This is a genomic window from Paenibacillus piri (genome assembly GCF_004354045.1).
Classification (GTDB): domain Bacteria; phylum Bacillota; class Bacilli; order Paenibacillales; family NBRC-103111; genus Paenibacillus_S; species Paenibacillus_S piri.
On sequence record NZ_SMRT01000016.1, the window covers coordinates 1 to 193,257 of the forward strand.

175 protein-coding genes, 2 tRNA genes, 3 rRNA genes, 1 pseudogene and 2 riboswitches are annotated in these 193,257 nt (G+C 50.4%); of the genes and pseudogenes, 19 read left to right on the forward strand and 162 right to left on the reverse strand.

What is annotated here, in order from left to right:
• The 6 genes from E1757_RS26195 to E1757_RS26220 form a co-directional block, all read right to left on the reverse strand.
• Window positions 1-383, reverse strand: a 16S ribosomal RNA gene (locus E1757_RS26195); the annotation flags it as partial.
• Window positions 384-845: 462 nt separating this feature from the next.
• On the reverse strand, window positions 846-2,864 hold the full coding sequence (gene ligA, locus E1757_RS26200) for an NAD-dependent DNA ligase LigA (RefSeq protein WP_133233783.1): 2,019 nt from the start codon (window positions 2,862-2,864) through the stop codon (window positions 846-848).
• Between the two features lie 90 nt (window positions 2,865-2,954).
• Window positions 2,955-5,300 carry a DNA helicase PcrA gene (pcrA, locus tag E1757_RS26205; RefSeq protein ID WP_133233785.1) on the reverse strand — a complete coding sequence of 782 codons (2,346 nt, stop codon included), beginning with the start codon at window positions 5,298-5,300 and terminating at the stop codon, window positions 2,955-2,957.
• A 108-nt stretch (window positions 5,301-5,408) separates the two neighbouring features.
• On the reverse strand, window positions 5,409-6,101 hold the full coding sequence (gene pcrB, locus E1757_RS26210; RefSeq protein ID WP_133233787.1) for a heptaprenylglyceryl phosphate synthase: 693 nt from the start codon (window positions 6,099-6,101) through the stop codon (window positions 5,409-5,411).
• 242 nt (window positions 6,102-6,343) lie between these two features.
• Window positions 6,344-7,552: a spore coat protein gene (locus E1757_RS26215; RefSeq protein WP_133233789.1), complete on the reverse strand. Its 1,209-nt coding sequence runs from the start codon at window positions 7,550-7,552 to the stop codon at window positions 6,344-6,346.
• Window positions 7,553-7,571: 19 nt separating this feature from the next.
• The gene (locus E1757_RS26220) at window positions 7,572-7,805 is read right to left on the reverse strand and encodes a hypothetical protein (RefSeq protein WP_133233791.1); all 234 of its coding nucleotides are present in this window, start codon (window positions 7,803-7,805) and stop codon (window positions 7,572-7,574) included.
• A gap of 305 nt (window positions 7,806-8,110) precedes the next feature.
• On the opposite strand from E1757_RS26220, the gene E1757_RS26225 reads away from it, so the two are divergent.
• A complete protein-coding gene (locus E1757_RS26225) occupies window positions 8,111-9,622 on the forward strand; it encodes an extracellular solute-binding protein (protein WP_133233793.1) in 1,512 nt (503 codons plus the stop codon).
• Between the two features lie 110 nt (window positions 9,623-9,732).
• Here E1757_RS26225 and E1757_RS26230 read toward each other — a convergent pair whose 3' ends face one another.
• From E1757_RS26230 to E1757_RS26255, 6 genes are read right to left on the reverse strand one after another with little or no spacing between them, the layout of a single operon-like run.
• Complete coding sequence (locus E1757_RS26230) at window positions 9,733-10,500, reverse strand: creatininase family protein (protein WP_246079532.1); 768 nt, start codon at window positions 10,498-10,500, stop codon at window positions 9,733-9,735.
• Window positions 10,501-10,519: 19 nt separating this feature from the next.
• Window positions 10,520-11,629 carry a hypothetical protein gene (locus tag E1757_RS26235; RefSeq protein ID WP_133233795.1) on the reverse strand — a complete coding sequence of 370 codons (1,110 nt, stop codon included), beginning with the start codon at window positions 11,627-11,629 and terminating at the stop codon, window positions 10,520-10,522.
• 54 nt (window positions 11,630-11,683) lie between these two features.
• The gene (locus E1757_RS26240) at window positions 11,684-12,682 is read right to left on the reverse strand and encodes a Gfo/Idh/MocA family protein (RefSeq protein ID WP_133233797.1); all 999 of its coding nucleotides are present in this window, start codon (window positions 12,680-12,682) and stop codon (window positions 11,684-11,686) included.
• Window positions 12,683-12,723: 41 nt separating this feature from the next.
• Entirely contained in the window at window positions 12,724-13,563 is an 840-nt protein-coding gene (locus E1757_RS26245; RefSeq protein ID WP_133233799.1) for a carbohydrate ABC transporter permease, read from the reverse strand.
• The gene (locus E1757_RS26250) at window positions 13,550-14,428 is read right to left on the reverse strand and encodes a carbohydrate ABC transporter permease (protein WP_220446535.1); all 879 of its coding nucleotides are present in this window, start codon (window positions 14,426-14,428) and stop codon (window positions 13,550-13,552) included. Before E1757_RS26250 ends, E1757_RS26245 begins: the two co-directional genes overlap by 14 nt.
• A gap of 17 nt (window positions 14,429-14,445) precedes the next feature.
• On the reverse strand, window positions 14,446-15,765 hold the full coding sequence (locus tag E1757_RS26255) for an ABC transporter substrate-binding protein (protein ID WP_133233801.1): 1,320 nt from the start codon (window positions 15,763-15,765) through the stop codon (window positions 14,446-14,448).
• A gap of 218 nt (window positions 15,766-15,983) precedes the next feature.
• Between E1757_RS26255 and E1757_RS26260 the strand changes: the two genes are divergently transcribed.
• Window positions 15,984-16,856 carry an AraC family transcriptional regulator gene (locus E1757_RS26260; protein ID WP_133233803.1) on the forward strand — a complete coding sequence of 291 codons (873 nt, stop codon included), beginning with the start codon at window positions 15,984-15,986 and terminating at the stop codon, window positions 16,854-16,856.
• Window positions 16,857-17,169: 313 nt separating this feature from the next.
• Window positions 17,170-17,631 carry a RidA family protein gene (locus tag E1757_RS26265; RefSeq protein ID WP_133233805.1) on the forward strand — a complete coding sequence of 154 codons (462 nt, stop codon included), beginning with the start codon at window positions 17,170-17,172 and terminating at the stop codon, window positions 17,629-17,631.
• 177 nt (window positions 17,632-17,808) lie between these two features.
• Here E1757_RS26265 and E1757_RS26270 read toward each other — a convergent pair whose 3' ends face one another.
• The 9 genes from E1757_RS26270 to E1757_RS26310 all read right to left on the reverse strand — a co-directional run bounded on the left by E1757_RS26270 (window position 17,809) and on the right by E1757_RS26310 (window position 31,202).
• The gene (locus tag E1757_RS26270; RefSeq protein ID WP_133233807.1) at window positions 17,809-18,837 is read right to left on the reverse strand and encodes a DUF4340 domain-containing protein; all 1,029 of its coding nucleotides are present in this window, start codon (window positions 18,835-18,837) and stop codon (window positions 17,809-17,811) included.
• Window positions 18,834-20,222 carry a GldG family protein gene (locus tag E1757_RS26275; RefSeq protein WP_133233809.1) on the reverse strand — a complete coding sequence of 463 codons (1,389 nt, stop codon included), beginning with the start codon at window positions 20,220-20,222 and terminating at the stop codon, window positions 18,834-18,836. Before E1757_RS26275 ends, E1757_RS26270 begins: the two co-directional genes overlap by 4 nt.
• A gap of 96 nt (window positions 20,223-20,318) precedes the next feature.
• Window positions 20,319-21,032 carry an ABC transporter permease subunit gene (locus E1757_RS26280; protein WP_133233811.1) on the reverse strand — a complete coding sequence of 238 codons (714 nt, stop codon included), beginning with the start codon at window positions 21,030-21,032 and terminating at the stop codon, window positions 20,319-20,321.
• A complete protein-coding gene (locus E1757_RS26285) occupies window positions 21,025-22,188 on the reverse strand; it encodes an ABC transporter ATP-binding protein (protein WP_133233813.1) in 1,164 nt (387 codons plus the stop codon). Before E1757_RS26285 ends, E1757_RS26280 begins: the two co-directional genes overlap by 8 nt.
• A 321-nt stretch (window positions 22,189-22,509) precedes the next feature.
• Window positions 22,510-22,866, reverse strand: a complete 357-nt coding sequence (locus E1757_RS26290) for an STAS domain-containing protein (RefSeq protein ID WP_133233815.1) — start codon at window positions 22,864-22,866, stop codon at window positions 22,510-22,512.
• A gap of 35 nt (window positions 22,867-22,901) precedes the next feature.
• Window positions 22,902-24,590 (reverse strand): bacterial transcriptional activator domain-containing protein, encoded by a 1,689-nt coding sequence (locus tag E1757_RS26295; protein WP_165972303.1) that lies wholly within the window; start codon window positions 24,588-24,590, stop codon window positions 22,902-22,904.
• 204 nt (window positions 24,591-24,794) lie between these two features.
• The gene (locus E1757_RS26300) at window positions 24,795-25,481 is read right to left on the reverse strand and encodes a tetratricopeptide repeat protein (RefSeq protein WP_133233819.1); all 687 of its coding nucleotides are present in this window, start codon (window positions 25,479-25,481) and stop codon (window positions 24,795-24,797) included.
• Window positions 25,482-25,553: 72 nt separating this feature from the next.
• Window positions 25,554-28,202, reverse strand: coding sequence for an S-layer homology domain-containing protein (locus E1757_RS26305; RefSeq protein ID WP_133233821.1), 2,649 nt, complete (start codon window positions 28,200-28,202; stop codon window positions 25,554-25,556).
• A gap of 483 nt (window positions 28,203-28,685) precedes the next feature.
• Window positions 28,686-31,202, reverse strand: a complete 2,517-nt coding sequence (locus tag E1757_RS26310) for a U32 family peptidase (RefSeq protein ID WP_133233823.1) — start codon at window positions 31,200-31,202, stop codon at window positions 28,686-28,688.
• Between the two features lie 232 nt (window positions 31,203-31,434).
• Between E1757_RS26310 and E1757_RS26315 the strand changes: the two genes are divergently transcribed.
• From E1757_RS26315 to E1757_RS26335, 5 genes are all read left to right on the forward strand, one after another.
• Entirely contained in the window at window positions 31,435-34,785 is a 3,351-nt protein-coding gene (locus E1757_RS26315) for an FG-GAP repeat domain-containing protein (RefSeq protein WP_246079534.1), read from the forward strand.
• Between the two features lie 214 nt (window positions 34,786-34,999).
• Entirely contained in the window at window positions 35,000-35,251 is a 252-nt protein-coding gene (locus E1757_RS26320; RefSeq protein ID WP_133233825.1) for an acyl carrier protein, read from the forward strand.
• Between the two features lie 6 nt (window positions 35,252-35,257).
• Window positions 35,258-36,454, forward strand: coding sequence for a class-II aminoacyl-tRNA synthetase family protein (locus E1757_RS26325; protein WP_133233827.1), 1,197 nt, complete (start codon window positions 35,258-35,260; stop codon window positions 36,452-36,454).
• Window positions 36,455-36,616: 162 nt separating this feature from the next.
• Window positions 36,617-37,537: a hypothetical protein gene (locus E1757_RS26330; protein ID WP_133234096.1), complete on the forward strand. Its 921-nt coding sequence runs from the start codon at window positions 36,617-36,619 to the stop codon at window positions 37,535-37,537.
• Window positions 37,538-37,638: 101 nt separating this feature from the next.
• A complete protein-coding gene (locus E1757_RS26335) occupies window positions 37,639-38,790 on the forward strand; it encodes an MBOAT family O-acyltransferase (RefSeq protein WP_133233829.1) in 1,152 nt (383 codons plus the stop codon).
• Between the two features lie 268 nt (window positions 38,791-39,058).
• Here the strand turns inward: E1757_RS26335 and E1757_RS26340 are convergent, their stop codons facing one another.
• Window positions 39,059-39,289, reverse strand: coding sequence for a hypothetical protein (locus E1757_RS26340; RefSeq protein ID WP_133233831.1), 231 nt, complete (start codon window positions 39,287-39,289; stop codon window positions 39,059-39,061).
• Complete coding sequence (locus E1757_RS36125) at window positions 39,286-39,474, reverse strand: hypothetical protein (RefSeq protein ID WP_181956694.1); 189 nt, start codon at window positions 39,472-39,474, stop codon at window positions 39,286-39,288. The genes E1757_RS26340 and E1757_RS36125 overlap by 4 nt, the downstream gene beginning before the upstream one ends.
• Before the next feature lie 535 nt (window positions 39,475-40,009).
• Between E1757_RS36125 and E1757_RS26350 the strand changes: the two genes are divergently transcribed.
• Window positions 40,010-40,978 (forward strand): sugar phosphate isomerase/epimerase family protein, encoded by a 969-nt coding sequence (locus tag E1757_RS26350; RefSeq protein ID WP_133233833.1) that lies wholly within the window; start codon window positions 40,010-40,012, stop codon window positions 40,976-40,978.
• A 190-nt stretch (window positions 40,979-41,168) separates the two neighbouring features.
• Here the strand turns inward: E1757_RS26350 and E1757_RS26355 are convergent, their stop codons facing one another.
• The 3 genes from E1757_RS26355 to uvrB all read right to left on the reverse strand — a co-directional run bounded on the left by E1757_RS26355 (window position 41,169) and on the right by uvrB (window position 46,894).
• Entirely contained in the window at window positions 41,169-41,384 is a 216-nt protein-coding gene (locus tag E1757_RS26355; protein WP_133233835.1) for a hypothetical protein, read from the reverse strand.
• A 542-nt stretch (window positions 41,385-41,926) separates the two neighbouring features.
• Window positions 41,927-44,809, reverse strand: coding sequence for an excinuclease ABC subunit UvrA (uvrA, locus tag E1757_RS26360; RefSeq protein ID WP_133233837.1), 2,883 nt, complete (start codon window positions 44,807-44,809; stop codon window positions 41,927-41,929).
• Between the two features lie 87 nt (window positions 44,810-44,896).
• Window positions 44,897-46,894: an excinuclease ABC subunit UvrB gene (gene uvrB / locus E1757_RS26365; protein ID WP_133233839.1), complete on the reverse strand. Its 1,998-nt coding sequence runs from the start codon at window positions 46,892-46,894 to the stop codon at window positions 44,897-44,899.
• Between the two features lie 264 nt (window positions 46,895-47,158).
• On the opposite strand from uvrB, the gene E1757_RS26370 reads away from it, so the two are divergent.
• Complete coding sequence (locus E1757_RS26370) at window positions 47,159-47,944, forward strand: flagellar motor protein (protein WP_133233841.1); 786 nt, start codon at window positions 47,159-47,161, stop codon at window positions 47,942-47,944.
• Complete coding sequence (locus E1757_RS26375; protein WP_133233843.1) at window positions 47,922-48,701, forward strand: flagellar motor protein MotB; 780 nt, start codon at window positions 47,922-47,924, stop codon at window positions 48,699-48,701. The genes E1757_RS26370 and E1757_RS26375 overlap by 23 nt, the downstream gene beginning before the upstream one ends.
• A gap of 237 nt (window positions 48,702-48,938) precedes the next feature.
• Here the strand turns inward: E1757_RS26375 and E1757_RS26380 are convergent, their stop codons facing one another.
• The 5 genes from E1757_RS26380 to ftsE form a co-directional block, all read right to left on the reverse strand.
• Window positions 48,939-50,234, reverse strand: a complete 1,296-nt coding sequence (locus tag E1757_RS26380; RefSeq protein WP_133233845.1) for a zinc metalloprotease — start codon at window positions 50,232-50,234, stop codon at window positions 48,939-48,941.
• Between the two features lie 260 nt (window positions 50,235-50,494).
• On the reverse strand, window positions 50,495-51,940 hold the full coding sequence (locus E1757_RS26385) for a S41 family peptidase (RefSeq protein WP_133233847.1): 1,446 nt from the start codon (window positions 51,938-51,940) through the stop codon (window positions 50,495-50,497).
• A gap of 88 nt (window positions 51,941-52,028) precedes the next feature.
• Window positions 52,029-53,276, reverse strand: a complete 1,248-nt coding sequence (locus E1757_RS26390) for a murein hydrolase activator EnvC family protein (protein ID WP_133233849.1) — start codon at window positions 53,274-53,276, stop codon at window positions 52,029-52,031.
• A gap of 56 nt (window positions 53,277-53,332) precedes the next feature.
• Window positions 53,333-54,247 carry a permease-like cell division protein FtsX gene (gene ftsX / locus E1757_RS26395; protein WP_133233852.1) on the reverse strand — a complete coding sequence of 305 codons (915 nt, stop codon included), beginning with the start codon at window positions 54,245-54,247 and terminating at the stop codon, window positions 53,333-53,335.
• Window positions 54,237-54,923 (reverse strand): cell division ATP-binding protein FtsE, encoded by a 687-nt coding sequence (gene ftsE, locus E1757_RS26400; protein WP_133233854.1) that lies wholly within the window; start codon window positions 54,921-54,923, stop codon window positions 54,237-54,239. The genes ftsX and ftsE overlap by 11 nt, the downstream gene beginning before the upstream one ends.
• A 230-nt stretch (window positions 54,924-55,153) precedes the next feature.
• Between ftsE and E1757_RS26405 the strand changes: the two genes are divergently transcribed.
• Entirely contained in the window at window positions 55,154-56,737 is a 1,584-nt protein-coding gene (locus tag E1757_RS26405) for a VanW family protein (protein WP_246079538.1), read from the forward strand.
• Between the two features lie 43 nt (window positions 56,738-56,780).
• A complete protein-coding gene (locus tag E1757_RS36010) occupies window positions 56,781-56,933 on the forward strand; it encodes a hypothetical protein (RefSeq protein WP_165972305.1) in 153 nt (50 codons plus the stop codon).
• A 32-nt stretch (window positions 56,934-56,965) separates the two neighbouring features.
• On the opposite strand, the gene argH is transcribed toward E1757_RS36010, so the two are convergent.
• The 109 genes and pseudogenes from argH to E1757_RS26950 form a co-directional block, all read right to left on the reverse strand.
• Window positions 56,966-58,381, reverse strand: coding sequence for an argininosuccinate lyase (gene argH / locus E1757_RS26410; RefSeq protein WP_133233856.1), 1,416 nt, complete (start codon window positions 58,379-58,381; stop codon window positions 56,966-56,968).
• 247 nt (window positions 58,382-58,628) lie between these two features.
• Complete coding sequence (locus E1757_RS26415) at window positions 58,629-59,867, reverse strand: argininosuccinate synthase (RefSeq protein ID WP_133233858.1); 1,239 nt, start codon at window positions 59,865-59,867, stop codon at window positions 58,629-58,631.
• A gap of 37 nt (window positions 59,868-59,904) precedes the next feature.
• The gene (argF, locus tag E1757_RS26420) at window positions 59,905-60,864 is read right to left on the reverse strand and encodes an ornithine carbamoyltransferase (protein ID WP_133233860.1); all 960 of its coding nucleotides are present in this window, start codon (window positions 60,862-60,864) and stop codon (window positions 59,905-59,907) included.
• Window positions 60,865-61,013: 149 nt separating this feature from the next.
• Window positions 61,014-62,204, reverse strand: a complete 1,191-nt coding sequence (locus E1757_RS26425; protein WP_133233862.1) for an acetylornithine transaminase — start codon at window positions 62,202-62,204, stop codon at window positions 61,014-61,016.
• A 19-nt stretch (window positions 62,205-62,223) separates the two neighbouring features.
• Window positions 62,224-63,012 (reverse strand): acetylglutamate kinase, encoded by a 789-nt coding sequence (gene argB / locus E1757_RS26430; protein ID WP_133233865.1) that lies wholly within the window; start codon window positions 63,010-63,012, stop codon window positions 62,224-62,226.
• Between the two features lie 395 nt (window positions 63,013-63,407).
• A complete protein-coding gene (argJ, locus tag E1757_RS26435) occupies window positions 63,408-64,634 on the reverse strand; it encodes a bifunctional glutamate N-acetyltransferase/amino-acid acetyltransferase ArgJ (RefSeq protein ID WP_133233867.1) in 1,227 nt (408 codons plus the stop codon).
• Between the two features lie 31 nt (window positions 64,635-64,665).
• Entirely contained in the window at window positions 64,666-65,715 is a 1,050-nt protein-coding gene (gene argC, locus E1757_RS26440; protein ID WP_133233869.1) for an N-acetyl-gamma-glutamyl-phosphate reductase, read from the reverse strand.
• A gap of 239 nt (window positions 65,716-65,954) precedes the next feature.
• Complete coding sequence (locus tag E1757_RS26445) at window positions 65,955-67,076, reverse strand: RNA-guided endonuclease TnpB family protein (RefSeq protein ID WP_133233871.1); 1,122 nt, start codon at window positions 67,074-67,076, stop codon at window positions 65,955-65,957.
• 131 nt (window positions 67,077-67,207) lie between these two features.
• Window positions 67,208-68,089, reverse strand: coding sequence for a YitT family protein (locus E1757_RS26450; RefSeq protein WP_133233873.1), 882 nt, complete (start codon window positions 68,087-68,089; stop codon window positions 67,208-67,210).
• A 209-nt stretch (window positions 68,090-68,298) separates the two neighbouring features.
• Window positions 68,299-69,418 (reverse strand): peptide chain release factor 2 gene (prfB, locus tag E1757_RS26455; RefSeq protein ID WP_133233875.1). Its coding sequence is split into 2 segments (ribosomal slippage): window positions 68,299-69,345 and window positions 69,347-69,418, totalling 1,119 coding nucleotides; the frame shifts between segments, so codons are not numbered across the junction.
• Window positions 69,419-69,520: 102 nt separating this feature from the next.
• On the reverse strand, window positions 69,521-72,028 hold the full coding sequence (gene secA, locus E1757_RS26460) for a preprotein translocase subunit SecA (protein WP_133233877.1): 2,508 nt from the start codon (window positions 72,026-72,028) through the stop codon (window positions 69,521-69,523).
• Window positions 72,029-72,188: 160 nt separating this feature from the next.
• Complete coding sequence (gene hpf / locus E1757_RS26465) at window positions 72,189-72,731, reverse strand: ribosome hibernation-promoting factor, HPF/YfiA family (protein WP_133233878.1); 543 nt, start codon at window positions 72,729-72,731, stop codon at window positions 72,189-72,191.
• A gap of 205 nt (window positions 72,732-72,936) precedes the next feature.
• Window positions 72,937-73,134 (reverse strand): cold shock domain-containing protein, encoded by a 198-nt coding sequence (locus E1757_RS26470; RefSeq protein ID WP_133233880.1) that lies wholly within the window; start codon window positions 73,132-73,134, stop codon window positions 72,937-72,939.
• A 370-nt stretch (window positions 73,135-73,504) separates the two neighbouring features.
• Window positions 73,505-73,690: a hypothetical protein gene (locus E1757_RS26475; RefSeq protein ID WP_133233881.1), complete on the reverse strand. Its 186-nt coding sequence runs from the start codon at window positions 73,688-73,690 to the stop codon at window positions 73,505-73,507.
• A gap of 32 nt (window positions 73,691-73,722) precedes the next feature.
• Complete coding sequence (fliT, locus tag E1757_RS26480; RefSeq protein WP_133233883.1) at window positions 73,723-74,064, reverse strand: flagellar protein FliT; 342 nt, start codon at window positions 74,062-74,064, stop codon at window positions 73,723-73,725.
• Entirely contained in the window at window positions 74,057-74,473 is a 417-nt protein-coding gene (fliS, locus tag E1757_RS26485) for a flagellar export chaperone FliS (RefSeq protein WP_133233885.1), read from the reverse strand. Before fliS ends, fliT begins: the two co-directional genes overlap by 8 nt.
• Before the next feature lie 16 nt (window positions 74,474-74,489).
• Window positions 74,490-76,355, reverse strand: coding sequence for a flagellar filament capping protein FliD (gene fliD, locus E1757_RS26490; RefSeq protein ID WP_133233887.1), 1,866 nt, complete (start codon window positions 76,353-76,355; stop codon window positions 74,490-74,492).
• A gap of 24 nt (window positions 76,356-76,379) precedes the next feature.
• The gene (locus tag E1757_RS26495; RefSeq protein WP_246079540.1) at window positions 76,380-76,784 is read right to left on the reverse strand and encodes a flagellar protein FlaG; all 405 of its coding nucleotides are present in this window, start codon (window positions 76,782-76,784) and stop codon (window positions 76,380-76,382) included.
• Between the two features lie 162 nt (window positions 76,785-76,946).
• Complete coding sequence (locus tag E1757_RS26500) at window positions 76,947-77,633, reverse strand: acylneuraminate cytidylyltransferase family protein (protein ID WP_133233889.1); 687 nt, start codon at window positions 77,631-77,633, stop codon at window positions 76,947-76,949.
• Complete coding sequence (locus E1757_RS26505) at window positions 77,630-78,679, reverse strand: nucleotidyltransferase family protein (protein ID WP_133233891.1); 1,050 nt, start codon at window positions 78,677-78,679, stop codon at window positions 77,630-77,632. Before E1757_RS26505 ends, E1757_RS26500 begins: the two co-directional genes overlap by 4 nt.
• The gene (locus E1757_RS26510; RefSeq protein ID WP_133233893.1) at window positions 78,676-79,314 is read right to left on the reverse strand and encodes an acetyltransferase; all 639 of its coding nucleotides are present in this window, start codon (window positions 79,312-79,314) and stop codon (window positions 78,676-78,678) included. Before E1757_RS26510 ends, E1757_RS26505 begins: the two co-directional genes overlap by 4 nt.
• The gene (gene neuB / locus E1757_RS26515; RefSeq protein ID WP_133233895.1) at window positions 79,314-80,390 is read right to left on the reverse strand and encodes an N-acetylneuraminate synthase; all 1,077 of its coding nucleotides are present in this window, start codon (window positions 80,388-80,390) and stop codon (window positions 79,314-79,316) included. The genes E1757_RS26510 and neuB overlap by 1 nt, the downstream gene beginning before the upstream one ends.
• Before the next feature lie 42 nt (window positions 80,391-80,432).
• Window positions 80,433-81,593, reverse strand: a complete 1,161-nt coding sequence (gene neuC / locus E1757_RS26520; RefSeq protein WP_133233897.1) for a UDP-N-acetylglucosamine 2-epimerase — start codon at window positions 81,591-81,593, stop codon at window positions 80,433-80,435.
• On the reverse strand, window positions 81,586-82,767 hold the full coding sequence (locus tag E1757_RS26525; RefSeq protein ID WP_133233899.1) for a LegC family aminotransferase: 1,182 nt from the start codon (window positions 82,765-82,767) through the stop codon (window positions 81,586-81,588). Before E1757_RS26525 ends, neuC begins: the two co-directional genes overlap by 8 nt.
• Window positions 82,764-83,765 carry an NAD-dependent 4,6-dehydratase LegB gene (locus tag E1757_RS26530; protein WP_133233901.1) on the reverse strand — a complete coding sequence of 334 codons (1,002 nt, stop codon included), beginning with the start codon at window positions 83,763-83,765 and terminating at the stop codon, window positions 82,764-82,766. Before E1757_RS26530 ends, E1757_RS26525 begins: the two co-directional genes overlap by 4 nt.
• A 6-nt stretch (window positions 83,766-83,771) precedes the next feature.
• Window positions 83,772-85,640 carry a motility associated factor glycosyltransferase family protein gene (locus E1757_RS26535; RefSeq protein WP_133233903.1) on the reverse strand — a complete coding sequence of 623 codons (1,869 nt, stop codon included), beginning with the start codon at window positions 85,638-85,640 and terminating at the stop codon, window positions 83,772-83,774.
• A complete protein-coding gene (locus tag E1757_RS26540) occupies window positions 85,627-86,232 on the reverse strand; it encodes a hypothetical protein (protein WP_165972306.1) in 606 nt (201 codons plus the stop codon). The genes E1757_RS26535 and E1757_RS26540 overlap by 14 nt, the downstream gene beginning before the upstream one ends.
• A 91-nt stretch (window positions 86,233-86,323) precedes the next feature.
• Window positions 86,324-86,515, reverse strand: a pseudogene (locus E1757_RS37310) (transposase zinc-binding domain-containing protein); the annotation flags it as partial.
• A 157-nt stretch (window positions 86,516-86,672) separates the two neighbouring features.
• Window positions 86,673-87,899 (reverse strand): acyl-CoA reductase, encoded by a 1,227-nt coding sequence (locus E1757_RS26550; RefSeq protein ID WP_133233909.1) that lies wholly within the window; start codon window positions 87,897-87,899, stop codon window positions 86,673-86,675.
• A gap of 18 nt (window positions 87,900-87,917) precedes the next feature.
• Window positions 87,918-88,988 carry a LuxE/PaaK family acyltransferase gene (locus tag E1757_RS26555; protein WP_133233911.1) on the reverse strand — a complete coding sequence of 357 codons (1,071 nt, stop codon included), beginning with the start codon at window positions 88,986-88,988 and terminating at the stop codon, window positions 87,918-87,920.
• Complete coding sequence (locus E1757_RS26560) at window positions 88,985-90,334, reverse strand: AMP-binding protein (protein WP_133233913.1); 1,350 nt, start codon at window positions 90,332-90,334, stop codon at window positions 88,985-88,987. The genes E1757_RS26555 and E1757_RS26560 overlap by 4 nt, the downstream gene beginning before the upstream one ends.
• Window positions 90,331-91,077, reverse strand: a complete 747-nt coding sequence (locus E1757_RS26565) for an SDR family NAD(P)-dependent oxidoreductase (RefSeq protein WP_133233915.1) — start codon at window positions 91,075-91,077, stop codon at window positions 90,331-90,333. The genes E1757_RS26560 and E1757_RS26565 overlap by 4 nt, the downstream gene beginning before the upstream one ends.
• Entirely contained in the window at window positions 91,074-91,316 is a 243-nt protein-coding gene (locus E1757_RS26570) for an acyl carrier protein (protein WP_133233917.1), read from the reverse strand. The genes E1757_RS26565 and E1757_RS26570 overlap by 4 nt, the downstream gene beginning before the upstream one ends.
• A 12-nt stretch (window positions 91,317-91,328) precedes the next feature.
• Window positions 91,329-92,339, reverse strand: coding sequence for a GNAT family N-acetyltransferase (locus E1757_RS26575; RefSeq protein WP_165972308.1), 1,011 nt, complete (start codon window positions 92,337-92,339; stop codon window positions 91,329-91,331).
• A 110-nt stretch (window positions 92,340-92,449) separates the two neighbouring features.
• Window positions 92,450-93,343: a polysaccharide deacetylase family protein gene (locus E1757_RS26580; RefSeq protein ID WP_133233921.1), complete on the reverse strand. Its 894-nt coding sequence runs from the start codon at window positions 93,341-93,343 to the stop codon at window positions 92,450-92,452.
• 20 nt (window positions 93,344-93,363) lie between these two features.
• Complete coding sequence (locus E1757_RS26585; protein WP_133233923.1) at window positions 93,364-94,212, reverse strand: TylF/MycF/NovP-related O-methyltransferase; 849 nt, start codon at window positions 94,210-94,212, stop codon at window positions 93,364-93,366.
• A 208-nt stretch (window positions 94,213-94,420) separates the two neighbouring features.
• Window positions 94,421-96,025: a flagellin N-terminal helical domain-containing protein gene (locus E1757_RS26590; protein ID WP_133234102.1), complete on the reverse strand. Its 1,605-nt coding sequence runs from the start codon at window positions 96,023-96,025 to the stop codon at window positions 94,421-94,423.
• 173 nt (window positions 96,026-96,198) lie between these two features.
• On the reverse strand, window positions 96,199-96,435 hold the full coding sequence (gene csrA / locus E1757_RS26595; protein WP_133233925.1) for a carbon storage regulator CsrA: 237 nt from the start codon (window positions 96,433-96,435) through the stop codon (window positions 96,199-96,201).
• Window positions 96,436-96,446: 11 nt separating this feature from the next.
• Window positions 96,447-96,893 carry a flagellar assembly protein FliW gene (gene fliW / locus E1757_RS26600; RefSeq protein WP_165972309.1) on the reverse strand — a complete coding sequence of 149 codons (447 nt, stop codon included), beginning with the start codon at window positions 96,891-96,893 and terminating at the stop codon, window positions 96,447-96,449.
• An 81-nt stretch (window positions 96,894-96,974) separates the two neighbouring features.
• Complete coding sequence (locus E1757_RS26605; protein WP_133233929.1) at window positions 96,975-97,544, reverse strand: DUF6470 family protein; 570 nt, start codon at window positions 97,542-97,544, stop codon at window positions 96,975-96,977.
• A 14-nt stretch (window positions 97,545-97,558) separates the two neighbouring features.
• Complete coding sequence (gene flgL / locus E1757_RS26610) at window positions 97,559-98,467, reverse strand: flagellar hook-associated protein FlgL (protein WP_342774600.1); 909 nt, start codon at window positions 98,465-98,467, stop codon at window positions 97,559-97,561.
• Between the two features lie 20 nt (window positions 98,468-98,487).
• A complete protein-coding gene (flgK, locus tag E1757_RS26615; protein ID WP_133233933.1) occupies window positions 98,488-99,924 on the reverse strand; it encodes a flagellar hook-associated protein FlgK in 1,437 nt (478 codons plus the stop codon).
• A 38-nt stretch (window positions 99,925-99,962) separates the two neighbouring features.
• Window positions 99,963-100,463, reverse strand: coding sequence for a flagellar protein FlgN (locus tag E1757_RS26620; protein WP_133233935.1), 501 nt, complete (start codon window positions 100,461-100,463; stop codon window positions 99,963-99,965).
• Between the two features lie 29 nt (window positions 100,464-100,492).
• Window positions 100,493-100,765, reverse strand: coding sequence for a flagellar biosynthesis anti-sigma factor FlgM (flgM, locus tag E1757_RS26625; RefSeq protein WP_133233937.1), 273 nt, complete (start codon window positions 100,763-100,765; stop codon window positions 100,493-100,495).
• Between the two features lie 107 nt (window positions 100,766-100,872).
• On the reverse strand, window positions 100,873-101,295 hold the full coding sequence (locus E1757_RS26630; protein WP_133233939.1) for a flagellar protein: 423 nt from the start codon (window positions 101,293-101,295) through the stop codon (window positions 100,873-100,875).
• A gap of 122 nt (window positions 101,296-101,417) precedes the next feature.
• Window positions 101,418-101,960 carry a ComF family protein gene (locus tag E1757_RS26635; RefSeq protein WP_246079542.1) on the reverse strand — a complete coding sequence of 181 codons (543 nt, stop codon included), beginning with the start codon at window positions 101,958-101,960 and terminating at the stop codon, window positions 101,418-101,420.
• Window positions 101,961-102,214: 254 nt separating this feature from the next.
• Entirely contained in the window at window positions 102,215-104,149 is a 1,935-nt protein-coding gene (locus tag E1757_RS26640) for an ATP-dependent helicase ComFA (RefSeq protein WP_133233943.1), read from the reverse strand.
• 21 nt (window positions 104,150-104,170) lie between these two features.
• The gene (locus E1757_RS26645; protein ID WP_133233945.1) at window positions 104,171-104,569 is read right to left on the reverse strand and encodes a hypothetical protein; all 399 of its coding nucleotides are present in this window, start codon (window positions 104,567-104,569) and stop codon (window positions 104,171-104,173) included.
• Window positions 104,570-104,681: 112 nt separating this feature from the next.
• On the reverse strand, window positions 104,682-105,407 hold the full coding sequence (locus E1757_RS26650) for a response regulator (RefSeq protein ID WP_133233947.1): 726 nt from the start codon (window positions 105,405-105,407) through the stop codon (window positions 104,682-104,684).
• Window positions 105,408-105,410: 3 nt separating this feature from the next.
• Window positions 105,411-106,565 (reverse strand): sensor histidine kinase, encoded by a 1,155-nt coding sequence (locus tag E1757_RS26655; RefSeq protein ID WP_133234104.1) that lies wholly within the window; start codon window positions 106,563-106,565, stop codon window positions 105,411-105,413.
• A 128-nt stretch (window positions 106,566-106,693) separates the two neighbouring features.
• Entirely contained in the window at window positions 106,694-109,321 is a 2,628-nt protein-coding gene (locus E1757_RS26660; protein WP_246079544.1) for a stalk domain-containing protein, read from the reverse strand.
• A 313-nt stretch (window positions 109,322-109,634) separates the two neighbouring features.
• A complete protein-coding gene (metK, locus tag E1757_RS26665) occupies window positions 109,635-110,840 on the reverse strand; it encodes a methionine adenosyltransferase (protein WP_133233949.1) in 1,206 nt (401 codons plus the stop codon).
• 265 nt (window positions 110,841-111,105) lie between these two features.
• Window positions 111,106-111,375, reverse strand: a complete 270-nt coding sequence (locus tag E1757_RS26670) for an alpha/beta-type small acid-soluble spore protein (RefSeq protein ID WP_133233951.1) — start codon at window positions 111,373-111,375, stop codon at window positions 111,106-111,108.
• Window positions 111,376-111,462: 87 nt separating this feature from the next.
• Window positions 111,463-112,059, reverse strand: coding sequence for a hypothetical protein (locus E1757_RS26675; RefSeq protein WP_133233953.1), 597 nt, complete (start codon window positions 112,057-112,059; stop codon window positions 111,463-111,465).
• A 118-nt stretch (window positions 112,060-112,177) separates the two neighbouring features.
• The gene (locus tag E1757_RS26680; RefSeq protein WP_133233955.1) at window positions 112,178-115,570 is read right to left on the reverse strand and encodes an S-layer homology domain-containing protein; all 3,393 of its coding nucleotides are present in this window, start codon (window positions 115,568-115,570) and stop codon (window positions 112,178-112,180) included.
• A 524-nt stretch (window positions 115,571-116,094) separates the two neighbouring features.
• Window positions 116,095-117,204, reverse strand: a complete 1,110-nt coding sequence (locus E1757_RS26685; protein ID WP_133233957.1) for an MraY family glycosyltransferase — start codon at window positions 117,202-117,204, stop codon at window positions 116,095-116,097.
• A gap of 195 nt (window positions 117,205-117,399) precedes the next feature.
• Window positions 117,400-118,521: a polysaccharide pyruvyl transferase CsaB gene (gene csaB, locus E1757_RS26690; protein ID WP_133233959.1), complete on the reverse strand. Its 1,122-nt coding sequence runs from the start codon at window positions 118,519-118,521 to the stop codon at window positions 117,400-117,402.
• Window positions 118,491-120,551: a DUF5693 family protein gene (locus tag E1757_RS26695; RefSeq protein ID WP_133233961.1), complete on the reverse strand. Its 2,061-nt coding sequence runs from the start codon at window positions 120,549-120,551 to the stop codon at window positions 118,491-118,493. The genes csaB and E1757_RS26695 overlap by 31 nt, the downstream gene beginning before the upstream one ends.
• A gap of 18 nt (window positions 120,552-120,569) precedes the next feature.
• On the reverse strand, window positions 120,570-122,273 hold the full coding sequence (locus E1757_RS26700) for a phospho-sugar mutase (protein ID WP_133233963.1): 1,704 nt from the start codon (window positions 122,271-122,273) through the stop codon (window positions 120,570-120,572).
• Window positions 122,274-122,310: 37 nt separating this feature from the next.
• Window positions 122,311-122,742 carry a 3-hydroxyacyl-ACP dehydratase FabZ gene (gene fabZ, locus E1757_RS26705; protein WP_133233965.1) on the reverse strand — a complete coding sequence of 144 codons (432 nt, stop codon included), beginning with the start codon at window positions 122,740-122,742 and terminating at the stop codon, window positions 122,311-122,313.
• A gap of 242 nt (window positions 122,743-122,984) precedes the next feature.
• Window positions 122,985-123,509 (reverse strand): CDP-alcohol phosphatidyltransferase family protein, encoded by a 525-nt coding sequence (locus E1757_RS26710; protein ID WP_133233967.1) that lies wholly within the window; start codon window positions 123,507-123,509, stop codon window positions 122,985-122,987.
• Between the two features lie 105 nt (window positions 123,510-123,614).
• On the reverse strand, window positions 123,615-123,854 hold the full coding sequence (locus E1757_RS26715; RefSeq protein WP_133233969.1) for a DNA-directed RNA polymerase subunit beta: 240 nt from the start codon (window positions 123,852-123,854) through the stop codon (window positions 123,615-123,617).
• Window positions 123,855-123,882: 28 nt separating this feature from the next.
• Entirely contained in the window at window positions 123,883-124,749 is an 867-nt protein-coding gene (locus E1757_RS26720; protein WP_133233971.1) for a flagellar hook-basal body protein, read from the reverse strand.
• A 143-nt stretch (window positions 124,750-124,892) separates the two neighbouring features.
• Window positions 124,893-125,792 (reverse strand): flagellar hook-basal body protein, encoded by a 900-nt coding sequence (locus E1757_RS26725; RefSeq protein ID WP_133233973.1) that lies wholly within the window; start codon window positions 125,790-125,792, stop codon window positions 124,893-124,895.
• A gap of 42 nt (window positions 125,793-125,834) precedes the next feature.
• A complete protein-coding gene (mreB, locus tag E1757_RS26730) occupies window positions 125,835-126,833 on the reverse strand; it encodes a rod shape-determining protein (RefSeq protein ID WP_133233975.1) in 999 nt (332 codons plus the stop codon).
• Window positions 126,834-127,022: 189 nt separating this feature from the next.
• Window positions 127,023-127,310: a sporulation transcriptional regulator SpoIIID gene (spoIIID, locus tag E1757_RS26735; RefSeq protein ID WP_133233977.1), complete on the reverse strand. Its 288-nt coding sequence runs from the start codon at window positions 127,308-127,310 to the stop codon at window positions 127,023-127,025.
• Between the two features lie 275 nt (window positions 127,311-127,585).
• Window positions 127,586-128,311 carry a M23 family metallopeptidase gene (locus E1757_RS26740; protein ID WP_133233979.1) on the reverse strand — a complete coding sequence of 242 codons (726 nt, stop codon included), beginning with the start codon at window positions 128,309-128,311 and terminating at the stop codon, window positions 127,586-127,588.
• 67 nt (window positions 128,312-128,378) lie between these two features.
• The gene (spoIID, locus tag E1757_RS26745; RefSeq protein WP_133233981.1) at window positions 128,379-129,416 is read right to left on the reverse strand and encodes a stage II sporulation protein D; all 1,038 of its coding nucleotides are present in this window, start codon (window positions 129,414-129,416) and stop codon (window positions 128,379-128,381) included.
• A gap of 172 nt (window positions 129,417-129,588) precedes the next feature.
• Window positions 129,589-130,914, reverse strand: a complete 1,326-nt coding sequence (gene murA, locus E1757_RS26750; RefSeq protein WP_133234108.1) for a UDP-N-acetylglucosamine 1-carboxyvinyltransferase — start codon at window positions 130,912-130,914, stop codon at window positions 129,589-129,591.
• A 350-nt stretch (window positions 130,915-131,264) separates the two neighbouring features.
• Window positions 131,265-131,516 carry a DUF1146 family protein gene (locus tag E1757_RS26755; RefSeq protein ID WP_133233983.1) on the reverse strand — a complete coding sequence of 84 codons (252 nt, stop codon included), beginning with the start codon at window positions 131,514-131,516 and terminating at the stop codon, window positions 131,265-131,267.
• A gap of 73 nt (window positions 131,517-131,589) precedes the next feature.
• On the reverse strand, window positions 131,590-134,124 hold the full coding sequence (locus tag E1757_RS26760; RefSeq protein WP_246079546.1) for a S8 family serine peptidase: 2,535 nt from the start codon (window positions 134,122-134,124) through the stop codon (window positions 131,590-131,592).
• A 340-nt stretch (window positions 134,125-134,464) separates the two neighbouring features.
• Entirely contained in the window at window positions 134,465-135,940 is a 1,476-nt protein-coding gene (locus E1757_RS26765; RefSeq protein ID WP_133234112.1) for an NADH-quinone oxidoreductase subunit N, read from the reverse strand.
• A gap of 43 nt (window positions 135,941-135,983) precedes the next feature.
• Window positions 135,984-137,618 carry a complex I subunit 4 family protein gene (locus E1757_RS26770; protein WP_133233985.1) on the reverse strand — a complete coding sequence of 545 codons (1,635 nt, stop codon included), beginning with the start codon at window positions 137,616-137,618 and terminating at the stop codon, window positions 135,984-135,986.
• Window positions 137,608-139,491 carry an NADH-quinone oxidoreductase subunit L gene (gene nuoL / locus E1757_RS26775; protein WP_133233987.1) on the reverse strand — a complete coding sequence of 628 codons (1,884 nt, stop codon included), beginning with the start codon at window positions 139,489-139,491 and terminating at the stop codon, window positions 137,608-137,610. Before nuoL ends, E1757_RS26770 begins: the two co-directional genes overlap by 11 nt.
• A gap of 145 nt (window positions 139,492-139,636) precedes the next feature.
• A complete protein-coding gene (gene nuoK / locus E1757_RS26780; RefSeq protein WP_133233989.1) occupies window positions 139,637-139,954 on the reverse strand; it encodes an NADH-quinone oxidoreductase subunit NuoK in 318 nt (105 codons plus the stop codon).
• Window positions 139,951-140,475, reverse strand: coding sequence for an NADH-quinone oxidoreductase subunit J (locus E1757_RS26785; protein WP_133233991.1), 525 nt, complete (start codon window positions 140,473-140,475; stop codon window positions 139,951-139,953). The genes nuoK and E1757_RS26785 overlap by 4 nt, the downstream gene beginning before the upstream one ends.
• 1 nt (window position 140,476) lies before the next feature.
• Complete coding sequence (gene nuoI, locus E1757_RS26790) at window positions 140,477-140,920, reverse strand: NADH-quinone oxidoreductase subunit NuoI (RefSeq protein WP_133233993.1); 444 nt, start codon at window positions 140,918-140,920, stop codon at window positions 140,477-140,479.
• 40 nt (window positions 140,921-140,960) lie between these two features.
• Window positions 140,961-141,992: an NADH-quinone oxidoreductase subunit NuoH gene (gene nuoH / locus E1757_RS26795; RefSeq protein ID WP_133233995.1), complete on the reverse strand. Its 1,032-nt coding sequence runs from the start codon at window positions 141,990-141,992 to the stop codon at window positions 140,961-140,963.
• Window positions 141,992-143,092, reverse strand: coding sequence for an NADH-quinone oxidoreductase subunit D (locus E1757_RS26800; protein ID WP_133233997.1), 1,101 nt, complete (start codon window positions 143,090-143,092; stop codon window positions 141,992-141,994). Before E1757_RS26800 ends, nuoH begins: the two co-directional genes overlap by 1 nt.
• A 6-nt stretch (window positions 143,093-143,098) precedes the next feature.
• On the reverse strand, window positions 143,099-143,992 hold the full coding sequence (locus E1757_RS36955) for an NADH-quinone oxidoreductase subunit C (protein ID WP_133233999.1): 894 nt from the start codon (window positions 143,990-143,992) through the stop codon (window positions 143,099-143,101).
• Entirely contained in the window at window positions 143,989-144,507 is a 519-nt protein-coding gene (locus tag E1757_RS26810) for a NuoB/complex I 20 kDa subunit family protein (protein WP_028550962.1), read from the reverse strand. Before E1757_RS26810 ends, E1757_RS36955 begins: the two co-directional genes overlap by 4 nt.
• Window positions 144,492-144,857: an NADH-quinone oxidoreductase subunit A gene (locus tag E1757_RS26815; protein ID WP_133234001.1), complete on the reverse strand. Its 366-nt coding sequence runs from the start codon at window positions 144,855-144,857 to the stop codon at window positions 144,492-144,494. The genes E1757_RS26810 and E1757_RS26815 overlap by 16 nt, the downstream gene beginning before the upstream one ends.
• 275 nt (window positions 144,858-145,132) lie before the next feature.
• The gene (locus E1757_RS26820) at window positions 145,133-145,534 is read right to left on the reverse strand and encodes a F0F1 ATP synthase subunit epsilon (protein WP_133234003.1); all 402 of its coding nucleotides are present in this window, start codon (window positions 145,532-145,534) and stop codon (window positions 145,133-145,135) included.
• Between the two features lie 132 nt (window positions 145,535-145,666).
• Window positions 145,667-147,076: a F0F1 ATP synthase subunit beta gene (gene atpD / locus E1757_RS26825; protein ID WP_246079547.1), complete on the reverse strand. Its 1,410-nt coding sequence runs from the start codon at window positions 147,074-147,076 to the stop codon at window positions 145,667-145,669.
• A 61-nt stretch (window positions 147,077-147,137) separates the two neighbouring features.
• A complete protein-coding gene (atpG, locus tag E1757_RS26830) occupies window positions 147,138-147,995 on the reverse strand; it encodes an ATP synthase F1 subunit gamma (RefSeq protein ID WP_133234007.1) in 858 nt (285 codons plus the stop codon).
• A gap of 153 nt (window positions 147,996-148,148) precedes the next feature.
• Window positions 148,149-149,663, reverse strand: coding sequence for a F0F1 ATP synthase subunit alpha (gene atpA, locus E1757_RS26835; RefSeq protein ID WP_133234009.1), 1,515 nt, complete (start codon window positions 149,661-149,663; stop codon window positions 148,149-148,151).
• Between the two features lie 17 nt (window positions 149,664-149,680).
• On the reverse strand, window positions 149,681-150,232 hold the full coding sequence (locus E1757_RS26840) for a F0F1 ATP synthase subunit delta (RefSeq protein WP_133234011.1): 552 nt from the start codon (window positions 150,230-150,232) through the stop codon (window positions 149,681-149,683).
• Complete coding sequence (atpF, locus tag E1757_RS26845) at window positions 150,229-150,714, reverse strand: F0F1 ATP synthase subunit B (RefSeq protein ID WP_133234013.1); 486 nt, start codon at window positions 150,712-150,714, stop codon at window positions 150,229-150,231. Before atpF ends, E1757_RS26840 begins: the two co-directional genes overlap by 4 nt.
• A gap of 78 nt (window positions 150,715-150,792) precedes the next feature.
• Complete coding sequence (gene atpE / locus E1757_RS26850) at window positions 150,793-151,017, reverse strand: F0F1 ATP synthase subunit C (RefSeq protein WP_028550954.1); 225 nt, start codon at window positions 151,015-151,017, stop codon at window positions 150,793-150,795.
• Between the two features lie 76 nt (window positions 151,018-151,093).
• Entirely contained in the window at window positions 151,094-151,795 is a 702-nt protein-coding gene (atpB, locus tag E1757_RS26855; protein WP_133234015.1) for a F0F1 ATP synthase subunit A, read from the reverse strand.
• A gap of 33 nt (window positions 151,796-151,828) precedes the next feature.
• Window positions 151,829-152,224 (reverse strand): ATP synthase subunit I, encoded by a 396-nt coding sequence (locus tag E1757_RS26860; RefSeq protein ID WP_133234017.1) that lies wholly within the window; start codon window positions 152,222-152,224, stop codon window positions 151,829-151,831.
• Window positions 152,224-152,445 carry an AtpZ/AtpI family protein gene (locus E1757_RS26865; protein WP_133234019.1) on the reverse strand — a complete coding sequence of 74 codons (222 nt, stop codon included), beginning with the start codon at window positions 152,443-152,445 and terminating at the stop codon, window positions 152,224-152,226. The genes E1757_RS26860 and E1757_RS26865 overlap by 1 nt, the downstream gene beginning before the upstream one ends.
• A 174-nt stretch (window positions 152,446-152,619) precedes the next feature.
• Window positions 152,620-153,768 (reverse strand): non-hydrolyzing UDP-N-acetylglucosamine 2-epimerase, encoded by a 1,149-nt coding sequence (wecB, locus tag E1757_RS26870; protein ID WP_281282538.1) that lies wholly within the window; start codon window positions 153,766-153,768, stop codon window positions 152,620-152,622.
• A gap of 54 nt (window positions 153,769-153,822) precedes the next feature.
• Complete coding sequence (upp, locus tag E1757_RS26875) at window positions 153,823-154,452, reverse strand: uracil phosphoribosyltransferase (protein ID WP_133234021.1); 630 nt, start codon at window positions 154,450-154,452, stop codon at window positions 153,823-153,825.
• 140 nt (window positions 154,453-154,592) lie between these two features.
• A complete protein-coding gene (locus E1757_RS26880; RefSeq protein ID WP_133234023.1) occupies window positions 154,593-155,444 on the reverse strand; it encodes a DUF72 domain-containing protein in 852 nt (283 codons plus the stop codon).
• Window positions 155,445-155,591: 147 nt separating this feature from the next.
• Window positions 155,592-156,839 (reverse strand): serine hydroxymethyltransferase, encoded by a 1,248-nt coding sequence (glyA, locus tag E1757_RS26885; RefSeq protein WP_133234025.1) that lies wholly within the window; start codon window positions 156,837-156,839, stop codon window positions 155,592-155,594.
• 73 nt (window positions 156,840-156,912) lie between these two features.
• Entirely contained in the window at window positions 156,913-157,560 is a 648-nt protein-coding gene (locus tag E1757_RS26890) for a TIGR01440 family protein (protein ID WP_133234027.1), read from the reverse strand.
• Between the two features lie 30 nt (window positions 157,561-157,590).
• Window positions 157,591-158,049: a ribose 5-phosphate isomerase B gene (gene rpiB, locus E1757_RS26895; protein WP_133234029.1), complete on the reverse strand. Its 459-nt coding sequence runs from the start codon at window positions 158,047-158,049 to the stop codon at window positions 157,591-157,593.
• A 100-nt stretch (window positions 158,050-158,149) separates the two neighbouring features.
• Window positions 158,150-158,230, reverse strand: a riboswitch (ZMP/ZTP riboswitch).
• 188 nt (window positions 158,231-158,418) lie between these two features.
• Entirely contained in the window at window positions 158,419-158,994 is a 576-nt protein-coding gene (locus tag E1757_RS26900; protein ID WP_133234031.1) for a low molecular weight protein arginine phosphatase, read from the reverse strand.
• 212 nt (window positions 158,995-159,206) lie between these two features.
• Window positions 159,207-159,770 (reverse strand): manganese efflux pump MntP, encoded by a 564-nt coding sequence (locus tag E1757_RS26905; protein ID WP_133234033.1) that lies wholly within the window; start codon window positions 159,768-159,770, stop codon window positions 159,207-159,209.
• A gap of 70 nt (window positions 159,771-159,840) precedes the next feature.
• Entirely contained in the window at window positions 159,841-160,920 is a 1,080-nt protein-coding gene (locus tag E1757_RS26910; protein ID WP_133234035.1) for an L-threonylcarbamoyladenylate synthase, read from the reverse strand.
• Window positions 160,921-161,050: 130 nt separating this feature from the next.
• Window positions 161,051-161,851, reverse strand: coding sequence for a stage II sporulation protein R (gene spoIIR, locus E1757_RS26915; RefSeq protein ID WP_133234037.1), 801 nt, complete (start codon window positions 161,849-161,851; stop codon window positions 161,051-161,053).
• 294 nt (window positions 161,852-162,145) lie between these two features.
• Window positions 162,146-163,237, reverse strand: a complete 1,092-nt coding sequence (locus E1757_RS26920; RefSeq protein ID WP_133234039.1) for a N5-glutamine methyltransferase family protein — start codon at window positions 163,235-163,237, stop codon at window positions 162,146-162,148.
• A gap of 3 nt (window positions 163,238-163,240) precedes the next feature.
• A complete protein-coding gene (prfA, locus tag E1757_RS26925; protein ID WP_133234041.1) occupies window positions 163,241-164,314 on the reverse strand; it encodes a peptide chain release factor 1 in 1,074 nt (357 codons plus the stop codon).
• A gap of 54 nt (window positions 164,315-164,368) precedes the next feature.
• Window positions 164,369-165,469 (reverse strand): redox-regulated ATPase YchF, encoded by a 1,101-nt coding sequence (gene ychF, locus E1757_RS26930; protein ID WP_133234043.1) that lies wholly within the window; start codon window positions 165,467-165,469, stop codon window positions 164,369-164,371.
• 375 nt (window positions 165,470-165,844) lie between these two features.
• Window positions 165,845-167,275, reverse strand: a complete 1,431-nt coding sequence (locus E1757_RS26935) for a serine hydrolase domain-containing protein (RefSeq protein WP_133234045.1) — start codon at window positions 167,273-167,275, stop codon at window positions 165,845-165,847.
• Between the two features lie 93 nt (window positions 167,276-167,368).
• Entirely contained in the window at window positions 167,369-168,007 is a 639-nt protein-coding gene (locus E1757_RS26940; RefSeq protein WP_133234047.1) for a ThuA domain-containing protein, read from the reverse strand.
• A 26-nt stretch (window positions 168,008-168,033) separates the two neighbouring features.
• Entirely contained in the window at window positions 168,034-168,762 is a 729-nt protein-coding gene (locus tag E1757_RS26945; protein ID WP_133234049.1) for an SDR family NAD(P)-dependent oxidoreductase, read from the reverse strand.
• Between the two features lie 492 nt (window positions 168,763-169,254).
• Window positions 169,255-169,971 carry a PilZ domain-containing protein gene (locus E1757_RS26950; protein WP_133234051.1) on the reverse strand — a complete coding sequence of 239 codons (717 nt, stop codon included), beginning with the start codon at window positions 169,969-169,971 and terminating at the stop codon, window positions 169,255-169,257.
• Window positions 169,972-170,082: 111 nt separating this feature from the next.
• A riboswitch (cyclic di-GMP riboswitch) is annotated at window positions 170,083-170,173 on the reverse strand.
• Window positions 170,174-170,355: 182 nt separating this feature from the next.
• Between E1757_RS26950 and E1757_RS26955 the strand changes: the two genes are divergently transcribed.
• Window positions 170,356-170,796, forward strand: coding sequence for a thiol-disulfide oxidoreductase DCC family protein (locus E1757_RS26955; protein ID WP_133234053.1), 441 nt, complete (start codon window positions 170,356-170,358; stop codon window positions 170,794-170,796).
• Between the two features lie 220 nt (window positions 170,797-171,016).
• On the forward strand, window positions 171,017-171,475 hold the full coding sequence (gene tadA, locus E1757_RS26960) for a tRNA adenosine(34) deaminase TadA (RefSeq protein ID WP_281282539.1): 459 nt from the start codon (window positions 171,017-171,019) through the stop codon (window positions 171,473-171,475).
• A gap of 164 nt (window positions 171,476-171,639) precedes the next feature.
• On the opposite strand, the gene E1757_RS26965 is transcribed toward tadA, so the two are convergent.
• The 6 genes from E1757_RS26965 to E1757_RS26990 form a co-directional block, all read right to left on the reverse strand.
• A complete protein-coding gene (locus tag E1757_RS26965; protein WP_133234056.1) occupies window positions 171,640-172,290 on the reverse strand; it encodes a hypothetical protein in 651 nt (216 codons plus the stop codon).
• Window positions 172,287-173,399, reverse strand: coding sequence for a hypothetical protein (locus E1757_RS26970; RefSeq protein ID WP_133234058.1), 1,113 nt, complete (start codon window positions 173,397-173,399; stop codon window positions 172,287-172,289). Before E1757_RS26970 ends, E1757_RS26965 begins: the two co-directional genes overlap by 4 nt.
• Window positions 173,400-173,948 carry a hypothetical protein gene (locus tag E1757_RS26975; RefSeq protein WP_133234060.1) on the reverse strand — a complete coding sequence of 183 codons (549 nt, stop codon included), beginning with the start codon at window positions 173,946-173,948 and terminating at the stop codon, window positions 173,400-173,402.
• Window positions 173,945-174,553, reverse strand: a complete 609-nt coding sequence (locus E1757_RS26980) for an RNA polymerase sigma factor (protein ID WP_246079548.1) — start codon at window positions 174,551-174,553, stop codon at window positions 173,945-173,947. The genes E1757_RS26975 and E1757_RS26980 overlap by 4 nt, the downstream gene beginning before the upstream one ends.
• Before the next feature lie 120 nt (window positions 174,554-174,673).
• Window positions 174,674-175,594 carry an EamA family transporter RarD gene (gene rarD, locus E1757_RS26985; RefSeq protein WP_133234062.1) on the reverse strand — a complete coding sequence of 307 codons (921 nt, stop codon included), beginning with the start codon at window positions 175,592-175,594 and terminating at the stop codon, window positions 174,674-174,676.
• Window positions 175,595-175,964: 370 nt separating this feature from the next.
• Entirely contained in the window at window positions 175,965-176,189 is a 225-nt protein-coding gene (locus tag E1757_RS26990; RefSeq protein ID WP_133234064.1) for a helix-turn-helix domain-containing protein, read from the reverse strand.
• Window positions 176,190-176,400: 211 nt separating this feature from the next.
• Between E1757_RS26990 and E1757_RS26995 the strand changes: the two genes are divergently transcribed.
• Both E1757_RS26995 and E1757_RS27000 read left to right on the forward strand, forming a co-directional pair.
• A tRNA-Arg gene (locus tag E1757_RS26995) sits at window positions 176,401-176,476 on the forward strand.
• Between the two features lie 145 nt (window positions 176,477-176,621).
• The gene (locus E1757_RS27000; protein WP_165972310.1) at window positions 176,622-178,193 is read left to right on the forward strand and encodes an alpha/beta fold hydrolase; all 1,572 of its coding nucleotides are present in this window, start codon (window positions 176,622-176,624) and stop codon (window positions 178,191-178,193) included.
• Between the two features lie 97 nt (window positions 178,194-178,290).
• Here E1757_RS27000 and E1757_RS27005 read toward each other — a convergent pair whose 3' ends face one another.
• The 3 genes from E1757_RS27005 to map form a co-directional block, all read right to left on the reverse strand.
• Complete coding sequence (locus tag E1757_RS27005) at window positions 178,291-178,953, reverse strand: MgtC/SapB family protein (protein ID WP_133234068.1); 663 nt, start codon at window positions 178,951-178,953, stop codon at window positions 178,291-178,293.
• Between the two features lie 219 nt (window positions 178,954-179,172).
• Window positions 179,173-180,930: a methyl-accepting chemotaxis protein gene (locus tag E1757_RS27010; RefSeq protein ID WP_133234070.1), complete on the reverse strand. Its 1,758-nt coding sequence runs from the start codon at window positions 180,928-180,930 to the stop codon at window positions 179,173-179,175.
• 256 nt (window positions 180,931-181,186) lie between these two features.
• Window positions 181,187-181,933 (reverse strand): type I methionyl aminopeptidase, encoded by a 747-nt coding sequence (map, locus tag E1757_RS27015; RefSeq protein WP_133234072.1) that lies wholly within the window; start codon window positions 181,931-181,933, stop codon window positions 181,187-181,189.
• Between the two features lie 152 nt (window positions 181,934-182,085).
• On the opposite strand from map, the gene helD reads away from it, so the two are divergent.
• Complete coding sequence (helD, locus tag E1757_RS27020) at window positions 182,086-184,479, forward strand: RNA polymerase recycling motor HelD (protein ID WP_246079549.1); 2,394 nt, start codon at window positions 182,086-182,088, stop codon at window positions 184,477-184,479.
• Between the two features lie 86 nt (window positions 184,480-184,565).
• Window positions 184,566-184,748, forward strand: coding sequence for a hypothetical protein (locus E1757_RS27025; protein WP_246079551.1), 183 nt, complete (start codon window positions 184,566-184,568; stop codon window positions 184,746-184,748).
• A 55-nt stretch (window positions 184,749-184,803) separates the two neighbouring features.
• Here the strand turns inward: E1757_RS27025 and E1757_RS27030 are convergent, their stop codons facing one another.
• The 13 genes from E1757_RS27030 to E1757_RS27080 all read right to left on the reverse strand — a co-directional run.
• Window positions 184,804-184,947, reverse strand: coding sequence for a small acid-soluble spore protein P (locus E1757_RS27030; protein ID WP_133234076.1), 144 nt, complete (start codon window positions 184,945-184,947; stop codon window positions 184,804-184,806).
• Between the two features lie 22 nt (window positions 184,948-184,969).
• On the reverse strand, window positions 184,970-185,152 hold the full coding sequence (locus tag E1757_RS27035; protein ID WP_133234078.1) for a hypothetical protein: 183 nt from the start codon (window positions 185,150-185,152) through the stop codon (window positions 184,970-184,972).
• 14 nt (window positions 185,153-185,166) lie between these two features.
• Window positions 185,167-185,514, reverse strand: a complete 348-nt coding sequence (locus tag E1757_RS27040; RefSeq protein WP_133234080.1) for a hypothetical protein — start codon at window positions 185,512-185,514, stop codon at window positions 185,167-185,169.
• A 276-nt stretch (window positions 185,515-185,790) separates the two neighbouring features.
• A complete protein-coding gene (locus tag E1757_RS36960; protein WP_281282540.1) occupies window positions 185,791-185,913 on the reverse strand; it encodes a hypothetical protein in 123 nt (40 codons plus the stop codon).
• 317 nt (window positions 185,914-186,230) lie between these two features.
• A complete protein-coding gene (locus E1757_RS36965; RefSeq protein ID WP_281282541.1) occupies window positions 186,231-186,353 on the reverse strand; it encodes a hypothetical protein in 123 nt (40 codons plus the stop codon).
• A 111-nt stretch (window positions 186,354-186,464) separates the two neighbouring features.
• Window positions 186,465-186,552 (reverse strand) — tRNA-Ser (locus tag E1757_RS27045).
• Window positions 186,553-186,599: 47 nt separating this feature from the next.
• Window positions 186,600-187,880 (reverse strand): serine--tRNA ligase, encoded by a 1,281-nt coding sequence (gene serS / locus E1757_RS27050; protein ID WP_133234082.1) that lies wholly within the window; start codon window positions 187,878-187,880, stop codon window positions 186,600-186,602.
• Window positions 187,881-187,892: 12 nt separating this feature from the next.
• Window positions 187,893-188,465, reverse strand: coding sequence for a pyridoxal 5'-phosphate synthase glutaminase subunit PdxT (pdxT, locus tag E1757_RS27055; protein WP_133234084.1), 573 nt, complete (start codon window positions 188,463-188,465; stop codon window positions 187,893-187,895).
• A 25-nt stretch (window positions 188,466-188,490) separates the two neighbouring features.
• Window positions 188,491-189,372: a pyridoxal 5'-phosphate synthase lyase subunit PdxS gene (gene pdxS, locus E1757_RS27060; protein WP_133234086.1), complete on the reverse strand. Its 882-nt coding sequence runs from the start codon at window positions 189,370-189,372 to the stop codon at window positions 188,491-188,493.
• 120 nt (window positions 189,373-189,492) lie between these two features.
• Window positions 189,493-190,734 carry a D-alanyl-D-alanine carboxypeptidase family protein gene (locus E1757_RS27065; protein ID WP_133234122.1) on the reverse strand — a complete coding sequence of 414 codons (1,242 nt, stop codon included), beginning with the start codon at window positions 190,732-190,734 and terminating at the stop codon, window positions 189,493-189,495.
• Between the two features lie 196 nt (window positions 190,735-190,930).
• On the reverse strand, window positions 190,931-192,388 hold the full coding sequence (gene guaB, locus E1757_RS27070; protein ID WP_133234088.1) for an IMP dehydrogenase: 1,458 nt from the start codon (window positions 192,386-192,388) through the stop codon (window positions 190,931-190,933).
• A 250-nt stretch (window positions 192,389-192,638) separates the two neighbouring features.
• Window positions 192,639-192,755: ribosomal RNA gene (gene rrf / locus E1757_RS27075) — 5S ribosomal RNA — on the reverse strand.
• Window positions 192,756-192,995: 240 nt separating this feature from the next.
• Window positions 192,996-193,257, reverse strand: a 23S ribosomal RNA gene (locus tag E1757_RS27080); the annotation flags it as partial.

A 193,257-nucleotide genomic window follows, 5' to 3' on the forward strand; every position in this document is an offset into this window, starting at 1 on the left:
TTGCGTCCATTGCGGAAGATTCCCTACTGCTGCCTCCCGTAGGAGTCTGGGCCGTGTCTCAGTCCCAGTGTGGCCGATCACCCTCTCAGGTCGGCTACGCATCGTCGCCTTGGTGGGCCGTTACCCCACCAACTAGCTAATGCGCCGCAGGCCCATCTGTAAGCCACAGATTGCTCCGTGTTTCATGAACAGAACATGCGTTCCGTCCAGCTATCCGCTCTTAGCTATCGTTTCCGATAGTTATCCCGGTCTTACAGGCAGGTTGCCTACGTGTTACTCACCCGTCCGCCGCTAACTGTTCCCGAAGGAACAGTCCGCTCGACTTGCATGTATTAGGCACGCCGCCAGCGTTCGTCCTGAGCCAGGATCAAACTCTCCATTAAAGACCCCGTTAACGTCCCGAAAAATGAAGCAGAACCTCCGCAGAGAATTCCGATTCCTTTCCAGGTATCTATACCGAGGTATAAGAAGCTTGTCTTAAGCTCAAAAATAGTTATAAATCATACTGGCATTCAACCATTATTTGTTCAGTTTTCAAAGAGCTTTCGTCGTTCATTTGATGATACTGTTTTTGTCGTGACAAGAATATATCTTATCAGATTCGACAGCATAATGCAACAACTTTTTTATCCGGCATGGTTTGCACTTTCGCCGGCTCAGCGGCGACAAAAAGTAATGTACCACAAAAAGCCTATGGAATGCAACTGATTTATTTTGTATTTTTGCACGATGCTTAATTGGTAATCATCCCATCGCCTAATCTGTTGAAATCTGTGCCGAAACGCCGCTTAATAACTATTTCCAAGTAAACAGACGTGGTTCGTAATAAAATAAAAAGGAGGCTTTTACGCCTCCCCCATAAGCTGCAGCAGCTCCTGCTCGTTATCGATAATACGGATGCCCAGCTCCTGTGCTTTCTTTAATTTGCTGCCGGCGCTTTCCCCGGCGATGACGATGTCGGTTTTTTTCGATACGCTGCCGGTAATTTTCGCGCCCATGGACTCCAGCTTTTTGCCTGCGTCGTCCCGGCTCATCGTGGTTAAAGTACCTGTCAGCACAACCGTTTTGCCGAAAAACGGATTATCCGCGTTCATAATGACCGGAGCATCATCGCTAACCGGATTCACTCCGGCCTGCAGCAGCCGCTCGATGCTGTCCTGCATAACCGGATCGCGGAAAAAGCTGACGATACTGTCCGCCACAATGCCGCCGATATCGTTCAGCGTGACCAGTTCCTCCGGCGTCGCCTCCATCAGCTTTTGCAGGCTGCGGTAATGGTCCGCGAGCACCTTTGTCGTCGTTTTACCGGTATTCGGAATGCCGAGAGCGAACAGGAACGAAGCGAGATCGCAATGCTTGCTCTTCTCAAAAGCGGCCAGCAGGTTGCTTGCTTTTTTATCGCCGAACCTTTCCAGCTTAACCAAATCGTCGAATTGCAGCTGATACAAATCGGCCGGATCCCGAACGCCCAGCTCCTGATACAGCTGCTCTGCGGTCATGATACTGAACGTTTCGATATCCATTGCGTCACGCGATGCAAAATGGGTGATTCTCCCGATCAGCTGCGGGCGGCATTCAAGCCGGTTCAAGCAAAACAAATGCGCGCCTTTCAGCTCAAGCTGCGAACCGCAGGACGGGCAATGCTCGGGATATACGATTTCCTGACCGTCCGCCTCCTCCGTCACTTTGCCCAGCAGCTCGGGGATCACGTCATTGGAGCGGCGAATATATACTTGACTGCCCAACGCATGCTTTAAGTTTTTCCGTTCGATGTCGCCAATGTTGTTCAAGGTGCAGTTTTGCACGGTCACCCCGGCGATATCGACGGGCTCCACCTTCGCTACGGGCGTGATTTTGCCGGTGCGGCCCACTTCCCACGAAACGGACAGCAGCGTCGTTACCGCTTCTTCTGCTTCAAATTTGAAGGCAACCGCCCAGCGCGGAAATTTGTCCGTATAGCCCAGCACCTCGCGGGTGCGCATGTCGTTCACTTTGACCACGAGCCCATCGATTAAAAAATCGAACGTATGGCGCATCGACGTCACCTGATCGAGCTCCCGGGCCACCTCTTCGATCGAATCGTAAAAGTGGACGTACGGACTGACCTTAAACCGGTTATTCCGCAGAAATTCGACCATTTCCCGGTGGTCGCTGAATGCGAGCCCGTCGGTATAGCCGACATTGTAAAAATAAGCGTTCAGCTTGCGCGACGCCGTTATTTTCGGATTAAGATTGCGAAGCGCGCCCGCGGCGGCGTTGCGGGCGTTTTTGAGCGGCTCGGCGGCCGTCTTGTTGTATTGTTCCAGCACGGACAAGTTCATGATACCTTCGCCCTGTATTTCAATGACGCCCTCACGGTAAGGGATTTCCATCGGAATGGACCGGATGGTCCGCACCTGCGCCAAAATGCCTTCCCCTACCGTTCCGTTGCCGCGCGTAGCCGCCTGCACCAGCACGCCCTGATCATAGGTCAGATTCAAGGTCAGCCCGTCAAACTTTAGTTCGATCACAAAAGACGGCTGCGGCAGTTGATCGTCCGGATGCTGGTTATTGTATTCGTTGACCAGCTTTTGGACCCGGTTGTACCAAAGCATCAGATCCTCATGATTTTGCGCCTTGTCCAGACTCCACAGACGCGCACGATGCTTGTGCTCGTCAAAGCCTTTGAGCAGTTGATCCCCTACGCGCTGCGTCGGAGAATTCGGCAGCACAATGCCCGTTTCGCGCTCCATCGCGGCGAGCCGATCGTACAGCTTATCCCATTCGGCATCGGAGATGTCGGGCTTGTCTAATGTATAGTATGCGTAATTGTGACGGTTGATTTGTTCGATGAGGGCTTTCATAGCCTCAAGGGAATCCTTCATAAGGAAACCTTCCTCTCTGATTAAAAAAATAGCAAATCACGGTATAACCATTCGCGATTGTTGGTGCGAGAGACGAACGGCAGAGCCTCTTTAGCCCTGCTTTGTAATTGGCGCGAACTTGGCGAGCAGCCGTTTCACGCCGACCGGCGCAGGAAATGCGATCTGCAGCTCAGTGTCGTCGCCGGAGCCTTTGATGGCGACGACGGTGCCGGTGCCCCACTTGCCATGGGCGACTTTGTCGCCCATTTTGAAATCGGGCACCGCCCCGCCGGCACCGCCGCCAGCCGCCGCGGCCGGCCGGGCCGGGCCGGACGAGGCTGCGCTTCCGGGCGCCGACGGCCGGAAGCTGACCGTTCTGCCGCCGGAGGCGGAACCTGCGGCTGCGCCGCCGCCGAAGCTGCCGATCGAGCCGTAGCGGCCTTCGCGGCTGGCGAAGGAGGCGCCTCCGCCCGATCGGCCGCCAATCGTACGGCCCGGCGAAGCCAGCTCGAGCAGCTCCTCCGGTATTTCCGTCAGGAACCGCGACGGCGCATTCATGTTGGTGCGTCCGAACAACGTGCGCATCCGGGCGCATGTGAGGTACAGCTCCTGCTCGGCGCGCGTAATGCCCACGTAAGCGAGGCGCCGCTCCTCCTCCAGCTCCTCGTTATCGTTCGAGGCCCGGCTGTGAGGGAATACGCCCTCCTCCATGCCGATAATAAACACAACAGGGAACTCCAATCCCTTGGCGCTGTGCATTGTCATCAGCACGACGGCATTGCCGCTGTCCGCCTTGTCGTCCTCCGTGTTGCTCATCGAGTCGATATCGGCGATTAGCGCCAAGTCCGTCAGGAAAGCGACGAGCGTTTTATCGTCGTTGCGCTTTTCAAAATCCATCGTTACCGATAAAAACTCATCGATGTTTTCCAGCCGCGCGGTCGATTCGATCGTTTTCTCGCGCTGCAGTTCGATGCGGTACTGGGTCATTTCCAGCATTTTTTCGGTCAGCTCGGTGACGGACAAGTAATCGACCATCCGGTTCAAATTGTCGATCATCTCGCGAAAATCGGCGAGCGCGTGCTTCGCTTTAGCGCCAAGCTCCATTCCATCGACGTCCTCCAGCACGGCGAACAGGGATACGCCGCGCCGCGCCGCGGCTTCCGTCAACCGTTCAACGGTCGTGTCGCCGATCCCCCGCTTCGGCACGTTGACGACCCGCACAAAGCTGATATCGTCATCCGGATTGGAAATAAGCCTCAGGTAAGCCAAAATATCTTTGATCTCTTTACGATCATAGAACTTGATGCCGCCGACAATTTGGTACGGAATATCCGATTTGATCAAAATTTCCTCGATGACCCGCGATTGGGCGTTCGTGCGGTACAGGATCGCATGGTCCTGGAATCTTTTTCCGCTGCTTACATGCTTATTGATCTCGCTGGTGACAAAGTACCCTTCCTCATGCTCGGAATCGGCCTGGTACATCCGGATCTTGCTGCCTCCGTCCTTGCTCGTCCACAAGTTTTTCGCTTTGCGCCCGGCATTGTTCGCTATTACTTTGTTCGCCGCATCCAAAATGTTCGAGGTCGACCGGTAATTTTGCTCCAGCAAAATCGTCGTCGCCGTCGGATAATCCTTCTCGAAATTCAGAATGTTGCTGATATCCGCACCGCGCCAACGGTAAATCGACTGATCGCTGTCGCCGACGACGCAAATGCGCTTGTGCTTATCGGCCAGCATCAGGCAGAGCATATATTGGGCACGGTTCGTATCCTGGTATTCGTCGACGTGAATGTACTGGAACTTATTTTGATAAAACTCCAGCACGTCCGGCTCTTCTTTAAACAGCTTGATCGTGGACATAATCAGATCGTCAAAATCGAGCGAGTTGTTATGCTTCAGTTTTTTTTGATACAAGGTGTATACCTTTGCAACGATGCCGTCGAAGTAATCGCCAATTCTGTTCTCTACCATCTCCGGAGTTTTCAGCTCGTTCTTGGCAGTGCCGATAGCCGCCTGGACCGCTTTAGGCTCGAACTTCTTAGTATCGATATTCAATTCCTTCATACAGTTTTTGATGACGGACAATTGGTCCCCCGAATCGAGAATCGTAAAATTGGACGTAAACCCGATGCGGGAAATGTCCTTGCGCAAAATGCGCACGCACATCGAATGGAAGGTCGATACCCAAATATCGCGTCCGTTCGGACCGACCAGCTTGCCGACACGCTCCTGCATTTCACGCGCCGCTTTATTGGTAAACGTAATCGCCAGGATGCTCCAAGGCGCGGCTTTCCGCGTTGCGATCAAATAAGCGATGCGGTGCGTCAGCACGCGGGTTTTGCCGCTGCCAGCCCCTGCCATAATCAACAGCGGTCCGTCGACGGCTTCAACGGCTTTCTTTTGCTGCGGATTCAATGTATTGATGGATGCAAATAAATCGATTGTTTCATTCATTGTATCAATCCCCTTACTGCTAAGTTCCATTGGTTAACCAAGCTATATAATATTATAGAAGAAAAAAATAATGCCTTCCCTTCTTTCAGTCCCGAAGGGGCTGCGCGGCTAATTCGATTGTACGGCCTGAACCGTCGCCAACGCCTGCTCAAATCGCTCGTATACCGCGTTGCCTACTACAATCGTATGCGCGCTTTGCGCCGCTTTACGCGCTTTGTCGGGGCTATCGATCCCGCCCCCGTAAAAAAGCCTTGCTTCGCGCACCAGCTCTTTGCATCGAGCCACCAGCTCCATATCGCCGAAGGTTCCGCTGTATTCGATGTAAACAACCGGGCAATGAAACAGCCGGTCCGCCAACCGTACGTACGCCTCCACATCTTTTGCGTCCAGCGCCGTATCGGCCTCGGTAATTCGGGCGGCAGTCGATTGTCCGTTCATCATGATGTAGCCCTCCGTCCGTACCAGCTGCCAGTCGAGAATCGCCCCGTATTCGCGAAGCGCCTGATGGTGATGCCCGACGATCCATTGCGGATCCCGGGCATTTAATACAATAGGTATAAAAAACAGATCGAAGCCCGGCACGATCGCTTCCAAATTGGAAACCTCCAACACGCAGGGCACTTCATATCTGCGAATCCGCGCCAGCAAATCGACTGTATTCTCGAAGGTGACGCCCGAGGAGCCGCCGACCATAATGGCATCCGTTCCCGATACGCAGAGACGATCCAACTGCTCGTCCGACAGCTCCCGGTCAGGATCCAGCTTAAACACATGCTTCCAGTGCTTCATATCCAATAACAAAAGGCTGTGCCTCCCAGCAAAATGGTGTCGTTTCGCATTCATGCTGTCTTCATTATTTTTTATCTTTAAAAATAGTCTAAGCTACCCCCGAACCTGTGTCAAATACGAATTGGCGAACATTCTTTCGTATTTTGTTTACAAAAATTCCCTGCAGGCTAACCTGCAGGGAATCGGGTACAGATCCGTACTTTTCCAGGAGGAGCGAGGAGCTTGCCCTGCCGAAACAAGCCGTACGGATGCTGCTACATAAAATTTTTACCGTTCGAATCCGTATCGCGGCTTGAAGCGAAGGTGCTCGAAGTCGCGCTCTCCGTCTCGTCGTCGGCGTTCCAGTTATAGCTGTTGCCTCCCCGCTGCCCCGATGAGCCCGTGCTGTTGTCATATGCTTGTCCGGACAAGGAAGAAGCGCTCGAGCCGCCGGTGTATTTCGCGGTACCGTAGTCGCGATTCGCCGATTTGGCGGACATCGCGGACGATCCTGTTTGTGAATACGATGAGCTGCCCACCGAATCTTGGCTGTCGGCATAGGAAGATTTCGTACCCGCGTAATCGTTCATGCCGGATTGTACCGACGAGCTGCTGGTCGGACTGTAGCCGAGCCCGCTGCTTGCGTGCTGCGTATTTTGCGTAAACCCGAATGCGGTATTCGCATACGACGGGTTGGTGCCCGTATTGAAGCCCGAGCCGGCAGCAGAGCCCTGACCTGGGGCCGAGCCTGCAGTCGTGCTTTGGCCGGTGCCGGCGTTCATGCTGCTGCCCGTGCTCCAGCCGAATGCATTCCCTTTTGCCGAACCGTAGTTTTGCGCCTGAGACGAACCGTAGCCTTGGCCTTGAGCCTGCCCGTAGCTTGGATTTTGATTATAGCCTTGGTTTTGGGCTTGTCCGTAGCCTTGGTTCGGATTATAGCCCTGGTAGCCCTGGCTTAAACCTTGAGCAATATAACCTTGCGCCGAAGGCGATTGGTGTAATCCCGCATTAGAGTGCGATAGACCGGCTTCCGAACCTGACGAAGCGAACGTTCCGGCGCCGTAACCGCTCTGCTGAAAGGACGGATCGTTGGCATATGCGGATTGCCCTGATTGCTGATAAGCGCCCGCACCTGAATAAACGTTTTGCAGCGATTGTTGAACGAACGTTTGAAGCTGTTCCGCTTTTTGAAATTGCTGTTGAAGCTCCTGCTGAATTTCCTGCTGGGTTGCCGATTTAATCGAATCGTAGCCGCCCGATTGAGACACGATCGTAAACAGCTCCGCCTGATCCTGCATCGTATGCTGTGCAAGCATTTGGAACGTTTGGCGAACAGCCGGATGCGTCGCTTCCAAAGCGGCGGTCGTATATTCGCGTGCCGTGCGCTTCATCTCGGACAGGACGAGATTACCCCAATCCTGCTCTTGAAGCTGTCCAGGCTGCATGGATGACTGTTGTTGGTTTGTACTCGTTTGCTGATACATAGCTGCACCTCCCGGGTAATTAATGAGTCATTTGCGTTTGCTGCTGCAAGGTTCTTAAGATTTGATCCGTATGCCGCAGACGGTCTTGTGCGATTTGAGCGAACTTTTGCTTAAGCTGGGGAGAATGGCTATCCTCCATCGACTGGATCGCCAGCTTCGTTAACATTTCCTCATTTTTTAAACTATCCGTTATGTACGACAGCTCTTTGGAGCTTACCGTATTGATGCCTTGCTGCTGTTGTTGTGCATACATTTGATGTGTCCTCCTTTCCAATTTTGACAAAAGATAGGTTGTCCCGCTTGTGGAAATAGTATGCATTTTTTCGCCGCCGTTCCTTCCGGTTATGACCTCACCTTTAAGAAAAGATGGTTAAGATCAGTGCATGGCGTGTTAAATTAAGCATATCCTGAACCCTTTCTACGGAATAAGCGAGGCGCCGGCTTAAAGAAGTTAAATCCGGTGTCTGGCATGAATCTCGGCTAAGTCTGATAATAGGGCAAGTGGAACCATATAAAATGTGTGATATTATCTAAACTAGAGAAAAGGGTGGAGTAACGATGAACAAGCAAAAAGCATTGGCATCTCTAGGTGTCCTTGTAGTAGCCGGATCCGTGGCGGCTGGCTGCGGCGGCGTCAAACAATCGGCGGCAGGGGACGCCATTTCCGAGACAACCCCGTTCCCGATTTCTATCGCATTGCAGCAGGTCGGCGACATTCCGGCCGATGGAAACGAAATCAGCCAGACTATAGAAAAGTACACGAATACGAAGCTGAACATTCAATGGATCCCCGGGTCCGCCTATGATGATAAAGTCAATGTCATGATCGCGTCGAACGAAATTCCGAAGCTGCTCAAGGTGCAGTACGTACCCAACATCGTTAACAGCATGCAGTCCGGACTGTTCTGGGAAGTCGGCCCTTATTTGAAAGAATTCAAAAACTTGTCGGCTCAAAACCCGCAGTTTTACGATAATATTCAAGTCGACGGAAAAGTGTACGGGGTGCCGATTTTTTCGGAGATTGCCCGCGCAGCGATCGTTTACCGCAAAGACTGGCTGGACAATCTCGGATTGCAGGTGCCCAAGTCGCTCGATGAATGGTACAACGTAATCAAAGCGATGACGCTGAACGACCCGGATAAGAACGGCAAAAACGATACGTACGGCACGCTGCTGTTCAAAAAATACAATGAAGGTCAAACGTCTCTGACAACCCGCTTCGCAGTAGGGATGGGGGCCCCCAATAAGTGGGAAATTACGAAGGACGGGAACGTAATCCCCGAATTTATGACGCAGGAATATAACGACGTATTGAAGTTTTACCGTAAGCTGTACGAAGAAAAGCTGATCAACCAGGATTTTGCCGTGCTGGATTCGACAGAAGCGGATAAAATGTTCGACTCCGGCCGCGCAGGCATCAAAATAGCCGTAGCCAATACGGCGAAGAGCCAGCAGGATCGTCTGTCCAAGGTCGACCCGAAGGCCATTGTCGACGTTGCTCCGCTCGAAGGTCCGAAAGGGATCCGGGTAGCGGGTCAAACCGGCAATTCCGGAATTTACGTTATTCCGAAGTCGTCCGTGAAGACAGAGGCGGAAGTGAAACGGGTGCTTAAATTTTTGGATCAGCTGATGGATCCGGAAATGGCGACCCTGCTGATGCGCGGTATTGAAAACAAGCATTATGTCAAAACCGACGACAACCGTACCGAATTTAAAGATTTTACATTATTCCAGCGCGAAGTTAAGCCTTACCGCGACAACCTCCCTTATATCGAGGGCTACAATGTGGCGCCGCTGAAAGATGTGCCGATTGGGGAAAAAGGCAATAAAGTGACGCAGGAAAATATGAAGTTCGCCATTCCGAACCCGGCTTTGACGTTTATATCCGCCACTTACAGCGAGCGCGGAAAAGAGCTGGAGCAAATGATCTACGACGCGCAGACAAAGTACATTATGGGTAAACTTGACGATGCCGGTTATCAGGCCGAGATCGAAAAGTGGAAAAAGGCCGGGGGCCAAAAGCTGATGGATGAGTATAAGGCAGAACACGATAAACGTGTAAAAAAATAATAGCGATCGCGAACCTTCTGCCGGTGCAGACGAGCGGTTATGCGAAAAGGCGAAGAGCCATCCTTCATGCGGAGGATGGCTTTTTGCCGCTTCTGACTTATTTGCAGGCATTAACCTGCCGTCATTGTTTTCTGCAGCTCCAGCATCCAGGCGGAAACTGCGTTCACAATAACGTCCAAATATTGCCGGCCTTTTTCGGCGCTCGCTTTGTCGGGAGAGTCTGTAAAACCGTCAATGCCGGTCAATTCGCCATGCTTTCCAATAAATGAGCCTTCCGCGCGCATCCAATCGTTCACCGGATGATCGTGTTTGATGGCGGACCCTTTAATAAGCTCGGGATCAAGCGCCATAATCAAAGACGTCTCAAAGCCGCCGGCATGTCCGGGAACCAAGCCGACTTCTTCTGCCCCAAGATCGTCCAGGGCTGGTTTAGCCAAGTTCCAATACGAAGCCGCCGCCGTCCAGACGGGATGACGGACTGCCGCATCCTGCGCGGCTTGCACCATGATCTGGGCGTTGCCGCCATGGCCGTTCAAAAAGATGATTTTGCGGAATCCGCACTTTACGAGGCTCTCCGTAATGTCATACAGCATATGCTGGTATGTAGCCGTGGAGTAAGAAAGCGTACCGCCATAATTCAAATGATGCTGAGAGCAACCGATCGTTAAAACGGGAGTCATGAGCGCTGACATGATACCCGACAGCTTCTGTATCGAATGACTGACCACATACTCGCAAATCATACTATCCGTATAGACCGGCAGATGAGGCCCATGCTGCTCGGTTGCCGCCAGCGGAACAACGGCAAAGCTGCCGTTCTTCGCCAAGTGCATTAAGTCGTCACGCGTATACGTATGAAACCAATTGCGTTTATCCAACCTTGTAACCTCCGGTCTATTAATAATTGACGCGCAGATGCGGCGTTTCGACTTCTTTGCCGACGTGCAGCGATCTCATCATGGCATCCAGCGCACCAGTTGTAAGAAGCGAACGTTCCACCGGATAAGGAGCATTGCGAGTATGCATAAACCGTTCAATCGCCAGCACCAAGTAACTGAAGTGGCTGTGCGGCTTTTGATTTTGCAGCCTGAACTCTACGCAAACCGGCTGTTCGCCCTCCGCGACCTGGTAAGCCGATACGAACATTCTGCCTTCCGGTTCGGCATAAATGATGCCGGCTTGCAACCCGTCCACATATTCCAGTTCAACGAAAACAGGGAGCTTCAATTGATAAGGAAACATGTCGATATCGCGCAGATTGACAAAGCCCCCAAGCGCTTCATAAATCGGCTTCCAGTCATCCGATAAAATCCGTTCGACCGCCGCCTCGTCCTTGTACGTTCTTACCGCTTTGATCCCGGTTTCGCCAAAAGCCCGGTTCTCGGCGATGCTTTCCATCATCTCCATCGTATGGTAGCAGTACCGTTCCACGTCGTCATAGGCAAAACCCAGCATCCTGTGCATAGGCGCCCCGTAAGGAATGCCCGTCGTTACCGGAATGCGAGGTGCATACGGCAGCACCGAGCTCGACATGAACGGAACGTTATGCTTTTTAATTTGAGCATACATCCATTCGATATCTTCTTTAACGACCGCAAAGCCTTTGTCCGTAAAGACGGGAACGATATGGTCAAACTCCAGCATCACGTTAAGACATTGTTCGAAAAACTTCCTTCTTGGATACAAAATCTGCCCAAACTCATTGGTGGGGTATTCGCCCAGCTCGCCAATGATAATGATCCCGTCCAAGTCAAAGGATGTCCCGCCATTCAACAGAGCCTCGCGAATCGATCCGTGCAGCGCCACTCCATGCTTGGCCGCCATATCCCGTCCCATATCGTTGGCCGGGTACTGGTCGATATACATCGAGACGATCTCGACTGTCGGTTTGTACCTTCTGCCATTCAGTACATAACCGTCCAAAAATTTGGTAATAATGACATCAGCATGGTTAATATCCCAATATTCCGTAATGATGGCGGCAACTTTTTTCGTTTGTTTTGACATGATGATCCTCCTAAAAGTAATTGCACCCGTTCGACGCGAGACGAATCTTCCTATTTAAAATGAAACGGCATAATGAAAATCGATCGACCGGGTCATCGCATCGACAATATCAATAATGTGGCTGGATTGTTTCAGGGATGAATAATCGGGCGCCGATTGTTCGGCGATAAGATGGCAGTATGCGCTCAGCTGCTCGTAAAGCGCGGCGGATACATGCCTTTGAAGCTGATCATTCGCCGCAACCGTAGCGGATTGCCTGGCCCAAGGGTCCCCGACCAAATAAGAGATGTCCCCGGTATCGATGGTCAGACTTCCCTTATCGCCAATAATCTCCAGGGAGCCGCGGGTCAGCGGGCTGCTTTCATCCGCGCTTGTCCAAACGTTGGACATGGTACCGGCCACTCCGTTACCGAATGCAAAGTCGAAACGTTCGATATTGCGCACGCCATCCGCGAACGGCTTGGACCCGAATGCCTGCATGCTCTTCAACCGGTTCGCCCCAGCCAACCAGAAGGCCAAATCCAGATCGTGCACAAGCATTTCATAATAAGTGGGGAGACGGTGATACAGCTTCAGCAGCGCTTCGCTGCGCGATCGCGTAAATACAAGCTGCTCCAGCCGCCCGATTCGCTCCTCGCGTATCGCTTTAGACAGCTTGGCGTATGGCTCCAAAAAGCGGTTTAACCGTACGATCAGAAGCTGCCGGCGGTTTTGCACCGCCATCTTCCACATTTCATGCGCAGCGGCTGGATTCGTCGCTATCGGCTGATCGAGCACAACATGTTTGCCGCTCTTCAGCGCGGTAACGACGGGTATAAAATGCGCGCGCTCATGCGTCGTTATACTGAGCAGATCCAAGTCGCACCCGTTCAGCATGTCGTTGATGCCCGTATACTTGCGGTTAAGGCCATAACGGCCGGCTGCTTCATCCAGCCTGTCGCGATTCGAATCGCATACAGCGACTACCTCCGCATGCGGGATCGAAAGATATGCCTTAAGATGGCATTCTCCCCAGCTGCCGGCACCAACGATACCTACTTTTACTTTTTTCATGTGATGGTCTCTTCTCCTCTAGGTTGTTTGGACGCTTCGCCTTACTTGATTGCCCCGGCTGTAAGACTGTTGATCATAAATTTTTGAAGAAAAATAAAAATGACGGAAACCGGCAGCGTTGCAATCAGAGAAGCCGCCATCAAGTCGTTCCACTCGATTTTGTTCAGCGATACCAGCTGTCCGACACCTACCGGAATGGTCTTCATGTTCTCGGATGACATTAAAATAACGGCAAACAAATATTCGTTCCAGCCGACAATGAAGCTATATATGGCGGTTGCCACTACCCCTGGCAGCGCCAGCGGTAGGATGATCTGCCAAAAGGTGCGGAATTTGCTGCAGCCGTCAATGGACGCGGCCTGATCCAGCTCTTTGGAGATCGTGTCGAAATACCCGAGCATCATCCATGAGCAGATCGGGATGGTGAACGTAATGTACGTCACGATCAAGCCAAGAAGCGTATTGATAAGTCCAAGCTGGGTCATAATCTTGTACATCGGGATCAGCAGCATAATTGAAGGAAACATTTGCGTCACCAGCAAAAAGGTTAAATACGTCCCTTTTCCGCGAAAATGAAATCTCGAGGTGCCGAACCCCGCCAAGGTCGAAAATAGAAGTGACACAACGGTCGCCCCAATAACGACAATCAAACTGTTTGCAAAATAGGTGCCGAACGGATAATCCGACCAAATCCGCTTAAATGCATCGACAGTAGGATGTCCAGGCAGCCATTGCGGAGGCGTCGAAAACGTGTCCTCAGGCGATTTCAGCGAAGTCGAAATCATCCATAATACGGGAACCAGCACCGCTAACGATGCGATCAGCAGCACCAGGTATGTGACGATGTCCCCCATGCTCCCCCGAAGCTTATTTCGTTTCATCCGACAACAACCTCCTGTACACAAAACTGATCAGAAAACAGATCAGAAACACGATAAAAGCCAATGCCGAAGCCTGACCGAAACGGAAATCGGTAAACGCCAGCTTGAATATATCGATGCTTACGACGCTTGTCGCATTGACCGGACCTCCCTGCGTCAGCAATTCAATAATCGTAAAATGCTTAAACCACCAGATCGTCTCCAATACGAGGGTTGTACCAAGTACCGTCTTCAAGCTCGGAAGCGTAATATGCAAAAACGACTGCCATTTGGTAGCCCCGTCCATTTCGGCCGCTTCGTACAGGTCTTCGGAAATCGATTGGAGTCCCGCCAAGACGAAGATCAGCACAAGCGGGTACCCTTTCCAGACGGCGACAAAAACTACGGCTAACAGCGCATAGGATGCAGTACTCAGCCATGCTATCGGTTCGGATATAAGATGGGCGGACACAAGCACGTGATTGACCAATCCGTAAATAGGGTCGAACATCCATTTCCAGAGCAAGGCCACGACAACCTCGGGAAACAGCCAAGGGAGAATGAGAATGAGACGAAATATAGCTCTCCCTTTAATCTTTCTGTTCAACAGCACGGCGAGCAGCGTTCCAACAATAAAATTGCCCGCCACAACCATGATCGTGAATTTAAACGTGAGAAGCACTTTATCCAAAAAGTCACGTTCCGTGACAGCCTGCCAGTAGTACTTAAAGCCGACAAAATTCCAACGATTCATCAGATTCGTATCAAACATACTTACAAAAAAACCGTAGGCAATCGGGTAGGCTATTACCAGCAGCATCATAATGGCAGAGGGCAGAATAAACCCGTATCCGGCCCTCTGATTGCGTGAAAAGTAATTATTCACCGACACTTCCCCTTCCCTTACTTCTGGTTCTGCTTAATCTCCCCGCGAATGATTTCAGCCGCCTTCTTACCCGCTTCGTCCGCACCCGTTTTACTGGTCAGTACGGATTGATAGGCTACGCCGACCGCGGTCTGTACCTTGGAAAAGAACGGAACGACAGGCTGCTGGAAAGCATATTTCTGCGCTTCGATAAACCCTTTGTATTCAGGGGAGTTCAGAAGCGGTGAATCGTTTGTTTCCGTACGGGTAGGCATACGCCCCGTTCCTTCAAAAAACTTCAACGCATTTTCCTTGTTCAGCAAAAACTTCAAATATTGAACTGCGGCTTCTTTATGCTTGCTTTGCTCCGAAATGGAAAAGCCGAAGGAGCTTAGCGCCGATGCATGTGTCACCTTCATGGGAACGGGAACGGCACCGATTTTGCCTTTCAGGTTCGGATTTTTCTCAATCACGCCGCCGATTCCGTGTGAGCCGGTAATCATCATGCCGATCTTCTCGTTGCCCATCAGCGTGACAACGTCCGCATAGGCGCTCTGAACCGCGCCGGGCTGCACCACCTGATATTTGTTCACCAGGTCGCCGAAAAATTGCAGCGCCTCCGCGGCTTGCGGCGTATCCATCTCCGTGACCCATTTGCCGCTGGCGTCCTGCTTCAGCTCGCTGGCGCCAAAGCTGTGCAAAATCGGCATAAACCGGTACGTGCCGGAACTGTTGTTCGTACCTACCATGCCGAATCCCCACTGGTCGGCTTTTCCGTCACCGTCTTTATCCTTCGTCAGCTTCTGGGCGACATGGATGAACTCGTCCCATGTCGTCGGCGGCTTCAGTCCTTCGGCTTCAAGCCAATCCATCCGGTACAGCAATGCAAGCGGTGTCGTAAACCATGGCGCAAACTGCAGCTTGCCGTCAATCGTCGCTTCCTCCAGCACTTTGGGGTTAAACCCTTGGACATAATCTTTGCCGAGCAGCTCCGTTAAATTCGCTGTAATTCCCATATCATTGGCTGTCGAGTAAAAATCCGGCGTATTGACGAAAATATCCGGGAGCTGGTTGCCGGTGGCCAATGTCGTTATTTTGGTAAATGCGTCATTCGTTGAAGTGCCCATAAATTCAATCTTAATATTCGGGTTTTGCTTCATAAACTCGTCTGCAAGCTGCTGTTCAATAACGCCCGCAGGTTTTTCGACAATCGTTGACGACAAAACTTTCAAGGTGACAGGTCCCTCCGATTGGCCGCCGTTCGCCGTGGAAGAGGAGCTGCCGCATGCGGATAGGAACAAAGTAAGGCAAGATAGTGTGCTGAGCATCGTTACTGTTGTTTTTTTGTTTTTTATCATGATTTGAACCCTCCCGTTTGTACGTGTTTATATCATTTGCCCTAGTGACTGCGTCTCCTTGCATAAGTCGAGGTTGGAGCCAGTCCGGCTTTCAGGGTATAATGGCTTATATGAAGGATAGCTTAAGTCATTCTCCGAAAACCATCCCATTTTGTCATAACAATTTATACTTTTTTAGTTAAGAGCCTGGAAAAGCCGGTCAAAAGGAGACTTACACCATGCAATATTTATTTCAGCTCTCAAGGGTTTACAATGCCGTACATCTAATCTCCATCCAGCATTCCAGCGCGGAACAAGGATGGGAATTTCCGAATCACCGCCATACGATCCTCGAGTTTAAATATTGCATCAAGGGCCGAATCGAGCACAAAATAAACGGAAAAACCTATATCACCAATCAAGGCGACTCGGTCATCATGAAAGCCGGCGTTTATCACCAAATGAAGGTGCTGGAGGATTGCGAATTTTTCGGGTTTCATTTTGACATGGAAATGCCGACGGTTTATTCGATTTTTCAATCCATTCCCGATCCGTTCATTCCCGCGAATCTTGGAGGTTTCATCAAGCAGTGGGTCAATCAGTTTATGTCCGATTTTGGTAGCGATTTCTCACAGCTGCATCACCTGCCGCAAACAACGGTCCACTACTCGGTTGAAAACAATTTGAAAATTCTTAAAATGCATTCCAGCTTTGTCGAATTTATCTCCTCGCTTGCCAAATTTTATTACGAACCGTCACAAGTGCTCGATGATGTCGTTCACTCATCCCATTTATACATTGCCCATCAAACTGCGTTTGAATTAAACAACACGGAGCAATACGATCTGCAGATCGGCGAAATCGCTCTCAAGCTGAACGTGCATCGCAGTCATATTACCAATTGCTTTAAAGAAGTGTATGGCGTCACGCCCAAGCAATATTTGCTGCAGCTGCGCACGCAAAAAGCAAAGCAGTATTTGCTGGAAACCAACCTGACAGTAGAGGATATCGCGGATAAACTATCGTTTTCATCAACCGCCCATTTTACCAAGTTTTTCGCCAAACAAACGGGAAGCTCTCCGTCCCACTACCGTGCAAAAAGGGAAATGTAAGCTCGGGATTTACTCCTAAGTCTGTAGCCGCGGCAGTCATTTCCTCGACTGGACGGTGTTGACAAGCGGCGGCAAAATATTTTATTGTTAGAACCACTGCAGGGGAGCGTCACACGAAAACCCGGAAAAAAACCAATTTGGCAACGACGGGTTAAAAGGTAAACAAATGCTGCCCCGGCTCCGCCGCTCAAGGATAAACGGCTTCGCCGTCCTTCAGGAACGAGCGCGTTTGTCAAGGTTGTGTGAAGCAAAGTATAAAATCTTATACTTTCTATTCAACCGGAAAAATCAACGAACTTGGGAGGATGTTTACATGGGAGTTATTTCGGATCGTTTGAAACAATTGGGGATTGTTCTGCCTGAACCGCTGCCGCCGGTAGCCATTTATGTTCCGGCCGTCACGGTGAACAACCTGGTCTACACATCGGGAAATGACTGCCGCATTGACGGCCGTCTCATGTACGAGGGAAAGGTCGGAATCGATCTGACGATCGAACAGGGCCAGCAAGCTTCACGGCAAACGATGATCAACCTGCTGGCAGTGCTGCAGGCTCATCTGGGTGATTTGGACCGCGTGGAAAGAATCATCAAACTGCTTGCATTCGTAAACAGCGCGCCGGGCTTTGCCGAACAGCCTTATGTAATCAACGGGGCTTCCGGATTGCTGGAAGAAGTGTTCGGAGAAGCCGGCAAGCACGCCCGTTCCGCTATCGGCACATCGGACTTGCCGTTCCATACGCCTGTCGAAATTGAGATGATCGTGCAAATCAAATAACCCCCGAAGACATGAATTTGCATATGAAAAGACGCTCCCATCCCCACTTCAATCGTGGTTTTGGGAGCGTCTTTGCACATAGCCCAGGACGAATTCACTAGCCTGCATTCCTCTTTTAGACAAGCCCTGTTGTCGTGAACTCTAAAACCGTGAGGATGCGCTGCCAAGGTATGGAAGCTACTTCGTCTGCGGCTGAGCCGGGGCAGCCGGTGCCGGATTGGCAGGCGCCTCACCCGTAGGCGGTTGTGCCGGAGCTCCCGGAGCCGGATTCGCCGCCGCGTCGGGCGTCGGCGTTTCCTTTCCCTTGTCGGCCAGCTCTTGAATCGCCGTAACCGGCAGAGCGTAGGCCCATGGCGAGCCTTCCTTCACCACCCATACAAAATCTTGCTGAACCTTGCCCTGATAGACGGCGGTCTGCTCCTTTTTGGAGGCGTCGACCGTCTTCAGCTCGATCCGCAGCTCCGGCGCGTCCAGCTTGATTTCGCCGGCCGGCTTGGCCGCCTGATCGGTGGCCAGAAATTGCAGCGTGTCGAGATAAGAGCCCGCGTCCGCTCCCTTCACGACCTGCTCGCCTAATTTCCAATCCGATTCGTACGATTTTTTGTCCGCATCCGATTTGGTCAGCATCCATTTCTGCCCTTTCCAATCCACGCTCAAGCTGCGTACGTCGTCATAATCGAACTTGATCGGGCTTTTTTCCATAAATTCGATCTGCTTTTTGGCCAGCAGCTGCAGTTGGGAATCGCTCAGCTGGAATACTTCCTTCGAACCGTTCGTCATTGCATAGCTGAAGCCTTGAATCGCTGTCGCATTGCCGAGACTGACCGTATGGGACTCGCCGTTTTTCAGATTTACCGTGAGCTGCAGGCCCGGCTTATCCAGTCCGAATTGAGCCAGATCGGACGGATTCGCGTCAACCGTCTGCTCCTTGCTTAACGAATTGAACGATTCCACCCAGTTGTCGGCGCTGTAACCGTCAAGCGGAATGGCGGACGGCTTGGTCATGGCCCATTGGCCATCCTTATGCTGCAGCTCGATTTCCATATCGGTCGATTTGATCGTAAAACTTGCCACCTCATCCTTGTTCACTTTTACAAGCGCTGCGGCAGGAGGCTTCGTTTCCTTAAAGAAGTCTTTGCTGGACGCGTACCAGAAGCCGCCGATACATATGATGACAAGCAAAAGTGTCGGAATCAGCCGTTTCATCCTTTTCTCCTCCTCCACCAAATCGTTCCGCCGACGATGAGGAAGAGCAGCGGGAACAGCAGAACCGTGCCGTAAAAGATCGAATTGGCCTGGCTGTTCGTAATCATGGCTTGCTTGATCGCATCGCCTTCGCGCGGACGGATCGTCACTTGATCTTTTTGCTCCTGCAGCCAGCCGACGCTGTTCAGCGCAAAATCGCGGTTGCCCTGCTGCTGGATCACATTGTCGACGAGGAAGGAGGAACCGCCCAATACAACCGCCTTCGGCTTGTTTTCCTTCGTCTCCACAACATATCCCAAGTTCAGCGGGCCTTTGATGTCTTTATCGTCCTTGACCGTACGGCTTTTCATCAGCGTCTCGATGTCGGTTTCCCCGTATGCATTTTCGGTCGTCTTCAAAATGACCGTAGCCGGGAAGTCTTCTACCGGCTTATCCGAGCTCAGTGTAACCGCCAGATTCATCATCGTCAGCAGGTTGTAGTCCTGCAGCTTTTTCGTAATGTCGTGGTATCCGTATTCCGGGATGATCGTCAGCGGATCGAACAGCTGGCTTTGCTTTGGCTCGATCGCAACCGCATGCTGATCTTGAATGCCGTACTGGGACAAGAGACTGTCGATATTTTTCCATTGGGTCGCCATATCCTTGTTAAAGCCCAATGCCATATACAGTTTGCCCTTGCCCTTCAAGTATTCCTTGATCACTTCGGTTTCCTTGTCGCTAATATCGGATTGCGGCCCGATGATGAACAAAACCTCGGCGTCGTCGGGAATTTTACCCTCGCGCAGCAGATTCAGCTCCGTTACCTCATAATTTTCGCCTTCCAGCCCGCTCCGCCACAGGTTCAGCTGGGTCAGCGGGATTTCGCTATGGCCCGACAGGAAATAAATTTTGCTCTTTTCCTTCGCGTTTAAATTGACCAGCGCCTGCGTCAGCTTCTCTTCCCCGCTGAATTTATACTCGCCCTGCTGCTGCCCGGGAATAAACATGTCCGCATAATACAGCGTCTTTTTCACGGCGCCGCTCTCGACCACCAGCGTTCCCGACGGATCGACATCATACTGTTTGGCCAACCCCGGCTGCTTGATAATGTCGAATTGGTCGAAAACGATTTTTCCGTTGCGCTTCTTGTATTCCTGAACCAATTCCTCCACCTGGCGCTTAATATAAGGATCCGTCCGGTCGCTCGTCAAGGAAATCAGATGCACGTCTTTATCAAGCGCCTTCAACGTCTCCGTTGTTTTGTCGGATAGCGTAAACTTTTTATTTTGCGTCAAATCGATCTGCAGACTTTTCGTGGAGTTGAGAAAAATCGTCAGAACGATAAAAATGCCGATCACCGCAAGGGATAACACAACGGCATTCGTACCGCGAATCCACTTATTCAAAGCACTCTTCCCCCTTCGAGTTTTGCTCGTAGCCCGCCTGCCTCGGATGCGTAAACGGCGTTTACACCGAGAACAAGACGGTTACTTCAGCTTTCACTATCTCCAGCGCTTTCTTTCCAGCACTTGTATGCTGAGCACGATAAACACAATGATCAACGTTACATAAAACAGAACGTCCGCAAAATCCAGCACGCCTTTCTGCAAATCACTGCCGCGGCTGACGATCGAAAAGGTTCCGAGATAGTCCTTGATTTTACCGCCGACGCTGTCGCCGAGCCATTCAATCGTCCAGAACATGAGCAATATGGCGAACGCAATGATCCCTGAAACCATCTGATGGGCGGTCAGCGACGAGGCAAACAGTCCGACCGCCATCATTGCCGCACCGATCAAAAACATGCTCAGATAGGACAGCCACAGCTGCGGTTGGTCCAGACTGCCGTAACCGCTCATAATCCAGGGGTACAGCAGGCACCCAGCGACAAGAAGCAGCTGAACGGCAGCCGCCGCCAAATATTTGCCGACAATAATCTCGGTAATGCTCGCAGGCGACGTGAACAGCAGCTCGTCCGTTCCCTGGCGCAGCTCATCCGAAACGAGACGCATGGTCAGCAGCGGGATAATGAACAAAAATACGAAGGTTACCGTGCCGACGACCGGCCTTATATCGATAATATTGGGCGGGTACAGGAAATTCGCACTGAAAAAGTAACCCGATATGAGAAAAAAGAAAGCAAACGCCGCATAGGCCGTTGGCGAGTAAAAATACATTTGCAGCTCTTTTTTGCAAATCGCCCATGTTCTACGCATGCGGGCTCACCTCCTTCTGATTCGCTTCGCTGTCATCCGCATCGGTATCGGCCGAATCGGAGTGGTCCGCCGCCGAGTCGACCGGTTCGTTCGTGGTCAGCTTGAGGAAGATGTCCTCCAGACTCAAGCTTTCCTTCTTCATCGCGAGGATCGGATACCGCAGCTCCGCCATGCGGTAGAAGATCGCTTCGCGAATGTCCGCGCGATCCTGCGCGGACACGAGCACTTTCACGGTCGGCGGCTCCGCGCCGTCCGACTCCGCAGGCCGCGCCTCGGGCTCGGCCTGCGATTCCGCGCCGCCGCCGTTGGTCGGCGCGTCTGCATCCGGCTGCGGCTCGGGCGCAGCCGATGCGCTTGCTGCCGCCGCAGCTGCGGCAGCGGACTCTTCCGCCAGCGGCTTGACGCTGGCGACCTGCGGCAGGCCGCGGAGCTCGGCCAATACGGCCTCACGCGGCCCCTTTACTTCCAGCGAGACCTCGAACGTCTCGCCCATCGAATGCGCCAGCTGGTCGGGATGGCCGTCCATCACGATGCGCCCTTGGTTAATAATGAGCACGCGGTTGCACAGCGTGTTGATCTCGGGCAAAATGTGCGTGCTGAGCAGCACGGTATGATTTTCGCCCAGCTCGCGGATCAGCTGGCGAATTTCGATGATTTGCTTCGGGTCAAGACCCGAGGTCGGTTCGTCGAGCACAAGCAAATCGGGGTTGTGCAGGATCGCCTGGGCGAGGCCCATCCGCTGCTTGTAGCCTTTGGACAAGCCGCGGATCACCTGCCGCTCCCGTCCCTGCAGCCCGAGCCGTTCGATGACTTCGCCGATCCGGTTCTTCTGCTCCTTCCCCGGAATGCCGCGCAAATCGGCGATAAACTGCAAATACGCCCGCACCGACATTTCCGGGTACAGCGGAGGCGTCTCAGGCAAGTAGCCGATCTTTTGCCTTGCTTTTTTCGGATGATCCGCCATCGACAGCCCGTCGATCGTAATCGAGCCGTGAGTCGGGTTCAAATAACCGGTTATCATCCGCATCGTGGTTGTTTTTCCCGCTCCGTTCGGCCCTAAAAAACCGACGATTTCGCCGCGGTTCATGGAGAAGTCGATGCTGTGAACCCCTCTTTGGTTTTCGTACAATTTGCTAACCTGTTTTACCTCAAGCACGCCTTACAACCTCCATTCGAAACGAAATGTTCTACTCTAAGCCATGTCCAATTTGTGTGCAGCTTAACCACCAACAATATACAGGGGAAACAATAAAGCAAGATTAATCCAATCTGAAAATCAGCTTAAAATTTTGTGTCTAAATTGTGAACAAATTTCGATATGGATAAATGTCTCCTCGTTCTTAAGGATAAGCGCGTTAATCAAGGTTGTACGAAGCAACGTATGGACACTAACCCTCTCTGGACAAAAAAAAGACGCGGCCTTATGCTTTAAGCCGGTCTTCATATGCAATGCTTCTATATTTGATCTGACGTTGTCCTAAGCTTCAAGCCGCTGCAGGATTGAATATTCATCCGGATAGATCATCAAATAAGTGGTAAGGCCGAGCATTCGGAAAAGCCTTTGATATTGCTCGGTCAACCCATGAGCGAAGGATTGATAGCCGCCGTCGGCTCCCCATCTGACAATTCGCGTTAGAACGCGAATCCCCGAGCTGCTGAACGACGATACGAGCCGAAAGTCGAAAACGAGCGTCCGGCTGCTCCCGCCAAGCCCGCGTTTCCAATCGCGCAGATTCAATAACGGCTGCTCCGCTTCCATCGTCAAGCTCCCCTGCAGCTCGACGATTAAGGCAGACCCCGCTTCCCTTACGTCTTTAATTGAAAATGGATTCATACCGTGGAATACCTTTCTTTTAGTTTACTCCTGTTTTAAATGGAAAACGGTTGATCCAGCACAAGCGGCGAAGACGCCTCCTGCTCGTCGCCGACCAGCTTTTCCCATTTCCGGCGTACGCGCCGAGCCTCCTGTTTGCGTCCCCTCGCAACCAAATGCTCCATAAACTCCTGATAGCCTACCTCATCCACAGGGCTCAGTTCAATCCATCGGGCGAAAAACGCTTCCGCCTGCACGTACTGGCCCGCATCCCGGTAATAGTGCGCCAGCTTTCGCAAAACTGCCGTTTGCATCTCCAGCAGCGACTCTCTGAATGCGTCTACCCAATCAATATACCGGATTTCGGGCATGAATTCCCCGTACAATTCATAAGCACGCTCATAACAGATTACGGCTAACGCGGGACTTTTGCTCCATAGCTGATCGCCTTCATTGATCAACAGCCTGTATTGCTCCACATCCAGAGATTGAATTAACCCTTTATGGAGGCGGATGATCCCGTCTTTCACAATCACATTGGGTTCGGCCTGCAGCTCCTGTTTTAACGTCTGCTTCAATTGGTGCAGGATAACGTACAGCTGGTTATTCATTTTATCCGCATATCCTTGGCCCAAAAGAATTTCCATGATCTGTTCCTTCGGTGTCGCATAGCCCGGCTGAATGAGCAGGTAAATGAACAGCTCCAACGCTTTTTTCCGTTTCCATTTCAAGTCCTTGATTTCCGTTTCGCCACGCCGGAACGTCATCGTTCCGATACAGCAAATTTCCCATCCGTTTCCATCCTCGCCCTCGGCCGACTGCTTTTCTTTTTTCATTTGCACCCACTGCAACCAATCGGCCTGTCCCGGATGCCGCGTTAATTCCTGCCATGACATCAGTTTGTACAGCAGCGCCTCCGCAAGCTCTGACTCCCCCTGGCGTTCCGCCCGCTTATACTGCAGCTGTGCCAGCTGGAATTGGACAAACAAATCGCCTCCGTACAAAATCCGGATATGCTCCAGTTCGTCCCACTTCCCGGGGTCGGCCGCCAGACCTGCCTTCAAATCGAACTCCAGGCGCCGGACCAAACAAAGGGCCGCGTGATGATACGACATCCCGGAAGTGTCCAGCGCGTCCAGTACAGCTGTCGCCTGCTCCCATTGCTGCCGCGAGCTGCTGATCAAGGCTGAAGCCAGCTGCTGCAAAGGCCGATAGACCGGATTCACCATCGCTTTTTGTTCCGCGAAATAATACAGCCTTTCCCGCTCTCTTGCACTCATCTCCGATCCCCAATACAAGAGAAGATCCAGTCCAGTCTCTACAATCCCTTGATGATCGCCATCCTGCTTGTATTGCTCCCATGCTTGCCTGGTATACGACTCCTCCCAGCCTGTCTCATCGATCAAATAGCAGCCCCAGGCGAGAGACTGCAGCACACGTCCGCTAATTGGCGATTCTCTCCTGATCGATTCTTCTTTCAAAAATTGAAGCACCGTCTTGGCATCCTGCCATTCCGTCAGCCGCAAGTATACGACCGCTAACGGGGCCAGCGTATCCAGCAGCATGGTCTGATACGTCTGACGTGCAAATCCTTGCACAGCGGACAGCAGCACCTCCCTCGCTTCCACCAATGCCCCGCGGCGCAGCAGCTGTTCCCCGCGCAGTTTCAGCAAAAGGGGAGATCGCTGCAAGTGAAGTGCCGGGATTCGGGCAAGCTCTTCTTCACCGACGAAACCGCCAGCCATAATAGCAGATTCTATATGAAAAACGTTATATTCATCGTTAGGTTCACTCTGCGATAGAGTGACATTTGAATCCGGAGGAATCATGCGATCACCCTTTAATTAATGGATAAGTAGCTTGATGTTTACATTCGACAAAAAAGGATGGATTCCTCCAAATTTCCATTTTGGAGGAAAAAATGTTCGTTTTCATGCAGGCATTTTCGTTTATTTGGACGTTTTCAGATGTGTTTCCAATTCGGCTGTCATTTTTTCAATCTCGGTTCGTCCCGGTGCGCTCTCCGGTAGTTGCTGCAAATACAGCTTGAACTGCTGCACCGCCGCTTCGAGCTTCTGTTCTTGAACCAATGATAGCCCGATAAACCGGTACGCTTCCGCATACGCCTTGTCGCTCGTTAACGGCTGCAATATCGATACCGCCTGACCATACTCTTTCTTCACGTACAATAATTGACCCTTTTTGAAAAGGAGGTCTTTAAACGCCGGCTCCTGGCTTAATCCGGCCTCGGCGGTTTTTAAAGCGTCGTCCATTTTGTTCTGAATCATCAGTACGGCCGTCAAATTGTTGTACGCCTCGACAAGCCGCGGAGACTTTTGCACAGCCTGCTCATACTGCTTCAACGCTTCATCCATCTTGTTTTGCTGACGGGCGATATTGCCCAGGGCAAAATGATATTTACCTTCTCCCGGTTCGCTCGCTATCCCCTGCTCCAGAAGAGTCTTTGCCTGATCCGGTTTGCCGTCCTTGAATAGCTGCAGCGCTTGCTCATACTCTTGTGACTTCGCCTGCGTTCCGACGGCTTGTTTGTCCGTAAATAACGATGGATATACATACCATCCTGCGGCAATGAGCATGATTGCTATGAGGGCAAGCACCCATTTATTTTCTTTCATTTCCGGCCTCCAAGTAATACGTTGTAAAAAGAAAAAGGAGTCAACCCGAAGGTTGACTCGAATTGGTGATGATTAATTCTGTCGGACGTAGACAGTGGCTGTAACAGCTACCCCGTCAGATGCCCTTTTCAGTCCGCTAATTTGGATTTCGTAAGTAACGCCGGTAACTCTTGAGTTTGTATACTTGAGAGCCAAGTAAGTATTGTTGGTAACACCGTTGACAAAATCAATGCTTGGTTGTTCAGTCGAACCGTTAGTAGTTACCGTAACTCCACTAAGAGGCGCTTGCAGAGCATCGCTGAATCCGATGATCAGATAATCGGTTTCGTGGCCAACCGGGATAGGGAAAGCCTGCACTGCAACATTATTTGGTCCAGGATTTCCGCCGTATACCAGCCCTGTGACGCTAGCCTGTTTGGCATAAGTAACATAAGTTACAGTTGTCACAGATGGTATAACTGGTCCTTCACCAACAACTCTAACATCGAATAGCTTGTTCGTCGTTCTCTCGTTTTTCGCGATAGTCGCGATCAAATTAACATAGGTAAAGGTTCCTGCTTCCGGACGTGTTACTTCACCATCGTTGCTGATAACATCTGGATTGGAGGATTTCCAAGTAATGGTTGCTCCCGTAATCTTATCCGAAGTCGGCAAAGTCAGGTTTTTTGTAACGGACGACACGGAATCGCCTTCAGCAAAACCGATTTTAAGATTTTGTGCTGTCAAACTCAATGCATAAGTGACGATATTTTCCTTGGCTGCCTTCAGTACACCGTAGTTCGTAATATCATCATATGCTTTTGCTCCCAGCAAAATCGCATTGCTGGTCACGATATCCGCTTTAACGATCAGCGCTTCTTTTTCAGCCGTATACTCTTGGAAGTCACCAATAGCTTCAATGGCTGCAATCGCTGCTTTAACCAAATCCGCTTTTACGGAATCGTCGGCTGTTACTTTAACTCCTTCAGCCAGATCAATCTTGACAGCTCCGATCGCCGCCGCATCGCCTGCCAATTTTACATCGGCATTCAATGTAAGGCCTTGAACGTTCGAACCTTTACCAAGCGTCAATGTCGATCCTGCCGCTTCTTTAGTTACAGTAACGGATTGAATACTTCCTGCTCCACCAAATGCTACATCTGCACCCGGAGCGACAATGCTTACGGTGCCCAATGTCGTTCCTTCATTTGCAGTAACCGTTGCATTCGAACCCAGCTTCAGAGTGGAGATAGAAGTCGGTTGCGCCCCTTCTTCTTTCGGAGCTGCAATTGTAATTTTCGCGCCGGCAGCAGCTACATACACAGAACCGGTAATCGTTCCTCTCAATTCAATGTCTTTACCTGCCGCTCCAGCGCCTACGGTAATATTTCCAAGGCTGCCTGCTACGGATTCGATAATGACTTGAGACTCAACAGCCGTTTCCGTTACACTTGCACCTGTAAGGGACACAATGCGAACTTTGTTCGTTTGATTGTTAGCCGCAACTTTCAGGCTCTTGATTTTGCTTTTTAACAATTTGATCGAGTTTTCGCTACCGGAAGCAACAACAACATTAGCCGCATCAACGTTTTGCAGCGTAATCTCGCCTGTTGCACCTGGATCCAGCGTCAATGTTCCGGTAATCGTTGTTGTTGTACCGTCAGCAGGTCCAATGATACCGCTTGATTTAATTGTCAGATCGGTATAAGTACCGCCGCGGCTAATTTTCTGATCATCGGTAAGTCCGTTCTGCGAACGTTTTGAACCGCCGCCACCGCCGCCACCGCCGCCAACAGCCGTCGACACGCCTGTAACAGTGACGCCTGTGTCTTTGCCTTTGTAGCTCAGCTTGTACACTTTGTCCACCGTTTGCGAGCTCGTAGTCAATACGACTACCGTTTTGCTCTCGGCTTTCAGTTCGGCTTTCGTTACGGTCAAATCGTTGTCGAACGTGAAGTCCGCTTTGTCAACGGAAGAAATTTCTTTGTTGAATGTAACTTCTACACTTGTGTTGCTTACAGCCGATGCGGAGCTGACTGCAAGCTCAGTAACTACATTCGCAAGCTCTTTCGCTTTATCGACGAACTTGGATTTGTTCGTTTTGAATTCGTAGGCAAGGCGAGCCAGAGCTTGTCTTTCCGCACTGTCTTTAGGGCTGAACTTCAAAGAACCATCGGCGTTATCGATCCCGTTAACGAAACCGATTTTAAACGCCAACGATACATGAGCTTGCGCCCAGCTAGAAACCTGCTTCAAATCGGACAATTTCGCATCAACAGCCAGCTTGCCGGCCGCTTCCTCAAGACCCATAGCACGGATAAAGAACACAACCAGTTCTTCTCTCGTTACTTTAGCGTCAGGCGAGAATGTCGTAGCTGAAGTACCTTCGGTAATTTTGGAATCAACCAATGCACCGACATAACCTCTGTACCAGCTGTTTTTGTCTACGTCCGTAAATGCGGACGCTTTGTCTGCATTTTCTTTCAAACCTTGCGATAATACGATAATTTTAGCCAGCTCGGCACGGGTCATCGCTTTACGCGGTTGGAAAGTTCCATCCTCGTATCCGCTAATAATGCCGCTGTCGACCAATGCTTGAATTTCTTTTTGCGCGTAAGAATCGGCGATATCCTTCAATTGAACTGCGGCAGCGCCAAACGCCATAGCGGGCACCAGCATGCTGAACAGCAGCACAAAAACAAGGACCGAGCTGATTTTACTGCGGCCTTTCTTTGACAACATTGCTTCTCCTCCTTGTATTTACTTTTCAATGAACAAACAATTCCTGCGAAACAGTTCTTTCGAACTATTTTTGGTCGCAAGAATTTTTACATGCTCTATCATACAATATCGAACCTTACAAAAACCTTACAAAATACCATAATAATAGGCAAATGAGCCCATATTTTGACACAATATAACAACTTTTATATACAAATTTCAGAATTTGTTCAGATTTGTATAGGGAGAAGAAAAGCTTTTGACCGAAGCCCTTTCGACGAAGTGACATTCGTGTTTAACGAGGAAGCTTTTCTCGCAATAATCGAAAAGGCGAACCTTCGATTCAAAATTTCTTTCCGAGTATCACAAGAAAAAAGGAGTCTCCCATTTGTCATCGCATGCATGACATCCGGGAAGCCCCTTACCTGCTCATCCAACTATTCGAATTTTCAAAAATAAGCGCCGCATTCGAAGACATTCGCATGCAGAGCGTAAAACAAGCAATTATTTAACCAACTGCCCGCGCGTTACGCCGAGCTGATTAGTCGCTTTCAGCTTTTTCCATACTTGCGTCCCGCTGATTTCACCGCGCAGCGCGCGCCGGTACAACGATATAACCTCATGCACCTTGTCGGCCGATTCCTCCAAAAATTCCACCCGGAACGAACCGACGCCCAGGTCGATAAAATGGCTGACATATTCCGCGCCGGACTGATCGATCGCATTGTACACCGTGTTGCGGCAGCCTTCGTCCACCCTGACCGGATGCGACATGCCGACCCGGTCCTGCAGCGAAACGCGGTGCTCCTCACAGGGGCGGCCGCAGTTCGTATAATCGGTGCCCTCGCTCAAAAAGGTGCAGTACACGCAATGCTCCGTATGAAACATCGGCATATGCTGGTGAATGACGACCTCCAGCTTGGAGGTGTCGGTCTTGGACAGCAGATCGACCATTTGCTGAATGTTCAAATCATACGAAGGCGTTACTTGCTGCAAACCGGCATCAAGGAACAACGCCGCCGTTTTATGATTGGCCACATTGAGCGAGAAGTCGCCGATCAGCTCCGGGTGGCGATCCTGCGGATGCTCCTGGCGCTGCTTCATATAATAGTAGACGGCGCCGGTATTGCGGACAAGCACGGCGTCCGGCTGCAGGTTCGTAATGTTTTTGAAATAGCCGGTTTCTCCCGGCATATGAATGCGCGGCGTAGCAAGCGCGATCCGCTTGCCGGCCTGCTTGGCCGCTTCCACCGCGGCAGGAAATTGTTTGATGAACTCGAAGTCGGCGTAGACCATATCGGCGTCCGCCTCCAGCGCAGCGTGCACCTGCTCCAGCGTGCGGCACAGCGCCGTAAGCCGCGGTGCGCCCGCGGAAGCCACAGCTGGCTGCGCTGCAGTCAACTGCGGCGTATCCGCGTATACGTCAATGCTGCGCTTGACGTATGCCCGCGGCCGCTGGCGCTGCGCCTCCAGGAGCTCGACCGCGCGGCGGCGCATTCCGTTCAGCTCGCGCATCGGCACAATCAGCGGGCCGTCCAGCTGCACATCGAGCCGGTTCAGCTCGAAGATGGTGCCGCCCAAACGGCCGAACTGCTCCGCGAACAGCGCCTCGTCCATCGGCCGCTTCTCCGCCTGCACAAGCGGCAGCTCCGACTCGACGAGCACTGCAAAGCCCGTCAGCTCGTCGGTCCACCGGCTCGCAAGCGGCTGCCCGAGCGAGCCCGATACCCGCACGGATACGGGAAACGTACGGTACGGCTTGTCCGTCTCGAACGATTGGCGCAGCCGTTTGTCCAAATGCGGGTCGTTCGTCTTCCAGATCCGGTCCCCTACATGCAGCCGGCCCAAGTCGACATCATTGCGGCCCGGCACAATCTCAATCAAGCCGCCGGCCGCTTCACCCTCCAGCTTGGCGCCTTTGCGGCGGATGTCGTAAACACGGCCGCCTTCTTCTTTTTTCGTCGGGTCGCCCGCATCGAAGCAAATGCCGTCCCCGCGCTTCACCGGCGCCTCAAGCTCGCACACGACGCCGTCGCGCAAAATTTGCTTCACGCGCCCCAAATAGACGCCCCGGCTTTTTGGATAGGTGCCTTCAACCAGCTGCTTGTTGTTCGTCCCTTTTAAAAAGCCGTACGTAAAGCCGCGCGAAAAGCTTTGCTCCAGCTCGCGCAGCTCTTCCTTGGTCGGCTTGGCGTCGCCCTGCCCAAAATACCGGTCGATCGCGCGGCGGTATTTGCTGACCACATTGGCTACGTATTCCGGGCTTTTTAACCGGCCCTCGATTTTAAAGGAAGTCACACCCGCTTCAATCAACTCAGGCACGAGCTCAAGCGCGGCCAAATCTTTCGGAGACAGCAAATAGGCGATATCGCCCATCGGCTTCTGTACGCCGTCGACCATCAGATCATACGGCAGCCGGCAAGCCTGCGCGCATTCGCCGCGGTTCGCGGAACGCCCTCCCCACATTTCCGAGGTCAGACATTGGCCTGAATAGGAGACGCACAACGCCCCGTGCACGAATACTTCCATAGGCAGCTTCGCCTGAACGCCGATCTGCTTGATTTGTTTCAGATTATTTTCCCGGCCCAGCACCACCCGCTCGATATCGAAAGGCTTCGTAAACTCCACCGCCTCCGGCGAGGTAATGGTCATTTGCGTCGAGCCGTGAATCGGAAAATCAGGCGAAATCTCCCGAATCATCCGCACAAGTCCGAGGTCCTGCACGATGACCGCATCCACACCGGCATTGATACAGGCTTCGATCAGCTCCCGCGCTTCCCGCAGCTCTTCTTCAAATACTAATATATTAAACGTTAAAAACCCCTTCACCCCATACAGATGAAGAAAGGACATAATGTCGGGCAGCTCGTCCGTATGAAAATTGTTCGCCCTGGCTCTTGCATTAAATTTCTCCACGCCAAAAAAGACGGCATCCGCCCCGTTAGCTACAGCAGCGCGCAGACAATCCCAATCTCCGGCCGGCGCCAGCAGCTCAATATCCGATCTGTTTAACTTCGTCATGCAAATTCCTCCGAATCGTATTCCGTTAATGGTTCTTCTAGTTTACCAGAAACCCGACCTGTAAAGCCAATGAATCCGGAAAATGGAAGCCGTTCGTTCCGAGGCCTCCGACGCCTCGCGCCGGCACGGTCGCAAACCTGCCGCCAGCCCGACAAAAGTTAACAAAGGCCGACATCCGTGCTATAATGGCAGGGTAGTCCAACCAAGCTATGGTATAGATTGAGGGATTTTATTGAAGGTAACTAAAGCGCGTGTTGCGGGCGGCGTCATCGCCCTTCTGCTGATACTTGCATGTGCGTTAACTTTGTTTGATAAGAAGCTGTCCGTACGCATGCTGTACGTCACCAATGGCGCCAGCTTCGATCCGGCGGCTTACGGCCATTTGCAGCAATCGCTCGTCGCCAATCTGGAGCTGGAACGGCAGACGGCGGCAAGCCTTACGCTTCGCAAGCTGCGCGGCTATCAATCGGTCTATCTTGATCCGTCGCTTCATGGAGCGTTGACGAAAGAACAGTCCGGGCTGTTGCAAAGCTTCGTAGCCGAAGGCGGGCATTTATTTCTTGAGAACGGTCTCGCCACCGATTTCCCGCTCGAATTTATCGGGGCAAAAGCATTGGTCGACTTGACGCCCCCATCCGCGATGGCGATCAGCGGCAGCAGCGTGCCGGCCGGCTCAGCCGTATTCGCCTATCCCGATGTGGAGCTGAATCTGCAGGCATTGCAGAAGTTGTTCCGTCAGTTTACGGACAACTACATACACCATAACGGTTTGGCCGAGCTCCGGCAATATGACTGGGGCAAGGGCATCATCCCTTCGACCGCGGAGCCGATTGTGCGGCTTAACGATGCGGCTCTCGCTGCCTTGAACCGTTACGGCAAAGGCACCGTGCTGCTCGGCAGCGCGCTGCTGCCGAACCGTTATCATATTACAGGTTACGATCTGGGCAGCGGGATCCAGCCGGAGCTTGGCTTCGCCAAAGTCGCGGAAACCGCGAATCGGGCTAAAAAACCGGTTCCCGGCGCCTTGTATTTTGACCGCAGGCAGCTGCCTCTGGAGCCTTATTTCGACTTCACGTTTGCCGCGGGCAGCGCGCTGTTCCGCAGCGAATATGCCGCGTTTGTCTCCAAGGAAACGCTCGGCTACAGCGTGAAGAAGGTGCTCGGTCCTTACGGGCGGCCGGCGATGGCGCATCAGAATCACTTCGAAGCGATTGAAGCGATTCGCGACGGGGAAGGCATTCAATGGGCCGAGCTGCTGAAAAAGTACAACCAGCTTCCTTCCTTCACGCTCGTCCGTTCCTCGTTTCATTGGGGGCGTTGGCAGGAATCTGTGGCCGTCCACCTGAACGTGGGAAGCAACGAAAAACCTGCGTTTCACGGCGAAACGCCGAATTCGTTCTACTCCAGCGGCACCCGCCTCATGAGCGACGGCAAGCCGGTGCTGCTCGCACTGCACCCGGATTACCGCTCGCTCGGCGATCCGATTAACGAGCCGTACCGCGCTTATCCCGCGCTGGCCGACTTGAACGGCGACGGCCGGCCCGCGCTGCTGGTCGGGTCGGCCGACGGTTTCATCTACGCGTATCCGAACGTAGGGGCGCAGCAGGACGCTTATGCCGGGCAGCAGCTGCCCGAAGGCGTCCCCGCGCCCGATGCCTTCGGCAAGCGCGAGCCTTTGCGGCTGCAGAACGGCCAGCCGCTGCAGGTCGGCGGCTTCGCCAACGTCGCCGCCTACGATCTCGACGGCGACGGCAGGCCGGACCTCGTCCTCGGCCTCGCCGACGGCACAATCGCCGTCGCCTACGGCCAAGCCGGCGGCACGTTCACGGCGCCCGCCCCGCTGCTGGCGGGCGGCAAGCCTTTGCACGCCGAAGCGCCTGCGGCTCCGGCGGTAGGCGACGTCACCGGCGACGGCATTCCCGATCTCGTGATCGGGGATGCCGCAGGCGGTGTGACGCTGTACCGCGGCCATCGCACGGTGGGCCGCGGCGGCGCCGCAGGCGCGGGCGCCGATACCGCCGGCGCAGCGGCGGGGCCGCTTGCCTTCGACGCAGGCAGCCTGCTGTTCCGGCTGCCTGCCCCGTTCGCCGCGCCGTCGGTGCGCGACATGAACGGCGACGGCCGACCCGATCTCGTGGTCGGCAACGGCGAGGGCGACCTGCGCGTCTACTTGCAGCAGGCCGACGGTACCTGGACGCCTTACGGCGTGCTGGAAGGCGCCACGACGAACCAGCTCGGCAATAAAGCACTCGTCGGCGGGCACAATTCCGTACCGTTATGGTACGATTTGAACCATGACGGCAAAGACGATCTGATCGTCGGCCAGCTGGAATTCGGCATGCCGACGACCGTAGACGATCCGAAATTTCCATACGCCGAACAGCTCAAGGCGTTTATACAATATAATAAAGACCATCATCTGGAGCTGTTCCCGCATATTTTCGTTCACAACTTTACGAGCGACCAACAGGAAAAGGACGAAATCGAGCTTCAACGGAAAGCGTTCGACACGCTCGGTATTCCGTGGAACATGCCCGGCACCAATCAGCACACGTGGCGGATCAACAATCCGGACCGCACGCAAACGCTGCGCAACGAGCGTGATGCCGGCATTTGGTATAACTTCGGCTTCCGTCCGTCGAGCGCTCCCGACGACCCGCGTCTCGGACTTGCCTACAACTGGGGCGTGCCGTTTCTGATGACGGATCGGACCGGCCAACCGGCCAATCCGCCGATGCTGCTCGGTACGCCGGCGCCGGTATTGCGGCTCGATCCGGCGTACTCGACGGAGGATCTGTTTCAATCGTACGTCGATTTCGATTTGCCGATCGATTATTTCGAACATATCGAGTACCGCTTCCCGACTCGCGTGGGCGAGCTGCTCGAATTCGTCAAATATTTGGATCAGCTCCGCAATCAGCACGGCTACAACTTTATGACCGAGCCGCAGATGGCGCGTTCGATCCTGAATACGTTAACGACCCGGGTCGAAATTACCCGGCCTTGGATGGACGTCGTATTCGACCGTTTGAAGCGGATCGCCGGTATTCGGACCGAGCCTTCCATCCGGCTGAAGCCTGTCACGGATGCGGTGCCGCAGCAGGCGGCCGAATATAAAGGCACGCTCGGCATCTTAGTTGAACGCGGGCAAGCATATGCGAAAAGGACTCTGCTCACGAATGCCGACATTTCCGATTGGCGCAGCGAAAAGCTTTATATGGGTCTGCCGTATACGGCTCAAGTGCGCTTTTCTACGGCGTCGCCGGCCGGCTCTGCCGCCAGCTCAATCAACACGTCCACTCCCGGCAGCGCAAGCGGCGCGCCAGCCCGCATTGCTACAGCTATAGCGCCGCATTCCGGCGAACCGCAGCTGCTTCGCTCCAACGTGCCTTACAAGCTGAGCAAACAAAAAGGCAGTTGGACCCTGGAGCTTAATGCCGGAGGCATGCAGCAGATCCAGCTATGGAGCCCGATACCGCTGACGATTGAAGGCGATCAATTGCAAACCGTGCGGCAGGAGGATGCGCAGACGTATACCGTCACGCACTTCGGCGCCGCAACGAAGATTACGATTCGTTTTTAACAGCTGACGCTTTGCCGCTGGTCATAAATCGCGGAAAGGACGACGGAATCGTTCTGGAGAAGCGTAAGCGGTCGCCTTTGTCTCCGGGTTTCTACCGCTAATGGCGGTATACACTCAAGAAATCCGGGGACAACAGGAACGGAACATTGATCCCCTCGTGAAGCGGCAGCTATTCACGGACTTTTAGTAAGCACCCGATAAGGAGGAACATACTATGCAAGACCTGCTGGAGCAGCTGGAGACTCATATCCGAGCCCGTTACGAGATTGAGCCGGATGACGATGATTTTACCGTTGACGTCCATTTGTTCGATTACGGCTATATTGATTCCATCGGCGCTACCGCGCTGATCGCCCATATCGAGAAAACGTACGGCATTCAAGTGACGAACCAGGATTTGATGCTGTATTCTATGAACACCGTACGAGAAATCGCCGATTTTATCCACAAAAAGACTGTGAGGTAATGACCTATGGAATGCGTCGTATCGTTGGAAGGACTGGCCCCTAGCCAGCATGGTCAGCTTAAATACGCCTCCGCCTTCATTGACGAGCACATCCGGGACATCCGGATCGAGAATAACCATATTTATATCGAACACGAATCCGCCAAAAGCAACGCCGCGATGGAAGCGCAGGTCCGCCGGCTCATCGAGCGTTTCTCCCACGGAGATTTCGGGTTTAAAGAAAACATATTGTTCGAGCATCGGGTGAGCACCCCCTACGAAGGCGATATTATCGCCGAACTGGTTGACCGCAAGATCATTAAAGTGCTGGAGCCGGGTCTGTTTATTTTCCGCGAGCCGTTCTCGAGCCTGATGCGCTTTTTGGATTATTCATTCGTCTCGAAAATCGCCGGCCGCTTTAGCGATGTAAAGGAAGAATCGTATCCGGCCGTCATTCATTGCGACACGCTGAACAAAACGAATCATTTTACATCGTTTCCGGAGCATATTCATTTCCTGACCCATCTGCGCGAGGACCTCGACATTATCGAATCGTTCTCTCAGTCGATCCGCGATGCGGGCGGCTGGCAGCAGGATGCGCCGCTTGATCTGAACGCGAACATGCCGACGCCCAAGTTTACGATGAACCCTTCGACTTGCTATCATTGCTACGAAGGGCTGCAAAACGAGACGCTCGAAGGCGACGGCCTGATCGTTACGGCCATTTCCAAATGCCATCGTTTCGAGTCCCGCAACCATAGCGACTTCGGCCGTTTGCTGGATTTCAGCATGAGGGAAATTATTTTTGTCGGCAAGCCTGAGTTTGTCAAAGAAAACCGTCTGCGTTCGATCGAGTACATTAAAGAGCTGGCCGTGGAATGGAACGTGGACAGCTTGTTCGAAATTGCCAACGACCCGTTCTTTACAAACGATTTCCAGACAAAAGCTTCCTTCCAACGCAATCAGGAAATGAAATATGAACTGCGCTTAAATATTCCGCATATTAATAAATCGATCGCCTGCAGCTCGGTCAATTTTCACAGCAATACGTTCGGCACCGCGTTTAATATTAAAATGGGCAAACGCAACGCGGTAACGGGCTGCGTCGGTTTCGGCATCGAACGGTGGGCGTTCGCATTTCTTGCGCAGTACGGACTGGACGAGACCGTATGGCCGGCCGCTTTCCGCGAGCAGTACCACGCTTGGCAGCAGAAGCCGCTATAACCATCAAACGCAAATTCGAACATCCGAACCCTCACGGAACGGCTCCGGACTGTTGCCTCCATCAAGGGCTCATTAAGATTATCAGTCAATAAGTCCCCTAGCGGGACTTATTTCTCGGTATTCAGGTTTGAAATCTAAAAAAATGTAGGTTCCCTTATGAAACTGATCGCTATCTTACGAAAAAACAGCTTCGTACTGCTGCTGCTTGCAGCTTTTGTCCTGTCGGACCTGCTCATCTCCGCATGGAACCCGATGGTATCTTCGCGCCGCTTTTATAAAAACGACTTCACCAAGACGCTATACCATCACCAGTGGCAGGACCGCGGCCCTGTATTTTTCGGCAATTCCTCGGTTACAGGCGCTTTTATCGAGAAGGACTCCACCTCCGGGCTCGTAGAAATGGGATTGTCTTACGGCAAGCTGACCGACCTTAAAGCTATAATGGAACAACAGCGCTATCAGGTGGAAGGCCCGCTTGTCATCGGGATTGACGTCCATACGATGATCGACAGTCTGGAAACCGACCCGACTTATCCATGGTTCAAGCCTTGGTACCAGCCTTACGTATACACATACCGCGATTATTTTCGCGATTCGGGCACCGAATTGGTGCGCCAGCTGTACAAAGGCACGGTGGAGTTGAACCGCTCGCAGCTGCTCGCTTACGAGCCGCGCTGGATCGATAAGGAGCTGTATTACGGACGCAAGCCCGACGAGGAGCTCCGAAAAAAATGGGATGATTACGACCGCCGCTTCGGCTGGATGACACAATCCGACTATAAGGATAACTTGCGCGCGCTCGAATGGATACTGCAATACGCCAAGGATCGCCAACTGCCGCTCAGGATCGTCTGGATGCCGTGGAACAAAGGATATGCGCTGCCGAACTACATGAACGGCCTGAAGCAGGACGTAAACCGCCGTCTGGCGGCGTATCAGGTGCCGGTGCTGGATTTGCTGCAAACGTATGAGCCGAAATATTTTCACGATCTCGTCCATTTGAGCCGTCAAGAAGGGGCTCCGATATTTACGAAGGAGGTTGACGCATGGCTCCTTTCGCTCGCAAAATCATCGAAGTCGTGATCTATACGGCGATGCTGATCATGGTGTTGATTTATTTTACCGGAAAAGGGCTGTTTATTTACGAGGGGTTTTAGCCGATTTTTCATTAAGGGAGTATCGCTATGTGGTATTTGAATATGAACGCGGTAGTCGCGATGATTGGCATGATCGTCATCCTGGCGCTCACCCGCTGGTGGCCGCATAACAAGCGCGTCCTGCTGCTTGCGTTCAATCTTTGTTTCTTGCTGGTGTTCAGCAAGAAGCTTTTTATCTTCTATGTGATCTATACGCTGTTTAACTATTTGGGTTTTCTATTCCTTTGCCATGCCGCCTCCTGGCGCAAGGGCTGGTTCATCATCCTCATCGCGCTCAACGTCGTCGGTGTCTGCAGCCTGCGGCTGTTCGGGATGAAGGTGTTCGAGCATCCTTTATTTGACGCCGTCATCCTGCTGGGGCTCGTCTACAATGTTCTCAAGGTGATCGACGCTTATTATTTCGCCTACTTTTTCGGAAAGGAAGCGCGAACGCCGGCTCTCGATTACGCCAATTATATATTATTTATCCCGACCTTTACGTCCGGACCGATTTTGAAATTTCGCGATTTTATGGCGGATACCAAGCAGCCGTACCGGCTTAATGCAGGGCAGGTCGAGGATGCGATCAAGCGGATCATATTGGGGATGTTCAAAAAAATCGTGCTCGTTACCTGGATGACGGATCTCTTCAACCAAATGCAGCAGCAGGAGCTGCATACGCATGAGTCGTTATTTTTGATGGTTTGGTTTTATGCTCTCATCTTTTTCGACTTTTCCGGCTACTCGGATATCGCTATCGGCTTCGGCCGCCTAATGGGCTATAACATCCCGGAAAATTTCAAAAAACCGTTTCAATCGCCTACCTTGACCCAGTTTTGGCGCAATTGGCACGCCACGCTCGGCGACTGGTTCCGCGATCATATCTTTATGTTCTTCTCCCGGCAGGCTCCCAGCAAAGCGACGGCAGCCGGTTTATCCATTCTGATCATGGTGCTGATCGGGTTGTGGCATGGGTTCAGCTGGCTTTATTTTTTGTATGGCTTATATCACGGCATCGTCATGGCCCTTGAAAATTTACTCGGCAAATCAACCGTCAATAAGAAAAAGGTATCCCGGGCCTATTTCCTCTCCCGCTGCGCATTGACGCAACTGATTGTAACCGTATCCGTCATCATTTACAGCGGCAGTGAGGAAACGGTGTTTCATATTTACCGCGGACTGTTTAATTGGCCCTTTTAATCATGGGGTCTGACCATACGATGTGCAGCGCCATAGCGCACGTCGGAAAAGGTGTGCATGAATTTCTTCGGCTCGCGTTTAGTGGATAACCAGCTTCGCCGTCCTCAGAGACGAACAGCTTGTTTGCCAAGGTTGTTAAAGCAACGCCATATCATACTTACTGTAAACCAAAAGGAAGCGTTCGTGCCTGCCGGCACTATACGCCTCCTCTTTATGTTTCAGGTATGCTCCGATTCGTAAATGCTTGCTCCCGCGGCGGCTTCCCGGGCTACCCGTGCAGCGATAAATAGACCTTGCTTGAATCGCCTCCCGATTTGGCATATAAATAGACTTCCGTTCCGATGACCTCAATGCGCTCCAATTGCTCCGGATCGTACAATGGGTTGCGCCGCTCCACCCGGTTCCTCGCCTGCAGGGCGTACAGGACCCGCGGTATGATTTTATGATCGCTGGACAAGAACGTAACCGGAATTTCCTTATTTTCAAATTGGATTTTCATGCCGATGCTCCTTTCTCCGTCGACTGGGTATATTCCATATCTTGCTGCTGCTGATGCGTTACCGTGAACAACGATTCCGATCGATCGCTTAAATGGGCTTGAATGGCCGAACAAAGGATCTGATTATCGCTTGCCGAAATCGATACTTCTCCGAGATATTGATACACCTCATTGCGATCCTTCATATGAACGTGCACTTTTCCGGTACGGGTATCAATGTTGAGCGAAAGCTGACTGGATAACTCGATCAAGCAGGAGGACTTTTTAAAACAATTAGGGAAACGAAGCCACTGACCTGTAACTGTCTCAACAATCTGGGTTTCCTTATTGTGCATGCTGAGTCGTCCTCTCTTTCCAGTAATGTATGACCCATTGCAAGTAATGCCCTTCAGCAAAGATAAGATTCGGTTTCGCGGATGCACCTCTTCTCCTTAAAATGTGCTGCTCCACTATTGTAGAGGATCTTGTCTGCAAAGAAATGGGAACGGTGTCGAGACGAACTGTCGAAGACCGTTTTATTTAGTTGAAGTTTAAAATTTCATACTTGCTTCGCACAACCTTGATAAACACACTCGTTTTTAAGGACGGCGAAGTCGTTTATCCTCGGAAAGTGCGCTAAAATCTTGTCCGCATCTTGTACTTTGAGTTAGGCTTAAACAATGCTATAATTTGAGTAGTCGCGTACACGCGTACATTTACATCTTTTATCGGAGGTGTCTTATGAAGTTAGGCGTATTTTCCGTATTATTCGGGCAAAAATCGTTTGAGGAATCGCTGGATTATATTGCTTCTAAAGGCTTGGAGGCGATTGAAATCGGTACAGGCGGCTACCCTGGCAATGCGCACTGCAACCCGGAAGCGCTGCTGGCCGATGAAGGCAAATTAAAAGCTTTCAAGAAAGCCGTCGAGTCCCGCGGTCTTATGATCAGCGCCTTAAGCTGCCACGGCAACCCTCTGCATCCGCAAAAACCGATTGCCCAAGATCATCATAATGTCATTATCAAATCGTTGGAGCTGGCTGAGAAGCTCGAGGTTCCTGTTGTCAATACATTCTCCGGCTGCCCGGGCGACCATGAAGGCGCCAAATATCCGAACTGGCCTGTCGCACCTTGGCCTCCGGATTATCAGGAAATTTTGGATTGGCAGTGGGCGAACAAGGTCATCCCTTACTGGACAGAGACCGGTAAATTCGCTTCGGACCGCAATGTTAAAATTGGTTTGGAGCTGCACGGCGGATTTTCCGTACATACGCCGGCGACGCTGCTTCGTCTTCGCGAAGCGGCAGGTGACGTGATCGGCGCCAACCTGGATCCGAGCCATATGTGGTGGCAGGGAATCGATCCGGTCCAAGCGGTGCAAATTCTTGGCCGCGCCGGCGCGATCCATCATTTCCATGCGAAGGATACGTCTATCGATCCGATCAACATCAATAAACACGGCGTGACAGATATGCAATCGTATACGAATATGCTCGACCGAGCTTGGCAGTTCCGTACGGTAGGCTATGGTCACGACATGAAAATATGGGCCGACATTATTAGCGCGCTTCGTCTTGTCGGATATGACTATGTCGTAAGCATTGAGCACGAAGACGGCCTGATGTCGGTTGACGAAGGCTTCACCAAAGCGGTTGAAAACTTGCAGCAGGTGCTGATCAAGGAGCCGCTTGGCGAAATGTGGTGGGTTTAATCGCAATAGCCGGGGAGTGCATTAATACTCCCCGGCTTTTTTCCTACCTTCCTAAATTCACAGCTCGTACAGTGACTCCCGACCCGAACATCTCCCATGCTAAACAAAAAAGCCCCCGGATTCGCTATCCCGAGAGCTTCACTTCGTCTTTACCGACGGTCTGCTTATGTATGCAAACGTCCGTCTTCTTCTACAGTTTATCCATCCAATTGAGTACCATAACGGCATCCATGATCAAAAATACCAGCAAGCTAACCGCGCTAAAACCGATCGCAAAAGGATTTTTCTTCGGAGCAGCCAACAACCGAACGACGCCCACTGCAATAATAATCGTGAACAAAATCACGAAAGGATCAAATCCTGTAAATTTGCTCGCTGCTTGCGCTGCCTCTTCAGCTAAAAACATCGAGAGACCTCCTCTAGTATACAAAAATGCTTATTTTCATCTTATCTTGACTGACATGGAAGTGCAAGCGATTCGGCAAAGTGTAACAAGTTTGTCAACATTTTTGGCCATGGAACGATCATTATACCTACGGTAAGACCTGTTCCTTATGATCATATATCGCTTCCTGTACACCGCTGTCTATCATTCAACAAATGGAACAAGTCCGCGATTTCTCCAATCTACCTCGTAACTTTAAAATGTCCATTTCTTCTAGCATTTATAACTCATATCACGCTGAAATCCAATGCCTGTTAATTACGCGCTTCCAACATCCATCAGTAGCGCCCGCTGTTCATGCACTTTGCCGTTCGGATCACCATTTCAGCTATAAGACTGCAGCCAAAAATGCCGGCAGCAGCCAACTTCACGTTGAACTGCGCCGGCTTTGTTTCAATCCTGTGTGTTCCGCTTTCGTAACACACAGATGGAGACTGTCGATTAAAGGACAAACGTGCTTTGGAGATGACTTCGAGTCTCTGGATGCTTCGCTGGTTCATCTTTTATACTACAGCGTCCTCCATCTGCTTCAGCCGCTTCGTGTAGTCCTCGGTACGCGCCTTATCCCGCTCCAGAACCGGCTTCAAATACCGCCCGGTATAGGAGGTCTCCACCTTTACAACTTCCTCCGGCGTGCCTGTAGCCACGATGGTGCCACCTTTGTTGCCGCCTTCCGGCCCGAGATCGATCAAATAATCGGCTGTCTTAATGACATCCAGGTTATGCTCGATGACCAGCACGCTGTCGCCGCTCTCAACGAGACGGTGCAGCACCTTCAACAGCCGGTCGATATCGTGAATGTGAAGGCCGGTCGTCGGCTCGTCGAGAATGTAGATCGTCTTGCCCGTGCTTCTCCGGTACAGTTCTGCGGCCAGCTTAACGCGCTGCGCTTCGCCGCCCGACAATGTCGTAGCCGGCTGCCCCAAGTCCATGTAACCCAAGCCAACGTCAAGCAGGGTACTGAGCTTGCGATGAATACGCGGAATATTTTTGAAAAACTCGCACGCATCCTCAATCGTCATGCCGAGCACTTCGGAAATGTTTTTGCCTTTGTAATGAACCTCTAACGTTTCACGGTTATACCGTTTTCCTTTGCAAATTTCGCAAGGTACGTAAACATCGGGCAGAAAGTGCATCTCGATTTTGATAATGCCGTCGCCGCGGCAAGCTTCGCATCGGCCGCCCTTCACGTTGAAGCTGAACCGCCCTTTCTTGTAACCGCGAACCTTCGCTTCATTCGTATTGGCGTACACATCGCGAATGTCGTCGAATACACCCGTGTACGTGGCCGGGTTCGACCGCGGCGTACGTCCGATCGGCGACTGGTCGATATCGATAACCTTGTCGACATGCTCCAGACCGACGAAATCGCGATGCTCCCCGGGGCGGACCTTGGCACCGTTCAGTTCCTTCGCTAACGTCTTATACAAAATCTCATTGATCAATGTGCTTTTGCCGGAACCGGATACGCCCGTCACGCAAGTAAACACGCCCAGCGGAATTTTGATGTTCACATTGCGCAGGTTGTTCTCCTTCGCGCCTTTAATTTCCAGCCATTTTCCATTCGGCTTGCGGCGTTCGGCCGCGACCGGTATAAACTTTTTCCCGCTCAAATATTGGCCGGTCAACGATTGCGGATCGCTCATAATTTCCTGCGGCGTTCCCTGGGAAACAACCTTGCCACCATGTATTCCCGCTCCAGGTCCGATATCAATAATATAATCTGCCGCCATCATCGTATCTTCATCATGCTCAACGACGATCAGCGTATTGCCGAGGTCGCGCATATGCTCCAACGTTTTGATCAGCCGGTCATTATCGCGCTGATGCAGCCCGATGCTCGGCTCATCCAAAATGTAGAGAACGCCCATCAAGCTGGAGCCGATTTGCGTAGCCAGCCGAATCCGTTGGGCTTCGCCCCCCGACAGCGTGCCCGCAGCCCGATGCATCGTCAAATAATCGAGCCCGACATTGACGAGAAAGCCGAGGCGCGCATTAATTTCCTTCAAAATTAAATGAGCGATCTGCGTCTCTCTATCGTTCAATTCCAGCGAATCAAACCATTCATGCGCTTCGCCGATGGCCAGTGACGTCACATGTGCGATGTTTTTCCCGTTGATGGTGACGGCCAGTGATTCCGGCTTCAGCCGTTGACCTTTGCATTTGCCGCATGGCTTGGAGCTCATATACGCTTCGATATGCTCGCGGATGCCATCCGAGAACGTATCCCGATACCGCCGTTCGAGATTGTTGATGATCCCTTCAAAAGGGACGAGCGCTTCCTTCCGGTGACCCATGTCGTTCTCGTAGCGGAAACGGACCTTTTCGCCGCCGGTCCCGTTCAGCAGCTTTTTCATCTGCTCCGGGGTGAGCTCCGCGACAGGTTTATCCATCGGAATTCCGTAATGCTCGCACACCGCTGCTAAAAATTGCGGGTAATAATTGGACGTACTGCCGGCCCAAGCTTCGAAAGCACCCTCTTCGATGGACAGCCGCGGATTTGGAACGAGCAAATCAGGGTCGACGATCATTTTGCTGCCCAACCCGTCGCAGTCCGGACAAGCCCCGAACGGGCTGTTGAAGGAGAACATTCGGGGAGCCAGCTCCTCAATGCTGAAGCCGCATACGGGGCAGGCCAAATTTTGATTGAACAGGAGCTCTTCCTTATCCAGCACGTCGACGATGATCCGGCCGTTCGACAGCTTCAGTCCGGTTTCCAGCGAGTCGGCCAGACGGGTTTGAATGTCATTCTTCACCACGATCCGGTCAACGACCACTTCGATGCTGTGCTTTTTATTTTTGTCCAGCTCGATTTTGTCGGAAATATCCATAATTTCGCCGTTCACGCGCACGCGAACAAAGCCCTGCTTCTGAATATCGGCCAGCAGCTTGGAATGCTCGCCCTTCCGCCCCGAAATAATCGGCGCCAAAATTTGCAGGCGCGTCCGTTCCGGATACTCCATAATCCGATCGACCATCTGCTCAATCGTCTGCGAGGTGATTTCAATCTTATGGTCCGGACAATGCGGCCGGCCGATCCGCGCAAATAACAGACGGAGGTAATCGTAGATTTCCGTCACGGTGCCGACCGTGGAACGCGGGTTGCGGCTCGTCGTCTTCTGGTCGATGGAAATCGCCGGCGACAAGCCTTCGATCGAATCGACATCCGGCTTATCCATCTGCCCTAAAAATTGTCGTGCATAAGCCGACAACGACTCGACATACCTGCGCTGGCCTTCGGCATAAATCGTGTCAAATGCCAATGACGATTTGCCCGAGCCGCTTAAGCCTGTCAATACGACAAAGCGGTCGCGGGGAATAGTTACGTCGATATTTTTCAAATTATGGGCTCTCGCGCCCTTAATAACGATATTGTCTCTGGCCACGTGGCATCACCATCCTTAATAGATCACAAGCAGACCGCTCACCGGCCACTTCCTTATCCATGATTACCCATATTTCAAGTATACCCATTACAGCTCCGCTTTTAACTCCAGCACCGCATCGCGCAGCTCGGCCGCACGTTCAAACTGCAAGTTTTTGGCGGCTTCCTTCATTTCCTGCTCCAAACGTTCGATCAACGACATCCGGTCCTTTTTTGACATTTTCGCCTGCTTCACGTCCGTCAGGTAGTCCGCCTTCTGTTCGGCGACCTTGACGGCTTCGATGACATCCCGCACCTTTTTCTGAATCGTCTGCGGCGTAATGCCGTGCCGTTCATTATAGGCGAGTTGAATTTCGCGGCGGCGGTTCGTTTCGCGAATCGCCTTGTCCATGGAATCCGTCATTTTATCCCCGTACATGATAACCCGGCCGTTCGCATTTCTCGCGGCCCGGCCGATCGTCTGGATCAATGAGCGCTCCGCACGCAAAAAGCCTTCCTTATCGGCGTCCAAAATGGCCACCAGCGATACCTCGGGCAAATCCAGCCCCTCCCTCAGCAGGTTGATCCCTATCAGAACATGGAAAACGCCAAGCCGCAAATCGCGTAAAATCGCCATCCGTTCCAATGTCTTGATATCGGAATGGAGGTAGCGCACCTTGATGCCGATTTCCTTCAAGTAATCCGTCAAATCCTCCGCCATCTTCTTCGTCAGTGTCGTGACGAGCACGCGTTCGTCCTTGCTGATCCGGTCATGAATCTCGGCGATCAGATCGTCGATCTGTCCTTTCGTTTGTCTGATCTCGATAACCGGATCGATCAGACCGGTCGGACGAATAATCTGCTCGACCATCTCCGGACAATGCTCCAGCTCGAAAGGACCCGGCGTGGCCGATATGAATACGGCCTGGTTGACCTTGCTCTCGAACTCCTCGAAGCGGAGCGGCCGGTTATCCAACGCGGACGGCAGCCGGAAGCCGTGATCCACCAATACTTCCTTGCGCGCACGGTCTCCGTTATACATCCCGCGGATTTGCGGCAGCGTCACATGCGACTCGTCGACCATAAGCAGCATGTCGTCCGGGAAATAATCGAACAGCGTATACGGTGTGGCTCCGCGCTCGCGGAAGGTCAAAGGTCCCGAATAGTTCTCGATCCCCGAGCAGAAGCCCATCTCCTGCATCATTTCAATATCGTACCGGGTCCGCTGTTCCAGCCGCTGGGCTTCCAGCAGCTTGCCGTTCCCCCGCAGCTCCTCCAGCCTCTCTTCCAGCTCGCGCTCGATATTGACCAGCGCGCGCTTCATCGTATCCTCATGCGTAACGAAGTGGGATGCCGGGAAAATCGCGATATGATCGCGTTCGCCGAGAATTTCCCCGGTCAGCACGTCGATCTCCGTTATTCGTTCAATCTCGTCGCCGAACAGCTCGACCCTCACCGCATGCTCGCTGTGCGACGCCGGGAAAATTTCGAGCACGTCGCCCCGCACCCGGAACGTGCCGCGCACAAAGTTCATATCGTTGCGCTGATATTGGATATCGATCAACCGATGCAAAATCTCGTTGCGCGACCGCTCCATCCCGACACGCAAAGACAGCACCAGGTTGCGGTATTCGATCGGCGAACCGAGGCCGTAGATGCAGGACACGCTTGCTACGACGATCACGTCGCGCCGTTCGAACAGCGAGCTGGTCGCCGAATGGCGCAGCTTGTCGATCTCGTCGTTTATGCTGGAATCCTTCTCGATGAACGTATCGGAAGAAGGGATATAAGCCTCCGGCTGATAATAATCGTAATAACTGACAAAATATTCAACCGCATTATTCGGAAAAATCTCCTTCAGCTCGCTGCACAGCTGGGCCGCCAACGTCTTGTTGTGGGCAATCAGCAGCGTCGGCCGGTTCAGCTTGGCAATCACATGAGCCGCCGTGAACGTCTTGCCCGTTCCGGTAGCGCCAAGCAGCGTCTGGTACCTTGCACCCGCCTTGACGGCTTCGACCAGCTTCTCGATCGCCTGAGGCTGATCGCCTTGCGGGGAGTAATCCGATACAAGCTCAAACGGTTTATGATTCATCACTACTTCGTTCATTTCATCACCCGTCCATTGAAAAAAGTCATTTTCTATTAACTTTCGACGCCCGGTTTCCGATAAATAATATGATCTTCGACGCAGATTGACTCCGTTCGACTCATTCCGCTATAGGAATATTTGTTCCCATATATTATACCTTTTTTCATCTTTTGTTGCAAACGAATATAACTTCATGAATTGGCGGTTTACAGGAAATTTACATAAAGAGCCGATAACCGGACGCAAAAAATCTAACTTACTTAATCTAGGGGTGGTAGGAACGTGGATTTAACAACGATTATAGGTCTTGTAATAGGATTAGGCGCTCTTATTGGCGGTTACATGTGGGATGGCGGCCACATCAGCGCTTTGATCGTTCCGAGTGCGATGTTGATCATCTTCGGCGGCACGGCAGGGGCGATCGCTATAAGCTTTCCAATGTCCCGTTTGAAGGAAATCGGCAAGGCGCTCGGCATGGCTTTTAAGGAAACGAAGAGAGACCCCGCAGTCATTATCGATGAGCTTGTCGACATGGCGACCATAGCGCGGCGGGAAGGCGTGCTTGCTCTTGAGCAGCGGGCGCAGGAGCATCCGAATTCCTTCTTGCGCGATGGCCTGATGATGGTTGTTGACGGAACCGATCCCGAGCTCACGCGGCAAATTTTGGAGCTTGAGATGGACGCGCTGGAAACCCACCACGAAGGCTGGGCCAAAATTTTCGAAGCGGCCGGCGGCTTTGCTCCTTCCATGGGTATTATCGGTACGGTTATGGGGCTGATCCACGTATTGGGCAACCTGGCCGATCCAGGTTCGCTGGGCCCGGCGATTGCGGTCGCTTTTACCGCCACGCTGTACGGCGTCTCTTCCGCCAACGTGCTCTACTTGCCGATCGCCAACAAAATCAAAATCCGCAGCAAAGAGCAAATCTCCGAAATGGAGCTGATGCTCGAAGGAATTTTGGCGCTGCAGGCCGGCGAAAATCCGCAGCTGATTCAGAAGAAGCTGAAGTCCTTCCTTCATCAGGACCATAAGAAGACGGAAGGTGATGCCGGTGGCGAGGAGATCTAATAAGCATGCAGACCATGAAAATCACGAGCGCTGGCTGATCACCTATGCGGATTTGATCACGCTTCTGCTGATCTTTTTTGTTATTATGTATGCAATGAGCAAGATCGACACGGAAAAATACCAAGTGCTGTCGCAGGCGCTGAACTTCGAGTTTAAGAAAGCCGATTCGGTGCTTCCTCAAGGCCAGGGCGTGCTGGGGCGGGTCAGTACAGCCAAGGCAACGAGCGGGGACAATTCGGAAAACGGAGAAAAAGAAAAAAAGGAACGGGAAGAAAAGGAACAGAAAGAAATCCGCGAAAAGCAGCTGGAAAATTTGCTGGAAAAAATTCAACAATATATTCAGCAGCAAAATTTGCAGGCGCAGGTGTTCGCCGCCGATACGCCGAAGGGGATAGCGGTAACGCTGAACGACCTGTTCTTGTTCGATCTCGGAAAGGCCGAGCTGAAGAAGGAAGCCTATCCCATACTTGATCAGCTGGCCACGCTGTTCCCTACGCTGATGACAACGATCAGTATCGAAGGCCATACCGATAATCTGCCTCTGGCTACCGGCTCGCTCTATAAGGACAACTGGGGATTGTCGAACGAACGTTCGCTTTCGGTGCTTCGCTATTTTATCAACACGGCAGGTCTGGATCCGAAAAAGTTTATTTCCAGCGGCTATGCGGATACACGCCCAGTCGCTGCCAACGATAACGCGGAAAATCGCGCAAAAAACCGTCGTGTCGAAATCGTCGTGCTGCGCGATCCGAATTGACCGTATGATAGCTCCGTCAATGAAACTGCCTGCATCCACACGGTTGAACGGCCGCCCTGTTCATCAAGGACAAGTGCGTTTCTCAAGGGCAGGGCAAATATATAGATTCAATCCTTTCATTATGCAAGAGAACCTTGACCCCACTGTGAAGTGGAGCTTAAGGTTCTCTTTTTGTGCATTCAGGGCCACTCTTTGCCTGGATGGCAACTGTCTTTGTCCGCCAAGACGCGGATGCCGCTACATCGGTCTGCCGCCTGACTGATTGGCGAACAAGCCTCTTAGCCTGCGGCTCACATATGCGAACAGGCTCGGCTGCTTCTCGCCGGCATAGTACATGGCCTCTTGATCCGGGGCTAAAATGATCCCGAGCTGATGATGTTCGTCCGAAAACATCGCTCGCTTCACGAATTTACTTTCGCCGGCCAAATTAAACACCTCCAGCTTGCAAAACGCCGGGTTTTGCTGCATCGCCTGATGCAGCTCCCGCTTCGTCGTCACCGCCATCCCATTCACTTTGTGAATGATTTCGCCTGGCCCGAGTCCAAGCTCGGCGGCCGCGCTTCCCGGCAAAATACCTAATATTTTCAGCCCGCGCCGGTCATGCACATAAATCGGGCTGCGCCTCGACTCATCCCACTTGCTGAACAGCAGCAAGCCTTCATGCAGCGCAATACAGCCGATCGAGGCCACGACCGTCATAATCGGCCATACATAAGCGAGCAGGGCCAGCAGCAGCACCGCGCAGGCATAGCAGGCCAGCAGCTTGGCGCTGAGACGCGCCTTCTCGCGCGGCAGCCGGGATTTCGTCATCTCGGCGAAGCCGATCATGACCGGAAAGCCAACGATCGTCCAGCCGGCGCTCCACAGCTCTCCCCCGATAAGCGGCGTCCAGGGCAAGGCGATACCGCCGCCTCCCTGCAGCGGCACAATGAGAAACAGAACGACAGGCCAAAACCCCTGCATGTGGTAGCCGCCAACAATTTTGCCGCGCTTGCTTTCATAAAACATCGGAGTAGCCGTTTTCGCTCCATGCTGCCGGATCAGCAGCGCTTCCACCAGATGAAGTACCGCAATCAACGCAAGCAGCGAAGCCATGTTCAAGTTGAGTATCGTATGTATAAGATCACCCAGCCAGCTTGGAGCCGGTTCCAACGCCGGAGCGAATAGGCGGTATCCGGCTTGTACGACGCCCAGTACACCAATCGCATATGCCCAGCACAAAAATCGGACTCGAATGAAGGTCAGCAGCAAGGATACGACCCACAGCAGCAGCACGGCATCGGCTTGAACGGTTGCGCCGACGGCAGCCATCAAGACGGAAGCGATCAGCCCGCCGACCCAGCCCCACCATAAAGCCCGCCATGTTTCCGATACGAGCGAATGCAGCTTTGTATGAAACAATTTGCGTTCAAACTGAATCTGCCTGCGATACTGCAAAATAACGAACAATATGCCTACATAATAAAACGGATGCATGAACAATTGAAGCAGGGCTTGTAGCCCTCTTTGTGCCGCTTCGATCAACACGGTCATTGGACTGCTCCTTTTTCGCGATACGCCAGGATAAACGGCTTCGCCGTCCTTAAGGGACGTGCGCGTTTATGGAGGTTGGCGCAGCAAAGTATATAACTTATACTTTCTCTGTACAACTAAAAAGAAGGCTGGACGAATCCAACCTTCTTACCTTTTTCGACGCCGCTTGACCAAGTTCCTTCTCATGGATTAAATTCCCAGCCGGAATTTTCAGCCTTCATTTGCGTCCGCCATGATGGGAATACGGGTTGCAGCCTTATTTATTTGATCAGCGATTGCACCTGCTGGACCGCCGCTTTGAGCTGCAGATCATTTTTCGGATCTTTGATCTCCGTCAAAATCGCCTTTTCAAGCCGGTTGGCCGTTTCCACATCGACCTCGCCTGTAACCGGCAAGCTTTGCATCCGCTGGAACGCTTTGACCGCCACCGCCGTCTTTTCACTGAAATAGCCGTCCGTCCGATCCGGGGTCAATTTGAGCCCGGTCAGCATCGTTTGCAGATTTTTAACATCCTCGCTGGTCGTGTCCGGCTTCAGCGTCGTTTTTTTGCTGATTGGCGCAACCTTGAAATAGGACGGCTGATCAACCGGAACATCCGGCGCAATCCCTTTTTTATGAATCCACGTGCCGTTCGGGGTCAGCCATTTGTACACGGTCATTTTTATGTTGCTGCCGTCGCCCATTTCCTTCTCGAAGGTGACTTGAACCGTACCCTTGCCGAAGGTCGTCTCCCCGATCAGCTTGCTGCCTGCGGAATCGTGCAGCGCCCCTGCCAATATTTCCGAAGCGCTCGCGCTGCCCTTGTTGATCAGAACGGTGACCGGATAATTTTTGCCGGTACCTTGCGAAGGCGTATCTTCCTGCTCGCCCTTGCGGTTTTCAATCTTGACGATCGGCTTGCCCTTCGGTACGAACGGCTCCACAATTTCGACAACGGCGGACAGCAAACCGCCCGGATCGTTGCGTACATCGATGATCAAGCCTTTCATGCCATTCGCTTCGAGATTTTTCAATTCATCCTTGAACCGTTTCGAGGTGTTGCTGGAAAACTGGCGAATCTCGATTTTGCCGATATTGCCCGGCATCATTTCCGCATATACGGTTTCTACGTCAATGTCGTCGCGGACGACGATCATCTGAATCGGCTCGGGCGAGCCCGGACGCATAATTTCCAGCTTCGCCTGCGTGCCTTTCGGCCCCCGGATTTTCATAATCGCCTGGTTCAGCGTCAAGCCGTCCAGCTTTTCGCCATTTACCGAAATGATGACATCGTTGGCATGCAGTCCCGCTTTCTCGGCCGGCGAGCCTTTGATCGGCGCCATTATCGTCACTTTGCCGTCCTCCGACGAAACTTCTGCGCCAATCCCTTGAAAGGAGGAGGTAATGCTCTCGTCGAATTGCTTTGCTTCTTTTTGATCCATATAGACCGTAAAAGGGTCCTCCAGTGTCGAAAGCATGCCGTTAATGGCGCCGTTGATGACCTTATCGCGATCGACTTCGGATAAAAATTTATTTTCGATCAGCTGGTACGTCGTCGCGATTTTGTTCAAATCTTTGGTGCCCAGGCCGGACTTCGCCGTCGCCCCGCCTCCCTCCGAGCCTACCGCAGCGAAGATCGACGGATGCACAATCGTTAGCGTCATGATGCTGCTGGCGAACATGGCCAACAAAATAAATGCCAAAACCGTACGTCCCTTAAATGTCATTGCTCCCAATACACCGCCTTCGCTACTTGCCTTATCGACTGATCGTCCGTTTAGTATATGACAAGCTATTTGAAATTATTAACAGCGGTTATCGCAGATAAGGCTTAGGGTCTACCGGTTCCTCATGAATCCGCACCTCAAAGTGCAGATGGTTTCCTGTCGACTGTCCGGTTGAACCGACCTCGGCGATTTTTTGACCTTTTTTGACGGAATCGCCTTTTTCCACATCGATGCCTCCGTTGCGGATATGGCCATATAGCGTCCATGTGCCGTTTCCATGGTCAATAATAACACAATTGCCATATCCGCTCCACCAGGAAGCAACGATCACTTCGCCGTCAGCGGCAGCCAAGATCGGAGTCCCGTTCGGCATCGCCAAGTCGATCCCTTTATGCGTCGCCTTTTTGCCCGTGAACGGATCGGAACGGGTTCCGAAATCGGACGTCATCGTAGCTACCTTGGGCAGCGGATAGCCGAGTTTGCCGCCCGTCGGCGGGGCTGTATTCGCCGCCGGAGCGGAGCCGCCGCCGGCCTTCGCCTTGGCCGCTGCAGCCTTCGCCGCTGCCTCGGCGGCAGCCTTGCGCTTCTCGGCGGCAAGCGCCGACTCTCTGCGCGCGTACTGGAGCAGCATTTTTTCCTGCTCCTCGCTAATATCTTCCAGCTCTTTTTCCTTTTTGGCAAGGCTTGCGATTTTGACTTCCTTTTCTTTCTCTTTCGTTACCAGATCGGCCTTTACTACCGTGGTTTGAGTATACAAATCTTTAACCTTATCCAGCTGCTGTTGAACCTGCACCTGTTTATCGGCAATCGTCGCGCGATCCTTTTGGTTCAGCTCCAAAATTTGCTTATCCTGGGTTACGATCGCTTTCAATGCGTTCAACCGGTCCAGAAAGTCGCCGAAATTCGTCGAACTGAGCAATACATCCGCGTACGATACGACTCCGTTCATATACATCAACCGCAGCCTTGATTTGAGCAGCTTGTCCCGGGATTCGACCCGGTTTTCCGCCTCCTCCAGCTGTTCGCCGGTTTCCTTCAGCGTATCTTTGACCTTGGTGATTTCGTTATTGAGGTCGTTCAATTTCAAGTTCGTCGTCTCGATTTGACTGAGCAGGGAATTAATGTCGGTGCTCGCTTGCTGCTTTTCCTGCAGCACCTTGTTCATTTCCGATTGCGCTTCATTCGCTTTTTGCTGGGCGTTCGACTGCATCTTTTTCAGCTCGCCCAGCTGTTGGTCGATTTTTTGCGTCGCCGTTAACGCAAATGCAAATTGCGGAATGACCAGTGTTCCTACCAACCCCGACGTCACGACAAGAGACAGAAGAGACTTCTTCAACGTTTCATTTCCTCCCAATCCGTTTGTATAGCGGCAAGGCATCCCGCTGCTTACGCCTATACTCTTAAAAATTTGCGGACCGATAACGTGCTGCCCCATATGCCGATCATAATTCCGATACCGAGCAGCAGCCCGGATAACGTATAGCTCACCTGGTCAAACGGCAGCAGCTTGATCATGAGCAGGTTCAAATCCAGCTGGGTCGACTCCATCAGCTGCCAGTATCCGTACAGCAAAATGCATACCGGAATTACGGAGCCGATAATGCCGAGCAGCGCGCCCTCGATAAAAAACGGCCATCGGATAAACGAATTCGTCGCTCCGACCAGCTTCATAATCGAGATTTCGCGGCGCCGCGCGACGATCGTCAGCTTGATCGTATTGGCAATTAAAAACATGGCCGTCAAGGCCAGGCCCGCGACCAGCACCAATCCGATATTGCGCACAATTTGCGTCACCTTGAACATTGTTTCCACCGTTCCCTGGCCATAGCTGACGCGGTAAATCGGCTTGGACGAGCTCGTGTTCAGCGCGTTGATCTTTTGTGCGACGCTTCCCACTTCCCGCGGCTCGGTCACCTCGACGGTAAACGAATCGTTCAGCGGGTTATTGTCGCCCTCGAAGCCGTCAAGCAGCTGCTTGCCGCCCTCGCCAAGCTTGTCCCGCAAGTAGACGAGCCCTTCTTCCTTGGACACGAACTTGATCTGATCCACCTGCGGCAGCGCGGCAATCTGGGCTTTCAGCTTCTGGATTTGCTCATCCGGCGTATTCACTTCCAAATAAACACGGATTTCAACCTGCTGCTCGATTTGCTGGGCCAAGTAATTGACATTCAGCGTAAGCAGCAAAAAAATGCCGAGAATAAACAATGAAATGGCAATCGAGCTCATGGAAGCGAATGACATCCAGCCATTGCGGACCACATTTTTCCCGCCTTCCCGAAGATGGCGGAACCCTGTGTTAATCCTCATAGCCGTATTCACCCCTTGCCTCATCGCGGGCGATCTGCCCCTGCTCGATGGCAAGCACCCGCTTGCGCATCGTATTGACGATTTCTTTGTTGTGGGTAGCCATGATGATCGTCGTGCCGCGGAAGTTGATTTCCTCCATCAGCTTCATAATGCCCCAGGACGTGTCGGGGTCCAGGTTACCCGTCGGCTCATCCGCGATAATAACGGACGGATTGTTAACGATTGCACGCGCAATTGCGATTCGCTGCTGCTCCCCCCCGGATAACTGCGTAGGCAGCGAGTTCGCCTTATCCCGCAGCTTCACCAGCTCCAGCACCTCTAGCACGCGCTTCTTTATAATCTTCTTCGGCGCTTCGATCACTTCCATGGCGAAAGCGACATTTTCAAACACGGTCAGCTTCGGCAGCAGTCGGTAATCCTGAAAAATAACGCCGATGTTGCGGCGCACGTACGGAATTTTCCGCTGCTTCAGCTTTTCCAGATTAAACCCGTTGACGAATATGCTCCCTTTGGTCGGCCGTTCTTCTCTATAAATCAATTTCATGAACGTCGATTTCCCTGCACCCGAAGGTCCCACGACGTACAGGAATTCGTTGCTGTCCACCTTGACGTTGATCCCTTTTAACGCTTGACTTCCGTCGGGATACGTTTTCCATACATCGTGCATTTCGATCACAGTATCACATCCTGATTTAGAACTAGCTTATATCCTTTCGACATCAACAGGTAAAATCCTGCGTTTGGGTATCATTTTCAACACATTTTCACATTTTCGCCCGGTTTTTGTAGTTTTTCGTATTCATTTGTAGAGATGGAAACTTTTTTCCAAATGCCGCATATATATAAACCCGTACGAGCCTGGCTTGTCAATATGATTCGGATTGAATAAAAAAGGAGACGTATTCCATGAGGCGTTATCGGGTTTCGGTCAAGCTGCTCCTTGCGTGCATGCTGCTCTTTGCCGCTGCCGCCTGCGCTTCTATGGCCTGGTACGGCGTGCGGGATCAGCTTCCCGGCGGATTCATGATCGATAGATGGAAGGTCGGCGGCCTTTCCGTGACGGAGCTGGAACGCCAGCTGACGCATAAAAAAGAGCTGCTGCTGCTGCAAACCGTACGTCTCGTCAGCACCCGGCCCGAGGCGGCGGTACCGCCTGCCGATTGGACGTTGGAGCAGCTGGGGCTCGATGTACAGATTCAAGCTGTCGTCGACAAGCTGCAGCCGCTGCGGGCGGGCTCCCCGTTCCAACGCGCGATGTACCGGTGGAAGCTGCGCGACGAGCATTGGGCGCTTGCTTTCGAATTCGACCCGGCCAAGCTGCAGGCCACGTTAAAAAGAGGCTTTCCCGACCTGTACAACAAGCAGCCGATAGACGCGCAGCGAATCATCGGGCCGAACGATACGGTCAGCTATGTGCCGGAAAGCGCCGTGCTGCGAATTGATGAAGCGGATCTGCTCCAGAAGCTGCGTAACGTCGTCCCTACATTGGATAACGTAGCATGGACGGCGGGTCTGCAGGAGAAAAGCGGCAGCCCGCAAAGCGAAGCCAAGGAAGCCGGTCATGCCAGCCGGCCGAAGACGGTCCCGGCGGCGGAGACAAAGCCGGATGCCGTGCAGGCGGCCGCGGGCGTACCGCGCATCGTCATCCCGATAGGATTCAACAAGCAGGAGCCGGGCGTCACGGTCCGCATGCTGCAGGCGCAAGGGATCGAGCGCAAAATCAGCGAATTTTCGACGGTATTTCCGCCGAACGGCGAAGGCCGCCTGTACAATATTCGTTCAACGGCGTCCTCGATTCACGACCAGCTGCTAAAACCGGGCGACGTGTTCGATTACGCACCGTACATTGCGGCGACAGAAGCCAAATTCGGCTTCAGGGAAGCGCCGGTCATTCTCAACGGCAAGCTGGTGCCGGGCATCGGCGGCGGCATTTGCCAAGTCTCGTCCACGCTGTACAACGCGGTGCTGCGGGCCGGACTTGAAATCGTGGAACGGCGCAACCATTCGCTGCCGGTCAGCTATGTGCCGATGGGCCAGGACGCGACATTCGCGAGCGGCTACATCAATTTTAAATTCCGCAATACCACGGGCGGCTATTTGCTTATCCGCACCGCAACCGACGATCAAAAGCTTACTGTCAAGCTGTTCGGGCAAATTCCGGCGGAATTAACCTATACGATCGAATCCCAAACCGTGGAAACGCTACCGATTCCATTTAAATATGTGGTCAACCAGACGCTGAAAAACGGAAAGCAGCAAAAAATAAGCGAAGGCAAGCCCGGCTACATCGTCGAAACGTACCGTACGAAGCTGCAAAACGGCGTCCCCATCAGCCGGGAGCGTATTTCGCGCGATACGTATTCCGCTCAGCCGACCGTTATTGCCAGAAACCGGAACGGCATCCCTCCGGGGCAGGACATCCAGCCTCCTTCTCCTCAGCCGCAGACCCCTCTGCTCGAGGACGGGGTCAAGGGCCCTCTGTTCCGGTAGCGGACGGGTATGTTTTGCGGATTAAAATGGCGGACCGAACAGCATGACGATGGGTACTGACTTCCGCTATGGACCGGTCGCCAGACCGACGGAACGAACCGACCGGGCGGGCCGAACGACAGGCATTGGAAACAAACGACCCCGGCCAGGCAGCATGCCCGGCTGGGGTCGTTTGTTTGAGCTGTATATCATGTGACTAACCGAATTTGGCAAAACCGACATATTCGGTTACTTGCTTGCGTTCGCAAATTGCTCGAACCATGCGTTCGTCTGTTCCTTGACGGCTTCCGCACGGCCGATCGCTTCGCCGACCTGGTTCGTCGCCGTACCGCCGTAAACGTTGCGCGCGTTGACGACCTGCTCCGGCTGAAGCACCGCGTAAATATCCTGCTCGAACAGCTTGGAAAATTGGTGAAATTCCTCCAGCTCCAGATCGAGCAAAAACTTCTGGTTCTGGATGCAGTACAGCACCGTCTTCCCGATCACCTCATGCGCTTGACGGAACGGCAGCCCCTTGTTCACCAAATAATCGGCGATGTCGGTCGCATTGGAGAAATCCTGATTCACCGCCTGCCGCATGCGGTCCTTGTTCACCTTCATCGTGCTGACCATCGGCGCAAACAGCTGCAGTGCGCCCTGCAGGGTACGCACCGTATCGAACATGCCTTCCTTGTCTTCCTGCATGTCCTTGTTGTACGCCAGCGGCAGCGATTTCAGCACCGTCAGCAAGCCGAACAGGTTGCCGTAGACGCGTCCGGTTTTACCTCGGACCAGCTCCGGTACGTCCGGGTTTTTCTTCTGCGGCATAATGCTGCTGCCGGTACAGAAGGCGTCATCGAGCTCCACGAACCGGAACTCGGTGCTCGACCACAGCACCATTTCCTCCGACAAGCGGGAAAGGTGCATCATGATCATCGACGCGTTGGACAAAAACTCGATAATAAAATCGCGGTCGCTGACCGCGTCCAGCGAGTTTTCGTAGACGCCGTCGAAACCGAGCTGCTGCGCGACGAAATGGCGGTCGATCGGGAATGTCGTTCCCGCCAGCGCCCCCGCGCCGAGCGGCAGTACGTTGATGCGCTTGTAGCTGTCCTGCATGCGCTCGATATCGCGCTGGAACATGGATACGTACGCCATCAAATGATGGGCGAACACAATCGGCTGCGCGCGCTGCAGGTGCGTATAACCAGGCACAATCGTATCGAGATTGGCCTTCGCCTGCTCAATCAGCGCTTCCTGCAGCTTGTTCAGCAGGCCGACGAACTCGACGACCCGCTTGCGCAAGTATAAATGCATGTCGGTCGCCACCTGATCGTTGCGGCTGCGTCCCGTGTGCAGCTTGCCGCCGACCGGTCCGACCTCGTCGATCAATGCCTTCTCGATATTCATATGAATATCTTCGTCGCCGATCGAAAATTCCATTTCGCCGCGGCGGATGATGCTTTGCACCTTGAGCAGCCCGTCTTTAATTTTTTCGACGTCCTCAAGCGGCAGGATGCCGCATTTGCCCAGCATCGTAACATGCGCCATGCTCCCTTGAATGTCTTCCTCGGCAAGCTCTTTATCGAACATGATCGAAGCCGTATACTCTTCTACCAGCTGATCCGTTTTTTTCGTAAATCGTCCACCCCAAAGCTTAGACACCGTTTGCTGCCCCTTTCTTCAACCGGCTTCCTTAAGGAAACCTTTTTTAGTTCATTCGCACAACCTTGACAAACGCGCCCGTCCCCTAAGGACGGAGGAGCCGTTTATCCTTGAATGCGTACAGACCGGAATATGTCCAATCGCACATGCCGATCCCGTTGCCGGGCCCGTTCGTATACACAATGCAAGGCTTTCCTACCGGGTAGGAAAGCCTGCAGCGCTCAAGCCGTCACGATACGGCGTTCTCTTATTGCTTCGCGTTCTGCTGTACGCCGGATGATACTTTCAAGCGCAGCGCGTTCAGCCGGATAAAGCCGGCCGCATCGCCTTGATTGTACGCCTGAGTCGGATCGGCTTCCATCGTCGCGATGTCCGGGTTGTACAAGCTTACAGGGCTTTGTACGCCGGCGCCGATGACGTTGCCTTTGTACAGCTTCAGACGGACCGTACCGGTTACATTCCGCTGGCTCTCGGTCACAAGCGCCTGCAGCGCCAGCCGTTCCGGAGCGAACCAGAAGCCGTTGTAAACCAATCCGGCATAACGGGCAATAAGCGAATCGCGAAGATTCATCACTTCGCGGTCCATCGTCAACGACTCCATCTTGCGGTGAGCCGTGAACAGGATCGTACCGCCCGGCGTTTCGTACACGCCGCGGCTCTTCATGCCGACGAAGCGGTTCTCCACCATGTCAACGCGGCCGACGCCGTGCTTGCCGCCCAGCTCGTTGAGCCGTTCCATAACCTGCAGCGGCTCCATCCGGGTGCCGTTCAAGCCGACGCAGTTGCCCTGCTCGAAGTTCAGCTCCACGTACTCGGCTAGGTCGGGCGCATCCTCGGGGTCAACGCTCAACACGAACATGTCCTTGTTGCTTTCCGCGCTCGGATCGAACCAAGGGTCCTCCAGCATACCGCTCTCAAAGCTGATATGCAGCAGGTTGCGGTCCGTCGAGTACGGCTTCGCCGCAGAGGCGGTCACCGGGATGCCATGCTTCTCCGCATAGGCGATCATTTCGGCGCGGCCCGGGAACGTTTCGCGGAACGCCTCCAGACGCCAAGGCGCGATGACCTCAAGCTCCGGCGCCAAAGCCGCCGCTGTCAGCTCGAAGCGAACCTGATCGTTCCCTTTGCCTGTAGCTCCGTGCGCGATCGCCGTAGCGCCTTCCTTGCGCGCGATTTCGACCATACGCTTGGCGATCAACGGGCGTGCGATACTCGTGCCGAGCAAATATTGCCCTTCATAGAGCGCGCCGGCCTGAAACATCGGGTAAATGAAATCTTTGGCGAACTCCTCGCGCAGATCGTCGATGTAAATTTTCGAGGCGCCGGTAGCCAAAGCTTTCGCTTCCAGGCCGTCCAGCTCATCCTTTTGTCCGATATCGGCCGTAAATGCGATAATTTCCGCATCGTACGTTTCCTTCAACCATTTTAAAATAATCGATGTATCCAAACCGCCCGAATAGGCGAGAACGATTTTTTGCTTAGCCATGGTACAGGTCTCCTTTAATCTGAAATAATCCGAAAAGCTACATAATGGCTGCCATAATGGCCTTTTGAGCATGCAGACGGTTTTCCGCCTGATCGAATATGATCGAATTCGGCCCGTCGATGACGCCTTCGCTCACTTCTTCGCCGCGATGCGCAGGCAGACAGTGCATGAACAAGTAATCGGGCTTCGCCAGCTTTGTCAGCTCCTCGTTCACCTGGAAGTTTTGGAACGCGAGCTCGCGGTCTTTTTGCTCCTCTTCAAAGCCCATGCTTGCCCACACGTCAGTGTACACGACATCGGCTCCGGCGACTGCTTCCTTCGGATCATAAGTAACGGTCAGCTTAACGCCATTTTGATCCGCAATGTCTTGGGTCGATTCGATAATCCGCTTATCCGGCTCATAGCCCTTCGGCGATGCTACGGCAAAATCAATCCCCAGCTTTGCGGCACCCATCATCAAGGAATGCACCATATTGTTGCCGTCTCCGATATAAGCAACCTTCAGACCGCGCAGCCGCCCTTTATGCTCCAAAACGGTCTGATAGTCGGCCAACGCCTGGCATGGATGGGAACGTTCGGTCAATCCGTTAATGACAGGGATCGTCGCTCCTCTCGCCAGGTCGATCACTTTGCGGTGCGCATGCGTGCGGATCATGATGCCGTCCAAGTAGCGGGACATCGTTTGGGCCGTATCCCATACCGTTTCGCCGCGTCCAAGCTGCAAATCGTTTTTGCTTAAAAATAACGCTTGGCCGCCCAGCTGATACATCCCTACTTCGAACGATACACGGGTGCGGGTCGACGATTTTTCAAAAATCATGCCCAGCGTCTTGCCCTTCAGCGGCTGGTACACCTCGCCTGCTTTCAGCTTTCGTTTCAGTTCGATCGCCTGATCGATCAAGTATTGAAGCTCCTCTGTCGAAAAGTCCGACATGCCGAGAAAATCCCGGCCTTTCAGATTTATCGCCAGCTGCTGCTGTGTCTCTGTTTCTGCCAATGCTCTCGCTCCTTTCAACCTCGGTGAATCTGCACTTGCTGTACGTATTACGGCCTCTGACGGGCGGTGCGCTCCGTTTCTCGGCTCGCAAGCCGTGACCGCCGGGCTTGATGCCCCGAACCTCCGTCCGGCTCATATTCATGTATTATTTACACTGCGGTCGCGGCCTGCTTGCGCAAAACCGAACAAATCACTTCGATACCGCGGTCGATGTCTTCCTTCGCGATCAACAGGCTAGGGGCCAAACGAATGACGTTCGGGCCCGCCGATACGACCAGCACAGCTTCCTCCTGAATCGTCGCGATCCAATCCGCTACAGGCTGCGTACACTCGATGCCGATCAGCAGCCCGAGCCCGCGCACTTCCTTTACAAGCGGGTTGTCCGCCAGCTTTTGATTTAATGCGCTCACCGTGTAGGCTCCCATTTCCGCAGCGCGCTGCGGCAGCTTCTCCTGGAGCATCATCTCCATCGTAGCTACCCCCGCCGCCGTAGACAAATAGTTGCCGCCGAACGTCGAGCCGTGGCTGCCGGCAGCAAATGCCTGGCGCAGCTTTTCCTTGCCCAGCATTGCTCCGATCGGCATGCCGCTGCCGAGGCCTTTGGCCAAGGTGATAATATCCGGCTCGATGCCGTAATGCTCATAAGCGAACATTTTGCCGGTACGGCCGATCCCGGTCTGGATTTCGTCCACGATCAGCAGCAGTCCGTGCCGCTCGCAAAGCTCCGCCACCCTGTTAACAAAAGCAGGCTCGACCGGATTCACGCCACCCTCGCCCTGTACCATTTCGATCATGACGGCACATGTTTTCGGTCCGATCGCTTGCTCCAAAGCTTCAGCATCGTTATAAGACGCGTAAACGAAGCCTTGCGGCAGCGGGGCGAAGCCTTCCTTGACCTTATCCTGTCCGGTTGCCGTCAATGTCGCCAAGGTACGGCCGTGAAACGACTGATGGAAAGAAATAATTTCATATTGCTCCGGTTTGCCGGCAATTTTTTGAAAATACCGGCGCGCCAGCTTGATCGCCGCTTCATTCGCTTCCGCTCCGCTGTTGCAGAAAAACACCGCGTCCGCGCAGCTGTTGTCCGTCAGCAGCTGCGCCAGCTTTTCCTGATTCGGAATATGAAACAGATTGCTTGTGTGCCACAGCGTATCCACCTGCTCCTTCAGCCGTTCCTTCACCTGCTTGGGGGCATGGCCCAAATTCGTAACGGCCAGTCCGCACATCAGATCCAGGTATTCCTTGCCTTTCTCATCCCACAGCCGACTGCCTTCCCCTTTGACGAAAGTCAGCGGATAACGTCCGTAATTCGGAAACAGTGAGTTCGCTCCCTCTCCCATGCGATAAGTCACTCCTTCATTATGATTTGACAATACGCGTGCCGATGGCCGCTCCTTTAATGACCCGGCTCAGCACTTCCGGTTCGGCGCCGTCGACGATAATCACTTCGCGCACCTTCCCTTGAATGCACTGTACGGCAGCACGCACTTTAGGAATCATCCCGCCGTATATTTCACCGCTCTCGATCATTTCATCGATTTCCTTGACCGTAACGGATGTCAGCACCACCTTGGCGCCGTCCACCGTCTTCATAATACCCGGCACGTCGGTCACGACGATCATCCGCTCGACGCCCAAATGCGACGCAACCGCACCGGCCGCCGTATCCGCATTAATATTATAGCGCTGGCCGCCGTCGGCTCCCAATCCGATCGGCGCGATTACAGGCATGTAGCCCATTTTGATGACGCCCTGGATCAGCTCCGCATTGACGCCGTTCACATCGCCGACAAGCCCGACCTCATGGGCGTTCGGAACCGGCTGCGCTTGAATCAAATGTCCGTCTACGCCGGATAACCCCAACGCTTTGGCTCCCGACAGCTGGATTTTGCGCACGATTTCTTTGTTAATTTGGCCGGCGAGTACCATTTCCACCACATCGAGCACCGCTTCGTTCGTTTTGCGCAGGCCATTGACGAACTCCGTTTCGATCCCCAGCTTGCCGAGCGTGTCGGAAATCGCCGGTCCGCCTCCATGGACGATAACCGGGATGATCGCCTCGTCCTGCAGTATTTTCATATCGTTGAAAAATGAATCCGGAAGCGCGGCCAGCGTACTGCCGCCGCACTTCATGACAAAACACATCATGGCTTAGCCCCCACCCACACCCTCCCCGCCGGGAGGGCCCCAAGGGCTCCGCCCTCTGGACACCCGCCGTGTTGGGGAGGGAGATCTGATTGTGCTGCTTAGTTACATTACAGGTTGCAGCCGCTTTCGTCCCTTCGGGACACGCTCTACATTTGGCGCTCCTGCTCTCCTAAAGATATCTGCTAGTGCTTCTTATTACTTTGCTGCTTACAGCCGCTTTCCGTCCCTTCGGGACACGCTCACCTTTGGTGCTCCTACTTTCCTAAAGAGATCTGCTAGTGCTTCTTAGATACTTTACAGCTTACAGACGCATCGTCCCTTTGAGACTCGCTTACCTTCGCTTCTCCAGCGCCTTCTCAATGTTTTAAAATCCTTGCACGACTCCAGCCAGCTGTCTAAGTCCGGTATGCCGCGTTAATTCTTACGTAATCGTAGGTCAGGTCGCAGCCCCAGGCGGTTGCCGATTCGCCGCCCATGTTCAAATTGACGATGATTTGCACGAACTCGCCCTTCAAATAGGCCGCTGCGCTCTCCTCGTCGAACGGAACCGGCCGCGATTGCTCCAGCACGACATTGTCGCCCAGACGGATATCGACGGTTTCGGTATTTACCGGCTGACCGGCGCGGCCGACCGCCGCAATGATGCGGCCCCAGTTCGCATCGGCACCGAAGCAAGCCGACTTCACCAGACTCGAGCCGATGACCGTCTTCGCGATGGCGCGGCCCGCGTCTTGAGTAGCGGCTCCCAGCACGCTTACCTCGATCAGCTTCGTCGCGCCTTCGCCGTCGCGGGCAATCGCTTTGGCCAAATATTCGCCAACGCACCGGAAGCCCGACTCGAACGCCGCCCAGTCCGGATGATCGGGCGTCAAGCTGTCATTGCCGGCCAAGCCGCTCGCCATGACGACGACCATGTCGTTCGTGCTGGTATCGCCGTCGACCGTAATCATGTTGAACGTGGAATCCGTTACGCCGTTCAGCAGCTTCTGCAGCTGAGCGCTCTCGATGTTCGCGTCCGTCGTCATAAAACCGAGCATCGTGGCCATGTTCGGATGGATCATGCCCGAGCCTTTGGCCGCCCCGGCGATATGTACCGTCTTCCCGCCAACGGTCAGCCGGACGCACGTCATCTTCTGCACAAGGTCGGTCGTCAGGATCGCCTGGCAGAAGTCGTCCCCGCCATCTGCCTTGATCTTCAGCGGCAGCTGCTCGATGCCGCCCAGCACCTTCGGCATCGGCAGCAGTTCGCCGATGACGCCCGTCGACGTGACGCCGACGTGGTGTTCGGCTACGCCGAATGCCTGCGCAGCCGCCGAACGCATGCTGCGCGCGTCGGCATCGCCCTGCTTGCCGGTGCACGCGTTGGCGTTGCCGCTGTTGACCAGCATCGCCTGCAGCTTGCCGTCGACCGCGATGCTCTCCCGCGTGACGTGCAGCGGCGCAGCCTGAAACGCATTCAGCGTATAAACGCCCGCCGCCTGCGCCGGAACGTCGCAAACGATCACTCCGAGATCGAAGCGATTGGTCTTTTTCAGGCCGCAATGCAGCCCCCCTGCACGAAAGCCCATTGGCGTCGTGATTGAGCCTTCCGGCACAATCGTGTATTGATCCTTCACGTTCATCTTCTCCTCACCCAATCGCATGTATAGAAACTTATGGATATACAGGACTGAAGGCCAAACCGGCCCCTTCATCCCAGCCCATCATCAGATTCAAATTTTGCACCGCTTGACCTGCGGCGCCTTTCACCACGTTGTCGATGACGGAAATGACCGTCAACCGGCCCGTACGCTCATCCAACGAAACGCCGATATCGCAATAGTTGGAGCCCCAGACCTCTTTCGTAGCCGGATATTTTCCTTTGGGACGAATCCTTACAAAACGGCGCCCTTCATAGTACTGGCGGAACAATTCCAATATTTCGTCCTCCGTATGCTTCTCCTTCAGAGTAACATACATCGTCGACAAAATCCCCCGTGTCATCGGAACCAGGTGTGTCGTAAACGTGACGGTCACATCTTCTCCGGCCACACGGCTCAGCGTCTGCTCGATTTCCGGCGTATGCTGGTGCTTGTTCACTTTATAAGCCAAAAAGTTCTCGTTAATTTCCGAATAATGAGAGGACAGGCTCAGTCCCCGTCCCGCTCCGGATACGCCGGATTTCGAGTCGATAATAATGGAGGAAAGCTCCGCCCATCCGCTGTTCACGAGCGGGATCAAACCAAGCAGCGTCGCTGTCGGAAAGCAGCCCGGATTTGAAATCAATTCGGCGCCCCGCACCTCGTCGGCAAAAACTTCCGACAGCCCGTACACGGCCTTCGCCACATAAGCCGGGTCGGCCGGTTTATGCTTATACCATTTCTCATACACGTCGCCCGACTTCAGCCGGAAATCGCCGGATATATCGATAACCTTGAGTCCCGCGTCAATCAGCTTGGGCGCCAGCTCGACCGCAACGCCGTGAGGCGCCGCAATAAACACGACATCCGCTTTTTGCCGGATTTGGTCGACGTCAATACCGTCCAGCAAATCCGTCATGATTTGATTCAAATGCGGGTAGCCGTCGGCAATCGGCGTCCCGGCGCTTGATGACGAAATGACCGACGTAATTTCCACATGCGGATGCGTCAGCAAAAGCCTGATCAGCTCGACGCCCCCGTACCCCGTTGATCCGATAATAGCCGCTCTTAATTTTGTAGACATATCCGTTCCCTCCACATGCAAACTATGTATTATTATACATTTTAAAGTATAATAATACAATTGGTTTTTTTCCTATCTTATTCGAAAAAAGTCCGGTTTAGAGATTGCATTGCTTGTCCTTGTGACATACTCCCACCACCTACACTAACGCTTAGGGGTGGGGGCTTTCTTGGGACGTACCAGCTAACGCCAGCATAATGACCAAGCTATCCCCATTTGCCCAACGGTTCTATAACTGACTAAGCTATACCAAGCATTCGGCAACCTTCATTTTTGATATTGATCGCAGCATTGGTATCTCGATCCAACACAGCACCGCAAGAACAGTTCCAAACCCTGGCTGACAATGCCAGTTCGCTTTGGGCTGTTTGACAAAAGCGACAAAGTTTACTGGATGGAAACCATTTATCAATGACGACTAATGACTTTCCTTGTTCGGCTAGTTTGTACGACAGGAACGTTTTCAGCATACCGAATCCATTGTCATTCGTGGATTTCGCCAGTTTAAGTCCCTGTGCCATCCCCCGCATATTTAAGTCTTCAATGGCAACCGCTGTCCAGGCATTGGCTATCTGCCTGGAGAGCTGATGCAAGAAGTCTTTGCGTTGATTGGCTACTTTTTCATGCAGCTTGGCCACTTTAAGGCGTTGCTTTTCACGGTTCTTACTGCCTTTTTTACGTTTGGATAACTTACGTTGTGCTTTTTTCAGTTTAGCTTCTGCTTTGCGATAAAATTTTGGATAATCAGCAGGTTTGGCTTGGCTATCCACAAACAAGGATGGAGACGAATAATCCAACCCTAATACGGTTTCTGGTGTTGGTTCTACTGACTTTATATTCGCTTCGTACTCAACCAATACGGAAACGTAGTATTTCCCAGTTGGCGTTTTGCTAATGGTTGCAGACTTTATCGCAGCTTCCTTCGGCAATGAACGATGAAGCTTAATTCGCACATCTTTCAGTTTCGGCAGTCGGATGGTTGTAGGGTCAATGAGCCGAATCGTGCCGCCTTGATTGTTCGTGGTATAAGACTTCTTATCCTGATGCTTGCTCTTGAATTTCGGAAAACCTACGGACGGGTCTCGGAAGAAATTGTTATAAGCCGTTTGCAAATGAAGCTGTGCATTTGCCAGAGCCAGACTATCCACTTCTTTGAGCCATTCGAACTCCTTTTTGAAATCGGCGGGAAGCCGATATTTCTGTCTCTTCAAGGCTTCTTTATCATCTTTAAATTGCTTATAGATGTCTTTCCGATTCGCAAGCATTCGATTATAGACAAATCGTACACAGCCAAAGGTTTTATTAATGAGAACTTCCTGTTCCACACTGGGATAGATACGATATTTGAATGCTTTGTTCATATCTTCTCACCCTGGCTTTCGATATAACGTCCGACCACTTCAAAAGTGGGAGACTTCTTGCCGCATAGGATAAATTTTACCATGAACCTGTGCTCCATACCAATCATACGGATGAAATTACCTTTATTTTACTAGGCCGAGCCGTGGAATTGAAAGCCTTCTCCCAGCACCTCGTTCGTATCGCTCAAAATGACGAAAGCCCCCGGATCCGTCATCTTCACCAGCTCCTTCAACCGGCTTGTTTCCGTATGTCTGACTACAACCATCAGCACCGTTCGAAATTCCCCCGTATACCCGCCTGTCGCCTGCAGCATCGTCAAGCCTCTGTCCAAATCATGCAGCACCGCTTCACGGATCGCTTCCGCATGCGCCGAAATAATGAAAGCCACCTTGGAGTAGTTAAACCCGATTTGTACGACATTGATCGTTTTGCCCGTTACGAACAGTCCGATCAGCGCATACAACGCTTTCTCCGGAGATAGGACAAGACCTGCCGCCAAAATGACCAGACCGTCGAGCATCGCCACACACAGTCCCAGGCTGATCCCGGTAAATTTATGCACCAACTGCGCCGCGAGATCCAGTCCCCCCGTCGATCCTTTTCCCCGGAATACAAGACCCAACCCGATCCCGATCAAAATGCCGCCGTAAATGCTTGCCAGCAGCAAGTTGTCCGTTAACGCGGGCAATCCGCGCGTCAGCAGCACCAGCAGCGGCAGGAAGATAGAGCCTACAGCCGTTTTCACGCTGAACTGCCGGCCGAGCAGCCACAGTCCCAGCAAAAATAAAGGAATGTTCAGCGCCCATTGGGCATATGCCGGCTCGATCCCGAGTATATGCCGGACGATTATACTAATGCCCGAAACGCCGCCGGAAGCGACCTGATTCGGGCTCAAAAACACGTTAAAGCTCACTGCGATGAGCAATGAGCCGAGCAGCAGCAGTATGTATTCTTTCAACCAATGACCGCTTCGGCCGATGTTCGCTTGCCGTCGCTTCGTTGTACCGTTCATGGCATCCGCCCCCTCTTGTGCCGTCTGTTTGGCTATCTCCGCACAAAAAAATCCCGCATGTGTTTCCTGGCTATATAACGGTGGCGTCAACCGCCGCGGAAGGACGCCGCAGCTGCCGGCGCCCTTCCCTCTTGAAATCGTTATAAAGCCTGGCAATACATGTAGGATTTGCCGGATGCCCGGTTATTATGAACGTCAGCGGCTTGCCGTTACTGCTCCGACGGAGCGGACTTGATCTGCAGCCGCAAATAAGCGTCGATGAACGGGTCCAGATCACCGTCCATCACGGCCCCGACATTGCCGGTTTCCGCCGAGGTGCGGTGATCCTTCACCATGCTGTACGGGTGAAACACGTAGGAGCGGATTTGGCTGCCCCAGGCGATGTCCGAAACTTCGCCGCGAATTTCGGCCAATTGCTTCATCTGCTCCTCGATCTTTTTCTCGTATAGCTTCGAACGGAGCATTTTCATCGCGCGCTCGCGGTTCTTGATCTGCGAACGTTCCGTCTGGCAGCTGACGACGACGCCTGTCGGGATGTGCGTAATCCGCACGGCCGAGTCGGTCGTGTTGATATGCTGGCCGCCGGCGCCGCTCGAACGATACGTATCGATCTTTAAATCGTCGGTCCGGATATCGACCTCCACATCGTCGTCGATCTCCGGCATCACATCGCATGACACGAACGACGTATGCCGCCGCCCCGAAGCGTCGAACGGCGATATGCGCACGAGCCGGTGCACGCCTTTCTCCGCTTTCAGGTAGCCATAGGCGTTGTACCCTTTGATCAACAGCGTAACGCTCTTCACGCCCGCCTCGTCGCCGGGCAAATAATCAAGCACTTCGACCTTGAAATCCCGCTTCTCCGCCCAGCGCCGGTACATGCGGAGCAGCATTTCCGCCCAGTCCTGCGACTCGGTGCCGCCCGCTCCAGGATGCAGCTCCAGGATGGCGTTCAGCTTGTCGTAGGGCTGGCTCAGCAGCAGCTGCAGCTGGAACGTTTCCAGCTTCGCTACGAGAGCTTTGATGCCCTGCTCAATTTCCGCGGCCATCCCCTCATCGAATTCCTCCTGCACGAGCTCGGCCATCATTTCCAGATCATCGTATTCGGTCGACAACACTTGAATTTGGTCGACATCGCCTTTAATTGCGTTCATTTCCGCGATCATCTTTTGCGCTTGCTCGTTATCGTCCCAAAAATCGGGCGCGGCCATCTTTTCCTCAAAATTCGCTATTTGCTCCAGCTTCAGGTCTAAGTCAAAGAGACCCCCTAAGCTCAGCTAATCGTCTAGCCGTTTCCCGTAAATCCTGCTTCACTTCCGGGTCCAACATATTGACCACTCTCCATCCAAGTATATTAATGAGTTCATTGTACAAGAAAAGGGGCCGGCCATCCATCGCCGACGCCCTATATTCATCGCTTTAATGCCGCTATTAAGCTTCGCCATGGCACTGCTTGTATTTTTTGCCGCTGCCGCACGGACATAAGTCGTTGCGGCCGATTCGGTCCTCGTTCACAACCGGCTTTTTCGGGGCTGGCTCGCCGTCGGTGCTGACCGCTTGCGCTTCAACTACCGGCTGACGCTCCAGATTGGCTTCTACGTGAGCTTTCATAATGTACGTAGCAACTTCTTCCTGGATGCTCTGGATCATCTCCTGGAACATCTCGAACCCTTCAAACTGGTATTCGCGCAAAGGATCGGTACCGCCATAGGCACGAAGATGAATCCCTTGACGAAGCTGGTCCATCGCATCGATATGATCCATCCATTTGGAATCGACCGCCCGAAGCACGACCACCTTCTCGAACTCGCGCATAAATTCTTCGCTGATCGCCTGCTCCCGCTCCTCGTAGGTGCGCATGACGATATCTTTAAGGTATTCGACAATTTCTTCCTTTTCCTTGCCCCACAGCTCGTCTGCGGTCGCTTGGCCTTCGTAAAGGAAGGTACCGTTCGCATAATCGATAATCGCCTGCAAATCCCATTCCTCCGGTACCAGGTCGGCCGGACAGTGCGCTTCCGCAATCCGCTCCACGACGGGCATAATCATGCCCAACGAAATGTCGCGAATATTATCCGATTCCATAACCTCGCGGCGCTGTTTATATATAATTTCACGCTGCTGATTCATCACGTCGTCATATTGAAGAACGACTTTCCGTACATCAAAGTTATTGCCCTCTACCCGCTTCTGGGCGGATTCGACCGCTTTCGTAATGAGCTTGCTCTCGATCGGCTGATCCTCTTCAAAGCCTAAACGGTCCATCATGCCCATGATGTTCTCGGCGCCAAAGCGGCGCATCAGCTCATCTTCCATCGACAAATAAAATTGCGAGGAGCCCGGGTCGCCCTGACGTCCTGCGCGGCCGCGCAGCTGATTATCGATCCGCCGGCTTTCATGCCGCTCCGTACCTATAATATGCAGGCCGCCTGCCTCCGGTACGCCTTCGCCCAACACAATATCCGTACCGCGGCCGGCCATGTTCGTTGCAATCGTCACGGAGCCCGGCTGTCCGGCGCGCGAGACGATCTCGGCTTCCTCGGCATGATATTTGGCGTTCAATACTTTATGCTGCACGCCTTTGCGTTTCAGCATTTCCGACAACCGCTCGGAATTTTCGATCGATACGGTACCGACCAGTACCGGTTGTTTATTTTGGTGCCGGTTTACGATCTCATCGACGACGGCGCGAAATTTGCTGTTGACCGACTTGTACACGATATCCGGATGATCCTGACGGATCATCGGACGGTTCGTCGGCACGACTACCACTTCCAGCCCGTAGATCTTCTTAAACTCTTCTTCCTCGGTTTTTGCGGTACCTGTCATGCCGGAAAGCTTGCGGTACATACGGAAGTAATTCTGGAACGTGATCGTGGCCAGCGTCATCGACTCGTTCTGCACCTGCAGCTTTTCTTTCGCTTCGATCGCCTGGTGCAATCCTTCGCTGTAGCGGCGGCCTGTCATCAAACGTCCCGTAAATTCATCAACGATAATTACTTCCTCGTCCTGAACGACATAATCGACGTCGCGCTTCATAATGACATGCGCCTTCAACGCCTGGGTAATATGATGATTCAATGTGACATTCGCATGATCGAACAAGTTTTCGATATTAAACGCCTGCTCCGCCTTTGCAACGCCCGCTTCCGTCAGCGTCGTCGAGCGCATTTTAACATCGATCGTATAGTCTTCTTCTTCCTTCAACCGGCTGACAAACCGGTCCGCCTGATAATACAAATCGGTTGACTTCGCAGCTTGTCCCGATATGATGAGCGGCGTTCTCGCTTCGTCTACGAGAATGGAGTCCACTTCGTCGATGACCGCGAAATATAACGGACGCTGCACCATCTGCTCTTTATACATCACCATATTGTCGCGCAAATAATCGAAGCCGAACTCATTGTTCGTCCCGTACGTAATATCGCATGCATAAGCTTGCTGCTTCTGCAAATGCTCCAGACTGTTCAGATTGACGCCTACGGTCATTCCGAGAAATTCATAAATTTTTCCCATCTCCGCGCTGTCGCGTTGAGCCAAGTAATCATTGACGGTCACGACGTGAACGCCTTTGCCTAACAGGGCGTTCAAATAGACCGGCAGCGTACCTACCAATGTTTTACCTTCACCGGTCCGCATTTCCGCTATTCGGCCTTCGTGCAGCACCATGCCCCCGATCAGCTGTACGTCATAGTGGCGCTTGCCCAGCACACGCTTGGACGCTTCACGCACAACGGCGAAAGCTTCGGGCAGCAGATCGTCCAAAGTTTCATCCTTATCCAAGCGTTCGCGGAATTCCGTCGTCTTGTTCCGCAGCTCCTCATCCGACAATGCGGAAATGGATGATTCCAGTTCATTGATGGCATCGACGGTTTTCATTAAGCGTTTCACTTCACGCTCGTTGGAATCGCCGAATATTTTCTTAACGAGTCCTAACATGGGCTCATCTCCCTTTTATAAGAACGGTTTGCCTTAAATTGTAGCAGTTTGCGACAAGAGTCGCAAGAACTGCGCATTGTCCGTTATAGCTTTCTGCCATTTCGCTTCCTTTATACCTGAAAGGAGCCTGCCGGCAGGCAAGCTCCTGAATGATCGTATATTAATTAGCCGGTTCGATTAAGCCGTACTTGCCGTCATTGCGCTTGTACACGACATTTACCTGCTCCGTCGCCATGTTGGAGAAAACGAAGAAGTTATGTCCCACCATATTCATTTGCAGAATCGCCTCATCGATATCCATCGGCTTTAATGTAAACCGTTTCGTCCTCACCAGCTCGTAGTCTTCATCTTCCTCTATGAGAACCGGGGAATCGACTTTCAAAATATCCCGTATGCCGCCCTCTTGGCGAATTTTTCGATTCACTTTCGTCTTATGCTTGCGTATTTGCCGCTCCAGCTTATCGGTCACAAGATCGATGGAAGCGTACATGTCATTGCTTTTTTCCTCGGCCCGCAGCATGACTCCGGTCAACGGAATCGTCACCTCGACAGCCTGGAAACCTTTCACCACGCTTAATGTTACATAGACTTCAGATGTAGGGGGAGTTTCAAAGTACCTTTCCAGCTTGCTCAGCTTTTTCTCAACATAGTCTCTCAGCGCCTCGGTTACCTCGATATTTTGTCCACGAATGTTGAATTTCATTGTACTTCTCCTCCTTTCATGTACCTATTATACTATATTCCCCGCCCCCCTTCAAAAATCCTTTACACTTTTTGTTGCATTTTTCGGAATTTTCTATCAATTTGGTGAACAAAATAAAAACACCCCGGAATTGCTTCCAGGGTGCTGCGTGTTTGTAGCCACAACGTCATCCATCTATACAAGCAGGCAAGTGCTTGCCGATCGATTACAACTTGGTAACGTTTGCTGCTTGAGGTCCGCGAGCGCCTTCTACGATATCAAACTCGACGGATTGGCCTTCTTCCAATGTTTTGAAGCCTTCTGTTTGGATAGCCGAGAAGTGTACGAATACATCTCCGCCGTCTTCGCGCTCAATGAAACCGTATCCTTTTTCTGCGTTAAACCATTTGACTTTACCCTGCATGCCAAACATTCCCTTCATTATCAAATAAAATCTACATATAAATTAGGCGCTGTGCCCACATTTTGAATATATCATCCTCCATTTGCGTATGTCAATTATATCCATGTATTGTTAGCCAAATATTTCGAAAATTCAAGTATTAACATGATCTTAATAACTCGGTATTCATTATTCACAGGCTTAAAGTCAGTTCCAGCAAGCTTACAGTACCGTTTTCAGAATAGTTATACACATAGTTATGCACATTATCCACAGATTGGGGAGGAATAATTGCATCTTTTGTGGAAAATTATCATTGAACTTGCAAGTTTATCTACAAAAAAGACCGAATCCAATGACTCGGTCCTGCGCGTTCCATATATGCATCTCGTTACACCTTAATATCCAGAAAAGTACTTAAGCCTGATGGTTGCTGCATCGTTCTTGTATTTTTGGCGGGGTCATTCAGCACATCTTTAATTTGCTGCGTTACCACTTGTTCAGCAATTGCTTTTCCCGATTCAATGGTGCTGACAACAACTCCTTTAACAGGATTGCCTCCGATACTAAAACTCATTTGCTTATCTCCTCCCTAATTTATCAATTTCTTTACTTCTTTTTATCGAAGAACAAACTTTCCGTTTCATATACACTCTCATAATCATATGCATTTCGTTGGACTCGACCTGTCTCTAATTTAGCTAAATGTATTCTTGCTTCTTCTTTCAACTCGTTCATTCTTTGGATAAACACGGGGTCGTAGCCGATAACCCTGTTAACCCTTTCCAGAAAAAAGAGCTTTTCACTTTTATCTGCATTAAGATTAGCCAAATCGTCAATAATCCTGGACCGCCGCTCGATAAATTCCACAACAGATTCATAAGTCATTTGTTCAATTTGTTCCAAGCCTTGTCGGGTGAGTTCCTCAAGTTCTGTAATTAGCCTATCCAATGGATACACCTGATTGGTTGTCTGAGAGCGCAGCTTTAGCTGCTTGAATCCAAGTTTCCTTCAATTCAACCAGATATCCAAGCACTTCCTCAGCAGGCTCAACCGCTTTTTTTATATTAGCTTCAATTAATCTATAGTTGAAGTATTCGTAGAGTCTTAGTAAAGAATCAGCCACAGGTGCGGAACGATCAATTGTAATGATAAATTCACTTATGATATTTTGTACCTTAACAAATTGTGTGTTGGCTTCTTGATGATTATTATTTTTAATAGCTTCAATTGCACTTTTACAGAAACGAATAGCCCCATCGCATAACATGATCAGCAGTTGTGCAGGAGTGGCCGTCTGGATAGTTGTTTCAAGATATTTATTTCGCTGTGCTTGGGCCTGAGCCTGAGCTTGGATCATGATGATACCTCCTCATTTACATTTTAAACTGTTGGCTCAGATAGGCGCTTTGGGCATTCATTTGGTTAATATAATTCTCCATAGCACTAAATTGCTTATAATAACGTGTTTCAAGAGCATCCATTCGTCTACTTAAACTATCAACTTGCTTATCGATATCAAGTAAAGTTTTACCAATTAAATATTTACTTTGAACTGTAACCTGCAAACCCGCTTTATTAGATATTTTGGAAAAAAGTTGGTTGGCCTGATCGTACATCCGGACAGCAATACCGTCACCTGCAGAAGACTCAGGATCACCGTCATTCGCCAAAAACAACTTGGACACCTCATCAGGATGTTGTGCAATAGCAGCTTTTAGCTTTGCATCATCTATATAAAGCTTTCCATTTTCAAGATAATTGCCCGTAATTACGCCGCCGGAAACATTGCTGCTTGAAATGCCAATATCAGATAAGCTTTTTAATTGATTGTCAGGAATTCCTTGGATTACAGAAGATAATGCTTGGCGAAAGCTATTCAATCCACTGCTTAATATTTGGTCATTCGCGAGCATTCCGCTCTTAGCCTTCTCTTCCCAGCGCTTAATATCATCTTCTTTCATATCCTTCTTCTGCTCATCAGTTAAAGGTTGAAAGTCACGGTATGATTTCTCTGAAATTTTATTTTTGACCAAATCGATTAATTCATTATACTTCTCGACAAATGTTTTAATCGTATTATAGATTGTATCGACATCCTGAGATACGGTTACATCGACTTCGCCAGCAGTTACTTTTTTAGCCGTAAAGTTCATTCCACTAATCGAAAAATTGTTTGTAGCATATGTTACAGGATCAGTGCTGCCATTAAAGTAAACTTCTGCATTTTTCCCGGACACTGTCTTTTGGGAGTAAGTAAGAGCAGATGACTCGTTACCTCCTTGAAGATATCCCAATTTACCTAGTAAAGCACCGCTGCTATCGTCATCGAAAGTAACCACGTCCGTACTATTCTTGTTAAAAAAGGCCAAATTTCCAGACCCGTCAATATAAGCGGAGACACCTTTAGTTTGTCCTAAGTCGGAAGAGTTTATGGAGTCTACTAACTGACCCACTGTAGTTTTTGAGGTAACCTTAAATTCATAGGCTGTACCGCCATTAATTTGAATTTTTAATTTTTTGTCTGCGGTCAGTGATTTATCTACATAGGAGGTAGAAGTAAGCGCTACGCCTCCGGTTGTTCCATGTATTGTCTGCCCCGACTCGGCACCTGAAAGACCGAGCCCAAAGATATCAGAACTCCCTTCCATTTTAAGATCAATTTTTGATGCTGTGCCTGTAGAGGAGGTCACGAAAAGCACCTTATCTATCGTTGAATCATAAGTTGCTTTTATCCCGGTCGTATTAGATTTCCCATTTACATTCGTAATAAACTGAGCAATAGTATCCTCCGGATTTAGTTGAATGGTAGCAGAGCCTTTTTCCCCGGTAATGTTAAAAGTTGAAGCAACGAAACCAGCGTCTAAATCCTTGAGTTTTTTAGTTTCTGAGCCCGCCCCTAATACTGCCGAGGAACTCAACGATGCCGCTTCTGCCAATTTACCGATCTTAATTTTATAGATCCCCTCATTAGCCGCGGCTGTAGCTGTAACAGACAACGAAGCGTCATCCGTTGAAGATACTTTCTTACTTTGATATTTGGACGGCAGCTTCATATCAGAAGCGGCGGTTCGAAGCTCTAATATTTTACTGTTCAATGCCCTATAATCATCGCGCTTCCACTCTAGCAGTTGCTTCTTTTGTAATAGCCTGTCCAACGGTATTCTTTGAGCCTGCATAAGTTTGGCCACTGTCGTTTCGGTGTCAAAACCGGAAGCTAAACCAGTAATACGCATTACCATAATAATCACCTCTTAACTTCATTGTTATCTTCGTTCATCTACCAAGATTCCGGCCATCTCCCATAGCTTGGCTACAAAATCTAGAGTTTTTTCAGGAGGGATTTCACGAATAATTTCTCCGTTGTCATTATTTTTCACTTTTACGGAAATTAATCTCGTCTTCTCATGAATTGAAAATTCCAAAGATGTTGATTTGCCTTGCATCGCCTTTATTGCTCGCTCAATTGCTTTCACCATCTGCTCATCACTTAAAGAAATATGTTCTCCTTTAAGTTCCGCACGTTTTAATTCGGAAATATTGTTAACGCTCGCTACAATAAATGGTTCTGTTCTAGCAGTATCGCTCGAGCTTGACTTTATCTTGGGAGTTGATTCAACTGCAGCTGTCCAGTCCGGGGATACAGTGTTTACAGGAAGATGAGTACTCAATATAAACCCTCCATCCGATAGTATATAATAACTATATCGGTAACCTTCTGTTGTACTATTAGACCTTTATATAGGTTTGAGGAGAAAATATTTATGAATCTTTTTGACGGCTTTCGTTATAGGCATATGTAATCAATTATGGTTCAGACGCTTAAACTTTAATTATAAATTCATCCCGATGATAGCGCCAGCTACTTGCAGATCAAATTCTGAATCAATATCAATAGATCGCTCTCTTGGCATGAAATACGCTATCGTTTCCTTTGTAATAAAAGTGCGTTTAGCTTGAAGCCACTCGCATTCCGCAGCATAAACCGCTCCGTTTAAAGATGCCAATGGAGGCATATCCTGTCGCCGCGGTTTCAATTCTATATCAATGAACGGAGTCATACGGCTTTCTTCATCCAATGTATACATCCAATAAGGACTTTTATCAGGAACTGTAACCGAAACACATGAAGGGGCATTGTGCTGAATGCATAATTCCAAACAAGTATCTATATCAGCCGCCGTTCTTAGAGGAGAGGTTGGTTGTAATAATACTATATAATCATAACTCGGCACATGGTTTAAAGCATGCCATACCGGCTCCAATCCTGAGGTTTCATCAGTTGCTAATTCTGCTGGACGAACGAAAGGAATCTCGCATCCTAATGCCCGGGCTACTTCGATAATCTCCGCGTCCTCGGAGGATAAAATCAGGCGGTCTATATAGTTAGACTTTTGGGCTTGATCAATCGTCCACGCAATAAGCGGTTTGCCGGCGAGATCCTTAATATTTTTACGAGGTACGCCTTTCGAACCGCCACGTGCGGGTATTATAGCCAATACACTTTTTCCCTCTATCATATGAACCTCTCTTTGTACTCATCATTTGCTCGATTAAAATCATCAATTCTTCCGATGTCAATCCAATACTCTCTTATTGGAAACACGGCTGTTTCCAACTGCTCTCTAATTAGACATTCAAACAAGCTGGGCATGTCAAAAAACGTTTCCTTCGGTATAAAATCCAGTACCTCTGGATTAAGCACATAAATACCGCCATTTACGAAAAATTTTTGCCTCGGCTTCTCTACAATATTGAGCAGTCTGTGGTGGTCTACCTGAACTACCCCATAGGGAACTTGGAATTCATATTCACGTACACACATTGTAGCTTTGCCACTATTCTCTGTATGGAACTCCAGCAATTGCTGAAAGTTCACCTTAGTTAACAGGTCACCGTTCATTACCACAAACGGCTCTCTAGGGTACTCCGCTAACAAACTAAGTGCACCAGCCGTCCCCAACCGCATGTGTTCATGTATATACCTGATCTCTATCCCCCATTTGGATCCATCACCGAAGTATTCCTTAATCATATCCGCTCTGTAATTAACTGATAAATAAAAACGGTAAAAACCATGCTCAACAAAATTTTCTATGATTGTCTCCAGAATAGGTTTACTCCCCACCTTTAATAGTGGCTTTGGGCATTCATCTGTCATCGGGCTTAACCGCGTCCCCAAGCCTCCCGCCATTAGAACAATCCAATTAGATTTGCGGTTCGAATTGACGAGTTGGTCCAGCATTTCCATTCGGACAAGATGTCCCTCATCGTCAATAACAGGAATATGATGAAGGCCCCGTTCCTTCATTTTGCTAAAAATAGTTTTTTTATTATCATGAATTCCCGCTGTTATCGGCCTTTCATTCATGATCTGACTGCATGGCGAATCTAGCGAAACCCCCCGCAAAATTCCCCTTCTTATATCCCCATCTGTAATCGTACCAAGCAGTCTGTTCTGCCCATCAGAAACAAGAGCAATCTGCAAAGCTCCTTGATCGATAATTTCAAGAGTATGCATAATTGACGTAGTAGGCGTAACAATGATTTCTTTCCAGTTCTTCATACCTTCACTTCCTTTGCCGGGACTCCATAAACCGTTCTTCCAGCCATGACGTCCTTGACTACGACAGAGCCTGCTCCAATAATGCTATTTTTGTAAATATGAATTTGCTGAATCACAGTGGCCCCAGTGCCTATATGTACGCCATCTTCCACATGCACGCTTCCGGATAGTGTTGTGCCCGGCGCTAAATGTACGTGGTTTCCAATATTGCAGTCATGATCGACTGAAGCTTTTGTATTTAAAATTGTGTTATCCCCAATACTGCTTCCTGTTTGAACAATCGCGCCGGCCATAATTTGAACACCCTCTCCAAGCTGCGCTGTGGGCGCTAAGATTGCCGAAGGATGGACAAATGAATAAAAAGAGTAGCCTTTCGATTTGAAAGACTCGAATATCTTTCTGCGTCTTTCTGGAGATCCGATAGAGCCGATTCCATTGACTAGCAGCAATTCATGCGGAGAATAACGATGGATACAATCATCTCCTCCTACAAATGGAACACCTAGTATGGCTTCGCGCTTTGCTCCAGTGTCCATTTCCGTGTAGCCTATAATAGTGCGGCCTTGCAGGAGCATGCCGTCAATAAGAACTCTCGCATGACCTCCGCCGCCAATTACCAGGATCGGTAATGACATCACAGCACCTGCTCATCCGGAGCATAATCCTTTTCCGCTCTTTTACCTACTATGTCCCAATAACACATCGGTGAAAGTCCGCCACCCGGACGCTTTACGGCAAGATTGCTTTCAGTGAATAACTCCCCCCGCTTAATTGCGCGAGCTGCTACAATACTTTTCCTTGCTATAGCGAGATTCTTTTGTTCCGATGGAGCTGGCGTTTTACTTGGGCTGCCTAGCAGCGACTCTACTTGACGAATGGAAGTAATCATCAAAATTAATTCTTTGGGCTCGAGAGATGCCTTATGGTCTGGACCCGGCAAATTACGGTCAAGTGTAAAGTGCTTCTCAATCACGTTCGCACCTCTTGCGACAGCTGCAATTGGGGCAGTTATCCCTGCCGTATGATCTGAAAAGCCTGCCTTGAGTCCGAAGGCCTCCCTCAACGTATCCATAGCTAACAGATTGACATCGTAGAAAGGCGCCGGGTACTCTGTCGTACAGTGCAGCAGCGTAACCTTTTCCATCAGCACCTGTTTCCCTCCCTTTGAAGCAAGAGCCTTTTGAAATGCCTCATTTGATGGACTCTCCGTAGTAGGAGCTGTATATCCAAAGGCCAGCACACCAAGCGCAGCCTCAATATCTTCCAATGTACTCATTCCCGTAGAAACGATTAGAGATGCACCTGATCTTGCTGCCTTCAACAACAGGGGAGCATTAGTAATCTCTCCTGAAGATATTTTTAATTGAGTGAGCTGCAAGGTCTGCGTAAGCAGATCGATACTCTCAAGATCAAATGGGGTAGACAGGAAATTGATACCCCTCTGTTTACAATAATTCAATAGCTCTATATGATCTTGTTCACTGAGTTCAAGCTTTTTGAGCATTTCATATTGGGTTTCAGTACGGTGAGTCGTTGTTTGCTGATATTGTGCTTTCGGAGCGTCTTGAGTTACTAAATGATCTGCCTTGAAGGTTTGGAATTTAACCGCATCAGCCCCGGCTTCGGCAGCGGCATCTATCAACTGCTTGGCCATCTGAATGGAACCGTTATGATTCACTCCCGCTTCAGCAATAATGTACGTATGTTTCAATCTGATTCCCCCTTCTGTCTACAGGCATTATAATCATTAATATTACATGTCATAAAAACGTTTAAAAAGAATTTCCTCTAGGCGGACCTGCTTCAGCTTATCCTTAATAAGCTGCGAGGTTGCCCCTTCTCCATATGGGGATACAACAGAATTCAATCTTTGCTTAAACTCGTCCGATAAGGCTTGGCCGATGGCATCTTCAATCTCTTCAGACGTTTCGCCGCAATCAATGATAGACGGAACTCTTAACCTGCCATCTTGTCTTTTGCCTATATTAACCGTAGGTTTTCTAAAAAAGGGGGCTTCGATAATTCCGCTTGATGAATTCCCTATTACCGCATCGCAATGTGATAAGGCGCTTAAATAGTTTGCCTGCCCCATCGATGAAAATAACCGCGTCCGATCCGGATGTTTCAGGGCATATTGCTCAAGCATTTCGATAATAATCCGTCCATCCGCATCTGAATTCGGTTTAGTGAACAGAATCGTTGCTTCTGAATACTGTTCCAGTGCGTGCAGCAGCTCATGCATCGCCCTTTCCGAACCCTCTTCTTCAAGGGTCACAGGGTGATAGGTAACAAGAAAAAGAAAAGCCCCGAGCTTACATTGAATGGCCTCTTCAAGAGCCTCTCTGCTCAGTAACTTCACACGCTTCATATTCTCTATGCCCGGCGCCCCAAAATTGTATACATATTCCGGATTTTCACCTAGCTGTATGACCCTCTTACGGTAAGGCTCGGCCGCAGTGAAATGCAAGTGGGACATTTTCGTAATCGAATGGCGGATCGCTTCATCCACAGCCCCCTCTGTGATTTCTCCTCCATGAATATGAGCAATAGGAATACGGGCCAATATAGCTGCTTGCGCCGCGGCCAAAGCTTCATACCGGTCACCTAGTAGGACAACGATATCCGGTTTCAACCTGGTGTAAGTATCTGCAAAGCCGATTATGGCCAGCCCGATAGATTTCGTGACAGCAGCAGGTGTATCGCTAGAGAGCAACATGTCTACTTTCTCATTAATACGAAACCCATCCTTCTCAATAAGCCGGTAGGTCAGGCCAAACTCAGGAGACAGATGCATTCCTGTAACGATTACCTGCAGCTCCAAATCACGATCCGCTTCTATTTCTTTCATCAACCAATACAGAAGTCCATATTCTGCGCGGGTTCCTGTCACAATAGCAATTTTTCGTTTATGCATACTCGTCTCCCAAACAAGCACTGCTCGGTATATTAATAAGTCTATTGCATACACTTACTGCCATGGATAGATCCATAGAAGGACAATTAACAAACATATCTAATGTGTGCAGCGGATTCCATGCAGGTCTTGTCATGATTCCCTGGCTATTGGTTTGCCCGAGGATATCATCTCGACAGGAGGCATGGGACTCATGCAACAAAAGCGCATTAAGCCAATAATTACTCTGTGCGAAACCAGTTTCTTTAAAGCAGACGACTCCTTCTATCCCTGCAAAAGCTTGCTGGTAAACTTGTGCGACTGCCCGCTTCTTTTCGATAAAATCCGGCAGCTGTTCTAGCTGTGCACAGCCCAATGCAGCATTAAGGTTAGGCATCCGGTAATTGAATCCGATACGGTCATGTACAAACTCCCATTTGTGAGGCACCTTGGCCGTTGTTGTCAAATGCTTGACCTGCTTGGCAAGAGAAGCATCATTCGTTAGAATCGCCCCTCCCCCTCCGGTGGTCACAATTTTATTACCATTGAAGCTTACTGCAGAAAGCAGCCCCCAGTTACCAGTATGCCGTCCCTTGTAAAAACTACCCATAGATTCTGCCGCATCCTCAACTAGGACCAGCTTATAGTGTTTGCAAATCTCAACAAGCGGATCCAAGTCTACCGGATGTCCAAAAGTGTGCATCGGTACAACCGCTTTAATCCGATACCCTGTGTTTTTATTATAGCACCCGTCTGATCGAATCTCAGTGATACGAGCCAAATGCTCGTCTAATTTGTTAGCATCCAAACCTAACGTGGATTCCTCAATATCCGCAAAATGAGGAACAGCCCCGATATAAGCTGCCGCATTTGCAGTGGCCACAAAGGACAGTGTAGGCATAATCACCTCGTCCCCCGCTTCCACTCCCGCAACAATCAAAGCCGCATGCAGCGCGGCCGTGCCATTGGAAACCGCTATAGCATAGTCCGTTCCGGTATACTCAGCAAGCTTGCGTTCGAATAAATCAACATATTTGCCAACGGAAGAGACCCAGCTAGTATCCAAACATTCCTTTACATAACTCCATTCATTCCCTCGGAATAATGGCTCATGAAGTGCTACGAAATCTTGATTTGGGACTATTTCCTTTAGCTTTGTTACCACAATTGATGTTATATCACTTTGCTTGCTCATATATTATAAATCCCAGCTTTGTAGCCAACTGCTTGACCGGATTGTGTGAACCATTCCACTGTATGGGCTAATCCTTGCTTGAAGCCTGTCTTTCCGCTATAGATCGGTTCCCAGCCTAACAGCTCTTTCGCTTTCGAGTTGTCCGCCCACAGACGTTCCACTTCGCTCTTTTCCGGACGCAACCGGACGGTGTCCTCCTTAACCTCTATGCTGGCTTGCATGACATCAGCAATATACTGAACTGTCTCCCCGATTGAAACTTCAAAATTACTGCCGATATTAATGACTTCTCCTATTGATCTTTCCGATTTCAGAACAGAAATAAACCCTCCGACTGTATCTTCAATATAGTTAAAATCACGTGTAGGATGTAACGATCCCAGTTGAATCGATTGCTGGCCTGCGTGAATTTGTGTAATGATTGTCGGAATCACAGCTCTAGCCGATTGTCTTGGACCATAAGTGTTGAAAGGCCTGATAATAGCTACTGGAGTTTGAAAGGAAGTATAGAACGACATAGCCATCTGATCCGCTCCAATCTTGGACGCCGAATAAGGAGATTGCCCTTGAAGCGGATGTTCTTCCGTGATAGGCACGAATCTTGCGGTACCATACACCTCACTCGTTGAAGTGTGAACAACCTTAGATACGCCAAGCTCTCTAGCAGCCTGTACCACATTAAGCGTACCTTTCACATTCGTATCCACATAAGTATCCGGAGAGTGATAAGAATACGGGATTGCGATCAAAGCTGCCAGATGCAGCACAGCATCGCATCCTGTCATAGCCGCTTTTACTCCATGGGGATCGCGGATATCACCCGAGAAAATTTCTATTTGATCCTGAATTTCTTTAGGCGCATAATCCAGCCATCCCCATGAATTGAAGGAGTTGTACAACACGAATGCCCTGACTTGGTATCCCTGTCTTACCAACATTTCGGTGAGGTGGGAACCAATAAATCCGTCAGCTCCTGTTACGAGTATCTTTTTAAACATAGTTGATCACTCCGATGGCTCTAACTTTAAAATATAGTTATGGATGGCATCATACACGGGAGTTATATTTGCTGTATCTACCTGGCAACCATATAAAAACTTACCGAAAATTTGAATGATCAACTCCGCTCGGGCAACGAGATCATTTTCGAATCGAATCTTCTCCATTTGCTTCAACAGTAGCTCTTCTTGAACCCGGTTCATAGGCTTAATAAATACTTGAAAGAAAAGGTTAGAGCGGATTTTCATAATCACCTTATCAAACTTGTTGAACAGCTGCGCCAAGCCCCGCTTGTCTTTGCGATCCTTGCATCGATTAATATCGTTGAACAGGCCGGTAATCTGATTGTAATACTTACGAAGCTGGTTAAGCTCGTTTTTCATTTCTGTTGCTTTCTTTCGGGCGTATTCGAGATCATAGCTCCATCCACTGTGTTCGTACCAATTCGGGATCACTACACGCTCTTTCAAACGAGTTTGGATGATCTCTTCCAGTGGGACAAAGGTGGTATGATCAATCTTGGCGCCACCCTTGGTTGTATTGACGACCTCCATATCTTTACGGTTCTTTAAAACCTCTTCGATCTGCAGCTTCATCAGCATGTAGTCTTGAGTGGTCTCGATCTGCTCTCCATGTACACTCTCTACTAGAACCACATTCCGGCGATCCGAAGCAAGCACTTCTGCTTCAGGTCTGAGAACCAATGCGCCGACTGTATATAACAAATTATCGCGAAAAGCAAGGTTCTGACCAACCAAATATGCATTCTTAACCTGAAGCTTATATAAGAGCTGTAATGCTATTGCAGTAATGGTACTGGCATCGTGTACAGTGTCCAAGGGTACATGTAGCTCTGGCTTTAGAAATACAGGAGCAATCGTATCCTGATTGGTAAGCACATGCAACTTGGGGCCTTTGTATTGCTTAAGTACTTCAAACCCTACACTACTGCCAAAGATGAGAGGTATATCTGTTATTCCTTGATCATTGACATTTTTGAATACTTTCTGGTTTAAGTGAGACGGGTCGTAAGTACACGCTGCGTCCGGATGGATCCCGTTAGCAAGCAGTGCGTTAATAGAAGTACCTACTGACAAAATATAAGCCAGACCGTGTTCTTTAATATACCTTAATTGTTCCATTTCGTCCTGTAAAGAAGGCCCTGCGGCTACTACGATAACAGGCTTATCCTTAAATACATTCAACTTTTCAAGTAAAATATTCGGAGTTCTGATCGTTTCCTCTATATTTATAAGGCTATTTAAGATCCAACGTTTCTCATAGCCATTATTTACTTTGAGAGATAGCTTCTTCTGATTAAGAAGTTCTTTAAACTGTTCTGAGAAGCTATTTACCTTATCAGTAAATATCCTGTCATAGCTAGGCAATTGAACAAGCAACACATCTTCATGTATCCCTTCAACAAAACTTTTTAAAAAAGCATGCCCATGCCCAGCCGTCTGTTCTAGGCATATGTGTTTACATGAAGCCGGGATATTCGGAAGTGATACTCTTGATAAAAAGGATTCAAAGAGCTCAGGAGCAGGTTCATACAAAGTAAAAGGGACACTCGGGTATTTCCTGAAGAAAGCTTCTACGTGGTACCCTAAACCAACCCCATAGAAAAAAACATGCCCATACTGCTCCACATCTTTCAATTGAGCAATGAATTGTTCAGCTTCATCTCGAGGATTGTATTTACTATGCACATATAGGGACTTTCCTTGGCTATCTACAATTAGGGTTTGTTCTCCGCTCTTTGAAGGGACCACATCGAAAAAAACGGATTTCGGTTGGTCTTTCAATTGCTGAACTTGATTCCAGACGGTTGAAAATCTATTCTTCAAATACAAAACATTATCAGCTGAGATCATGTCGAGCTACCTCATTGTCAATAGTGGTCGTTACTATTCCAAGCAACTGGTCTAATATTGCAATAATCTCATATTTAATAATATCTCCCGTTAAAACCATATCTTGATCCGTAAGGGCGCACTCCAAATTAGCAAACTCCTCACGCAGTGAGGCAGCAATTGCTTTATAATCCGAGGCATTCTGATACACCTGTTTATTTTGAACGGTCTCAATGGTCTGCGAAATCCATAATAGGGCCTCCAACAACTGATTAAGCTTGTTCCAGCTTTCTTTGCCCGCACCTTGATAAAACTCATCGGCCAGCTTCTTGATCTCCAATAAAGCTCCGTCCAGATAGCTTTGCAAGGAAATCACGGATTCATCCATGACCTGCTTTAAAGTTTGAACTTCAACATTTATTGTCTTAACACTTGCAATATGCTCTATTAAGTACTCTTGAAACTCCTGATATACCTCAACCTCATCAACCTTCATAACGCTGAGATATAGCTCATTCTTTTCTAGTATTTCTTCTACCTGCTTCAAGCAATTCTCTATCGAGTTAATATCATTAGAATATCTAAAGGACTGATCCAAGATTGTTAAGAGCACAAGAAAACCTCCATATTAATCTAAATATCAAACTTCTACCTATATTATCGGAAATTTGATTAGCTTTCATTAGATAGGTTTTTTTAATAGAAGGTACTCTGCGAATGTCATGACATCCTTCACAAACAAGGAGCTTGAACCCGTTTTTAGGATCTCCACAGCTACGAAACTTTTGTACCTCTTTCAGCACGTTCGACCGAATATGTTCTTTATGCTTCTCTATAAAGGCCTCCCAGTGCCTATGCTCATCGAAAAATATTTGCTTCATTACGTTCGAGTCCATAACCCTATATTACCAAAAATTAAATAATAGGGGTAAGCTTCGCTCTCTCAAAAACATATAAATTCTTATATGTTAAAAAAAGTGAGCAGAAGATTCGCTCACCTTTTTATAATCATTTCTTTATGACTGCTCAGCGTATGAACGCCTAATCATTAATTTAACTGATCATAACTTCTCTTGTAAAATACACGAGCAGGTCATATCCGTCCCATACCGAATCGAATTGAAGTGCTTGTCCGAACGGAACAATCCGATCGATTCCTCTATTCGGCAATCGGCTCACAAAATCCACGAGTTGATCTTTCGATACTCCGAAATAACTTAGCGTTTGATCCCTATCATTAATCACCGCTGTAAGCCCGTTAATGTGCGGTATCCGATATTCCAAAAACAAACCGCCGCCGCAATGGACATCGGCAAAGGCTTCGTTGTAAGCGTTCATACTTACTCGTACGGGATTGTTGGCAGCCCTTCTGCTTACTTGGACTGAATTCTCATGAGCCGCGTAGAAGTCCGCCGTTACTAGACGAAGCACGTTAACGTAGGTCTCGTTTTTGTAGCCTTCTTTCGCGACAGCACTGTCTATGTAACTCCAGAATCGCTCTTTCGCCAAGGAAACCTCTTCTTCTTCCCCTATCCAGTAGATTTCACGCGGAGAAGAACATGCCATCTGTCCGTACCACAGAGTATCATTATAAAACTTCTTGGCCACGTCCCCCATTACAGCATCGTCCGTGTCGTTAATGCTTGATGCTTGAATGACCGCTTTGGAATAACGATTAGGAAAAACAAGCTCCACGGCATTCGGCGGCAGCGGACAAGTCCGAATCGTCTTGACGGACTGATCTCCTCCCCAAATAACGCGTAACTGGCAGACATCTGAGAGAGCCTTCGTAAACTCTTCCTCGTAGTTATAGCGAACTAACAGCGTCCTATCGGCAACGTCAAGAAACGCTTCTTGCTCCAGCAACGTATTGATTTTATTGAATAAAATATCGGTCTGCGGATTACTCCTACGGGATAGGCGCACAATGTTCTTATTGCCCGTCAACATTGAGAGAATCCAGGAGTAGATGAATACGGAATCCACGTTCGCCGGTGCGAAATGAACGACGGTTCCTCTTGCCCGCAGATGCCGATTCATGCAGAATGTTTCGAATTTTTTTTGTAGCTCCACGATATGACTTTTCCGAAGCCAGTGAGCGGTAGCTATTAATTCAGGATACCCACGCATCGTTTTGTCCAATAAGATGCTTTTAGACAAAGACTCCAGAAACTTGATCGCTGTCTCGTTGAACGGAGCTAAATTCGAGCGGCTCGCCACCAGCTCTACTTGCTCTTTCCACGCCAACTGCTGTAATTTCTTCGGTACAATAATTTGCATACAAAGACCTCCCCGTGATTACTCGGAAGTAAACGTATCGCTACAGCCTCTGGCTTCCGCCTTCGGAAGTCTGCCGTGGACGATGAAATACTTGCCTTTTCGACCGCAGGCACAATCGTCTTCGCCAATGATCATTCCCCTATCTTCAGTAAGCAGGCTGTGACCCGGATAGCTTCTAGGAAGAATGCTTAACACCTGTATCAACCCGCTGTTTCCGTGAGAAACAGGCTCAAATGTCTCCTCGTGGCGGATGATAACTTCCGCAAAGTCCGGAGTATGCAAATACCCGTATTCACATTGCATATAGATAGAACCAACTTGTTCAACCATGCCGTAATAGTCGTATACATGTGTAATATTGAACTGCTTTTTTAACAAATCCTTGAACACGGCATCCGATACCGACTGGCTTTGGAGCTTTTTCCAGCCGCCTCCGTGGATCAAGATACTTCCCTTTAAATCCAGCGTGCGGTTAGTTCGTCTGAAGTAGTTAAGAAGGTACTCCCAAATAATAAAGGTGAAGCCGAACAAAAAGATTTTCTGGCCTTGGAACTTCTCAAGAAACTCGATAAGCTCCGATTCCTTAAGCTGCATATGCTCGTCGAACAAATAAAGATGATGATGGCCAAATTGGGAGAACCCGATCGTGCCGGCCGATCGTGCACTAAATTGGGTACGGTTTTTTAAGAAATTCCTGTCCGCAATAATCATCGGCAGTCTTGTTTTGCCCAAATAACTACGGACAATCATGTTCAACGCCTTAGTTTGCATTTCTGATGTTAATTTATCGATATGAATTCGGGAAACTTGCTGCCCTGTCGTACCACTTGAATTGAGCGTCTTGAAGCGCTCCTCGTCGGACAACGAGAATAAATCCAACATCTTGAAGAGTTGGACCGGCAAATAAGGGAGACGAGCGATTTCATCGGCTTCGGTCATCACGGATGTCTTATCCATAATCCGTTGATACAGCATACAATGCTGATAATGAAACGCCGTCAATACGTTCAGTTCTTTAAGCAGCATCGATTGTTTATCTTCGCGCGCCAATTGATAAGGGTTGTCGGATGACAGTATGCGATTAATCATACTAGAACCTCTTCCTTTAGCTTACCATAATCGATTTTGCCGTTTTCGAGCACCGGCAACACTTCTTTGAAAACGACATTTACGCAAGTGTGGTGGATGTTGTACTGTTCCTTCAGTTTTATCCGAATGAAGCTTTTTATTTCCATATCCTCTAGACCTTCCAACACGACTGTGATTAATTCATCTTTGCCTACACAAGCGATAGGCATCGATATTTCCGTACCGATGAACCGCTCGATATCGTCCAAATTCATTCGCAACCCATATAACTTAATGAATCGCTTAATTCTTCCTTCCAGCCAAAAGTAGCCGTCCTCATCTTGTCTGCCTACATCGCCGGTTCGTAAAGTACCGTTCAGCAGATCACCTTTTGTCAAATCTCCCCTGCTCTCAGCATATCCCATCATGACGTTAGGACCCATGTATAGTAACTCAGATGTATGCTTATCCAACTCGAGTTTTCCTCCGGGAATGGCGATTCCTATACTCCCAAGTTTCTCTGTAAGCTTGGCGTGAGGAACATAGCTAATTCTTGCGGTGGCTTCTGTTTGTCCATACATCATCGTGAATTTGCAATTTTTGTTCTGGGCGGCTCGAGTGAAATATTCGGCCAGCTTCTCGGGCAGCCTCCCACCAGCTTGCGTAAAAGAGCAAAGTGATGGGAGCACCATCCGGTCGAACCGCAACCTGTGCAGCATCTGATACAAGTAGGGAACGCCTGCGAATGACGTGGCCTCGCATGCGTTGAACAGCTCCCAGAAGCGCGTGCTAATAACAGATTCGTCCGTTAAGATAAGCGTCGCTTCTTTATGTAAATGGCTATTTATTATCGACAAGCCATAGGAATACGCCATCGGCAACGTAGTAATGGGACGTTCCGTATTTGTAATGTCAAGATACTCCGCTATCGAAACCGCATTGCTCTGCAGGTTATTATATGAAAGCCGAACGACCCTCGGATTCCCGGTCGAACCGGATGTCGTGAGCAACACTGCCAAATCCGGATGCGGCTCTTGGCTTCCAGTATTGTTAAACTGAATCAGTTCTTTGTCAAAGATCCAGTCGGGCTTATACGTTCGAATAAAGTTTTGTCTTAATTCGTCCTTTAAGCTAGCGTCCAGCAGTAATACGGCGTCTTTTTTATTCAAGGCGGCCAAGTAAGCAACAACGCTATCTACCGTATTTCTTGCAAATATAATCCCCAGCTGCTTAGTCGAGGAGAAACAAGATAGACGTTCTACGAAGGAGCTAACCTTCTCATGAAGTTGCCCATACGTGACCATATGATTAAACTTCGGCTCCATAAGGGCCGGAGTGCTCGCGTTGGTAGGCTCCCAAAACATCATATCAGCATTCCTCCATCCACGCCGATAACTTGACCGGTCAAGTAACTCGACAAATCGCTGCATAGAAACCAGATCACGTTTGCAACATCCTCTGGCGTCCCGATTCTACCCATTTTAATGCTTTCCAGACGTTCTTTAAACTTTTGTTCCGGAAGGTTCTTGGCCATATCCGTATTGATGAATCCAGGTGCTACGGCATTCACCCGGATGTTGTTAGGCGCCAGCTCCTTGGCGGCGGACATCGTAGCACCGATTAGGCCAGCTTTGCTTGCGCTGTACAATACTTGCCCCATATTTCCGTTCGTGCCTATAATTGAAGAAATATTGACTATGCTCCCTTTCTTTCTAGGAGACATTAATCTTGCCGCATACTGCATATGATAAATCGCAGCCGAGAGATTCGTTTCTAATGTTTGCTGCATTAGTTGCTCGTCAATCATGCCGAGCAGACGATCCTGAAGAATGCCGGCGTTGTTCACCAGGGCATCCAAGTGACCGAACTTCTTCTTAATTAGCAGGAAAGCTTCCTTTACCTTCGCCAAATCTCTCACATCGTAAGGAAGTGGTAGGACTTCCGTTCCAAATGTTTTCTCGATCTCTTGTTGAAGTCCTCGAAGTACGCTTTCATCGCGGGCATTAAGGGCTAGCTTGGCTCCCGAAGCTGCGAACATCAGGGCAGCCTGCCGTCCGATTCCTCTCGATGAGCCGGTAATAAGTATAACCTTATCCTCCAGCGCAATCATTCAAAGTCTACCCCATATTTTTGTAATATTTCTACCGCTCTGTCGAAGGAACTAATGTCGATAATGTCTTCCGTATCCAGCATAATATCGAACGTATCGTCGAGATGCGCAATCAGCGCCATATGGGCAATGGAATCCCATTCCGGAATGGCGTTATATTTCAATTCCTCGACTTGTGTATCGGCAGGCAAGGCTAGCGCTTCTACGAAAGCCTGCCTTAACTTTTGTTGATTTGTCATCTTATTATCCTCCTAGTTGGGTCTATCTTGATCTGCGTCACCTTTTGTAATATACCATGTTTGATCGTTGATCGAATCAATCTTGCCTTGCAGTTCTTTAGCTACGTAGATCGCGGCCATCATATGCGTAATCTCTAAATCTAACGGCTTGAACCTCGTAGGCAAGACGAGCTTGTCGGCTTCGCTTTTGATGACGCGCTTAAATCCGACCGCTTCGAGCCCCCAAGCCGTTATAGATGAGAAGCAATAAAAATCGTTGAACAACAGCTCGTTCTGTTGAGAGAACTTAACTACTTCGTTAGCTAGCTGCACCGCGCTATCCTGGTCGTCGGCAATAAACTCAACGATCCGTCCGATGTGTCCCTTGCCGTCCAAAATCTGCTCTTTGCGAAGGATGAGCAATCCTTTATACTCCCCCTCGGCGTTTTCACACGTAAAAATATGATAGTTGAAGGAAGGATGGTTTATATATCTCCAAGAAATAAACACGGCATTTCGAGAAAAGCCGACGTTTCTGCGCGCCCATTTGGTATAAAAGTCTTCCCACTTGTCCGCGTTGAACTGTTCGGAAACCCGGTATGACGAGGTTGTCGCTACACTGCGAATCGGATCGTAATAACGGATAGGTTGTCCGTTCCCTTCCAGGAGGAGCTCCGTTGTACGTTCTTCATCGTTGACTCCGATCCATCTAGGAACGTCTGGAATGACCTGATATCCGCCCATGCCTTTATATAACCTCGCAACGTTCGCGTTGATTCCATGGTTAAGCACGATGGACGGATTGAAATTCAACATCGCACGCATCAATTCAATGCCAGCCCCGGTATGCCTGTGCTCGGGGGAAACGATCCAATTGGTCGGAGCAAACCCGAACTTTAGCTTGCCGTAAATATTCATGTCGAAGGCCATTAATCCGAGAATCCCGATAATTTCTCCTTCGTGCCAAGCGCCGAGAAATCCGTAATTGTCTTTACCGAATATGGTTTGCACAACCGCATGGTCATAAAACATGTAGTTCAGCAAAGTCTCGTCTCTACTTAATATATGATTTTTCGCCCATAAGTCATTAAGAGCTCTCATTAACTCCGATGTCTCAGAGCGTTTAAATAACCGAACTTCCATAGTAAACTCCTTTACACGAAATTTCCTACAGGCGGAATCCGATTACAATCGAATCGGTTCAACCAAAAATCGTTATGTCCTTCATTAAAGCCTTCTATGGTCGTAAACCCACCTTTGAAGCCTTCCAATTCCAATTTGGGGCGAAGTTGCTCAATCATAGCCCAGCAAAGTGTTCCCCCACCAAAAGCTGGCGTATACCACTTAGGTGATATTCCGAGGTGATCTTCAATGAATTGCTTGCAAGGCTTGATCTCGTCTTCAAAAAATTGACTCGCATTGCCGGTATAAGCCCTATGGTCCACAGCATGAACTCCGATGACCATGCCCGCCTTTAGCATTGTTCGCCATTCATCCATGTTTATGTAATACGATTCGATAAACCGATCCCAGGTTTGAAACTTTTGAATCAGCTTCGGCTCGAGCATGCTTCTGCTTTCCTCTTCGGACAAGAAAAAGTTCAACGCGTACTTATTGTATCTCCTGAACATATCCGTCTCGTATTTGTATATGCCGCTGTTCTCCGCTACTTTGGTCACATCAACTTTGCGGCTAAGGTCGTCCCAGATTTCCTCATCGGAGAAGTAAGACAAGGCAGCATGCACAAGATGAACCACGGGAACTTTAAATTTCTCGAACACGCCCGACATTAACGTAAAGTAAGCCGGAATTCCCTTCTCCTTAAGGATCGGAAACGCCACTTCGTACTGATCCTTAGTTGCGTCGTCAAACGTAAATACGCACCGAGGCTTCGATTGATGGGGCTTGCCCAATTGATCCGGCGTTACGACTTCATATTGCTGTAATACCCATTCCAATTGCTTTTTGAATAAGTCGGGATGCAATGGATGGATTCCTTTCAACCCTGGAGCCTGGACATAGTGATACATAATGGCTATGTCTTTCACACTAAATCATCCTTATCGTTCTATTTAATAATAACCACTGATCCGCATAGATCGCTTAACGGTAGTAATTTTGCGTTTGTCTCATTACAAAACTTCTTCACAGCGTGTTTTACCCCTTCAAACCTTACACTGTTGTAATCATGAACAAAGATATATCCTCCCTCTGTCATCCTAGGAAAAAAATATTTGAGGCCCTCATAGATCGGTGAGTAGAGATCAACATCAATATTTACAAATGCGAACTGATCATCTAACCCGTTTGCGGTTTCGGGAAAATATCCCTTTCTGACTATGCAGTTGTCTCTGTGTATCATTTTCTCAAGTACGGACTCAACATTAGAATAATTAAACTCACCAACAGTTGAATTCGAAAAATTATTCTCTATATCTACGGCAACATCTCTTTCATCAAATCCGCTGAAGGTGTCAAATAAATATAGCTTTCTGTCCGGGAAAGCTTCATTAATATATTTGGCAAACTCGCCTTTGAAAACGCCAAACTCAGCTACACTTCCTGAAATACTATTATCGTATATTTCATTAGCCACCAGACGCAGCGTTGCAACACGTGTGTCCATCCATAGGTTGTTGAAATAATCTATAATCTTTTCGGGTTGGATGTTTAATTCTTCTTGAAGCTGCTTTCTAATAATAGTCCCATGAATATTGGAAATAATAATATAGTCAAAATCATACTGCATAATATCTGTTGGCGCTATAATGGACTTGGATAAAAATGTTGTGCCCCATTTTGACGGGTCGTTATCCGCAAATGCAATCACATCGAATCTTTGATCGAGATGAAAGTAAGTCGTATATCCTCCTTCTCCAGCACCAAAAAGGATTATCTTCTTTTTCCTATAATTCATTCTGTTCCTCCCGAAATGAATGTTCTATAAAATAGTAACATATATAAATTATCGGGTTAATCCCCTCAAATTATTAGCTTATTGTACGGATAATTCTGATGGTATTCAGGATGTTCACCAAGTAAGCATACTCAAAAAATATCTACCTCCTTGATTTTAAAGAAAAGAACCTCGAACTTTGTTCGAGGTTCTTGAAAACTTATCAAAATTAACGAAGCAATTGCAGTACGCCTTGAGGTTGTTGGTTAGCTTGAGCCAGCATCGCTTGAGCCGCTTGGGAAAGGATGTTGGATTTCGTGAAATCCATCATTTCTTTCGCCATGTCAACGTCACGGATACGGGATTCAGCGGCCGTCAAATTCTCGGAAGCCGTTTGTAAGTTATTGATTGTGTGCTCCAGACGGTTTTGAACAGCACCCATTTTGGAACGTTGTGCAGATACGTTTTTGATAGCTGCATCAAGCGTGTCCAAAGCTTGGGAAGCTTGGCTTGCTGTAGAAATATCTACGGAAGAAATACCCAGCGCCGCAGAACGCATATCACCGATAGCGAAGCTGATCGTTTGACCTCGGTTTGCACCGATTTGGAACGTCATACCGCCACCCGCTGCAGCTTCTGTTTGAGCTGAGCTCAATCCGAGGTCAGCAAATCCAGTGTTTCCAGGACGGTCAGTGAAAGTAATAGGTCCAGTCGGGCTGGAAACCTCAAATCTGCCGTCTTTCGATACAGTTACCGATACTTTCTCGATAAAGTTTGCATCTCCTGATGTATAACCGTTACCAGCGTTGTAACCGGAAATAGCTGCATTGATACCCGATGCAATAATAGCTGCTCCTGACTCCATAGTGATTCCACCACTAATCTGGGTTAGAGCAACTTGAAGATTGATGTTTCCAATTCTCATATCGCCAGATTGCGCTGCAATTGTTGAACCGTTATAGTTAGTTGTCCCAACAACTGACGACCCACTAGCTAAAAGATTACTTACAACGCCTCCGCTAACAGTGAGGGAGATTTCCGAATTTACACCTTTAGTCGCACTCTGCAGTATAAATTGTTCACTAGAATTTGTATATGCAGTAACATGGGAAGCATTTTTACCGGATTTATCGATAGCTTCATTAATTTTGTTAACAATCAGATCGATAGCCGCTTGTCGTGTGCCTTTGCTTCCAGTAATACCAGAGAGAGTATTTTTCTCGGCATTTGTAAGTGTTGACCAGTCAACTTCAATTTCGTAGCCATCAATATTAATAGTTTCTTTAATAAAATTACCGCCGCTTGGAACCCCGCTTGCCATTGTGCGCGCACCAGACATTCTAGCACCGCTCAACTTAGCAACAATAGCACCAGTTGTCACGTTAGAGCCAACGCTACCGCCTTGAGCACCTTTCAAAGCGCCATTCAACAATTTTTGCGTGTTGAACTCGGTTGTGTTACCGATACGGTCGATTTCGTCTTTCAATTGTTTAACTTCTTCTTGAAGAGCCGCACGATCATCAGCTGTGTTCGTTCCATTCGCGGATTGGTCAGCCAATTCACGCATACGTTGCAGGATAGAGTGAGTTTCATTCAAAGCACCCTCAGCTGTTTGGATCAAGGAAATCCCGTCTTGAGCGTTCTTGGAAGCCATATCCAAGCCTCGGATTTGTGCTCTCATTTTCTCGGAGATTGCCAGTCCGGCTGCATCGTCGCCAGCGCGGTTGATACGTAGACCTGAAGACAATTTCTCAAGCGATTTGTTTGCGCCTGCAGTGTTTCCTGTTAATTGACGATGCGTGTTTAATGCTGCGATATTGTGGTTAATTCTCATTGATTTCTTCCTCCTTGAAGGTTCGTATTCCACATCCATGTGGATTAATTGAGGCTTCACATAGGTCGGCCGCCCTACATTTGCCGCTATTTATTTTATCGTAATTTGTCATATTAAAATGAATAGCTATTTGCGATTATTTTCGATATTTTTTTCAATTTCAGTTATTCGAATTAATCCGTCTGCTTTTTCCTTATCAGTTTCCCAATATTTTGCGGACTAACGGTATTGTTGGCTGCTTCTTGGTTGGCTTTCTGAATGGATTCGAAAACTTCTTTGCGGAAGACTCCCACTTGCTTGGGGGCATTAATTCCGATCCGTACATTGTCACCTTCCAAGGAGAGGATGACCAGTTCAATTTGATCCCCTATCATGATCGACTCGCCTTTTTTTCTCGATAATACGAGCATGGTCATCCCCCTCACTTAGTCGATTCATCGGCAATTGCCAACGGAAGCTGATGCTTTACATGGTAGCTCGAATCATGCAATATAATTTGTTTGCCTATTCTTTTCTTGGAGTTTACTACAATAGGCGCCAATAAATTAACTGTCGCTTCCATTAAATCTTCGTTGACCGTAACTGCCGACCAAACTTCTACTTCAATGGGCTCCTCTATTCTCAATTCCTGCCGTACTTCTTCAGATAAAGAAAAATCATAATCCTGAAAAAAATCGAATGGATTCGTCACTAAAATCGACAAATTACCTTCCTCCACCGATTGCAGATATGAAAAAGGAATCCCCTCCTCTAGCGGAATCAACAGAAATTGCCGATGATCGTCCAAGCCTGGCAGCCCTTGCGTAAAATGAAATACATCCTGTTCCGTAAATTCCATCTCGCCAAAATGTAAGGTTGCGATTTTCATGGATTCAATCCTTTCCATATAAATGATAACCTAGTAAATAAAAAAGCCGTATAACAGCTACATTAGCTTCATTATACAGCTTTAGAACCTATAATCAATTTCAGGTGCCGTTATTTCGATACTTTGATATTGTCGCATATAAATATCCAGCTTGCCCCGATGATACTCATATTCAACACGGTTAGGATGCGTATTTAAATTAACTTTACCATCTATGGTATTGATCTCTGCCTTATGTGCCGTGTAAGAAATATCGACATTATCGAATGATGCTTCACCTGCATAATCATATTCCGAAAAATTACGGTCGACATTTTTGGCAATTTCCGCGAATGGGTTGGCATCGATTTGGATTTGAGCCATGCGGTTCCCTTCCTCCACGCGTCGGGCAATACCACGAAGGGCTATTTCTCTCCCTTGAGAGTAAATACGGCTGAATACTTCTAATGAAGGTCCAATCCCTAAAGCATCCCAGGCGCGAGTCTGATCGATCACCAGTTCTCCTCGCGGTTGCCGAATATCCTGTTTAGGACGTTCCGTCGTCATCTCGAATGTAGCGCGCGGCTGCTGAATGTCCTGGGTGCCTAAATCAGCATCAATCCCAAGTAGAGCTGGCTGCTGACGAATTTGAAGTTGAGGAATGCCTGACATATTCCAGTTACTCCTTATCTAAGAAAATCGGCCAGACTCGGTCGAATTAATTGGGCCCCCGCGGATAGTGATGCTTGATACACATTCTCATCCATTTTCAAGTTCGTAATGACTTGCGACATATCCGCATCTTCTGTTTTAGACTGCAAACTTTGCAAATTGATATCGATATCCTTTAGTCGATCCTCCGCTAATTGGATCCGATTCGTTTTCGCGCCTACATCCGAGCGTGCAGCCAGGAGCTTATTCATTCTGGAATCTATCAGTTCAATAGCATTGCCTACACCCTTAGTATCTTGATTCTGTAGCGAATTTGACAGCTCGTTCAGTATGTTAAAAATGTTATCTTCTCCGCCTGGAGCTCCAAACACTTCACTTGCGGTTTTATTTATAGGCAATCTCACGCCGACGCCAATTTCAAATTCAATATCTTTCGTATCGGTTTCGGTTATACCTGCAGACGAAACATCTTCGAACGGCTTCAAATCTGTCTTTTGACCATTAAACACATATTTTCCGTTAAATCGACTGTTAGCTATTCCCAATAGCTGCTCATTCAGCTGATTGATCTCAATTTTTATAGCATTCATGGATTCCTCTGAATTCGTTCCGGTAGCCCCTGCAACAGCAAGCTCACGGGCTCTCTGAATGACGCTGCCCGCCTGGTCCAACATCGTATCCGTATAATCCAGAAAAGAAATGGCACCATCGACATTCCTCTGATGCTGATCATTCAATGCCAGTTCACTGCGATAGCGCAGCGAGAAGCTAATACCGACCGGATCATCCGAAGGCTTATTGATTCGCTTGCCGGTAGCCAGCTGATTTTGCAAATTATCCATTCTGGTTAAGTTATTATTTAAATTGCGAAGCAGCTGTATGTTAAGCATGCCTTGCGTAACTCTTGTCGGCACTGCGCTCACCCTTTCTTAAACATAATCTGCTATCTTCCAACTACACCCATGCCGTTAATCACTTTATCTAAAGCCTCATCGTACGTTGTCATCGCTCTCGCTGCCGCATTGTAAGCATGTTGAAACTTGATCATATTCGCCATTTCCTCGTCCAGGGAAACGCCGCTCACCGACTGCCTTCTTGATTCCAATTGATCTGCAAGAATTTTCTGATTGGTCGCTTGTCGCTCGGCCTCCTGCGTTTTTACCCCCAGCTCGGAAACGACGGCTCTCAAAAATTCGTCAAATGTTCCTCCATTGAGTATGATCTTCTGAACTCCGGAGCCATTAAAGTTATACTTCGTGTTTTTGACGTCGGCCATTTTCAGGGCCAGCTCGTTGTTCCCCTTGATTACTTTGCCCGTAACATCGTCCTTGCGCATAGAAGCCGCAATATTCTCAACGTCACTCGTTATTGCAGAGCTCACACTAAAAGTTGCCGCAGCATTCAACGGATCGACAACAGGATTGAAGAAATTGCCGCCCAAGGTGGCAGGATCCTTCAGCGTGTAACCCTGCTTATGAACTTTATTGACCTCATCTATTAATGTGGCCGCCATTGAGTTCAATTGATTTTTATATTCGGTTACATAGTTGGCTTGCGAGTAGGTTAGTCCAAACAATTCGCCACTAGTCAAATCATTGGGATATGCAGCCTGGACGGTCGCATTTGTAAAAGCATTTGCTGTGTCGCCTGTTACCAACACGACATTGCCCATTCTAATGGTATAACCGTTAGACTCCTCCTGCAAAGTAACATTGACGACTTTGGACAAATCATCAACCAAGACATCCCTCTGATCCCGTAGATCGTTCGCGTTGTTGCCTAAGCCTTCGATTCGGAAAATTTCGTTGTTTAAAGCGGCGATTTGCTTAAGGGTCGAATCCACCTCGGTTATTTTCACACTGATGTTATCCGCCAAGTCCAAGGACAGATCGTTCAACTTCTTGGCTACATTGTTAAAAGCGTCGGTCATCGCCAATGCGCTTTCCTTAACTACAGCTCTCGTTTCCAGGTTATCAGGCTGCTTGCTAAGCTCCTGCCACGAGTTCCAGAAGTTATCCAAAACTTGTCTCATGCCCGTATCGGAAGGCTCGTTGACGATAGCCTCAAGCTTCTCCAATGTATCCCTGCGTACAGACCACTCGCCCAAGCCTTTATTTTCATTGTAAAACTGCTTGTCCAGGAATTGCTCCCGAATACGAACTACACTATTAATCTCGACACCTTGGCCGTTTTGACCTGGAACGGTGCTGCGCTGCATCCCTAAATTCTCCAAAGGACGGGATGCTTCCATGTTGACTACCTGACGAGAAAATCCGCGTGTGTTGGCATTGGTAATATTGTGGCCTGTTGTTTGCAAGGCAGCTTGCTGCGCGAATAATCCGCGTTTGGATATTTCTAATCCGGTAAACGTCGAGCGCATATCGGGTTACTCCTTTCGCCGTTCAAACTGAAAAATCATTATGCTTTCGTGTCAAACAACCCTCTGCGCTTCTGCGCGTAATGCTGCTGCTGTGGGTTTTGGTAAAGTACATCATCCTCCGGCGGACCTGCGATCAAATCCAACGAATAATCGATAAACGACAAGGAGTGCTCAATAAGCTGTTGATTCAATTGATTGATCTCCCTCAGCTTGCGGATCGTGCCCATCAGCTGTTTCTGCAGCCCCAGAAGCTGCTTCTTTTCGTCAATGTTAAAAATGATCTTCGTCAAGTCGCTGACCGTAACTTTCGGATTGGGCTTGTAGCCCTTCTCGATCAGAAACTGCCCGATCACCTCAACCCGCTGCCTGTCCAGCTCGCCGATCTGTTTGATGAGCTTGTTTTCTTTGGAAACAAGCTGCGTTAACTGCTCCACATCGTTGCGGACCAGCACCTGCTTCTTTTGCTCCGCCAATACGAGCAGGGTGTCATGTATATCGTTTAATGCCGTCATCGTTTGAATCAAGGCTTGGAATGCCATGCTCATCCACCTAATATCCAGAATAATCGTTACCTAATAAAAGGGAGCAGCTTCTCCGCCAATATTCGGGCATCGACCTTATACGTACCTGCTGCAACCGACGATTTTAAAGCATCTATCTGCTCTCTCGAATGATCTGCCGATGCCGGGCTGTGCGAACCCAAAAGCTCCTTGGCTTCCGTCGAAATTTCAACCTGGTCTTTCTTTTTTCCGGCTTTGCCGGACGACGTGGCCGTAAAAGAATCGTGCGTCTTCTGATATTTATTCACGGCGCCGACTCTGTTCGTTCCATCGATCTTCATCCCAACCACCTCGTGTTTACCTAAAAATAACTTCACCGTAAAAGCGTTACTACTTTTATCGGTGAAGTTATCGGAAAAGTTTATATGCAATTTTGATAATGCCTCGATTAATGACGATCTTTCAAGCGGTCCCGGATATTATAAGAAGCTTTGCTGTCCAGCACGTCTTGAATTTTTCTCCGCATCTCATCTTCTTGCAGTTGATTCGTTTCCTTTGCCAGCCGGGAGCGGCAAGGCTCGCACATCGTATGTTCCCGGATCGAAGTACCGCACACTTCGCAGTCATAGAACATGTTCGGGTTTCCCTTGATCGAGATGCGGCCTTCACGAATAAATTTCGTAATCTGGCCGATAGTGACTCCGGTTGCTTCGCTCAGCTCGTTGATGGAGCAGGAACGGTACTCCCGCAAATATTTCAAACATTTTTCATACTGCTGATCGATATCCTTGATGCAGCTTCCGCACATGCCGTAATTGTTTTTGACATACACCTTTCCGCACCGGTGACAGTTTGCGACATTTAAACTCATCATCATTCCCCTTTTTCGTCTAAAAATGAATTGTTTTTCTGCTCCGTGCCAATCGCTGCTGTACCTCCCATTATAGTATTTGCTTGGGTTCGGTACAACACTTCCGATGAAAAAGCACGCAATTACCGGGCCCAGCTGATTCCGCAAACTTCGGCATGAAAATGCTGCTTGATCGCTTTCGCGCACTCGTTCAACGTACTGCCTGTCGTGTACACATCGTCGACAATATAGACGGTAACCGCAGCTTCTGCGAACCACTGTGCATGCTTCTGTTTAACCGAGAGCGGTACTCCGAAAACGCCCTGCAAATCTTCCAGCCTGTCTCCCCTTGTCTTGAAGCTCTGTTTATCCGTATGGCGCAGCCTCTGCAGCAGAGGAACGACCGGTATTCCGGTTTTGCGGCCAAGCTCTTCGGCAAGCTGCTGCGCTTGATTGAAGCCGCGCTCGGACAGCCTTTGATCGCTTAACGGAACATAGGTGATAAGCTCCAGCCGTTTGGGCGCGCTTCCCTGCAGCTGCTGCGGTCCGCTCTGCCGATGCAAATGATACGCATGAAGCAGCATCGTTCCGATCAGCTGTCGCATTCTCTCGTGGCCGCGATACTTGTACATGCCAAGCCACTCTTTCATGAGAGGGTCATAGCTGACGGCGCTGCGGTTGCTCACAAAATGCGGCTCCTTGCGCCGGATACAGTCCGGACATACGTCCGGCCGGCCGCACCGTTCGCAGCTAACCTGGTAAATCCAAGGAATGGCCTCAGCGCAAGCATGGCATAGCGGAAGCTCCCACAGCCGGGTGTAGGTGGAGCTGCAGGACAAGCAAGGATACCGTTTGGCGGAAAGCAGCGACTCGGCTTTGAGCCGAAGCTGCTGCAGCCAATGCAGCAGAGACAACCGGTTATGGGGACGGGTTGAATGCTTTACGATTTCGTCACCTCCTTTTCACGTAAATAACCTTTTTTGCGCGCCAATGCGTTCATGCTTTTAATCTGCCGAACCGCCTCGGCTTGTGCGCGCGTTTTTTCCTTTGCCGCAAAATAGACGGATCCCGCAGGATCGTCAATGGACCGTCCGGCCCGGCCAGCCATTTGGACCAGCGCAGCGGAGTCAAAAATCGGCGCATCCGCGTCCAAAATAAACACATCGGACTTCGGAATGGTGACGCCGCGCTCCAATATGGTGGTCGTAACCAGCATGCGCACCTGCTTGCTGCGGAAATCGATTACCTTTTCCGTACGGCTGCCGTCCTTGGATGAAGTCCCCTCCACCTGTATGCCGGGAAATAATTCGCTGAGCAGCCGGGTCAACGGCTCGACCATATTAATTTTGGGGACGAACACAAATACTTGCGCCCCTCTTTGCAAAGAAGCCATCATACTATGCTTTAGCTTGACGGGTATGGAATGTTGTTGGAGCTGCTGTACCAGTGGGGGTATGCTCATGAGGACGGGTACAGGCAGCGGCTGCCGGTGATACCGGGCAGCTACTTTCACATGAGGTAGTTGACGGCGCTGAACCGCCTTCTGAAGATGCTTGGGGGGTGTTGCCGACAACAATACGGTGGCGCCTCCGGGCTTGCACACGTTTTGTGCCGCAATCTGCAGCATCGGGTTGTTATGATACGGAAAAGCGTCGAGCTCGTCAATGATGACGAGGTCGAAAGCGTGATGGAGCCGCAGCAGCTGATGCGTCGTCGCAATCGTTATGCTGCCGCTATCCCATCGCTGCTCGCTGCCGCCGTACAGCGTCACTACAGGCTCCGGCGCGAACGCCTTCTCCAGCCGCGGCTTCAGCTCCAGCACGACGTCGCGCCTTGGCGTAGCTACGACGACCCTGCCTCCGTGGGCGACGGTATATTGGATCAACGGAAAAATCATTTCGGTTTTTCCCGCTCCGGTGACAGCCCATATGAGAAACTTCCGGGATTCGAGCTCAGGTGCCGATTTAACGGCTGGCTGTAATTCATTTCCTTTCAAAAATTTCAACGCTTCGAGCGAAGCTTCGGCCTGAATTTCGCTGAGCCCCCATGGCTGCAAGTACGGCTCGAATGCTGTCGCTTCTGCCGCATGTTGTCCGAACGGCTCCGGCTTTTGATAAGATGTCGTCTCATGGGACGAGGCACTGACAACAATCGAGCAATAACGCGAGCGCCCCATCGTTAAGCACTGCTCGCAATAAGGGCAGGGCACACAGCAAAACATACACTCGGCATAAGCCAGATGCTCGTCCGTTCCGCCGCAGCGGTGACACTGGTAGGACATTTTCGGGCTTAGTAACGCGAATCTGCGCCGCTGCTTCACAGCTCTGACACCCTGATTCAACCGGAATGCCCCGGTTAAGCAGCCCATTTGCACATAAGCCAGCGGCTGGGAGGCTGCCTCTGTCAGCCCACGATGCTCGATAAGCTGCATGACTTCATCCATCAGCAAGCTTCGGCCCTGCATGGCGTCGACAAACGCCGCCAGCTCAGCTGCATCGATACGCAGCAACCGGTCTGCCAGGCTCGCTTGATAAGCTTCCCACTGCTTCAAGTCGCATTCCACCAAATGCCGGCTTAAACCGCCTTCAGCGGAAGATGCTCCGATTCCCGCTGCCGACAAATGCCGGTTTATTCTGTCAAGCCATAGCTCAGGGCTGGATGCAGTTTCCGTTTTCTTGCCCCCGCCGCGCGCAGCTTCATTCAGCTCTTCCATTAGCGCTACGGCTTGTCCATACGAAATGGCCGGCTGCAGCATCCAGATCCGAACCGAATCATGATGCTGACCGAACCAATAGCTCAGATCCGCATTTATATCCAAGGAGATATGCCACATGTTCATGCGGTCGCCCCTCACGGAATATAAAGTAACTTTCATCCGTCACCGCCTACTCATTTTTCAAAACATCTTGTAAGCGGTTACCAGTTCTTCTTGCTGTCCGAGACGCACCACGATAACCTGCTTATCTTCATGCCGGACAATCCATTCCTCCAACGAACCGTCCGCTTCAAAATTGCTTATATCCATCTGATGTTCTCGACGCATACGTTCGACAATAGCCAACGTATCATCCGTCGAGCCTTCATCCGCAATCGTGATTTGAATGTCTCTGCCTTTCAGCCGCGAAAAAAAATGCAAAGACCGAATATACCATTCAACCTGCAGCTGGCTGTTACAGGTAATGAGCAAAAAATGCGTGATTGTTCTACGCTCGTTCCGGCTGTGCCGGTAAAACCAATGCACCAAGGCGATACCCGCAGCATAGCTGCCAAAGATCCACAATAATCCTAACACCATCGCGGCTCCCTCCCTTAAACCCATTATATGCGGCAACAGGTTGGTTGGTTCCTCTCCGGACGGAAAATAGATCTTGGACCGATACTGCGAATCCCCTTGTAAAATTCATTCGTTACAGCGTTACCCATCCATTTTTGATAGCGATAATAACAGCCTGCGTACGATCATCAACTTCCATTTTTTGCAAAATGCTGCTTACGTGATTTTTGACGGTTTTCTCGCTAATAAATAAAAACTCGCCGATCATTTTATTGCTCTTTCCTTCAGCCATCAAGCGAAGCACTTCCGCTTCCCTTCTCGTTAAAGGACTGCTATCGGTATGTATGTACTTGACTCCGGCTTCTTTGGGAGCGGCTCCCGAGCCGGCAACGCCCACTTCATCCAAGTATGTCATACGGCGCAGCTGGTTGATCAGCTTGCCGGTTACTTTCGGATGTATGTATGCATGCCCCGCAACAACGGAACGTATGGCATTAATCAGCGACTCCGCTTCCATATCCTTCAATAAGTAGCCTGAGGCTCCTTTACGGAGCGTTTCGAACACATAGCTCTCGTCATCATGAATCGATAAGATGATCACTTTAATGTCCGGAAATATTTCCTTTAGCTTCTCTGTCGCGACGACGCCGTTCTCAATGGGCATATTAATATCCATCAATACGATATCCGGGTTCAAAGCGTTGCACAGCTCAATCACCTGGATGCCGTCCCCGCATTCTCCGACGACTTCAAGATCAGCTTCCATATTGAGAATACGTTTTACCCCTTCGCGAAACAATTGGTGGTCATCGGCCAGAACTAGCTTGATGTTACGTTTTGAAGTTGCTATTAAATCCATTAATTACTCCTCCTTTGACGTTAGTTTAATCGGGATCAGCAGTGATACTTTGGTTCCCGCGTCTTTGGCCGATTGAATTTCCATTCTGCCTTCGAGCAGCTCAACCCGTTCGCGCATCCCCATCAAGCCGTAATGGCTGCCTCTTTCGATCTTTTTATCAATGCTTTCGACGGCAAAGCCGACGCCGTTATCCGATACGACGATTTTCACCATTTGCTGCTGAAAGGTGACCTCGAGCGTAATATGCGATGCATGGGCGTGCTTCAACACATTGGAGAACGCTTCCTGCACCAGCCGATAAATGGCGACCTCCATCCCCGAGGGGAGACGGCTGTCCTTGCCTATCAGATCAAACCTTGTCGAAATTTTCGTCTTTTCCTCATAGTCTTGAACAAATTTTCGCAGCGCCGGAATCAGTCCCAGGTCATCAAGTGCCATCGGCCTCAGATTAAAAATAATTTTGCGTACTTCTTCAATCCCGCCACGGACCTGTCCTTTCAAATCCCGCAGTTCTTCCTTGACAGAGGAATACGCATGCTTGGTCAACATCCGTTCGGCGATTTCCGTCCGCAGCACGACATTGGCCATCGTTTGCGCCAGTCCGTCATGTATTTCCCGGGCAATTCGCTTCCGTTCCTCTTCCTGTGCCAAAATAATTTTCAAACCAAGCAGCTGCCGATTTTTGGCGGATTCCAACAGTCGCGTCACTTGATTCAGGTCGCCTGATAAATACTCCAGCACTACGTTGACCTGAGAAACGACCGTTTCGGCTCTTTCGAGCTGCCGGTCCACATTTTTTATCCGCTTTTGCAAATCATCGCGTCTTGCTTTCAGATGGACTTCTTTTTCCCTGAGCATTGCCAACTGCGTCTGCATTTGGGTAGCCAGCTCGTACGCCGCTCGAATATCCTCTTCCGTGAACCGTTTAAAATCGCGGCTTACTTCGGTCAGCCTCATACGGGCCCGGCGGTACTCCATTTCATACTTGTCAACCTTATCGATTGTATCCGTCGTCTCTTCAATTACATGCTGCAGCTCGTTGTTAAGCGCAGTCCGTTCTGCCCGAACACTTTCACAGATTTCGAATATTTGATACTTACTACTCTCCATGACATCAATCGCATTTTTTATAACGCGGTCTAAAGCATCCACTTGCATCCAGGCCATGCCCCTCCTTGGGAGATTCAACCAACTGGAGCCTATTCGGTCTTTATTCCTACGCGAATAGGCTCTTATGCAATATAGTAACATATTTCAACACGATTGTAAGAGGATAATAGGACTAATTATTGCAAGGTAATTTGCTTCGTTTTCTCATCCCACGTTACTTTCCAGCCCAAGTTCTCCGATAGGATGCGCAGCGGAACGACTGTCAAATTGTTCATAATTTTAGGCGCCACCTCTGCCGTAATACGCTGGCCGTTCACAATAAGATCCAAATTGTCGACCCACAAATCGACCATTTTATCGCCGCGGATGACAGTGACCTTCCGTTCTTTATCGTCCCAACGCACCGTGCCTCCGAGCGCGTCGGTTACGAATCGAATCGGAATCAACGTGTTCCCTTTTTCGATAATCGGCGCCTGTTCGAGCGTCATGCCTTTGCCGTTGACAGATACCGCTGTCTTGTTGATCGTCAAATTGACCGAATTTTTCGAAGGAACGTTAACCTGCCCTTTGTACGAAAAAGTAACATCGTCGATTCCTACTTTGCCTTTCGCCGCGCGCTCATCCTGCCCGATTTCTTCATTGACCACATATATATTTCGTACCGTAATCGGGTATTTAAGGTTATACTCGGACAAATCGGCCGAAACTAATTTCCAGCCCTTCCAATTCAGGCTCGGCACAACTTCAACATAGTATACCTTGCCACTGTTATCTTTAATCTCGGTTTTCAGCGCATTCAAGCTTTCGTCGCCATTAACTTTCATCTTGATCAGCTGCGGCTCGCCCTCAATTTGAATGCCCTGATCCAAGTCGGCGTAGGCCCATTTCGTTCCCTTGCCTTGGGTAAAATCATAGTTCAATTCCAAATATTTGTTTTTCGCTTCATTTTCTTTAATATAGACCGACGCTGTAACTTCTTGAGGGAGTGCTCTCGACATTGTCATTACAGCATAATTATCGACGTCATACCACACCTTGTCTTTCCCGACGGCAATGGTCAGCATCGTACTGTAACCGTCATAACGCGCAATCAGCTGCGCCTGGGTCGTCCCCTGCAGGCTGTTCACTTTAAGCAGGCCGTCCTTGACTTCGGCTTTCATTCCGATAATTTCCCATTCGATCAAACCAGGAGGTACTTCTCTTGTTTTACCCGACTTCGTTGTTGCGATAACAGGAAGTTTGTAAGTCTCACCTTCCGTTAGAGCAATATTCGCCGCGTTTATTTTCAAGTTGGCGATTTGATCCCGGCCCGCTACCTCAATCTCTGCCGATTGACTGCCTTTTCCGGATACAGCCGTCACTTTGGCCGTTCCCGGTTTGCTCGGCGTAAATATATTGTCTTTAAACGAGCCCGATTGGGCTTCCGCCGTCCATGTAGCCGGTATTGCTACCTTGTCCGTTGCGATCGGGTTGTAGTATTCGTCATAGGCTTTAAAATTCAACGGCGCCTGCTCGTTCACGAACAGTACATTGGGTGCTTGAATAAATAGGCCCTTTACCTCTCCTTGCGGAGCTGTCGAGTATACTCCTACGCCATTGACAACTTTGCGCTCGATACCCGTTTCGGTCTTGTTGATCAGCACCGGATTGAACTCACCCAATGGACGGGCCACCATCTGTGTCGAGCCGCCGCCATCCAGGTTCAAACCTTTCCAAACGCCGACCTTAATCATAAATTGCTGCAGTTCAGTCATGCTCAAGCCTTTGCTGTCGCCGCTGTTATCCACGGTAATAATGTAGGCTGTTTTTTGGTCCTTGGAGTAGCCAAGCGCCGTTCTCGAACGGTTGCAGCACAAACTGGCCACTTCACGGGAAAATTCCGTAGGCTTGCCTTCATCGACCATGATCGTATGGCCGCCTATCATCATCTTAAAGTTTTTCGCATCATACGTTTTATTCGGGTCCTGCGGCAAAATTTGATAATCGGCTGTCAACGGATCCCCGACTTTCATATGCTGCTTCACGAATTCGGCCGCTTTGCCGGAAGTACGCAAAATATAACCATCCTTAGGAGCGATCATATCGATAACTGTATTTTCATTAATTTTCGTAATGATGTTGTTTTGAACCAGTACTTCGGTCGGCACCGTAACGCCGTCATTCGAACGATCCGCCTGTCCCCAAGCGTTTGTATACATAAACATCGCATCGACCATACTATGCTCGCCGCCCGGCTCAAACCAATAATAAGTCTTATTGATGCCTCCCAGCGGGAATTTAGCTCCGTCTCTGGCTGTTACCGATCCTGCGAAAGTAAACAAATCGACTATCGGCACATTATCTTTCGATAAGGCAAACGAATAGAAGCCCGGCAAATACGGCGGAGTCGCCATCAGCTGCCCATTTGAAATTTCCGGTCCCATCGGCACGCCTTCGGCTTGCGTATTGTAAAAATCACCGTTAACGCCCGCTACGGCCTTCGTTTCTTTGGCCATCGCCAATACGCTCTGCTTTTTCGTAAATTGGTTGTTCGTGCCTGTCATTACATCCAATTTTACATTCGGATTGGTTAAATCGACTTCTACTACATTACCGTTTGTTGTAATTTCTTTCGAGTTTCGTGTCGATTTCCAAACATATTTTTTTAAAGTGGCGCCTGACGTTAATATTTCCTGGCTTACCATCGTAACGGTTGGCTCTGCCGCCTCCGCCTGGGCTGTAGCCGTCGACAAAATAGGCGAAATCCCAATCATAGCCGACAACACAAAAGAAGTTACCGATACCCATACTTTGTGTGTACTCACGTAGTTTCTCCCTCCTGATCTCACTCTCCTTTATTATAGACTCTATTACTATTAAAAAAGTTACGAATTATTGGCGAAAAATCAAAGAGTTGCTAATTCAGCAAAATCAAACCGCATTCTGCTAATGGATTTTTCCCGGATCCGGGTTGTAGAATAAGAAAACCTATACCGAGGCTTTTCAAGGATGAGCGACCGCGATTTAAATGTAGGTTTTCTTGAAATATCAGAATTGTTCAGCTCCGCTGAAAACATATAAATTCTGACATTATAAAAATAACCCCGGCTCCGAAGAACCGGGGTTTTGCTCCATAAATTACGCTAAAGCATCGCGTTTCAGCAATTCCGCTTTATCCGTACGCTCCCACGGGAGGTCCACATCGTTACGGCCAAAATGTCCGTAAGCGGCGGTTTGCTTGTAAATCGGTCTGCGAAGCTCCAGCTGCTTAATAATGCCCGCAGGACGCAAGTCAAAATGTTTGCGAACCACTTCAACCAGCTTCTCTTCGCTGACTTTACCAGTGCCGAACGTGTCGACCGCTACCGAAACCGGCTGTGCTACACCGATCGCATATGCAAGCTGCACTTCGCATTTATCGGCCAATCCGGCTGCGACAATGTTTTTAGCTACATATCTTGCTGCATAGGCACCGGATCTGTCAACTTTCGTCGGATCTTTTCCGGAGAACGCACCGCCGCCATGACGAGCATAGCCGCCATACGTATCGACAATAATTTTACGTCCCGTCAAGCCTGCATCCCCTTGAGGACCACCGATAACAAAACGACCTGTAGGGTTGATGAAATATTTCGTATCGCTGCTCAAAAATTTCTCAGGCACGATCGGCTTGATAACATGTTCTTTAATATCTGCTTGGATTTGTTCTAAAGTAATATCTTCGCTGTGCTGAGTGGATACTACAATCGTGTCGACACGTACCGGAGTATCGCCCTCATATTCAACCGTTACTTGCGTTTTACCATCCGGACGCAAATACGGCAGAGTACCGTTCTTACGCACTTCCGTCAAACGACGGGAGAGCTGGTGGGCAATAGAAATTGGAAGCGGCATTAATTCAGGCGTTTCATTCACGGCAAAACCGAACATCATGCCTTGGTCGCCCGCACCGATCGCTTCGATCTGCTCGTCCGTCATAAGACCTTCGCGTGCTTCCAACGCCTTATTGACACCTTGAGCGATGTCGGGCGATTGTTCGTTTAGCGATACAAGAACTGCACAAGTTTGCGAATCGAAGCCAAATTTTGCACGGGTGTATCCAATTTCTTTAATAGTTTGACGGGCAATGGACTGTATGTCGACATATTCCGATTGACTCGAAATTTCTCCAATTACAAGTACCAAGCCTGTTGCTACCGAAACTTCGCATGCTACGCGAGCATTAGGATCGTTTGCAAGGAATGCATCCAAAACCGCATCGGAGATTTGGTCGCAAATTTTATCCGGATGCCCTTCCGTTACGGATTCAGAAGTGAATAAGCGTCGACCGCGTGGAATTGTCATATTATCGACCTCCCAATAATAGTTATTAATTAAAAGAAACGCTTCTAATCGAAGCTCTTCAACAAAGACGCCTTCGTGTCAGAGGAAGCCTTTCTTGAACCTTTAAAGCTGCTAGCTTTATGGCAATCTAAACAATTGCATCATACAAAAAATCAAACCTTTTCCGTCAGGAAAAGGTTTTACATGACCTTCTTAAGCTATGTTACTGGATTTGAGTAGGACTGTCAATAATATTGCATACGTTCTGAAAAAATTAACAAAGTAATTATAAGTTCAACATCATTTCTTCAGCCTTGCGAATCAGACGGCTCGTAATGGCTCCGCCAACAGCCCCTGTATCACGAGACGCGATATGTCCCCAGTAATCTTCTCTAACCGAATGAGCCGGTATCGAGCCTAACTCTGTTGCAAATTCAACATTAGCATCTGCAGCAACTGATTTCCCAACCGGAAGTCCCAACTCGGCAGCAATTTCATACTTTAGAGCATCCAATGCTTGATGACTTTCCGGCACAACCTTTTTTCCTTTTGCCATGAAATCCACCTCCATAAGTGATGTACTCATAGTATGTCCGTGCTATCTCGGTTGAATCGTATAAACAGTTGTCATCTGGGGTAAAATTTATGGTGTTACCTTGGAACCATCCGCATTAAGCTGCAAATAGGTGCCTCTTACCATCACATAAATATCCTGCTTTAGCTTTGCATCGGATTTGATTCCACGACCTTCGCGAGGGACTATGAGCATATGGTTCAGCTCCACTGTTGAACCAGCAGCGATATCTTTACCTGACGTAATATCGGGTAATCCGTTTTCATCCGAGCTTACAACCGTTACTTTACCGGTTCGAACTATAATTTCAGTTCCAGCTCCTCCGTACAAGGTTTGTCCCGGTTCTAGCTTTAGTACTGTTAAATCATTGCTGACCACGCCTGACACCGTTGGCGGCTTTGTATCAGTCGGCGTGGTCGGGGAGGATTTTCCGTTTCCTAATTCGGATGCGATCAACTGTTTAACTTTTTCTTCGGTAATGCTTTGCTTATTTAGCTCTTCCGCAACCTTCAATTGAATGTTTTGATCAAAGTAGCTCTTTGTAATTACAGGATCATCAACCGTACCCGCCTGCGTATTGTTGGTTGCACCGTCAGCATCCACAATGATGATAGTCGATGACCAAATAAGGCAAGCACTTACTACAACTTTGGCAAGATTACGCATCTTTCACCTCTCAGTTACGTGCATCGCACTTTTTTATGTAACATGCATACAGCTATTATAGCATAGCTGTAGATGACAAATAAAAAAGGACCCCGAAGGGTCCTTTTTTCTAGATAGATTACTTAATTGTTACTGTGAAGGAAGCTGCTTTACCGCTTGGTGCCAGCACGTTAACCGTGAAGCTGGATCCAGATGGCAATGTGCTTCCGGATTTGAATTTAATTTGACCATTATTCAGAGCAGCTGTATCAAAGAGAGACGAATCTGCATCAGTGATATAGAGACTCAAGCCAAGAAGTGCATTACCGTTTTGGCTCTTAGCATCGGAAGCTGCTTTGAACAAGAACTGATCAGCATGGCCGTTCTCTTCGTTGTTTGCACCTGGTGCATACTCAGACACGAACTCGTCACCGTATTGATCTTTTACAGTAATTTTCTCAGCAAGCTTGTTATCCCACAGGTACAATCCTGTAGCAAGTTCGCCAGCGTCAACCGATTTATAAGTTCTTTTCAGTGCAATGCTGGATACTTGCGGTCCAACATTTTTCGTAGTCAGACTGATTGTGTTCGATTGTTGCTCTTTCTTAGCATCTTGGAATACAACGCTCAGAGTAGCAGTACCTTCGTTCAAACCAGCTACAAAGTTAGTTTTACCTGGATCACCAGTTGCATAAGCTACGCTAGGATCGCTGGAAGTTGCGCTGACAATAACAGATGGAACTGCAACTTCTTCGCCGCCTGGTCTTTTTGCTCTAACTTTAATTTCTTTTGTTGCCTTCTTGAAGTTGTTATACACATACGTTGCACCTGTTACACCTGTACCAGCACCATCAGCCAGGTAATCGTCAGTAGCAAGAATTGTGTTGTTGTTCACACCTTTGTCAAGGTATGCTTCATAAGTCAACTTGTGCTCTGCTTGAGTAGATGGATTGATAAGATCCATTGTAGTTGTTACAGAGCTAACTTCAACCGGATTGTTCTTGCCGTTTCTTTCATTTTTGTACAATGTTGCTTTCAAAGTATAAGTTCCTACCAATGCATCCTTAGTTCCAAGTGTAGTATCGTTTTTAGTCGAGTAGAACTTGAAGGACTTGTCGTAGATGTTTTGGTAAGAGAACTCAGGCGCATCTGTAAGCACTGGGAAGTCTACCGAATATGTTCCACCAGTAACTGTGGAAAGAACATATTTTCTGTTGCCTTGAAGCGGGTTATTAGTTCCTGCCACTTCTTTGGATCCTACATAAACTTCTTGACCTTTAGTTGCATCTTTGTTACCGCCGCTGTAAGACAAGCGAACAAAGTAACCATCTGCATCTGGGTCTGTACTATACTTGATTTCAGATCCGTTTTGATCGTAGAATTTAAGTTTAAATTCGCTGTCAGTACCTGCAACCATATATTTCTTAGGTTGAGTCGAGAATTTAATTTGTTCAATTGTGCGAGGCTCGCCGATCGAAATGTTGAGTTGTGCACTTACAGTCGGCTTATCTTCCAGGCTAACACGGATGTAGCTGGATCCTTTTCTACCTACGCCAGTAATTTTGATTTGACCTTTGTGAGCACCCGAAGTTTCGATTTCAGCATTTCTAGTCAAATCAAGTCCGCTGCCGGAGTCGATTCTGAATTTGCTCTTGCCTCTCAGACCGGATCCTTGGAATGCATTGACAATATCAGTTGCATCCAATTGTTGACCTTTGGAGTCTTTTACAATCAGAGGTACATAGAATTTTTGGTCCATATCTTCGTCGCCAGTTGGCTTGTCGCCTTCTGCCAATGTGTAGTTGTATGCACCGAACTCTACGGAAGCAGGAATTTTTTGTGCAAGAACTTTAACTGTTTTCGTTACAGCCTGACCGCCACGAGCAAAGACGGAAACTACGATGTCTTTCTCTTCGTTGTTAACGGATTGAAGTTTCAGATCAGCTGCATCATCGCCGATAACGTTATCCACGAATGCGTTTCTGTCATCTTCGCCGACTTTAAGATCTCTATCGGAAGGATTTACAGTTACGTCCTTGTTCAAGATATCTTTGTCTTGGATACGGAAGCCATATTGGTCGAATGCTTTGATATCCAGGTAAGCAACGCCTTGTGCTTCGATGCTGTCAATTTTAGTACCGGCAGAGTTCAACAAGTCGCCAACTTCTACTTTGGAAACCATGGACTCATCGCCAACTGCAAAGATTTTGTTAGCTTGAGTTCCGCTGTCTTGGTGCAAGATGCTTACGGAAATTCTGTCGTTTCTTTGTGTGCCAGCTTCTTCCGTAATTTCAATTGCTTGTTCACCAGCAATTGTAGTGAAAGTGTTGCCGCCGCTTACGCGAATGTCAAAGTTGCTAGCGTTCAATTTGGATTTTGCACCATATTGGTTAGTCGCTTTGAAATCAACGCGTACTTTTTGAAGCAGCTTGTCGTTTTTGTCTCTTGCCAAAGGAATTGTATCGGAAGCAGTCAAGAAGTCAATTTTCGTGATTTTCTCAACAGTTGTTGTTACGGAAGCAGTTTTTGCAGTCTCGTTAATGTTGGACAAACCGCTGATTGTAACATCATATTTGCTGTCTTGGAATTTGGAATCGAAAGTCAGAGTAGCTACAGTCTTCTTGTCATCCCACTTCGTAGTGTAACCGGATGTCATTACGGAACCGTCTCTTTTAACTTCGATTTTCAGGTTCTTAGCAGCATCTTCAGTCAAAGCGCCGTTCAGTGTCAAAGTCAACACGTTAGCATCGGTTGCTTTCAAAGAAGAAATTGCGTATTTACCGTCAAACGCCGGTCCTTTGTATTGAGCTTTACCTTCGTATGCGCCCAGTACCAAAAGATCGCGAGTTGCTGCAGCAGTACCGCCGAATTTACCGTCAGCGCCGTTCGAGAGCAGCTTCAAGTTAAGAGCCAATGCTACATAACCTTTAGCCCAGTCGGAAACAGTTGCATCGTTTACGCCTGGAGTCGATTTAGCTTCGGAATCTTTGTTGATACCGCGAATCAAGAAAGCAGCCAGTTGTTCTTTAGTTACTTCGCCAGCTGGGTTATATACGCCAGGGCCGTAACCGTCAGTGATGCCGGCAGCTTTAACTGCTTCGATGTAAGGAAGAGCGTATCCGTTAGCCGGATCGTCAGCTTTAACATCAGTGAAGCTGGATGTTTTCAAGGAAGTGTCAACTTTCAAGTTGAAGATCAAAGCTGCTACTTTAGCGAATTGAGCGCGGTTCATTTTGTCTTTAAGACCAAATACGCCGTCGCCTACGCCGTCAAATACACCAGCCGAGATCAAAGAATCAAATTTCGCTTTTGTTGCTGCATCAAGATCTTTCAGGTCTTTGAAGTCAGCGGATGTTTTTGCTGCGTCTGCTTCAGCGTCAGCAGCCATTGCTACGGAAGAAAACATGGAGAAAGCCATAGCAAGGGATAAGATCGTAGATAAACTTTTTTTCATAACCTTTTTTTCTCCTCCTCGAATATCTTTCGGTTGTTGAGAGTTTTGTTTAGATAAATTATAGCTCGATTCCCTCATTAGCCGATTCACCCCCTTCCCAGAGTTTGAGCGAAATGATTAATTATTTAAGGTCTGCAATGTATAAGATTGCAGAAACTAGTAAACAATAAGAATGATAGCTTAGGCACTGGCGCGCCCTCATACATTATACACTGCAAAACTAGTAAGGTAAAGAGGTTATTTTGTGAAAATTATCCAAGAATAACGAGCTCTTTCGCCTCTTTGTTGTGTTTCAATGTATTAAACGCAGTGCCATTTAAAAAGTTGCGCTCTTTGAAAAAACTTTTTATGATTTCTGCAATCCATTTTTTGCAAGCGGAGTATGCTGCTTTGTCTATCACTTTTTGCTTGTTCTCGCTTACGAAATTTAGTATACACCGGATATATCAATTTCGTCATCACTCACTATTTTCCATCGCGAATAATTATCGAAACCCGCGCTGCGCAAGGATTTGGCGCCTTTTCGGACGATGAAAACAACGCTCCGATTTTCATTCGAAAATAAACAAAAACCCGAACCGGCTGGCTCGGGTTTGTTTATTTTATTTTGTCATTCGGGAGCGCGCCCCCATCAGCACGCGAATTTTTTGCAAAAACCGCAGCACCGGCTTTTTGGTCTGGCTTATAATGCCGATCGCCTCGGCGCCAAGAACTAATATGGCTAACAGGATAATGATCAGAAGCACGACGCCCCAAATCGTTTGCTGCTCGGACATATAAGATAGAAGAACCGCCGAGATACCGAACACGGATGCAATTCCGTAAATCATCAGCACCGTCAGTCTATGGCTGAAGCCCAGCTGAAGCAAGCAGTGATGCAAATGGCTCTTATCAGGCTTGGAGATCGGCAAATTGTTGACCCATCGACGAAGAATAGCAAAGAACGTATCCGATAAAGGCACGCCCAAAATCATAATCGGAACCAACAAGGACAGTACGGTCGCTTGCTTAAATCCGAGAATCGATAAAGTAGCCAAGCTGAACCCGAGAAAGAGCGATCCGGAATCACCCATAAAAATTTTCGCCGGGTGGAAATTATAGAAAAGGAATCCGACAATACTGCCCAATAAAATGACGCTTAACAGCACAACCGTCACATTGCCCATCATTAAGGCCAATATTAAGATGGTCGTTGTCGCTATACCGGAGACGCCTGCCGATAAGCCGTCCAAGCCGTCAATAAGATTAATCGCATTCGTTACCCCGACAATCCAGAAAATAGTTAGCGGCACGGCCAACCAGGTCAAGGAAATGGTCGAGTCGCCAAACGGGACGTTAACCAAATCAATCACAACGCCCGAATACACGACTACGCAGGCGGCAATGATTTGCCCGAGCAGCTTTACTTTGGGAGACAAGTCAAAGCGGTCGTCCAAAGCACCGAGAATGACAATAATGGTCCCGCCGATCAGCAAGCCGAGCGCAACATCCGTATTCACCGATTCGAAAGCGGGCGAAATGACAAAATACGCTCCTACAAAGGCCATGAAAATCGCGAGTCCGCCCAGCCTGGGCATAATCCGGCTATGTACCTTTCGTTGGTTGGGCGCATCGACTGCGCCTACCCAAAACGCGAATCGTTTCACCAACGGCGTCAACAGCAGGGCAATCAAACATGCGGCAATAAAGCCGATTCCATACAAAACATTCATCTTAATCCACACAGCCCCTTTTTTCTATAAAAGCCCCAAACATCTCAAATTATACTCGGTTTGAGCAAGTAATACCACCATCATTTTTGAGGAATATGAAGGGGTTTCGGGTGCTTTCATAGTTATTTTCAAGGATTCTGTCCATATTTGTTTCCACCGTCTATAGGATGCCGGATCAGGGGTCGAATTATTCGGCTAGGACCGAATATAATAGAGGGCGATATGCTCCGCAGGCAGCTGAGCCTCGTTCTTTAAACGCTCGATGATCGGCTGCTTTTGCTGACGCCAGGCTTCCCGGTCTTTTAATAAACGTAAAGCTTCGTTTGCAACGACCTCGGCCTGTATGGATTTGGTGTCAGCGGCGGCCGACATTTGAAGCCGGTTGAGAAACTGGTCAATTTTCGGATCGTAGGAAATGCCGATCATCGGCACCTGCTGGGAAGCAGCATATATTAACGAATGCAATCGCATCCCGATGAGCAGCCGGCAGCGGCTGACCTCGGCAAGCATGTGCTGTGGATGTGTCACATGGGCAGCGATCGAAATCCGCTCACGATATGTATTACCCAATAGATCGATCACATACTCTGAAGCGGCCGCATCCGAAGGCAGATGAAACGGAAGAAAACGGATATGAGCGTCGCTTTTCTCTAAAATAAGCTTTAATGCATCCGATACGGCTTGTAATTCCGAACGGTCCTGATTCCAAAACCGCAGCGATACCCCTATAATAGAAGCTTTGGAATCAAGCTGCAGCTCCTCCGCTCTATATGCGCCGTCCGCAAGCGGCATCCCCATGACCGGGTCGGGCACGACAACAATATCATGGGAAACATTCATTCTCTGCAGCAGCTGTTTTGACTCCAAATCACGAACCGATACGAAATCGCTGCGGTTAAACGACGCGCGAATCCATCCGAAGAACAGCCCCCGATGGACGGGACCGATTCCTTGCGAATATATAAAGGTCGGCTTGCCTAGCCATTGCGCGATTTTGATCACGGCCAAATAATAAGGAATCGTTTTGACCCCGGTCGCATCCTGCAGCAGGCTGCCTCCTCCGCTAATCAAGCCGTCCGCGCCGCGAATCGCACGAATCAGCTCCCCCAGCTTCATTCTATGCACCGCCTCGACGCCATAGGTCATATGCGTTTTGGCTGGATTGATCGATAGCACGACGGGGACAAATCGGATCCCCTGTGCCTTGCCCTGTTCCTCCAAAGCAAGCAGGATCGATTGCAAAACGGCTTCATCGCCGCTGTTATCAAAGCCGTAATAGCCGGATACTACGATCCTTTTAGTAACAACGGTGTCCACCTACGCCAACTCCTCGCAACAATTTCCCAGACGATAATATACCCGATGCCGATCAAGATTCCGAAGGATAAGCCGTACACGATCCGAATGAATGAAATATGCAGTGGCGTGTGCAAATGTGCGAATGTATCTACGATAGAAGCTTGGCCGATCACGCCGATTAGGATAAGCAGAACCGCATTTCTGTATTTCACACACAAATAGGCGCCAAGTAAAAATAGCGGGTGAGCGATTAAAAACTCTTTCGTTCTTGGACGTACGCCCAGTGTATTTTCCAAAAACGACCGGAACAGCCGTTCGAAAGCGGAAGCCTGGCCTTCGTTCCCGGTTCTCGACAAATAGTAATATCCAGCCGCGCCCACGACGATCGCACCTAGTACCCATAGTACACTTATATAGGAAGAAAGCAGTTTTTTCGCTCTTTCCCGCTTCTCTTTATAGGATGAATCCTCACTGAACAGCAGCCAATAAAGAACGACCAAAACGATCGGAACCAAATGCAGTGCGCTGACGCCTCTGAACTGCTCGATGACGAGCATATAAGTGATCGTATTGAGAAATCCTACAATAAAGCATATGCCCATTGCGGAGATAAGTGCGGTTCGCAGCAGCAGCAGCACGGCGAAAAGCAGGCTGGAGCCGGTCTTGGTACGATGCCTTTGCCGCGCGCTTCGGATTGCCAGCATCGTAGCCAGCGTCGGCGCGCACGTACCGGCACCAAGCGCGAGCCCTTGCGCGAACAAAGCCGGCGAGTACACATACAATGCTGCGGAGCCCAGCATTCCCAATATAAACAGGAGCAGCGTAATTTCCGGAACAAAATACGATATCGTTAAAGCGATCAGCGCAACGGCGCCAAGCCAGACAAACCCTTTGGCCACTTTGTGCCAGCCCGGATACATTGGCTGAAACTTTTCGGCAATCCCGGTCGTATAGCCTGCATCCAGAATGCGCGGGATTGCGCCATCCGGACCTTTCAAGCTTTCGGCTATTGCCGCCAGCGGATGCAATATTTTTCCCTTATCGACGTTTTTTACGGCCCTCGCATTTAAAAATACGATCCGGATGTTGCGGTCTTTTACGGCCAGAACAAACCGGTCTGCCACCTCTTGGACCCGGGTCCGCAATTCTTCTTCCGTCAAATTCTCGGTCAGCTTCTCGCCGTCTTTTTCGGTGAAGGAATGAAGCCGGACCACGTTGTAGCCTAACATTTTGGACAGGCGATTGAAGCCTTTTTGCTGCGCTTTTTGCAGTTCGATGTTAGCCAGCCCCATGTTATGCTTTTTCATGAGCTCGGCCATGGTGTCGATGTTGTCCCAATCTTTGTCGTTCACATAGCCGGGGACAGTCTCCCCATCGATAATGAACCTTTTGATGCCGTACTGCTGAAATTGGGCCAGCAGCGCATCAATGCGCACGGCATCGAACGGTCTGCGGTTCGACAAGCGGACAACGATCTGAAAACCTTCGCTTTTCAGCATATCAAGCGTAATCGGATCAGGATCCATCGTGCGCAGCATCGCTTCCTCCTGCCCCATCTCGATGATCATGCCCGCCTGATTTTTAAAGCTCCAGGGACGCGTTTTGACATTGACACTGGTGAAGGTCGCAGCGATCAAAGGCTGCAGCCGTTCCTGAGCTTCTTTTCCGGCAAACAGTATGTAGGTGAAATTTTCATTCGGCGATATGGGACTTTGCGTTAACGCCATCGCTTCATGCGACGTAAACACCTCGATACGCCGGGATAACTTCAGTTCCGAAAGCGTCGCTTCATATACTGACATCGAATGGACGCCTGATTTTTTCAACAGCTTTATTTGATCGTTAACAAATGCTCTTGGATCGGACTGAAAATCGGAAATTTCCAGCAAATCGCGATAATCGAACACAAACTCTACTTTGCGCGCGGTGTGATCCTCCGTATTGAATCTTTCGTAAGCGATCGGCAAAGAAGCCAAAACGCCTAAGACCACAAGCAGCCATAACCATCTCATACTTTTTTGGTTCCATTGCAAGTAACGCCCGTTCAACGCGTTCACTCCTAATTGTTATTGGTCTACCCGGCTCATCACAGCGTGTACCAATCCGTGAATCGCGTCTGTGGCGGTTTGTGCAGAAGTGCCGCGAACGGCGAAATACACTTTGATTTTCGGCTCCGTGCCGGAAGGACGAAGGCAAAACCACGAATGGTCGGCAAGCGTATATTTAAGAACATTTTCAACCGGCAATCCGTAAAGGCCTTGTAAAAAATCTTCGACTTTGACAACCCGCTGTCCGTTGACGTCCACAGGCGGCTTGCTCCGCCAATCATCCATAATCGCCTGAATTTGTTCGACCCCGTCTTTGCCTTTCATCGTCCGCGATTCCAGCTGCTCCAGGAAATAACCGTGGCGTCGGTACAAATCCTGCAGCGCTTCATACAAAGATTGGCCTTTATGCTTGTAGTAAGCTGCCGCTTCACAAATCAGCATGGCTGCAATAACGGCATCTTTATCTCTTGCATAAGTTCCGGCCAAATAGCCGTAGCTCTCCTCATATCCGAACAAAAATTGCGCTTCCTTCGTCGCTTCGAACTGCGTCATTTTTTCGCCGATATATTTGAAGCCCGTTAGCGTATTCAACGTCTCGATGCCATAATGTTGGGCAACCACAGCACCCATCTCGCTCGTAACAATCGTTTTGATCACAACGCCGTTCGCAGGAAGCGTACCGCGCTTTTGAAGGCTGCCCAGCAAATAGTCAACCATGATCGCTCCGGATTGGTTGCCGGTCAGCACGAAATATTCGCCGTTGGCATCCTTCACAACCGCTCCCATCCGGTCGCAGTCGGGATCGGTACCGATAATGATATCGGCGTCGATCTGCTTGGCTTGCCGGATCGCCAGTGCGAAGGCATCCTTTTCTTCCGGATTCGGCGACTTGACGGTGCTGAATTTCGCATCAGGCAGCTCCTGTTCGGCCACAACTTCCACCTGCTCAAATCCGATAGCATGCAGCGCAGCGCGAACGGATTTGTTGCCTGCGCCATGCAGCGGGGTGTAGACGATACGGAAATCGTCGCTCATCCGCTTCACGATGTCGGAATGAAGGCTGACCGAAACGACAGCCTGTATGTACTGTTCATCGAGCTCCTGGCCGATCCATTGAAGAAGACCTTGAGATTCCGCATGCGCACGGGTATCGCGACGCACATCGGCAAAGGCCTGCACCTTCTGAATTTCGGCGATGACCTGCTCCGCCTGATCCGGCACAAGCTGGCCGCCATCCTGGCCATATACTTTATACCCGTTGTATTCCGGCGGATTGTGGCTTGCGGTAACGACGATACCGGCGTCCGCCTGCAGCGCTCTTACGGAAAAGGAAAGTTCCGGCGTTGGACGGAGCGATTCGAACACATATGCTTTAATTCCGTTACCCGCCAAAACTTTGGCGGCTTCCAATGCGAATTCCGGAGACTGGTTTCGGGAATCGTAGGCTATAACAACGGACGGACTCGGTTTTCCCTGCTTGTTGACATACTGGGCCAGCCCTTGAGTAGCCCGCGCAACCGTGTACAAATTAATCCGGTTCGTTCCAGCCCCGATCACCCCGCGAAGTCCGCCTGTACCGAACTCAAGGTCGCGGTAAAACCGATCCTCGATTTCTTTCGGCTGGTCGGTAATGCTTGCAAGCTCCGCTTTGGTGGAATCGTCGATCGCGGGATCGTTCAGCCATAGCTTGTATTGTTCTTGAACACGAAATGGCGTTGTCATAGTTCAACTCCCTCATCGGATATATTTGAAACTGCAATTACTTCGGATCGGACAGCGCAAACATCAATTCGCCCTCGGCAACAACCTTGTCGCCTACTTTGGCCACAGCCTGGCCTTTCCCGATGCTGCCTTTTAAACGGGTAATCGATACTTCGAGGATCAGTGTGTCCCCCGGCACGACCTGCCCGCGAAAGCGGAACTCATTGATGCCTGCAAAAAAACCGAGCTTCCCTTTATTGGCTTCAAGCGATAGCATTGCGACGCTGCCTACCTGAGCCAAAGCTTCTACTATCAGAACCCCCGGCATCACGGGATAAGAAGGAAAATGCCCGACGAAAAAGGGCTCATTAATCGTTACATTTTTCAACCCGACCGCACGTACCCCTGCCTCCATCTCCAAAATACGGTCTACCAGCAAGAAAGGCGGGCGATGGGGAATAATTTCTTGAATCTGCATTGCATCCAACAATGTTAAATGCTCCCTTCACGTAGAGTATAAAATCAGTTCATTCAACTTACACTAGGAATATCCCTTCATGATCTGCAGTAGTGAAGGTTGATATAAGGGAGCTTATGAACGGGGTGCCCGGAGCGGCGGCTTGGACATAAGCTCTTTTTTAAATACTTCGCTTCGCACAACCTTGACAAACGCGCTCGTTCTCGAAGGACGGCAAAGCCGTTGATCCTTGTCGGGCTAAAAGCGGGCGTCGCTCAGGAGCTTTCGCTTTCGTTCTTGTTTAAGCTTTTAAACTGAAAAATATAAATAATGGACGTTAAAAATGAGATGAAGATAACGAGCCACAGACAAGCTTCCGCATACTTGTATTCAAAAATAACAAGGAGGATAGCCAAATAATACAATACCGTCGTCAGCTTGCCCATTACATTTGCCGGCACGGTCTGCTTACCGCGAAAATGAAAAATGGCCGAACCGATAATCATCCCCGCGTCTCTTAAAAACATGGCGGCCGCCGCCTCCCAGGAAATCATCCCGGAAAAAACGAGAGAGAGGATAACAGCGATCATCATCGTTTTATCTGCCAACGGGTCCAGCATGCTTCCAAGCTGCGTAATCATCTTTCGCTTCCGCGCAATGTAACCGTCCAATACGTCGGTCAAGCCGGCCAACAGCAAAATGAAAAAAGCGGTCCGGATAAATCCCGATTCGAATACAAACAAATAGACGGGAATGAGCAAAAATCGGCATACGGTTAAAATATTTGGCAGGTTCCACATATGCAAATTGTCTCCTCCCGGCTTAGGTTGGATGTTCATCCCATCCATACATTATACCGTTGTTAAGGCAAAAATAAAACTCCCGGCAAGGGAGCCTCTATCGTTCTATTTTGTTTCCGCAAATACTAAGTCATAAATATGGCGCCACGTTTCGATATCGTACACTTCTTCCATCGGACGCTTGCCTATATATACGTATCCTATGACCAAGCCGGCTGCCAGTGCCGCTATGCATAAAAAAGGAATGCCTACCCACTGGGCGATCACCCAAATTCTCCGCCGCTTCTTTTTCGAGGAGCGGGCTTTCGCTTTGGTCTTGGCCTTTTTTTCTTCCGTATCTGTCATACGCACCTACCCCGCTTCAAAGATCCCGCTAGGCGCGCAAATTGTTCGCCAAACCCATCATCGTATCCGAAGATGTAATAGCTTTGGAGTTTAATTGGAATGCGCGCTGCACCAACAGCAGGTCCGTCATTTCATCAGCCAGAGCAACGTTCGAGTTTTCCAAAAAGCCTTGTCTCATCGTGATCGGATCAATTGAATTATTCGTGTCGTCAACCGTTTGCAGCACTTCTTCACGATTCGCTATTCCGGTCGGCAATTGATACAGATTGTCTCCCAATTCCTGGAGCAGCTGCGGCCGGATAACGCGAACAAGCTTGATTTGGCCCGCTTCAACGGGCGGAGATGTCTTGTCCAAATTACTGGAAGCGAGTATTCTGCCATCGATTTGAATCTGAACGCTATGATCGGCAGGAATGCGGACGGGGTTATTGTCAGCGCCCATCACATACTGTCCGTCCTTGGTTGTTAGAAACAGGTCCGGGTCGGCCGGATCGTTCGAAGGACTCGTTTCAAAGGAACCGTTACGCGTCCAAAGCGTCTGCGGTACCGGGTTATTGTTTGCGTCACGAGTAAACGTATTAATCTCAAACAAGCCATTACCTTCAATGGCAACATCCAAGGGGCTTTCCGTAGCCTGTAAAGATCCTTGCGTCATATTGAGCTGCGCTTGAACGAGTCTGGCCCCCCAGCCTTGGTTATAACCTAATGGGGATAGACGACCTTCCTTGACAAAGCCTTTCGGCTGCTGCTTGACGCTGGTCAGTACGTCCTGGAACGAAGCTTCTTTGCGCTTATAGCCTGTCGTATTCACGTTGGCGATATTGTTGGATAACATATCCAGCTTTTGCTGCAGTGCGTGCATGGATACGGATGAGTTGATCATCGAATGGTTCATGTGTCCTCCTCCAAGTTTCGCTAATGCGAAACTGCTTCGTAAGCATCTGCTGTTAAGTTTCACTTTAGCGAAACCGCTTCGTAAGCATCCGCTGAGTTTCGCTAAAGCGAAACTGACTTCGTAAGCCAAATACAAAGTTTACGCTACACCCGTCCGACTTCGTTGGCAGCCTTGTCCATACTGCGGTCATAAAATTGGATAACCTTCTGGTTCGCCTCGTAGGCCCGAAGCGCCGACATCAGGTCAACCATCGATTGGCTCGAATCCACATTCGAACGCTCCACATATCCTTGCCTAATCTCCACCTGATCGTCCACCGTAGTCGCGCGCGCCAGTCCTTCCTCCCCTGGAATCAGGCGGTAAAGGCCGTTGCCTTCGCGAACCAGATGGTTCGGATCCTCAATGCGGCTAATAAGCAGACTCATCGGCTGATTGTTAGCTGTTTGAATAGGTATTCCGTCCTCGTTCGTGAACTGTCCCTGCTTGGTTATATGAAAGTTGCTAATAGGCGTCTGCGTGACAGGATCAATAAGCAGAATCGGCTGGCCGTCGCTGCCGATGACCCGATAGCCGTCAGGCGTAATCAGCTGGCCGGTACCGTCGACGGAAAACTTTCCGTTCAACGTGTATCTCTGCTCGCCATCCGCATTTTCAACCGTAAAAAAAGCTTGGGGCTGAATAACCCGTTGACCGTTCGCATCCACATACTTGCCGGATGCATCGAATGCTGCGCCGGCAATTTGAATGTTCGAGATGAGTGCAAAATCGAACGGATTGTGCGTCTCTTGAATATCGCCCTGCGCATGAACGGAGACGTTCTCCTCCGCCATAACGCCGGTATTCAGGCGGCCGATCGGAACCGATCCGGGCTCGCCCTGACCGCTGCGCACCCGCGAGATGAGCATCTCCGGAAACGAACGGTTAATTCCGTTGCCCTGCTTGAACCCGGGTGTATTCACATTGGCTATATTGTTGGTGACGATATCATGCTTGCGCTGCTGCGAAATCATACCGGATGCAGCCGTGTACAGCCCTCTTAGCATTACTACAATCCTCCCCAGCGTCGGCGTTATAGAACGGTTCTATTAAAATTTACGCTTCGATACTTTATCCAGGTTGTCCAGCATAATGCCGGTTCCGTTAACAACGCAATGCATCGGATCTTCTGCGATCAGCACCGGCACCTTAAGCTCGTCCGCCAACAATTGGTCGATGCCGTGCAGCAGCGCGCCGCCGCCGGTCAGGATGACGCCGCGATCAATAATATCCGCGGACAGCTCGGGAGGCGTACGCTCCAATACGGTTTTAGCCGAAGCTACGATCGAGGACACAGGATCCCATAACGCCTCGTGGATTTCTTCCGAATTGATGGTTATTGTCAACGGCAGCCCGCTCACCATATCTCTGCCGCGAATATCCATCGTCTCTCTCCGGCCGTTCGGATAGACGGTTCCGATTTTGACCTTAATGTCTTCCGAGGTCCGCTCACCGATCAACAATTTATATTTGTTCTTGATGTATTTCATAATGGCCGAGTCGAACTTGTCCCCCGCGACTTTAATAGAGGAGGAGGTGACGATATCGCCCATCGATAAGACGGCTACGTCCGTCGTCCCTCCACCGATATCCACGACCATATTCCCGCTTGGCTGGAATATATCCATCCCTGCGCCGATGGCAGCAGCTTTAGGCTCCTCTTCCAGAAACACCTCTCGTGCCCCGCTCCGTTCCGCCGCTTCGCGAATCGCCTTCTGCTCAACGGATGTAATATTGGTCGGAGCGCAGATCAAAATTCTCGGGTGACTGTACCACCTCTTGCCGCCTACCTTGTTTATGAAATGCTTCAGCATAATTTCCGTAATTTCAAAATCGGCAATTACGCCATCCTTAAGCGGGCGAATAGCTACGATATTCCCCGGCGTACGCCCGACCATGCGGAACGCTTCTTCGCCGACAGCCAACACCCGCTTCGTATCGCTTTCAATAGCGACGACGGACGGCTCATCCAGAACAACACCGCGTCCCTTTACATGAATCAGGACGTTAGCTGTCCCCAGATCGATGCCAATATCCTTGCTTAACATTGAATAGTTCCTCCCTAAACAAAACCGTCCATCCTAAAAAAAGAAGCGGTACTCCATATATTATCAATTATAAGTAAATTCGCTATTAATTTGCAAAATCCTCTTTTTTTATCCTACAATTTCGACAAATATCGTTTTGCCGTTTCGGTTCGGACAGGTGCGGAACGCTTCATTCGGTAAAGCATGCTGCTACTTTGCCGTAACCAGCTTTTCCTGCGCTTTTGGATTACGCGTCTTCCGGTATTTGATCTTGGTCGCTTCCCCGCCCCGGAGGTGCCGGATCGACTTGTGGTATTCCAAAATGTGCTTGACTTGATTCGCCAAATCAGGATTTATCTCAGGCAATCTTTCGGTCAAATCCTTGTGCACCGTACTTTTGGAAACACCGAATTCTTTCGCGATCGTGCGAACCGTATGCTTCGTTTCCACAAGGCAACGACCGATTTTGATGGTCCGCTCTTTGATGTAATCGTGCACTCCCCTCGCCTCCCTACTCGAGTTAGTTTGGTACATTATATGAGGGGCGTTTACTTATATTCTTTGTTTCCAAGCCTGACAAGCTTTAGAAACCACAATTATTTTCAAGGACAAGCCATAAATGCGTATTTTTATACCAGTTTAAACGGCTTCGCTATCCTTAAGGACAGGTGCGTTTGTCAAGGTTGAGCGAAGCAAAGTATAGAGCTTATACTTTCCGGTAACCAAAAAAAGAGGGGGCGTACATACGCCCCCCGGCCTTTGCCATCCTGAAATTAATGTTCTGCGAAGAACTGCTCCGGATTAACGGATTGCCCGTTCTCCCCTTGCCTTACCTCGAAATGGAGGTGAACGCCCTGATCCTTCTCCAGCTCATTGCGGCCTGCTTTGGCGATCACATCGCCGGCTTTTACTTCAGCGTCTTTCGCGACTTTCACATCGGCCAAGCTTTGATACACAGTGACAAGGCCGTTGCTGTGCGTAATTTCAACCAAATTGCCGACGACCGGATTTTTTTCCACCGCCGTCACCTTTCCGCTCATGGCAGCCAAGACATCGAATGCGGTATTGTCATGCTTGGCATAATCCATACCCATATGCGGCGTGAACGTATCGCCATATTCGACCATGGCGGCTTGGCGCACTTCATTGGACGCTTTGCTGTCAAAGAACGGCAGAATCACATCCAGATCTTTTTCCTTGAACGGGTGCTGCATCGTTTCCGTAACCGTATTGACGGCTACCGCATCCGGCTTGTTGACATTATCCGTTACTGTGGTTTTACTTTGGATCCCGAACTCTCCATCGAGAGCCGACTTACCGGCATCCTGGTAGACCCACATTAACGTTAAGATAATTGCCGCGGCTGCCATGTACGTTGCAGGAAATACCCATTTCTTCGCCAAAAACCGTTTCCAGGAAAAAGATGGACTGCTTTGCGCTCCCTCGTTGGTTTTAGGAGCTTCTTCATTGGTCTGTAAATCTTTCTTTTGATCATTCATAGATTTATCACCTCGCTAACCATTGTTGCCACGGTTACGAGTTTTATACGCGAGGCGATCTATTTTTTTAGAAACTTTTACCTTTTACTAGTTTTGAGGCTCTGTCTATTCCGATGCCGGTATAAAAATATTTGACAATCTCATCGGCTTTACGTCCCTGCTGCGCCATCCCGTTGGCCCCCCACTGGCTCATGCCGACGCCATGCCCGTAGCCAAACGTCGTAATCAGCAAATCCGTTCCTTTCCAGCTCCATTCGAAATGGGAGGAATTCAGGCCAAGGCGCTCGCGAACCTCACGACCTGTGAATGATTTGCCCGCTATGACCACTCTTTTGACACGATGGCCCTTCGTCATCTCCATGATCTTCATTCCGCTGCGACTGTTGGTGGAAACCGGAACGATCCCCGGGGTCCCCAGCTTGCGCTGAAGCTCCTTGTAAGAAACGGTGACCGTTTCTTTATAACGCGGGGACAGCTTCATATCCCATGGACTGGGAACGCTCCGCAAGTAAGGAATATATTCGTTCCAATAGTCCTCCGAATTTTCGGTATAGCCGTTGCTCGTCGAAAAAAAAGTCGCTTGAATCGGTTTGCCGTCATAGGTCAAAATCAGATCCCTGGTTTCGTCCACTGCACGGTTCAGTTTGTCCGAATTCGCAGCGTAAACCTCTCCCCACTTGGCTTTGAGTTCCTCGTCCGATATGTAAGCTTGATGCGCCACCGTGTCGGTCACCCAGGCTCCCGATACCGGCACGTTGCTCGTATCCTGCTCTATCATTCGCCGAATGATATAGGTTCTTGCGGCCATGGCCTGCGCTTTCATCGCCTCCAGCTCAAACTCTATCGGCATTTCCGCGGCTAATACACCTCTCACATATTGATCGAGCGGCAGCTGCACCACTTTTTGCTGCTTGCTCATATAAACCGGGATTTGCAGAGCCGGTTGTCCGGCCGTCTCGCTCTGCCGGGAGTCTGATGCCGGCTGCAGGCTTGAGGGCGATGGAGAAGGCGGGCTTTTTACAAGAATAGAAGGAACAATTACAACTACGGCAACAAAACTGGACAGGCAGATCGCCGCCCATCGGATCATCTTCTTTTTGTCCATCTCGGTTCCTCCGTCTTCTGCAGGCATGGATGTTCTGTGAAGGTATCTTTACAGGTAACATCATCATATGAACCGAAAAGATAGAATAGAACCCGGACATAGAAAAGATGAGACTCTCCGGAATCCGCAGAGTCTCCTCATAGTTTTGTGCTTAATGTCTGTTCGGTTGCGGTTACGCCATGCTTGGGCTGACTGCGAAAATCGAGATCGTTTCCGCCTCGGCTTCTTCAGCGGCCGGCTCGATAGACAGCCGTTGAATATCTGCGCCTAACCCACTCAACTTATCCGTAATGTTAACGTATCCGCGATCGATATGATGAATGCCCGTCACTTCGGTCTCGCCTTCCGCGACCAACGCCGCCAAAATGAGTGCCGCTCCGGCTCTCAGGTCAGTAGCGCATACTTTGGCTCCGCGAAGCCGGCTGCCGCCGCTAATAATCGCCGACCGTCCGTCAACTTTAATCTGCGCATTCATATTCACAAGCTGCTCGACATGCATGAAGCGGTTTTCAAACACCGTCTCGGTTACAATGCCTGTACCATCCGCCGTCAAAAGAAGCGCCATCATTTGCGACTGCATATCGGTAGGAAAGCCCGGATACGGCAATGTTTTAACATCGACCGTACGGAGCGGTTTATCGGTAAAGACACGCAAACCGTTCTCATCCTCTTCAATTTGCACGCCCATTTCCTGCAATTTGGAAATCACCGGCCGCAAATGATCGCCGATCGCGCCTTCAATATAAACATCGCTTTTCGTTATAGCCGCGGCAATCATATATGTACCTGCTTCAATTCGATCCGGAATAACCGTATGTACCGTACCCGTCAGCTTCTCAACGCCATCAATGCGAATGAGGCCTGTCCCCGCTCCGCGAATTTTGGCGCCCATGGCGTTCAAATAGTTCGCCAAATCGACAATTTCCGGCTCCTTCGCCGCATTTTCAATGGTCGTCGTGCCTTCCGCAAGCGAAGCCGCCATCATAATATTTTCCGTGGCGCCTACGCTGGCAACATCCAAATAAATTTTGGCGCCCTTGAGCCTGCCGTTTACCCTCGCTTCGATATAGCCTTGGCCCAGCTCGATTTCCGCTCCCATCGCCTCAAAGCCTTTTAAATGCTGGTCGATGGGCCGGGTACCGATGGCGCAGCCGCCGGGCAGCGATATTCTCGCCTGACCCATGCGGGTCAATAAAGGTCCCATCACAAGAAAAGATGCCCTCATTTTTCGAACGAGCTCGTAGGAAGCCTCACAGGTTCGGATGCTTTGCGCATTGACGCGTATCGTCTCATTTATATATTCAACTTCGACTCCAAGGCTTTCCAAAACCTTATTTATTACAATAACGTCGTCCAGAAGAGGCGCGTCGTAAATCACGCTTTCTCCATCTATGCCTAATATAGAGGCTGCTATGATCGGCAGAACGGCATTTTTTGCTCCATGTATTCTCACTCTGCCTGACAACCTTCGGCCGCCGCGGACGATAATTTTGCTCATCATGGTCCCCCTCCGCGCTGTTTTCTTTGCACACTGTAACAGTTTAGCATTGAACCTTCAGCATGTAAAATTCATTTTCTGAAAACCCGGTCACGATAGTATTCGGAGCCAACCAGGGATTTACAACGGTTGTACTATCCATTGTTGACAATATTCACCTTGGTTATTCGGACAGCCTCAAAAGTCCGGCGAATAACGGCCCGCTGCGCGGACGGTTCATTCAATCGAATCACGATTGTCCCGATCTCTTGGATGGTACCCGCACAGCGGCTGCCATCCAACGACAAAGACCGACGCTGTCGCTTCTCCGGACAATTTCCGCCCGTACCGCTCCCTATGCACCGGACGATTTAAAACATCCCCGGAAGCCAGGTGGACCAGTGAAAATAATCGATGACAAAACGGGCTACCTGATACCCTAAGGCAATCGATAATAAAATTTGCAGCAGCTTGCTTTGTACGCTCCGCGGACGCCTCATGATTTTTTCCAATTGGATCTCTTGCAGAGCCCACCACGAGCAGCCGATGCAGATCAGCACAATGACGATATTCAGTAATCCGTTCATCCCCATGGACGCGCTCATTTGATCTACATAATCCATAACCGTATCCCTGCTTTCCTAATAAAAGTACGTTCTCTCTGCCCGCCTGTGGGGAGCGTTCCAGAGCCCAACCTTATGGTATCATCTTCGCCAGCATGCTCACAAATTCAGCCCGCGTCGCTTGCTGATCGGGACGAAACGTTCCGTCCGCATAACCCGCGATCCAGCCCTCCGCCTTCATCTGCTTCAATATGCCCGTACCCCAGTAACCATTATCCACATCGGTAAACGGTACATCGCCCTGCAGATTTCCCGTTTTGTTCAAGCTGCGGGCTATCATCGAGATCATTTCCATCCTGCTGACCGGCTGGTCGGGAGCAAATGTCCGATCCGGGTAGCCGTCGATAATACCGCTTTGCGCAGCCCGGGCGATATCCGCATAAGCCCAATGATTCGGGGACAGATCGGTATATGCTATTTGTTTTTGCTGCGAGAGCTTCAGCGCCCGGCTCAAAATAACTGTGGCCTCGGCGCGGGTGATCGTCCGGTTGGGACGGAACGTGTAATCGTCGTAACCGTTAATAATCTGCTTATCGCTTAGTCCCAATATACTATTTTGTGCCCAATGTCCGCGAATATCGGTAAAATTGCCCGTCAGCGGCTTGGCATTAACCATAAATTGATATAAGCTCCGGTCAAACGTCTGATTCGCGCTTAGCTTCGCATAATACGTACCTGCTTGCAGACGCTGCTGAAGCTTGGCGGCCTTCATGCCGCTTGTGTTCGATATGGGCTTCATGCTTCCGTCATATAAAATCATGTTCATTTCAACGCCATCCGGTATTTCCGTCAAATCGAGCTGTACCATGTTGTTCTCCTGAATTCTGAACTGAAACCAGTCCACATCGTCCGGCTTGTCAATCAAACCATAGTATGGCGTGTTGAGCGATACTGTCGTCGCCTGGTAGGAGCGGTTATTCGGTTCGTTCGGATCGATCAGCTTGGCGTCATACTCGATCGTGAGTGTATACTCGCCCGTCACCGGAAACGGATATTCCTTCACATTCGACACGCGGATATAATAGCTGCCCGGAAACACTTCCGGCAGCAGCAAGCTTTCCTCAACCCCATCCTCGTTGTCGTCAACGACGTAGGCTTTCTCCCCTTTCTTCTGAACGAAAAGCACCGGGTCAATTCTCGCGGTGTCCGTGCTCACACGAATCCGCAGCGATCCCGATTGTTCAATCGGCAGCTCGAACCAGTCCTGATCGTTCATTTGATGAAAGGTGCCTACAATCGTCTGGCTCCGTGACGGCAGGACGGTTGCACTGTATTGATGGTCGTTGTCCTCGAACTGATCCCGGTATATATCGAAAGAGGTCGTCAGCTTATACGGTACCTCCTGCTTCAAATTACGGTTGTCCAACTGCAGCTGCACATAGCTGCGCCCTTTCACCACCTGAACCGAGGCCGGCTGTCCCGGCTTGGCGGCAACGCTGGCAAAGTTCCCATTCGCATCCGTATGCTGAACGATAACGGGAAGCCCCCCGGTATCGAAGTCCAGATTGACCGTACCGTTGTAAGGGGCATCGAAATAAAACCAATCCTGATCCGAGCCGCCGGAGAACGAGGCTGAGATCATTTTGCTGACCGATATCGCTTTCGCTTGATCCTTCCGGTTATTCGGCTCATACATATCCGCAAGCGGCATTTCTTTCATCGCCCTGTCCGCCCGCAGCATTCCGTAGCCCGTGGAGCTGTCCCATCCGGGCGCACCCAAGTCATCTGCAGTTTGCCGCAGCAGCTGGCGAATTTGGTAAGCCTTCATCGCCGGATATTTGCCCCAGACCAAGGCCGCGACAGCCGCGACTTGCGGTGCCGCCATCGAGGTGCCGTCCTTGTATTCATAGGAACCCCCTCTGGCAGTTGTAAACACGTCCCATGGCGCGACCAGATCGATTTCAGGCCCTGAATTGGAACGCGGATCCGCCTTCCGCTCCGCCGTCATGCCCCCGACCGCAAGAACGGTCGGATACGCCGCCGGATATTTGACCCGGTTACCTTCGTTTCCTGTCGCCGCAACGAGCAGTACATCTTTCTCTTCCGCGTAACGAACTATTTCGTTCATATAATTCGAATATTTGTTTAATCCTAGCGATAAAACGACAATTTTCGCACCGTGGTCGACAGCATAGCGGATGCCCTCGCCCAGCTTCGCTTCTCCGCCGGAGCCATCCATTTCCAGAGCTTTGATCGGCATCATTTTCGCCCTCCACAAAATCCCCGCGACGCCCCTGTCATTGTTGCCGACAGCCGCAACAACACCGGCTACATTCGTCCCGTGGCCGTTATCATCCTGCGGAGGGAGGCTCGGATTGACGAGATTGGCGCCTGTAACCAGATTCGGTTTAAGATCCGGGTGTTCCAGATCGACCCCGGTATCGACAATCGCGATCACCATGTTATTGTTGGCTGTAGCTATATCCCACGCTTCATTCGCGTGAATTTGTTTTAAATACGTCTGTTTTTCGATAAACGGATCCTCTGCGGTTGCCGCCACGCGTACTTCCCGACTTTCGGCATATGCAGTCGCCGCGAATACAATGAACATGACTATGGCTATAATTCCGTATCGTACGAAGGGGACAGGTTGTTTTTTATCAAGCATGTTCATTGATCCTTTGCGCAGATTTAGCTCATACGAGCAGCTTTATTGATTTCGCTATTGCCTGGCCGATTCCCTGCTTCAAAAGCAGGTTGTAAAAAGTGGAAGTTTCATGAACAAGCCAGGTTACACATTATTACCCATGTGCGCGCATCGTTAAAGCAGTCTATCCGAATCGACGCGGCGCTTGACCGAAGCCCTTCCGACGAAGAGCTTTTGATGTAGCTTTTCTTGCAGTATCACAATGGTTCAGCTCCGCTGAAAACAGATAATTTCTGATATTATAACAAAAAACCCAGCGTGTCCGCGTATTGCGGCACACTGGGTTTCTGGCAGGTCGGATTTATCCCAAGAAGAATAAATCCTGCGTCAAAGAAAATATCCGCTCAATCCAGTTCAGCACGAGCTGCGGCACGATACCGAGCACCAAGCTGGCACCGGCGCACAGCCAGAGCGTAATGCCGAGCGGCAATGGAACTGCCACCTCGCGCGATTCGAAATCGCTGCGCATAAACATTTGACGGATCAAGCCGAAGTAGTAGTAGAACGATACGACGCTGGTACCGATCATTACGGCAGCCAGCCAATAATTTTGTGTTTGCAGCGTGCCCAGCATAATGTACAGCTTCCCGAAAAAACCGCCCGACAGCGGCAGCCCGGCAAGTGAAAGCACCAGCAGCACCGCAGCTACCGCCGTGCCCGGCGCACGGTAATACAGTCCCGCCAGTCCGCTGATCCGCTCGTCGCCTGTAGAGCGCTCCAGGATCATCAGCACGGCAAAAATTCCGATGTTCATAAACAAGTAGGCGATCAAGTAAAACGCGAACTCCGAGAAGTTGGAGAAATGAACCATCGAAAACTGCGTGGCAATCGGAACGAGCAAATAACCGGAGTTGGCGATACCGGAGTAGGCCAACAGCCTCTTCATATTCGATTGGCGCAGCGCTATAAAGTTTCCGAGCACCATAGCCAAAGCCGCGACCACCATCAGTGACAGCAGCACGTCTTTATGCAGCGGCGTCTCCATTAACGGGCCGATCGCGAACACCCCGTACAAAACGCGGAACAATATGGCGAATGCCGCTGCTTTCGAGACGACAGCCAAAAACGCAGTAACCGGTGTCGCCGCCCCTTGATAGACGTCGGGCGCCCACATATGGAACGGCGCTGCAGCCACTTTAAAGCTGAAGCCGGCCAGCAGCAGGAAGAAGGACAAGTAAAGGTAAGGTAAAATCGACGCCGCATCTTGACTGATAATGGTGTTGATTTCCGAAATGTTCGTAGATCCCGAGACCCCGTATAAAAAGGACATCCCGTATAAGATAATCGCCGAGGAAATTCCGCCCAGCACGATGTACTTGAAGGCCCCTTCATTGGCTTGCAAATCTTTTTTGCGCATTGCCACCAAAATATAGGAAGTAATGCTCAGCACCTCCAAGCCGACGTATAGCGTAATGAGGTCGCCGGAGGAAGCCATGATCATACCGCCCAAGGTCGCCGGCAGCAGCAAATAATAAAACTCGCCGAGATGGGAAATATCTTCTTTCTTGATCGAGCCGATGCTCATAAAAGTGATTAAGCCTGCGCCCGTTAATAAGATCAGCTTTATAATATTCGCAAAATCATCGATCCGGTAGCTCAAGTTCAGCAGCTGCTTCGGTTCCGCCGGATGAAGATAACTGACTACAAACAGTCCGGAAATGACGATGCCTGCCAGCGACAGCCAGCCGAGCAGCGTCCGGTTCGTTTGCCTCGGCAGCAGCAGATCGAGCAATGACAACACCACAGCAGCTATAACCAGAGTCAGCTCCGGCGCCATGTATCCGAGATCGCTCCATTGGAGACGTAATTGATCCACCGGTCTAACCTCCTATCTTAGCAATGCTTTGGATGAATTGGTCAAAGCTGTTTACGGTTTGATGCAAGGGCTCGGTCAAAACAGCCGGATAAACTCCTAGCACGACAATAAATGCAGCCAGTGTAATCATCGGTATCGCTTCCATGAGCCTTGCGTCTTTCATGCCGTCTGCCGGAGCCTTGAGCGGTCCGAACGTAATGCTGAGTACCCCGCGCAGCACGTAAACGGCCGTAAAAATAACGCCCAGCGTACCGATCACCGTGATCACCTTGGCGGTTTCGAACAAGCCGACAAAGGCCAGAAACTCGCTGACGAACCCGGACAAGCCCGGCAGTCCAAGCGATGCCATCCCTGATATGAGCAGGATGCCCGAAATGAACGGAATATGTTTGGCCAATCCGCCCAATTCATCCAGCATCGTCGTCTGCGTTCGTTCATAAACCGCGCCCACCAGCAAAAACATCAGCGCTGAAATAAGACCGTGCGACACGAGCTGGAAAACGGCGCCTTCCATACCAATCGTATTGAAAGCGGCAAGCCCCAACAGGACGATTCCCATATGACTAATGCTTGAGTAGGCCAGCACAAGCTTGAAATCCTTCTGAACAAAAGCAAGCACAGCCCCATACAAAATGTTGATGACTCCCAGAATGGCGAGCACCGCAGCCCAATGCGCCGCCTGCTGCGGGAACAGCAGGATGCCGAAACGGATCATGCCGTATGCGCCCATTTTCAGCAAAATGCCGGAGTGAATCATAACGATGGACGGCGGAGCTTCCGTATGTACCTTCAACATCCACGTATGAAAAGGGAATATTGGCAGCTTGATGCCGAAAGCGACCAGCAGCATAATGAACAGCGTCCATTTCATCGCTTCGCTTAGGAAGAACGGGCTTGGGCTTTCGCCCAGCGTGCTCTGGTTCACGAATGACGCTTCGCTCTGGAACAAGTTCTCCATAATCACATTCAAGTTGCCGCTGTAATAGAGCGACGTGCCTGCTTCGTTGGAAACTTGCCCGAACCCGGCCGTGCTGACGAGAATCAGAAAAGCGACCAGCATGATCGCCGAGCCGATGCCGTTGTAGATCAAAAACTTGTTGGCGGCCCGCTCGCGTTCCATAAAGCCCCAGATGCCGATCAGGAAGAACATCGGAATAAGCGTGATCTCGAAGAATACGAAGAACAGGAACAAATCCTGCGCCATAAATACGCCGAACATGCCCGTTTCCAACAGCAGAAATAAGATAAAGTAAGACTTCCATCTTTTCTTGATGTAGACCGACGCAAAAGCTGCCATCGTGCAGATCAGGGCGGTTAGAAATATTAGCGGCAGAGACAATCCGTCCACAGCCATCACGTATTTGAATTCAAAAAAGAAAGAAGTCAATTGATTTAGCCCGCCCGCCTCGTGATTGAGCGGCACTTGAATCCAGCCCAGCTCCTCTTTAAACTGAGGCCCGGCAATTTGATGATTGAATGCGGCATACAGCCATGCCGATAACGCCAACGGAATCAACGTTGTAATAATGGCAATGGTTTTGATCCATTGTCCTTGATTTTTCGGCATAAACATCAGCACGAGAACACCCAGCAGCGGCGAGAAGGCAATCAGCGATAAAATGTGTATGCTATCCGGCATTGATAAACCTCCTTCCCGCTAAAGCCAGCGCCAGGATGAGCAATCCGAGCAGCGTAGCGAGTCCATACGTCTGAACTTGACCGTTCTGAAGCCTTGATCCAAGACGCCCGATACCGACAACGGAATAAGTGGCCAACCGAACGACCCCGTCGACAATATAATCGTCAAACCATTGCAGCAATAAGCCTAATCCTTTTAACGATTTGACTATCACCGCCTCGTAAATCTCGTCGATATAATATTTACGGTTCAGCAGCCGGTACAACCAAGGCGCCCTGGCGGATACAACGTCGTTCGAGATCGACTTTTTCACATAAATCAAATAGCCGAGCCCGATGCCCAGCACGCCGGCGAGCGTAGACAGAATCATGACGACCGCATTCGCATGCTCCTCCGCTTCTTGACCGGTCAGCCATGTACCGAGCCATGGACTGAAAGGCGTAAATACAAAGCCCGCCAATACAGCCAGCACGGCCAATACAACCAACGGAATAGTCATGGTCGGCGGCGACTCGTGCGCATGCGCATCATTGCGGGGCTTGCCGAGGAAGACAAGGAAGAACAGCCTGGACATATAGAACGCGGTGAAGAATGCGGCGATCAGCCCCACCCAAAATAATAGCTGATTATGCGTAAACGCCTCAGCCAATATAGCGTCCTTGGACCAAAACCCGGACAGCGGCGGGATTCCGGAAAGCGCCAGGGCGCCGATTCCGAACGTCCATGCCGTTACTTTCATTTTGCTGCCGACTCCGCCCATTTCATGGATATCCTGGGTATGAACCGCATGAATCACGCTACCCGCACCAAGGAACAACAGCGCTTTGAAAAACGCATGCGTAAACAGGTGGAAAATACCGGCCGTATAAGCAACCGTCGTCCCGATGCCAAGAGCCATCATCATGTAACCGAGCTGGCTCACCGTAGAGTAGGCGAGAATTCGCTTAATATCGTTCTGCGCCGTGCCGATCGTTGCCGCAAAGATGGCCGTAAACCCGCCGATACAGGCCACAACGGTAAGCGCCGTCGGTGAGGCTTGAAATACATCAAAGGTCCGCGCTACCAAGTACACGCCGGCCGCAACCATCGTTGCCGCGTGAATGAGAGCACTGATTGGAGTCGGGCCTTCCATCGCGTCAGGCAGCCACGTATGCAGCGGAAATTGGCCCGATTTCCCGACGGCTCCGACGAAAATCAAAATGGCGATTAAAGTGGCGAGACCGCCTGAAATTTTGCCCGTCGTAAACGCATTATGAATCGAGCTGAAATCCATCGCATGATTCGGCATCGCCCAGAACAGCAGCAGGATCGCGATCAGCAGGCCGACATCCCCGACCCGCGTTACAATAAACGCCTTCTTCGCGGCGGCTCTCGCTTCCGGCTTAAAGTACCAGAAGCCGACAAGCAGGAAGGAGCATACGCCCACCAGCTCCCAAAATATGTACAGTTGAACTAGATTTTCGGAAATGACCAGCCCCAGCATGGAGAAGGTGAATAACGCTATGTATGCAAAAAATACATTGATCCGTTCGTCGCCGTGCATGTACCCCTTGGAATAAAGATTTACCAACAGGCTGACCAGCGTTACGATCACCAGCATCAGCGCGTTCAGGTTGGTAATCTCGAACCCGAGGTTTAGCGTTGCCGTCCCCATCTTCAGCCAAGTGAGCTTATTCCATGTATAGTCTTCAATCTGCCCGCCCAGCCGTTCGATAAATATTAGCATGGCGACAATAAAGGAAGCGAACATAGCAATGATGCTGATATAGGAACCCGCTTCTTTTAATTGACGCCCCATTGCCGTCAGGATGAGGAACGACAGCAACGGGAATAAAGGGATAAGCCAGGCATACTGTGAGTAGGCCGATATCATTTTATGTCCTCCTCCAAGCTTGCGTTAGCAAGCTGACTTCGAAAGCGTTCCAGAGCTTGCCTGTGGCAAGCTTACATCGAAAGCACTACTAAGCTTGCGTTAGCAAGCTGACTTCGAAAACGCTTCTGAGCTTGCTTTCGGCAAGCTATCGTTTTAACGAATCCATTTCATTGACGTCGGTTGTTCCTTTGTTCCGGTATAGCGTAATCAAGATCGCAATACCGATGGCAGCCTCAACAGCCGCGATCGTGATGTTGAACAAGGAGAAAATTTGACCTGTCATTCCCGGCCTTACGCCAAGCTTCGAGAAGGCGACCAGATTCAAATTGACTGCGTTCAGCATCAGCTCGATGGAGAGCAGGACGATTACCGCATTCTTTTTCGATAACGCGCCGTACAGTCCGATACAAAACAAAATGGCCCCGAGTGTCAAATAAGGCGTCGCTAGTCCGGTCAAAGTCACTCCTCCTCTCTCTTCGCAATAATAATAGCGCCGATAAAGGCAACCGTCAGCAGCACAGACATCAGCTCAAACGGGATGACATGCTGGCTGAACAGCAGCTTGCCGATCTCCATCGTATTGTCTTCCGGCGCTTTGAACTCGCCTGTCGTCAGCGTCGCCGTCTGGATGACGTAGAAAATAATCCCGAACAGGCCAGCCGCCCCGATAAATAATAGCGCATTGTGCCACGGACGCTTCGGCTCGATTTCCTCTCCCTGATGCTTCGTCATCATGATTCCGAAAATCATCAGGATGGAAATGGCGCCGGAGTAAATCAAAATCTGGACAAACGCGACAAACTCGGCGTCCAGTATGACGTACAAGCCCGCCATACTCAGAAATGTCAGCGCCAACGCCACCAGCATATGCACCACTTTCGTCAAGCTAAGCATAAAAATGGCGCCGCCGATGGCCATTAACGCGAACACGAAGAAAGCAATATTTTCACCGCTGGACAAGAAAGCTCCGATATTCGCTAGCATTTTACTTGGCCCCACCTTTCGGAAGCGCTGAGTTATTTTCCTTGCGGACATTCGCGTTATTGTCGTTGAGCCATTCCAAATTTTTAAACAGATCGTCGCGGCTGTACGCGCTCAGCTCGAAATTATTCGTCATCACAATGGCTTCCGTAGGACAAACCTCCGTACACAGGTCGCACAAAATGCAAATTTCAAAATTGATATCGTACGTATCGATAACTTTTCCCTTTTTGTCGGGATCGGGATTCGCTTTTCCTGTCAATGTGATGCATTCCGTCGGACAAATGCGCGCGCATTGATTGCACACAATACATTTATCCGGGTCAAAATGCTGAATCCCGCGAAAGCGGTCCGGCATTTCCAGAGGGACATCCGGGTATGCATAGGTCACTTTTTTCTGGGTCATGTTTTTGAGCGTTACGCCGAGACCTTTCACTATGCCTTTCATGTATTTCTCACCCTTTCCCAAGCGCTATTTCCTTCAAGAGCTATTTCAAGAAGTATACCGACAGCATCGGTCCAATACTCATATAAATCGCCGTCACGAAAATATTAACCAACGACAACGGCAGCAGCACCTTCCACCCCAGCCCCATCAGCTGGTCGACGCGTATCCTTGGCAAAGTCGCGCGAATCCAGAACAGGAAAAACACGATTGCCGAAAATTTCAGCAGGAACCAGATAAGCCCCGGGATAAAATCAAGGAACGGAAACGGTGCATGCCAGCCGCCCAAAAACAACGTCGTCGTCAAGCCCGCAATCGCGAACACGTACACATATTCGGCAAGCATGAAGAAGGCAAACCGGAAGCCGCTGTACTCGACATGGTACCCTGCAACCAGCTCCGACTCCGCCTCGGGCAAGTCAAATGGCGTCCGGTTCAATTCCGAAACACCGGCTATCACGAATATGACAAATCCGATAATTTGTGGCAGGAAATTCCAATGCCAGAAGCCCCCCGCCTGTGCGGCCGCAATAACATTAAGGTTCAAGCTGCCCGTCATCATAATGACGCCGATGACCGAGATGACGAGCGGAATTTCATAGCTGATCATTTGCGCCGCGGAGCGCATCCCGCCAAGCAGCGCATACTTATTATTGGAAGCCCATCCGCCAAGCACGATTCCGATCGTCGATATGCCGGAAAGCGCCACATAATAGAGCAGGCCTACGTTCATATCGGTGCTGATCAGACTTTGACTGAAAGGAATGACCGCGATCACCGCAAAAGACGGAATAAAAGTAATGACCGGAGCCAAAATAAACAGCTCCCGTTCCGCTTTCCGGGGGATGGTGTCCTCCTTGATCAAAAGCTTGAATACGTCGGCAACGCTCTGCAGCAGGCCGAACGGCCCCGTGCGGTTCGGTCCGATCCGCAGCTGCATCCAGCCGATGACCTTGCGTTCAAAGTAGATCGCGTACGTGACAAAGCCCAGCACAACGAGCAGCATCACAACGCCCCAAGCGAAGAAAATACCGAAATTCAACCACGTCAGTTGGTCCTGTAAAAAATGGATCATCAGCAATCCACCTCCCCGACGACAATATCAATGCCTCCGAGTATCGTGATCAGATTCGTCATCGATTCTCCGACCAACAGCTTCGGCAAAATTTGCAAATTGACAAAAGAAGGCCTGCGGAACTTCAACCGGTACGGCTTATCCTTCCCTTTGGAAACGATATGGCAGCCGATCTCGCCCCGCGGCGATTCAATGCGCGCATACACTTCCCCTTCCGGGGCGCGCAGCACGCGTGGCGCCTTACCCATTATCTCGCCTTCCGCCGGGAACTGCTCGATCGCTTGCTCCAAAATGCGCAGCGACTGCCGCATTTCCTCAAAACGGAGCAAATAACGGTCGTAGCAATCACCGTTGGCGCCTACCGGCACATCAAAGTCAAATCGGCTGTACAAGCTGTACGGCTGGTCTTTGCGGATGTCCCAATTGACACCGGTGCACCGCAGATTCGCGCCGCTTAAACCGTAAGCAATTGCCGTTTCTGCATCATATTTGCCGATCCCCTTGATCCGTGCCAAAAAGATTTCATTTCCGCTCACCAAATTCGTATATTCATCCAGCTTGTCGTACATATACGGGATAAATTTGCGAATTTTCTCGATCCAGCCTTCCGGCGCGTCCCACTTCACTCCGCCTACCCGCATATAATTGTAGGTTAAACGGGCGCCGCACAGCTCGTTGAATAAATTGATAATGATCTCTCTATCCCGAAAAGCGAATAAAAACGGGCTCATCGCGCCGATATCCAATAAATATGTGCCCCACCATACCATATGACTGGCGATCCGTTGCAATTCCATGACAATGAGTCGAAGGAATTCGGCGCGTTCGGGAATTTCCAGACCCATCAGCTTCTCAACCGCATGGACGAGCACATAATTGTTCGTCATGGCCGATACGTAATCCATCCGGTCCGTGTAGGGGATGATCTGCGTGTAGCTCAAGTTTTCAGCCAGCTTCTCCGTGCCGCGATGCAAGTAACCCATCACCGGATCCGCATGCGTTATAATTTCACCGTCCAGCTTGACCACGATCCGAAACACGCCATGGGTACTCGGATGCTGAGGCCCTACGTTCAACAGCAGTTCTTCAGTTCTAATCAAGAGACTCTACACCTCCGGGTCAAGCGGTTCATAATCTTTGCGCAGCGGATGTCCGACCCAATCGTCGGGCATCATGATTCTTCTCAAGTCCGGATGTCCCGGGAAATCGATACCGAGCAAATCGTAAATTTCCCGCTCGTTCCAATTCGCGGTCGGCCATACCGGCGTCACGGACGGAACGGTCGGATGTTCGCGGTCGGTCTTGACTTTAATACAGTATTCTTGCTTCGTTGTCAGGGACAATAAATGGTAAACAACTTCCATATAGGTCTCGTAATCGACGCCGGACACATTCCGCAAGTAATCCAGTTTCAGCTCGCTGTGGTTCTTAAGCAGCTCGGCCGTTTCCAGCCAGCTCTCGTTCTTAAGAACGATGGTAGGGAGATGCGCGTCCTTCTCGTTAATGAACGCTTCCACAATCGTGTCTTCACCCATCGTTTCCTTAATAAGCTTTACAAACTGATCAAGCCGCGGCTGCAGCGGTGAAGGTTGTTTCGGAGCCGCATCCTCGGCATCCTCCGTTTTTTTCGCTCTGGCGCTGGCCCGTGCAGCACGCGCTTCCGCGGCTGCCTTGGCCTTCGCTTCCTTCTCTTCATCCGATGGGGCCGCTTTCTCGGCGGCCGGCGGATCGGATGGTTCTTTGGCTGCTGCGGAAGGCTTCGCTTCGCCGGAAGCTGTGGAAGCTTCATCCGGAGGGCCCGCTGCTTCTTCCGCCTTCGCCTTGCTTTCTGCCGCAGGTGCCTTGCTCTCCGACTCAGGAGCCGGCTCGATCGCGGTTTCGGCACCGTTCGACACAGGGGCCGTTGGCGCCGCCTCGCTCGGTTCAGCTTGGGTCGGCTCGGTTGTCTTCACTTCCTCTTCCGCCTGCCCGGACGGATTTTTCTTTTGCTCATCGCTCATCGATTGGTCACCTGCTTACCGGTTTTCGCTTCATAACGAATTTTTTCCTGCAGCTTGTTAATGCCGTAGATCAGCGCCGCCGGATTCGGCGGGCAGCCCGGAATATATACGTCGACCGGCACCACCTGGTCAACGCCTTTCACTACGGCGTAAGACTTCACATATGGACCGCCTGCGGTCGCACAGGAGCCCATCGCAATGACCCATTTCGGCTCCGGCATTTGTTCGTACAAACGGCGCAGCAGCGGCGCCATCTTCTTCGTTACCGTTCCGGCCACGATCATGACGTCCGATTGACGCGGCGATGTCCGGAAAATGACGCCGAACCGGTCCAAGTCATAGTGGGACGCACCGGTGCCCATCATCTCGATGGCACAGCAGGCGAGCCCGAACGTCAACGGCCACAACGAATTGCTTCTAGCCCAAGCCTTGACCTGCTCGAGCGTCGTCATAAAAACGTTGCGCTCAAGCTCCTGTCTCTCTTCCGGAGAAATTGACTCTAGATTGAAGTCCATTGCAGCACCTTCTTTTTCCAAGCATAGATTAGCCCAACCACAAGCAGCCCTACGAAAATACACATTTCGACAAGCGCAAACAAGCCAAGTTGCTTATATGCAACGGCCCATGGGTACAAAAATACAGTTTCAACATCGAAAATGACAAACATCAGCGCAAATAAGTAATAGCGGATATTGAATCGCACATGGCTTTCGCCTACCGGCTCGTTCCCGCTTTCATAGGTGGTGTATTTCTCTTCCACCGGCTTGTAGGGACGCAGCAACCGACCAACTGTAAGCGCTACAATTGGAAGCAATACCCCCAGGATGAGAAAAATGGATACGACCACGTAACTGTTCATGTACATCGTGAACGAATCTCCTCCCACAATATTGAAGAATTTCCCTTCTATGCTCGTTATGTGATGATGGGATTTCGTGAGAAGAAGGCATGTTAGCGTAATCTTGTAAGCGTGCGCAAGTTACAGTTATGATACCGTTCTAGTGGACCTTATCAATCACATAACAACTGTTAATCAATACCTTCACAATTATATCAAAAGGCTCTAGAGGTGTCTAATATTTCCTGCTGCCAAAAAAAAGCGGTGGAACCAAGTTCCTCCGCCATTTTCCAATAATATGCTTATTTTCTCCCATAAACGTCAAGCCGATTCAAGGCTCTTTGCAAAGCCAGTTCAGCGCGTTTAAAGTCAACCTGATCCTGCTTGGATGTCAACCGTTGTTCGGCGCGAGTTTTCGCTTCTCTTGCCCGTTCGACATCGATTTGTTCCGGCAGCTCGGCGCTTTCCGCCAAAATAACCACTTTATCTTTGCGGACCTCCATGAAACCACCGTTCACCGCAATATATTGTTCCTTACCGTTCTGTTTCACGGTAACCGGGGCAACTTTTAATGGAGTAACCAAAGGGATGTGATTCGGCAGAATACCAAGCTCTCCTTCAACGCCCTTGACGACAATCATGTTGACCTGCTCGGCAAACACTTTGCGCTCCGGGGTAACGATCTCCAGTAGGAAAGTACTCACTTGGACTCCTCCTAAAAGCTTTCCGCAAAGGAAAGCTGACTTCGTAAGCTTGTGCTAAGGTTTCCAGACAGAAAGCCGACTTCGAAAATTCGCCGGACATTCGCACCAAATGTCCGGCAACTAGTGACCAAATTACAAAGTTTTCGCCTTTTCGATCGCTTGCTCAATCGTTCCTACGTTATGGAACGCAGGCTCAGGAAGGTTGTCGTGCTTACCTTCAAGAATTTCCTTAAAGCTGCGAACCGTTTCTTTAACCGGTACGTACAGCCCTGGAATACCGTTGAACGCCTCGGCAACGTGAAGCGGCTGGGACAAGAACAATTGAATCCGTCTTGCGCGAACGACGACCAGCTTATCTTCCTCGGACAACTCGTCCATACCGAGAATCGCGATGATATCCAGCAATTCTTTATAACGCTGCAAAATTCTTTTTACGCCTTGAGCTACATTATAATGCTCTTCGCCAAGAATTTCCGGTGTTAAAATCCGGGAAGAAGACGCCAACGGATCGACCGCCGGGAAAATACCCATGGCCGCGATGCTCCGCTCCAAGTTCGTCGTTGCATCCAAGTGAGCGAACGCTGTAGCCGGAGCCGGATCCGTATAGTCATCCGCAGGTACGTAGATCGCTTGGATCGACGTTACGGAGCCTTTTTTCGTGGAAGTGATACGCTCTTGCAATTGACCCATCTCGGTCGCCAACGTCGGTTGATAACCAACCGCGGAAGGCATACGGCCCAAGAGGGCTGATACTTCGGAGCCCGCTTGTGTAAACCGGAAAATGTTATCGATCAGCAGAAGCACGTCGCGGCCTTCTTCATCACGGAAATATTCCGCCATCGTCAAGCCTGTCAAAGCTACACGAAGACGAGCGCCCGGAGGCTCGTTCATTTGACCGAACACCATCGCCGTTTTGTCGATAACGCCGGACTCTTTCATCTCGTGGTACAAGTCGTTACCTTCACGCGTTCTCTCGCCAACGCCGGCAAATACGGAAATACCGCCGAGCTCGGAAGCAACGTTGTGAATCAACTCTTGCAATGTAACGGTTTTACCTACACCCGCGCCTCCGAACAGACCGATTTTACCGCCTTTAACGTAAGGAGCCATCAAATCGATAACTTTAATGCCTGTTTCCAGAATTTCAACCTGCGTCGACAAGTTTTCGAACGAAGGAGCAGGCTTATGAATCGGGCTTGTTACAGCGCGGTCCACTTCATTATTTCCATCGATCGGATCGCCAAGTACGTTAAATACGCGTCCTAATGTAGCCTCGCCTACGGGCACGGAAATCGCCGCGCCTGTATCTACCGCTTCCGTTCCACGAACCAAACCGTCCGTGGTGGACATAGCAACGCAACGAACCAAGTTGTCGCCCAGGTGAACGGCAGCTTCAACAGTCAGTTGAATGTCCAGTTCGCCAGCTTTTTCGGCTTTTTTCTCAATTTTAATCGCATTTAAAATTTCAGGGAGATGTCCACGGTCGAACTCGACGTCGACAACCGGACCTGTAATATTCACAACGCGTCCTATGTTGCTCACTGCTTTCTCCTCCTTCAGGTTTTGCTTCAGCATAAGTTGCTGTATAAGCTGTTGCGGAGTGTTACGACTGCGCGTTCGCGCCAGCCACGATCTCCGAAATTTCTTGCGTGATGGATGCTTGACGGGCACGGTTGTAAACCAATGTCAGCGTTCCGATCATCTTCGTCGCATTTTTGGTTGCATTGCTCATTGCCGTCATCCTTGCGCCAAACTCACTTGCTTTGCCTTCCAGTACCGCGCTGTAGATCAAAGTCTCTGCATACTTGGGCAGCAGCACTTCCAGCACGCCCTCAGGCGATGGCTCGTACTCGTAATTCGATATGGCTGCGCCGCTCATATCTTCCATCGGCAAAAGCTGCTTGATCGTCGGTTCCTGGGAGATCGCATTGATAAATCGGTTATAAACCAAATACAGCTTATCGTAAGAACCGTCCTCGAAGTTTTTCACTGCGGAAGCAGCGACTGCTTTAATATCCGAGAAGGTAGGCGAATCGGAAAGACCGACAACTTCATCCACAATTGCAATATTGCGGTTGCGGAAAAAGTCCCTGCCTTTACGCCCGATGACAAAAATCGCATACTCGTTCGGCGATTTGTGGTTTTCTTTAATTTCCTGCATCACTCTGCGCAGTACGTTGGAGTTGTAACCGCCCGCCAGACCGCGGTCTGAAGTAACGATAAGATACCCCGTCTTCTTCACCTCGCGGGTTTGCAGCATCGGGTGCTTCACACCTTTGCTGCCGGCAGCGATACTGCCTACAACTTCTTTCAGCTTATCCGCATAAGGGCGCGCCGCTTCTGCCGCTACCTGCGCCCTTCTCAGCTTCGACGCCGCGACCATTTCCATCGCTTTCGTAATTTGCTTTGTGTTTTGTACGGACTTAATCTGGCGTTTAATTTCGCGCATTCCTTTTGCCATGCATGCTCACCTCTCTCTCGAAGCTTTCCCGTTTCAGGAAAAAGCCTTCACTCGAAAAGCCTGTTAAACGGCTTACAGCCGGGTCGTTCACTATATGAACCTCGAACTTCTCAGCAGAGAAGTCCGAGGTCAATTTATTTTATATGACGCTGATTATGCGGATGTTGCGAAGCTCTTCTGGAACTGCGCGATCGCATCCTTCAATGCATTTTCGTTATCTGCAGTCAGATCGTTCGTATCGCGAATGCTTTGCAAAATTTCCGGACGGTTGGAATCGAGGAACGCCAGGAACTCGGACTCGAAACGGCCGATGTCCTGTACGGGCAATTCGTCCAAATGGCCTCTAACTACCGTGTAGATGGAGACAACCTGCTTCTCAACGGACAGCGGTTGATGAACGCCCTGCTTCAAGATTTCCAGCGTGCGCAGACCGCGGTTCAAGCGGGTTTGCGTCGCCTTGTCCAAGTCGGAACCGAACGCTGCGAAAGCGGCGAGTTCGCGATATTGGGCCAAGTCGGTTTTCAGCGTACCGGCCACCTTTTTCATCGCTTTGATTTGCGCGGAGCTACCTACCCGGGATACGGAGATACCGACGTTAACCGCCGGACGTTGACCGGAATAGAACAGGTCGGACTCCAGGAAGATCTGTCCGTCCGTGATGGAGATTACGTTCGTCGGAATATAGGCGGATACGTCGCCGGCTTGGGTTTCGATGAACGGAAGAGCCGTCATCGATCCGCCGCCAAGCGCATCGCTCAGCTTCGCGGAACGCTCCAGCAAACGGGAGTGCAAGTAGAAAACGTCCCCTGGATAAGCTTCCCGGCCCGGTGGACGGCGAAGCAGCAACGACAGCTCGCGGTATGCAGCCGCTTGCTTGGTCAAGTCATCATAGATGATGAGCACATGCTCGCCCTTGTACATGAAATATTCGCCCATTGCGCAGCCGGCGTAAGGTGCAAGCCACAGCAAAGGAGCAGGCTCGGAAGCACTCGCCGTAACGACGATCGTGTAATCCATCGCGCCTGCGCGGCGAAGGGTTTCCACCACGTTAACAACGGTGGATTGCTTTTGACCGATCGCAACGTAAATACATTTTACGCCGTTGCCTTTTTGGTTGATGATCGTATCGATCGCGATTGCGGTTTTACCTGTTTGACGGTCGCCGATGATCAGCTCGCGTTGACCGCGGCCGATCGGAATCATCGCGTCAATCGCTTTAATCCCGGTTTGCATCGGCTCATGAACCGATTTACGGGCCATAACGCCAGGCGCCGGGGATTCAACCGGACGGGAGTTCGCCGTGTTGATCGGACCTTTGCCGTCAACCGGTTGACCGAGCGGATTGACGACGCGGCCGATCAGCTCTTCGCCTACCGGAACCTCGACGATGCGGCCGGTACGTTTAACCTGGTCGCCTTCGCGAATGTCCGTGTAAGGTCCCAAAATAACGATACCGACGTTGCTTTCCTCCAAGTTAAAGGCATAGCCCAGAACGCCGTTGGGAAACTCGAGAAGCTCCCCCGCCATAACATTCTCCAAGCCGTGTGCACGGGCAACCCCGTCACCGACGGTAATAACCGTTCCAACATCCACGACTTGAATGTCGGATTTATATTGTTCGATCTGCTGTTTAATCAGCGTACTGATTTCTTCCGGTTTGATACTCAACTTTCCCTCACCCCTATCTACAGTGCTTGAGATTGATTCAACGTTTTTTCCAGCCGCTCAAGCTTACCGGACAAGCTGCCGTCGTACAGACGGTCGCCTATGCGGACTTTGACGCCGCCGAGCAAACTTTTATCGAGAACCGACACGACACGGATTTGTTTACCTGTCAATTGACCGAATGTCACCGAAATCTGATTAAGCTCCGCCTCCGACAATTCCACCGGCGTATATACGATCGCCTGTGCTTGACCGAGCGCTTCGCTGGCAATCGCGACGTAATAATTCACGAGCGCATCCAGCAGCTCCTCTCTGCCTTTTTCGACAAGAAGCTGCAGCGTGTTGAACGTAATGTCCGAAAGCTTGCCTTCGAAAACGTTGTTCAGCAGCGTTTTTTTGGTGTCGATGCCGAGCCCCGGATGCTTGATTAATTTCTCGAAGTCCGTATTTTCCTGCAAAACAAAAACTACGGTTTTCAGTTCCTCTTCGACCGCAGCGATGCTATTTTGTTCCTTGGCGAGTTCAAACAACGCTCTCGCGTATCTTTTGGCTACAATCGTATCCTGGCTCATTGGTTGCCTCCTACCTCTTTCAGGTAATGCTCAACCAACTGTTCCTGGGATTTTTCATCAATTTGCTTCTCGATAATTTTGGAGGCGATCAGCACGGACATCGCGCTGACTTGGCTGCGCAGGGCGGCGACCGCCTTGTTTTTCTCCGTTTCGATATCGCGAATCGCCGCTTCTTTCACGCGGTTCGCTTCTTCACGGGCAGCTGCGACAATCTCGTCCGCCTGCTTGGTGCTTGTTTGTTTTGCCTGCTCAATGATGTCATGCGCTTCTTTACGGGTTTGCTGAAGAGCTTGCTTTTGCTCCTCTAACAGCTGTTCCGATTGCTTACGGTTATTTTCAGCCGATTCAATTTGATCCTTCACCAATTGTCTGCGCTTTTCCATCATGCCAAACAAAGGACCGAACGCAAATTTTTGCAGCAAAAGATACAAGATCAAAAAGGCTATGATTTGAATAAAAAACGTTGTCCATTCAATATGCAAGTAACGTCACTCCCTTCTGATAACGTAGGCAAAACGAAGGCGTGGAGGCATTTGTGGCCATCCCCGCCAAACGACTTCTTAAGCTTGGCCCATCAAGATGAACGCAAGAACCAACGCAACGACCGGCATTGCCTCTACCAGACCTACCCCGATAAACATCGTCGTTTGCAAAGTACCGCGAAGCTCAGGCTGACGGGAAATACCTTCCAAAGCGCGACCTACGATCAAACCGTTACCGATACCTGCACCAAGTGCTCCCAAACCAAATACGATTGCTGCTGCTACTAATGCTAAAGCTCCCATTGAGAAAATCCTCCCTTAATTTTGAAAAGTTTTTATTTTGATTGTCTCGAGACTACCCGAGGTAAGTCTTGCTTTTTTAGTGGCCCTCTTCTTCGTGGACCAGCGTTTGCGATATATAAACCATCGTCAGCATCGTAAAGACGAATGCTTGAATCGCACCTACGAACACACTGAAGCCCTGCCATACAAATAGAGGCGCAATTCCGAACCAGCCTGCCCCCAAGATGACAGAAATCATTATTTCACCTGCGTAAATATTTCCGTAAAGACGGAAAGCGAGCGTCAGCGGTTTGGAGACCACTTCAATTAAATGCAGCGGGAGCATAGCTCCTTTATACTCGAAGTAATGCGCAAAATAATGCTTCGTATTACGGGTGATGCCCAAGTAATGACTCAGCCCGATAACGATAATGGTCAATGCTGCGGTGACCGCAATATCCGCCGTTGGTGATTTCCACCAGGCAACGTGATCCTCTGTGACGATCGAGAACGGAAGCCCGAGCATATTGCCGATAAAAATATACATGATAAGCGTCATACCCAATGCAATAAACGGTTTGCCGTACTTAGATCCAATAGTGCTGCCGACAATGCCTTCCACAAACTCTACGACCCATTCCATAAAGTTTTGCAGCTTGGACGGATTGGTTACAGATCCTTTACTAGCCCCGGATATAGCAAGTATCAACACGAAAATACTGGTCACCGCGATCATAAGAAGTGCAGACAGATCGAAGTGGAGCCCGAATAACTCTATCCCCGGTACATGATGTTCCATGTTTTCCATTTTCACCCCTTTCCGCAAATGGATTTACTTGTTGGATCTTTTAATAGAAATAATACCCAATACGAGTGTTGCCAATTGAGCGAAAAAGTATCCCGCAACGGTTGTTGCTAATGCGACATGCTGCGGATACCGGACTGCAACTAAACCGGCCAGGCCGGCAATTGCCGCTCTTGTCAAAAAACCTATGCCGGCTTGACGAGGAGGCTTTTGCTCAGACGGCGCTGCAATGACTTTTTCGGACAGCTTGCGGATTTTCCAGGCAAGGTATCTCGCGTTGATCATGCTGGCCGCCGACCCCAACATCAATCCTGCCAAATAAGGCCGATAATCGACAAAAATTGCCCATACGGCCAAGCAAAAGGATAGGAAGAAAAGAAAAACATTTTGAACCGTTTTCAGATGGGCCGAAAGATCGTTCATTATAGCCCTCCGTACTGCTTGATCATGAAATAAATAGTGATAATAGCTGATGCAAGCCCCAGCAGGAAACCTCCCAAGAGCCACAATTGTCCGCCTAACATCCCGCTTAACCAATCGCCCAGCCAATATCCGGCCAGCAGACATACGACGAGGTCGATCCCGATAGCGCTCGTCAGTGCGGCAGCTCGCCATGGATTATCATTGCGGTCAGGCTGTTTCATAGGCACCCTCCTGAGAATCCTCACTTATTGTAACGAAGCGATGCGAGTTTTGTCAATTGTGGTTCTTTCCAAACAACTGTGTGTGAAAATCTCAAAAATCCCGCCAAATCAACGTTTTTTACCCTTTCAAACCAAACAGTTCAACTGTACGCTGTGACGTTTGTCATAGGATTGTCACGGTTGGAACGGTTCCGGTCTTGATCCGCCTCGCCCAAAATGGTAAAGGATGGCTTGAACGATCCGTTCGGACGCTTTTCCGTCCCCGTACGGATTCGCCGACCGGCTCATTTTTTCGTACAAGGCCGTATCGGTCAGCAGCGCGCGAGCGCGTTGGTACACATGATCCTCATCGGTACCTACAAGCTCCAACGTCCCTGCATCGATCCCTTCGGGCCGCTCGGTCGTCTCCCGCAGCACCAGTACCGGAACGCCGAACGACGGCGCTTCTTCCTGCAGTCCCCCGGAATCGGTCAAAATCATGTACGTATGTGGGTACAAATTGTGCAAATCGACGACGTCCATCGGTTCGATCAGCTTAATGCGCGGATGGCCGTCCAAATATTCGTAGGCCGGACCTTTCACGGCCGGGCTCGGGTGGACCGGGTACACGATCGCGATGTCTTCATGCTCGTCGGCCAGCCGCTTCACCGCGCGGAATATTTGCCGATGAGGCTCGCCCTGCGATTCCCGGCGGTGCGCGGTCATCAGGATCAGGCGCTTGCCCTTCGCCCATTCAAGCACCGGATGCGAATAATCGTCCCGAACCGTGTAGGACAGCAGGTCGACGGCTGTATTGCCTGTTATGTAAATATTGGCTTCGGGCTTGTTTTCCTTTAGAAGATTGTCAGCCGATAAAGACGTTGGCGCAAAGTGCAGATCGCTCATCACGCCGGTCAGCTGGCGGTTCATCTCTTCCGGATACGGGGACAGCTTGTTCCAGGTGCGGAGCCCCGCTTCCACGTGGCCGATTTTGATTTGCTGCATAAATGCGGCATAGCTCGCGAGAAACGTCGTCGACGTATCCCCGTGAACGAGGATCAAATCCGGTTTCGCTTCTTTCAGAACCGGATCCAGGCCCTGCAAAACGCGAACCGAAACTTCGCTTAAGGTTTGCCCGTCCTTCATGACGTCCAGATCGTACTGCGGCTTAATTTCAAAAAATTCAAGCACTGTATCGAGCAACTGTCTATGCTGCGCCGTAACGCAGACGATCGATTCGATCTGCTCCGGATGCTTTTCCAGCTCTTTCACAAGCGGAGCCATTTTGGTCGCTTCCGGACGGGTGCCGAAGATGGTAACAACTTTTAGTTTAGGCTGATTCAAAACGCTTTTCCCCCTTTTTTTCAATTGGCCAGGACAACAGGTCGTCCTGCCAGGCTACTTGGTGCCGAACAAGCGGTCTCCCGCATCGCCCAGACCAGGTATAATATATCCGTGGTCGTCCAAATAATCGTCGATGGCCGCTACGTAAATATCGACGTCCGGATGCTCTTTTTGTACAGCTTGTATGCCTTCCGGCGCGGCGATCAGGCACATCAGCTTCATCTGCGTGCAGTTTCGCGCTTTCAGTGCGGCGATTGCGGCATTGGCGGAACCGCCCGTTGCCAGCATCGGGTCAATCACGATCAGCTCCCGCTCCTGCACATCGGTAGGCAGCTTGGCGTAGTATTCAACCGGCGCCAGCGTCACCGGATCGCGATACAATCCGATATGTCCGACTTTGGCTGCCGGCACGAGCTGCAAAATCCCGTCCACCATGCCAAGACCGGCGCGCAATATCGGGATCAGCCCGAGCATGCGGCCCGAAATCACCTTGCACTCGGCGGTTGCGACAGGCGTCTGAACCTGTACCTTCTGCAGGGGAATATCTCTTGTAATCTCGTAAGCCATTAAAGTGGCCACCTCGTCAACGAGCTCGCGGAAATCCTTGGTCGTTGTGTTGGCATCCCTTATGTAGGTAAGCTTATGCTGAATCAACGGATGGTCACATACAAATACTTTTCCCATAATACCTTCCCCTTTACGCCAAATCCTGTCTATTATACCACAGTTGTCCGATGTTATCCTAGCCGGTTTTAACCGTCCGGACAGGCGCCGCGGCGCCCGGATGGAGCCGTTCATGCAACCTTTGCTGCGGGCAACCCGACTTATTCAAATAGCTCGAGCTGGCGCGGAGCAAAAGGTTCGGGCTGCATGCCCAGCAGCTCCATCAATTGTTTGGCGTTAGCAGCCGCATCGCCGCCCGAATTATTGTTAAAGATGACCGCAATCTGTCCGGTCTGTTCATTCAGCCGCAGCAGCCGGTCTCTCCACTCCGCAAGCTCATCCCGGCTGTAGCGGTACAAGTAGCGTGTCGCCCGCCAGTCGGGGCTGCCGTTCTGATTCCAGCCGGCCGCATTTCGGCCGTGCATCCGCACGACCGTCTGCTCGACGCTGGTCGGAACGAGCACGGTCGGGACCGAGCCGACGCCGGCTTGAGGCTCGTCGCATATGCTGTGAATCCACGCCTCCCGTTTCATAAAATCAAGCGTCTTCTCCCGCGTATCCTCCGCAAACCAGCTTTGGTTCCGGAACTCAAGCGCAACGGGATAATCCCGCATCCGCTCCCTGACGCCGCGCAGTATGTCCACATTGCTGCGCGTGCAATCAAACCACGGCGGATATTGAAACAGCACGTTTCGTAACTTCCCGCTTTCAAGCACGGGCCGGATCGAATCGCAAAAAGCCCGGTACATCGCATCGTCGTCAGCGAACGGATTTTTTCCTCTCAGATGGCCGGTCATCCCTTGATATGCTTTGATAATAAAGGAAAAATGATCGGCCGTATCATCCACCCAACGGCTGTACGTCTTCTCCTGCTGCACCGCATAAAAGGAGCTGTCCACCTCGACAATGGAAAAGTGCCTGCCATATATCTTCAATTTGCTCTCCGGCTTGACGGCGCCTTTCTCATAGAGCCCGTCATGATCTCCCCATCCTGCCAAACCTACCGATATCATTGCCACACCTGCCTTTATAACCAAGGATATACGACTGCGCCGTCTAAATGGACAAGCGCGTTTGTCAAAGGATTGTACGAAGCAAAGTCATAGTTCGATAACTTAAAAAAGAGCCGGCGCGCATGCGCCGGCCCGTATCGTCCGTTCTCAGTAGCTCAAACCGGGATACAGCGGAAATTGAGCGGTCAAATCCTTGACCATGCCGCGCACTTTCTCGTGGACGGTTGTGTCGGACGGATTCTTTAAGGTTAAAGCAATAATTTGGGCGATCACCTTCATCGCCGCCTGATCCATGCCGCGGGACGTCGCAGCCGGTGTGCCGATGCGGATACCGCTTGTAATCATCGGCTTGGCAGGATCAAACGGAATCGCGTTTTTGTTTACGGTCACGCCTACTTCATCAAGCAGATGCTCGGCATCTTTACCGGTGATGTTCAGGCTGCGCAAATCGATCAGCATCAGATGGTTGTCGGTGCCGCCGGATACAAGGTTGACGCCTTCCGCCATTAACGCCTCGGACAGCGCTTTTGCGTTATTTACGACGTTTTGCGCGTAGGTTTTAAATTCAGGCTGCAGCGCTTCGCCGAAGGAAACGGCCTTGGCCGCGATAATGTGCATCAACGGTCCGCCTTGGGAACCGGGGAACACGGCCTTGTCGATCGCGGCCGCCCACGGCTTGCGGCACAGGATCATGCCGCCGCGCGGTCCGCGCAGCGTCTTATGCGTCGTTGTCGTTACAAAATGCGCATGAGGCACCGGATTCGGATGCAAGCCTGCGGCAACAAGACCGGCGATATGGGCCATATCGACCATGAACAAGGCGCCTACATCATTGGCGATGGAAGCCAACGCTTCGAAATCGATCGTACGCGGATAAGCGCTCGCTCCGGCTACGATCAGGCGCGGCTTGTGTTTGAACGCGGCTTTGCGCACATCGTTGTAATCGATGCGTGCGTCGCTCTCGCTAACGCCATAAGCAACGAAGTTATATAAAATACCGGATGCATTCACAGGGCTTCCGTGAGTCAAGTGGCCGCCGTGCGCCAGGTTCATGCCCAGCACGGTGTCGCCGGGGTTCAGCGCAGCCAAATAGACGGCCATGTTCGCTTGCGCGCCCGAATGCGGCTGTACGTTCGCATGTTCGGCACCAAACAATTCCTTGGCGCGGTCGCGGGCGATATCTTCAACGATATCGACATATTCGCAGCCGCCGTAGTAACGCTTGCCCGGATAGCCCTCGGCATATTTATTCGTCAGAACAGTACCCATAGCCTGCAATACAGCTTGGCTGACAAAATTTTCGGATGCGATCAATTCGATTTTATCGCGTTGGCGGCCGATCTCCAGATTCATGGCCTCAACGATTTTTGGGTCTTGTTTACGCAGTTGCTCCACAATAAATTCCTCCTTGGATTAAGCTTGTTATATGAATGTTCATATTGAAAATGAATCCGTCCATCGGCTGCCGTCAGCTGCAGCTGTCCGCGCCTGGGACGCCGGTTTGATCCGGATGGAGCTTCAGTTCCTCCGTCGTCGTCGCATAAACGGCGCGCGCGCCGCCGATCAGCTTCGGTCGGGTATAGGCCATCTGTACGGACGCCTCGCCGATCAGCCGGATCGTCGGCCGTACCGGTACAGCGACCGGCTTCAGATGCATGCCGATCAGAGTGCCCCCGATATCGATTCCGGCATGCGCCTGGATCGATTCGACCACACACGCGTCCGGCAGCTTTTTATACGCATAGGACGCCATGGAACCGCCGGCCCGCGGCACCGGAATAACCGCTACCTCCTCCAGTCGGTATTCCCGCATCGCCGCCCGCTCCACGACCAGAGCCCGGTTCAAATGCTCGCAGCATTGATAGGCCGGGTAAAAGCCGATCTCGCCGCGGACAGCCTCGACAGCGGCAAACAGATGCGCGGCCACCTCCTCGGTACCGGAGGTGCCGATATGACGTCCCAGCACTTCGCTCGTGCTCGTTCCAATCACCACAAGCTGCCCCGCCTTAAGTCTTCCGGCGGCTGCCAGCTCGCGCAGCACCTGTTCGGCTGCGGGCCTTATCCGGCCCAAGTCGACCGATACGTCCGGATCGGCGGGCCGTTCTGTCTGACTCATGGGTTTCACCTCTTTCATCGGGCGTCCCGATTACGGATGAATCGCATATTTATGTTCCAGCGCCTGCACTTTGCCAATCCGGTTACGGTGGCGTTCCCCGTTGGAAAACTCGGTTTCCAGCCATATTTTAACGATTTCCTGAGCAACGCCGGGGCCAACTACCCGCTCTCCCATGGCCAGTACATTCGTATCGTTATGCTCGCGCGTCGCTTTCGCGGAGAACAGATCGTGAACAAGCGCACAGCGAATGCCCGGCACTTTATTGGCGGCAATCGTCATTCCGATGCCAGTCCCGCATACAAGGATGCCTTTGTCCGCACTCCCGGCGACAACCTGGTCGCAGACGGCGATCGCATAATCCGGATAATCGACCGAATCGGTGCAATTACAGCCAAGATCCGACACCTGATGTCCAAGCGATTCGATAAATCCTATCAGCTCATCCTTCAAACGAACTCCTGCGTGATCTGCTCCAATTGCAATTTTCAAAATGATTCGCCTCCTGTTTCTAGTTAGTTTCATTATAACCGAAAGCTGTCGGAAAAACGAAAAAAAGAGCAGTCCGTGCGCTGTTATCGCGCAATCTTTTGCTCTTTGCCCAGGCGACCGGCCGTATGTCCCGATGCTCCACTGTGGTTAAGCCCACTCGTCGCCAGTTACACCGGGTCCTTCCATATACTTTATATGATATCGGAAATCGTATTCGCTGTAAAGCCCTCAAAACGCCCGGTACGCCTTGTTCCGTTAAGCTTGCGCAGCCGGATATGAAACCCCGCTCAGTCGGAACAGCAGCAAGCCCGGCTCCCGTGAAAGGAGGACGGGCTTGCGGATCTATCGTTTCTGCGGAGGCTCGCAGAGCTATTGTTTCAGCTTGCCGAGCAGCTTGATCAAGCTGCTTTCGATCTCATCGGCACACTGCCGGTACAGCTTCATCGATCCGCCGAATGGATCGGCGATATCGTAATCGGGAAGCTCCCGCTCCAAAGCCCGGAGGCGCCGGCTCTCCTCCTCCGTCACCGGCTGCGACAAAGCCCGTTTTACATGAAGCTCCGCAACCAACTCCTCCAGCTCGGCAATCCGCTCCGCCGCTTGCGTATCGTCGACGAATTCTTTAAGCGTGTAGATTTTATCGACGAACAGGGGGAACCGTTGAATCGTGTGCTGCTTATGCCCGGAGGTCATGGTCAGTACAACGTCGGCCCAGTTCAGCTGATCGCCGGTCAAGGCGGACGAGGTTAACGTCTCGTGGAAGCCTTTTTCCTTCAAAATAGCGGCCGCATGTCCGGACACCGGCGCCCCGTCGTAAGCCGCTACTCCCGCCGAACGGACTTCAATATGCTGCAAGCCGTGATCTTCCGCTAATCGGCGCAAAATCCCTTCCGCCATCGGACTGCGGCAGGTGTTGCCGGTACAAACGAACAAAATTCGATTCATCGGAATCCCTGCCTTTCTCATCAAGATGGGCTGCAAAAGAGCCTTACTCTTATTGTACCTCAAATGCCGCCGATTATGGACCGTTATTCTCCATTTTGTACGAATGACCCGCTGTATCCATAAATCCGAGAAGGCATTGAACCGGGTTGTGCTTCTTGGTCAGGAGCCCTTCCAATAAGGACAGCCCGTCAAGTTCTGTCTGCTCCGCCGGCTTAAAACAGGAAATTGACGCCAAACGCAAGCAATATGACGCCGCCCATTGCCTCGCCGTATTCGCCGATCCAATGGCCTACCTTGCTGCCGAGCATGAGCCCGGCGATCGACATCAACCCGCCAACCGCGCCAAACAATACAACGGTCAAAACCATGTCCCCGGCAAACATACCTAACGAGACGCCGACAGAGAACGAATCGATACTTACGCTTAATGCAAATACGATCATGCCCCACATCGACTGGTGGTTCATCATGCGCGTGTTTTCGCCTTTGAAGGAATTGTACATCATATGCGCGCCAAGCAGCACAAGCAGGATTCCACCGACCTTGGTCGCCACCCCGCCCAGCAAATAGCCGACATAACCGCCGGTGATCATCCCCATCAAAGGCATAGCCATATGAAACAAAGCGATTAACACGCTTAGCTTCAGCATATACAGCTTTCGAATGCCTCTCATGCCGATTCCGATTCCGAGCGATAGCGCATCCATCCCCAATGCGACCGCCATAACTAAAATGGCGATCAACTGGCCGATCATCCACGGTGATGCCCAATCCATCTTCCTAATACCCCCTGTCCCGTTCCTAATCAACATATGCGGACAAGGGGGGAATCATGACTGGAGGGGCCTAGACGCGGATGATGCGATTGCCGGCGGCTTTGCGCAGCCGGTTCATGATCGCCGCCCCGATGCCCGTTTCGGGGCAGGCTTCGGCAACGATGAAGCTCACTCCCGCTTCATCGAACCCGCGCAGCGCGGCGTACAGCCCGTGCGCCACGGTTTCGAGGTCGCCGAGGCTGCCACAGACGGCGACATGATCCGCGCGCAGCGCACCGGCATGCTCGCGATACGTGAGCGCACCGGTACGTTCGCCGCGCGCGCCGGCTTCGTCAAGTTCGCGCTGCAAGCGAGCGAGCACTTGTTCAGGGGCGCCGCCCTGAACGAGCGTCATTACGCCGCGCGGCGCGTAATGCGTGTACTTCATGCCTGGCGCGCGCGGCGCCTGGTCAGGCTCTTGATGCGCGGAAGCATCGCGCACCTCAGCCTCCGGCAGCGCCCGGCGCAGCTGGGCTGCCGTAATGCCGCCGGGCCGCAGGATATGGAGTACGCCCTGGCCGCAGCCGTCATCACCGGCTGCCGGGACGTACTCCACGACGGTCGACTCGAGGCCGACGCCTGTCGGGCCCCCGTCGACGATGCCGTCGATGCGGCCGTGCAAATCTTCCCACACATGTTCAGCCTGTGTGGGGCTCGGTCTGCCCGAGCGGTTCGCGCTCGGGGCGGCCACGGGACAGCCTGCAGCGGCAATAAGCTGCAGCGCCACCGGATGGTCGGGCATCCGCAGCCCGACCGTGTTGAGTCCCGCCGTCACCAGCGGCGACAAGACGCCGGGCACCACCGGCAGCACCACCGTCAACGGTCCCGGCCAAAAAGCATCCAGTAAACGCGAAACGGCCTCACCGGGAAGCACAGCCAGCTCTCCGATTTGAGACCGATTGGCGATATGGACGATTAACGGGTTATCCGACGGCCTGCCTTTTGCCGAGAAAATGTTCATCACCGCATCCGTTTGCCGGGCATCCGCCCCAAGCCCGTACACGGTTTCCGTCGGGAAGGCGACCGTTCCCCCTTCGCGAAGCATCCGGGCCGCATCGGCCAATTCCTCCGCCTGCGGCGATACGGCGGCAACTTTCCATACTGCTGTCATTGTAAAGCCCATCCTTATTATGAATTAGCGGGCCTCGTTCATGCTGCCTGTCCTACTGGCGGCCCTGTAGTTGAAGTGGCCGTCTTCCGTTGCCGCTTATTTATTGTTTATCGATATACAACTGTATGCATCAGGCGAACAAAGACCCGATTTTTTTCAGCAAATCCCAAATGAAGGAGCGTAATTCAGGCTGGTCGGACGCAGCCGACTTTGCCATGGCCGATTTAACCTGCCCGTCCTTTTCCGCTGCGCCCGCTTTTGCACCTTCGGCTTTCTTCGCCGCCGTACCCGCGGCTTCGGACGTACCGCTTTTGGCGACGGCCGTTTTTTCGTCCGCGGCTATCTCTCCATGACTTTCCGCGGCGGCTGATTCGGCTCCGACTGCATTGGCTTTCTTGACAATCGCTTCCGAATCGACGAAGCATAGCGGCGGGAACAGCACGCACCACCAATTTTGACCCCGGGCGGCTCCTATCGAAACGCGCAAAGCTTCGTAATCGCCTGCAGGATACACGAGGCTGCCGTACATTTTAGCCGGAAACGGCACGACGCCCAGCTCCACCTTATATGTATACGAGAAACCGTTGCGCTGCAGCGTTTCGCCTACCAATTGGTCAAGCTCCGGCAAATGGATGCGCACCATGGCACGGGCCTCATCGATCCCCTGCGGCTCCTTCACCCATTGATTCATCCGCTCGACAATCGCATCGCGAATTTCGCGCTTGATCCACTGATCGGACGGAGAGTCGGAGTTGGCCAATATACGAAGCCGGATCGATTCCTGCGGAATCGCTTCCGAATCTGCCGCCGCACGGCTTGCTCCGGCCGCATAAACGACCGCTTGCTCGCGGTTTCCTTCCCAACATGTAATTAGTAGAATAAGAGCAAACACCATATAATAATAAAATTTGAAAGAAGTCCGCTTCACCATCGTATAAACCGCCTCTCCCGCAATAGCTCATTCCGGTAATATAATACCAGTATGACCCGGTGCGGGAGCGTTTAAACCTAGCAATCTATTAAATTGGAGCCGTTTTGCTAGATTGTATGCGCCGCGGGCGAAATGGTCCGCCTCAGTGACTCTCTTGAGCACGTTGCTGCGCTTTTACCGGTTGCTGTTGATGCAGCGGGACTTCCCCTGATCCAAGCGGATCTGGCGATCGGCAACATTATTTTTAGATGCCGATTTTGCGCTCTAGCGCAGCGCAGCTCCCGTTACGCTTGCTTACCCCGGATAACGGATGCCGATGACATGCCGGTCGATCCCGGCCAAATCCGGCACGATCCGGACTTCATCCCAATCTGCCGCTTCCCGAAGCAGCTTCGCTACCTCATCTGCCTGACCGTATCCTACCTCAAGCCCGACCAGCGAGGGCAATGCAGGCAACTCTTTCAACTGCACCGCCAGTCGTCGGTACAGGTCGAGCCCGTCCGCACCGCCATACAGCGCGGTGCGCGGCTCATGCAGCCTTACCTCGGGCTGCAATCCCGCTTCATCCGCCTCCGGTATATACGGCGGATTGGACACCACCGCATCGAGCCGCAGGCCGCGTTCGATGTAGGGGGCGAGCAGGTCGCCTTCCAGAAAGGCGACCTGACCGCCAACCCCGTGGCGCTCCGCATTCGCAGCGGCTACCGCCAGAGCGGCCGGCGATATATCCGAGCTCATGATGCGCCACGACGGGCACTGCACGGCGAGGCTCACGGCAATCGCCCCGCTCCCGGCGCCAATGTCGGCGATGAGCGGCGCCGACGCAGTTCTGCCCCAGTCGCCAGCGGCCGCTGATGCGCCCTTGCCTCTGTCAAGGACGCCTTCGGCGCTTCGCGCTTCCAGCTGCGCCGCCTGAACTCCCTCCGCAGCCGCGTCCCCGCCTGTGATGCCATCCGCGCTTCTTCCTTCCGGCTCTGCCGCCCGAGCGGCCAGACTCCGAACCGCAGCTGCACCGCCGCCTTCAGCGCTTCGGCCCTCCGGCCATAGCAGCCGCCCGATCAACACAATCTGCTCTACGAGCAGCTCCGTCTCCGGGCGCGGTATTAGTACCGCAGGCGTCACCTTAAAAGGGAGCCCGTAAAACTCCTGCTCCCCGGTAATATACTGCACCGGTTCACCTGCCGCCTTCCGCGCCAGCAGCTGCCGCAGCAGCTCCAATTGTTCCACGGAGAACAATTCGCGCCAACGCAGCAGCAGCTCGCTGCGGGAACAGCCAAGCACGTGCTGCAGCAGCAGCTCCGCGCAGCTGGCTGCATCCCGCACCTGATGCGCTTCTAAAAAAGAAGAAGCCTCCACATAGGCTTCACGAATGGTCAAACCCGCCATGGGTTATTCCTGCTCCCCTTTTTCTATCAGCTCCGATTGCGCGGCAATCGTCAAAGCGGAAATAATTTCATTCATATCGCCGTTCAGTACGGCATCCAGCCGGTGGAGCGTCAGTCCGATCCGATGGTCGGTAATACGGCTTTGCGGGAAGTTGTATGTCCGGATCCGCTCGCTCCGGTCGCCGGTGCCGACTTTGCTTTTCCGGTCTCCGGCGTATTTGGACATTTCCTCTTGCTGGAACTTATCGAAAATCCGTGCGCGCAGCACCTGCAGCGCCTTTTCTTTATTGGAGTTTTGCGATTTGCCGTCCTGACATGTAGCCACAATGCCCGTAGGCACGTGCGTAACGCGCACCGCGGATTTGGTCGTATTTACGGACTGACCGCCGGCTCCACTGGAGCAGAACGTATCGACGCGAATATCGCTGTCATTGATTTCGATATCGAACTCTTCCATCTCCGGCATGACCGCAACCGTTGAAGTCGAAGTATGGATCCGCCCACCCGATTCGGTCGTCGGAATACGCTGCACCCGATGCGCGCCGCTCTCGTATTTCAGCTTGCTGTATGCGCCTTTGCCGTTCACCATAAAAATAATTTCCTTAAAGCCTCCGAGATCGTTCATATTGACATCCATTACTTCCGTACGCCAGCCTTGAACGTCGGCAAATTTGGAATACATCCGGTATAGATCTGCAGCAAACAATGCCGCTTCGTCTCCGCCCGCTGCGCCGCGGATTTCGACGATTACGTTTTTATCGTCGTTCGGATCTTTAGGCAGCATCAAAACATGAATGCGTGCTTCCAGCTCTTCCTTGCGTTGAGTGAGCTCCTCAAGCTCCATCTTGACCAGCTCGCGCATTTCATCGTCCAGCTTCTCGTTTTGCATCGCCCGCGCCGCCTCGTATTGCTCTACCACGCTCTTGTACTCGGTATAAGCCTCGAACGATTCCTGCAAATCGGACTGCTCCTTGGAATACTCCCGCAGCTTCTTCGTATCGTTAGTCACATCGGGATCGCAAAGCAGCTCGCTCAATTTCTCATAACGGTCCGCTAGTGACTGTAATCTGTCCAGCACAATGATTCACCCCTTACTTAAATTCATGTAAACCATGCAGTCTCCGTAACAACGCTAAACGTTGAACCGGAAATGCATGACGTCGCCGTCTTTCACTACGTAATCTTTGCCTTCCAGCCGCACCTGGCCTTTTTCCTTCGCCGCATTCATCGAACCGGCCGCTATCAGATCGTCATAGGCGACCACTTCCGCACGGATAAACCCGCGTTCGAAATCGGTATGGATCACGCCTGCAGCCTGAGGCGCTTTCGTTCCCGTACGGATCGTCCAAGCGCGCACCTCTTGAACTCCCGCCGTAAAATACGTATTCAAACCGAGCAGCTTATACGCCGCCTTGATCAAACGGTTTAAGCCCGATTCCTGCAAGCCAAGCTCCTCCAGGAACATCGCCTTGTCGTCGCCTTCCAGCTCGGCGATTTCCGACTCGACCTTCGCGCTGATCGGCACTACTTCCGCTCCTTCGATTGCAGCGTATTCGCGCACCTTCTGTACAAACGGATTGTCTTCGGCTGTCGCCACTTCGTCCTCGCTCACATTGGCCGCATACAGCATCGGCTTCATCGTCAACAAATGCAGGTCGCGAATCAGCAGCTTGTCGTCGTCGCTCAGTTCGACGCTCCGTGCCGGCTTGTCGTTATACAACGCTTCCTTTACGCGCTCCAGACATTCCACTTCGGCCGCGTACTTTTTGTCGCCGCCTTTCATATTTTTGCGGGAGCGGTCAATCCGCTTCTCTACGGATTCCACATCGGCCAAAATCAGCTCCAGATTGATCGTTTCAATGTCGCTGATCGGATTAACGGCACCGGAAACATGCGTAATGTTTTCATCCTGAAAACAGCGGACAACATGCACGATCGCGTCCACTTCCCGGATGTGGGCAAGAAATTTGTTGCCAAGACCTTCCCCTTTGCTTGCGCCCTTTACCAGACCTGCGATATCGACAAACTCAAAAGCCGTTGGCACTACGTTCTTGGGCACTACCAGCTCCGTCAGCTTGACCAGCCGTTCATCCGGAACCTCTACGACGCCAACATTCGGATCTATCGTACAAAAGGGGTAGTTCGCCGATTCGGCGCCCGCTTGCGTTATCGCATTAAATAAAGTAGACTTCCCTACGTTCGGCAAACCCACGATTCCCGCTTTTAAAGCCATGTATAGGACAACTCCTTAATAATCGTTATTCAATATCCCTAAATTAGTATTATATCGCAAAAACAGGTCTTCTGTCACGCAGCTGTCACTTTTCCAGCTAAAGCCTAATTCCATCGGTCAATCCTTATTATTACTAAGCTCGGCCGTCCCCGCATCATGAACCGGACAAAAAAAAACCGCATTTCAGCGGTTGGCACCGATTGTCGGGGCTGATCCGCATTCATGCGGTTGTTATTCGGACGATCAGCGCAAGCTTTCCGAAGCCATGATGCAATCAGAATCTGCTGCATCATGGCATGCGGGAACCGCCAATATCAGCGATCCATACTGGCGGCAGCGCTAAAAGAATGCGTTTATGCGATCTGTATCCTATATTTACAGCCTTCCGCGAATCTGTATGGGCGCATTCGTATCGCTGACATTTGGTAAAAGTTCCAGCTTGAGTTCATCTTGCTCCCATTGGCAGATCATGGTGTAATGAAACGGGGTTTCCACCAAACAAGCGGACAAAGCCAACGTATCCGGGTTCTGCCAGGAGAAGCTCGAGGCGATCCTTCGTGCGGCTCCTTGGCGAATGGACGACATGCCCTCCACCCATGCCCCCCTCCCAAAACGAATCATATGCTCGCCTGTATGGCTCCGGATGCTGGCAATGGCTGCATTCGGCTCAAACCGGATCGAGAATGTGCTCCATTGCTCTTCATTATCATCAAGCAGGAACACCATGCCGGAAACTTTTTCTTCCATTGCAGATTCGGAGATTGGCCGCGGCGGATGAAGGGAAAGTTTGCTCAAACGTGCCGTTAATGCGGAAGCCTCCTTTTCGTTGGGAGCATCCGGCTGCGGCTTCATGGCCGGAAGCAGATGCTTCCAGACCAGGTTCAATACGCCTTGCAGATCATTCGTGCCGCTGGTCATTGCGACTACTGCATCCTGCTCCGGCATGACAACGCAAAATTGTCCGTACTTTCCGTCCCCCCGGTAAATATTATGCCGGCAGCGCCAAAACTGATAGCCGTAGCCCTGCGCCCAATCGCTCTCTCCGCCGTTGCCATTGGAAATATGCTTGGACGTAGCTTCTCTCACCCACGCTTCCGAAATAATCCGCTGACCGTTCCAAATCCCCTCCTGCAAGTAAAGCTGACCGAACTTGGCAATGTCTTCCGTCTTAATATTCAGTCCCCAACCGCCGACGTGAATGCCGCGGGGACATGTCTCCCAGGTGGCGCCGTAAATCCCGAGCGGCTCCATAAGGCGCGGCTGCAAATAATCCAACAGCTTATCCCCTGTTACCTTCTGCAAAATCGCGGAAAGCATATAGGTGGCGCCGCTGTTATATACAAAATAAGTTCCGGGCGCATGCTCGACCGGTGCATGGAGGAACGTTTTCACCCAGCTGGCGCCCTCCTCCCTTCGGAGCGAAGGCGTCGTATCCTGTGCATGACCGGTTCCCATCATGAGCAGATGGCGAATGTGCATAGAGGCCAAATTCGGGGATACATCGTCCGGCGCTTCCTCCGGAAAAAATGATACGACAGCGTCGTCCAGAGACACAATTCCTTCCGCTACAGCCAACCCGATGGCGGTGGAGGTGAAGCTTTTGCTCAATGAAAACATCATATGCGGCAGATCCGCGGCATAGGGGGCCCACCAACCTTCCGCCACGACATGTCCATGCCGCAGCACCATAAGACTATGGAGCTCCAGCTGCTTGTTTTGAACCGCTTCTAAAAAATCAGTGATTGCTGCCGATGATACGCCCTGCGCTTCCGGAGTGCTTCTTGGTAAAAGTATTTTGGTTTCCATACTATCATTCCCTCCCGCATGATAATTACCGAAACGTTCTTAACCGTTTTTGATAACCAATCCGCCCAACGCCTAACCCGGCACTCTCCTTGATCAAGCTTTCCTCGAGGCCCATTGTCCGCCCTGCAAAATTAATTTCCGGTATTCGGGATGAAGGAACGACTGAACGTGATGCCCGGGCATCAAATAGACGACCCGGCCCAAGCCGTACTCATGCGCCCATGCCGCAGGCCACCTTGCTCCTTCGTGTGAATATTCGAGCAGCACCGTCTTCTCGGTCATCGGGTCGAAATCAAACCGGTACGGCTCCTCATCCATCGAAAAAGCCCCGATACCTTTCATAATATCGTGATCCGCGGCAGCAGGATGAAATTCCAACGGTCCGTAAGGCGGATGCCCGGTAAATTTCGCCCCCGCCAGTTGGCTTAGCTCGTACCTTGCTTGCAGCGAAATGCCGTTATGAATGACGAGCAGCCCTCCGCCTCCGCTTACATAAGTCAGTAAACCTGCAGTTTGGGCCGGCGATACCGGAACTCTCCAGCTGTCCGTATAAGAAATACACAAATCATACGGTTGAAGCCGATCCGCATGAAGCATATCGCGATCCTCCGTGCCGCTAACGTCCAGATACTCCTGAAATACACGGACGATCTCTTGCTCCACCGCCTGAAGCGGATGATATTTTGAAATCGTATTGTCCCCTATAAGCAAAGCGCTTCGTCTGCTGCCCATTGGTTATGCCCCCTTATAAATGCGGATTACCAGCTCATGACCTCTCCCTTATAATTGAGGAAAGCCGGGTGCTTCAAAATCTCCTCGCTGCTCTGATACTGCTGTATGGTTTTAAGGATATGGGTGGCCGACTCCTCTGCGGAAATGTCGGCGGATTCGTTCAGCTTGCCGCTCATATATGTTCTCATCCATCCGGGATGAAGGACGAGCACCCGTCCACCTTTGTTTTTCAATTGATTATGGACAATATTGGATTGGATGTTGAGCGCTGCCTTGGACATGCAGTACCCATACCAGCCTTCCCGCCATGTCTGATTGATTTGACCGGCCTCGGAGGAAATATTGACCAGCAGTTTATCTTCCCCATTCACCAGCAGTGTGCTTAAAGCATTCGTTACTCTAAGCGGTCCGAGCGCATTCACATTGTACAGCTTCATAAAGAGGTCATAGTCGATTTCGCTGCTGAATATATCGAATTGGCTTCCTCCGGAAATGCCCGCGTTATTAATCAGCAGATCAAGCTTATCCGTTTGTCCCGCAATGAATGTTCCTGCAAGTCTCACGCTTTCGTCGTTGGATATATCCAAATCGACGGGGATCAATCTTCCATTGTATTCCGGCTCTGCTTGTTCCAACTGCTTCCAATCGTTTAAGTACTTCCCGGCAAAAACCGTGTACCCCTGCTTGAGCAGTTGTATTGTCAGCTCGAAGCCAAGCCCCCTGTCCGCTCCCGTGACGCAGGCAACTTTATTCATAGCTACTCCTCCCGGTCCTATTATTTGAAATACGTTGAACATGGTTGGTTGCCAGCCGTTTATTCCAGTTGTCTCCTCCGCCTTACCCTTCTTTCATCCCCTTTCGCCATTTTTATAACGGTTATAAGCTCGCCTCGGGTCCAATCCTGCAGCGCCGGAAATTCGGTCTGATCCAGGCGGCCCTTCCTAGAAGCATTTCTTCATCTATTATAACAGCGCTTTCATTTCATGCCATCCAAACTTACGCCATTAGGAACCAATAAACCCATTTTTTCCTAAAAAAATGTTTAGCTTTTTCAGACGCAAAAAAAGCTTTATCCATAGACAAAGCTTTCTGCAAAAATAGGATATATCAAAACTGGCCCACCTTCTATATATATTATCATTGCTTCAATAACGGCTTATTGGAGACTGTCGATTAATTGTGGGGAACAATCCAAGCTCTTATCCCCTTTTAATCGACAGTCTCTATTGGCGCTTTAATGATTCGGCTTATTTAAATTCGCGCTTTGCTTGCTGGAACGCCTTTTCTTTAAAATAAACCTCCACCTGCTTTTTCAGCACGAATGCGCGGAGTGAGGTGGTTTGGCCGCTTTCCAGGCCGATGTATTTGGCCCCGAAATAATAGCCTTCCATCGCCTGCTCACGCCTTACGATTTCCGCGGCAAAAGGCAGCTTGAAGCCCAAGTCGAGCTCCGCTTCGATCAGCACGGCTTCGTCTAAATTAACCGCATGTTCATTAACCGTGAATCCGATGCCGCTGATGCTTATATTATGTACGGTGAAGCCCGCTTCGTCAGTGATGACCTGCTTTTCATTCGTACCGGTCCAGGTTACCGCATGCAGCGCTCCTTTTTGCTTCACCTGAATTCTCGGGTGCTCCCGTTTTTCCACGAACCGGCTTTGATTTTGCGGCGGGTTGATGATGATTAATGCCCCGTGATCTTTGGCGACAACGGTTGACGCGAACACATAAATGCCTCCGGGCGAATAAACCGTAATTTTGACGGAATCGCCAAGATGGAACAGCTTATATTCCGGGATTTCAATTTCCACAATATCGCCTTCGGCATAAGACAATAGCCCCGTCGAGACAAAGCCGTCTTTTTCGACGACGGTCCGGCTGTGCAGCAATATGCCCGCTGGGCTTTTATACTTTTCTTCCTTATAACCGTAGTTCGAGCCTGCAGCTGCCAATTTTGATAGCATCGAAACCACTCCCGCTCCGTTTTGATTTGTCTCTATGCTACAATGAACAATAAAAGGCCGTTCTCCGCCTCGGGGAAACAGCCTTCAAGCACCGCAGGTGCGAATCGAACAACCGGCGGCCAGGCTGTCATCATCCATGTTCATGGACCTTAGACCCTAAGCTTTGCGTCCTTGCCTTTCGGCAAGTTTGCCTTGAACGATTTAGTTAAAAAGTACCACATTGTGTTAGGTAAAATTACCCATATACTTCATATGCCCATTATACGCTCTTTAGCCTGGAACAATCAATGAGTCCGATCGTGATTTCTATCACATTTAAAGTAAAATTATTGTAAAGTATAGCAGTTTGGCAGTCAACAATCTGTTCGTGAAAAAGGTGATCTCATGAAAGAGCCGCATTCGTCTCAAGACAATTCAACCGCATCCTCCTACTCGCTTGTTCTCTTTGACGGCGTATGCCGGTTTTGCAACGGCTGGGTTCAGTTCCTCATTCGGCGGGATTCGGCCGACCGTTTCCGCTTCTCCGCCATCCAATCGGATTATGCGCAAGCGCTGCTGTCACAAAGCTGCACGGGCGGCAAGCCGTTGCCTGATTCGATCATCGTAATTGAAAACGGCACCGTCTATACGCATTCCGCAGCGGTTCTGCGCATCTTCCGGCAGTTGGGCCGCGGCTGGCCGCTCCTGTACGGCTTCATTCTCGTTCCCCGCCCCCTTCGCGATGCTGCATACCGGTGGATCGCCAAAAGACGCTACGCCATATTCGGAAAATACGACAGCTGCATGGTGCCGACAGAGCAAGTAAGGCGCAAGTTTTTTGGTTAGCGACGGATACGAGTGAAGGCTAGGGGTATGGTTCCATCCTATCCCCAGTTGGGGATAGTCGTCGGGATAAAGACGCCCTTTTGCACAATTATCCCCAGATATTTATAATGGAATGTGAATAATAAGTTAGTTATCCACATGATTATCCACAGCATGTTAACAAACGAATACTTGTTCGTTTAAATATCCACTGTATTGTTGATGATAAGGCAGGTGTGTCGTGCAGGAACATATTGTATACATGTATGAAGCGATTGCCGAAGCGCGCAAAGCCGAGGCGCTGAACGAAGTGCCGATCGGGGCGGTCGTCGTTTGGGAGGATCAAATTATCGGACGCGGCCATAACCTCCGTGAAACTTCGCTGGATCCGCTGGCGCATGCCGAGCTGATTGCGATCAAGCAGGCCAGCGATTATTTGCAGGCATGGCGGCTGCTGGACTGCCGGCTGTATGTGACGCTGGAGCCGTGTCCGATGTGTGCCGGCGCGATTGTGCAGTCGCGGATTCAACAGGTCATCTACGGCACGACCGACCCGAAGGCCGGCTGTGCGGGTACGCTGATGAATTTGCTGCAGGAGGAACGGTTCAATCACCGTGTCGATGTAGTCAGCGGCGTGCTCCAGGAAGATTGCGGCATGCTGCTGACGCAATTTTTTCGTAAACTGCGGGGAAAGGCTTAACGAAATTTACGCTATTGTCAAGACGTCCCATGCTCCCTCGCGAAAAATGACCGAAATACCAGGCTTTGACGAGCTGCTTCCGGTTCAATTATCTGATAACAAATCGAATACAAAAATGACGTTCAATTCGGCACCCCGTTTGAACGTCATTTTCTTATCTCCGTCTATCGTTCGGCTCCGCGCAGCTCGACCTGCACGTCCTGAGGCAGGACGACGGTTGCCATCATATTGGGATACAGCGGATCGATGCCTCTCTTTTCCGGCGGCCGTTTCACCTGTACATACATCGTATCGCCAATGGTCCGCACATCGACGAATTGTTCCTTTTGCAGCGGCTTGAACTCATCCCCTTGCTTGCTGCGGGTCCGGTATGTGCCGAATACCTGCACTGTACGCTCGGTCGACTTATCCACTTTCATGGCATGATCCTGCGACTGCACGACGACTTTTTTCACCCCATCCGCCACCGCTTCTTTGACTGCAGGCAGATCACGCGTTTCATCCACCGATCGCAGTACCGACCGCACCTCCCCCAATATGCCTGCCGAAGTCAGCAGCGTAAAGCCAAGACAGCCGATGCAGAGCACGCCGACGAAAAAGACGCTCATCATATCATAGGAGAGGACACTGTTTTCTTTTTTGGAGAACAGTAAGTAGAGAACGATTTCCAAGCCCAGCATAATGAACATAACCGGCCACCAGGCGATGAGCGTATCGAAGGCTTGCTGGCCTTCCCATTGCGAAATAAACAGGATCGCCCCCAGCAAAATTAACGTTACGCCCATCGATAGCGTCCCTACGCGCCATTTTCTCATGGCTGATCCCCCTTTCTTCTTCTGCTTCCCAACAGCAGCCGCAGGCCGCCGCCGATCAAAATGACGGATACGACAAACGTCTGGAAATATTGGCGAAACAGGAACGAAATCCGCTCCTTCGGAAAGAGACGGTCCAGCGCTCTTAACAGCACTTCGTCCGTTATATAGTACAGCCCAAGCGCCAGCAGCACGATCCCGACCCATTTTTGATGATTGATGAGCCAATCGACAAACGGGGTATCTTCCAACGCTTCCCCGCGGTCATGCCTGGAAATTTGCTGCAAGGCGTCGAAGAAGCTGTAAAACCATAAGATCGGTATAATAAACAAGAAGAGCGTGAGCCGCAGCATATCCATAATATAGACGCAGAACAGGAAGGCCGCCATCAGCTGCAGACCGCGTTTTTGCAAGCCGAGATACATATGTCCCGCACCGGGCACGACAGACAGAAGGATGGCGATCATTTTATTTTTTTTGCCGGTCATCCGGTGTTCCTGAAAATCCTCGAAAATCGTCTGATCGACCAGCGGCTCTCCCTGCCGTTTCCGGTTCAACTGCTGTACGCAGTCGAACAAACAATAAATCCAAATGATCGGAAGCACGCCGAGAAAAACTAAAAATCCGTTCTGATGCGTCAATGCAGCCACGAAAATAATCATAATCGTCGCGCCGAAAAAGGCTATCATAAAAGTCAGGCCGCGCTGCATCAAGCCGAGCTGGAAATGGCCCAGTCCCGGGATAAACGACAGCAGTACGGTAAAGATCGAATCTCCGCCGCGCTGCGGTTCGTAAGGGTACGCCGCCGGACCCGGAGGCTGATAGGACGGCTGTGGTCCGTATTCCGGATAAGGCTCGCGTCGTTTGACGAGGTGGAGCACCATATCGATCATATTGAGGGCGCCCGAGAGAAAGGCGACGATCAGCAGCAGCGCGACCGGCCCATCCGCATGGCGCAGTTCTCCGGCTACCCCGAGCAAAAACAGCAGCAGCAGCGGGCCGAAAAATCCGGTTCCGTACAAAAACGCTCTTCCTTTACGGTTTAAGTACAGATGGCCCAAGCCGGGGATAAAAGATAACAGCAGCGCGGTTATCGGGTTTTTGGGTTGCATTTAACGGCTTCCTCCTTTATCGTGTCTGGGTTGGATGGAGTCCAATACGAAGATCGTTTTCTCCATTATTTTATAAGATACGGGGATACGTCCGGCGGCCTGTTCAGTTTGCGTCTGATCCATCCCTTGTTCCTGCTCGATGGCCAGCGTGGCAGGCTCCAGATGGGTTAGCCGTTCCATCATGGACTGAAACGCCCCCGAGCTCATCAACAGGATCGTAATCGCGGCGGCGACCCCATAATGGAATGCCGGATGCCTGGTATAGGCAAGTGCCCTCCAACGCTTTACCTGCAGCTGCGGGCGTTCTATCGGCGGGGAGGCTGGAGAGCTTGGAGCCGCATGCGCTTCTATGTGACTCATTACGGCATCCGCCAATCCGTTGCCATCTTCCAGAGCAGGATAGGAAGCGGCGGCCCGCTCCAAGCTTTGCATATACAATTCAAAACACGGCTCGCATGAACTGAGATGCGCTTCATAAGCGGCGCATTCTTCATCCGGGAGCTGCGCACCCGTATAACGGTCCCATTGTTCCAAAGTATAATGCTTCATCTCCATTCTTCCTCCTTCCAATGTTTGCGAATCCACTGCTTGGCCCGGTACAGCTTGGATTCGACGGTTTTTAGCGTGACCCCTTGCTCCGCCGCAATTTCCTGATAGCTCTTGTCTTCGATATAATAAGCGACCACGACTTCGCGATAGTTGGCGGGAATATCGTCCAAGTATTGCTTGATCTGCTGCCTCCTCTGGTTTTCCAGCACTTCCTCTTCCACAGTGTGGGTGCTGTCTTCCGGAAGCATATCCTCGATATCCGCCGTCAACTGCTCCCGCTTCCTCTCCATGGCCCGCTTATGGTCGATCGCTTTGTTGACCGCGATGCGGGTCATCCATGTTTTCAAGCCTTGATACTGGTACTGAGGGAGGGACGCATAGATTTTCAGCAGCGCTTCCTGGGTCACATCCTCGGCATCTTTCGCCGAACGCAGCACCGAGTAGACTGCGTGATACAGGTATGAGCTGTACTTGTCCATCAGCAAGCGGAAAACTTGCTTATCGCCGGCGATAATTCGTTTGATCCACTCTGATTCTTCTGTAATGGTCCTCTCCCTCCTCTCCACTAACAATAGACGAACCGGCACCGCATCATCACTGCACACGGCGCAAAAGTTTTTTCCGCGGCCAAATGCAAAAAGGACCTTAACGAGCAAGGCCCTCTGTGCGTTATTGTACGGGTTTACCACCATGCTTGCAACGGGCTGCGGCTTGGTGTTTATTGCCTATCGTTTTATCGGAACAGCCTGCTGCGGCGTTGTCGCCGGTTTACGATTATTGTCCGCGTGCGGTTTTCGGAACGAAACGATCGAATAGACGATCAAAGCGAGCCAAATAAACGAAAAGCTGATGAGCTGCGTTTGCGTGAACGGTTCATGAAATACGAATATGGCGAGCAGCAAACTGGCCGTCGGGGCCAAATATTGAATGAATCCGACCATTGACAAGGGCAGCCGTTTCGCCGCCTGGGCAAACCAGAACAACGGCAGCGCTGTAACCGCTCCCGATGCCAACAGCAGCGCAATGGACAGGCCGGATAACGACGAGAAAGCCGCCGTACCCTGCGATTGAATGAAAACCAGGTAAATAATGGAGACCGGACATACGACAATCGTTTCCCACGTCAATCCCAGCAGGACGTCCAGATTGGCCGCTTTTTTGGCCAGTCCGTACAGGGCAAACGAAATCGCCAATGAAATCGATACCCATGGGATGTGACCGTATTGAACCGCCATAATAAGGACGCCCGTGCCTGCAATCAGAATGGAAATCCATTGCCCGAGCCCCAGCCGCTCCTTCAAAAATATAACGGCAAAGATGACACTAATCAGCGGGTTTATATAATACCCCAGACTCGTTTCGATCACATGTCCGTTATTTACGGCCCATATAAATAAAAACCAGTTCGTACTGATGAAAACGGAGCATAGCACGACAGCAATCTTGCTTTTTCGATCCGCTATTACGCCCTTCAGCTGCTTCCACCGCTTGGCTGCCGTGACCAAAACGGCGACAAATACAAACGACCATAAGATCCGATGGGCCAATATTTCCCATGCCGGCATCGTCTCGAACAAACGCCAATATAACGGCAGAAGTCCCCATGCCAAATAAGATAAAATTCCGTATACAATCCCTTGTTTCATCGCTCATACTCCCCGGCAGCGCCAATTGAATGTACTCTAAGTATACGTGAATCGCCGGTTTTGGCAAATGATATCCCAATTTATTCCTAGGAGCTTTTCTTGCAATATCAGAATTGTTCAGCTCCGCTGAAAACATATAAAGTCTGATATTATAAAAAAAACGGCAGTCGATTCGGAATTAATCCGAATGACTGCCATCTTTGGGTGTGCGTTTATTTCGAAATTTGTGCCAGGTAACGTTTATCGCCGGTTTTGGCCCACATTAGAAAACAGGTACGATTGCGTATAATTGCGGTTACAGCGGATGGGCGAATTGGCTTCTTCCGTTTTTTCAACCTTCTCCCTCCTTGCGTGGTAAACTTGATCTTGATTAAATGTCCCAAAATTGGTTGGATTGTACCGTAGGATCGATCTCCTTCAGCGCCTTCATCATTTTTTGAATCGTACTGCCGCTCGGCATGTAATGTTCGTTCGCGCAGGCATTGGAAATCGTTGTTCGGCCGATTCTGCTTTTGGAAACCAGCCACTCCTGCTTGATTCCTCTGTCATCCAGCCATCTGCCCAAGCGGCTGCGGTTTTTGCCGAGACTCAGCATCGCATCAGCTCCTTGGCTCTAGTTATTTCCGATATTTACCGAATTTAAACATTCTTTTTCAAAAATTTGAAATAGACTTAAGAATAACTAAAGCTCAACGATATCCCCTACCATTTTTTAATATTAGGCAGTCGCTGCTTCATATTCCAGCTTAGCTCATACTTTCCTTTTGGCTCTTGTATAGGTTTTATGTTATAATGTTAATCGCTGTGGCCCCGTAGCTCAGCGGATAGAGCACACGTTTCCTAAACGTGGTGTCGGATGTTCGATTCATCTCGGGGCCGCCAGTAAAATTAATCTGTTCCAATAAAAAGAACAAGCCAGTGCCGAAACTTATACCCGCACTGGCTTATTTATCTTTGTTGTTACAGCAATACCCGTATCCATAGAGTTACACTATTCTTACAATCCAATTATTTAATGAGGACACCTATGCCATTCGTACATCATAACAATTATCCGATCTACTACGAATACCACATTGCCGAAGAAGGGCACAGCAAAGAAACCTTGGTCTTCATTCATGGAATAGGTTTAAACCTGCGGACCTGGGACTACCTCATTCCTTTTCTTCAAGCCGACTTCAATGTGCTGTGTTTAGATATAAGAGGTCACGGAAAAAGTAGCTGTGAAGAAAGCATATTTCATTGGGATGAACTATGCACGGACCTATACGTACTTCTAAGGGAGCTTGGTCTGAGTGAAGTACACCTTGTTGGTCACGGATTGGGAGGGACGTATGCCGTATGTTTTACCAACCGCTACCCTCGGCTTGTAAAAAAATTAGTTTTGATTTCTACCCTTGCTTTCTACCCTGCGGAAATCATAGAACAAGCCAAACAATTCCGCCAAACCTTGTTTAAACCAGGTAATGTTCGCCCATTGGCCGAGCACCTGATTCAACTGATCACGATAAAACCTTTAAGCAGTCCTGCAGGGAGCCTGTTGATGGATGCCTATCAGCAAGCCCGGTTCGACGTTTATTTCGGGATGATCGATCTTTTTTTGCGAACGGAACCGGTAGAGGATCTGAAGCTCCTCAAGCTTCCTACTCTCGTCATTGCAGGTGAATTGGATGTACTGTTTCCGCATTATTTGTCGGGCATCACGAGCAGTTATATTATGAACTCTACATTTCTCGTCATTCCCGATGCGTCCAACATGACTTTTATCGATGAGCCTGGGCATACGGCAACCATCATGAATGATTTTATTAGCAAGGATAGTCACGCAACTAAAAAAATAAATACGGATGATCCTTGGGTCAATATCATACAAGCCAAAGTAGCGAACCATATTATGGAGGGCCGGCCAAAAGAGGTACCCTTTAGAAAGCTAAACGTACAATTGATGAAAGGATTCAAGGTATATGTGAACAACTCCGAAGTGCTGCATGGATGGAATCAACGGTTAGCCAAACGTTTATTCGTGTATTTGATCTTCCACCCATCGACCATAAGAGAAAACTTATATAATGAATTTTGGCCTGAAACGAATGCTAAGCAATCCAGCAACTACTTGAGTGTTTGCCTGAATCACTTGAAGCAATTGTTGAAAACGGATGATGCATTCAGCTTCCTTGTAGTCAATAGAGAACATGTATATTTGCAAGGCGAGATCGAATGCGATTTGCTGAGCTTGAATGAAAAAATGAACCGCTTTTTTGCGGAACCGGACACTTCCCATAAAAAACATATAGCTGAGGAAATTATTCATTTTTTTTCAGATCACGTAAAATTTGATATTTATGATAATTGGTTTCTGGAAACACTGGATACAGCTAGAGGAAAATTGCGTAAAGTTGTCGTATGGCTAATACTCGCCTATGAACAATCGCAAGAAGAAGACAAAATTATTTCCTGCATAGAGAACGTTTTACCGTTTCAACCGGATTACCTTGAATACTACGATCAACTCATTCAAATTTACCAAACGAGGGGAATACGGTCGCTTGCTTCCAAATGGATAAAAAAGAAACAACAAGCCATCTCCGAATATTACTGACATGCGCCTGCTATGCCGGAGCATATGCCAAGAAAGCCGCCTGCCCAAATCATAAGGGAAAGGCGGCTTTCTGCTTGATAAACCGGTTGAACCGTCGTTACCTGATTTCGATCGCTCTTACCAGCGGCAGCTCCTGAACAATCGACAGCAAATGCTCCATTTTCAAGGAACCCGGAAATTTGACGATCATCTCCACAATCAGACCGTCGGGATCGATTTTATTTTCGGCATGAAAGCTTAAAATCTCGATTTCTTTCTCCTGAAAAAGCTGCTGGATGCTGCTTATCGCCTCAGGTTCATTGGCTAACCGCACGACGACTTGCTCCGTTTTCGGCGATGCGAGCCAGTTAAAGCGCGCATGCAATATTTTTTGAGCCAGCAAAATAATTAGCGCAACGCCTCCGCCCAGAACATATAAACCGGCTCCGACAGCCATCCCTACCCCTGCGGTAGCCCAGATACCGGCGGCCGTCGTAAGTCCTTTCACCGTTTGTCTTTGCATAAAGATCATGCCGGCTCCCAAAAAACCGACTCCGCTTACAACCTGAGCGGCTATACGCGAAGGGTCCAACGCCAAGTTATGCCACCCGTTCTGATCCTGAAAGCCATACTTGGATATAACCATCATCAGGGAAGCGCCTGCGGCGACTACAAAGTGGGTGCGGATCCCCGCTTCCTTCATCCGGTTTTTACGCTCATACCCGATCAGCGCTCCACAAATTCCGGCAACCAATACACGCAGCAAATACTCGAATTCCATCGTCTCATCCTCCTATGTCTCGACAGCTAATAAATGAATACGTTTCCAACGATGTTGGAGCGGCATGAATAAGGGTTGGTCGTGGACCTTTACTTCATTGTATGTACTCCATATTACACCCGCTCGCCGGTTCAATAAAGCTTTGCGTCCCTTGCTGCCCGATACAAAGGGGATAATCCGCCGCGGATTATCCCCTCATGCTGCTCTATATGTTGTTTATCACGATACCTTAAACTGGGACAGCAGCAAATGCAGCTCGTCCGTCATATGCGATAACGATTGCGCGGAAGATTGCACGCCGTTCGTCGCTTGAAGCTGCTGCTCCGCTGATGAAGCTACATTTTGCGATGCGGAAGCCGATTTCCTGGCAATGGCCGCGACCTGCTGCACGGAAGCTGTTATTTGTTGAGCGCCGGCCGACATTTGCTCCGAAGTCGCCGCCATTTCCTGCACCTGCGAAGCAATATGGTTCGTGGACTGCAAAATATGGTCGAAATTCACTTCCGTCTCGCGGACACGCTCAATTCCCGCCAACACTTCATCCTTCACCTTTGTCATTGCCTTCGAGGAGTCTTGAATGCTGGATTGAATTTCGCCCAGCAGCAGGGCGATTTCCGCGGAAGAGCTGCCGGATTGCTCGGCGAGCTTGCGCACCTCCGACGCAACGACGGCAAAGCCTTGCCCGTGATCGCCGGCGCGCGCCGCTTCGATCGCCGCATTCAAAGCGAGCAGATTGGTTTGCTGCGCAATGTCCTGGATGGCAAGCAGAATGCTGCCGATCTGTTGGGACTTATCATCGAGCAGCTTAATGATTTGATCCGTTTGCACAACGGATTCATTGATCGAGCCCATCTGCTCGACTGTATTTTGGATCGATGCGCCGCCGGTCTCCGCCTGCTGCCTGGACGATTCCACCGTCTCTGCGATGGATGACGCGTTCTCGGCCAAACGTCCGATGCCGGAACCGACTTCCTCCATGGAACGGGATGTTTCTTCCATGCTGACCGTTTGTTCATCCGCCCCGTTCGCCACATCTTTGACGGTTTCGGCGATGTGCCGGGAAACGGTCTGCATTTCGCCCGAGCTCGATTTCAGATGTTCCGCCGAAGCGGCTACCAGCTGAGCATGCTCATTGATTTTCAAAATCATCTGCCGCATATGATCGGTCATTTGGGCGAACGCTTCGCTCAGCTCCCCAATTTCGTCTTGACGGATTAATGTAAGATTTTGCACCGATAAATCACCGCCGGACACCTGCTTGGCAACTGCGCTCATACGCCGGATCGGGATGGACACATGCCGCGCAATCAGAAAGGATACGGCCAGCCCGGACAAAATCGCCAGCGAACTCAAGGAAATGACCCAGGTAACACCGGACTGGTAAGACCCGTTCAGTTCCTCGCCCAATTGATTGGCATACTGCTGGTTATTTCGGGTTAGCGCATCAATAATCACCGCGCAGCCTGTCAAATATTCGTTTGCCTTTTGAATCAGATTCAAGCCTTCCGGTCCGCGCTTTTGTACGGCAGCCAGGATGGAGGGGAACATCGTTTCATATTGCCCCCACCGTTCATTGAAATATTTGACAAGACCCGCATCGCTTTCCGTTGAAGCCATCTCATCCAGATGTTTGACTTCCGATTGAATTTTTTTGAAAATACGCTCGGCTTTAGCCTGCTGCGTCTCAGCCTCGCCGCTGGAGCCCACCGATCCGAGCAAATCGTTGTCGCTCCGATCCTCGATATTCAATTGAATTCTCAACAGCAGATCGTCCAGCTCCATTAAATCGTGGTTCAGGTTTCCCAGTAAAATAACATGGGGCAATCCCACTTCCGTCGTCTGCTTCGATTTTTGCCCCATACTGCCCATATTGGTAACTGCCGTTGCAGAGATAGCCGACAACAGAAGCAGCACGATCAAAAAGCTGAACAGCACTTTCTTAAACAGCGTAAGTCTCATCCACAACTTCATCCTCATCCTTACCGACTCCGATTCTCTTTTTATTAAGGCTCGAACCAAAGACCCGCCTCCAATAGGAAGTCGGATCGATTAGGCTTTAAGGTATTCGGCCTCCTTTTCTACTTCGGCAGCATGGTAATATATTTTTATAGTTCATTGGTCCTGTATATGGTGTTGGAATCGTTTTATGGAGGGAATCGGTAAAGGAAACGGGCGTCCGCGTTGAATAAGGTAAGGCCACCTGTATATTTCAGTTCAGATTGACAAGCTACTTTTACAGCTTCGTTAATATTTGCGGACCTTCCTTTGTGATCGCCACCGTATGCTCGAATTGGGCGGACAGACTGCCGTCCCATGTCCTGGCCGTCCAGCCGTCCGAATCAATGAACATCTCATAGCCTCCGGCATTGATCATCGGTTCGATCGTGATCACCATGCCTTCCTTCAGCTTGAAGCCTTTGCCCGGCTTGCCCGTATGATCGAAGGTCGGCTCTTCATGCAGCGATCGGCCGATCCCATGCCCTACCAGATCGCGTACGACGGAAAATCCGGCCGTCTCCGCAAGCTGCTGCACCACATGCATCACATCGCCGATCCGCCGGCCCGCCCTTGCCTCGGCAATGCCCAGCTCCAGACATTGCTTCGTTACCTGTACGAGCCGTTTCGCTTCCGGAGACACGTTACCGATCATATAGGTCCACGCCGAATCGGCCATCCAGCCGTTATAGCTACAAACGATATCTATTTTCACAATGTCGCCGTCCTTCAACCGTTTGCGGTCCGGAAAGCCGTGAGCGATCACATCATTCACCGAAGCGCAGGTTGCGTACGGAAACCCCCGGTACCCTTTGGTCACCTGCACCGCCCCATGTCGGGTCATAAACTGCTCGGCAAAATCGTTAATCTCGAGTGTCGTTACACCCGGTCCGATCCGTTTGCCGATTTCCTGGTGACACATCGCCAATATTTTTCCCGCTTCGCGGATGACAGCAATTTCTTGCGGCGTCTTTAATATAATCATCGTTGAGCCCTCCTATAAAATGGTTCTTTTGCAGTTCTATTCACTAGCTTACGCAATTGCAACAAAAAGTGACTATATGATACATTAACGACATGCAGCCGCATACATCTTCCCAAAGATGTGCACGCTGTTTTGAAGGAGGCTTGATATCATTGACCCGACACGACGCTACCTGGAATGAAGAGGAACAGCGGCTTCGCCGCGTTGCCCGATTGGTCAAAACGCGCATTGATGAGGTCAGCCGTCTGGCCGATCAACGCTTGGAGACGGCGATCGATACGAACCGCGATTTTTGGTCCGATATTACCGTCAATATGAACAATCCCGACGATATTATGGAAACTTATACGAGTATTAATCAGCAATCAATGGTTATGGTTACGCAGGAGCGCGATCTGCTGCACGCTGAGGATACGCTGCGTCAGCTCGTCCGCCTGCATGATACGCCTTATTTTGGCCGGATCGATTTTCAGGAGCGGGGCTTTCCGGAAACGGAGCGCATCTACATCGGGACATCCTCTTTTTTCGATGAGGCCTCCCAGCAGTATTGGGTTTATGACTGGCGCGCGCCTATCTCGAATTTATACTACGATTATCCTCCCGGCCCCGCCACTTACCAGACGCCCGGCGGTCAAATTGAGGGTACGATCGAACTGAAGCGGCAGTATGTAATCCGACAGGGCGAACTGAAAGCTATGTTCGATACCGGTCTGGCCATTGGCGACGAAATATTGCAAACGATGCTCGGCCAAAGCGCCGATGACCGAATGAAAAGTATCGTTGCCACCATCCAAAAGGAGCAAAACCAAATTATCCGCAACGACCGGCACCAGGTGCTGATCGTCCAGGGAGCGGCGGGCAGCGGGAAAACGTCTGTCGCACTGCAGCGTGTCGCCTATTTGTTGTATAAACATCGCAACACGCTGAATGCCGACAATATGATCCTTTTTTCGCCGAATGCACTGTTCAACAGCTATGTGTCTACCGTATTGCCCGAGCTTGGCGAGACGAATATGCAACAAACCACTTATCAGGAATATTTGCAGTTCCGGTTAGGGCGACGCTACCAGGTGGAAGATTTGTACGAACAGATGGAATACCGGCTGAACGCGGGGGATGACCCTGCCTATCCGATCCGGCAAAGCAGCATCCGCTTTAAATCATCGAACGCTTTTATCCGGTTGATGGATCGCTACGCGAAGCATTTGGAGCAGGCCGGCATCATTTTTAAAGATATCCGGTTTCAGGGAACAATCCTGATCTCCCGGCAGCAAATGAGCCATTTCTTTTATCAAATCGATCCGTCCATTCATTTGAGCAACCGGGTCCAACTATTGAAGGAATGGCTGCTGAAGGAGCTCAAAACGTTGGCCAAAGCCGAACGAAGCAAGCCGTGGGTGAAAGACGCGATTGAGTTTTTGGATAAAGAGGAGTACCAGAACGCATTCCGGACAATGCAAAGAAAGAACGATCAGGAACAGCTGTTCTATGATGCCAAGCAGGAGGCGTTTCTTCTAGGCCGTTATGTTATTCATCAGAGCTTTCGGCCGCTCCGCCAAAAAATTAAAAAGCTCAAATTCATCGACGTCGCCGCGCTGTACCGGCAGCTGTTCCTCGAGGAGACGCGTGGCCTGCTGGAAGCCGTGGATGGCGTTACCCTGCCTGCAGATTGGAACCTGATTTGCGACATGACGCTTACACAGCTCGAAAACGGTCAGCTTGCCTTTGAAGATGCGACGCCGATGCTTTATTTGAACGAATTGATCGAGGGCTTCCAATCGTACAATACGGTGCGGCATGTCATTATTGACGAGGCTCAGGATTATTCGGCGTTTCAGTACACGTTTTTGAAAAGGCTGTTCCCCCGCGGCAAAATGACGCTGCTAGGCGATTTGAACCAGGCCATCTATCAATCCGATACCGACGCTTTCGACCGTTCAGGCGAATCAACGGATGCCGCCACCGCGACCGGATACCGGCATGTGATTGAGCTGTTCGGCGAGGGCCAGACCGAGATGATCCGCTTGACGCGCAGCTATCGGTCCACCAGGGAAATCGTTGAGTTTACAAGGGCTATGCTGCCGGGCGGCGAAGCTATTGAGCCATTCAATCGCAGCGGGCAAAAACCGGTCGTTCAGCAAGCTCCCGATACGGATGGCCTGGCAGCAGGCGTGCTGGCCGATTTGCATGCGCTGCGCGCGGAGAGTATAGCCTCCATCGCCATCCTCACCAAAACAGCGGAAGAAAGCCGTCTCGTCTATGAACGTTTATCCTCCGCCATCTCTGTTACGTTAATATCCAAAAACGACCATTCCTTTCAAAAAGGCGTGCTCATTATGCCGGCTTATTTGGCCAAGGGTCTGGAATTCGATGCAGTTATCGTGTGGGATGCTTCCCGGCATCAATATGATAAGGAAAGCGAACGCAAGCTGTTTTATACAGCCTGTACACGGGCGATGCATCAGCTCCATATTTTTTATACGGGACAGCTGACCCGCTTTATTTCCGCTCTGGACGCTCATACATATGAGCATGTCGAACCATAATACAAGAAGAACCGATTCGTCGGTTCTCTTTTTTTACACTTCATGGTAGAATGAGGGAACTAGAGAAAATGGGGTGTGTCAGATTGGTGGAAAATGGTAGATATTACATTATTTATAATGAACTATCCATTACGATCTGCTACGAAATGGATGATGTTTGCGAAGAACTGGCTCAAGGAGGAACCTTATACGGCTACGCGGACACGGAGGAGCTGGCACACTCCATGTTAATGGAATGCTTTCATTTTTTGACGTCGAAAAATTTGTAACCGCTTCATACATAGAAGAGCCCCCGAGGGGCTCTTTGCCATACTTGCACAAGGCTTAACCTTCCCCGTTATTATGACGGGTATGATTTTGCTGTTTGACCTTCTTAGAGCCCGACAACGGTTCTTGAGGCTGATTGCTTTCTTTTTGGTTGCTTCGGCCGCTTGGCGGGTTAACCGGTTGGGCAATATCTTTTGGCATATCAATGAGCTCCTTTTCGCATTTACTCTTTATCCGTCACAATCGATCTTCCCGGCGGCTCATCATGATTAAGCGCATCCTGATGACGGCGATCATTCGTTTGCTGCTGAATTTGCTGCGCTTGATGACCGGTCACTACTTGTTGATCCAAATCCTTCACTACATTTTGCAAATTTTTATCCGCATTGCTTTTGTTTTTCGTCATCGGCAGTACCTCCGTTACTTAGAAGTCATGGCATGCAGCTGCTGAGCGCATTCGTGAATATGTCTTACATAATCATCAATTAATGTTTGAATGGTCGTCGTTCGTTCGTCCGCATTGCGGCCCTCAACCTCAACGTCGATAAATTCGACCTGTACCTCTCGTGAATCTACGTACGTGCATTTAAAATCGAAGCTGTAATCGGAGCGTCCGGCTGTAACGATGTTCACCCAGATCGTCTTCGGGTCGGCATCATCTGCTTTAACCTTTGCCCGATCGGACGCGTTAAGAACAGTGGGCAACGTTCGCTCCCAAGCTTGGACGAGCTTCTGCTGATCGATAGTTAAGCTATCGTTTTTTGCCATCTTGTCAACACCTCCACTTTTATAAGTTGCGAATCCCTAACCCGCTTTATACTTGGCAGGCAGCAGCAAAAAAAGGAACGTGCCTTTCTCGCGCCGCGGCCAAACCGCAATAATCACCCTCGGGGGGTCGTCTATATATGTATGGCGGAGAGGGTGGGATGCGGCCTCGCGAGGCCGACTGCGACGTACTCCTTACGAAGCTCATGCTCCGACGAACCTCCGGTTCTCATCCCACCTGCTTGCTCCTTCATACCAAAAAACGACCCTCACGGGTCGTTATGTATTATGTATGGCGGAGAGGGTGGGATGCAGCCTCGCGAGGCCGACTGCGACGTACTCCTTACGAAGCTCATGCTCCGACGAACCTCCGGTTCTCATCCCACCTGCTTGCTCCTTCATACCACAAAGTCCCCCTAAAGTGACGTGAAGCTCTGTTGCAAATTCCGATTACTTTTGGGGGAGCCCCCTATAACCAAAAAACGACCCTCACGGGTCGTTATGTATTATGTATGGCGGAGAGGGTGGGATGCGGCCTCACGAGGCCGACTGCGACGTACTCCTTACGAAGCTCATGCTCCGACGAACCTACGGTTCTCATCCCACCTGCCTGCTCCTTCATACCACAAAGTCCCCCTAAAGTGACGTGAAGCTCTGTTGCAAATTCCGATTACTTTTGGGGGAGCCCCCTATAACCAAAAAACGACCCTCACGGGTCGTTATGTATTATGTATGGCGGAGAGGGTGGGATGCGGCCTCGCGAGGCCGACTGCGACGTATTCCTTACGAAGCTCATGCTCCGACGAACCTACGGTTCTCATCCCACCTGCTTGCTCCTTCATACCACAAAGTCCCCCTAAAGTGACGTGAAGCTCTGTTGCAAATTCCGATTACTTTTGGGGGAGCCCCCTATAACCAAAAAACGACCCTCACGGGTCGTTATGTATTATGTATGGCGGAGAGGGTGGGATTCGAACCCACGGAGGCTTGCACCTCGGCGGTTTTCAAGACCGCTGCCTTAAACCACTCGACCACCTCTCCGGGTGACAAAGAGCATTGTATCACACCTGAACCGGCTATATCAAGTTCTATTTTTTACTGATCTTGGTCGCATGGTTCATATACGGCTGCAATACCTCGGGAATCAAAACGCTGCCGTCTTCCTGCTGATAGTTTTCCAAAATCGCAGCCACCGTCCGGCCTAACGCCAATCCTGAGCCGTTTAGCGTGTGCACGAATTCGGGCTTCGCTTTGGCGTCGCGGCGGAAACGGATGTTCGCACGGCGCCCTTGGAAATCTTCAAAATTACTGCACGATGAAATTTCCCGGTACGTATTGCTGTTAGGCAGCCATACTTCCAGGTCGTACGTTTTTGCCGAAGAAAATCCCATATCGCCCGTACAGAGCGTCAGCACGCGGTACGGCAGCTTTAACAGCTGAAGCACCTTCTCCGCATCGGCGGTGAGCTTCTCCAGTTCGTCGTACGACTGCTCCGGTGTCGTCAGCTTCACCAGCTCGATCTTATTGAACTGATGCTGCCGGATCAAACCACGCGTATCTCTGCCGGCAGAGCCCGCCTCCGAACGAAAACAAGCGCTGAACGCAACAAAATATTTCGGGAGGTCTTCCACAGTCAAAATATCCTCGCGATAATAGTTCGTTACAGGCACTTCGGCGGTCGGGATCAGGAAATAATCCGTATCCGCGATTTTGAACACATCTTCCTCAAATTTAGGAAGCTGTCCGGTACCGGTCAAGCTATCGCGGTTGACGATCTGCGGCGGCAGCATTTCTTCATACCCATGCCGGTCGCTGTGCAAATCCATCATAAAGTTCAATAAAGCCCGCTCCAGACGCGCTCCCAACCCTTTATAAAAAACAAAACGCGAACCGGTTACTTTCGCAGCCGCTTCAAAGTCAAGAATACCGAGCTCTTGCGCAATTTCCCAATGCGCCTTAGGCTCGAAAGCGAAATTCACAGGCTCGCCCACACGACGAACCTCGACGTTATCGTCTTCCGACCGGCCAACAGGCACACTCTCATGAGGCACATTCGGCAAAGACAGTAAAATGCCGTTCAGCTCCGTTTCGAGCACACGGATCTCATCATCCAACACTTTAATCCGATCGCCTACGCCCTTCATTTCCTCAATGAGCGAGTCCGCATTCTGTTTCGCCTTCTTCAAAGCGGCAACTTCTTGCGACACAGTATTCCTGCGATTTTTCAATTGCTCCACTTCTTGAAGAAGCTCTCTGCGTTTCGTATCCAAATCCGTGAATCGGCTAATATCGTCCAGTGTTTTGCCGCGGTTTAGCATCGCCTGCTCGACGCGTCCCAAATCGCTGCGCAATAACCTTACATCCAACAAGGGAGACCCCTCCTACTTCGCTTCGCGTACCATGTTGAGGAAATATGCGTGCATCCGTTCATCATCAGTCAGTTCCGGATGGAACGAAGCTGCCAGCAAGTGTCCTTGACGGGCCGCTACTATTTGATCGCGGTATGTTGCCAATACTTCGACGCCCTCGCCTACTTCCTCGATTAGTGGCGCCCGAATAAATACCGCACGAACATCGTCAGCAATCCCCTTAATAGCCAAATCCGTTTCAAAGCTTTCCCGCTGCCGTCCGAACGCATTGCGGGTCACTTTAATATCCATTAATTGCAAATGGGCCTCCGGCTGTCCTTCAATATGCTTGGCAATCACGATCAGACCGGCGCATGTACCGAAAACCGGCTTGCCTTGCTGTGAAAAAGACTGCAGCCCGGTAATAAAATTGAAGGTCCGCATCAGCTTGCCGATCGTCGTACTCTCGCCGCCGGGAATAATGATGCCGTCAACTTCGTCGAGCTGCTCCGTTTTTTTCACAATTACGCCTTCGCCGCCGGCCTTGTTAATGAGCCGGATATGCTCGGCCACAGCCCCTTGCAATGCTAACACGCCTATTTTCATAGCTGCTCCACCCTCTTGCCGCTAATTACCAGCCGCGCTCCTGCATACGCTGCGTTGCATCCAGCTTGGAAATTTCAATCCCTTTCATTGGCGTCCCCAAATTTTTGGAAACTTGCGCTATGAGGGCATAGTCCGTGTAGTGCGTTGTCGCCTCTACAATCGCTTTTGCAAATTTCTCAGGGCTGTCCGATTTAAAAATACCGGAACCTACGAATACACCGTCCGAGCCCAGATGCATCATCAATGCCGCATCCGCCGGAGTAGCTACACCGCCCGCAGCAAAGTTAACGACCGGCAATTTGCCTGTTTCGTGTACTTGCAGCAGCAGCTCATAAGGTGCACCCAAGTTTTTCGCTTCGGCCATCAGCTCGTCCTTCGACATCGCCTGCACCTTTTTAATTTGGCCTACCATCATCCGCATATGGCGGACAGCTTCGACGATATTGCCTGTTCCCGGCTCGCCTTTGGTACGAATCATCGAGGCGCCTTCACCGATTCTGCGCAGCGCTTCACCCAAGTCTCTCGCGCCGCAAACGAAAGGAACGGTAAACTCTCTTTTATTGATGTGGAATACTTCATCCGCCGGCGTGAGCACTTCGCTCTCATCGATGTAATCCACACCCATCGTTTCAAGAATTTTGGCTTCGACAAAATGTCCGATTCTCGCCTTTGCCATAACAGGGATCGTAACTGACTTCATAACCTCTTCCATGACGGTAGGATCAGCCATACGGGCTACGCCGCCGGCAGCCCGAATATCCGAAGGCACCCGCTCCAAAGCCATTACCGCTGACGCGCCTGCGGCCTCCGCGATTTTTGCTTGCTCGGCATTCATGACGTCCATGATGACGCCGCCTTTTTGCATTTCGGCCATACCTTTTTTAACACGCGATGTTCCTGTTTCCATTTCCGATTCCTCCAAACCTATATCCATAAATTTCGCTATCGACAAACTACTAAACAATTATTTTACAGGAATCCCTTTAAATACACAACCGATTTTCGCGCGGTTTTTATAAGGCCTGTCTTATTTCTTTTTTCCCGAGATGATATCGACGAAGAAGTTGCCGATCGCCCTGAAAAACAGCCTGAACCAGCTTCCTTTTTCGACATCCTCATTGGCAATCAGGTTCGCTGTCTTTTCCGTGCCCTGGTATGTGATTTTGACGGTTCCCAGCACATCGCCTTTGGCGATCGGGGCTACCAGCTTGCTTTCATCCGCAGGCTCAGCCGTAGTCACAAATTGATCGGGCGTCGCTCCCTTTTTCACAACGAAGGAAACGCCGGTTTGAGTGACAACAGGCACTTGCGTGGCTACACCCTTTTTAATATTGACTACTTTCAACGAATCTATTTCCGATTTTGCCGTCAGCACCTGCTTCATTTCAAAATTGTTGAAGCCATAGTCCAACACTTTTCTCGTTTCCTCAAATCGCTTCGGCTCGGTACGCGTTCCCATGACGACACTGATCAGCCGCATCCCGTTCCGTTCCGCCGTGCCTGTGAAGCAATAGCCCGCATCATCGGTTGAGCCCGTCTTCAATCCATCCAGACCAGTGTAAGCATACTTTTTAAAGTTGATGTTGTCTTTATTGCCTTCCAGCATCCAGTTCCAATTAATCATCGGCGATTTATCTTTTTCGCGGAACTTTTTCGAAGGCGTTTTCGTATAATCGAGAACCTCTTTATGATCCTTTAAAATGTTATAAGCAATAAGTGCAGCATCCTTGGCAGTTAAAAGAGTTTCGCCCTGCAGCTCCTTTGGAGCGTACTTGCCCAAATCCGCTCTCGAAAGTCCCGTCGCATTAATAAAATGTGCCTTCTCGGACAATCCGAACTGCTTCGCTTTTTCGTTCATCATATTGGCGAAATTTTCTTCGGTCCCCCCGATCTTTTCCGCCAAAGCAACCGAAGCGTCATTAGCCGAATAAATCGACATCGCCCCGAACATATCCTTCATCGTGGCCTGCTCATTCAAAGCGAGAAGCTGCCCCGACCCGATAACATCCGCCGCATACTGGCTTGTCGTCACCATATCTTCCCACGTGAATTTGCCGTTCTTGACAGCCTCCATAACCAAATATTCCGTCATCATTTTGGCCATACTTGCCGGCGGCAATGCAACATCCTCATTATATTTAAACAACACTTGACCGGTGCTTGCCTCTATCAAAATGGCGGATTTCACATCCAATTTTAAATCGGGCGCATCATCCGCCGCCATCACAGCTTTAGGTGGAACTGCAAATGAACATAATTGAACTACCATTGCGACAACAATCAGTAAACTTATTCGCCTTACAGACTGCAACAAATTTCTCACTCCTCCTAATAAAATGGTGCCGAAACACGTATTTCCTATTGTACCACAGCATCTTAGCGATGTTCAAAGAAAGAGACGGCGGCCTCACATGGCCCCCGTCTTCCGGTCACTCCACTATCAAATTTTCCATACCCTGATTTGCCTACAAAGAGTAGTTAGGAGCCTCTTTCGTAATTTGCACGTCATGCGGATGGCTTTCGCGCAGCCCTGCGCCTGTAATCCGGATAAAAGACGTATCGTTGATCAGCTCAGGAATCGTGCTGGCGCCGCAATACCCCATACCGGAGCGCAGTCCTCCTATAAGCTGATACACCGTGTCGGCCAAAGGCCCTTTATAAGCTACGCGTCCTTCGATGCCTTCCGGCACGAGCTTGCTTTCGTTTTCCTGGAAATAACGGTCCTTGCTGCCTTCCTTCATGGCACCGAGCGAACCCATTCCGCGGTAAACTTTAAACTTTCTACCTTGATAAATTTCCGATTCTCCGGGACTTTCATCCGTGCCTGCGAACAGGCTGCCGATCATGACGGCGCTGGCTCCCGCCGCTATAGCCTTGGTCACGTCTCCGGAATACTTGATTCCGCCGTCCGCGATAATCGGTACGTTATACTCTCTCGCAACCGACGCACAATCGTAAATAGCGGTAATTTGCGGTACGCCGATACCAGCAATAACACGGGTCGTACAGATCGAGCCCGGCCCGATCCCTACCTTAACCATGGAAGCCCCTGCCTCGATGAGATCGCGGGTACCTTCGCCTGTAGCTACATTGCCTGCGCAGATCGGGATATCCGGATACTGCTCGCGCAGCTTTTTCACCGTATTCAAAATATTGATGTGATGCCCGTGTGCCGAGTCCACGACGATCATATCGATGCCGGCTTCCACCAAAGCCGCGGCACGCTCCATGACGTCTTTAGAGACGCCTACGGCGGCCCCTACGACCAACCGCCCCTGCTTGTCCTTCGCCGAATTGGGAAACTGAATCGCTTTTTCAATATCTTTGATCGTAATAAGGCCTTTCAGCGTATTGTTCTCATCGACAATCGGCAGCTTCTCAATTTTATGCTTTTGCAAAATGCCCTCGGCCTGCTGCAGCGTCGTCCCTACAGGCGCCGTAACCAAGTTTTCGCGTGTCATGACCTCTTTGATCTTAATCGAGTAATCATGGACAAAACGCAGGTCTCTGTTCGTCAAAATCCCGACCAGCTTCCTGTTCTCATCGCAAATCGGCACACCCGATATCCGGTATTTAGCCATCAGTTCCTCGGCATCATAAACATGATGCTCCGGCGTAAGAAAGAAAGGATTCGTAATAACTCCGCTCTCCGAGCGCTTCACTCGGTCGACTTCCTCCGCTTGTTGGGCAATCGACATATTTTTATGAATAATACCGATGCCGCCTTCTCTCGCGATCGAAATGGCCAAAGCTGATTCGGTTACAGTGTCCATTGCCGAGCTGAGCAAAGGGATATTCAATTTTATTTTATCGGTCAACTGCGTTGAAATGTCGATCTCTTTCCCAAATACCTCCGACTTTCGCGGCACCAATAATACATCGTCAAACGTTAAACCTTCCTTAGCAAACTTAGTTTCCCACACGGAACTTAATCCTCCCTCATCGTCATACTTGCCCGTAGATATTATTGCAATAGTAACAAAAGCCCTTTTTTAATGTCAAGTCCATATTATTACATGTATCCGGCCGTTAAAAAAGAGTCTTTTCCGCTTAACCATCGCGCTTTGAAACCGGCCTCGCCTTTTTCTTATCCTAGTATATCCTTTATGGACCGAAAGCTTCATTAAATGAAAAAAGAGTCTGATGGGAATATCCCAAAAGACTCTTTTCGCTGCTTGGCGACGTCCTACTCTCCCAAGACCCTGCGGTCTAAGTACCATTGGCGCTGGAGGGCTTAACGGTCGTGTTCGAGATGGGAACGCGTGGTTCCCCTCCGCCATCATCACCAAACGTGGTTTAAGGTTGATGTTCCCGCCAAGGAACATCCGCTCTTCATGCCAATTGCTCTCGGGGCTCCCCGCAAAGTAATCGGCATTATCATCGGAGCTTCCCTTCACTTTGTGGGGTGAAGTTATTGCGCCTTGAAAACTGGATCCGAAACCGGCAAGCATTGTTCGTTCTTCTTTTCTTAGAGGCCCCGTGAAAGGAAGCGGACTGCGCTACAGCGCCTTTCGTCCCTTTCTTGGGTAGTTAGTTAAGCCCTCGACCGATTAGTATTCGTCAGCTCCACACGTTGCCGCGCTTCCACCCCGAACCTATCTACCTCGTCGTCTTCAAGGGGTCTTACGTACTGGGAAATCTCATCTTGAGGGGGGCTTCACGCTTAGATGCTTTCAGCGCTTATCCCTTCCGTACGTAGCTATCCAGCCGTGCTCCTGGCGGAACAACTGGTACACCAGCGGTACGTCCATCCCGGTCCTCTCGTACTAAGGACAGCTCCTCTCAAATTTCC

What these genes read in the sequence shown, in the direction of transcription:
- ligA (WP_133233783.1), bottom strand. Translation starts at nt 2,864, where the DNA reads ATGAAGGATTCCCTTGAGGCTATGAAAGCCCTCATCGAACAAATCAAC.
- pcrA (WP_133233785.1), bottom strand. Translation starts at nt 5,300, where the DNA reads ATGAATGAAACAATCGATTTATTTGCATCCATCAATACATTGAATCCG.
- E1757_RS26215 (WP_133233789.1), bottom strand. Translation starts at nt 7,552, where the DNA reads ATGTATCAGCAAACGAGTACAAACCAACAACAGTCATCCATGCAGCCT.
- E1757_RS26220 (WP_133233791.1), bottom strand. Translation starts at nt 7,805, where the DNA reads ATGTATGCACAACAACAGCAGCAAGGCATCAATACGGTAAGCTCCAAA.
- E1757_RS26225 (WP_133233793.1), top strand. Translation starts at nt 8,111, where the DNA reads ATGAACAAGCAAAAAGCATTGGCATCTCTAGGTGTCCTTGTAGTAGCC.
- E1757_RS26235 (WP_133233795.1), bottom strand. Translation starts at nt 11,629, where the DNA reads ATGTCAAAACAAACGAAAAAAGTTGCCGCCATCATTACGGAATATTGG.
- E1757_RS26240 (WP_133233797.1), bottom strand. Translation starts at nt 12,682, where the DNA reads ATGAAAAAAGTAAAAGTAGGTATCGTTGGTGCCGGCAGCTGGGGAGAA.
- E1757_RS26245 (WP_133233799.1), bottom strand. Translation starts at nt 13,563, where the DNA reads ATGAAACGAAATAAGCTTCGGGGGAGCATGGGGGACATCGTCACATAC.
- E1757_RS26255 (WP_133233801.1), bottom strand. Translation starts at nt 15,765, where the DNA reads ATGATAAAAAACAAAAAAACAACAGTAACGATGCTCAGCACACTATCT.
- E1757_RS26260 (WP_133233803.1), top strand. Translation starts at nt 15,984, where the DNA reads ATGCAATATTTATTTCAGCTCTCAAGGGTTTACAATGCCGTACATCTA.
- E1757_RS26265 (WP_133233805.1), top strand. Translation starts at nt 17,170, where the DNA reads ATGGGAGTTATTTCGGATCGTTTGAAACAATTGGGGATTGTTCTGCCT.
- E1757_RS26270 (WP_133233807.1), bottom strand. Translation starts at nt 18,837, where the DNA reads ATGAAACGGCTGATTCCGACACTTTTGCTTGTCATCATATGTATCGGC.
- E1757_RS26280 (WP_133233811.1), bottom strand. Translation starts at nt 21,032, where the DNA reads ATGCGTAGAACATGGGCGATTTGCAAAAAAGAGCTGCAAATGTATTTT.
- E1757_RS26290 (WP_133233815.1), bottom strand. Translation starts at nt 22,866, where the DNA reads ATGAATCCATTTTCAATTAAAGACGTAAGGGAAGCGGGGTCTGCCTTA.
- E1757_RS26295 (WP_165972303.1), bottom strand. Translation starts at nt 24,590, where the DNA reads ATGGCTGGCGGTTTCGTCGGTGAAGAAGAGCTTGCCCGAATCCCGGCA.
- E1757_RS26300 (WP_133233819.1), bottom strand. Translation starts at nt 25,481, where the DNA reads ATGAAAGAAAATAAATGGGTGCTTGCCCTCATAGCAATCATGCTCATT.
- E1757_RS26305 (WP_133233821.1), bottom strand. Translation starts at nt 28,202, where the DNA reads ATGTTGTCAAAGAAAGGCCGCAGTAAAATCAGCTCGGTCCTTGTTTTT.
- E1757_RS26310 (WP_133233823.1), bottom strand. Translation starts at nt 31,202, where the DNA reads ATGACGAAGTTAAACAGATCGGATATTGAGCTGCTGGCGCCGGCCGGA.
- E1757_RS26320 (WP_133233825.1), top strand. Translation starts at nt 35,000, where the DNA reads ATGCAAGACCTGCTGGAGCAGCTGGAGACTCATATCCGAGCCCGTTAC.
- E1757_RS26325 (WP_133233827.1), top strand. Translation starts at nt 35,258, where the DNA reads ATGGAATGCGTCGTATCGTTGGAAGGACTGGCCCCTAGCCAGCATGGT.
- E1757_RS26335 (WP_133233829.1), top strand. Translation starts at nt 37,639, where the DNA reads ATGTGGTATTTGAATATGAACGCGGTAGTCGCGATGATTGGCATGATC.
- E1757_RS26340 (WP_133233831.1), bottom strand. Translation starts at nt 39,289, where the DNA reads ATGAAAATCCAATTTGAAAATAAGGAAATTCCGGTTACGTTCTTGTCC.
- E1757_RS36125 (WP_181956694.1), bottom strand. Translation starts at nt 39,474, where the DNA reads ATGAAGGATCGCAATGAGGTGTATCAATATCTCGGAGAAGTATCGATT.
- E1757_RS26350 (WP_133233833.1), top strand. Translation starts at nt 40,010, where the DNA reads ATGAAGTTAGGCGTATTTTCCGTATTATTCGGGCAAAAATCGTTTGAG.
- E1757_RS26355 (WP_133233835.1), bottom strand. Translation starts at nt 41,384, where the DNA reads ATGTTTTTAGCTGAAGAGGCAGCGCAAGCAGCGAGCAAATTTACAGGA.
- uvrB (WP_133233839.1), bottom strand. Translation starts at nt 46,894, where the DNA reads ATGAACGAAGTAGTGATGAATCATAAACCGTTTGAGCTTGTATCGGAT.
- E1757_RS26375 (WP_133233843.1), top strand. Translation starts at nt 47,922, where the DNA reads ATGCCGGTGGCGAGGAGATCTAATAAGCATGCAGACCATGAAAATCAC.
- E1757_RS26380 (WP_133233845.1), bottom strand. Translation starts at nt 50,234, where the DNA reads ATGACCGTGTTGATCGAAGCGGCACAAAGAGGGCTACAAGCCCTGCTT.
- E1757_RS26385 (WP_133233847.1), bottom strand. Translation starts at nt 51,940, where the DNA reads ATGACATTTAAGGGACGTACGGTTTTGGCATTTATTTTGTTGGCCATG.
- ftsX (WP_133233852.1), bottom strand. Translation starts at nt 54,247, where the DNA reads ATGAGGATTAACACAGGGTTCCGCCATCTTCGGGAAGGCGGGAAAAAT.
- E1757_RS26405 (WP_246079538.1), top strand. Translation starts at nt 55,154, where the DNA reads ATGAGGCGTTATCGGGTTTCGGTCAAGCTGCTCCTTGCGTGCATGCTG.
- E1757_RS36010 (WP_165972305.1), top strand. Translation starts at nt 56,781, where the DNA reads ATGACGATGGGTACTGACTTCCGCTATGGACCGGTCGCCAGACCGACG.
- E1757_RS26415 (WP_133233858.1), bottom strand. Translation starts at nt 59,867, where the DNA reads ATGGCTAAGCAAAAAATCGTTCTCGCCTATTCGGGCGGTTTGGATACA.
- E1757_RS26425 (WP_133233862.1), bottom strand. Translation starts at nt 62,204, where the DNA reads ATGGGAGAGGGAGCGAACTCACTGTTTCCGAATTACGGACGTTATCCG.
- argB (WP_133233865.1), bottom strand. Translation starts at nt 63,012, where the DNA reads ATGATGTGTTTTGTCATGAAGTGCGGCGGCAGTACGCTGGCCGCGCTT.
- argJ (WP_133233867.1), bottom strand. Translation starts at nt 64,634, where the DNA reads ATGAACGTGAAGGATCAATACACGATTGTGCCGGAAGGCTCAATCACG.
- argC (WP_133233869.1), bottom strand. Translation starts at nt 65,715, where the DNA reads ATGTCTACAAAATTAAGAGCGGCTATTATCGGATCAACGGGGTACGGG.
- E1757_RS26445 (WP_133233871.1), bottom strand. Translation starts at nt 67,076, where the DNA reads ATGAACAAAGCATTCAAATATCGTATCTATCCCAGTGTGGAACAGGAA.
- E1757_RS26450 (WP_133233873.1), bottom strand. Translation starts at nt 68,089, where the DNA reads ATGAACGGTACAACGAAGCGACGGCAAGCGAACATCGGCCGAAGCGGT.
- secA (WP_133233877.1), bottom strand. Translation starts at nt 72,028, where the DNA reads ATGTTAGGACTCGTTAAGAAAATATTCGGCGATTCCAACGAGCGTGAA.
- hpf (WP_133233878.1), bottom strand. Translation starts at nt 72,731, where the DNA reads ATGAAATTCAACATTCGTGGACAAAATATCGAGGTAACCGAGGCGCTG.
- E1757_RS26470 (WP_133233880.1), bottom strand. Translation starts at nt 73,134, where the DNA reads ATGCAGGGTAAAGTCAAATGGTTTAACGCAGAAAAAGGATACGGTTTC.
- E1757_RS26475 (WP_133233881.1), bottom strand. Translation starts at nt 73,690, where the DNA reads ATGAGTTTTAGTATCGGAGGCAATCCTGTTAAAGGAGTTGTTGTCAGC.
- fliS (WP_133233885.1), bottom strand. Translation starts at nt 74,473, where the DNA reads ATGATCCAAGCTCAGGCTCAGGCCCAAGCACAGCGAAATAAATATCTT.
- fliD (WP_133233887.1), bottom strand. Translation starts at nt 76,355, where the DNA reads ATGGTAATGCGTATTACTGGTTTAGCTTCCGGTTTTGACACCGAAACG.
- E1757_RS26500 (WP_133233889.1), bottom strand. Translation starts at nt 77,633, where the DNA reads ATGATAGAGGGAAAAAGTGTATTGGCTATAATACCCGCACGTGGCGGT.
- E1757_RS26505 (WP_133233891.1), bottom strand. Translation starts at nt 78,679, where the DNA reads ATGAAGAACTGGAAAGAAATCATTGTTACGCCTACTACGTCAATTATG.
- E1757_RS26510 (WP_133233893.1), bottom strand. Translation starts at nt 79,314, where the DNA reads ATGTCATTACCGATCCTGGTAATTGGCGGCGGAGGTCATGCGAGAGTT.
- neuC (WP_133233897.1), bottom strand. Translation starts at nt 81,593, where the DNA reads ATGCATAAACGAAAAATTGCTATTGTGACAGGAACCCGCGCAGAATAT.
- E1757_RS26525 (WP_133233899.1), bottom strand. Translation starts at nt 82,767, where the DNA reads ATGAGCAAGCAAAGTGATATAACATCAATTGTGGTAACAAAGCTAAAG.
- E1757_RS26530 (WP_133233901.1), bottom strand. Translation starts at nt 83,765, where the DNA reads ATGTTTAAAAAGATACTCGTAACAGGAGCTGACGGATTTATTGGTTCC.
- E1757_RS26535 (WP_133233903.1), bottom strand. Translation starts at nt 85,640, where the DNA reads ATGATCTCAGCTGATAATGTTTTGTATTTGAAGAATAGATTTTCAACC.
- E1757_RS26550 (WP_133233909.1), bottom strand. Translation starts at nt 87,899, where the DNA reads ATGCAAATTATTGTACCGAAGAAATTACAGCAGTTGGCGTGGAAAGAG.
- E1757_RS26555 (WP_133233911.1), bottom strand. Translation starts at nt 88,988, where the DNA reads ATGATTAATCGCATACTGTCATCCGACAACCCTTATCAATTGGCGCGC.
- E1757_RS26560 (WP_133233913.1), bottom strand. Translation starts at nt 90,334, where the DNA reads ATGATGTTTTGGGAGCCTACCAACGCGAGCACTCCGGCCCTTATGGAG.
- E1757_RS26565 (WP_133233915.1), bottom strand. Translation starts at nt 91,077, where the DNA reads ATGATTGCGCTGGAGGATAAGGTTATACTTATTACCGGCTCATCGAGA.
- E1757_RS26570 (WP_133233917.1), bottom strand. Translation starts at nt 91,316, where the DNA reads ATGACAAATCAACAAAAGTTAAGGCAGGCTTTCGTAGAAGCGCTAGCC.
- E1757_RS26585 (WP_133233923.1), bottom strand. Translation starts at nt 94,212, where the DNA reads ATGAATTATAGGAAAAAGAAGATAATCCTTTTTGGTGCTGGAGAAGGA.
- E1757_RS26590 (WP_133234102.1), bottom strand. Translation starts at nt 96,025, where the DNA reads ATGAGAATTAACCACAATATCGCAGCATTAAACACGCATCGTCAATTA.
- csrA (WP_133233925.1), bottom strand. Translation starts at nt 96,435, where the DNA reads ATGCTCGTATTATCGAGAAAAAAAGGCGAGTCGATCATGATAGGGGAT.
- fliW (WP_165972309.1), bottom strand. Translation starts at nt 96,893, where the DNA reads ATGAAAATCGCAACCTTACATTTTGGCGAGATGGAATTTACGGAACAG.
- E1757_RS26605 (WP_133233929.1), bottom strand. Translation starts at nt 97,544, where the DNA reads ATGTCAGGCATTCCTCAACTTCAAATTCGTCAGCAGCCAGCTCTACTT.
- flgK (WP_133233933.1), bottom strand. Translation starts at nt 99,924, where the DNA reads ATGCGCTCGACGTTTACCGGATTAGAAATATCCAAACGCGGATTATTC.
- E1757_RS26620 (WP_133233935.1), bottom strand. Translation starts at nt 100,463, where the DNA reads ATGGCATTCCAAGCCTTGATTCAAACGATGACGGCATTAAACGATATA.
- flgM (WP_133233937.1), bottom strand. Translation starts at nt 100,765, where the DNA reads ATGAAGATCGATGGAACGAACAGAGTCGGCGCCGTGAATAAATATCAG.
- E1757_RS26630 (WP_133233939.1), bottom strand. Translation starts at nt 101,295, where the DNA reads ATGAGTTTAAATGTCGCAAACTGTCACCGGTGCGGAAAGGTGTATGTC.
- E1757_RS26640 (WP_133233943.1), bottom strand. Translation starts at nt 104,149, where the DNA reads ATGAAAGTTACTTTATATTCCGTGAGGGGCGACCGCATGAACATGTGG.
- E1757_RS26645 (WP_133233945.1), bottom strand. Translation starts at nt 104,569, where the DNA reads ATGGTGTTAGGATTATTGTGGATCTTTGGCAGCTATGCTGCGGGTATC.
- E1757_RS26650 (WP_133233947.1), bottom strand. Translation starts at nt 105,407, where the DNA reads ATGGATTTAATAGCAACTTCAAAACGTAACATCAAGCTAGTTCTGGCC.
- E1757_RS26655 (WP_133234104.1), bottom strand. Translation starts at nt 106,565, where the DNA reads ATGCAAGTGGATGCTTTAGACCGCGTTATAAAAAATGCGATTGATGTC.
- metK (WP_133233949.1), bottom strand. Translation starts at nt 110,840, where the DNA reads ATGACAATTCCACGCGGTCGACGCTTATTCACTTCTGAATCCGTAACG.
- E1757_RS26670 (WP_133233951.1), bottom strand. Translation starts at nt 111,375, where the DNA reads ATGGCAAAAGGAAAAAAGGTTGTGCCGGAAAGTCATCAAGCATTGGAT.
- E1757_RS26675 (WP_133233953.1), bottom strand. Translation starts at nt 112,059, where the DNA reads ATGCGTAATCTTGCCAAAGTTGTAGTAAGTGCTTGCCTTATTTGGTCA.
- E1757_RS26680 (WP_133233955.1), bottom strand. Translation starts at nt 115,570, where the DNA reads ATGAGGGAATCGAGCTATAATTTATCTAAACAAAACTCTCAACAACCG.
- E1757_RS26685 (WP_133233957.1), bottom strand. Translation starts at nt 117,204, where the DNA reads ATGAATGTTTTGTATGGAATCGGCTTTATTGCCGCATGTTTGATTGCC.
- E1757_RS26700 (WP_133233963.1), bottom strand. Translation starts at nt 122,273, where the DNA reads ATGACAACGCCATTTCGTGTTCAAGAACAATACAAGCTATGGCTGAAC.
- E1757_RS26710 (WP_133233967.1), bottom strand. Translation starts at nt 123,509, where the DNA reads ATGTGGAACCTGCCAAATATTTTAACCGTATGCCGATTTTTGCTCATT.
- E1757_RS26715 (WP_133233969.1), bottom strand. Translation starts at nt 123,854, where the DNA reads ATGACAGATACGGAAGAAAAAAAGGCCAAGACCAAAGCGAAAGCCCGC.
- E1757_RS26720 (WP_133233971.1), bottom strand. Translation starts at nt 124,749, where the DNA reads ATGAACCATTCGATGATCAACTCATCCGTATCCATGCACGCACTGCAG.
- E1757_RS26725 (WP_133233973.1), bottom strand. Translation starts at nt 125,792, where the DNA reads ATGCTAAGAGGGCTGTACACGGCTGCATCCGGTATGATTTCGCAGCAG.
- mreB (WP_133233975.1), bottom strand. Translation starts at nt 126,833, where the DNA reads ATGTTAAGCAAGGATATTGGCATCGATCTGGGGACAGCTAACGTCCTG.
- E1757_RS26740 (WP_133233979.1), bottom strand. Translation starts at nt 128,311, where the DNA reads ATGAATGATCAAAAGAAAGATTTACAGACCAATGAAGAAGCTCCTAAA.
- spoIID (WP_133233981.1), bottom strand. Translation starts at nt 129,416, where the DNA reads ATGGACAAAAAGAAGATGATCCGATGGGCGGCGATCTGCCTGTCCAGT.
- murA (WP_133234108.1), bottom strand. Translation starts at nt 130,914, where the DNA reads ATGAGCAAAATTATCGTCCGCGGCGGCCGAAGGTTGTCAGGCAGAGTG.
- E1757_RS26755 (WP_133233983.1), bottom strand. Translation starts at nt 131,516, where the DNA reads ATGGATTATGTAGATCAAATGAGCGCGTCCATGGGGATGAACGGATTA.
- E1757_RS26760 (WP_246079546.1), bottom strand. Translation starts at nt 134,124, where the DNA reads ATGCTTGATAAAAAACAACCTGTCCCCTTCGTACGATACGGAATTATA.
- E1757_RS26765 (WP_133234112.1), bottom strand. Translation starts at nt 135,940, where the DNA reads ATGGCGCCGGAGCTGACTCTGGTTATAGCTGCTGTGGTGTTGTCATTG.
- E1757_RS26770 (WP_133233985.1), bottom strand. Translation starts at nt 137,618, where the DNA reads ATGCCGGATAGCATACACATTTTATCGCTGATTGCCTTCTCGCCGCTG.
- nuoL (WP_133233987.1), bottom strand. Translation starts at nt 139,491, where the DNA reads ATGATATCGGCCTACTCACAGTATGCCTGGCTTATCCCTTTATTCCCG.
- E1757_RS26785 (WP_133233991.1), bottom strand. Translation starts at nt 140,475, where the DNA reads ATGCTAGCGAATATCGGAGCTTTCTTGTCCAGCGGTGAAAATATTGCT.
- nuoI (WP_133233993.1), bottom strand. Translation starts at nt 140,920, where the DNA reads ATGAAAGGCATAGTGAAAGGTCTCGGCGTAACGCTCAAAAACATGACC.
- nuoH (WP_133233995.1), bottom strand. Translation starts at nt 141,992, where the DNA reads ATGATCCATTTTTTACAGGACCAACTGACGTGGTTGAATTTCGGTATT.
- E1757_RS36955 (WP_133233999.1), bottom strand. Translation starts at nt 143,992, where the DNA reads ATGAGCGATGAGCAAAAGAAAAATCCGTCCGGGCAGGCGGAAGAGGAA.
- E1757_RS26810 (WP_028550962.1), bottom strand. Translation starts at nt 144,507, where the DNA reads ATGGACTTCAATCTAGAGTCAATTTCTCCGGAAGAGAGACAGGAGCTT.
- E1757_RS26815 (WP_133234001.1), bottom strand. Translation starts at nt 144,857, where the DNA reads ATGTACATGAACAGTTACGTGGTCGTATCCATTTTTCTCATCCTGGGG.
- atpG (WP_133234007.1), bottom strand. Translation starts at nt 147,995, where the DNA reads ATGGCAAAAGGAATGCGCGAAATTAAACGCCAGATTAAGTCCGTACAA.
- E1757_RS26840 (WP_133234011.1), bottom strand. Translation starts at nt 150,232, where the DNA reads ATGAGCCAGGATACGATTGTAGCCAAAAGATACGCGAGAGCGTTGTTT.
- atpE (WP_028550954.1), bottom strand. Translation starts at nt 151,017, where the DNA reads ATGGGAGCTTTAGCATTAGTAGCAGCAGCAATCGTATTTGGTTTGGGA.
- atpB (WP_133234015.1), bottom strand. Translation starts at nt 151,795, where the DNA reads ATGGAACATCATGTACCGGGGATAGAGTTATTCGGGCTCCACTTCGAT.
- E1757_RS26860 (WP_133234017.1), bottom strand. Translation starts at nt 152,224, where the DNA reads ATGAACGATCTTTCGGCCCATCTGAAAACGGTTCAAAATGTTTTTCTT.
- E1757_RS26865 (WP_133234019.1), bottom strand. Translation starts at nt 152,445, where the DNA reads ATGAAACAGCCTGACCGCAATGATAATCCATGGCGAGCTGCCGCACTG.
- upp (WP_133234021.1), bottom strand. Translation starts at nt 154,452, where the DNA reads ATGGGAAAAGTATTTGTATGTGACCATCCGTTGATTCAGCATAAGCTT.
- E1757_RS26880 (WP_133234023.1), bottom strand. Translation starts at nt 155,444, where the DNA reads ATGATATCGGTAGGTTTGGCAGGATGGGGAGATCATGACGGGCTCTAT.
- E1757_RS26890 (WP_133234027.1), bottom strand. Translation starts at nt 157,560, where the DNA reads ATGAGTCAGACAGAACGGCCCGCCGATCCGGACGTATCGGTCGACTTG.
- E1757_RS26900 (WP_133234031.1), bottom strand. Translation starts at nt 158,994, where the DNA reads ATGAATCGAATTTTGTTCGTTTGTACCGGCAACACCTGCCGCAGTCCG.
- E1757_RS26905 (WP_133234033.1), bottom strand. Translation starts at nt 159,770, where the DNA reads ATGGATTGGGCATCACCGTGGATGATCGGCCAGTTGATCGCCATTTTA.
- E1757_RS26910 (WP_133234035.1), bottom strand. Translation starts at nt 160,920, where the DNA reads ATGACAGCAGTATGGAAAGTTGCCGCCGTATCGCCGCAGGCGGAGGAA.
- spoIIR (WP_133234037.1), bottom strand. Translation starts at nt 161,851, where the DNA reads ATGGTGAAGCGGACTTCTTTCAAATTTTATTATTATATGGTGTTTGCT.
- E1757_RS26920 (WP_133234039.1), bottom strand. Translation starts at nt 163,237, where the DNA reads ATGGCGGGTTTGACCATTCGTGAAGCCTATGTGGAGGCTTCTTCTTTT.
- ychF (WP_133234043.1), bottom strand. Translation starts at nt 165,469, where the DNA reads ATGGCTTTAAAAGCGGGAATCGTGGGTTTGCCGAACGTAGGGAAGTCT.
- E1757_RS26935 (WP_133234045.1), bottom strand. Translation starts at nt 167,275, where the DNA reads ATGGAAACCAAAATACTTTTACCAAGAAGCACTCCGGAAGCGCAGGGC.
- E1757_RS26940 (WP_133234047.1), bottom strand. Translation starts at nt 168,007, where the DNA reads ATGGGCAGCAGACGAAGCGCTTTGCTTATAGGGGACAATACGATTTCA.
- E1757_RS26945 (WP_133234049.1), bottom strand. Translation starts at nt 168,762, where the DNA reads ATGAATAAAGTTGCCTGCGTCACGGGAGCGGACAGGGGGCTTGGCTTC.
- E1757_RS26950 (WP_133234051.1), bottom strand. Translation starts at nt 169,971, where the DNA reads ATGCTATCAAAATTGGCAGCTGCAGGCTCGAACTACGGTTATAAGGAA.
- E1757_RS26955 (WP_133234053.1), top strand. Translation starts at nt 170,356, where the DNA reads ATGAAAGAGCCGCATTCGTCTCAAGACAATTCAACCGCATCCTCCTAC.
- E1757_RS26965 (WP_133234056.1), bottom strand. Translation starts at nt 172,290, where the DNA reads ATGAGAAAATGGCGCGTAGGGACGCTATCGATGGGCGTAACGTTAATT.
- E1757_RS26970 (WP_133234058.1), bottom strand. Translation starts at nt 173,399, where the DNA reads ATGCAACCCAAAAACCCGATAACCGCGCTGCTGTTATCTTTTATCCCC.
- E1757_RS26975 (WP_133234060.1), bottom strand. Translation starts at nt 173,948, where the DNA reads ATGAAGCATTATACTTTGGAACAATGGGACCGTTATACGGGTGCGCAG.
- rarD (WP_133234062.1), bottom strand. Translation starts at nt 175,594, where the DNA reads ATGAAACAAGGGATTGTATACGGAATTTTATCTTATTTGGCATGGGGA.
- E1757_RS26990 (WP_133234064.1), bottom strand. Translation starts at nt 176,189, where the DNA reads ATGCTGAGTCTCGGCAAAAACCGCAGCCGCTTGGGCAGATGGCTGGAT.
- E1757_RS27000 (WP_165972310.1), top strand. Translation starts at nt 176,622, where the DNA reads ATGCCATTCGTACATCATAACAATTATCCGATCTACTACGAATACCAC.
- E1757_RS27005 (WP_133234068.1), bottom strand. Translation starts at nt 178,953, where the DNA reads ATGGAATTCGAGTATTTGCTGCGTGTATTGGTTGCCGGAATTTGTGGA.
- E1757_RS27010 (WP_133234070.1), bottom strand. Translation starts at nt 180,930, where the DNA reads ATGAGGATGAAGTTGTGGATGAGACTTACGCTGTTTAAGAAAGTGCTG.
- map (WP_133234072.1), bottom strand. Translation starts at nt 181,933, where the DNA reads ATGATTATATTAAAGACGCCGCAAGAAATTGCTGTCATCCGCGAAGCG.
- E1757_RS27030 (WP_133234076.1), bottom strand. Translation starts at nt 184,947, where the DNA reads ATGCCAAAAGATATTGCCCAACCGGTTAACCCGCCAAGCGGCCGAAGC.
- E1757_RS27035 (WP_133234078.1), bottom strand. Translation starts at nt 185,152, where the DNA reads ATGACGAAAAACAAAAGCAATGCGGATAAAAATTTGCAAAATGTAGTG.
- E1757_RS27040 (WP_133234080.1), bottom strand. Translation starts at nt 185,514, where the DNA reads ATGGCAAAAAACGATAGCTTAACTATCGATCAGCAGAAGCTCGTCCAA.
- E1757_RS36960 (WP_281282540.1), bottom strand. Translation starts at nt 185,913, where the DNA reads ATGAAGGAGCAAGCAGGTGGGATGAGAACCGGAGGTTCGTCGGAGCAT.
- E1757_RS36965 (WP_281282541.1), bottom strand. Translation starts at nt 186,353, where the DNA reads ATGAAGGAGCAAGCAGGTGGGATGAGAACCGTAGGTTCGTCGGAGCAT.
- pdxT (WP_133234084.1), bottom strand. Translation starts at nt 188,465, where the DNA reads ATGAAAATAGGCGTGTTAGCATTGCAAGGGGCTGTGGCCGAGCATATC.
- pdxS (WP_133234086.1), bottom strand. Translation starts at nt 189,372, where the DNA reads ATGGAAACAGGAACATCGCGTGTTAAAAAAGGTATGGCCGAAATGCAA.
- E1757_RS27065 (WP_133234122.1), bottom strand. Translation starts at nt 190,734, where the DNA reads ATGGTAGTTCAATTATGTTCATTTGCAGTTCCACCTAAAGCTGTGATG.